We start from the raw sequence: 223,334 nt of genomic DNA, 5'->3' as shown, positions 1-223,334 counted from the left end.
CATATTGGTCAGGAGCACCACGCTAAAAAGCATATCGCGGGCCCTTTCACAAGTAATCCATTGCCAGGCCGCCCTCGGCTCTTAAGATATCCGTTCCCCCATGAGCGATTCCTACATCCAATCCCTCTTCGCCCAGCGCATCGGCGGAGACCGCTTCGGCAAAGACACCGCCATCTACAAGTTCGAGAAGATCAAGCGCGCCAAACGCGCCGCCCTGGAGGCCAATCCCGGCGGCGAACTCTTTGACCTGGGCGTGGGCGAGCCGGACGAGATGCCCCCGGCCGACGTCGTCGCCCGCCTCAACGAGGAAGCGGCCAAGCCCGGCAACCGCGGCTACGCCGACAACGGCGGCCCGCTGCTGAAGGAAGCCGCCGCCCGCTACCTGAAGAACGTCTGCGGCGTCACCCTCGACCCGGAGACGCAGGTCTGCCACTCCATCGGCTCGAAGGCCGCCCTCTCCATCCTCCCCGCCTGCCTTATCAACCCCGGGGACGTCGTCCTCATGACCGTGCCGGGCTACCCGGTCTTCGGCACCCACGCCCGCTACTACGGCGGCGAGGTGCACAACCTGAAGCTGACGAAGGAAAACGGCTACCTGCCCGACCTGGACAATATCCCCGCCGACGTCCTCTCCCGGGCCAAGGTGCTGGTCATCAACTACCCGAACAACCCCACGGGCGCCAGCGCCACGCCGGAGTTCTTCGCCAAGGTCGTCGCCTTCGCCAAGAAGAACAGCCTCGTCGTCATCCACGACTTCGCCTACGCGGCCCTGGTCTTCGAGGGGAAGCCCCTCTCCTTCCTCTCCACCCCGGGCGCCATGGACGTGGGCGTGGAGCTGCACTCCGCCAGCAAGAACTTCAACATGACCGGCTGGCGCTGCGGCTTCGTGGCGGGCAACCCCCTGCTGGTGAAGGCCTACGCCACCGTGAAGGACAACACCGATTCCGGCCAGTTCCTCGGCATCCAGAACGCCGTGGCCTACTGCTTCGACCACCCGGAGATCACGGAAAAGATCGCCGCCAAATACAGCCGCCGCATGGACCTGCTGGTCGGCGCGCTCCAGCGCCTCGGCTTCCAGGCGCAGAAGCCGAAGGGCTCCTTCTTCCTCTACGTCCCCGCGCCGAAGCAGGCCGCGGGCGAAGGGAAGACCGTCTCCTTCCCCGACGCGGAGACTTTCTCCCAGTGGATGATCACGGAAAACCTCGTCTCCACCGTTCCGTGGGACGACGCGGGCGCCTGCGTCCGTTTCAGCGTCACCTTCTCCGCCCCTGGCGGGGAAGCGGAGGAAAAGCGCGTCGTGGCGGAGCTGGAAAAGCGCCTCAGCCGCTTCACCTTCACCTGGTAAGGCCCTTGTGATTGCGCCCCGCGATTCCATTTCCACGCTCGCGGGGCGCGTGGAGGAGTTCTTCTCCGAGCGGGGCCCCCTGGCCAAGGCGAAGAACTTCGAGGCCCGGCCCCAGCAGCAGCAGATGGCGGCGGCCGTCGCCCGGGCGCTCGACGAGCGCACGCACCTCGTCGTCGAGGCGGGGACCGGCACGGGGAAGAGCCTGGCCTACCTGATCCCCTCCATCCTGCACGGGATCGAGCAGGGGCGGCAGGCCATCCTCTCCACCCACACCATCAACCTCCAGGAGCAGCTCTTCCACAAGGACATCCCCCTGGTGCAAAAGCTGGTGCCGGAGGCCTTCACCGCCGTCCTGCTGAAGGGGCGGCAGAACTACCTCTGCCCCCGCCGCCTGCAGAAGGCGATGAGCCACGCGGGCGACCTCTTCGCCTCCTCCGAGGCGGCCGAGCTGAAGCGCCTCTGGGAATGGCATCAGCAGACGGAGGACGGCACCCTGGCCGACCTCGACCCCATGCCCGACCCGAAGGTCTGGGCCCAGGTCTGCTCCGAGCCCCACGTCTGCACCCCGCGCACCTGCGGGGCCGACCCGCGCTGCTTCTACCAGCGCCTCCGCTCCCGGGCGAAGGAGGCGCAGGTCGTCGTGGTCAACCACTCCCTCTTCTTCTCCCTCCTGGGCTCCGACGCGAACCAGGAGCCGCTGGAAAACGAGAAGGGCTTCCTCTTCCACGACGACTTCGTCGTCTTCGACGAGGCGCACACCCTGGAAAACGTCGCCTCCCGCCATCTGGGCCTGGGCCTTTCCCAGACGCGCATCCGCCACCTCTTCACCCGCCTCTACAACAGCCGCACGCAAAAGGGCCTCCTGCAGGTCCTCCGGCAGGGGGACGCCATCCGGCTCCTGGGAGAAACCCAGCAGACCGCCGACGCCTTCTTCGGCGCCATCGAGCGGCAGGTCGACTTCACCCGCGGGGGCGAGGTCCGCGTCAGCCGCCCCGACCTGGTGGAGGACACCCTGAGCCTCCCCCTGGCGCAGATCCACCGCGCCCTCTGCGACAGCCAGGAGGACGTCTCCGACGAGGACCTGCTGGCCGAGGTGCGGGAAAGCGCCAGCCGCCTGGCCGCCCTGCGCACCGGCATCTCCGAGTTCCTCACCCAATCCCGGGAGGGGCACGTCTACTGGGTGGAGCGGACGCCGAAGGCGCAGGAAATCCAGCTCCTGGCCGCCCCCGTCGACGTGGCCCCGCTCATGCGGCAGCTCATCTTCCGCCCGGACCAGACCGCCGTCCTCACCAGCGCCACCCTGGCCGTGGCGCGGGACCTCCAGTTCTTCCAGAAACGCCTGGGCGCGGAGGACGCCGCCGCGCTGAAGCTGGACTCCCCCTTCGACTTCGAGCGGCAGATGAAGGTCTACGTCCCCCGCCACATGCCGGAACCGGCCCGGGCCGACGAATACGTCCGCGCCCTCCAGCAGTGGATCGAGCACTTCACCTCCATGACGGAGGGGCGCGCCTTCGTCCTCTTCACCAGCTACCGGACGATGCAGGCGGTGGCGGAGCGGACCGACCTCTTCTTCCGCAGCCACGGCTACACCTTTCTCATCCAGGACGGGAGCATGACGCGGCACAAGCTGCTGCAGAAGTTCAAGACCTCCCCCCGCGCCGTCCTCTACGGCACGGACAGCTTCTGGCAGGGGGTCGACGTGCCGGGGGACGCGCTGGGGAACGTGATCCTGACCCGCCTCCCCTTCGCCGTGCCGGACCACCCGCTGACGCAGGCGCGGCTGGAGCGGATCGAGGCGGCGGGGGGCGACGCCTTCCGGGACTATTCCCTGCCGGAGGCGATCCTCAAATTCCGCCAGGGGGTGGGCCGCCTCATCCGGTCGAAGCAGGACCAGGGGATCGTGGTCATCCTCGACCAGCGGGTCCTGAGCAAGAATTACGGCAAATCGTTCATGGCGATGCTGCCGAAGTGCCCCGTCGAGATCGTCGAGGGGCGCGCGGAAACGCGCTAAACTACTGTTCCACGTCCCAGCCGGGATTGCGGACTTCGCCGGGGGCGGTGTCGGTCTTGAAACCGGCGCGGCGCGCCGCGTCGGAAACGTCCCCGAAGGCCTGGGCGGCGGGGTTCTTGATCTCGGCCAGGGTCTTGATGAGCTCGCTCTCGCTGCAGCCCATCTTCTCCATCTCGGTGCGGAACTGTTCGTCGGGGGTCATAAAAATTAGCGGGTGTGGCCGCCGCGCACCGGCTGGTCGACGGCAAGGCCCTGCGTCTCGATCCGCATCCCGCGCAGGAGATTGAGGTCATCCTTCGTCCAGCGGACGGCGCTAAAAGGGGTGTAGGGGAGCGGGTTGGGGTGCGGAACCTTCGCATAGGCCCACTGGGGCAGCGGCTCGCGGCCCATCTTCTTCAGTCCCTCCTTCTCGCCGAAGCCTTCCAGCAGCATGCCGTAGGCCTCGGGAATCGCCTCCTGGAACTCGGCCAGGCGCTTTTCCTGGCTGGAACCGGAAAGGTAGCGGGTGACGATGCCGGGCAGCGGACCGGCGTAGGCGAAGTCGCGGCGGGCGGCCTCCCCTTCCTGGCTTTTCAGGAAGCGGGAAACCTCATTGTCCCCTTCCGGGGCGGCGCCCAGGGCGTTGGCCGCGGCGGCCCACGCTTCCTGGCGGTTTTCGGGCAGGTGGGACCAGTCCTTCGCCTGCTTCAGCGCCTCCCAGAGGACGTGGCGCAGGAGGGGGTGCTTCGGCTTCTGATCGTACACGTCGTCGTCGACTTCGGGGGTGAAGCCGTCGGGATAGAAGTTCTTGGGCAGGGAGACTTCGGGCATGGAGCGCTCCGGCAATGGCTCGCTTAGCGGAAAAGCCACTTTTCCTGCGGGGTGATGGGGCCGGTCTCGGTAAAACCGTCAGCCTGGCTGCTCGCCTCGGGACGGCTGTAAGGGGCCTCGGGCACCTTGGGAGCGGGCTTCTGCAAGGAGACGCGCAGCTTTTGCGCCTGCTTTTCGCCAAAGCCCATGCCCTTCATTTCAGCCCGGAACGCCTCGTCGGAGAGTGGAAATGCCATACTCTCCTTAATTCGGCTATTTTACGCGGGAGCGGCCGGATTTTCCGGGGCCAGGGCCGTCTTCATGGCATCCTTCCCCAAACGGCGGGAAAAGTCGGCGAAGGTCTCCGTCCCCTGGCGATTCGCCTGGTAGTAGCGGAGGGTCTGGCCGACGACCTTGTGGATGTCGGCGGCGGGGATTTTACCGCGGACCAGCTCGTTGAAGCGGGCCTCGCTCCCCAGCTTGCCGCCCAGGAACATGTCGAAACACTCGGTGGAGACGCCGTTGACCTTCGTCATGCCGCCGCGGAAGCCGATGTCGGCGATCTGGTGCTGGCCGCAGGAGCTGGGGCAGCCGCTGAAATGGATGCGGATCTTGTCCCGGTAGCCCGCGCACTCCTCCTCCAGCTGGCCGACGAGGGAGATCATCCGGTTCTTTGTCTCCGCGATGGCCAGGTTGCAGAACTCGATGCCGGTGCAGGAGACGCAGCCGGAGCGGAAGACCGTCGGGTTCCAGACCAGCTCCCGCGCGTCGAGCTCCGCCTTGAGCGCGGCGACGTTCGCCTCCGGGATGTTGAAGAGGATGATGTTCTGTTTGTTCGTCGCCCCCAGGCGGGCCTGGCCGGGCGAGGCGAAGCGGCGGGAAAGCTCCGCCAATTCCCGCAGCTGATGGGCGCGGACGCGCCCCCCGGCGAAGCAGACGCCGACGTAGTGGAGCCCCGCCTGCTTCTGCGGGCGGACGCCCAGGTGGTCGGTCTCCGGATCGGTCGGGAATTGGAACCCCTCGTACCGCTCGAAGCGGCGGCCCGCCAGCTCCTCGATCTTGGCCAGGACCTTTTCCGCGCCCCAGTCGGCGACGAGGAACTTGAGCCGGGCGCGGTTGCGCTTTTCCCGGTAGCCGAAGTCCCGGTAGAGGACCGATGCGTAGTGGGCCATGGGCAGGACCTCCTCCGGCCGGAGGAAGACGGGCAGGACCTGCGCCAGGTGGGGGGCGGAGGAAAGGCCGCCGCCGATCTTCAGGCCGAAGCCCGCCTCCCCTCCCCGCTCCAGGCCGAAGAAGCCCAGGTCGTTGATGTCCGGCTGGGCGCAGTGGATGCGGCAGCCGGAGACGCTGATCTTGTACTTCCGGGGCAGGTTGGAGAATTCCTTGTTGTTGAAGAGGTGGGCGTTGACCGCCTCCAGCTGCGGGGTGGCGTCGAGGATCTCCTCCCCGTCGCACCCGGCCACGGGGCAGCCGACGACGTTGCGGGCGATGTCGCCGCAGGCGCCGCTGGTGTAGACCCCGGCGGACTCCAGCCGGGCGAAGACTTCCGGCGCCTGCTCGATGGTGAGCCAGTGGAACTGGAAGGTCTGCCGGGTGGTGACGTCGCAAAAGCCGTGGGCGAAGTCCTGGGCGACGGAGGCGACGGCCTCCGCCTGCTCCGGGGTCAGCCGCCCGCCGGGCAGCCGCAGCCGGAGCATGAAGTAGCCGCTTTCCTTCGGCTTCTGGCGGTAGAAGCCGTACCACTTGAAGCGGGAGAAATCGTCCTCCGTGATGGAGGCGAAGCCCGTGTGGGCGTAGCGGTGGAGGTCGTGGATGACGTCCAGGCCGTCCTTTTCCATCTTCAGTTTCTCCTCCGGCGTGGGGCCGGGGACGAAGGCGGGGGGCGTGGAAAGCGTATCGCTCATTGGTCGCTGTTCTGGATGACCAGGTAGCGGGGATTGCCGCGCGTCCAGACGCGCAGGAGGAGGCCGCCCTTGGCCTTATGGGCGGCGAGGACCGCTTCCTTCGCGGAGTGGACCTCCTTGTGCTCCACCTCCAGGATGACGTCGCCCGGCTGGAGGCCGGCGGCCCCGGGCTTGGCGGCGGGGGAGTCCTGCTGCACGTCGACGACCAGGGCGCCCTTCAGGTCGGCGGGATATTGGATGGCGTCGAACTGGTGGCGGCCCGCGTCGTTCAGGTCGGCGATCTGCACGCCGGGCAGGAGCTTTTCCGTGGCGGGCTCCGCCGGCTCGTCCTGGGCGGCGTCGTCCGCCTCCGGCTTGGACGCGGCGGCGGGCATCTCCTTGAGGGTGACGTCCAGGGTCTTCGGATGCCCGTTGCGGATCAGGGCCAGGCGGACTTTCTTGCCGGGGGCGGTCTCCGTGACGGCGGTGCGCAGGTCGTGGTAGTCGGAGATCTTCTTGCCGTTGAACTCGGTGATGACGTCGCCGACCTGGACGCCCGCGGCTTCCGCGGCCGACTTCGACTCCACCTGGGCGACGAGGACGCCGTTGTCGTCCGGCAGGCTGAATTTCTTCACCAGGTCCGGGGTCAGGGCGTTGGCGCTGACGCCCAGGAAGCCGCGGATGACGCGGCCCTGCTTGAGCAGGCTCTCCATGACGTGGCGGGCCATGTTGCTGGGAATGGCGAAGCCGATGCCCATGTTGCCGCCGCTGCGGGTGTAGATGGCGCTGTTGATTCCGATCATGCGGCCCGCGGTGTCGACGAGGGGGCCGCCGGAGTTGCCGGGGTTGATCGCCGCGTCGGTCTGGATGAACTGGTCGAGGGTGCCCGCGCCCAGCTCGTCCGGCGTGCGGTCCAGCGCGCTGACGATGCCCATGGTGACGGTCTGGCCGAGGGCGAAGGGGTTGCCCAGGGCCAGGACGACGTCTCCCACTTCCACCTTGCTGGAATCGGCCAGGGGGATGGCAGTCAGGCCGGTGGCAGTGATTTTGATGAGGGCGATGTCGGAGAGCGGGTCCTTGCCGATGACCTTGGCGGCGTAGTCCTTCTTCTCGTTGCCGATGCGGACCTTGATCTCGTCCGCCACGTCGACGACGTGGACGTTGGTCAGGATGTAGCCGTCGGCGGAGACGATGACGCCGGAGCCCAGCCCCTGCTGCTCCTGGAAGCGGGGTTTCGCCGGAGCGCCGCCGCCGTTGCCGTTGCCCGGCATCCCCGGCATGTTGCCGAAGAAGCGCTGGAAGAAGGGATCGCCCATGAAGGGGTTGCGGACGTCCTGCTCCTTCACCTTCTTGGTGGTGAAGACGGTGACGACGCTGGGCGCCACCTTCTTCACAATGGGGGCGAAGCTGGTCACCATGGCCGGCCCGCCGCCGGGGGCGGGAGCGGTTTCCGGCTTGGCCTCGCCCAGGGAGGCGGGGGCGGACTTTTCCGCCTCAGCGGCCGGGGCGTTTGTCGGGGAGGCGCCCCATTTCCACCAGGGTGTGGCGGCGGAGCCGAGGACCGGCAGGCTAAGGGAAAGGAGGAGGACGCAGGCGGAAAGGCGGGTGCGCTTCATAGGGGGAAAGGGCTTCCAGGATGGTTCAGAATGAGGGGGACTGCAAGGTTAGAGGGGTTCCAGCCGCGCGGAGAAAGGCTTCCCCGGCTCCTTTTCCAGGAAGCCGACGTGCAAGGGAGCTCCCTTGTTCGCCAAACCCGCGCTGCCGGGATTAAAGACACGCAACGCGCCGATTCGTTCATCGCGGGGGACATGGGTGTGTCCGTGGAGGAACCACCCCTCCCGCGCGGGAAAGGAGCGCGGCGGGATGTGGACCAGGTGGAAGCGCTCCCCTTCCCGCTCCAAATCGAGCGTCAGCGGGGCGGAGAAGGAAAAGTCGTTATTCCCCAGCACCACGGTCAGGCGGGGGCAAAGGCCGCGGAGAAAATCGAGGACCGCCTCCTCGCAGACGTCGCCCAGGTGCCAGATTTCGTCGACGTCCCGGAAAAGAGCCTCCAGGCGCGGATGGATCCGTCCGTGGGTGTCGGCGATGACGCCGATGCGCAGGGCTTTCAGCGCCCGGCCTCCGGGAAAAACGCGTTCATCGTCTTTCCCATGCTGCGCCATCCGGCCGGGCGGTCAAGCACCCCTTCCCTGCCCTCCGTTCCCCCCGTCCAAGACGCGCCGCCCCGCTCCCGGGTAGGATGCCGCGCCAGACCCCCATGAACCTCTACATCGACCTAGACCGGGCCCAGCTGGTGGCCGGCTCCAGCAACAGCGGCGCCCGTCACCACCCTTTCCTTCAAACGGGGGGACGTCGCCCCCCTGCAGGTGACCTTTCAGCAACTGGGGAGCAACGGCTACACGCCGGTGACGCTCCCTTCCGGCACCACGTTCAAATTCGGCCTCAAGCAGCAGGGGCAATACGACGGGGACTTCGTCGTCTTTTGCGACGTCTGGGCCACGCCCGCCGCGCCCGCCACCGCCTACGCCCTCCAGCCCAGCTTCAACACCTCCCCCCTCAACGCCCTGCTTAATCCCGCGGGCGGCGACCTGGCCCAGGTCACCCTCATGGGGGAAATCGCCTGGATCACCCCGGGCGGCTACGAGACGAGCACCCGGACTTTCTCCGTCGTCATCTACAACGACGTGATCAAGGACGACGAAGGCCTGCCCACGGAGGGCAACCCCGCCTACCCGACCGCCGCCTCCCTCCTCACCACCGGCCTGACCGGCATCCTTCCCCTCGTCGTGGGGCAGAGCGACTACGCGATCGACCTCGCCTCCCTGCACCTGCCCGGCGCGCCGCGCGGGGCGCTCTTCACCCTCCTTACGCCGACGGCGGCGGAGAGCGCCTTCGGCGCGCGCGTCGTCGCGGCGGGGACCACCGCCGCCTCCCTGGCCCTGCGGACCGACGCCGTCCCCGTCGCCGCCGGCTGTTCCCTGGCTTACTTGATATTGCCCTGATCCCGGCAAGCCATCATACTGCCGGGCAGTGGAGCCCAAGCCCGCCCCGGCCAAGAACGCCAAGCCCGACCTGGAGAATATCTTTCCCGGCTACAAGGAGCTGGCGGGCCTCCACCAATGGGCCACGGAGGTGCGGGACCGCATCGCCGGGCTGACGGCCGAGCTGGCCTCCCTGCGCGTCCAGGGCGCCAGCATCGCCCAAAAGACCAAGATCCACCAAATCAACAACGCCCTGCACCGCTCCGGCTACGAGCAGGACAAGGTGCTGGAAAAATACCGGCAGAGCCTGGCCGACCTGGTGGAGGACGCCTCCATCGAATGGCTCCGCATCAAGAGCGCCTGGGGCACCAACCTGGAAGAGCAGACCTTCCACCTTCAGGTCCTCCAGGCCAAGGTGGCCTACCTCCTCCGCGCCGAGGGCCTCATGGAGGCGGAGAAGACCCCCGTCCTGGGCGCCCTGGCTGAGCTGGGGAAGGAGCTGGACCACTTCGCCAACGCCAACCTGCCCGCCAGCGCGCTGGTCGACGATCCGCTCGACCACTTCGGCCAGACGGTGGAGAGGATCGGCACTGTCGCCGCCGCCGTCCACACGGAGACTTCCGAGGCGCCCGCCTGGCGCGCCGCCCTGGAAAACCCGGAGCCGGGCGCCCTCTCCCAAGCCGGGCTGGAAGCCCTCCACGAGCAGATCCGCTCGGAAATCGCGGAGATCTCCCACCACGTCCGCGAGCTGCGGCTGGGCCTTCCCGCCGGCTCGTGGCGCAGCGGAAAGGACCTCCAGCCGGAACTCTACGGCTTCGCCACCCTGCTTCATCCCGACCACCTCCTCCACCGCCTCGACCTGCCGGAGATTTTCCGCTACCTGGACGACGACGCCTCCAGCTCCCTGCGCCGCGCCCGGCTGGCCGCCCTCAAGCAGGACGAGGCCCGCTGCAAGCGCTGGCTGGAAACCTATTCCAAGCACCTCCGCACCCTGGACAAGGCCATCACCCTGGCCCGGGAAGGCAATTACCGGAAGGCGCAGGAAACCGCCGCCCCGCTCAAGCCGGTCTTCGCCGACCTCGACTACGAGGCTCCCGCGCGCGAGGCGGCCCGCTGGCGGAACGAGCTCACCGACATCGACCAGCGCCTGGGACACCCCATGGACCAGGCGGAGGCGCTCCTGGAAAAGGCTTTCCGGCGGTTCTGGTTCGGCTTCGCGCCCGCCCGCGCGGCACGGGCCCTTTTGACGAAGGTTCCCACCGCCCTGGCGGAAAAGGCCCGCCTGCTGGCCTCCGTCCGCGGCACCGACTTCCACCAGGACATGGAGGCCGAGCTGGGCCGCCTGCGCGAGCGGCTGGAGCGGCTGATCCGCCTGCACCGGAAGGCGGAGCGCTTCCTCCAGCTCCTTAGCCTGGCCTCCGTGGCCGGCTTCCTGGGCATGACGGCGGTGGCGGGCTATCTGGCCTTCGACGCGCTGCGCGTGCAGAACGGCTCCGTCGCCGTGGAAGTAAAGCCCCTGCTGGCCGGGGAGGCCTCCCCCACCATCGTGCTGGGGATGGACTCGGAAACCGGGCTGAAAGCCACCTTCCGCCACCTCCGCGAAGGCCCCTACCGGCTCACCGTCGTCGCGCCCGAATACCTGGCCCACCACCAGGTCGTCCGCCTCCACCCCGCCGAGCACCTCGTCCTGCCGCCCATCGAACTCAAGCCGGAGGGCGGTTTCCTGCGCCTCCAGTCGGCGGAGGAGGGCTACCGGTACGAGGCGCACCGCGTCGATCGGACCGATCTGGCCGCCTCCGGCACCCTCAAGGCGGAGGACGCCGTGAACCTCCGCCTCCGTCCGGGCCGCTACCTGGTCCGCCTCAGCCAGCGGAACCGCTCCTACAGCGTGCCCCTGGAAGTCCTGGTGCACGAGGTGACGGCCTTCACCCCCGACTTCCGCTTCTCCCGCGTACGGATCGACAGCCACCCCCAGGGGGCCGTCGTCTCGCTCAACGGGGAAGACTTCGGCTTCACGCCGCTGGAGGTTTCCCTGCCGCCCGTCGCGCAGAGCGTGGCCATAAAGATGCAGGGCTTTGAGACTTACTATCTGCCGGTGACTCCGCAGGGCGGCGCGCCCCTCTCCATGCAGGTGACGCTCAACCGCGTCCAGACCAAGCCTAAGCCGCCCCGGCCGGACAACAGCTCGATCCCGCCCGTCGTCCCCTTCCCGGAAGAAAAAATCGAAAATCCCTAGCCGGGGATCACATCAGCCGCCCGCCGGTCATCCGCAGCCGGTGGCCGCCGCGCGCGGCGATCTCGTCATCGTGGGTGACCAAGATCAGCGTCTTCCCGGAATCCCGGTGCAGCCGCTCCAAAAGCTCGATGATCTGGCGGCCCGTCTCCCGGTCGAGATTGCCGGTCGGCTCGTCGGCCAGGATCAGGTCCGGATCGTTCCGCAGGGCGCGGGCGATGGCGACGCGCTGCTGCTCCCCGCCGGAAAGTTCCCCCGGGCGGTGCTCCGCCCGCTCCGCCAGGCCCACGCGGGCCAGCAGCTCCCGGCTCCGTTCCAGGTCTCCCCGCCCCGCGATGCGGGCGGCCAGGTCGACGTTCTCCAAGGCGGAGAATTCCGGCAGGAGCTGGTAGGACTGGAAGATGAAGCCGACGTGCCTGTTCCGCCAGGCGGCCAGCCTGCCGCGCCCCTGCCCTTCCAACGAGGCGCCGCGCCAATAGACGCCGCCCGCGTCGGGCCGCTGGAGCGTGCCGAGGACCTGGAGGAAGGTGGTCTTCCCGGAACCGGACGCCCCCTGGATGGTGGTGAAGGACCCTTCGGGAAAGGCCGCGTCGATCCCCTGCAGGACGTGGACCGGCTGGGAGCCCATGCGGTAGCTCTTTCCCAGGCCGCGGGATTCCAACAGGGGCATCTCATTCATAGCGGAGGGCCTTGGCGGGTTCCAGGCGGGCGGCCGCCTGCGCGGGGATGAGGGCGGCCAGGACGCAGACGACGACGGCGGAAAGGGCGATGAGGCCGACCTGCGTGAGGGAGACTTCCGCCGGAATGCTGGCGAAGTTGTAGATGTCCGGCGCGAAGACGTCGATGCCCAGGCGGCGGTCCAGGAACTCGCGGAAGGGATTGCGGTAGTAAAGGACGACGGCGGCCAGGCCGACGCCGCTCACCGCGCCCAGGACGCCGACCAAAAGCCCGTGCGCGACGAAGATGCCCAGCACCTGCCGGTCGGCCGCGCCCAGGGCCTTGAGCAGGCCGATCTCCCGCGCCTTCTGCACCGTGATGGTGATGAGGGTGCTGCAGAGGCCGAAGGCGGCCACGATCATGATGAAGAAAAGGATGAAGGCCATGGCCACCCGCTCCGTGGCGATGGCGGTGAAGAGGGACTTGTTCTGGTCCATCCAGGTGAAGACGGAGAGCGGCTTCGGCAGGGTCTTGTTGAGCCGGTCGCGCAGGGGGTCGAGCTTCATCGGATCGGCCGCGCGGAGGGCGAAGCCGTGCACGGAGCCGTCCGGCAGGGTGTAGAGATATTGCGCCGTCTCGAGGGAAACGATGAGGAAGTTCAGGTCGTACTCGTAGAGGCCGGTCTCGAAGATGCCGGTGATGAGCAGCTCCGTGGGGAGGATGACGGCCTGGTGCGGATCCCGCGCCGCCTCCAGGCTCTGCAATTGGCGCGGGCCGTAGATGAGGACCTTGTCCCCCACCCAGGCGTGATTCTGCCGCGCCCACTGGGAGCCGACGAGGACGGTATCCCCGCGCAGCTCGAAGTCGCCGGAGGCCAGGTAGCGCCGCAGGGGGAGGACGGTCTCCTCCGCCTCCGGATCGATTCCGCGCAGGATGGGCGCGGAAACGCGCCCGCCGCACTTGGCGAAAACGGGCCCGGAGACGAAGGGGGCCGCCCCCAGGACGCCCGGCTCCTTCCGCAGGAGGGAGAGGACGTCCCGCTCCTTGTCGATGATGCCGCCGTTGCGGACGATCAGGTGGGCGTTGAAGCCGATGATCTTCTGCTGCAGCTCCTTCTCGAACCCCGCCATGACGGAGAGGACGACGATGAGGACCATCACCGCCAGCGTCACCCCCAGGACGGAGAGGACGGTGATGACGGAGACAAAGGTCCGCCGCGGGCGCAGGTAGCGCAGCGCGACGGCCAGTTCCAGGGGCCAGGCCATGAGCGCCGCCTACTCTTCCTCGCGCTCTTCGCGGCCGCGGCGCTCGCGCCGGTCGCGGCGCTGGCCGCGCTCCGCCTGGGTGGGGGCGGGCTCCGGCTTCTGGCCGATTTCCTCCTCCGTGGCGGCGTTGACCAGCTTGAACTGGTCCTGCGGCAGCTTCGGGTCCGGGCGGAAGGTCAGGCGGCCCTGGAAGCGGCGCTCCAGCTCGATGAGGAGCTGCTCGTCCTCGTTCTTCAGCCGCTCCATGACGGAGAGCGGAACGTGGATGCGCAGTTCGTGCACGTCCGGCTGGAGGCGCAGGGTGCGGATGATGGCGCGCTGGATCTCCACGCTCATGGTTTCCGGGCTTTTGATGAGGCCCCGGCCGCTGCAGTGCGGGCACTCGATGTAGAGGGAGCGGCTGATGCTCTCCTGCACGCGCTGGCGGGTCATCTCCAAAAGGCCCAGGCTGGAGATGGGCAGGATGTTGGTCTTGGCCTTGTCCCGGCGGACGTGCTCCTTGAGCTTGGCGGTGACGGCCTGCTGGTCGCGCCGGTCCTTCATGTCGATGAAGTCGATGATGACCAGGCCGCCGATGTTCCGCAGGCGGAGCTGGCGGGCGACTTCCTCCGCCGCCTCCAGGTTGGTCTGGAGGATGGTCTTGGCCTGGTCCCCCTTCCCGCCGGTGCCCTTGTTGCGGCCGGTGTTGACGTCGATGGCCACCAGGGCCTCCGTCTCGTCGATGACCAGGTAGCCGCCGCACGGCAGCCAGACCTGGCGGCGGAAGGCGCCGTCGATCTGCTTGTCGACGTTGAAGCGCTCGAAGATGGGCGTCGGCTCGTTGTAGTAGCGGACCTTCCGCTGGGAGCGCTTGGAGATGGGCCCGATCAGCTCCCCGATCCGGGTGGCGGCGTCCTGGTTGTCGACGACGATGCGGTCGATCTCGTCGGTCAGGAAGTCGCGCACGGTGCGCTCGATCAGGTCGGGCTCCGCCAGGAGGAGGGCGGGCGCCTGGGCGCTCTGCAGCTTCTGGTCGACGCGCTTCCACTGGTCCAGGAGGACGGCCAGGTCCCGCACGAAGAAGCGGGAGCGCTGCCCCTCCCCCACGGTGCGGATGATGACGCCCATGCCCTCCGGCACGTCGAGCTCCTCCAGGATCTTGCGCAGGCGCTGGCGCTCCTTCTGGCTCTCGATCTTGCGGGAGATGCCGAACTGGTCGGTGAAGGGCATGAGGACCAGGTAGCGCCCGGCCAGGCTGATGTTGGTGGTGATGCGGGGGCCCTTGGTGCCGATGGGGCCCTTGGTCACCTGGACAATGACGTCGGAGCCGGGCGGGTAGAGCTTCGGGATGTCGTCGGCGGTGATGCGGCGCTTTTTCTGCTTCTGCTGCTGCTTGGCCTTCTTGCCGCCGCGCTCGATGGTCTCGACGCTGGAGTCGAGGGCCGCCGGAATGGCGTCCCAGTAGTGGAGGAAGGCGTTCTTGTCGATGCCGATGTCGACGAACATGGCCTTGAGGCCGGACTCCAGGTTGCGGACGCGGCCCTTGTAGATGTTGCCGGAGATCTGGCGGTCGCCGTCGCGCTCGATGGCGAATTCCTCCAGGCGGCCCCCCTCCAGGAGGGCGACGCGGCGCTCCAGGCGCTCGCAGCTGATGATGATCTCCTTCTCGTCACCCTGTTTCTTGATGCCGAGCATGTCGCGAAGTTTTCCGAGGATCATGGGGTTTTCCTTTGTGTGTGCGGGTTAATCGGAACGCATCCGCCGGTGGATCCAGACGCTCTGCACCATGCCGACCGAAGCCAGGCAAATGACCATGAAGGTGCCTCCATAGCTGATGAAGGGCAGTGGGATACCGGTGATGGGCACGACCTTGATGGTCATGCCCACGTTCACGAAAAAGTGGGTGAAGAGCATGGCGGCGACGCCGGTGGCCAGGAGGGCCCCGGCGTTGTCCTCCGCCTCGTGGGCGACGTGGACGGAAAGGAGGATGAGCGCGGAAAGGGCCGCGATGACCAGCCCGGCGCCGCGGAAGCCCCAGTCCTCCCCGACGACGGCGAAGATGAAATCGGTGTAGGAGATGTTCCGGGGCAGGAAGCCGAGCATGTTCTGGGTCCCCTTCAGGTAGCCCTTCCCCTCGAACCCGCCGGAGCCGATGGCGATGAGGGACTGGTTGATCGTCCAGCCGCGGTTAAGGGGATCAAGGCTGGGATCGTAGAAGGTGCGGATGCGCGCCATCTGGTAGGGCTTTAGGCCCGGGATGGTCCAGCCCAGCTTGTGCACGCCGATGTAGGTGTAGAGCACCACCGCCACGACGGCCAGGAGCGGCAGGAGGAGGTAGCGCTTCTTGAGCCCCGCCACGTAGAGCATGGCCAGGGCGACGGGGAAGAGGACGGAGGCCGAGCCGAGGTCCGGCTGGAGGAGGATGAGCCCCGCCGGGAGCATGATGAGGCCGCCGACGAGCAGGCAGAGCTTGAAGCCCCGTTCCCGCACGCGGCAGAGGAGCCAGGCGAGCATGAGGATGAAGGAGAGCTTCTCCAGCTCCGAGGGCTGGAGGCCGATGGGACCGAGGCTGATCCACCGCTTGGCCCCGTAGACGCGGATGCCGATGGCCAGCACGGCCAGGAGAAGGGCGAAGACCCCGGCGAAGAAGAGCGGCCCCTGCTCGATCCAGAAATGGTAGTCGACCAGGGCGATGACGAAGAAGACCCCCAGCCCGACGCCGAGCCAAAAGATCTGGGAGAGCCAGGCGTTGTGGAATTCGTTCCCCTCGGAAAAATAGGTGGCGCTGTAGACGAAGAAGACGCTGGCGACGCAAAGGGCCAGGGTGAGGAAGAGGAGGGGCCAGTGGAGGCGGCCCAGCTTGAGGAGGAGGGTTCTCATCGGTATTGGGAGACGCCGCTGAAGTTGCCGATGGCCGGGGTCAGGTAGGTGAGCGTGGGGGCCTTGCCCGTCTTATCCATGGTGAAGAGGGCCTGGAGAATGTCGTGCACGATCGGGCCGGCGGTGACGCCGCCGGCGACGCCGCCTTCCACCATGACGCAGACGACGTAGCGCGGCTGCTCGAAGGGGGCGTAGCAGTAGAACCAGGTGCGGAGGTCCTTCACCAGGGAGCCGTTGAGCCGCTGGTTGAACTGGGCGGTGCCGGTCTTTCCCGCCACGGTGACGTCCGGCAGCTGGACGGTGGTGGCGGTGCCCGCCTTGACGACTTCCACGAGGCCCTGGCGGATGGCGGCCAGGTCGGAGGGGCGGACGTCGAGCATGTGGTGGACGCGGGTGGGAACGGAGATGACTTCCGCCCCGTCGCCGTCGGTCACGCCCTTGATGAGGCGCGGATAATAAAGGGTGCCGCCGTTGGCCACCGCGCACATGAAGGAGGCCATCTGCAGGGGGGAGGCCAGCACCGCGCCCTGGCCGATGGAGACGTTGGCCGTATAGGCCTGGGTCCAGCGTTCCTTGGGATACGTCGCCTTCAGCCAGGCCGGATCGGGGATGAGGCCCTTGTCCTCCGGCAGGGGGAAGCCGGTCGGCTCGCCCAGGCCGGCCTGGCCTATGGCCACGTCGTGGATCTGGTCGATGCCGGTGCGGATGCCGACCTGGTAAAAGTAGGTGTCGCAGGAGACGCGCAGCGCGTCGTGCAGGGTGATGTTGCCGCGGTCGTAATCGACGTCGTCGTGGAACGGGTGGCCGTCGACGACGTAGACCGCCGGGCAGAAAAGGACGGTGTTCGGCGTGATGGTCCCCTTCTCCAGCGCGGCCATGCTGACCAGGACCTTGAAGGTGGAGCCCGGGGCGTAGGCGGAGACGGCGCGATTGAGGAGCGGCGTGGTGGGATCGTTGCGGAGGGTCTTCCACTTCTCCGTGGTGATGCGGGGGATGAAGTCGTTGGGATCGAAGCTGGGCACGGAGGCCATGGCCAGGATGTCCCCGGTCCACGGGTCCATGACGACGGCGGCGGCGCGCCCCTGGCGGCGCAGCGCCTGCTCGACGATGTATTGGACGCGGGCGTCGAGGGTCAGGTTGAGCGACTTGCCCATGACCGGCGGGGTGAAGCCTTCCTCCTTCTCGATGTAGCCGCGGTAGTTGATCTGCAGGATGCGCCCGCCGGGCTGGCCCTGGAGCTGGGCGTCGTAGACTTTCTCCACGCCGTGCTTGCCGACGCTCTCCGGCTGGCCGTCCTGCGGCGTCCCGTCGACCTCCTCCACGTCCCCCACGTAGCCGAGGATGTGGGAGGCGAAGGCGCCGTAGTCGTAATGGCGCACGGGGCGCACGGCGATCTGGATACCGGGCACGCCCAGGTTGCGCTCGGAAAACTGGGAGAGGGTGGTGAAGTTGAGGTCCGTCTTGTAGGGGAACGGGACGGTGGGGGACTGGGCGTAGTGGCGGCGGAGGGCCGCCTCGTCCAGCTGGATGGGGAAGCCGAGGCTGCGGGAGATCGGCTCCAGGTAGTTGCGGACGATCTTGCAGATGTCGACCTCCCGGCGGACCGTGGTCTTCTTCCCCGTCTTGCGCGTGATCTCGATGCGCGGCAGGCGGCCCCGGTGCTCCTGGGAGTAGTTGCGGACCAGCTCGTCCAGGTAGAAATCGATGTCGAAGCTGGCGCGGTTCTCCGCCAGGGGAACGCCGTTGCGGTCCAGGATGGCGCCGCGCGCCGGGGAGAGGCGGACGGCCACCGTGGTCTGGTCCCGCAGGCGGTCCGTATAGGATTGGCCGTGGGAGACCTGCACGTTCCAGAGGCGGACGAGGAGCGTCATCGTCCCCGCCACGCAAAGGATGGCCAGGACGTAGAAGCGGCTCCGGGGAACGGAGAACGGCTCAAAGAGCATAGTCCTCCTCGTCGCCTCTCCGGCGCAGGCTCAGGAAAAGGTCGCACAGGACGAAGAAGGGCACGGCCAAGACGGCGTTGAGCACCGCCACCCAGGCCAGGCGGACCCAGAGGATGAAGCGCCAGTCCCGCGTGCCCGACTCCCAGCAGAAGAGGGCGTAGTCGGCGATGAGCGCGCCGAAGGTGGCCACCAGCGCCAGGAAGGCGACCGAGCCCCAGTGGTCGAAGGGCAGGTTCTCCCGCTGGCTCCAGGCGATGCCGACGACCAGGCAGAGGACGAAGCCGCCCGTTCCCAGCTTCTGCGGGGAGAGAAGGTCGATGACGAGGCCGAGGCCCAGCGCCAGCGCCAGGGGGCCGCCTCCCTTCAGCCGCATGGCGGCGTAGAGGACCGGCAGGGCGACGAGGAAGGGGTGGATCTCCACCAAGGGGAGCTTCGGCACGATCATCTGAAGAAGGATGGCCCCCGCCCCGCAGAGGAAGAGTAAGAGCAACATGGGGAGCCTTTCCGTGCCCGGCCTAGTTCGGCAGGATGATGAAGAGCTCGTCCAGGGAGGTGAGGTCGAGCGCGGGGTCGATGACCGCCTCCCGGTAGAGTCCGAAGTTGCGCCCCGCGTTGAGCGGCGGGGCCTCGATGATGGTGCCTAGGAACAGGCCCGGCGGGAACACCCCGCCCAGGCCGCTGGTAAAGACGCGCTCCCCGATGGCCAGCTGCGCGCTGCGCGGCAGGAAGTCCATGCGCACGCGCGGGCTGCCTTCCGCCGGGGCGCCCATGCCCACGACGACGCCCTGGTTGTGGGAATTTTCCACCGTGGCGGAGATCTTGCAGTTCTGGTTGATCATCAGGATCACCTCCGTCACGTTGCGGGAAACCAGGCCGGTCTTACCCCACCACGCCGCGCGGGGTGACCACGGGCAGGTCGGAGGTGAGGCGCTCGTTGTCCGTCCAGCCGCGGTTGACGATGACGGTGTTCCACCAGTTGGAGGGATCGCGGCTCACCACGCGGCAGGCCAGGAGGGAGTATTGCGAGCCCTTCTTGAAGCCGAGCATCTCCCGCAGGCGGCCGTTCTCCGCGCGCAGGTCGCGCAGGACGTTGTTCTCCGTCAGGAGGGCGGCGTTCTCCTGCCGCAGGCGCGCCGCTTCCTTCTGCGCGTGGTCCAGGGAGGTGAAGCCGCCGCGCACCTGCTCGTAGAAGTGGCGTTCCCGGTCGTAAAGCCGGATGGCCGGGGAGAAGACGTCCAGCAGCAGGCCGCGCAGCTCCGTCTTCCAGTTCTGCGGCAGAACCAGGACGACGGCGATGAGCAGCGCCACCGCCGCAGGCAGGAGGACGTTCAGGCGCTGGTGCATGACCGCGCGGAGTGGAGGGAATTCCGAAACGGGAGGAAGGGAGGCTTGGGAAAGCCGCTTACCGCACGTTTAGGAATGGTCTCCCTCGGAGATCTTGCGCAGGTACCGGAATTCCTCCAGCACCTTGCCGGTTCCTTCCGCGACGGCGCTCAGGGGATCCTCCGCCACGTGGACGGGCAGGCCGGTCTCTTCCGCCAGGAGGCGGTCCAGGCCGCGCAGGAGGGCCCCGCCGCCGGCCAGCACGATGCCGCGCTCGACCAAGTCGGCGGACAGCTCGGGAGGGCAGCGCTCCAGGGTGATGCGGACGGACTCGATGATGACGGAGACGGGCTCCATGAGGGCCTCGCGCACTTCCTGGGAAGTGATGGTCAGGGTCTTGGGCAGGCCGGCCACCAGGTCGCGGCCGCGGACTTCCATGGTGGTTTCCTTCTCCGGCGGGTAGGCGGAGCCGACCTTGATCTTGATCTCTTCGGCCGTGCGCTCGCCGATCATCAGGTTATAGGCGCGGCGCATGTAGTTGATGATGCTCTCGTCCAGCTCGTCGCCCGCCACGCGGACGCTGCGGCTGTAGACGATGCCGGCCAGGGAGATGATGGCCACCTCCGTGGTGCCGCCGCCGATGTCGACGATCATGTTGCCCGCCGCTTCCTGCACCGGCAGGCCGACGCCGATCGCCGCCGCCATGGGCTCCTCGATCAGGTGGACTTCCCGGGCCCCGGCGTGGCGCGCGGAGTCCTGCACGGCGCGCTTCTCCACCTCCGTGATGCCGCTGGGCACCGCGATGACGACGCGCGGGCGGCGCAGCTTCAGGCGGTTCTGCACCTTGTTGATGAAGGCGTTGAGCATCGCCTCCGTGATCTCGAAGTCGGCGATGACTCCGTCCTTCAGGGGGCGGACGGCGATGATGTTGCCCGGGGTGCGGCCCAGCATCCGCTTGGCCTCGTCGCCCACGGCCAGGACTTTCTTGGTCCCCTGCTGTACGGCGACGACGGAAGGCTCCCGCAGGACGATGCCCCGGTCCTTCACATAGACGAGGGTGTTGGCCGTCCCCAGGTCGATGCCGATGTCGTTGTTAAAAAAACTCGAGATGGATTTGAACATAGAAAATGGTTAAAGAGCTTGAGTATAAATCATCTGCACAAAGGCAGTCCGCGGGTTGTACAGATTGCCGGGGGGCACCGTCAAGGTCAATCGTAGCGTCCTTAATATTAAGATATATGAAGATTATTCTTTTCGGAGCGACCGGAATGGTCGGCCAGGGGGTCTTGCGGGAATGCCTCCGCGATCCCGGCGTCACGGAGGTGCTCGCCGTCGGCCGGAGCGTTCCCGCCCAGCGGGACCCCAAACTCCGCTCGCTGGTGCCTCCCGATTTCTACGATTTCTCCGGCGTGGCCGACGCCCTGAACGGTTTTGACGCCTGCCTCTTCTGCCTGGGCGTCTCCTCCGCCGGGATGAAGGAGGCCGACTACCGCCGCGTCACCCGCGATCTGACCCTGGCCGCCGCCCGCGTGCTGGCGGAGCGCAATCCCGGCCTGGCCTTCCTCTACGTCTCCGGCGCCCACACCGACGGCACGGAGAAAGGCCGCTCCATGTGGGCCCGCGTGAAGGGGGAGACGGAGAATGCCCTGCTGCGCCTCTTCCCCCGCGCCTTTATGGTCCGGCCCGGCTACATCCACCCGGCCCACGGGGAGCGGTCGTAGACGCCCCTCTACAACGCCCTTCTCCCCTTCTTCAAGCCCCTCTACCCCCTGGCCAGGCGCCTCTATCCCAACGCCGTCATCACCACCGAGGAGCTGGGCCGGGCCATGATCCGCGCCGCCCGGGAGGGCGCGCCGAAGCGGGTGCTGGAAGTCCCAGACCTCCTCGCCTTAGGCTCTTGCACCCGCCCGCCGGAGGCGTAACCTAGACGAAGATGAAGCTCCCCTCTCAGGTGGGGGTCATGACCCTGCCGAACGCCATCCTGTTCCCCCAGGCGCTGCTTCCCCTCTACATTTTCGAGCCCCGCTACCGGGAACTGCTGACGCAATCCCTGGAGGACCAGCGGATGTTCGCGGTGGCCCTCACGGACGCGAAGGAGCGGCCCCGGGAGATCGGCGGCGTGGGCCTGATCCGCGCCTGCGTCCACAACAAGGACGGCACCTCCAACCTGGTGTTGCAGGGCCTTTCCCGCGTCCGCTTCACCCGCTTTTCCCAGGCCGCGCCCTACTTCGTGGGCGACATCGAGCCGCTCACCTCCAACACCGTGGAGGAGGACGACGTGGAGGCCGACGCCCTCGTCGCCAAGATCATCGAGATGGTCGGCCTCAGCCAGGGCAAGGACGAGAACGTCCCCCCCTGGATGGTCCAGTTCATGAACGAGCTGAAGGACTTCGACATCCTCTCCGACCTGGTGACCTACACCTTCATCGACGACATCCCGACGAAGCAGGCCCTCCTGGAAGAGCTGGACGTGAAGAAGCGGCTGCAAAAAGTCCTCCGCAGCCTGCGCCGCCAGAACCCCGGGGACGGCTTTCCCTTCAGCGCATGAAGCCGCTCGACTTCTCCGCGCCGCGCGTCGTCGGCACCGTCGTCACCGGCGCGGGCCTGGCCAAGCTGGCCCGGCCGCCGCAGGGCATCGGGCTGGTAGAGGTGCGCGCCGACGCGCTCCTGCAGGACGGCCTCCTCCTGGCGGAAATCCTCCACGCCCTGCGCCGCCGTAAAGTCCCCGTCCTCCTCACCTGCCGCATCCCGGAGGAAGGCGGCCTTTACGCGTGGGAAAGAGGGGAGCGGAAGGAGACCCTGCGCCACCTCCTGCCGCACGCCGAGGCCTTCGACCTGGAGCTGGCCTCCCTTCCCTCCCTCAAAGCGGAGGCCGCCGCAGCCCGCCAGGCGGGCAAGAAACTGGTCCTCTCCGTCCATTCCCTTGCCGAAGCCCCCTCCCCCGCCGCGCTCCGCCGCTGGGCCGCCGCTCTGCGGAAGGCCCGGCCCGACGTGGCGAAGATCGCGGCGAAGGCGGAGACCGCCGCCCACCTGCGCGCGCTGGCGCGGCTCTTTTTAGAGGAAAGCGAGCGTCCCGGCCCGGCCTGGGCGGTGATGGGGACGGGGCCGCAGGCGGCGGCCTCCCGCATCGCCCTGGGCGCGCTGGGCACGGCCCTGCGCTACGGCTACCTGGACAAGCCCGCCGCGCCGAACCAGCCGAGCGCGGCTTCGCTCGTCGATTAAGGCAAAATCAGGAACTGCGGGCCCGCATCTTCCCGCTTCCGCTCCTCCACCGGCTGGGAGCGGCGGGCCTGCGATTTAAGGGGAGACAGGTCGCGCGCGGGCGTGCCGGAAGCCCCCGCCGCGGCGCGGCGCTGCTTATCGGCCTCCACGAAGGGATTGGGAGCGCCCGGCACGGTGCGCAAGCGCACGACGCCGCCGGAACCGCCACGGCGTCCCGCCCAGGGTATGATGAGCATCCGTCCTGCTTAGTTGGCGGAAGCACCCGCCGTTTCCGGCGCGTCGACCCACTTGCCGTGCTCGCGGATCAGGTCGACCAGGCGGTTGACGGCCTCGCCCTCGGGGATGTTGAACTTCACCGCGGTCTTGCCCACGTAGAGGTTGATCTTCCCCGGCGCGCCGCCGACGTAGCCGAAGTCGGCGTCGGCCATCTCGCCCGGGCCGTTGACGATGCAGCCCATGATGGCGATCTTCACGCCCTTGAGGTGGTTCGTCGCCGCGCGGATGTTCGCCGTCGTCGACTGGAGGTCGAAGAGGGTGCGGCCGCAGGACGGGCAGGCGACGTAGTCGGTCTTGAAGATGCGGTTCCCGGAGGCCTGCAGGATGTTGTAGGAGAGGCGCAGCGCGCCGCCCGCGCCGGGCTCGCCCCGGACCAGGATGGCGTCGCCGATGCCGTCGCACAGCAGCGCCCCGATCTGGGCCGCCGCGTTGAGCATGGCGTCCAGGGGCTCCGGCTGGCTCCCTTCCGCCGGGGGCGTGAAGGTGTCCTTGAGGAGGATGGGGTGGTGGGCCGGGATCTTCGCCGCCAGGAAGCGGAAGGCGGCGATGGGGGAGCAGGCGGTGCCGTCCTTGACGGTGACCAGGCGGGGCTGGGTCTCCTTGGCCAGGTAGGCGAAGGCCTGCTCGTCGGCCAGGTCGACCTCGATCGCGCCGCTCTTCTCGTAGGTGAACTCCGGCGCGACGTCGCCGAAGGTGGGGTTGGCGGAAACCAGGAGCTGGTAGTTTTTCTCCGTCACCGCGACGCGGACCGGCTCCGTGCCGCCGACGTTGCAGCCGCTGACGGAGGCCGTCTGGCTGGCGCGGCGCCCGTAGACGAAGGGATCGAAGGAGAGCGCGGGAGCGGCCGGCGGCGCGGGATACTGCGCCATGCGGCCGGCAAAGCGGACCAGGGCCTGCCCGACGGGGATCTCATGAATGCTGTCTTCCGTCAGGGAGACGCGCAGGGTGTCGCCGATGCCGTCGGCCAGGAGCGCGCCGATGCCGATGGCGCTCTTGATGCGGCCGTCCTCGCCGTCGCCCGCCTCGGTCACGCCCAGGTGGATGGGGTAGTTCCAGTCGGGGCCCAGCTTGGCCAGCGTGGCGACGAGGAGGCGGTAGGCCTCGATCATCACCTTGGGGTTGGAGGACTTCATCGAGAAGACGAAGTCATGGAAGCCGTGCTTGCGCGCGATGCGGGCGTATTCCAGGGCGCTCTCCACCATGCCGTGCGGGGAGTCGCCGTAGCGGTTCATGAGGCGGTCGGAAAGGGAGCCGTGGTTGGTGCCGATGCGCAGGGCGATTTTCCGCTGCTTGCAGAGGTCCAGGAGGGGGACGAAGGCCTCCTCGATGCGGACGATTTCCTCCGCGTATTCCGCGTCGGTGTACTCGCGGACGTTGAATTTCTTCTTGTCGGCGAAGTTGCCGGGATTGATGCGGACCTTGTCGACCCACTTGGCCGCTTCCATGGCCGCTTCCGGCTTGAAGTGGATGTCGGCCACGATGGGGACGGTGACGCCCGCCGCGCGGAGCTTCTGGATGATGGGGCCCAGGTTGGCGGCGTCCTTGACGGTGGGGGCGGTGATGCGGACCAGGGTGCAGCCCGCCTTGGCCAGCTGCGCGGTCTGCGCGACCGACTTTTCCGTGTCCATGGTGTCGCAGGTGATCATCGACTGGACGCGGATCGGGTTCTTTCCGCCGAAGCCGACGCCTCCGACGAGGACTTCGCGGCTGCTACGGCGGTGGGTCTGGTAGGGATTCTCGCAATGTTTCATGGGACGATTAAGACGGGGGATGAGGAGCGAACTTCATCTGCGGCAACGCCTTCTGGCGGTCGGGCAGGGAGAGATCTTGGATATCGAAGAAGCTGACGTAAAGGATATATCCGATGACCAGCATGGCGCAGCCGGTCTGGATCACCTCCAGGACGCGGACGCTCATGGGACGGCCCCGGACCCACTCAATGAGGGCCAGGAGGATGTGGCCGCCGTCCAGGACCGGGATGGGCAGGAGGTTGAGCAGGGCCAGGTTGACGTTGATGAGCACCCCGAACCAGAGGACCAGCTTCCAGCCGTTGTCGCTCTCAAAGAGGATGTAGTTGAAGCGCATGATGCCGATGGGGCCGGAAAGGTGCTGGGCCTTGATGTCCGATTTGGGGGAGAAGACCGCCGCCAGGGTGTTCCCCATGGTGGCGACGCTGGCGCGGATCTGCTCCCACGGCTTCGGGTGGGTCAGCTGCATGATGCCCGAGGCGTCCCAGACGATGCCGATGCGCGGATCGGTTTCCCCGACGGGCACTTCCGGCGTGAGGGAAACGGGAAAAACCTCCCCCTTGCGGCGGACGTCGAGCGTCACCTGGCCGTGGTGGGCCACGATGTATTCCCCGAGGGCCTGGAGGGAGTGGAGGCGCTGCCCGTCGACGGACAGGATCTGGTCCCCCGGCTGGAGCCCCGCGCCGGCCGCCGGGCTGCCCGGGAAGACGCTGCCGACGATGGGCGTCTGGGCGGGCAGGATCTCGATCTGGCGCAGGCTCTGGCGGCGGAAGAAGGACTGCTTGGCCTTCTTCGGCGCCACCTCGAAGTGGAGAGGCTGCCCGTCCCGGTCGACGTCGATGGGAATCGTGGCCCCCTCGCTGCGGACGATGCGCCAGGTGATGGCGTCATTGGCCATGCCGGCAAAGCGGGTGACGGCGTGGTTGTCGACGCGCAGGATGCGGTCGCCGGCGTGGATTCCCGCCTTCTCCGCGGGGGAATCCTTCAGCACGTAGCCGACGGTGGTGGTCCCCTCGCTCTCGCTCACGGGGCGGCCGATCCACCAGACGAGGAAGGCGAAGACGATGGCCAGCCCGAAGCTGAAGATCGGCCCGGCCAGGGCGACGATGATCTTGTCCAGCGGCTTGACCGGCGGGAGGTTGGCGGAAAGCTTGGCCGTCTCCGTGTCGGTCTTCCCCTCGATGACCTCCATGGGGGCCATCTGCGGCAGGGCGACGAAGCCGCCGAAGGGCAGCGTGCCGAAGCGGTATTCGACCCCGCCGATCCGTTTCTTCCAAATCGGCTTGCCGAACCAGATGCCGAATTTGTCGACCACCAGCCCCCGCCAGCGGGCGGCCAGGAAGTGGCCGATCTCGTGGACGAGGATCAGGAGGTTATAGAAGAAAAGGACCTCTCCCAGGATGAAGAGGAAGCGGAGGACGTAGGAAAGAGTCATACCGTGACCTCGGCCCAGTCGGCGGCGGCGCGGCGGGCCCAGGCGTCGGCGGACAGGATGGCGTCCAGATCGGGCTGATGAATGACGGCATGGTCGTCCATGACCGCCCCGACGCAGGTGGCGATCTCGTCGAAGCGGATGGCCCCGTCGATGAACGCTTGCACAGCTACCTCATTAGCAGCGTTGAAGACCGAAGGCAACGTCCCGCAAGTCTCCCCGGCCCGGCGGGCCAGGTTGATGGAGGGGAAGCGGTCGGCGTCCGGAGCCTCGAAGAGGAGCTGGCCGACCTTCGCCAAGTCTAACGGCTTCAAGTTGTTGGGAAGGCGGTCCGGGTAGGTGACGGCGTATTGGATGGGGAAACACATGTCCGAATGGCTCAGCTGGGCCAGCTGGGAGCCGTCGACGAACTCGACGAGGGAGTGGACGATGCTCTGCGGGTGGACGACGACGTCGACCTGGCTCATGGGAACGTCGAAGAGCCAGCGGGCCTCGATCATCTCCAGCCCCTTGTTGAAGAGGGTGGCGGAGTCGAGGGTGATCTTCCGCCCCATCTGCCAGGTGGGGTGCTTCAGGGCCTGCTCCAGGGTCACCTTGGCCAGATCCTCCTTCGAGGTTTTGCGGAAGGGGCCGCCGGAGGCGGTCAGGATGAGGCGGCGGACGTGCTTCGGCGACTCGCCGTGGAGGCACTGGAAGATGGCGTTGTGCTCGCTGTCGACCGGCAGGAGGGGGACGTTCTTCCGCTTGGCGGCGGCGGTGACGATCTCCCCGGCCATGACCAGGATCTCCTTGCTGGCCACGGCCAGCGCGCGGCCCTTCTCGATGGCGGCCAGCGCGGGATGAAGCCCTTCCGTGCCGACGATGGAGACGAGGACCATGTCCGCCTCCGTCTTCTCCACCAGCTCGACGAGGCCCTCGGCCCCGCCGTAGCAGGCGGTCCCGGCGGGCAGCCCCGCCTTCAGGTCGGCCAGGCCCTTCGTGTCGAAGAGGGCGACGCCGCGCGGCTTGAACTCCCGGGCCTGCTCCAAAAGGGCCTTGCCCTGGGTTCCGGCGGCCAGGCCGACGATCTCCATGCGCTCCGGCAAGTCCCGCGCCACCTTGAGGGCGGAGAGGCCGATGGAACCGGTCGAGCCGAGGAGGATGACTTTCTTGCGCATAAAAGGGTTACCGAAGCTACCGCCACCGGACGACGAGGGCGACATAGAAATAAAAGACCGGAGCGGTGAAAAGGAGGCTGTCGATCAGGTCCAGGACCCCCCCGATGCCCGGGAAGGCGTGGCCGGAGTCCTTCACGTGGGCGTCCCGCTTTACGACCGACTCGGCCAAATCGCCGACGACGCTGGCCAGGGCCAAAAGGAAGCCGCAAACCAGGGCGTCCCCCCATCCGAAGGGGGGAAGCCCCTGGGGATGAAGCCGCCAGAGGAAGATGCTGACCGCCATGGAGGTGAGGATGCCGCCCGCGAAGCCCTCCCAGGTCTTCCCCGGGCTGATGCGGGGGATCATCTTGTGCCGTCCCCAGAGGGAACCGACGACGTAGGCCCCCGCGTCGCAGAACTTCGTCACGGCCAGAAGGTAGAGGATAGTGAACGTCGCCTCGTACGGCGCGCCGGGCAGGAAGGCGACCTGCGCGACGAAGGAAAAGAGATACGGCACGTAGAAGAAGCCGAAGAGGGTCAGGGCGACGCTGACGATCGGCGTTTCCAAGGGATCCGGGAAGACGACCAGCCGCAGGAGGACGCCGATGGTGAGGGCGACGAAGACCAGGTGCTCCCACAGGGCGAAACGCCCCGCGTAGGCGGAGGCGTGCAGGAGCAGGAACCAGCAGCCGACGTAAAGGATCGCCCCGCAGGTGACGCCCCACTTCTTGAAGACGCGGAACTTCTTCTCCTCCTGGATGCGGTAGAATTCCCACTGGGCCAGCAGGGCGGCGACGCCCAGCAGCACCACGCAGCCGGTCTTCCAACCGGAGAAGATCATGCCTAAGACCGTCACCCAGAGGACGACGGTGGAGAAGCTACGCTTGAGCAATACGGCGCGGTCCATAAATCGTTTGGTCTACTCCACTTTCCCGAAGCGGCGGGAGCGGCCCGCGTAGTCGTCCAGGGCGGCCAGGAATTCCTTGCGGCGGAACTCGGGCCAGAGAGTCTGGGTGACGTAGATCTCCGTGTAGGAGAGCTGCCAGAGCAGGAAGTTGGAAAGGCGCATCTCCCCGCTGGTGCGGATGAGGAGGTCGGGGTCCGGGTAGTAGCGGGTGTAGAGGTGGTGCTGGAAGACGTTGGCGTCGATCTGCGCCGTGTCCAGGTGGCCCAGCTGCACCTCCCGGAGGACTGACTGGAGGGCCTCGATGATCTCCACCCGCCCGCTGTAGCTCAGGGCCAGGATGAGGGTCAGGCCGGTGTTTTCCTTCGTCGCCTCGATGGTCTTGTGCAGCTGCTTCTGCACGCGGGGCGGCAGGTCCCCCAGGCGGCCGATGGCCTGGAGGCGGACGTTGTTCTTGTTCAGCTCCTCCACCTGGCCGCGCAGGAACTCCTCCAGGAGGAGCATGAGGGTCTTCACCTCCGCGGCGGGGCGGTCCCAGTTCTCCACGGAGAAGGCGTAGAGAGTGAGGAACTGGACGCCCATCTCCCCCGCCGCGCGGACGACCTCCCGGACCGACTCCGCGCCCGCCCGGTGCCCGCGCACGCGGGGCAGCTTGCGGGAGCGGGCCCAGCGCCCATTGCCGTCCATGATGATGGCGACGTGGCGCGGGATCTTGGAGGAGGCGGCGCTCACGGGGCGGCGGAAATCAGACGCGCAGCGTCGCGTCGCGCTGCGGGCCGACGGAGGCGATCTTCAGGGGCGCGCCGGTCAGCTCGCAGATGGCCTTGAGGTATTGGCGGGCCTTGAGGGGGAGCTTCTTGAAGTCGCGCACCTTGGAGGTGTCCTGCTGCCAGCCGGGGAAGGTCTTGTAAACCGGCTTGCAGGCGTCCCAGTCGCGGAAGTCGACGGGGGGATAGCGCAGGGTCTTGCCGCGCACCTTGTAGGCGACGCAGACCTTGATTTCCTTGAGGGAGTCGAGGCCGTCCAGGTTGGTCACGGCCAGCTCGTCGAAACCGTTGACCATGCAGGCGTAGCGGGTGGCCACGGCGTCGAACCAGCCGCAGCGGCGCGGGCGGCGCGTGTTGGCGCCGAATTCCCGGCCCATGCCGTGGAAGAGGTCGCCCAGCTCCTCGCTCTCCGTGGGGAGGGCCCCCTCCCCGACGCGGGTGGTGTAGGCCTTCATGCAGCCGACGACGCGGTCCATCCGGTGCGGCGGGATGCCGGAGCCGGTCACCGCGCCGCCCGCCGTCGTGTTGGAGGAGGTGACGTAGGGATAGGTGCCGAAGTCGATGTCCAGGAAGGTGCCCTGCGCGCCCTCGAAGAGGATGCGCTTCTTGCGGGAAAGGGCCTCGTGCAGCCAGACGACGGTGTTGCCCAGGTAGGGGCGGAGGCGGCGGGCGGCGGCCTCATACTCGGCGTGGACCTTCTTGAAGGAGAGCGGCTCGGCGCCGAAGGCCTTCAGGGCCAGATTGTTCGTGTCGATCCGCTCCTTAAGCTTTTCCTTGAACACGTCGGGCTTGAGGATGTCCGCCAGGCGCAAGCCGACGCGGGCGACCTTGTCGCTGTAGGCCGGGCCGATGCCGCGCTTGGTGGTGCCGATCTTGCCCTTGCGCAGTTCCCGCTGCTCGTCCAGGCGGCGGTGGTAGGGGAAGACGAGGTGGGCGGTGGCGCTCAGGAGGAGGCGGCCCTTGGTCTTGACGCCGCGCTTTTCCAGGGCGTCCAGCTCGCCGACGAGGGCGGGCATGTCGATGACGACGCCGTTGCCGATCACGCACTGCTTGCCCGGCCAGAGGATGCCGGAGGGAATCAGCTGGAGGACGAACTTCTCCTTGCCCACCTCCACGGTGTGCCCGGCGTTGTTCCCGCCCTGGCAGCGGACGACGATGTCGACCTCCCCCGTGAGGTAGTCGATGATCTTGCCTTTCCCTTCATCGCCCCACTGGGCGCCGACCAAAATGATGTTCATAGTTGTGCGTGTCTTTGCCCGGGCCGAAACCCGCGCAAAGGGGCAACTAAGTAGCAGGCGGACAACGGCCTGCCAATGAGATTCAGCGGCCGATGCTGGCGTAGTCGAAGCCCAGGGCCTTGAGGGCCGCCGGATCGAGCAGGTTGCGCCCGTCGAAAAGAAGGGGGCTGACCATCTTCTTCTTCATGGCGGCCCAGTCCAGGTCGCGGAATTCCTTCCACTCCGTGGCCACGATGACGGCGTCGGCCTTCTCGGCCACTTCCTCGCCGCTCTGGCAAAGCTCGACGCCCGGCAGGAGGGCCTTGGCCTTTTCCATGCCCTGGGGATCGTAAGCGCGGACGTGGGCGCCTTCCTTAAGGAGGATCTCCGCGATGTCCATCGCCACGCTGCTGCGGACGTCGTCCGTGTTCCCCTTGAAGGCGAGGCCCAGGAGGCCGATCCGCTTGTCCTTGAGCACCCAGAGGGCGTCGCGGACCTTCTTCACGAAGCGGTCCCGCTGCTGGACGTTGATGCGGGAGACTTCCTTGAGCAGGGCGAAGTCGTAGCCCAGGTCCTCGGAGATCTTGATGAAGGCGGAGAGGTCCTTCGGGAAGCAGGAGCCGCCGTAACCCAGGCCCGCATTGAGGAAGGCGCGGCCGATGCGGTGGTCGGCGCCCATGCCGTCAGCCACCATTTCCACGTTGGCCCCGGAGGCCTCGCAGATCTGGGAGAGGGCGTTGATGTAGGAGATCTTGAGGGCCAGGAAGCTGTTGGCGGCGTGCTTGATCAGCTCGGCGGAGTTGAGGTCGGTGATCAGGATGGGGGCGTTGAAGGGGGCATAGACCTTCTTCATGATCTCCGCGGCGCGCTCGGAGTCGGCGCCCACGACGATGCGGTCCGGCTTCATGAGGTCGGCCACGGCGGAGCCCTCCCGCAGGAACTCGGGGTTGCTCACCACGTCGAACTCGGTGCCGCCCGCGTGGTAGCGGCCGATGGTCTGGCGCACCTTTTCCCCCGTCTTCACGGGCACGGTGCTCTTGTCGACGATGACGCGGTAGCCGGGCAGGACGGCGGAGATTTCCCGCGCCACCTTCTCCATGAAGGTCAGGTCGACGCTGCCGTCCGGCTGGGGCGGGGTGGGGACGGCGATGAAGACCACCTCGCTCTCCGCCACGCCTTCCGCGATGGAGTCGGTGAAGCGAAGGCGGCCGCTCGCCACGTTCTTCTTGATGAGGTCTTCCAGGCCGGGCTCGTAGATGGGGATCTTTCCCTGCTTGAGGGTTTCGACCTTTTTCTTGTCGTTGTCGACGCAGATGACTTCGTGGCCGACCTCCGCAAAGCAGGTGCCCGTGGTGAGGCCGACGTAACCGGAACCGATGATGGCGAGTTTCATGCTGAAAAAAACGGGAAACTAAAAAGGGCTACTGCACCGCGCGCGCCGTGGCGGAGGGGAAGGCCTTGAGGGTGAGCGTGACGTAGAAGACCGACTGGCTGGTGCTCTCGTGGTTGTTGATCTCGGAGTAGGTCACGCCCATCTGCCACGCGGACATGTCGCGGAAGACGGTGTAGGACTGCTCCTGCAGGTTGCTGTCGTCGGTGTTGAAGCTGTGCCGGGTCTCGAACTGCCAGTGCTCGTTGAGGCGGTAGAAAAAGCGGAAGTAGACCTGGTTGCTGTTGGGGATGGGCAGGCCGTAGGTGTCGACCATGTTCAGGCCCTCCAGGAGGCGGTCGCCCAGGGTGAACTTGTACGCGCGGTTCGGCTGCCAGGAGAGGCTGTTGTCGTACATGTTGTAGCTGGCGCTGCCGGTGTCGATGGCGTCGCGGGATTGGAAGGTCAGCCAGTTGGTCGGCTGGAGGACGAAGTCCGAGTAGACGTGGCTGAAGGTGTCGTCCGTCAGGACGTTCTGCTCGTCATAGTGGCTGGTGGCGTTCAGGTCGGAGAAGACCGACCAGTCCACCAGGGTGACGTTCTGGCCGTCCCGCTTCGTCTGGATCTGATTGCGGACGCCGGTGCGGGCGACCATCTGGCGGTTGATGGAGTCGATCGAGTTGTAGAACGGGAAGCCGATGGGATTGGCCCAGGTGTTGGCCACGCGGTCGTCGAAGCCGCGCACGGCGTCGCTGCCCACGCTGGGGAGCACGGCCTGGGCGTGGACGAAGGGCTCGACCACGTGGCGGATGCCGTCGATGCCCAGGGTGGGGCTCTTCAGGTCGGTCCAGGTGCGGGAGACCTTGAAGGAGAGGTCGACGCCTCCGTCGATCACGCCGCGTTCCACCGACTTGCCCGTCTCGTCCGCCGTGGTGCTGGCGATGTCCAGGTTGTCGTGGCTCCAGGCGGTGCCGCGCAGGCCGACGTGCGGCGTCACGTTGAGCCAGCCGAAGTATTGCTTCGGATAGAGCAGCTCGTGGTAGGTGTCCCAGCGGTCGGCGCTGTAGGCCTTCGGGATGGTGCCGAAGTTGTAGAGCTGGTTGGAATAGCTCTGCTGGAAGTGGACCATGCTCGTCTCGCTCTCGTATTCCAGGCCGGTGTTGAAGACCTTGATCGGCTTCGTCTCGATGCGGAACTCCGGCGCGCGCTCCGTGGTGTCGAAGAAGCGGTTGATCTGCGCGCGGCCCAGGACGGAAATCTCGTAGTCGCCGCCGCGGTTGATGACTTCCAGCGTGTTGTCCGGCATGCGCTGGCGGGAATATTCCCGCTGGAAGAAGTCCTCCGTGATGTAGGGGTCGCTCCAGACGTTGGCGTTGATCTTCGCCTCCAGCCCCTCTCCCAGCGGGGTGAACTGCTGGAGGGTGAAGCGGTAACGGTCCGGCCCCATGGGGGAGCGGGGGAGCGCGGTGGGATTCTCGTAATATTCCTTGTCGTGCAGGTAGTAGCCGGAGAAGAGGCCGTAGCCGTCCTTGACCGGCTTGTAGCGCATGTCCAGGCCGCCGCCGTCGCCGCGCTTGGAGCGGTAGTCCTCGTGAAAGATCATGGTCAGGTTGTCGCTCACCCGCCAGTTGAAGGTGGCCATGACCTCGTCGCCGAAGCGGGAGCTGGAGCCGCCCTGGACGCGGAAGGTCGATTCCTGGGACTTGAGGGACTGGGAATAGATCGGCACCCAGAAGACGGGGACGTTTTCCACGTAGAGGACAACGTCCTTCAGCACCACGCGGTCGTCCGGGTAGATCTCCATGGTGTGCGCGCGCAGGCGGAAGCTGGGGTGGGCGCGGTTGTCCGTGGTCAGGTAGCCGTTGGTCAGGTGGTAGTGGTCCGGCTCCGGCGTGGTGACCGATTCCCCCTTGGCGAAGACGGGGAACTCCGCGGCGGAGAAATTCGTGGAGGTGATCTCCTTCGTCAGGAAGTTGAAGACGATGTGGTCGCCCCGGTAGACCTTGCTCCCGGAGTAGATGCGGACGTTCCCGTCGGCCGAGGCGATATGCTGGGAAACGTCGTAGCTGACGTGGTCGGCGTAGAGGAGATCGGTTCCGTGGCGGACGACGACGTTCTCGTTGGCCGTGGCAATGCCGGCGACGAAGCGGGTGTCCCCGTCCGCCGTGATTTCGATGGGGACGGAGGCGGCGCCGTGCTTCTCCCCGCCCTTTGGCTTGGCCGGGGCGGGCGCGGGCCCGACCTGCGCAAGGGCGCAGCTCGAAAACGCTAAAAGGCAGAGGATGGCCCGGAACGCAAACACTAGGGCCGATTTAAGTAGCAGCCCCCCGCGGGCATGCCAACCCTTAATACGCGTTAACCAGGAAAACGCGTCCGCGCTAACCCCTTGGGCCCGAAGCTAGTTCCGGCTCCAGTCGAGCATCCGCTCCAGCGGGGCGCGCGCCTTTTCCTGCACCTCGGAATTCAGCACGATCTCTCCCTCCCCCGTCTCCAGGGTGTGCGCCAGCTTTTCCAGGGTGATCATCTTCATGTAGCGGCAGTCGGCGCAGGCGCAGTGGTCAGTCGGCGCGGGGATGAAATGCTTCTCCGGCAACTCCCGGCGGAGCCGCTCCAGCATCCCGGACTCCGTGGCGATGATGAAGTCCCGGGACGGGTTCGCCCGGCAGAAGTCGATCATCTTCTCGGTCGAGCAGACCTCGTCCGCCAGCAAGCGGACCGGGCGGGTGCATTCCGGGTGGGCGACGACGGGGGCGTCCGGGTGCTCCCGGCGGATGCGCTGGATGCTGGCGTGGGTGTACTCCACATGGACGTAACAGTTCCCCTGCCACAGGCGCATGGGCCGGCCGGTCTTTTCCTGCACCCACTCCCCCAGGTTCTGGTCCGGGACAAAAAGGATCTCCCGGTCCGGCGGCACCTGGTTGACGATGCGGACGGCGTTGCCGGAAGTGCAGATGACGTCGCTCAGGGCCTTCACGCCGGCGGAGCAGTTGATGTAGGAGACGACGTAGAGGCCCGGGTTCTTCTCCTTGTAGGCGGCCAGGTCGGCGGGGTCGCAGGCGTCGGCCAGGGAACAGCCCGCGCCGAGGTCCGGGATGGAGACCTTCTTTTGCGGGTTCACGATCTTGGCCGTCTCCGCCATGAAATGGACGCCGCAGAAGACGATCCAGTCGGCCTTCGCCTCGCGCGCGTGGTAGGAAAGGCCCAGGGAATCGCCCACGTAGTCGGCGACCTCCTGGATTTCCTTCACCTGGTAGTTGTGCGCCAGGAGAACGGCGTTCTTCTCCTTCTTGAGGCGGAGGACCTTTTCCTGAAGCGGCGTCATTCCAAAATCTACCGCGCCGCCGCGCGGGAGGCAATCAGGCTCCGCCCCAGCAGGAGGAAAACGCCGACGGTGATGCAGCTGTCGGCCACGTTGAACGTCGGGTAATGGTGCCCCCGCCAGTAGAAGTCGAGGAAGTCGACGACGCAGCCGAGCCGCACCCGGTCGATCCAGTTGCCGACCGCCCCGGCGGCGATGAACGCCGCGGCGACGTTGACGAGGTGGGGCGTCCAATCGACCAGCCGCCGCCGCAGGCCGACGTAGGCGACGGCCCCGATGAGCGCCCCCGTGGCCACCGCCAGCCAGCGGTTGCCGCCCAGGAAGAAACTGAAGGCGATGCCCGTGTTCCCCCGCAGCACCAGGTCGAAGAAGCCGGGGACGACCGTGCGGGAATTTTCGGCCAGGGCCGCTTCCGCCCAGAACTTCGTCCCCTGGTCCAGGAGGAGGCAGAGCGCGGCCAGCAGCCAGGCGTAGGCGCGTGGGAACCGGCGGAAAGACATGCCCTGCACGCTAGCTTTTCGTCGGCTCTTGGGAAGCCCGGCGGTCGGGACCCTGGGAGGGGCCGGAAGCAGGCGTGCGGGAGGGGAAGGGCGCGTTCTGCAGGGCGGCCTTCCGCTGGAGGGCGGCGTCCTCCGCCTGCCTCTCCCGCTCGATGATCCGGCGCAGCTCGGCCATGGGGGCGGCCTTTTCCTCCGGCGCCAGGTGGGCGGCCTGGAAGCCGTTGAGCGCCAGCTCGGCCAGCTCGGACTTGGAAAGGCCGGTCTGCGTGGCCAGGGCGACGTAGACGTCGTTGATCCCGCCGAAGTAGAACGGATCGTCCGAATTGACCGTGCAGCGGACGCCTTCCTTCATGAGGTCCTTGATCGGATGGTCGTGCAGGGTTTTCACCGCGTGCAGCTTGTAATTGCTCTGCGGGCAGGTGCCCAGGGTGATGTCCTTCTGCTTGATGAGGTCGATCAGTTCCGGGTGGTGGACGGCGGCGATGCCGTGCTCCACCTGGCAGACGCCCAGCTCTTCGATGGCGTGGCGGACGGCCTTGGCCGATTCCGGCCGCTTGTGGAACTCGCCCGCGTGGGCCTTGAGCTTCTTGCCGTAGACGTCCCGCGCGCGGGACCAGACGTCGGACGTCCAGGGCTCGATGGGGCGCGCCTCGCTGCCGGAAAGGTCGATGCCGAAGAGCTTCGGATGGCGGATCGTCTCCTCGATGATCTCGGAGTAGCCCTCGTAGTCCTTCCGGCGCATGGTGGCGTAGATGCGGGTGGTGATGTCCGGCTCCATCGCCTTGGCGGCGGCGTGGACGGCGTCGATGATGGCGGGCAGGCGGCCCGGGACGCAGCGGCCCTTCTCCGCGTCATAGCTGGCGTCCTTCATCCCGATGCTCAACTCCACGTAGCGGACATTGTGCCGCCGCAGGTCGGCCAGGACCATGGCGGCGGCCTCCGCGTAGCGCTCCGGGGAGGTGAACCAGGCGCGGCTGTGCTCCTTGTAGTCGCGGGCGAACTGGGTGAAGTTGCGGAAGCGGAAGTTCCGGTCGGCGTAGGGCGGGGTGCCGCCGAAGAAGCCGTCGAAGATCGGCAGGTCGAGCTGCTGGAGGAGCGGCAGCGGGAGCGCCCCTTCCAGGTGGAAGTGGCTTTCCGTCTTGGGCAGCGACTGGACGAAGCGGGACAGCTCCGGGTGGAGCTGGGAGAGCGGCTGCGGGTAAAGCGACAGGAATGGGGCCTTGTCCGGGTCGATGCGCGCTTCCATGAGAGGGGCTTACTTTATAATTCGGCTATTTCCAGGAGTAGAAACTCCTAGATTCGAATTAAGAAACCCCCGTTGCGGAAGTGTGACGATTTGGAAACGGCTCGCGTCTAGCGAGTACGTAAAAAGTCAGGCCCGTCCGGGAGGTTCCGGCCGGTTTCCCCCGCCGGACGGAGCGGGGCGGCCTGAAGCTCCTCCACCCGTTCCCGGCCCGCCGGGACGCGGGGCCCCGCCTCCTTCGCCGCCAGCCGGGCGAGTTCCGCCAGGGGCTCCGCCTTGGCGGCGTCCGGGATGCGGGCCACCTCAAAGCCGTTGCGGGCCAATTGGAGGACCTCCGCGCGGGAAAGGCCGACGTCCCTCACCGCCCGGGCGTATTCCTCGCTCAACGTGTTGCCGAAGAAATAGGGATCGTCCGTGCTGAGGGTGCAGAGGAGTCCCGCCCGGTGCAGGACCGGCAGGGGATGGGCGGCCAGGGACTCGACGGCGCGGAGCCGCCAGTTGCTGATCGGGCAGACGTCGAGGCCGATCTTCTTTTCCTTGAGGAGGGCCATCAGCTCCGGGTCCTTCACGGCGGCGATGCCGTGCTCGATCCGGTCGACGCCCAGGACCGTCGCCGCGTGGCGGACCGACTCGACGGAGCCGAACTCGCCCGCGTGGACCTCGGTGAATTTGCCCGCGTCGCGGAAGCGCCGCCACATCGCCGCCGTCCAGGGCTCGAAGGGGATCTCCTCCGTCCCGTGGATGCCGACGCCGTCCAGCTCCTTCCATTTCAGGGCTTCCTGGATCGGCCCGGCGTGGGTGGCCCAGTTGTCGCGGGTCATCCCCGCCTTGATCTTGAGGGAGAGGCCCGGGGCGTGGTCGGCCGCGGCCTGGCGGATCGCGTCGAGGACGGCCAGGGGGCCGCCGTCGGCCTCCACGATGGTGGGCAGGTGGACGATGCTCTCCACGTAGCGGACGTTCTGCGCCGCCAACCCGCCGAAGATGAGCCCCGCCGCGCGGCCGTAGTGGGCGGCGGAGGTGTAGTAGTTGGCCTCCGGGTCGAGGATCTTCCCCAGGAAGTGGCCGAAGTCCCGGTAGCGGAAGTCGGCCGCCCAGAATTCCGGCAGCGGCTTCTTGGGGTCCTTCTCCTGGAGGAGGAGGAAGGGAAGCGCCCCTTCCAGGTGAAGGTGCGTCTCCGTCTTCGGGATCTGCGCGACGAACGACGCCAGCTCGGGATCGGCGGCGAAGGTCGGCTGCGGGTAGAGCGGGGACGCCATAGCCTATAATTCGGCTATCGAGGCTAGCCCACGGCCTTTGCGCAGCGGGGGCAGAGTTCCGGGTGGGCGGCGACGGTGCCGATCCCCTCCTCATACTTCCAGCAGCGGAGGCACTTCTTCCCCTCCGCGCGGGAGACGGCCACGGAGACTTCCTCCCCTTCCCGCACGTCGAGGCGGGAGACCAGGAAGAGTTCCCGCAGCAGCGCGCGGTCTTCCGCCACGCCCGGCGCAGTCAGGACGACGGCGGCCTCCAGGCTCTTGCCGATCGTCTTGGCCTGGCGGGCCTTTTCCAGGGCCTCGTTCACTTGCGCGCGCAGGGAGAGGAATTTCTCCCAGCGGCCCAGGAAGTCGGCGCCCGCGCTCGGGAGATCGGCGGCGGGCATCGATTGGAGGTGAACGGAGTCCTTATGGCCCAAGGCCAGCCACCCCTCTTCCGCCGTGAACGGCGCCAGGGGGGCCAGGAGCTTCAGGATCGTCTCCGCCGCTTCCCGCATGACGGTCTGGGAGGAGCGGCGCGTCGGCCAGGCGGCCCCGTCGCAATACATCCGGTCCTTGAGAACGTCGACGTAGAAGGCGGAGAGGTCGACCGCGCAGAAGCGGTTGAGCAGGTGGTAGACCTGGTGGAACTCATACGCCTCGTAGGCGGCGGCGCAGCCCTTGGCCAGCTCCCGCAGCTTGGCCAGAAGATAGCGGTCGATCTCCGTCAGGTCCTTTTCCGCCACGGCGTCCCGCGCCGGGTCGAAGTCGAAGAGGTTCCCCAGGAGGATGCGCAGGGTGTTGCGCAGCGTCCGGTAGGTGTCGGCGACGCGGGTGAAGATCTCCTGGGAGAACGGCACGTCGTCCCGGTAGTCGGTGCTGGCCACCCAGAGGCGGAGCACGTCGGCGCCGTATTGGTCGATGTAGTCGACCATCCCCTTCGCGCCGCTCGACTTGGAGAGCTTCTTGCCGTCGACGTCGACGACGAAGCCGTTCGTCAGCACCCGCTTGTAGGGGGGCTTCCCGCGCGTGGCGACGGAGAGGAGGAGGGAGGACTGGAACCAGCCGCGGTGCTGGTCGCTGCCTTCCAGGTAAAGGTCGGCGGGGAATTCCCCGCGCTTCGCCAGGACGGCGGCGTGGCTGCTGCCGGAGTCGATCCAGACGTCGAGGGTGTCGATCCCCTTCCGCAGCCCGGCGGGCAGGCCCAGTTCCTTGGCCAGCGCGTCGGCGTCGGCTTCAAACCAGGCGTTGGTCCCGCGCGTCTCGGCGATGGCGGCGAAGGCGCGGATCACCTCCGGCTTGAGGACCGCCTTCTCCCCGTCGTAGAAGACGGGGATCGGCACGCCCCAGGTGCGCTGGCGGGAGATGCACCAGTCGGCGCGGGCCTGGACGGCGCCCTTGATCCGGTTGATGCCCCACTTGGGGATCCACTCCACCTCGTCGATCGCCTCCAGCGCCTGCTGGCGGAAGGCGTCGACCTTGATGAACCACTGCTTCACCGCGCGGAAGACGATGGGGGTCTTCGAGCGCCAGCAGTGGGGATAGTCGTGCGGGTAGTCGTGGCTGTGGTGGAGGAGGCCCTTGTCCCGCAGGATCTGCAGGACCAGCGGGTTGGCCTTGAAGACGTAGACGCCGGTCAGTTCCGGCACGCCCGCTTCCGCCGTGAGGCAGCCGCGGTCGTCGACGGGGGCGAGGACGGGCAGCCCCTTCTCCTGGCCCAGGAGATAGTCGTCCATGCCGTGCCCCGGCGCGATGTGGACCAGGCCGGTGCCGGAATCGGCGGTGACGAAGGCGGCCTCATAAACCTTCCCCGTGCGGTCCAGGAAGGGATGGTGGTACGCGGCCCCCGCCAGCTCCGTGCCGCGCGCCCAGGCCTTGGCGGAGGCGGTCCAACCCGCGAAGTCGGGGATCTGCGCCTGCAGCGCGGTGGCGATGACGACGCCCTCGCCGTCTTTCTCGAACAGTCCGTAGGAAAGCTCCGGGGAAACGGCCACGGCCAGGTTGGCGGGCAGGGTCCAGGGCGTCGTCGTCCAGATGAGGAGGGAGGCCTGCTTGAAAGATTCCAGGCCCAGCGCCTTCTTGCTCTCCGCCGTCAGCGGGAACTTCACGTAGGCGGCGGGGTCGACCTGGCTGGCGTACTCGATCTCCGCCTCCGCCAGCGCGGTCTGGCAGCCGGTGCTCCAGTGGACGGGGCGGAGCCCCTCGTAGACCAGGCCCTTCTCCACCAGCGTGGCGAAGAGGCGGAGCTGCTCCGCCTCGTAGCCGGGGTTGAGGGTCAGGTAGGGGTGTTCCCAATCGGCGAAGACGCCGAGCCGCTCGAACTGGCCGCGCTGGAGGGCGACGTATTTCCGCGCGTAGGCCTCGCTCGCCTCGCGGATCTGCACGGGGGTGCGGTTGGCCTCCGGCAGCTCCTTCATCACCTTGTGCTCGATGGGGAGGCCGTGGCAGTCCCAGCCCGGGATGTAGGGGACCTGGAAGCCGGACATCGTCTTGTACTTCACGACGATGTCCTTCAGCGTCTTGTTCAGCGCGTGGCCCATGTGGGCGTTGCCGTTGGCGAAGGGGGGACCGTCGTGGAAGACGAACTTCGGCGCCCCGGCGCGGTTTTGCAGCACCTTCTCGTAGAGCTTTTCCTGCTGCCAGCGGGCCAGGGTTTCCGGCTCCCGCTTGGGCAGCTCCGCCCGCATCGGGAAGTCGGTGCGGGGAAGGAGGACGGTGGACTTGTAATCGGCGGTTTCGCTCATGGGCTTAGACGGCAGGGGAAAGTTGGCGCAGGAAGCGGGCGTCGCCCTCCGTGAAGAGGCGCAGGTCGTTCACGTGGTGGAGCATCATGGCGATCCGCTCGATGCCGAAGCCGAAGGCGAAGCCGGTGTATTTCTCCGGGTCGATGCCCGCGTTCTGCAGCACCTTGGGATGGACCATGCCGCAGCCGCAGATCTCCAGCCATTCCTTGCCCTTGACCAGGTTGCCCGGGCGGGAGGCGTCGACCTCGAAGCTCGGCTCGGTGAAGGGGAAGAAGTGGGGGCGGAAGCGGAACTTGAGGTCGTGGCCCAAGAGCTCGCGGAAGAAGAGCTCCATGGTCCCCTTCATCTCCGCCAGGGAGACCCCCTCCGCGACGACGAGGCCCTCCATCTGGTGGAAGGCGATGCCGTGGGTGGCGTCGATCTCGTCCCGGCGGTAGCAGCGGCCCGGGGCGATGATGCGGACGGGCGGCGTCGCCTTTTCCAGGACGCGGATCTGGACGGGGGAGGTCTGCGTGCGCAGGAGCAGGCGGCCCCGGCGGTCCCGGTCGCCGTCGGCGGCCAGGCGGAGGGACTGGTCGGCCAGGTAGAAGGTGTCCCCCTCGTTCCGCGCCGGGTGGTCGGCGGGGGTGTTCAGCGCGTCGAAATTGTAGTGCTCCGTCTCCACGTCCGGCCCCTCCGCCAGGGAGAAGCCCAGGCGGCGGAAGATGGCGATGGCGCGGTCCCGCGCGGCGTAGATCGGGTGGAGGGAACCGGCGGGCACGGGGCGGCCCGGCAGCGTCTCGTCGACGCCCGCGGCCTCCGCCTTGCTCTCCAGGGCGCTCTTCTTCTCCTCGAAAGCGGCGTTGACCCGGCCCTTGAACTCGTTGACCTGCTTGCCCAGGACGGGGCGCTGCTCCTTCGGCGCCTGGCCCACCTTCTCCATCAGGGAGGTGATCAGGCCGCTCTTGGCGAAATACTTGATGCGCACCGCCTCCAGCGCGGGGGTGTCGGCCACGGCGGCCAGGGCGGAGCCGATCTCGGCTTCCAGGTTCTGCAGGTCGTTTTCCATAGGGGGGAAGGGGAAGAAAATCGCCCCTCCCAGCCCCGGGGAAAAGCATATTTTTGGCCCCTTCCCCTCTATTTAGCCGAATTATACCCCATGCAATTGGTCAAGGCCGCCGCCGTCGCCCTGAATCAGACCCCCCTGGATTGGGAGGGGAACGAGGCGCGCATCCGCCAGGCCCTGCGGGAAAGCCGCGCCCAGGAAGCCTCCGTCGCCTGCCTGCCGGAACTCTGCATTACCGGCTACGGGTGCGAGGACGCCTTCCAATACCTCGGCGTCCAGCAGCAGGCCTGGGAGATGCTCCAGCGCCTCCTGCCGGAAACCAAGGGCATGGTCGCCACCCTGGGCCTTCCCCTGCCCTACCATAACGGCCTTTTCAACGCGCAGGCCGTCTGCGTCGACGGGGAGATCAAGGGCTTCGTGCCGAAGCAGCACCTGGCCAACGACGGCAACCACTACGAGTCCCGCTGGTTCAAGGAATGGCCGGAAGGGGTCCAATCGACCGTCACCCTGGGCGGGAAGGCCTACCCCATCGGCGACCTCCTTTTCGACATCGGCGGCGTCCGCATCGGCCTGGAAACGTGCGAGGACGCCTGGGTGGCCAACCGCCCCGGCACTCCCCTGGCCCAGCGCGGCGCCGACCTCATCCTCAATTCCAGCGCCAGCCACTTCTCCTTCGGCAAGCACGAGGTGCGCAAGCGCATCGTCCTGGAAGGCTCCCGCGCCTTCAACGCCCACTACCTCTACAGCAACCTGCTGGGCAACGAGGCGGGCCGCATGATCTACGACGGCGGCGCGCTGATCGCCAGCCGGGGCGAGCTGATGGCCGAGGGGCCGCGCCTCTCCTTCCGCGACGTGCTGGTGACCCCCGCCGTCCTGGACATCGACGCCACCCGCACCGCCCAGCGCGCCTCCGCCAGCTTCCAGCCGCGCTTCGAGGCGGTGGAGCCGGGCCTCGTCGCCATCCCCTTCCCCTGGCCCGCCGTGGAGAATGAAAAGGCCACGCCGCCCGCCGCTCCGGCCTGGGAATTGAGCCCCCATCACAAGGAGGAGGAGTTCACCCGTGCCGAAGCCCTGGCCCTCTTCGACTACTTCCGCAAAAACCCGCAGCTCCACAGCCTCGCCACCTCCCTAAGCGGCGGCGTCGACTCCGCCGCCGTCCTCTCCCTGCAGGGCATCGCGGCGAAATTCGCCATGGACGAGCTGGGCGTCGCAGGATTCCAGAAAAAGCTCTCCCACATCCCCGGCATCGAACAATCCCGGACGCCCGGCGACTTCATGAGCCGCCACACCCTCTGCGCCTACCAGGGCGGGGAAAACAGCTCCGCCGAAACCCGCGCGGCGGCCCGCGCCGTTTCCAAGGAACTGGGGGCCGAATACCACGAGTTCGACATCCAGCCCCTCGTCGACGCCTACGAAAAACTTGGCGAGCAGATCACCGGCCGCCCCCTGGACTGGGAGCGGGACGACCACGCCCGGCAGAACATCCAGGCCCGCGTCCGCGCCCCCGGCATCTGGCTGGCCGCCAACCTCCGCAACGCCCTCCTCCTGGTCACCACCAACCGCTCGGAAGCGACCGTCGGCTACTCCACCCAGGACGGCGACACCGCCGGCGGCCTGGCCCCGCTGGCCGGCGTCGACAAGGAATTCCTCCGGGAAAGCTGGCTGCCGTGGCTGCAAAAGGAAGGCCCCATCGGCTTCGGCCCCATCACCGCCCTGGAAAAGGTCTTCGCCAAGCCGCCCTCCGGCGAGCTGCGCCCCCTCGTCGAAAACCAGACCGACGAAAAGGACCTCATGCCCCACCGGGTCCTCAACATGATCGAGCGGGCCCTGGTCCGGGACAAGCAGGTCCCGGCGGAGATCTTCCAGCGGCTCCGGCCCGAACTGCCGGAGCTGACCCCGCACGAGTTGGGGAACGATATCAGGAAAGTCGTCGACCTCTACTTCGGCACCCAGTGGAAGCGGGACCGGGAAGCCCCCTCCTTCCACCTGGACGACCACAACCTGGACCCGAAGACGGGCAACCGCATGCCCCTGCTTTCCGGCGGCTTCAAGAAGGAGCTGGAAACCATGTGGGGCGTCGTGGAAGCCTGCGCGCAGCGGGAACAGGAAAAGCGGCAAGCCCGCTCCCTTTTGGCGGAAGCGACCCGTCCGCCGGTCGCCCCCCTCCCTTCCCCGGAGAAAAAGGCGCCCCAGCGCGAGAAATAGGCCTGGAACCTGCTTTTTCCGGGAAAGTTGCCCGGGAAATAGCCGAATTACCTAAAAAGAAACCTCCATGCCCACCCTCCTCCCTCCCCTCCCCGACCACACCGAAGCCCGGCTGAAGGGCGTCCTGGAAAAAGCATGCGTGAAGACCGACTCGCCCGAAGCCAAGTTGGTCCGGCACGAGGTCACCGTCGCCGCCCTGCCCGATCCCGTCGAGCGCGCCCAGTTTACCAGCCTGCATAAGGAAGAACTCGTCCGCCAGAGCAAGGGGGAAGAGATCAACGTCGCCCGCTACGTCCGGGCGCACAACCACGCCTTGCAGGCCGGCCTGCTGGATCCCCGCAGCCACACCCACTAAAACCCCTTTCCGCCCCTAAAGAAAAAGGCGCCTCCCTTACGGGAGGCGCCTTTTTCTTTGGCTCTTATCTAAAACCGGAGGTCCGCTAGGCCTTGAGCGCGCCGACGAGGGCGGCAAAGGCGGTCGGCTCGGCAACGGCCAGGTCGGCCAGGACCTTGCGGTCCAGCTCGATCTGGGCCTTCTTCAGCGCCTCGGCGAAGCGGCTGTAGGTGATGCCGTGGGCCTTGCAGGCGGCGGAAATGCGGGTGAGCCAGAGGGCGCGGAAGTTGCGCTTCCGGGTCTTGCGGTCGCGGTAGGACCAGTATTGAGCCTTCATCCGCGCATCCTTGGCGTAGCGGAAAAGCTTGCTGCGGCGGCCGCGGTAGCCTTTCGCGGCGGAAACGACGCGCTTGCGGCGCTCGCGGGAGGCGGGGGCGTTAGTGGTACGTGCCATATCAGTTCTCTCTTTTAGTTAAAATGGAGGGGTTAGCATGCCCGGTTCGGGCAGGCTGTAAAGGCAAATCTGGCCTTCGGGCTGCGATTACAGCGCCTTAACGGCGGCTGAAAGGCAGGTTCGATTTGATCCGGTATTCGTCGGTCTCGCTGACGCGTTTGACCTTCCCCAGGCTGCGCATGCGCTTGCGGTTCTTGGAACCGGCAAGGTGGCGGCGTCCGGCGCGGGAGGTCAGGACCTTCCCGGTGGCGGTGATCTTGAAACGCTTGGCGACAGACTTCTTAGTCTTACGGCGGGCAACGGCTTTCGGCATATATTTTCTCTCTTATTCTACCCGCATTAGGCGGCCGATTCGGGCTGTCCGTCGGCGGAAGATTCGGTCGTTTCCTCTTCCTCCCCCTCGGGTTCCTCGGCCTCATCGGCCTCTGTGAACTTCCGGGTCCGTTTTTGCAGGGGGAAGGGTGTTAGCATCATCGAAATGCTTTTGCCAACAAATTTTGGCTCCTGATCGGCGGCGCCGATGTGGGAGAGGTCGGCCCGGACGCGGCGCATGAGCGCCTCCCCCAGGTCCTTATGCAGGTTTTCCCGGCCGCGGAGGAAGAGGGAGAGCTTCACCTTCATGCCCTTCCACATGAACTGCTCGGCGTGGCGCAGCTTGGTGGCGTAGTCGTGGGGATCGATGTTCAGGTGGAACTGCATCTCCTTCACCTTGGAGGCGCCGCCGTGCTTTTTGGAGTCTTTGTCCTTCTTGGCGATCTCGTAGCGGTATTTGCCGTAGTCGAGGATCTTGCAGACCGGCGGGTTGGCGTTCGGGGAGATCTCGACCAGGTCGAGGCCGGAACGCTTGGCCAGGTCGAGGGCGGCGGGGGTCGGCATGTTGCCGACCGGCTTGCCGTCCCCGTCGATGACGAAGACCTCGCGGGCGCGGATGAAGTGATTGGCGCGGACGGTATGGTTGCTGAACCGGCCGCTATTGAAGTTTCTAGGAGGGCGAGCCACGTGGGTAGGGTTAGGGGAGGAAAGAAGGCCTCGTGATGAGCTATGGAATCAGAGGGAACGGGAACGGACTTCGGCTTCCAGCCGGGAAATGAAGGCGGAACGGTCCATCAGGCCAAGGTCGCCGTCTTTGCGACTGCGCACTGAGAGCTGCCCAGAGGAGACTTCATTCTTTCCAAGTACCACCATGTTAGAAACCTTTTCGACCTGGGCAAGGCGAATTTTAGCGCCCAGCTTCTCGCGGCTTCCGTCGACCGTGGCGCGCAGGCCCAGGGCGCGCAGCTCCCCGGCCAGCACCTCGGCGGCGGGATTTTGGTCGTCCGTGACGGGGAGGATGCGGACCTGCTCCGGGGAGAGCCAGGTGGGGAAGGCCCCGGCGAAGTGCTCGATGAGGAAGCCGATGAACCGCTCGTGCGTGCCCAGGGGGGCGCGGTGGATGCAGAGCGGGGTTTCCTTGGTGTTCTGCGCGGTGGTGTAGGAGAGGCCGAAGCGGCGCGGCACGGCGAAGTCGACCTGGTTCGTCGCCAGGGTGAATTCCCGGCCGATGGCGCTCCAGACCTGGACGTCGATCTTCGGCCCGTAGAAGGCAGCCTCGTTCGGCACCTCGATGAAGTCGATGCCGCTCTCCACCAGCACGCGGCGGACCATGTCCTCCGTCTGCTTCCAGAGTTCCGGCTCGTCCACATATTTCTGGCCCAGCTTCTCCGGGTCGTGCGTGGAGAAGCGCATCCGGTAGCGGTCGAGGCCGAAGATCTTGAAATACTTCAGGTACATCTCGTTCACCGCGTGGAATTCCGCCGCGAACTGCTCCGCCGTGCAGTAGATGTGCGCGTCGTTCATCTGCATGGAGCGGACGCGCATGAGGCCCAGCAGCTCGCCGGACTGCTCGTAGCGGTAGCAGGTGCCGTACTCGGCCAGGCGCAGCGGCAGGTCGCGGTAGGAACGGGGCACCGCGTCGAAGAGCTTGTGGTGGTGCGGGCAGTTCATCGCCTTGAGGTAGTAGGTGACCGGCTCCTTCCCCTCCTCTTCCTTCAGCTGCATGGGCGGGAACATGCTCTCCGCGTAGTAGGGCAGGTGCCCGCTGGTCTTGTAGAGGTTGTCCCGGGCGATGTGCGGGGTGCGGACCCGCTCGTAGCCGGCGGCGAACTCGGTTTCCTTGGCCAGCTTCTCCAGTTCCTCGATGAGGACGGTCCCCTTCGGCAGCCAGAGGGGCAGGCCGGGGCCGACGTCCTCGTCGAACGTGAAGAGCTGGAGCTCCTTGCCCAGCTTGCGGTGGTCGCGCTTCTTGGCCTCCTCCAGCATGGCGAAGTGGGCGTCCATCTCCGCCTGGGTGGCAAACGCGATGCCGTAGATGCGCTGGAGCTGGGGGTTGCGCTCATCCCCCTTGTAATAGGCGCTGGCGACGTGGGTGAGCTTCACCGCGCCGACGGAGCCGGTGTCGGCCACGTGGGGCCCGGCGCAGAGGTCGGTGAAGGCGCCGTTCTCGTAGAGGGAGATGGTCTCCCCTTCCGGGATGCCCTGGAGGATGTCGAGCTTGAAGCGGCTGGGTTCCGGCCGGTCGGAAAGGGCGGCCAGGCGGCCGGCGCGGGCCAGCTTCTCCGCCTCGGCGCGGCTCACTTCCTTGCGGACGAAGGGCTGCTTGGCGGCCAGGACGCGGGCGATGGCTTCCTCGATCTTCGGGAAATCCTCCGGGCTGAGCCGGTGGGGGAGGTCGACGTCGTAGTAGAATCCCTGCTCGACGGGAGGCCCGGCGGCGAACTGCGCCTCCGGCCAAAGTTCCAGGAGGGCGGTGGCCAGGACGTGGGCCGCCGAGTGACGCCGCGTTTCGAGTTCGTTCATCAAAAGCTACTTGCCGGACTTGCCCGCGCGCTCTTCAAAGGCGCCGTATTGGCGGAACTTCTCGTAGCGGCCTTCCTGCAGGGCGGAGACGCCCAGCTTCTGCAGCTGGCGCAGGTGGCGGAGGATGGCGTCCTTGAGGGAGGCCGCGGCGGCGTCCCAGTTGCGGTGCGCGCCGCCGAGGGGCTCGGGGATGACTTCCTCCACCAGCTTCATTTTGAAAAGCTCGGCGGAACTGATCTTCATCGCCTCGGCCGCCTTCGGGGCCTGGGCGGCGGAGTGCCAGAGGATGGAGGCGCAGCCCTCCGGGGAAATGACGGAGTAGTAGGCGTTCTCCATGAGGAGGACGCGGTCGGCCACGCCGATGCCCAGGGCGCCGCCGCTCCCCCCCTCGCCCAGCACGGTGGCGACGATGGGGACGCGCAGGGAGAACATTTCCCGCAGGTTCTTGGCGATCGCCTCGCCGACGTGGCGTTCCTCGGAGGCCAGGCCGGGGTAGGCCCCCGGGGTGTCGATGAAGCACAGGATGGGCAGGCCGAACTTGTCCGCCATCTGCATGAGGCGAAGGGCCTTGCGGTAGCCTTCCGGGTGGGACATGCCGAAGTTGCGCAGGAGGTTCTCCTTCACGTCCCGGCCCTTTTGCTGGCCGATGACGACGACCCGCTCCCCGTCCAGGGTGGCCAGGCCGCCGACGGTCGCGCGGTCGTTGCCGTAGACGCGGTCCCCCGCCAGCTCGGTGAAGTCGGTGAAGAGGCGCTGGGCGTAGTCCAGGAAATAGGGGCGCTGCGGGTGGCGGGCGATCTGGACGCGCTGCCAGGGAGTCAGCTTCGTGTAGAGTTCCGCCCGCTCCTCGGCGATTTTCTTCTCCAGCCGGGTGATCTCCCCGCCCAGGTCGACGTCATGGGCCTCCGAGCGGGTCTTCAGCTCGGCGAGCATTTTTTCCAGCTCGGCGACCGGCTTCTCGAACTCGAGGGGGGTGATGGGCCGCGCGGCGGGCGCGGCGGCGGTGGCGGAACGAGAACTCATCTTGAATGGAATCGACTCTTTTGCCATCCTCCGCCCCTTCTTACAACGCGATTTTTTCGCCCCGATTAACCCATCTTAACAATTATCCCCATGAAGAAGCTCCCTCCCTACAAGCCGCTGACTTACCCCCTGCTGGAAGGAGCCGACTTCCTCGACCTCCCCACGCTGGAAAAGATCTACGCCGATCTCGACGCGCGCCTGGGCGAGGTAAAGACCGAGGCCGACATGCGGGCCTGGATCGAGCTGAGCGACGAATTCGAAGACGCCTCCGGCGAAGCATGGCAGGCCGTGACCCTCGACCGCGATTCCGACACGAACAATCCGGAATATAAGGCCGCCTACGACCGGCTGGTCAACGAGGTGAGCCCGCCGATCCAGGACATCGACGCCGCGCTGCAAAAGAAGCTCCAGGCCCATCCCGCCTTCCAGGCCCTGCCCCCCTATTTCGACGAGCTGCGGAAGGGGATCAACACCGCCGTCACCCTTTATCGGGAGGAAAACACCGAGCTGGGCACCCAGGACACCAACCTGGCCAGCGCCTATGAGGAAGCCACGTCCAACCTGACCGTCGAGCTGGACGGAAAGACCCTCACCTCCCAGCAGATCAAACCGGTCCTGGAAGGCACCGACCGCGCCAAGCGCCAGGAAGCCTGGGTAAAGGAAAAGGAAGCCCGCCTGGCCCACCGGCAGGAGTTCAACGAGATTTTCGCCCAGCAGGTGGACCTCCGCTGCCAGATGGCAAAGAACGCCGGCTACGCCCTGCCCGGCCGGCCGGAGACGGGGGACTACCTCCACTACGGCTACGCCGCGCGGGGCCGCAACTCGACGCCGGAGGAGACGCTCCAGCTCCATCAGGCGATCGAGGACCACATCGTCCCCTTCTTCCGCGCGTTCCAGCGGGATGTGCAGGAAAAGATGGCCGCCTCCGGCCAGCTGCAAAAGGGGGAAAAGCTCCGCCCGTGGGACCTCACCGTCGATCCGGACGGCCTGCCGCCTCTCAAGCCCTTCGCCAGCCAGGAAGAATTCGTCCCCGGGATGATCCAGCTGGCCAACGCCGTCGACCCCCGGCTGGCCCCCTCCCTGGAGGAGGCGGCGCGGGACGGCCTGCTCGACGCGGAGGACCGCCCCGGCAAGACGCCGTGCTACGGCTTCTGCGCCACCCTGCCCCTCTCCCGCCGCCAGTTCCTCTGCGTGAACAACGCGCTGACGCAGGAGGGCATCGCCACCGCCGCCCACGAGGGCCTGGGCCACGGCAGCCACGCCTATTTCTGCAAGGACCAGGACCTCTCCTCCTACCGCGGCGAGCCCGGCATGGAACTGTGCGAGCTGGCCTCCATGACGCAGGAGCTGGTCGTCCCGAACAAGCTGGGCGTCGTCTACCAGGACCCTTCGGAAAAGCTGCGCGCCCAGCGCTTCATGATCGCCGACTTCTTCAACTACGTGCTGAAGGTGGCCTCCACCGACGCCTTCCAGCACTGGGTCTACGCCCACCCGGAAAGCACGCAGGAGGAAAAGGACGCCCAGTGGCTGAAGGAGGCGGAGCGCTTCGGCGGGATCGAGGATTGGAGCGGCTACGAGGAGTTCCGCCGCGGCCAGTGGCAGGAGCGCGCCCACCTCATCAACGCCCCGCTCTATTCCGAATACCTCCAGTCCGGCATCGGCGCGCTGCAGATTTCCGCCCGCTACGACAAGGATCCGGAAGGGGCCATCGCCGACTACATCACCTTCCTGAAGGCGGGCGGCTCCGTCGACGCCCACAAGGGCTACGCCCTGGCGGGCATCCGCTTTGACGGGACGGGCGAGACGCTGCCGGAGACGATGGCCGCCATCGAGAAGCGGATGGACGCCCTCCGCGCGGAGGAGGCCGCCCTCCAGCCCCGCCGGGAAATCGGCGGCATCGAGCAAAGCCGCCGCACGGTGCCCGTGGCGGGGATCTCCCCCGCGCCGGAAAAGACCCAGGCCTGATGCCCGCCTCCAGCCGCGCCCTTTGGGGCTGCATCGCCTTCGTCTTCCTCGGCGCGGCGCTCCTCTCCCCGCCTCTCTATTGGCTGGGGCACGGGTGGATCGCCCACCCCTTCCACCGCTACGTCGACCGGGCGCTGATGCTCGCCGCGCTGGCGGGGCTCTTCCTTTTCCGCAAGCCGCTGGGGCTGGCCTCCGCCCCGGCCCTGGGCCTGGGGCCCTCGCCCCGGCGCGGGAAGGACTGGCTGGGCGGGCTGGAAATCGGCCTTCTCTCCGCCCTCCTCTTCGCCGCGCTGGCGGTGGCGGCGGGCGGCCGGGGCTGGACGCCGCAGCCCCCGCTCCCCTTCCTCTGCGGCCTGGCGGGCGTCGCCCTCGGCGCGGCCGTCCTGGCCTTCGTGGAGGAGGTCCTCTTCCGGGGCGTCATCCAGGGGACCCTCGTCCGCGCGTGGGGCGGCGTCCCGGGCCTCTTGGCCGGCGCGGCGCTCTTCGCCCTCTTCCATTTCATCAAGGTCCCCGCCACGTTCGCCCCGCAGCCGGTGACCTGGGCCTCCGGCTTCGCCGCCGTGGGCCACGCCTTCGAGCCGCTCGGCGCGCTGGCCCAGCCGAACATGGCCTTTCGCTTCGCCACGCTCCTGGCCGTCGGCCTCGTCCTGGGTGCGGCCTACCTCCGCACGGGGCGGCTTTGGCTCTCCATGGGCCTTCACGCGGGCTGGATCGTCGGCGCAAAGGCCAGCCAGGCCCTCACCGCCGGGTGGCCCGGCCATTGGGCCGGGGGCTCCTTCCTGGAAAATCCCGTCAGCCTGGTCCTCCTTTTCCTCATCCTGCCGATCGTGCGGAGGTGGCCCCGTGGGGATTGAGCTCTATGTGGGTTGAGCTCTATTCGGCAGCGAAGGAGTGGGGCCGGACCGGCGCCGACCTCCTCTTCCCGCCCGCCGCGATCGACCCGGAGCTGCCCGGCACGCGGCGGGTCGCCGCCCCCTTTTGCCGCCAGTGCGGGGAGCCCTTTCCCGGCGTCTTCCCCGGCCCCTTCCTCTGCGCCAACTGCCAGGAACGGGAATGGTCCCTGGCCTGGGCCCGGGCGGCGTATCGCGCCGAGGGGACCGTCCGCGACGCGATCCTCCACTTTAAATACGGCGGCCAGTCCCATTACCTCTCTCCCCTGACCGACTGGCTGGAGGACGGCTTCCGCCGCTTTGCCGCCGGGGAGAATTGGGACGGGCTGGTCCCGGTCCCCCTCCACCCTCTGCGGCGGCGGGAGCGCGGCTTCAACCAGGCGGCGGAACTGGCCCGGGCTCTGGGCAGGCGCCAAGGGATCCCCGTCCTCCCCTGTTTAAAGAGAGCGCGCCCCACCGTCCAACAGGCCCGGCTGAGCCGCGGCCCCCGGTTGCGGAACCTGCTGGGGGCCTTCCAGGTAAACGCCCGGTTTGACGTGGAAGGCCGCCATTTGCTACTAATCGACGATGTATTGACCACCGGCGCGACCGCCGAGGCGTGCGCCCGCATCCTCTTGGCGGCCGGAGCGGCCCGGGTCGCCGCCCTCACCATCGCCCGCGCCTGACTTCCTAATCCCTTTATATATAGAGCCATGCAAAACGAATCCCCCGAAGCGATCAGCATCCCCTCCGGCGAGACCCGCCTGGAGATCCCCAATGGCCTGTGGACCAGCTGCCCGCACTGCCGGGAGATGCTCTACGCCAAGCAGTTGGCGGACAACACCCAGGTCTGCCCGAAGTGCCAGCACCACTTCGCCCTGGGGGCCCGGGATTGGGCGGAGCTGCTGGCCGACCCCGGCACCTTCAAGGAAGAGGACGCGGGCCTGGGCCCCGTCGACGCGCTCAACTTCGTGGCCGTGAAGGCCTACGCGGAGCAGATCCAGAAATATCAGAAAAGCACCGGCCTGCGGGAAGCGGTCGTCAGCGGCTTCCTCTCCATCGAGGGGGAGAAGGCCTCCCTGGCCGCCATGGACTTCAAGTTCCTGGGCGGCAGCATGGGCGCGGCGGTAGGGGAGAAGATCACCCGCGCCATCGAACGCGCCACCAAGGCGAAGGTCCCCGTCCTCATCATCTCCACCTCCGGCGGCGCCCGCATGCACGAGGGCGCCATGAGCCTCATGCAGATGGCCAAGACCAGCGGCGCCCTGGCCCGCCACCACGAGGCCGGGCTGCCCTTCATCTCCATCCTGACCAACCCCACCATGGGCGGCGTCACCGCCAGCTACGCCTCCCTGGGCGACGTCATCCTGGCCGAGCCCCACGCCATGGTCGGCTTCGCCGGCAAGCGCGTCATCAAGGAGACGACCAAGCAGGACCTCCCCAAGGGCTTCCAGACCGCCGAGTTCCTCCTGGACCGCGGCCTGATCGACATGATCGTGCCGCGCCTCTCCATGCGGCCGACCCTGGCCAAGATCCTCCGTTACCTGAAGAAGAAGTAGCCCGCCCATGGACTACGCCGCGGCCCTCGCCTGGCTCGGCCAGACCCGGCGGCTGGGGATGAAGCTGGGCCTGGGCAAGATGGAGGCCCTGGCCGCCGCCCTCGGCTCCCCGGAAAAAAAGCTCCGCTTCGTCCACATCGCGGGGACCAACGGAAAGGGCTCCACCGCCGCCTTCTGCGCCGCCGCGCTCCGCGCCCGGGGCCTGCGGACCGGCCTCTACACCTCCCCCCACCTCCGCAGCGTGCGGGAGCGGATCCAGGTCGACGGCGTCCCGATCTCCCGCGAGGCCTTCGCCGCCGGGATCGCCGCCGTTGCCGCCGTCTCCCTGCCGGAAGAATGGGGCCCGCCGACCTTCTTCGAGGCGGTCACCGCCGTCGCCCTCCGCCACTTCGCGCAGGCGGGCGTCGAATGGGCCGTCTGGGAAACCGGCCTCGGCGGGCGGCTCGACGCGACCAACATCGTCACCCCCGCCGTCACCATCGTCACCAACATCGGGACCGACCACCGCGAGTTCCTGGGCGACACGCCGGAGGCGGTCGCCGCCGAGAAGGCCGGCATCTTCAAGCCCGGCGTCCCCGCCGTCACCGGGCAGGAGGCGGGCCCCGCCCTGGACGTCCTGCGCCGCCGCGCGGAGGAAAAGGGCGCGCCGCTCACCGTCCTTCATACCGGCTTCCCCGGCCCGCTTGGCCTGCGCGGCCCGCACCAGGCGCGCAACGCCGCCTGCGCCGCCGCAGCCCTCCGCCTCGTCCTCCCCTTCGCGGACGAGGAACTTTCCCGCGCCTTCGCCACCGCCGCGTGGCCCGGCCGCTTCCAGGTATTGCGCAAAGAGCCGCCCCTGGTCGTCGACGGCGCGCACAACCCGGAAGGGATCGCCGCCGCCGTCGCCGCGTGGAAGGAAAGCTACCGCGTTCCCTACCGCCTCGTCTTCGGCGCCTTCACCGACAAGGACTCCGCCGCCGCCGCGCGGCTCCTCCTGCCCGGCGCGGCGCGGGTCGATCTGGTCGGCCTCCCCGGCGAGCGGGCCGCCGCCCCGGAAAGCCTCCTGCCCCACTTCCCCGGCGCGGCGGTCCATCCCTCCCTCGCCGCGCTCTGGCCCGACCTCGGGGGGGAGCCCGCCCTCCTCCTCGGCTCCCTCACCCTGGCCGCCGAGGCCCTCCGCCTCCACGAAGGGGCCGACGCGGAGGAAACCCAGCTCAACGAGCTCCTCTCCCCCGCCCGATGACGAAGCCCTCCGTCTACTTCTTCGACGCGGCGGGGACGCTCCTCCATCCCGCCCGCCCGGTCGGCGAGACCTACGCCGCGATCGCCCGCGCGCACGGCGCGGAGCTGGATCCCGCGCGGCTCCAGGAAGGCTTCCGCGCCGCGTTCCGCAAGCTCGGCCCGCGCGCGGCGGGAACGGTGCCGGAAAACGGCGACGACCGCGCGTGGTGGCGGCAGGTCGTCCGCCTCAGCGTGGAAGGGCAGCCCGCGCCCGCCGCCTTCGAGCCGTGGTTCGAGGAGCTGTACACCCACTTCTCCCAGCCGGAGGTGTGGCGGCTTTTCCCAGACGTGGCGCCCACGCTGGAGGCGCTGCAGGGCTCCGGCGCGCGTCTGGCCGTCCTCTCCAACTGGGACGCGCGGCTCCGCCCGGTGCTGGAAGGGCTCGGCCTGGGCCGCTTCTTCGAGCGCCTCTTCATCAGCGCGGAAATGGGCTGCGCCAAGCCCGATCCCCTCATCTTCCGCAAGGCCCTGGCCGCCATGGACTGCGCGCCGGAAGAGGCCGCCATGGTCGGCGACGAGGCCGCGCACGACGACGTCCCCGCCCGCGCCCAGGGGCTGCGCGCCTACCTTTTGGACCGCCCCCGGCGCGGCCTGGAAGGGCTATTAGAATCGCTGGATTAGTCCGCAAAAACTCTGTTGCAAGTGACCGATTGACTTGGCGGTACGAGATATCGTACTCTGCGCCCACATGGCCGCCGCCTCCAAGAAGCACTCCTTCTTCCGCTCCAGCATCGGGCTCAAAGCGATCATGGCCGTCACCGGCCTCATCCTCTTCGGGTTCGTCATCGTCCACATGTTGGGCAACCTGCAAATCTTCCTCCCGCCGGAGAAGATCAACCACTACGCCTACCTCCTCCAGGGCAATCCCTGGCTGCTCTGGACCTTCCGGGCCGTCCTCATCCTCTCCGTCCTCCTGCACGTCGACGCCGCCGTCCGCCTCACCCGCCGGAACCGCGCCGCCCGCCCGCAGGACTACGCGCAGCTCAAGCCCCAGACGGCCTCCCTGGCCAGCCGCCTCATGTTCGTCGGCGGCCTCGTGGTCCTGGCCTTCATCATCTTCCACCTCTACCAGTTCACCCTCATGGGCGGGCCCTATCACGGCTACCGCGCGTTCGAGGCGCCGCTGCCCGGCGTCCCCGCCCCCGTCCACGACGTCCACCGCATGATGGTGGCGGCCTTCAGCAACGTCTGGGTCGTCCTCTTCTACATCGTCTCCCTCGGCTTCCTGGCCCTCCACCTTCACCACGGCGGCGCGGCCCTGCTCCGCAGCCTGGGCGTGGGGAACCGGACCACCTTCGCCCTCCAGAACGCCGTCGCCCGCTTCTTCGCCTGGAGCGTCTTCCTGGGCATGGCGGCCATCCCGGCCCTCGTCTTCCTGGGCTACGTCAAATAATGAGCGCGATCCTCAATCCCCGCGTCCCGGAAGGGCCGCTCGCCGAAAAGTGGACCCGGCGCAAGAACGAGATGAAACTCGTCGCGCCGAACAACAAGCGGAAATACAAGGTGCTCATCGTCGGCACCGGCCTGGGCGGCGCCTCCGCCGCCGCCTCCCTGGCGGAAATGGGCTACGAGGTGGAATCCTTCTGCTTCCAGGACAGCCCGCGCCGCGCCCACAGCATCGCAGCCCAGGGCGGCATCAACGCGGCCAAGAACTACCAGAACGACGGCGACAGCGTTTACCGCCTCTTCTACGACACGGTGAAGGGCGGCGACTTCCGCTCCCGCGAGGCCAACGTCTACCGCCTGGCCCAGGTCAGCACCCAGATCATCGACCAGTGCGTCGCCCAGGGCGTCCCCTTCGCCCGCGAATACGGCGGCATGCTGGCCAACCGCTCCTTCGGCGGCGCGCAGGTCTCCCGCACCTTTTACGCGCGCGGCGCCACCGGCCAGCAGCTCCTTTTGGGCGCCTACCAGGCCCTCTCCCGGCAGATCGCCGCCGGCCGCATCAAGCTGCACGAGCGGACGGAAATGGTCGACCTGGTGCTGGAAGACGGCAAGGCCAAGGGCATCATCGTCCGCGACCTGGTGACCGGCGAGCTGACCGCCCACGCGGGCGACGCCGTCGTCCTGGCCACCGGCGGCTACGGCAACGTCTTCTACCTCTCCACCTACGCGCGCGGCTCCAACGCCACCGCCATCTGGCGCGCCTACAAGCGGGGCGCCGCCCTGGCCAACCCCTGCTTCACCCAGATCCACCCCACCTGCATCCCGGTGACCGGCGACTACCAGTCAAAGCTCACCCTGATGTCCGAGTCCCTCCGCAACGACGGCCGCATGTGGGTGCCGAAGAAGCAGCACGACTCCCGCCCCCCGGCCCAAATCCCGGAGGACGAGCGCGACTACTTCATGGAGCGGATGTATCCCAGCTACGGGAACCTGGCCCCGCGCGACATCGCCTCCCGCGCCGCCAAGCGCGTGTGCGACGAGGGCCGCGGCGTCGGCCCGAACGGCCTGGGCGTCTACCTCGACTTCGCCGACGTGGTGAAGCGCATCGGCGAAGAGGGCGTGCGGGAGAAATACGCCAACCTCTTCCAGATGTACAACGAGATCACCCATGAGGACGCCTACAAGGCCCCCATGCGGATCTACCCCGCCATCCACTACACGATGGGCGGCCTCTGGGTCGACTACCAGCTGATGAGCAACGTCCCCGGCCTCTTCGTCGTGGGCGAGGCCAACTTCTCCGACCACGGCGCCAACCGCCTGGGCGCCAGCGCCCTCATGCAGGGCCTGGCGGACGGCTACTTCGTCCTTCCCTACACCCTGGGGGACTACCTGGCGGGAGAGAAGCCCGGCAGCCGCCCGAAGGCCGACGCCGCCTCCTTCCAAACCGCCCACAAGGAAAGCGCCGCCCGCATCGAGCGGCTCCTCTCCATCGGCGGGAAGAAGCCCGTCTCCGAGTTCCACCGGGAGCTGGGCAAGATCCTCTGGCACTACTGCGGCATGGCCCGCAACGACGCCGGGCTGCGCAAGGCCCTGGAGCTGATCCCGCAGCTGCGGGCCGAGTTCTGGCGGGACGCCCTGGTCCCCGGCACCGGCGCGGAACTCAACCAGTCCCTGGAAAAGGCCAACCGCATCGCCGACTTCCTGGAGCTGGGCGAGCTGCTCTGCCGCGACGCGCTGACCCGCGCCGAGTCCTGCGGCTGCCACTTCCGCGAGGAATTCCAGGAAGAGGGCGAGTGCAAGCGCAACGACGCCGACTACGCCCACGTCGCCGCCTGGACCTACAACGGCGAGGGCCAGGAGCCGACCCGCAACGTCGAGCCCCTGACCTACGAAAACATCAAGCTGGCCACCCGGAGCTACAAATAAACCTCCACCTATGAACTTCACCCTCAAGGTTTGGCGGCAGAAGAACGCCGACGCGTCCGGCGCGTTCGAGACATACGAGGCCAAGGACATCAACCCCAACATGTCCTTCCTGGAGATGCTCGACGTCGTCAACGACGACCTCACCAAGCGCGGCATCCCCCCCATCGCCTTCGACCACGACTGCCGCGAGGGCATCTGCGGCACCTGCTCCTTGGTCCTTAATGGCGACCCCCACGGCCCCACGCAGGGCACCACCACCTGCCAGGTCTACATGCGCTCCTTCCAGGACGGGGACGTCATCGTCGTCGAGCCCTGGCGCGTCGGGGCCTTCCCCGTCCTGCGCGACCTGGTGACCGACCGCAGCGCCTTTGACCGCATCATCCAGGCCGGCGGCTACGTCTCCGTCCGCACCGGACAGGCCCCGGAGGCCAACGGCGCCCCCATCCCCCACCGGATGGCGGAAGCCGCCTTCGACGCCGCCCACTGCATCGGCTGCGGCGCCTGCGCGGCCGCCTGCAAGAACGGCTCCCCCATGCTCTTCGTGGCGGCGAAGGTCGCCCACCTCAATTCCCTGCCCCAGGGCCAGCCGGAGCGCGGCGAGCGCGTCCTGGGCATGGTCCGCGCGCTGGACGCGGAGGGCTTCGGCTCCTGCACCCACACCACCGCGTGCGAGGCCGTCTGCCCGAAGGAAATCCCCTACGACCTGATCGTCCGCCTCAACCGGGAATTTTTGGCCGCCTCCGCCCAGGAAGCGGTGACCCCCCACGGCCACGCCGGCGGCGCCGCCGGTTGATCCCCGCCGATTCTCGGCTAGGTTAACCGGAGATGACTTTTCTCCGGGCCCTCCTCCTCTTCCTCGTCCTTTTGGCGATCGGCCTGGCTGTCGCCTGGAAACAGGAACGGCCCCGGCTGGACGCCTACCTGGACAGCGACACGTTCCGAAAGAAAATCGCCGAGTCGACCTCCAAAGGCCTCAAGGTCGAGGGGGACTTCGCCCCCCTTCATCACCAGGGCTGCGACGTCTGGACCGACTTCTTCCACAGCAAGGGCCGTCCGGGCGAGGCCATCGCCTCCCTCGACGCGGAAACGGTCACCGCCCGCTTCAACCCCTGGGGCGTCCTTCTGCGGCGCTGGCAGGTGGACCGCATCACCATCGCCCACGCCACGCTGACCCTGCGCCCGCCCGACCCGAAGAAAAAGGTCCCCCTCAACGCCGGGCACCGCCCCTGGTACGTCTGGCTCATGCCGCAGAAATTCTACCTGAAGGAGGTCCTCACCCCGGACGCCCAGGTCCTTTGGGACGTGGACGGGAAAATGTCCGGCCTGCGGCATGTCCCCATGCGGGTGACTCCCTACGGGGAAAAGGACTGGCGCTTCACCGGCAACGGCGGGACCTTCGAGCTGCCGCAGCTGCCCCTTCAGCGGGTGGCCGACCTCTCCTTCATCGTCACCAAGCCCTACCTCATCGTGGAGCGGGCCACCCTCACCCCCATGAAGGAGGACGATCCCGGCTGGCTCAAGGTGCGGGGCTTCGCCGGGATGCAGCCGGAGGATGAGCACGTGGAGGCCCAGGCCACCTTCGCCGACCTGCCGCTGAAGAGCTGGGTCTACCCCCCCTGGCGGGACCGGCTGCGCGGCGGCCGCATCAGCGGCAACCTGATGTGGAACGGCCCGCGCGCCCTCCAGGGCGGATGGGGCAAGGGGGACTTCGCCGTCAGCGACGTCATCTTCGGCAACACCCTGGCGCTGCGGTTCCTGGCCCTGCTCTCCCACAACAAAGAGTGGGCCAACCTCCGCCTTCGGGAAGCCCAGGCCTCCTGGGAATGGCGGGACCCTGTCTTCAACGTCGACGGCATCGTGACGGAGGCCCCCGGCCTCTGCCGCCTGGAGGGAGAATTCCGCGTCGAGAAAGGCCGCCTGACCGGCATCATCCGCCTGGGCGTGGAGCCAAAGAGCCTGGCCTGGCTGCCGAAGGACGGCCAAAGCCTCTTCACCCGGGACCCGGAACGCTCCGCCGATTACCGCTGGGCGGTGGCCCACCTCTCCGGCACGGCGGAAAAGCCCATCGACGACCTGACGCCGAAATTGCGGCACGCCATCGTCACCTCCCCCGGCACGCTCTTAAAGCTGGGGGTGGATGGAGCGGCCGCCACATTCGGCGCGGGAGGATGAGATGAGATTGACAAAAATCGCCCCCCCCAGGATTTTGTCTCTTTAATGCAAGACACTCCCCGGCCCTCGACCTTCAAACGCATCCTCCTAAAACTCAGCGGGGAGGTGCTGGCCGGAGAGGAGGCGATCGATCCGCAGGTCACCCTTCAGATCGCCAAGCAGATCGCGGAAATCCACCGGCTGGGCGTCGAGGTGGCCATCGTCATCGGCGGCGGCAACATCTGGCGCGGCCTGACCCCCTCCCACGCCGGGATGGACCGCAGCACCGCCGACTACATGGGCATGCTGGCCACCGTCATGAACGGCCTGGGCCTGCGCGACGCGCTGGAAAAGGTCGACGTGCCCACCCGCGTGCTCACCGCCATCGAGATGAAGAACATCGCCGAGACCTTCATCCGCGGCCGGGCCATCCGCCACCTGGAAAAGGGGCGCGTCATCATCTTCGTCGCCGGCACGGGCAACCCCTTCTTCTCCACCGACACCACCGCCGCCCTGCGCGCCAACGAAATCGGCGCCCAGATCATCCTCAAGGCGACGAAGGTCGACGGCATCTACGATTCCGACCCGAAGAAGAACCCCGAGGCCAAGCGCTTCGACCGGATCAGCTACCTGGAGGCGCTCAAGGGCCGCCTGGCCGTCATGGACTCGACCGCCTTTTCCCTCTGCATGGACAACCGGATGCCGATCATCGTCTTCGACATGTTCAAGCCGGGAAACCTCAAGGCCGTCGTCCAGGGAGAGAAGGTCGGCACCCTGGTCAGCGACAAAGTTTAGATGATCCCGCCGCCGTCCCCGGAGATCCTCCGCGAGGCCGCCCGCCGCGCGCTGGAGGAGGATCGCGGCCCCGGCGACATCACGACGCAAATCTTCGTCCCCGCGCAAAGCCACGCCAAGGCACGCATCTTCGCCAAGGAACGGTGCGTCCTGGCGGGGCTGCCCGTGGCGGAGGCGGTCTTCCGGGAAGAGGACCCGTCCCTGCGCCTCACGGCGGAAGCCCGGGACGGCGACGCGCTGGAGCCCGGCGCCACCGTCCTGCGGATCGAGGGGGCGCTCCATCCCCTCCTCGTCGGCGAGCGGCCCGCGCTCAACTACCTCCAGCGCCTTTCCGGCATCGCCACGCTGACCCGCCGCTTCGTCGACGCCCTGGCCGGGACGAAGACCCGCCTCCTGGACACCCGCAAGACGACGCCCGGCCTGCGCCATTTGGAGAAATACGCCGTCCTCTGCGGTGGCGGGACCAACCACCGCACCGGCCTCCACGACCATTTCCTGGTGAAGGACAACCACTGGACCGCCTTCGACCCCGCCACGCTGCGGGAGCGGATCGCCGCCGCCCGCGCGCTCAAGCCGAACGCGCTCCTCGAGTTCGAGGCCGACACCCTCGACCAGGTCCGCCTCCTCCTGAAGTTGGACGTCGACCGCATCCTTTTGGACAACATGGGCCTGGAGGAGATGGAAACCGCCGTCCGGGAAGCGGCGGGCCGCGTCGAGCTGGAAGCCTCCGGAAACATGACGCTGGCGCGGGTCCCCGCCGTCGGGCGGACGGGGGTCGACTTCATCTCCGTCGGCGCGCTGACCCACAGCGCCACCGCGGTCGACTTCTCCCTGGAGGTCCTCTCGTGAGGCGGCGCGCCCCCCTCACCTTCGCCCTCATCGCGGGCTGCTGCGCCGTCTTCCTCCTCCAGCTCCTTTTCTTCTACGGGAAGGAATCGGGCTGGATTGACGACACCTTCGCCCTTTCCCCGGCGGGCATCGCGGCGGGGCGGTGGTGGCAGCTCTTCACCTACGGCTGGCTCCACTCGGAGACCTTGGTCATCCACATCCTCTTCAACATGCTCATGCTCCAGTTCCTGGGGCGGGAGCTGGAGGAGCCGCTGGGGCCGCGCCGCTTCCTGGCCCTCTACCTGGGCTCCCTCCTCTGCGCCGGCCTCCTCTGGCTGGCCACCAAGCCGGAGCCGAACGCCGCCATCGAGGGGGCCAGCGGCGCGGTCTTCGGCCTCCTGGCCGCCTATGCCTGCTACGCGCCCCGGCGCGCCCTGCAGGTCTGGGTCCTCTTCGTCCTGCCGCTGCGGATGACGGCGCGGACGCTGGCCCTGGCCCTCGTCGGCGTGGAGATCCTCTGCCAGGCGGCGGGCTGGCTCCCCTCCATCGCCCACACCGCCCACCTGGGCGGGGCGCTCTTCGGCTTCGTCGCCATGCGCCGGTGGCGCGTCACCGCCCCCGCGCCGCCCGCCTTCGCCGATCACACGTCCGAACCCCTCGACCCTCCCCATGAAAACTAAGGCCGTCTCCGTCCGCGTCCCCGCGACCAGCTCCAACCTCGGCCCCGGCTTCGACTGCCTGGGCGTGGCGCTGAAGCTCCACAACACGGTACGCGTCGCCCATGCGAAGGAGGACGCCGCCGAGGGGATGATCGCGGAGACCGCCCGGGCCTTCTTCCAGGCGGCGAAAATCCGTTCCTTCCCCTTCGCGGCCTCGGTAAAGGGCAGCGTCCCGCCCGCGCGCGGCCTGGGGAGCAGCGTCACCGTCCGCCTGGGCGTCGCCGCCGGGCTCAACCGCCTGGCGGGCGAGCCCCTGCCGGACTCGCGCCTCCTGGCCCTCGTCGTCGAATTGGAAGGGCATCCGGACAACGCCGTCCCGGCCTTCCACGGCGGTTTCGCCGCCTGCGCGGGGAAGCGCTACCTCCTGGCCCCCGTCGCGCCCCGGCTCCGCTTCGTCGGCCTGGTCCCCGACTTCGAGCTGCCGACCAAGAAGGCCCGCGCCGTCCTGCCGAAGAAGGTCCCCCTTTCCGACGCCGTGGCCAACGTCGGCCGCACCGCCCTCCTCACCGCCGCCTTCGCCGCCCAGGAATACGAGGCCCTGCCCGGCCTCTTCGACGACCGCCTCCACCAGCCCTACCGGGCCAAGCTCCTCCCCGGCTGGGACGCCGTCCGGGAAGCGGCCCTGAAAGCCGGAGCCCTCGGCTTCTACCTGAGCGGCGCCGGTTCCACCCTCATGGCCCTGACCCTTAAGGACTCGGAGAAAATCGCGGCCGCCATGCTCCGGGCGGCCAGGAAGGCGGGCATCGGCGCGCGGACCTTCGTGACCCAGGCGGACAATCGCGGCCTTGTTTAAGTCGGCAAGACTCCCTAGAAAGGTGGGCTTCATGAAAACGGCCCGCCAAGAAAGCCTCCGCTTCCTGCTTCCGCTGCTCCTCCTTTTGGTGGGCAGCTTCTCCCTCTCCAGCCTGCTGCCGGCGGCACTGGCCTGGATCGTCACCGGCCTGCTGGCGCTGGCCTGCGCCTTCGTCCTCTACTTCTTCCGCGATCCCTACCGCGCCTCCGACGCGGACGAGGCCGTCCTGACCTCCGCCGCCGACGGCCTGGTCACCCACGTCGAGCGGCTCGACCAGTCCCCCTTCGACCTGGGGCCCTGCCTGCGCGTTTCCGTCTTCCTCTCCGTCTTCGACGTCCACGTCAACCGCGTCCCCTGGCCCGGCATCATCAAGAAGACCGTCCACACCCCGGGCAAGTTCCTCGACGTCCGGGACGAGGCCTCCCACCTGGCCAACGAGCACCAGGACTGGCTCCTGGAAACGGGGCGCGGCCCCGTCGTCATCCGGCAGATCGCCGGGCTCATCGCCCGCCGCATCGTCCCCTGGAAGAAGGCCGGGGACGAGGTCTACCGCGGCGAGCACCTGGGCATGATCCGCTTCGGCTCCCGCACCGACCTCTTCCTGCCCGTCGACTGCTCCGTGCTGGTCCAGGTTGGCGACCGCGTGAAGGGCGCCGAGACGCCCATCGCCCGCTGGCCCTAACGCTCCGGACCCCATGAAGCCGAACCATCCCCCCCACAAGATCTACCTCCTGCCGAACCTGATGACGGCGGGCAACCTGATCTGCGGCTTCCTGGCCGTGCTCCGCATCTTCCAGGGCACCATCGACCGCTCCGGCGGCGGCGAGAACTGGATCCAGATCTACGAGTCGAGCCTCACCTTCATCCTCTACGCCTGCATCTTCGACATGCTCGACGGGCAGGTCGCCCGGCGCGGCGGCACGGAGAGCCCCTTCGGCCGCGAGTTCGATTCCCTGGCGGACATCGTCTCCTTCGGCGTCGCCCCGGCGCTCCTCGTCTTCGAAATCGTGCTGAAGGAAATCCCCTTCCGCCTGGGCTGGATCCTGGCCGCCTTCTACCTGATGTGCGGCGCGCTCCGCCTGGCCCGCTTCAACGTCCACGCCTCCCTCCCCAGCGTGCCCGGAGCCAGCAAGGAATTCACCGGCTTCCCCATCCCGGCGGCGGCGGGCCTCGTCTCCTCCATCACCCTCCTCATGCTCTACTACTATGAGACGGACCGGGAGCTGGAGCGCGGCTGGGGCAAATACCTCCTGGCGGCCCTCCTCTTCTTCCTCTCGATCATGATGTTCAGCCGGTTCAAGTACCCGAGCTTCAAGGGATTCAGCCTCCGCACGGAGCACTCCCTGGGGAAATTCATCGCCACCGTGGCGCTCCTCTTCCTGACCATCGTCTACTACCACTGGATGCTGGCGGTGGTCTTCGTCTCCTACCTGCTCTACGGCTTCTTCCGCCCCTTCGTCTCCCGCGCCCTGCGCCGCCAGATCGAGGAAGAGGACGACGACGACGAGGACGACGCCCCCCTCTTCAAAGACCTACCGCCGTCCCGGTAGATAAGCGGCGATCCCCGCCCGGAAGGGCCGCCAGGCCAGGCCCAGGTCCCGCTCCGCCGGGGTGGCGTCCCCCACGTTGTCCCGCCGCAGCATGAGCACCTGGTCCCGCGTCAGCGGCGGCTTCGGCAGGATTTTTTCAAAAACCGCGCCGGCCGCCTCGGCCGCCTTCCAGGGCAGCCGGAAAAAGATCAGCTGCCGCCAGGCCAGCGCGATGCCGTAGGCAAAGACCCAAAGCGCCGCGCCCCGGGGGGAAAAGGACTGGCCGACGAGGACCGCCATGAGGACCGCCGCCACGCCCGCCCACAGGAGGAGCCGCAGCGTCAGGAGGAAGGGGGCCTCCTCCACCACCCGGCGCTGGCCGGTGAGCCGCGCCACCTCCTCCAGAATCTCCCGCAGGGAAACGCGCTCCGCCCCGGCCAGGACGTAGGTCTTCCCCGCCGTCTCCGGCCGCTCCAGCGCGCGCGCGAAGGCCTCCGCGACGTCCTCCACCGCCACCGGCTGAAAGAGCGTCCCGCCCCCGCCGATGAGCGGGAAGGAATAGGCCTGGAGCAGGTTGAAGGGAAACCGAAGCAGCCGGGCGAACTGGTTGACGAACTGGTCCCCGGGACCGAAGACGATCGAGGGCTGGAAGATCGTCCACGACAGGGCGCTGGCGCGGACGAGGGCCTCCGCCTCCCCCTTCGTCCGCTGGTAGCGGGCATTGGAGGCGGGATCGGCGCCCAGGGCGCTCATGTGCAGGTAGCGGGAAGACGCCCGCCCGCTCCGCCGCGGCCAGGACGGCGCGCGTCCCCTCCCGGTGGACGGCCTCAAACGTCCGGCCCCGCCCCTCCGCGATGATACCGACCAGGTGGACGACCGCGTCCGCCCCCTGGCAGGCCCGGTCCAGCGCGGCCGGATCGGAAAGGGAGCCTTCCGCCTGCTCCGCCCGGGGAAGGAACTTCTTCCGCCGTTTGCGGACCAGAACGCGGACCCGGTGGCCCGCCGCCAGAAGCCGCGCCACCACCGCCCGGCCCACGAAACCAGTCCCGCCAGTCACCAGCACTTCCATGCCGGAAATATGCCCCGCCGGACGGCCCTTGCCAAATCTTAGACAGGCATTAAGCTCCACCCCGCATGAGACACCTTTTTTGCCTCCTGGTCTTGGCCGCCTTCGCAGCCCCCCTGCACGCCGCTCCCTTGAGCGCCTTCCAGGCGGAGGCCGTCGCCTCCAAGCAAGTGCCCGTCGGCGCCCAGCAGCGGCTGGTCCTCGTCCGGGGCGACCGCAGCACCTCCAACCTGACGCCGGACGTCTGGCACTTCGTTTTTTATGATGAGATGGCCAGCCAGAACGGCCGCCTCGTCACCCTCACCGGCAACTCCGTCACCGGCATCCAGGAAGGCTACTTCGACCTGGGGAACCTCCGCCTGGCCGCCTACAAGCTGGAAGAGGTCATCGATCCCTCCACGCTGAAAGTCGACTCGGACAAGGCCCTCAACATCCTGGCCCAGACCAACCTCCTGAAGCCCTACACCCTCAGCAGCGTCCTTTACGACCTCTCCCGCGACCAAAGCCTGCGCGAGCCGGTGTGGCGCCTCCGCATCTACGTCGATAACAACGGCAAGGAAGAATACATCGGCTACGCCCGGGTTTCCGCCACCGACGGACGCATCTTGGAGATGCAGTTCAAGCCCTTTGTTAACAATACCAACAAGAGCAAGAACTAGCCTCGCCCTGCTGGCGGCGCTTCTCTGCGGAGCCGCCGCCGCGCAGGCCGCGCCGAACGGCGGCGCCAAGCTCACCCCCCTGGCTCGGCCGCCCGTCTGGGCCCAGCTCGATCCCTATCAGAAAACCGTCACCCGGGAGGAGTTCGACTCCCGGCTGAAGGCCCTCTACGCCACCACCCCGGCCAGCCTGGCCGCCTTCCGCCGCTACGCGGAGGAGGACGCGGGAGAGATCGTCTTCTACGCCGACGACGGAAAACTGACTCCCCGTTACCGCCTCGCCTTCGCCACGGAGGGGGACCGCCGCCCCTCCCCCCGCCGGGAACCCGGTCATCCCCCGGTCATCTGCCTGGACCCCGGCCACATCGGCGGCCCCTGGGCCCACATGGAAGAGCGCTTCTTCCAGATCGACCACGACCTCCCCGTCCTGGAAGCCAAGCTGAACCTCCTGGCCTGCCGCCGGATCGAGGCCGCCCTCCTGCAGGCGGGCTTCCGCGTCGTCTGGACGAAGAAGGACGAGGAGCCCGTCACCTCCCTCCGCCCGGAGGACCTGCGCGGGCCCGCCCTTCAGGCCCTGTTTGAAAACGGGCATCCCCTTTCCCTCCTGCCGCAGCCGCTTTTGGAACGGCAGATCGACGTGGAGGCGGAGAAGCTCTTCTACCGCACGGCGGAGATCGACGCCCGGGCCAAGCGGGTCGCCGCCCTCCGGCCCGACCTGACCCTCTGCATCCACTTCAACGCCGCCCCCTGGGGCAGCCCCTACCGTCCCGACTTCGTCCCCCAGAGCCGCCTGGTCGTCTTCGTCCACGGCCAATACGGCCCGGACGAGATCGCCTACGAGGACGAGCGCTTCGGCCTCGTCCGCAAGCTGCTGGAAGGGACCGCCCCGGAAGAGGCCGCCCTGGCCGCCCTGGTGGCGAAGAACCTCCAGAAAGTCTGGCCGGACTACCCGCCGGAAACCTACCAGGACTGGCCCGCCGTCCGCCGCGTCGGCCCCAATCCCTGCGTCTACGCCCGCAACCTTTTGGCCAACCGGGCCTTCCCCGGCCCCGTCGTCTTCGTCGAGGGGCCCTACATGAACGCCAGGGATGCCTACGCCCGGATCGAGGCGGGAGACTACGACGGCCTCAAGCTCGTCGCGGGGAAACGCCAACCCAGCCTCTTTTCCGAATACGGCCAGGCCGTCGCCGACGCCGTCATCGCCTATTTAGGAAAACCGGCCCCCCAATAGCCGAATTCTACAGAAGAAACCATGAGCCAATCCGCCCTTCTCAAAGACGGCGTCCTCTTCCTGGGCGGCCTGCCCCGCCCCACGGAAAGCCAGATCCTCGACGCCGCCGCCGGACGGCCCGTCGCCGTCGACCTGCCCGTCCTGGGCGAAGGCCCGATCCGCGGCACCCGGCGCGATTTCGTCTACTTCCTGGGCAAGACCGTCCGCGACGCCGTGGCCGCGCCCGCCCGCAACGAAACCTCCCTGGCCGCCGGAGCCGCCCTGATCCAGACCCTGGAAAGCCTCCAAGGTCCGGAGGGGAAGGAAATCCTGGCCGAGGTGGCCCACAGCTTCCGCCACGCCCCCGAATACGCCGCGCGCCTCGACGAGATGGCCGTCCGCGCGCATGCCGCACCGGAACAGGCCTAGGCCTTCGGCTCTTCCAGCCGGGGGAAGAGGGGCTGGGGCTGGCCCAGGGTGCGGCCGTGGAGGCTCGTCCCGCAGGCCGCCTTTTCCAGCAGCGTCTCGGCGGGAAGGCCGAGCTGGGCGAAGATCTTTGCCGACGTCTCCGGCAGCACCGCGCCGATGAGGATGGCCAAACGGCGGACGGTTTCCGCCAGGCTGGCCAGCACGGTGTCGAGCTGGGCGGCGTTCGCCTCCTCCTTCGCCAGCTTCCACGGGGCGGTCTGCTCCACGTATTGGTTGGCCTTCTGCACCAGCTGCCAGACGGCCTGGAGGGCCAGGTGGGTCTGGCCGGTGGCCATCGCTTCCTTGTAGGCGGCCACGGGGGCCTCGTCCGCCAGGCCGGCGTCGCACGCCACGGCGGGGACGACGCCCTGCCGGTAGCGGTGGATCATGGAGAGGGAGCGCTGCACCAGGTTCCCCAGGTCGTTGCCCAGGTCGCTCTGGTAACGCTGGAGGAGCCGCTCGTCGGTAAAGTCGGCGTCCTGGCCCAAGACCATCTCCCGCATGACGAAGTAGCGGAGGGCGTCGGCGCCGAATTTCTCGATGTAGGGCTCCGGGTCGATGACGTTGCCCACCGACTTGCTCATCTTCGCCCCGCGGTTCATCCACCAGCCGTGGACGAGGAGCTGCTTCGGCAGTTCCTGCCCCAGCGCCTTGAGCATGATCGGCCAGTAGACGGCATGGGCGGGGACCAGGATGTCCTTGCCGATGACGTGGACGTCGGCCGGCCACTTCGAATCGGGCTTATCGTAGTCGGCGTAGGAGATGTAGTTGATGAGGGCGTCGAACCAGACGTAGGTGACGTAGTCCTCGTCGAAGGGAAGCGGGATTCCCCATTCCAGGCGGCTCTTCGGCCGGGAAATGCAGAGGTCTCCCAGGGGCTTTTCCAGGGCGGCCAGCACCTCGTTCCGGCGGAAGGAGGGGAAGACGAACTCGGGATGGCTCTGCACGTAATCGCGCAGCCAGTCCTGGTATTGGGAAAGCTTGAAGAAGTAATTCGGCTCCTTCGTGCGGACGACCTCGCCGAAGATCTCCGGCCACTGGCCGTCGACCATGTCCTTTTCCGTGACGAACTGCTCCTGCCGCGTGCTGTAGAAGCCCTCGTGCTCCTTGAAATAGATCTCCCCCTTGTCGTGGAGCTGCTGGAGGAAGCGGCGGACCACCTCCTTGTGGGCGGCGTCGGTCGTCCGGACGAAGCGGTCGAAGGAGAGGCCCAGCTTCTCCCAGAGGGAGCGGAAATGGGCGCTCATCCCGTCGCAGAAGGCCTGGGGGGCCATCCCCTTTGCCTGGGCCGATTGCTGGACCTTTTGCCCGTGCTCGTCGACGCCGGTCAGGAAAAAGACCTCCTCCCCCAGGCTCCGATGGTAGCGGACCAGGACGTCGGCCAGGATCTTCTCATAGGCGTGGCCCAGATGGGGCCGGCCGTTGACGTAATCGATGGCCGTCGTCAGGAAATAGCGGGGGGGCATGGGCAGGGAGATAATACGCTTTTTTTATAGCTTGCAATCCCCCGGCGGATCGGACTTCATAAGCGTTTGACTATGAGCAACCTGACCAAAAGAGATTTAGTGGTGCGCATCAGTGACGAGACCGGCCTCGTCCAACAAGAGGTGATGAAAGTCGTCCAGAAGCTCCTCGACTCCTTTGCGGAAAGCATGGCCAAGGGCCAGACCATCGAGCTGCGCAACTTCGGCGTCTTCGAGGTGAAGATGCGCAAGGCGCGCGTCGGCCGCAACCCGAACAAGCCGGAAAAGGACATCCTCATCCCGCCCCGCGCCGTCATCAAGTTCAAGCCCGGCAAGGAACTCAAGGCCATGCTCTCCAAGCTCACGGAGACGATGGCCGCCGAGCAGTCTCCCAAGGCCTAAGGTCCGGTAGTGCAGTCCCTTCCCGGCTTCCGGGACTTTTATCCGGAAGACTTCGCCTTCCGCCACGCGCTGGTCAGTCGCTGGCGGAAGACGGCCCGCCGATACGGCTTCGTCGAATACGACGGCCCGCCCCTCGAACCGCTGGAGCTCTACCAGAAGAAGTCGGGAGACGAGCTGGTCGGCCAGCTCTACCACTTCGTCGACAAGGGGGAGCGCGCCGTGGCCCTCCGCGCGGAGATGACGCCCACCCTGGCCCGCATGGTCGCCGCCCGGCACCAGCAGCTGCGCAAGCCGCTGAAGTGGTTCTCCATCCCCCAGGTCTTCCGCTATGAGCGGACCCAAAAGGGCCGCCTGCGGGAGCACTTCCAGCTCAACTGCGACATCCTGGGCGAGGGCGGCACGGAGGCCGACGTCGAGCTGATCGCCCTCCTCATCGACACGCTGCGCGGCCTGGGCCTGACGGAGGAAGACTTCGTCATCCGCCTGAGCGACCGCCGCTTCTGGACCGATTTCCTCACCGCCCGCGCCGTGCCGGAAAAGGACTGGTACGAGGTCTTCCAGGCCATCGACAAGTCCGAGCGGGAGCCGAAGGAAAAGATCGCCGAGCGCCTCGCCTCCGTCGGCCTCAAGCCGGAGGAAGTCTTCGACGTCCTGGAAAACGGCGCGGCCTGGCAGCCCCTTTCCGACATCAGCGCCGGGCTGGCCGCGCGCGGCCTGGGCGGCTACGCCAAGGTCGACTTCCGCATCGTCCGCGGCCTGGCCTACTACACCGGCGTCGTCTTCGAGGCCTTCGACCGCAAGGGCGCCTTCCGCGCCATCGCGGGCGGCGGCCGCTATGACGACCTCCTCTCCAAGCTGGGCGACGCGCCCCTGCCCGCCATCGGCTTCGGCATGGGGGACGTCGTCCTGACCGACCTGCTCAAGGAACGCGGCCTCCTTTCCGAGGCGCCCGCCTCGTGCGACGTCTACGTCGTCGTCCCGGACGAGGCCTACCGCCCCGCCGCCCTGGGCCTCGTCCAGGAACTGCGGGAAGCGGGCTGGTCCGTCGACTACTCCCTTTCCCCCGACGCCAAGGTGCGCAAACAGTTCGAGGCGGCCGAGCAGCGCGGCGCCCGCTGCGCCGTCATCGTCGACGCCAAGACGGAGCAGGGCCTCGTCGAAGTGAAGGACCTGGCCGCCCGGACGCAAAAAGAGGTGCCCCGCGCCTCCCTGCGGGAAGCCTTGCCGCCCCCGGCGCTCCTCCCCTAATGTCGGCCCCCTCCATGTACCGCACCCATCATTGCAACGCCCTGCGCGCCGGAAACGCCGGGGAGACCGTCCGCCTGGCGGGCTGGATCCATAACAAGCGCGACTTGGGCGGCGTCCTCTTCATCGACCTGCGCGACCACCACGGCGTCACCCAGGTCGTCATCCCGCCCAGCGCCCCCTTCCAGGACGCCCTCTCCCACCTGCAGAAGGAGACCGTCATCCAGGTGGACGGCCAGGTCCGCCACCGCCCGGAAGGGACCCTCAACCCCGCCCTGGCCACCGGCGAGGTGGAGGTGGAGGTGAGCGGCTACGAAGTCCTCGGCGCGTGCGAGCCGCTGCCGATGAACGTTTTCCCGGAAGACATCACCCCGGAGGAAACCCGCCTCAAATACCGTTTCCTGGACCTCCGCCGCTCCAAGCTGCACGAGACGATCGTGCTGCGCTCCAAGGTCATCTCCAGCATCCGCCGCCGGATGATCGACCTGGGCTTCCTGGAATTCCAGACCCCCATCCTCACCTCCTCCTCCCCGGAAGGCGCGCGGGACTTCCTGGTCCCCTCCCGCATCTACCCGGGGGAGTTCTACGCCCTGCCCCAGGCGCCGCAGCAGTTCAAGCAGCTCCTCATGGTCGCGGGCTTCGACCGCTACTTCCAGATCGCCCCCTGCTTCCGGGACGAGGACGGCCGCGCCGACCGCACCCCGGGCGAATTCTACCAGCTCGACGTGGAGATGAGCTTCGTCACCCAGGACGACGTCTTCGCCGCCATGGAGGCGCTCTTCGTCCCCCTCTTCCAGGAATTCAAGCCGGAGTGGAAGATCAACGACGTCGGCGGCAAGTTCCTCCGCATTCCCTACAAGGAATCGCTCCTGAAGTACGGCACCGACAAGCCCGACCTCCGCATCCCGGTCGAGATCACCGACCTGACCGCCCACTTCGCCCAGAGCGACTTTAAGGCCTTCGCGGGCAAGACCGTCCGCGCCATGGCCTTTCCGCAGGCCTTCGACCAGCCCCGCTCCTGGTTCGACGCCCTCCAGGAAGAGGCCAAGAAGCTCGGCGCACCCGGCCTGGCCTACGTGAAAGTGGAGAACGGCGAGCTGACCGGCCCCGTGGCCAAGTTCATGACCGGCGCCGCCGCGGAAGCCATCAAGGCCCTGGCGGGCGGCAAATCGGTCCTCTTCTTCTCCGCCGACGCGAATGAGGCGAAGGCCGCCAAGGTCCTCGGCGCCATGCGCGTGAAAATCGCCGAGCAGCTCGGCGTCGGGGAAAAGGACATCTACAAATTCGCCTGGATCGTCGACTTCCCGATGTACGAGTTCAACGAGGAGACGCGCGCCGTCGAGTTCTCCCACAACCCCTTCTCCATGCCCCAGGGCGGCATGGAAGCCCTGGAGAAGCAGGACCCCCTGACCCTCCTGGCCTACCAATACGACCTGGTCTGCAACGGCTACGAGGTCTCCTCCGGCGCCATCCGCAACCACGTGCCGGAAATCATGTACAAGGCCTTCGCCATCGCGGGCTACGATCCCTCCGTGGTCGACGCCCGCTTCGGCGGCATGATCAACGCCTTCAAGCACGGCGCCCCGCCCCACGGCGGCAACGCGCCCGGCATCGACCGCATCCTCATGCTCCTCTCCGGGGAATCGAGCATCCGGGAGGTCATCGCCTTCCCCATGGCCCAGAACGGCCGCGACCTGCTCATGAACGCCCCCTCTCCCGCCACCCCCCGGCAGCTCAAGGAGCTGCACATCCAAACGAAAGTATAATCTCCATGCGCCGCACCAAAATCATCGCCACCCTCGGCCCCGTCTCCGAGTCCCCCGAACGCCTCCGCCAGCTCATGCAGGCGGGTGTGAACATCTTCCGCATCAACATGTCCCACGCGAAGTACGACACCGTGCGCCGCGTCACCAAGGACATCCGCGCCATCAGCGCGGAGCTGGGCCTCCACGTCGGCCTCCTCCTGGACACCCAGGGGCCGGAAATCCGCACCGGCGAACTGGCGGAAAAGATCACCCTGAAGGCGGGCGACAAATTCGCCTTCACCGTGCGCGGCGCCAAGGCGGAAGGCCTCCACGTCAGCATCAACTATGACGACTTCATCGACGACATCTCCATCGGCGACGTCGTCCTGGTCGACAGCGGCGTCATCCGCATGAAGGCCCTTTCCAAGGAAAAGGACGTTCTCCACTGCGAAGTCCTCACCCCCGGCGTGATGAGCAGCCGCCGCCACGTGAACCTCCCCGGCGTGAAGGTGAACCTCCCCGCCCTCACCACCAAGGACCTGAACGACATCGACCTGGGCCTGGAGTGCGGCATCGACTACATCGCCCTCTCCTTCGTCCGCGAGGCCAACGACGTCCAGACCCTGCGCCAGCTCCTCACCACCAAGGGGGCAGAACGCGTCCGCATCATCTCCAAGGTGGAGGACCACCAGGCGGTCAAGAACCTCAACGAGATCATCGAGGCCTCCGACGGCGTCATGGTCGCCCGCGGCGACCTGGGCATCGAAGTTCCCTACGAGGAGCTGCCCATCATCCAGCGCCGCATCGTCAAAGCCTGCATCCAGCAGTTCAAGACCGTCATCGTGGCCACCCACATGCTGGAAAGCATGATCCAGAACCCGATGCCGACCCGCGCCGAGATCACCGACGTGGCCAACGCCGTCTTCGAGCAGGCCGACTCCGTCATGCTCTCCGGCGAGTCGACCGTCGGCGCCTACCCCCTCGAATGCGTCGAGGTGCTCAACCGCATCGCCGAGCGCACCGAGCGCAGCGGCGGCGCGGGCTACCCGGACGGCATCGTGCCGACGACCGACTCCCAGCGCGTCGTCTCCGCCGCCGTCCGCCTGGCGGACGCGGCGGGCGCCACCGCCATCTGCGTCTTCACCCGCACCGGCATGCTCGCCGCCAACACGGCCAGCATGCGGCCGAAGTGCTCCCTCATCTACGCCTTCACGCCGGAAGAGGGCGTCTGCCGCAGCCTGACCCTCAACTACGCCGTCCGCCCCTTCCAGCTCCCCTTCCCGGAAGCGCCGCAGGACACCGTCATCGCCGCCGAGAAGCTGCTGCGCACCCGCAACCTGGTGAAGCCGGGGGACAAGCTCGTCTTCGTCACCGACATGCAGATCCAGGGCCAGCGCGTCGACTCCGTCCAGCTCCACATCATCAAGTAAATGAGCCGCTTCGCCGGTTGGACCGCGCTCCTGACCGGCGCCTCCGCCGGGTTGGGCGCGGAATTCGCCCGGCAGCTGGCTCCCCGCCTGGAGGGCGGCATCCTCATCCTCACCGCGCGCCGGGCCGACCGCCTGGCCGCGCTGGCCGGGGAACTGAAAGCCGCCCACCCGGCCCTGACCCTCCACACCTTCACCGCCGACCTGGCCGACCCGCCCTCCGTCGCCGCCCTGGGCGGCATGCTGGAGGAGGCGGGCCTCCGCCCCGACCTGCTGGTGAATAACGCGGGCCTGGGGGACATCGGCCTCTTTGAAACCGCCGCCCCGGAACGGCTGGACGCCATGCTGCGCGTCAACGTGGAAGCCCTCACCGTACTGACCCGCGCCCTCCTGCCGGGCATGGTGCGGCGCGGGCGCGGCACCGTCGTCAACGTCGGCTCGGTCGCCGGATTCCTGGCCCTGCCCACCTTCGCCGTCTACGCGGCGACCAAGGCCTACGTGAACAGCTTTTCGGAGGCCCTGGCCTGGGAATTGAAAGGGACGGGCGTCACCGTCACCGCCGTCTGCCCCGGACCGGTGCCCACGGAGTTTTCAGAGGTCGCCTACCGCACGCCCGGCGCGGGCCGCGCCATGGGCTCGCCGCGCATCACGCGCGTCCCGGCGGGGCAGGCGGTGGCCGAATCGCTCCGCGCGGCGGAAAAAGGAAATTTGCGAATCACCCCCGGCTTCGTCATGGGGCTGGCGGCCTTCTTCACGAACGCCGCGCCGCTCTGGCTGCGCCGCCTGGCCTACCGGACCACCGTGGCCCAGTGCCGCGCGCAGCGGAAGGCGTCCTAAGCGCCTTTTTCGCCTTTTTTCTTCGCCGCTTCCAGGGCTTCCAGGAAGACGGCGGCTTTTTCCTCCCCCAGGATCTCCTTCAGAAAAGGCTCCCCTTCCTGCGTGGCGTCGGCGAGCAGGATACTCGTGTAAAGCTCCTCCACCGGCGGCGGCAAATCTTCCTGCGTCTGGCAGTAATGCTCCAGGACGGCGGCCAGGTGCGAGTAGGCTTCAGAACGCTTGCCGCTGCGGAACGCTTCCAGCGTGGCCGCATATTCCAGCCGGACGATTTCCGGCACGGACTCGTCCGCCACCCAATCAGCGCCCGCGGCGCCTTCCTTAGGCAGGGAAGCCATCAGCGCTCCTGGGCCGATTCCGGCGGCCGCTGAAGGAGGGGAAGACCCAGGGAGTGCCGGTGCTCCATCCTCCCGATCGCGCGCCGCATGTGGGGATAGGCTTCCGCCGCTTTGGAGCCCACCGCCACCAATCCAGCTCCCGCCGTCACGCCCCAGCCGATCGGCGTGGCGTAGATTCCAGCCACCGCTCCGGCCAAGCCGACGCCGTAGGCAAGCTTTCGAACCTCATCTCCGTCACGCATGTTGTCCAAAAAGTTCTCCTTGAGCTTCTGGAAAACGCCGCGCTCACGGCCCCCGTTGGCGTCTACCTGCTGCGTCGCATCCTGGACCTGCGCTGGAGTGATCTTCATGAGAGGAAACCAGCATTACGCATGCCATGGTATGGCAAAAAAGGAGACAAAAACCAACCTCTCCGCCTTCCCGCCCCGCATGGTAAAACGCGGGCACGGGGCGGTGGTCAACGTCGGCTCGGTCGCCGGATTTCTGATCCTGCCCACCTGAAAGGGACGGGCATCCCCGGCTTCATCATGGGGCTGGCGGCTTTCTTCACGAACGCCGCGCGCAGCGGGCTTCCTCTTTTTGGGGAGACACCCCCTGAACCGAGCGCGCCGCTCCTTGGATCGGTCCCAATTCAGCCTGCTTGTTCGCCTGCGCGACTCTTTCCCCTTCCACCTCCGCCATTTTTTTATCGTAGATATCAGACAGAATATTTAAGCCATGGTTGAGAACACCATTGAGCTTCTTCCCGAGGGGGGGGATTTCTTTGCCCGACTCGCTTTTCTCTCTGAAGCGAAAAGAATCAAAAACGGTGAACGCCGTCCCCAACAATGCCTCGGCGCCTTCCAAATATATTTTAGATTTTCCGGAGTGAAGAGCAGCCGGCAGGTCAGAAAAGGCTCCAACCGTCTAGACCTCCCGCGCCAGGAGCGCGAAGTAGAGCTGTCCGCAGGGCGCGGGCACCGTCTCCTCCACGTCCTCGTAATGGCGGAGGATGGCGGCGATGTGGGAATAAGACTCCTCCAAATGGCCCGCGAAATAGGCCGTCAAACCAGCCTCGTGCTCCTGCCGGATCTTCGCCGGGACGTTCAACTCTTTGGGAAGACGGAGGCTTTCCCGGGACAGTGCGGATGCGGCCATAAGTTCCTATTCTCCTTTTTGGAGTTTAAGCGTACCAAGAAATCCCCAACCCGCTAGGGGAGAAACGCCCAAAAAGAAGATATAACAGCCTAGCGAGAAGCCAACTCGGCCGTCGGCGCGGTGTCCTTTTGCAGAAGAGGACGCCCGTAGAAGCGGAACCGGCCCTTCACGTGGGTGAAGCCCAGGTTCGTGGAATAGCCCCCGGCGGCCCGGTTCGGCTTAAAGACGTAGATGTCCGGCCCGCTGCCGGAGGTGTTGTAAAAACCGCTCCCCTGCTGGGAGCCGGCCATCAGCCACTCTCCTTTCTTGTTCTTCCCCAGGTAGATCATGACGTGGGTCACGGGCGGATTCCGGTGGGAGTTGTAGGTGTTCTCCCAGAAGAGCATGTCGCCGACTTCCAGCTTCTGTTCCAGCGCGTCGAGCTCCTTCGGCGCGGTCCAGGCCAGGCCCTTTTCCTTGAGCGCGGCGTATTGGTCGGAAGCGGTCCGGGGCAGGTCGATGCCGGCCACCTTCTTGTAGAGGTAGCGAGCGGTGTTGGAGCAGTCCATCACCCACCCCTTGGCGGTTTCCAGGCCCAGGCCGGAGGGCATCCACCGCTCGTTGTAAGAGACGCCCTGCTTGGCCACGGCGCGGGTTTCGTCGATGAATTTCCGCTGGTAGGCGAGCTGCGTGGGCGCCGCCAGCTCGGCCGCGGCGCTTTTGGCCGGAACGGCGGCGGGAGCGGGAGCCGCCACGGCCACCGCGCGGGCGGAGGGAAGCTTCACGACCTGGCCGACGCGGAGGGTCGGCGTGCCTTGGTAGCCGTTGGCCTCGCGCAAATCGGCCACGGGCAGCTGGTACCGCTTGGCGATGCTGAAGAGGGTTTCCCCCTTGGCCACGCGATGCGTGGCGGGGAGCGCCTCCTCCGACACGGCCTTGGCCTCGACCGGGGCGGGATCGGGAACCGGGAGCGCCGGAACGGCCGCAGCCGGCAAGGCGACGGCGACGGCGCGGGGGGCGCGCGGCGCGTCGTCGAGCTGGGGACGGTAGATGACGACGTCTTCCGCGTGGAGCACGCCCTGCCAGAGGCCCGCGGCGCAGAGAACGGTGAGCAAGCGTTTCATGGAAAGCCTAGGCATCCGCCATACGTTAACGGACACCTGTCTCCAATTTTACGCGGGTTTGCGTAAAAATCAACCCCTTACCGTCGAGAAGGCGCTCTCTCCCCCTGGTGGAGGATGATTTCCGTCTCCGGATCATTCGTCGTGGCGGGGGTGACGGGAATGGCGCGGGGGGGAGTTTTCTCCGGCACGGCGATGCCGACGGCCGGGGCGACGGGGATGTTCGCCTGCGGCGTGGCCGTGTCCGGCACCGCGATGCCGACGGCGGGCGCGGTCGGGATGTTGGCCTGCGGCGGCGGAGGCAGGGCGGGCTTGGTCCCCGCGGGCGGGGGAGGAGCGGAGGGGGAGGCCAGGCCGGGACGGGAGGGCTTGAGCGGCGCGCCGGTGGCGGGCGGCGGCGCGGACACCAGCGGCTGGCCCTTGTACGTCACCGTGCAGGCCTGGAGATCGTAGAGGCCGAAGAGGCCCGCCTTCACGATGACGACCGGCTCGACGGAGTCGCCCAACGGCGTGACGCGGTAGGCGACGGCCTCCAGCGACTGTTCCTTGAAGGGCAGCGTCACCTCCTGCAACCCGGCGGGGATGGTGACGGAGGAAAGGATCGTCCCGCCGACGAGCCCCGCGGTGAATCCGGCCATGCCCCCGGGGGCAAACGCCCGCTCCGCCCCGTCATGCAGGCCGCCCAGGACCGCGCCCCACGCGGCGCCGTTCCACTCGTCGGAGACGGAAACGACGTCGAAACGGATGGGGGAAAGGGTGCCCACGCCGAAGTTGGCCCGCTGCCCCGCGCGCAGGCTCACCGTCTCCCCGGTGGGCAGGGAGCGGGCGGGCACGCCGTCGATGCCGCAGGCGAGGACCTCGACGTCGCTCTCTCCGGTCAGCTGCACGGTGGCGACGGTGACGGAGGGCCCGCGGGTGGGGAGCACCGCTTGGGCGGAGGGCGTCACCAGCCGCAGCGGTCCCGCGCCGGGCTGGTAGACCTGCCACAGGGCGCTGCCGCGCAGGAGGCTCAAGGTCAGTCCGTTCTCTTCCTTGCGGCAGGAGAGGCTCGTGTTCGGCCCCAGGCGGACGAGGGACTGGCCGTCGACTTCGAGTTCCGCCATCGAGTTCCATCCCGTCTGCACCACCTGGCCGGGCTGGAGGCGGAAGCCCAGTTCGGCCGACTTCTCGCTGGAGCCATCCAGGCTGACGGTGGAGACATTGCCGTGGAAGCGGGAGAGCTTCACCTCCCCTTGCGGCGGATCGGGGGGCCCGGTCGGGGAAATGCGGATCAGGTCGACGCGGCTGGCCGGGGCGGAGAGGTAGAGGACGCCTTTCTCCACGCGGCGCGGGGCGTGGAGGTCGACGTCGAGTTCCGCGGAGCGGTCGGTGGCCTGGAAGGCGTAGGGCGTGCCCAGCGCCTCGCTCAGCGCGTTGAGCGGATCAGCCCCCGCCGCGCCGGAGCTGACGCGCGCCGGGCGCGCCCCCGCGCCCAGGGAGGCGACGTTGAGGAGCTTCTGCGGCACGGACGGGGCCGCCTCCTTCTCCGGCGTCTGCAGGCCGTAATCGAGTTCGGAGGCGCGGCCGTAGACGGTCAGGCGCGCGATCGCCCCCGGCTTCGCCAGCCGCAGCTCCACCTGGACGAAGGTGACCGCCTGCGGGGTAAAGACCGCCGCGTTGACCTCGTGCGGGCCGCGCAGGGCTTCCTCCATCCGCGGCGCCTGCGGCGGGCCCAGGAGATTGGGATCAGAGTTGCTGACGGAGACGGTGAAGGTTCCCTCCGTGCCTTGGTTGAGAAGGGCCACCTTCTCCACCACCTGCGGAAACGGCAGGGTGATGGTGAGCCGGTGGGTCCCGGCGGAAAAGACCAGCCCCTCAAACCCCTCCTGCAATAGCGCCGTGGCGTCCTGCCCGCCGGAAAGGGTCAGAGGCGTGGGAAAATTGCCGGGCAGGCGAAGGCCGCTCGTCGCGTCGACGCGGATGCGCGCGCCCAGGACCGGCTGGGCCAAGTCTTTCGGGAAACGCGGCAGGTCTGCGTCGGCGTAGCGGGGGACGGCCAGGAACGCGAGGCAAAGCATCGCACAAACCCGCCGGAAGCTCGTAGGAATCGCCATTCTGCTAATGCTATTAATTATTTAAAAAGTTAACGGAACACAAGCGGCTATCTGGTGGACAGGCCCGCGACCCTGCGGCAATCTCCCCCGATGCGCGTTTTTTCCGGTGTCCAACCCTCGGGCGACATCCATGTGGGCAACTACTTCGGCATGATCCAGCGGGGGGTCGCCTACCAGAAACCGGGGGTGGAGGCGGTCTACTTCGTCGCAGACTACCACGCGCTGACCTCCGTCCACGATCCCGCCGCGCTGCGCCGCAGCATCCGGGAGGTGACCCTGGCCTTCCTGGCCTGCGGCCTCGACCCCAAAAAGTCCCTCTTCTTCCGCCAGAGCGCCGTGCCGGAAGTGACCGAGCTGGCCTGGCTCCTCTCCTGCGTGACGCCGATGGGCCTTTTGGAACGCTGCCACAGCTACAAGGACAAGACCGCCCGCGGCCTGCCCACCAGCCACGGCCTCTTCGCCTACCCCGTCCTCATGGCGGCGGACATCCTCCTCTACCAGGCGGACCGCGTCCCCGTGGGCAAGGACCAGAAACAGCACCTGGAAGTCGCCCGGGACATCGCCATCAAGTTCAACGAGCAATTCGGCCCCGTCTTCAAGGTGCCGGAGCCCGACATCTCCGAAACGGCGGGCGTCATCCCCGGCACCGACGGGCAGAAAATGTCGAAGTCCTACGGCAATACCCTCGACCTCTTCGGCGACCCGAAGCGCTTCGCCAAGGCCGTCATGGGCATCAAGACCGACTCCACCCCCGTCGAGGCGCCGAAGCCGACGGAGGATTCCACCCTCGTCTCCCTCTACTCCCTGGTCGCCACGCCGGAGGAAGCCGCCGCCTACGCCGCCGACATGGCCAAGGGCGGCCGCGGCTACGGCGACTACAAGAAAGAGCTGCTGGCCAAGCTCGACGCCTACTTCGCCCCCATCCGGGAGAAATACGCCGCCCTCTCCGCCGACCCGAACCACGTCGACGACGTGCTGGCGGACGGCGCCGCCCGCGCCCGCGCCCTGGCCCAGCCCACCCTGGAGGCGGCTCGCCGCGCCGTCGGCCTCTAACCGAATTCCCATGAGCGACTCCTCCGACGCCGCTTCCGGCCTCCACACCGACCTGAAGGTCAGCCTCCCCGTCTTCGAGGGGCCGCTCGACCTGCTCCTCTACCTCATCCGCAAGGAGGAGGTGGACATCTACCAGATCCCCATCGAAAAAATCGCCCACGAGTACCTGGAAACCCTCAAGGTCATGCAGATGCTCAACCTGGAGCTGGCCGGGGAATTCCTGGTCATGGCCTCCACCCTCCTCTACATCAAGAGCCGCCGCCTCCTGCCCCAGGACCAGCTGCCGCCGGAGGAAGAGGACGAGGACGCCTCCGACCCGCGCTGGGACCTCATCCGCCGCCTGGTGGAGTATAAGAAATTCAAGGACGCCGCCGTCGAATTCCAGGGCCGCTGGGACAAGCAGGACGCCACCTACCGCGCCGGCTTCGATCCCAAGACCGTGCTGACCTCCAACGGCCTGCCCCCGCTCCGCCGCGCCGAGCTCTTCGACCTCCTGGGCGCGTTCCAGAAAGTCCTCTCCCGCCTCCAGACCGGCATCGACCTGGCGCCCAAGCAGGAGAACTTCACCGTCAGCGGCCAGATCGTCCACATCCAGCGCCTCGTCGATGCGGGCGAGGCCGTCCGCTTCCACGCCCTCTTCTCCGAGGGGGCGGGCCGCCAGGAAATCGTCGTCACCTTCCTGGCCCTGCTGGAGCTGATCCGCCTGGGCCAAGTCGCCGCCGTCCAGGAGGAGGTCTTCGGCGAGATTCAACTCGTCAAAGCCCCCGCCGCGTAGGAGACTCCACCGCCTCATTTTTCCATGAACGACGCTCCTTCCCCCACCCTGGCCCAAGTGCTGGAGGCCCTCCTCTTCGCCGCGCCGAAGCCCCTCACCGCCCGGCAGCTGGCCGCCTACTGCGCCCGCGGCGCGGAGGCCGCCGGCCCCAGCCCCGCCGAAGCCCAGGCCGCCGAAGGGGAAGAAAACCCCGCCCCCGCTCCGGAAGGGGAGGAAATCCTCGTCCTGGAAGGGGCCGCGACCGAGGCCAACCCCTTGGCCGGCACCACCGAGGCCCAGGTCCGCGAGGCCCTGGCCCTCCTGGCCGACTCCTACGCCGCCGAAAGCCGCGGCCTGTGGATCCAGGAAGTCGGCGGCGGCTTCCGCCTGGGCACCCGCCCGGAAGTCGCCCCGTGGGTCCGCCGCCTCTTCGACGAGTCGAAACCCGCCAAGCTGAGCCAGCCCGCCATGGAAACCCTGGCCATCATCGCCTACCGCCAGCCCATCTCCCGCGCCGACGTCGAGGCCGTGCGCGGCGTCGCCGTCGACGGCGTCGTCGCCACCCTGCAGGACCGCCGCCTCATCCGCCTGGCGGGCCGCTCCGACACGCCGGGCCGCCCCCTCCTCTACGAGACGACCCAGGAATTCCTGGAACTCTTCGGCCTGCGCACCCTGGACGAGCTGCCCAACGCCGCCGAGCTGCGCCACGTCCCCACGCCCGCGGCCTCCCCCGCCGAAATGGAAACCCAGCCGCAGGAAGGCGGGGACGCCGCCGCGGAGGAGGCTCCCGTCCACGACGAGGAGCCCCAGGCCGCCGCCGATCCGGAAACGGAGAGCGACGGCCTCGAAACCGATGCCGAGGCTGAAGCCGAGGCAGAACCCGCCCGCGAGGAAGAACCCACGCCGGAAACCCCATGACGCTGGCCGCGTTGCGCGCGCAGATCGAAAAAGTCGACGCCGAGATCATCCGGCTTCTCAACACGCGCACGCGCCTCTCCATCCGCGTCGGCCAGTTCAAGCGGAAGGCCGGCCGCCCCTCCTTCACCCCGGAGCGGGAGGAGTTCCTCCTCCGCCACCTGGAAACCAAGCGCGGCCGCGGCCCCCTGCCCGCCGCCGACCTCCGCGCCATCTACCGGGAAATCTTCTCCAGCTCCCGCGCGCGGCAAAAGCGCGTCATGGTCGGCTATCTGGAAGACGGCGGCGCCGCCCTCCTCACCGCGTGGTACCGTTTCGGCGCGGGGGAAAGCTACCTGCCCGCCGCCTCCTGGACCGCCCTCTGCGCCGCCCTGCGGCGGAAAAAGGCCGACGTGGCCGTCTGCTCCGCCCCCGACCTGGCCGAGGCCCTGGCCAAGCACGGCCCCGCCTCCATGAAAGGCCTGCGCGCCTGCGGCGAGGTCCGCGTGCCCGGCCGCGACCATGAGCTCTTCTACCTCCTGGAACCGGGCGACGCCGCCGAGGAGCCCGCGCCCGCCGGGGACAGCGCCAAGCCGCGCCGCCTCTTCCTGGCCCCCCTTTCCCCCGCCGCCGCGCGCCGCCTGCGCGCCGCCGGCTCCCTCCTCCAACCCGCGGGGTGGGGGCGCTACCTGGTCGACGCCGGGCCGCGCGTCGGCAAGGCCGGGCTGCGCCTACTCCCCGGCGCCATCCCCCTGGGCACCTTCTTCACCAGCGAAACCGCGTGAGCGCTCCCTCCCCCGATTCCGGCACGCCGAAGAAGCCGCAGCCGCTCCTGGCCCGCCAGCGGCGGCAGGCCCGCACCCCCGCGCCCTCCCCGCGCCCCTCCGCCACGCCCCCCGCCGCGGCCCATTCATCCCCCATCCCCTCCAACCGGGGATTCCGCGCCTTCCTGCGCGTCGCCGCCATCGCCTCCCTGGCATTCCTGGGCTGGGCGGCGGGCTGGACCTGGCGGCAGACGCAGGTCCAGGGCCTCGTCATCGCCCCGGAAGGCTACACCCTGCCCCGGGAGGCCTGCGTCGTCCGCGACTTCTCCGGCGACCTCCGCGCCCTGCGGGAGGAAGCCGCCCGCGCCCTCGCCCCCTACGAGGAAGACCTCCGCGACAAGGAAGAAAACCTCCGCCGCGTCCATGGGGACCTCAGCGGCCTGGACGAGCGCAAGCGGCTCTACTCCCAGGAAATCGACCGCATCCAAAGCGACATCCAGGCCGCCGTCTCCCACACCCGCCAGGAAGCCGACGCCCTTTGGGCCCATGACGGCAAGGCTCTGGACGCCGAATACGCCGCGAAGATGGAGGAATTCCGCCAACAGCTCGCCGCGCGCGCCGCGCAGCTCAAGCTCTCCCCCGACCTCGACCCAAAGCAGCCCTTCCCCGACATCTGGGTAAACAGCTTCCGCCTCTCCCTCTACAACCCGCCCCCCACGGTGAAAGCCCCCGCCGAGCGCACCTGGCTGGAACAGCAGCTGGCCGACTGGCACGCCTACGAGAAAGAGTACGACGCCCGGCGTAACGCCCTCAAGAAGAAGGCGGACGACATCCGCCAAGGCCTCGGCGGCCACCTCGACGGCCTGCGCACCCGCATCGACCGGCGCAACGCCTCCATCGCCGACACGGACGAGCAGCAAGCCCCCCTCCAGTCCGAGGCCCAGACCCTGGAGAGCGAAACCGCCGCCGTCCGCACCAACATCTCCGAGCAGCGCAAGGTCTACACCGCGCAGGTCGTCCAGATCCCGCAGCGCAACGTCCTGGAAAAACTCCCCCTCACGCCGGAAGGGCGCTTCACCTGGGACCACCTGGAGGAGAACGGAAAATATCCGCCGGGCAATTACCTGCTATGGGTGCCCGTCCGCAAGGGGGAGGAAGAGGCCTGGGCCGTGGTCCCCTTCGCCATCGAGGCGAACAAGAGCACCGACCTCATCATCAAGCCGGGCGGGTTCCTCCCGACCGACAAGGTGCTGCAATAGCGCGGAGGATCAGGCCTGCGGGTCCCGCTTCCCCTCGGGAAGCGGCGCGGGCGGCGGAGAAAGGGTGACCGGCTTTTCCGCCGGATCGACGACGACGCTCGTCGCGACCGTCGTGCCCGCCGTCCCGGCAGGAGGCGGCGTCTGCATGCTCTGCTTCAGTTCCTGGTCGAAGTCGGCCTTCGCCTTCTTGAACTCGCCCAGGCTCTTGCCCAGGCCGCGCGCCAGCTCCGGCAGCTTCTTCGGTCCGAAGAGGAGGAGAACGATGAGAACGATCCAAACCCAGTCGAGCCCATGGGGAAGAAGGGCCAGGAACAAGCCGTCGGCGTGCATAAGGGAACTGTAATGGCGGCTTTCCGCCTTGTAAAGGAAGGGCTCGGTCACGTAACCTGCGTTTCACCAACCAGGAGGCAGCCATGGGGAAATATTGGGCTTTGAGGTTTTGCATACTCATCATGACGGCCGCCTCGGCCTTCGCCGAAACGGAGGCCGATCCTTTCGACGCACTGTTCAAAGCCGTAGAGGCCACCGCCCGAACCGATGGGGCCGTTTTCCCCAGTCCATTGAACCACCTTCGCCAGGCCCTCCGGGAAAGCAATTACGCCCAAGCCCGCACGGCGATCAACAATATCACCCGGCTCGACCCCTCCCCCGCCATGTTGGAGGCCACCGCGGCCCTCTCCGCCGAGATCTCCAAGACCGTGACCGCCCGGCGCGACGTATGGGTGCGGGAGGCGCAGACCGCCCTGAAAAGCGCCTCCGATGCGGTCGCCGCGTCCCGCGACGCCAAGGAAAAAAACCCCGCCTCGTTCGACCTCATTCTCTCCACGCTGGGGGCCGTCCAGAATCGGGACTCATCCATTTCGGACGTCGCCCCCCTCCGCAACGAACTTAACGCCGCGATCCAATACGTGCAGCGGTGGCAGGGCTACCTGGTCGCCCTGCAAACCGGCAACAACGCGGAGGCCCGTGATATCCTGCACAGCCTGGCCGGCGGCTCTCCCAACTTCATGCCCATCCCGCGTTCCTGGCTCCTCGAACAAACCAGCTCTCCCTCTCAGCCCTCCCAACCCACCAGAGGCGCCGTATCGCCCGTATTGCCGCTCTCTTTGCCGGAGCCGAAGACCCTGGACGATCTCCCGTCCGCCATCGCGCAGCTGCGGGCGGCGAATCGATCGAGCTTCTCCCCCGCCACCGAGGAAAAACTCCAAACCCTCACCCAGCTGCTGCGTGCCTACCAATGTTATCAGCAGGGGGACTATGAGCAGGCCCTTTTGCAGCTCCGGGGTAACACCCTTTTTTCCGATCGTTCCGGCGATCCAGGCACCACGCCCGCGCTGCAACGGGAGCTCCGGCTCAAGCTGGCCGCCGCCCTGCTCGACCGGAGCGACGCCCCCGCCCCCAAGGCGGAAGAAGATGCCATGGGCTATCTCCTGCGGCTGGCGGCCGACGACCAAAAGAAGAAGGAGTGGAGCCTCCTGCGGAAAGACCTTCAGGCTTATTCCGAACTCTACCCACCCACCGGCTCCTCCTGGGTGCAGGAGGATCTGCGCGCCCTCCATTCCTTCCTGGTGGGGGAAAAGCAGGAGCAGGCCGGGGAAACCCTCGACGCGATCCGCTCCTACCGCCAGGCGCTGACTGCCTTAGGCCGGTATTTCCCCGCCGCGCCGGTCGCCGAAAAATTGACCGCCTTGGAAAAGAAGTTTCCGGACCTCTACCGGCAGGCCGTCTCCCAGCCGATTGCCGCGCTGCCCTGATCAGGAAAGCCGCAGGTCGGTCGTGTAGCGGCCGCAGCGGGCGGGCTTTCCGGCCGCCGGATGGACGCGGCCCAGGGCCTTCGGGGCCGGGACGAAGCGCTCCGCCACCCGGGCCAGGGCGGCCCGGTCGGTCTGGGGCAAGCCGTCATAGGGCTGCTCGCCGGGGCGCCAGTTCAGCAGGGAGCAGGCCGCCACCGTCCGTCCCGTCGCCGCCTCCACCCACTCGAAAAGGAGGGGCGACTGCGCCGGAAGATGGGGCTGAAGGCTGGGCAGGGAATGGAACATCCGGTAGCGGACCGCCCCCAGGAGGGCCTCCCCCTCCGGATCGGCCTGGAGGGAGACGGGGCGTCCCGCCGCCAGCAGGCGGAAGCGGCGCGCCCAGGCGGCGTCCGGCACCCGCACCTGGAGCCGGTCGGTGGAGGCGTCGACGATCCGGGAGGTCCCTCCCCCCGCGGGCTGCTCCCCCAGGACGGGCCAGGGCTCGATGGCCTGGCGGAACTCGATCGCCCGGCCCGCGTGGGCCAGCCGTCCGATGACCGGGAAGCGGAACTCGAACCACGGCGCGAAGTGCTCCCATTCCAGCGCGAAGCCCGCGCGCTGAAGGAAAGCCAGGACCTCCTGGAAATCCCGCTTGAGGAAAACGGGCAGGGCGTAGCGGTCGTGCAGGGCCTCCCCCCAGCGCTTCAGCGGCAGGCCGTAGGGCCGGGCCAGAAAGGCCGCCGCCAGCGCGCGCAGGAGGGTCACCGCGGCCCGGAGCATGGCGGGCTCCGGCGGCATCTCGAAGGCGCGGAACTCGACCAGCCCCAGGCACCCGTTCGGCGCAAAGGGGTTCCACAGCTTGTCGACGCTGATCTCCGCGCGGTGGGTGTTGCCCACCGTGTCCATGAGGAGGTTGCGCAGCATCAGGTCCAGGAGCGGCTTGTCGACCGGCGGGCGCATCGCCTCGACGCCACGCAGGGCGATCTCCAATTCATACGGCACCTCGTAGGCCGACTCATCGACGCGCGGTGCCTGGGAGGACGGCCCGGTAAAGAGGCCCGTGAAGAGGTAGGAGAGCGAAGGGTGGCGCTGGAGGAAGCGGACGAAGCTGGGCAGGAGCCGGGGGCGTTGGAAGAAGGGGCTCTCCTCCGCCTTCGGCCCGCCCAGGAGGATGTGCGCGCCGCCGCCGGTGCCGATTTTCCGGCCCGTGAACTGGTATTTCCAGGGCCGCAGGCCGCAGGCGGGCGCGGCGGCGTAGAGCGCGTCGATGAAGCGGTCGGCCTCCGCCTGGAGGGCGGCGGGCGGCAGGTTCACCTCCAGGACGCCCGGATCGGCGATGACGTTGAGCCGCACCAGCTCCTCCCCGGAAGGGGGCGCGTAGCCCTCGAGGAGCAGCTTCTCCCCGCCCGCCGCCGCGCGTACGGCGCGCAGCAGGTCGAGGTAATCCTCCAGCTTCTCCACCGGGGGCAGGAAGACGGAAAGCTCCCCATCCCGCGTCTCCACCGTCAGCGCGCGGCGCGGCGTCTCCGGCGGCAGCTCTCCCAGCGGGAGGCGCAGGCCCAGGGGGCTCTGCCCCGGCCAAAGGAGGCAGGGCCCGGGAAGCTTCCACGCGGGCGAGGTCCACGCGCCCGCGCCGCCGTCCAGCGGCAGCACCCACCCGGCGGGCTTTTTCCCCGGCGGATTCTCGAAGGCGGGCAAGGGCTTCGCCTTGAGCTTGAGGAGCGCGGGCAGCGCGCGGGCCAGCCGCGCGGCGGCCTCCGGCTTTTGCAGGCCCGCGCGGTCGAGGCGGTAGGCGATTCCCTTCCCCGGCAGCAGCGGCTTGCCGTCCTTGCGCCAATGAAGGCCAATGGCCCAGCGCGGCAGCGGCTCGCCCGGATACTGCTTGCCCATCGTGTGGGTCACCAGGCAGCCGGGGGCCAGCTTGCGCCGCAGCGCGGCGGCAAAGCGGCGGCCGTAGGCCAGCTTCTCCGGCCCCAGGGCGTCGAAGTTCCATTCCGCGTGCCGGTGGTCGGCGGCGATGAAAGTCGGCTCCCCGCCGACGGTGACGGCGACGCCGGAGCGGGCCAAGGCGGCGTCGACCGCGCGGCCCACCTGGGCGAGCGTCGTCACGCCACCTCCTTTACCTGCACCGTCACGTCCATCCCCAGGCAGCGGCCCGGCCCGTAGAAGACCCCGGCGACGGGCGCGGCGGCCGCCGGATGGCGGGCGACGGCGACGGGGACGTGGATCTCGCAGGCCAGGAGGCCTGCCGTCGGGTCATAGCCCTTCCAGCCCGCGCCGGGGAGGTAGACCTCCGCCCAGGCGTGGGTGGAGCCGTGGTCGTGGTTGGGATTGTAGACGTAGCCGCTGACGAAGCGGGCGGCCAAGCCCGCCTGGCGGCAAGCCTCCAGGAAGAGGGTGGCGTAGTCCCGGCAGGAGCCGCTGCGCTTGGCGATCGTCTCCGCCGGGGTCTGCACGCCCGGCTCTTCCCGGCGCTGATATTGGAAGTCGCGCCGCATGGCCTGGTTGAGCGCGTCGAGGAACGCGAGCGTCTCCACGGGCGGCGCGGGCGCGGCGGCGTCGAGCCAGTCGCGGACGATCTCCGCCTCGTCCGGGTAAAGGGGTTCCAGGCAGGGCTCCAGATCGGCCCGCTCGCCGGCGTCATAGGAAAAGGGAAAGGAGACGGCGTGGGGGTCGAGGAGGAAGTCGAAGGGGTTGGAGACGAGCTGGCGGACCACCACCTCGCTCTCCACCTGCAGCACCTCGGACGGGGTGGAGAAGTCGGCGATGGCCACGGAGTTTCCGTAGGCGTCGCTGCGCCAGCGCAGGGTGTGCGCGGGGCTGACCAGGAGGCGGGAGCTTTCGATCACCCGCTCATGCCCTTCCCGGGGGCGGAGCATCAGGTGATGCGGCCCGAAGGAGACGGCCTCCGCGTAGCGGTAGACGGTGTGGTGGCGGATGCGGAGGCGCATGGGATTCGTCCTAGATGAGCGCCGCCGGATCGGCGTCCTCCCCGGGGGTGCGGGCCACGGTGACCTTCACGGAGAGGACTTGCTTCCGCGCCCCCTTGAAGACGCCGCGCAGGGGCGGCACGTCGGCGTAGTCCCGGCCGATGCCGATCTGCACGTGCCGCTCGCTCTCCAGCATGTTGTTCGTCGGGTCGATGCCGACCCAGATCCCGTTCGGCGCGCAGAACTCGAGCCACGCGTGGCTGGCCGTGGCGCCGACGAGGGGGTCGTTCAACGGATCGCGGGCCTTGCTCCCCCCGTGGCGGGCCAGCAGGTCGTGCCCGGCCTGGGAGGCCTCCGCCTGGGACTCGGTCTCGATGTAGCCGCTGACGTAGCGGGCCGGGATCCCGGCCGCGCGCAGGACGGCGATGAAGAGGTGGGCGAAGTCCTGGCAGACCCCGCGCCGCTTGGCGATCACCTCCGCCACCGGCGTGCTGACGGTGGTGGCGCCGGGCTGGTATTTGAAATTGCGGTAGATGTATTCGTTGAGGGCCAGGATGGACGGGGTGAAGGAGGCCTGCGGCGGCAGGTGGACGCGGGCCATTTCCTCCACCTCCGGGGGGATCTGGACCAGCTCCGAGGGCATCAGGAAATCGTACAGCTCCCGGCGCTTGGGCAGGCAGAGGTGGGCCGCCTCGCTGACGGAGAGGTCGAGGCCGCCGATGGGATCGTGAAAGGGCCTTGTCTCCACCGTGCAGCGGGAGGTGACGGAGAGACGCTGGTGGCGGAAGGGGACGGAGAGGGACTCTCCCCAGTTGCCCCAGTAATCGACGAAGACCTCCAGCGGCACGCGGGGGACGACCTCCGTCACATGGTCGGTGATGACCTGGCGCAGGGTGTTGCGGGGCCGCACGCGCAGCTCGCTGTAGCACTCGATGGCGGGGGCCGAGTATTCGTACTGCGTCGTGTGGACGATGCGGAACTTCATTTCTGCAACCGGACCGGCGTGGCCGCCTGGTGGTTGAGGTAGTGGTCGGAGACCTGGGTCCCCAGTTCCAGCAGCCGCTCGACGACGCCGTCCATCCATTCCGGCAGGCCCTTTCCGCGCCCGCGTCCGCGCTCCTCCGCCGTCGCCGGGAAGAACCCGGCGATGTCGGCGAAGTTCAGTTCGGAAAGAAGATGGCTGCAATAGTGGAGCGGGGTGCCGGGATCGACCTTCCGCGCGCCGAAGGTGGCGCGCAGCGCCTCCTGGATCGCCTCCAGGGCGAAGACGAGGGAGCGGGGGAACTCGGCGTCCTGGACAAGGAGGCGCGCCACCTGGCGGCCGACGGGCCGCGTGTGGTAGGAGCTGCGGTAGGCGTATTGGCCGGCCAGCATGCGCAGGAGGGCGTCGAGGTTGTCGTCCTCCGCCAGCGCGGCGCGGCCCGCCGCGGCCCGCTCGTTGCTCCTTTTCAGGAAGACCTGCCGCATGGTCAGGGCGGTGAAGAGGGCGCGCTCCAGGAAGCGGCCGATCTGCCAGAAGTGCCACGCGTCGTTGTGGAGCATGTGCTTCTCCACGCTGCCGGAAAGCTCGTCCAGGCCGGTGAGGACCTCGTCCTGCAGGCTCATCGACTGGAGCCGCTCGACCAGTTCCGGGGCTTTCCCCTTTTCCGCCGCGGCGGCCAGCTTCAGGTAGAGGCCGTTGAGGACCGCCCAGACCTCCGGCGGCAGGGCTTCCCGCACCTGCTGCGCGTTCCGCCGCACGCGGCGCAGGCAGGAAAGCGCGGAGGAGGGATTGTCGCCGTCCAGAAGGATGTATTGCGCCAGCTTGACCGGCTCCTGCAGGGCCGGCTTCTTGAAGAAGCGGGAGGAGTGGCCGGTGGCGCTGGCCAAAGCGTCCCACAGCGGCTGCCAGGCGCGGGAGTCCTGGAAGGCGGCCCCTTCCAGCCGCAGCTGCTGGACGACGCGCAGGAGGCGGACGGTCCCCTCCGCGCGTTCCGCGTAGCGGCCGATCCAATAAAGGCTTTCCGCCGTGCGGCTGCCCAGAGGCAGGCGTCCGTTGTCGTGCGAGCTGGCCTCCTCCGTTTCGGCGGTGCCCTCCTCCCGGCGCGGGCCGCGCAGGATCCAGGTGTCCTTGCTCCCGCCGCCGGAGCCGGGAGAAAGGAGGAGCGATCCCTCCCGCGAGGCGTGGCGGGTGAGAACGCAGGAGGTGACGACGGGCCGGTCCTGCTGAAGGACGAAGGCCCGCAGGCCGACGTGGCGCGGCTCCAGGGAAAGGGTGGCCGGATTCCAGGTGGGGGAGGTGGAGAAGGAGACCGCCGGCTGGGCGACGTAGGCGGCGGGCTGCTCCTCGATCCGCGCCTGCAGCGCAGCACGGGCCTCCGCGTCCATTTCCCGGCCGACCCACAGCCCGCCGGGGCCGCCGGGCTCCGGCGCGTAGGCGGTCTTGACGAGGTAGTTGTCCCAGTTCTCGAAGACCTGCGCGCGGACGTCGACGTCGTGGCAGCTGTGGCTTTTGACGGAGGGCAGGAGCGGCTTGGCCCCGAGGTAGAACTCGATGGCGGCGGGCAGGTAGGACTGGAGGGCGCGGTTGTCGCCGATGTCGGCGCCCAGGGAGTTGGCGATCGTCACCGTCCCCTTCCGCACGGCGGAGACCAGGCCCGGCACGCCCAGGAAGCTGTCCGGCTCGAAGGTGATGGGGTCCATGAAGGCGCTGGACAGGCGGCGGCAGATCACCTCCACGCGCTCCAGGCCCGCGATGGTCTTTAGGTAAACGTGGTTGTCCAGGACGATGAGGTCGCCCCCCTGCACGAGGGGGATGCCCATCTGCCGCGCCAGGGAGGCATGGTCATAGTAGGCGCCGCTCTCGATGCCTGGGGAAAGGAGGACGACGCGCGCGGTGGAACGGCCCGTGGGCGTCACCGCCTGGAGGGTTTCCAAGAGCCGCGTGGGATAGTGGTGGACGGGGCGGACGGGCTGCCCCTCGATCAGGGCCGGGCAGAGCTGGACCAGCGTGCGGCGGTTCTGCAGCGCGTAGCTGGCGCCGGTGGGATTGGAGAGCTGGTCTTCCGAGGCCACCCAGCGGCCCGCCTCGTCCCGCAGGAGGTCGACGGCGGCGACGTGAAGGAAGATGTCCCGCGTCGGCTTGAGGCCCACGCACTCCCGGCAGTAGCGCGGATCGCCGTAGACCAAGTCGTAGGGGATGATGCCCGCCTTGAGGATCTCCTGCGGGCCGTAGAGGTCGCGCAGGAGGGCGTTCCACGCCTCCATCCGCTGGGAAAGGCCCGCCTCCACCTCCGTCCATTCGGCGGCGGAGAGGACGGTGGGGAAGAAGTCGAAGGGAAAGACGCGCTCTACCTGGCCATGGCCGCCTTCGGCCGCGTCGCGCGGGGCGATGGTGATCCCCTGCCCTTCCATGAACTCCCCCGCGCGGCGGACCAGCCGCTCCATTTCGGCGGCGGAGTAGCGGGAGAGAACCCCTTCGATATGGTCGTAGATGCCGCGGGTCTCCGGGCTGCCGGTGCGCCATTCGTCGCGGGAGGCCTCCCTCGGCTTGTAGTTCGAGAGCAGATCGGAAGGGGACATCCGGGAAGAGTTAGCGGAAGCGTCCGCCATTGTACAGCAGGACTAGGGCTGAAGCGGCCCCTGGTCCGGGGCCAGAGTCACCTTGTCCTCCGGCACGAAGCCGGTGGAACCGTCGACCAATTGGACGAGGACTGAGTCCCCGCCGTGGCCGATGACGCGCAGGCGCGTCCCGGCGGGCAGGTAGCGGTCCGGCACCATCTGCTCCGGGCCGGTGGTGCTGAAGGAGGCCTTGTCCTTCGTCATGCCGGTGAAGGCGGCGTCGTTTCCGGAAATGCTGGCGCATCCGGAAAGGAGCGCCGCCCCCAGGCAGAAGGAGAGCCAGGCCCCTCTCATTTAGGCGGCGGCCAGGAACTCCCGCGGATCGGTGATCCGGCCCGTCAGGGCGGAGGCCGCCACCGTGTAGGGGGAGGCCAGGAAGACCTGGGAATCCTTGTGCCCCATGCGGCCGGGGAAATTCCGGTTGGTGGCGGAGATGCACTTGATCGGCTTGTTCAGGCGGCCGAAGGTGTCGACCGGCCCGCCCAGGCAGGCGGCGCAGGAGGCGTTCTCCGTCATCTGCACGCCGGCGCCTTCCAGAATGTCCCAGACGCTGCGGCCGTCCCACTGGGTGGTCTGCAGCTCCTCGACGACCTGCGGGGTGGCGGGCACGCCGAAGGTGTCGATCTTCACGCGGCGGCCCTTGATCACCTCGGCAAAGGCGAGGAAGTCGGAGGTCTTGCCGCCGGTGCAGGAGCCGACGTAGGCGCGGTCCAGCTCCACCTTGCCCAGCTCCTTGGCCAGGGCGCGGTTGCCCGGGTTGGGATGCATGGCCACGGTGGGCTCCAGCTGGGAAAGGTCGATCCGCGTGTCGTAGACGAACGTCTGGTCGGCGTCGGGCTCGACGGGGTCGTATTCCGAGCGGGTGCCGTTCTTTTGGATGCGCGCCTCGACGTAGTCGAAGGTTTTTTGGTCGGCCGGGAAGATGCCGTTCTTGGCACCGGCCTCGATGGCCATGTTGGCGATGGTCATCCGGTCGTCCATGGAAAGGGAGTCGACGCCCGGCCCCTCATACTGCATGGCGCGGTAGGTGGCGCCGTCAAAGCCGATCTGGCCGATGATGTGGAGGATGACGTCCTTCGCCATCACGCCGGGGCGCATCGCCCCTTCCAGGAAGAAGCGCATCGTCTCCGGGACCTTCACCAGCAGCTTGCCGGTGCCCAGGACGAAGCCCGCGTCCGTGTTGCCGATGCCGGTGGCGAACATGTTGAACGCCCCGCCCATGCAGGTGTGGCTATCCGTGCCGAAGAGGATCTCCCCGGGACGGACGTGCCCCTTTTCCGGCATGGCGGTGTGGCAGACGCCCGCGAAGCCCTTGCCGTATTGGCGCTTGAGCTGGCCCTGCGCGGCGTCGAAGTGCCAGTGGCCCTCCGGGTCGTCGATCACGTCGTAGAAGTAGGGCAGGCCCTGCTCGCGGACGAAATCGCGCAGGATGTCGACGTTGCGGTTCGACATCGAGTCGGCGGTGAAAATGTAGTGGTCGGGGATGATGACCACGCGCTTCGGGTCCCAGACCTTGGCCTGGGCGCCGAACTCGCGCTTGAAGACGCCGATGGTCCCCGGACCGCAAACGTCGTGGGTCAGGAGGGTGTCCACCTTCACCCAGAGGTTGTCCCCGGGCGCGGCGGAAGCCTTTCCGGCCGCCCGAGCCAGGATTTTCTCGGTAAGCGTCATAAGGAAAAACAACCTTATCCCCCTTCCCCATAAGAGACAATGGAAAAGCCCCCCTTTCCCTCCCCGCTTGACTTGTTTCCTATTTGTATTACTTTTGTACAACAAATAGGAGGCTCCTCTCCTCAACCCCACAAACACCATGAAAAAGGCCTTCACTCTCGCCCTTTGCGCCGCCCTGCTTGGGGTCGCCTCCGCCCCGCGAGCCGAAGCGACCTTCACCGCCGTCACCAACGCCTTCTCCGGAACGAACCCCGGCGGCACCTCCCTGACGGCCTCCAGCCTCCTCCTCTTCGGCGACACGACAAACGGGGTGATCGGGCCGAACTGGAACGCCACCGTCACCCTTTCCGCCGGGGCGGTCTACAGCGAGACGCTCACCATCAACTCCTCCTCCAATCCCGGCTCCTTCATCCTGGCGGGGGGAGGCGTCCTGGCCATCGGCAACTCCTTCAGCGCCACCAAAACCTTCACCGGCAACAGCTTTGACGCCAGCTCCACCTATGCCCTGACGATCACGGCCGCCAGCGCCGCCGCCGTCAGCCTGTTCAGCAACCTGAGCTTCACCCTGACCCAGGGCGGCGTCACGCTGGCCGATACCAGCACGGGTGTGGGCATCCTGGGCGGGGCGCTCAATCTGCTGAACCTTTTCGGCGGGACCGCCACGGGCACCTTCCAATTCACCACGCCCACCACCCTTAACACCACCTCCCCGTTCGTCCTCACGCTCACCGGCAGCACCGCGGCGGGCCTGCTGGGCAACTCCACCTCGTTCACCAGCCTGAGCATCAACAGCGTCTCCGCCGTGCCGGAGCCGCGCACCAGCGCGATGCTGGGGGCGGGATTGCTATGGGCGCTCCTGCGTGGGCGCTCCCTGGTCAGGAAATACCGGGGCCTGGACTCCGCGTCCTAGCGGTCCTGGATAAGGCCCGCGTTCTCCCCGGGCGCGGACTCCGCCGCCGCGCGGCGGAAGGCGATCCCCTCGAAAAGGCGCGGCGGCTGGGCCTGGCCGGAAGAGGCCTCCCGAAGGATGGCCCCCCAGGTTTCCTCCCGGCTGCGGAAATGGCGGCTCTCCCGCTGCGCCTGACTCTCCTCGCTATGCAGCAGGGTCACCCCCTCCAGCGCGAGCGAGTAATGGAGCCGGTCGCGGGCGGGCATCCCGGCCCGCCGCAACTCCCCTTCAAAGCGGGTGTTGGTCCAGCCCAGCGGCCCGAGGATGTCGGCCGTCTTGCGGGCGAAAAGGGATTCCCGCCGCCGCATCTCGGCGGGGATGGCCGGTTGCCCCTCATGCAGGCGCCCGTGCAGAGCGATCCACTCCTTCAGAAAAGCGGCGTCGATCGTCCGGGCGCGCCCCGCCAGGCTTTCCAGGCCTTGCAGAGACGCCTCTTCCCCGGCGGACCGGGGCGCGATGAAATCGGCCTCGAAACGGCGCATCACCGCCTTGTCCGCGCCCGCCCGCTGAAGGGCCACGCCCATATCCAGGTAGGAGACGCCCAGCACCTTTTTGAGATCGTGCGTCCGCTGGACGCCCAGGGCCGCCTTGGTTTCCGCGCGCAGGACCTCATGCTCCACCGCGCCCTGAGGGGCCGGGGTCTCCCCGCAAAGGGAGATATAGGCGGCGGCCCATTTCTGGAGAGGCGGCGGGTTCATTTCGGGGCGCAGAACAGCAGGTACCCTGCCAGTTAGGCTTTCCGGGGCGCGTAATGGGCCACCTCGACCTTTTCCAGGGTGATGAGGCCGCCCCCATGGGTCATTTCCTTAAGCTGCGGCAGGAACGCCTCGACCTTCTCCCGGCTGTCGACGATCTCGATGACCAAGGGCAGGTCGAGGGAGAGGCGCAGGATTTTGGCCGTGTGGATACGGCTGCTGGCGCCGTAGCCCATCTGCCCCCGCAGCACCGTGGCGCCGCCCAGCTCGGCCGCGCGGGCCTTTTGAACGATCGCCTCGTAAAGGGGAAGGTTTTCCCAACGGTCGGACTCGCCGATGAAGACCCGCAGGAGGGTGGCGCTGGAGGGGATTTGCATAAGGGTTATTTTTGCAGAAAGAGGCCGGCGACATGGCCGCCCCAGACCGCCAGAAGGCACAGGAAGACAGAGAGCAGGACGTTAAGCCCCGCATACAGCCACTCGCCGTCCTGGGCCAGGTTCAGGGTTTGCAGGCTGAAGGAGGAAAAGGTGGTGTAGCCGCCGCAAATTCCGACCATCACGAAAGCCCGGACGGCCGGCGGGACCAGAAGGGGCCCCGTTCCGCTGGTCAGGGAGGCGAAAAGGCCGATGACGAACGATCCCGTCACGTTAATGATCAGGGTGCCCATCGGGAAAACCGGAAAACGCTGCGCGACGAAACCCCCCAGCCAAAAACGGCAGACGGTGCCCAAAGCGCCTCCACAGGCGATCCAGAGATAGGTGGCAAATGGTGCGGTCATTTCAAAAAAAAGGCGCGCCTGGATTAAAGCCCAGGCGCGCCATTCTACGCTTCTAAAGGCTTAGAAGTAGAACTTGATACCGGCCGTGACGATGTGCTGGCCGTACCAGTTCGGGAAGGCGGTGTTGACGGGGACGCCGCCGGCATACTGGGAGCCGAAGGTCGGGTTGAGCAGGCTCAGATACTTGTAGCCGATGTCGATCGACCAGTTCTTGTTGATGAAGGTTTCCAGACCGGCCAGGCCCTGAAGGGCGAAGGCGAAGTCGTTGGAGGAACCGGCCAGGGCGGTGGAAGCGCCACCGGCTGCCACGTGGCCGCCATCGGCGGTCAGGTAGGCGGCGCCGACGCCCACGCCCACGTAGGGGCGGAAGCGGCCGAGCTGGAACTTGACCGTCGGGTCGACGGAGACGACGTAAATGTCCTGATTGGTCATGAACTCGGCGGGGCCGCCGGCAACGCCGCCGCTGGCCTTGAACTGGGAACCGGCCTGGTAGCCGGTCCAGAAGCCTTCGAGGTCGAGGGAGGGCAGGACGGGAACGTCGGCCAGGTGCCAGCCGGGATTCCACACGTAGCCGACCTTGGCGCCCGCGACGCCGTTGATGCGGTCATCGGTGTGCAGGTTGGCGGTACCGGCCGGAGTGCCGGCGCGGAAGGTGCCCGTCTGGAAGGGCGTGGCGCCGCCGAAAACTTCAACGTTCCAGCCGGTGGCGTACTCTTCGAACTTCTCACCGGCGGTGAGGTTCTTCGTGTCCTTGGAATCGTACACTTTGCTATCCCCGGCCGTGGCGACCTGGGCGACTACGACGGCGATTAAGGCAGCCATCAGGGCCTGGATGTATTGCTTCATTAATTCCCTTATTTTGTTAATTAAGATTGGTGAAATTAAGTTCACCAACTGGGGAAATAAAGCGGTACATTTCCCTTCTTGCAAGCAAAAGTACCCATTTTTTCCCTGCCTAACTCCTTGGCCCAGTTTAAGCAGGGACTGTTTTTCCTAAGCCGCCCGTTCTTCTGATATAAACGGGAAAACCAGCTGCGGGACCGGCGGACACAAGTTACTGACGCCGACGCCCAAAAGCCGCAGCGGGCGATTGACCAGGCAGTGCTTGGCCAGGATAAGGCAGGAAAGGCGGTAGATTTCCGGGGCGGCGCGCACGGGCAGCGGCACGCTCCACTGCCGGGTCAGCGTGGTGAAATCCCCGTAGCGCACCTTCACCTGCACCGTCTGCGCGGCCAGCCCCTCCTTCTCCAGCTTGGCGGCAATGTCGGCGGCATGCTCCCGGAGGGCGGCGCGGAGCAGGGGGCGGTCGGCGCTGTCCCGCTCGAAGGTCGTCTCGCTGCTGATGCTCTTGGTGAAGCTGTCACGGTCCAGCGGGCGGCCGTCCTCCCCCCGGGCAAAGGCGGCCAACGTCCCGGCGAAAGAGCCGACCAGCGCCCGCAGGTCTCCCGCATAGTCCTGGAGATGGCCGACGGTCGGCAAACCCTGCTCCACCAACAGCCGCGCCGTCACCGGCCCCACCCCGTGCAGGGCGGAGACGGGGAAGGAGCGCAAAAAAAGGGCCTTGTCCCGCTCCGGGATAAGGAGGAGGCCGTCCGGCTTGCCGGAATCGCTGGCCAGCTTGGCCACCAGCTTATTTCCGCCGATGCCGATGCTGGCGGCCAGGCCGCGCTCCCGACGGATCGTCTCCTTCAGCGCGCGGGCCAGCGGCACCGCCGCCTGGAGCGCGGCATCGGCCTGCAGGCCGGGAAAGCGGGAGGAGAAGTCCAGGTAGGCCTCGTCGACGGAGACCTGCTCGATCTCCGCCCCTTCCGCCGCGATGAGGGCCATGATCCGGCGGGACTCCTCCCGATACGCCTCCATTCGCGGACGGACGAAGACCCCCTCCGGGCAAAGCCGCCCCGCGGTGCGGGAGGGCATCGCCGAGCGGACGCCGAAGCGGCGCGCCTCGTAGCTGGCGGCGCAGACCACGCCGCGCCGGTCCGGCGGCGCGCCGACAATGACGGGCCGCCCTTTCAGCTCCGGCCGGTCCCGCTGCTCCACCGACGCGTAGAACGCGTCCATGTCCAGGTGGAAAATGACGCGGGCCATGCCCCTTTATACCCCCTCGGCCCGCGCCGGGCAAAACCCCGCTCATCCTCCGCCCTGACCGCGGGCAGCAATTATCGGCGCGCCGGGGACAATCCCGCGTTAGCGCCCGGGCGGTTCCTTCCCTTTACTCCTCTCCCTTGAGCTTAAAGAGCCTTCTTTCCGCCGCCGGCCTCCTCCTGGTCGCCGGCGTCCTGCTTTGGCAGGCCTGCACCCAGGGCGGCGCGCCCGACCCCGCCCGGCCCGGCCTGGGCTCCGCCGCCGTCCTCTTCAACATCGCCGTTCTCGTCTTCCGGGAAGGGCTGGAATGCGTGCTGGTCCTGGCCGCCCTCACCTCCGGCATGACCGGCCCCCGGGCCGCCGACAAACAGCCGGTGTTCTGGGGCGTCGGCGCGGGGCTGCTGGCCACCCTGCTGACCTGGATCGTGGCGGCGCGGATCGTCACCAGCCTGGGTGACAGCGTCCCCGCCCTCGACCTCCAGGCCGCCACGGGCCTGGTGGCCATCGCCGTCCTGATGGTCATCATGAACTGGTTCTTCCACAAGATCTACTGGGGCGGCTGGATCGCCCTCCACCACAAGGAACGGCGCCGCCTGGCCGCGGAGGAAAGCGGCGCGCGGCTCCTCCTGGGCCTGGGGCTGCTCGGCTTCACCTCCCTCTACCGGGAGGGGTTTGAGATCGTCCTCTTCCTCCAGGGCTACTACCTGCAGCTTGGCGGCCGGGTGGTGGCGGCCGGCGCGGCCATCGGGCTGCTGCTGACCGGCATCGTCGCCGTCCTCACCTTCCTGGCCCATCGCCGCCTGCCCTACCGGCGGATGCTCGTCGTCACCGGCCTCCTCCTGGGGCTGGTCTTCCTGGTCATGGTCGGCGAGCAGGCGCAGGAAATGCAGCTGGCGGGCTGGATCCCCACGACGAAGATCCCGTGGCTGGAAGGATGGCTCCCCGATTGGGCCGGGCTTTGGTTTTCCCTCTTCCCCACGGCGGAAAGCCTGGCGGCGCAGGCCGTGGCGGCCGGCGTGGTGATCGGCTCCTACTTCCTCTCCCGCTGGATGGCGCGGAGAGAAGCCGCCCAGGGCGCATCTCCATTCAGAAATGGGGAGCGCCGGGGGGCCTGAAGCGAATGCCTGCGCGTTAGCGCACCCCTTTCAAGGGGCGACTCAGACTCACTAGCGGGGCCCGGGGGCAATTAGAAATAGGTGAAGGGACGCGCAACGACGGGGGCGGGGCAGCGCTCTGAATGGAGATGCGCCCTAGTCCCGCTTTTCCGGCTCGTTGTTGAGATTGCGCAGGATCACGAGGGCGATGAGGACGGTCGGAAACCAGCCGACCCAGGTGGCGTAGTAAAGGGTCAGCAGGCCGCTGCCCAGGGCGCCCAGGCAGAAGCAGCACACGGCGCCGAACTGGAAAGCGATCTGCTGCCCGTGCGGCGCGCCGGGGACCTTCATGAAAAATTCCATCAGGCCGTTGGACATGGTGGTGATGGTTCCGGTGACGGCGGTGGTGACCACGCCCGGCATCTTGGCCCGGTTGATCGCGGACGCCTGCAGGCCCATGGCCACCGCCAGGAGGGAGGCCAGGTGTTCCACTTCCCAGTGCTCCCACATGCAGGCGACGCTGAAAAGCGTCATGAGCACGATTTGCGGCAGGAGCACCCGCCGGACCAGCCGGGGCCAGTCGTGCCGGTCGATCTTCTTGGCCAGCCACGCCCCGATGAAGGCGCCCAGCATGAAGAAGGCGATCACCTCGAACGCCTCGAAGGCTTCCGTCCACTTCGTCTGCCCCAGGGCCAGGCCGAAGAGGACGACGTTCCCCGTCATGTTAGACGTGAAGACGTGGTCGAGGCCGAAGAAGCCCGCGGCGTCGGCAGCGCCCCCGGCGGCGCTCAGAATGAGAAAGTCGGTCGAAAGGCGGCGCGGCAGCGGTTGCATCGGGGGAAAATGTACACGCCTTTCCCGTTATTTCCATGGGGAATTCCCCCTATGGGCCAGAATTCCCCTGCTTGCGATGCCCGCCTCCGTCAGGGAGACGTCAGCAGATTGAGGACATTCTTGGCGCTGCGGTTGGCCTGCGCGCGCACGGCCATGTCCAGCTGGTTGCGGATGCCCGCGCTGGCCAGGGCGGTGCTTTGCTTGGCCACGTCGGCGTCGGAAATCGAGCTGTTGGCGGAGAGGACGCTATTCTGCTCCGTGCCGATATTGGCGGCGTAGAAGTTGAATTTGGAGATGTCGGCGGAGACGGAGGCGCTCCGGCCGGTGACGGAGCTTAAGGCCGCGTTCACCTTGCTCAGCGCGTCCTGCGCGTCGGCGGGCGTGTCGAGGGAAACGCCGGAGAGGCCCAGCGTCCCCGTGTCCAGGGAACCCAGGGAAAGGCCGTCCTGCGTCCCGTCCGCGTTCACCGTCGTGCTCACCGCGCCGCCGGAAAAGAGCGGCTGGCCGTTGAAGCTGGCGTTCTGCGTCACCTGGTCGATCTGGTTTTTGAGGCTGTCGAACTCGGCCGAGTAGGCGGCCTGCGCGTCCGCGCCGAAGACGTTGCTGGAAGCCTGCTGGGCCAAGACGCTCATCCGGGTCAGGCTATCCTGGACCCCCTGCAGGAATCCCTGCTGCGTCTGGGCCAGGGAGACCATGTCGTCGACATTGTTCGCCGCCGCTCCCAGCCGCGCGCTGCGGGCGTCGAGCTGGCCGCTGACCGCGATGCCCGCGGCATCCCCGCCGGAGGCCAGGGCCGACCCCGACGCGATGGCCAGGATCGTGCGGACGTATTGGTTTTGGGCGGCGGACCCCGCCGCCTGGGACGTGGGAATCGTCATAGGCCTTTTCCTCCCCTGGGAGGAAGCAGGAAACAGGCCCTTTTTCCTCCCGCCGCCTAAAACTTCACTCGGTGGAGGCGGTGCTGGTCGTCTTCTCGTCGGCGGCCAGCACGGGGGCCACGGCCTCCGCCCACGCCTCATAGCCTCTCTTCGTCGGGTGAAGGAAATCGGGCATCGTATCCTTGGTGATCGATCCGTCGGATTCCAACAGCTTCGGGCCGATGTCGAGGTAGGCCAGCCCCTTTTCCTCCGCCATCTTTTTGACCAGCTCGTTGGTCTGCTGGACCAGGGCGCGCATCGGATCGGTCGCGGACTGGCCGCGGGGCAGAATGCCCATCACGATGATCTTGGTGCCGGGGGAACGCTTATGGATATCGTCAACGATCGCCCGGACGCCTTCCGCCGTCTGTTCCGGCGTGTGCTTCTTGGAAAGATTGTTCGTGCCGATCATGAGAACCAGGGCCTTCGGCTGGAACTCGTCGAACATCCCGTTGTCGATGCGCCACAGGACATTTTCCGTCCGGTCGCCGCCGATGCCCAGGTTGAACGGCTTATACGCGCTGAAAGTCTTGTCCCAGACGTCTTGCGCACGGCCCCGCCAGCCTTCCGTGATCGAGTCGCCCAGAAAAGCGGTGTCGAACTTGCCCTTGTTTTTCTTCAGGACCAGGTTGAACAATTCGTGCTTCTCCATCCAGCTGTTCCGGCTTTCCGGCGTGGCGGCCGGATTGGCCTGGGCGTGGACGGCCGGGTTAAAGGAAAAAAGCCCGCACACCAGCGCGAGCCCGAGGATCAAGGTGTTTTTCATAAGGGGTAAGCAGAAGGTTATTTGCCAATATTGCAATTGGCGCATTACCGGTTTCCCACAAAGCCGCCTCCTAAGCCAGGCTGTAATAACAGTATTTATACCTAAGCGGGGAGGGCGGCCCGCGCAAATCGCCCTGCCGGCGCTACCGTGACGGGCGCGCGCCGATCTGCGCTTTGAAGAGGCGCAGCGGCCGCTCCACCCGGTCGGTCCCGGCCTGGAAAGGCGCCAGCCGGTTGATCTGCGCCGCGGGCATCCAGAGGAAGCCCCGGTTGTCGATCCACATGGCATCGACCCACAGGAGGCGCGGGTCTTCCAGGAGGGTCGTCACGCGGCCTTGGGGATCGATTTTTAGAACCCTCTGCCGATCGACGTCGCTCACGTAAAGGTTCCCCGCCGCGTCGATCGCGGTGCCCCCGGTCGCGGGCGTATCGACCCACTTTTCCACGTGCGCTTCCAACGCCCGGGCGTCCAGGAAAACATCGTCCAGGTAGCGGGTGGCCAGGCGGTAAAGCGGCCCGCAGGCGGCCTGGAAATAGAGCCACTCCCCGTCGGGCGAGACTTCCAGCTGGTCGGCGTGAATGCGGACTTCCTTCCCGTCGGCGGTTTGAAGCGGTTTCCCCTCCCCGGTCATGGCGCGCCGCGCCGTGGTCGAGGGGGCGCGGTCCAGGACGCGGCGGGTCTTGCCCGTCTTCAAATCCAGCACCACCAGGCCCGGCACGCCCGCGTCCGTCAGATAGGCCACGGAGCCGTGAAAGCGGATATCGTCGGCGTAGCCGTGAGGGCCGACCGCCTCTTTTCCCAGCGGGTAGACGCGGATCACCCGGTTCTTCGCCACGTCGATAACGACGACCTTCGCGCCGCCCGGCACCACCGCCGCGCCGAAGCCCGGCGTGCCCGTGTCGACCACCCAAAGCTCCCCATGGGGCCCGATCCGGGCCGCGTTTACGTGGACGAAGGCCTTCGCCGGATCGTCCCCCGGCTTCCAGGCGTTCCAAGCCGCGTCAGGATAGGCGCGGGGCGCCCCGCCCGGCCCCAGTTCCGCCAGGCGCACCCCCTCCCCGCCTTCCATGCGAGGAAAGATGACGAAGACGCGGCCGGAGTCGTCCACCGTCACCCCGTTCCAAACCGTGGCGGAGGAATAGGCCTCCTCCACCGCCGCCGCCCGCAGGGAGGGCAGGAGCGCGGAGAGGAAAAGCAGGACCGGGAAAAGGAGCCGCATCGAGCGGGGCAAAATCCTTAGGCGAAGATCTCGCCGTCCTGGAAGAAGCGGGCCAGCTCCACCTGCGCGGCCTCGGCCGAGTCGGAGGCGTGGACCACGTTCACCATGACGTCGACGCCGAAGTCGCCGCGGATCGTGCCGGGCTCGGCCTTCTTTGAATCGGTCGGCCCCAGGAGGGTGCGGGCCTTGTCGATGGCGCCTTCCGCCTCCAGGGCGACGGCGACGACGGGGCTGGACTGCATGAAGGCCTCGACCTCCGGGAAGAAGGGCTTGGAGGCGATGTGGGCGTAGTGCTCGCGCAGGACCGCGGAGCCCAGCTTCATCATCTTGCAACCGCGGATGCGGAAGCCGGCCTTTTCAAAGCGCTGCAGGACGTCGCCGCAATGGCGCTTGGTGACGCAATCGGGCTTCAGGAGAATGAGGGTGGTTTCCATAATAAAGCCCTGGATGTAAGGGACGGGAAGGGCGGGAGCCAAACTTAAAATGAAAAAGGCGGCGGCCCGGGCACACCGGACCGCCGCCGCGCGGCGTCAAAGGCCTAGTTCTCGAAGTCGATCACGATGCGCCCCTGGATGTCCCCCTTGTGCATGCGGGCGAACACGTCGTTGATGTTCTCCAGGGATTCCGTGGCGACCGTGGCCTTTACCTTCCCCTCCCCGGCGAACCGCAGCGCGTCCTGGAGGTCCAGGCGGGTGCCCACGATGGACCCCCGCACGGTGACGCCGTTGAGCACCGTGTCGAAGATCGGCAGCGGGAAATCACCCGGAGGAAGGCCGTTGAGGGCCACCGTCCCGCCCCGGCCGACCATGCCGAGGGCCTGCTCGAAAGCCTTGGGGGAAACGGCCGTCACCAGCACGCCGTGGGCTCCGCCGGTGTGCTCCCGCACGAAGGAGACGGGATCGGCCTTGCGCGCGTTGACCGCCAGGGAGGCGCCCAGCTTCTTGGCCAGGTCGAGCTTGGCGTCGTCGACGTCGACGGCGATGACGTTCCGCCCCATGGCCTTGGCGTATTGGACGGCCAGGTGCCCCAGTCCGCCAATGCCGGAGACGACGACCCAGTCTCCCGGGTTGGTGTTGGTCACCTTCAGCCCCTTGTAGACGGTGACGCCCGCGCACAGGATCGGCGCGATGTCCACGAAGCTCACGTTGTCCGGCAGGCGGCCCACGTAGGCCGCGTCCGCCACGACGTATTCGGCGAAGCTGCCGTTGACGGAGTAGCCCGTGTTCTTCTGGCTCTCGCACAGGGTTTCCCAGCCGCCGTAACAGTGGCGGCAATGCCCACAGGCGGTGTAAAGCCAGGGCACGCCCACGCGGTCGCCCTCCTTGAGGTGGTTCACGCCCGCGCCGACGGCCGCCACGTGGCCCACGCCCTCATGGCCGGGGATGAAAGGAGGGTTGGGCTTCACCGGCCAGTCGCCGTCCACCGCGTGCAGGTCGGTGTGGCAGACGCCGGTGGCGGCGATCTTGACCAGGATCTCGCCGGGACCGGGCTGCGGAACGGGCACTTCCTCGATGGTCAACGGCTTTCCGAATTCACGGACGACGGCTGCTTTCATGGTCTTTTTGCTCATAAATTTTAGGAGAAAAGGGGGGAGTGAACCGCCTGAAGCGGGAAAGACTGCGGACAGGGAGGGATTCGAACCCTCGGTACGGTTACCCGTACGCCTGATTTCGAGTCAGGTACATTCAACCGCTCTGCCACCTGTCCTGGGGAAAAGAAGCAGGCGACTTTATCCCCTCTTCCGCGCCCCGGACAAGCCTTTCCCTCCGCGCTTTCCACGGCTTCCGGACGGGAAGAGAGGGCCGCGTGGAAAAGTTCAGGCATGGCGCGCCTCACCGTAAGGGATGCCCGCTTCATGCTGAAATACTTTGAAAGTATTATTCCAATACGGATTCGGCATGAATCCACAGGCGGGCGCGGTGCCGGGCCTAGAACCTCTTCTCCGCCGCCTCGAGGACTTCAATGAAGGCCTGCGCGTCGTGCGCGGCCAGGAGCCTGTCCCGCACCTGGGCGTCTTTGAGCATCCGCGCCAGGCCGCCGACGACGCTTAAATACTCCGTGGCCATCCGCTGCGGGGTGCCGATGACGAAGATGAGGTGGACCGGCTCCGGCGCCCCGGTGAAGCGGACGCCTTCCTTGCTCCGGCCGATGGCCAGGGTCATCTCCCTGATGTGGGCCGCCCGCGCGTGGGGCAGGGCCACGCCCGCGCCCAGGTAGGTGGACTCCAGCTGCTCGCGGGCCAGGAGCAGCTCGTAGAACTTGTCGAAGGAGACGATGGCCGGATCGTCCTGGACGAGGGAGGCAACCTCCCGGATCGCCTCCGGGCCGGTGGCGCTTTGCAGGTCGAGCGCGAGGCGCTCGGGCCGGAGGAGGTCGGCGATCAGCATGGGAGAAAAAAGGGGGGTTGTTTTCCGGCGGACGGAAAGAGGGCGGCCCGCCTGTCAGTCCGGGCTACGCGGCGGACTCCTGGGGGATTTCGTCCCGGACGGCGCCGCGCCATTTGAGCTTCTCCCGCAGGATTTGGAAGAAGTCCCGGTGCTTGAGGAAGGCCAGTGTGACAGGTTTTTCGGCAACGTCGATCTCCGCCCAATCCCCGGCGCGCAGGGAGCCGCCGTCGACGCCGTCATACTGCAGGTCGATCCGCCGGGGCTGGGGCGGGGCCTCGACGCGCAGCCGCGCGCCCGCGGGCAGGAGGAGGCTGCGGTTGCTCAGGGAATGCGGGCAGATGGGGGTGACCAGGATGCCGCACGATTCCGGGGAAAGGATGGGGCCGCCCGCCGCCAGGGAGTAGGCGGTGGAGCCGGTGGAGGTGGAGACGACGAGGCCGTCGGCCACGTATTCGTTGACGAAGGTGCCGTCCACCTCCACGCGGATGACGGCCATGCTCGACGAGCTGCGGTTGGCGACGATGTCGTTGAGCGCGCAGGGGATGACGCGGGGGGCGCGGCCGCGGGAATGGACCTTCAGCCGGAAGGGGCGGCGCGGGCTGTAGCGGAGGTGCCCGGCGAAGACCTCGCCGAAGACGGCGGCGACTTCCTCCTTCTTGATGGCGGTGAGGAAGCCGAGGTGGCCCACGTTGACGCCCAGGATGGGGACGGGGCTGGGGTAGATGTCATGGACGACGCGCAGGAGGGAGCCGTCCCCGCCGACGACGACCAGGAGGTCGATCTTCCGGCAGAGGGCCGGAAGGGCCAGGCCCTTCTTCTGCCCGGCCAGGCGGGCGGTGGCGGCCTCGAAATGGAGCGTGGCGCCGTAGTCGGCCGCCATGGCGGCGAGCTGCCGCAGTACGGCGGAAACCTGCGGCTTGCTGCGGTTGGCGACGACCCCGATCTTCATGCGGACGGCGGGGAGCTTACCCCGGATTGCCGCAGGACCCAAAGATATTCTTGGTTCCCGTCGGTCCCCTTGAGGACGGAGGGGGCGACGCCCAGGTCCTCCGCGCGGGGCAGGATTTCCTCCCGCCAGCGGCGCAGGCCGTCGATGACCTGCTGCCGCACGGCCTCGTCCCGGACGATGCCGCCCTTGCCCACCTGCTTCCGCCCGGCCTCGAACTGGGGCTTGATGAGGGCGCAGGCAAGGCCCCCCTCCCGCAGGAGGGCGAAGGCGGCGGGCAGGACCAGCCGCAGGGAGATGAAGGAGAGGTCGAGGACGGCCAGGTCGTAGCCGGAGCCGAAGACGGCGGGGTCCAGCACGCGGGCGTTGACCCCCTCCCGCGCGTCGACGCGCGGGTCCTGCCGCAGTTTCCAGTGGAGCTGGCCGCGCCCGACGTCCAGCGCGGTGACGGCCGCCGCGCCGTGCTGTAGGAGGCAGTCGGTGAAGCCGCCGGTCGACGCGCCGACGTCCAGGCAGCGCCAGCCTGTGGGGGCGATGGCGAAGTGGGCCAGCGCCCCGGCCAGCTTTTCCCCGCCGCGGCTGACGTAGCGCTCCCCGGCGCGCAGCTCCACGGGGGTTTCCGGCAGGACCGGCTGGGAGGCCTTCGCCGCGCGGTGGCCGCCGATCCAGACCTGCCCGGCCAGGATGGCGCGCTGGGCCTTCTCGCGGGATTCGCAGAGGCCGCGCTCCACCAGGGCCTGGTCCAGGCGGATCTTCTTCACGCGGATCGGATCAGATCAGACGTGGCGGGAATCGTCGTGGTCCTTGACGGCGTAGCCGGTCTCCTGCCGCTTCACGTTGACGGCGTGCTTCTTTTGGTAGGCGGCGTAGATGTCCTCCGCGCTCATGCCCAGGACCTGGGCCATGGAGACGAGGAAGTGGAAGAGGTCGACGACCTCGACGCGGGCGTTCTGCTCGTCGAATTTCTGGTACTTCGCCCACCACTTCCAGGGGACGCTGTCGATCAGCTCCGCCATTTCCTGGCTCATGGCGCGGGTGTAGTTGAGGAGCCACTTGGCCTTCCCCTCCTCGTCCAGGGAGGAGGTGTCCACGCCGATGCGCAGGTTGAGCTCGGCCTGCAGGCGGAAAATTTCTTCGAGTTTGTCCATCGCCCTTGTCTAGAGCCAATCGACGATTAGACAAGGGCCGAGGTCAGCGGCCCTGGCGGCGGTCTTCGACGAGGGCCAGGACGGCCCCGGCGGCGGTGGCGCGGACGGGCGCGTCGCTGCGGGAAAAAGCTTCCTCCAGGAAGTCGATCAGGGCCGCGCGCTGCGGCTCCGGCGCGCGCTCCACCAGGGTGGCGGCGCGGCGCAAGCTGCCGATGTTGGCCTGGACGAAAAGGGCGGGGTGGTGGCTCTCCCGCAGGACGCCTTCCCGGGCGCGGACGACGTTGCCCAGATGGCCCTCGAGGCCGCGACGCAGGTCCGTCTCCTTCGCCTCCTGGCGGCGGGCGGGGCCTTCCCGCATCTCGGCGCGGGCGGCGGCGATGACCTCGTCGAGGCGGGCGGCGCCCCAGTCGATCAGGCGGCCGCTCAGGCCGCGCGGGGACTTGTCCTTCAGAGAGGCATTGGGGCTCATGCCTCTTAATTCGGCTATCGGCGCCCGCTTAGTCCCAGAAAAGCGCCTTTTCCTCCGGCGACGGAAGGCGGCAGGTCTCCCGCTTGCCGAAGAGCTTGTAGCGGTTCCGCGCGATTACCTTGTAAACTCCGTCCCGGAGAAAGCGCGGGACGATGCCGAAGAGCCGCAGCAGGCCCCATCCGCCAGGCAGCTCCGCCAGGGCGGCGCGGACGGCGTCGGAGGCGTGGTAGATCCGCTCCCCCCCATTTTCAGTAACGACGGTGACCACGTTTTCCGTAGAGCGGCCTCCGCTCTCCGGCAGGGGCAGCTCCGGGTGGCGGACGCGGAGGGCGGCGTAGGTCGGCCCTTGCTGCGGCGCGTAGCGGAGGCGGCGGGCGCGGTCCCGCCGGACAAGGAAATCGACGAAACCGTTGCAGAGGTTGCAGACCCCGTCGAAATAGACGACGACGGAACGGTCGGAAGGCGCGGCCATGGCCTTACTTTTCCACCGAACGGCCTCCCCGGCCAGCGGGAACCGCCGCCCTGCCCGGACGGGCGAAGGGGATCTTTTGCGGCAGCTTGGGCTCCAGGGCGGAGAGGATCTCGTCGGCGCTGGCCGCCTCATGGTCGAAGGCGGGGCGCTTCCAGCCCAGGCCGGGCGCCAGCTCGTCCGCCCGCCAGCCGCCGATGGTGAGGGCGAAAGTCTCGCAGTCGCGGCCCCCGGCGCGGAGGTCTTCCTTGATCGAGCGGGCCCCGTCGCCATGGTCGGCCACGTGGTTGGCGCCGTTGACGGCCAGGACGCCCTGCCGGTCGAAGGCGGCGATCCGCTCGGCGATCGCCTCGTTACGCTCCTTCATCAGCATGGCCGGGCCCAGCCACTGCCGGGACGGAACGTCGGCGAATTCGATCTGATAACCCGCGTCGTAAGCCTTCACCGTCAGGCCGATGCCGTGGGCCATCGTTTCCGAGGCGGCCAGGCGGCCGATCTTCTCCTCCCGCGCCGTGTCGGGCAGCGCCGGATCGGCCAGGTCGACAAGGGCGGCCAGAAACTGCTCGTAATCCCCCCGGCTGCGCGGGGAACGGAAGTAGCGCTCCCCCGCCGCGCGGCCGTCCCGGGGCAATTCGGCCAGAAAAATGTGGTAGCCCCAGGGCTTGAGGCGGGACAGCGCGTCCGTCTCGATCCGCAGATGCGTGGCGCTGGCGTGAGACTCTCCCAGGCAGACGTTGGGCAGCGGCGGCGGGGGCGGCGGCAGGACCGGCATAAGAGATAATTCACCTATTCGGAGCCCCCTTGACACGCCGAAAAGTTATTATACAATCGTATTATATGGCCGACCGCCCCCTGACCGCCTCCCAGCAGATGGTGCTCGATTTCATCGAGAATTACAGCGAGCGCCACGCCCGCCCGCCGACCATCCGGGAGATCCAGACCCACTGCGGCTTCGCCAGCCCGCGCGCCGTCTCCTACATCCTGGAAAAGCTGGAGGCGGCCAAGATGATCCTGCGGGAAGCCCGCTCCCGGGGGCTCTTTTCCCTGCGGCAAAAGCCCCAGCCCGCCCCCCTTTCCGGCTTCCAACTCCCCCTCTTCGAGTCGATCCCGGCGGGCATCCCGGACCGCTTCGACGGGGGCGCCGCGCGCGAGACCCTCTCCTTCGTCCCCAGCACCGTCGGCATCTCCCACCCGGACCGGGCCTTCGCCGTCCGCGTGAAGGGGGAAAGCATGGTCGGCGCGGGAATCGAGGACGGCGACCTGGTCATCCTCGAAAAAAAGCAGGCCACCCCGGGCGACATCGTCGCCGCGCTGATCGACGGGGAATGCACCCTCAAGCGGCTCCTCCAGCGCCGCGGCGCCTATTTCCTGAAGGCGGAAAACCCCGCCTACCCCGACCTCCTGCCTTGCGAGGAACTGAGCGTGCAGGGAGTCGTCGTCGGCGTCGTCCGCAGCTATGTGTGATGCAAAGGGAAGACCCTGGGTCTTCCCTTTGGATTCCCTCCCCGACGCGGCGGCCGGCGCTCAACGCCGTCACTTGCCTAAGTAAATAAATGGAGGGGTTTCCCCATTGCATTGCTCCCCAAAAGCCCTACTGTTTTTAAGGTGAAGATCGCCAATTTGCTCAAGTCGAGCAGCGAGTGGCTCCGCGGTGATAACGGGAGCAACCGCGTGGTCATCTGCACCCGCGTCCGGCTGGCCCGGAATCTCAACAGCCACCCCTTCCCCGGCTGGGCCAAAAAGGCCGAGCGGGAAAAAATCCTCGGCTCCATCCTGCCCGCCGTCCTCTCCCTGCCGGAGATGGGCCACGCCGTCCTGAGCGACTCGATGGACCACTTCACCCCGCTGGAAAAGCAGGTCCTCGTCGAACAGCACCTCATCAGCCGGGAGCACGCCGCGAAGAACGCCGGCAGCGGCCTGGCCGTGAACAAGCCCCGCACCCTCTCCGTCATGATCAACGAGGAGGACCACCTCCGCATCCAGACCTTCCGCGCCGGCCTCCAGCTCAAGAACCTCTGGAAGGCCGCCGACAAGATCGACAGCGAGCTGGACGCCAAGCTCGACTTCGCCTTCTCCCCGCAGATCGGCTACCTGACGGCCTGCCCGACCAACGTCGGCACCGGCATGCGCGCCTCCGTCATGCTCCACCTGCCCGCCCTGGTCCTTTCCGAGCAGATCGGCCAGATCATCAAGGCGGTCAACCGCATCGGCCTGGCCGTGCGCGGCCTCTACGGCGAGGGCACCGAGGCCCTGGGCAACCTCTTCCAGGTCTCCAACCAGATGACCCTGGGCGAGGGCGAGTCCGCCATCATCGAGCGCCTGCAAAAGGTGATCCACCAGATCATCGAGCACGAGGACAACGCCCGCACCAAGCTGGTGCAGGAAAAGGGCCGCGCCGTGGCCGACCAGGTCGGCCGCGCCTACGGCGTCCTGCGCTACGGCTACGCCATCTCCTCCAAGGAAGCCCTCAACCTCCTTTCCCTCATGCGCCTGGGCGTCGACCTGGGAATCTTCCCCGATTCCTGCCGCTTCGAGATCGACGAGTGCCTCATCCGCACCCAGCCCGCCCACCTGCAGATGGACTACGACCGCAAGCTCACCACCGAGGAACGGGACGGCCTGCGCGCCGACTTCATCCGCGAACATCTGCGTGACTTTCCCTCGCCCGACACCCATACCTTAAACGGAGCCGGCGGCATCACCCCCCCCGAGTCCACCTCTTAATTTATGTCCATGAACAACTTCACCCCCCGCGCCCAGCAGGTCCTCTCCTTGGCCCGCAAGGAGGCTGACCGCTTCAACCACAACTACGTCGGCACGGAGCACCTGCTCCTGGGCCTCATCAAGCTGGGCCAGGGCGTCGCCGTCAACGTCCTGCAGAAGATGGGCGTCGACCTGGAGACCGTCCGCTCGGAAGTCGAAAAGCAGGTCGGCACCGGCCCGGAATCCAAAGTCTCCGGCAACATCCCCTACACGCCCCGCGTGAAGAAGGTGCTGGCCCTGGCCGGTAAGGAAGCCAAGGCGCTCAACCACAGCTACGTCGGCACGGAGCACGTCCTCCTGGGCCTCCTGCGCGAGGGCGAGGGCGTCGCCGCCCGCGTGCTCAAGAGCCTGGAGATCGACCTCGAGCGCGCCCGCAACGAAATCTTAAAGGAACTCGACCCCAACTTCTCCGCCGGGGAATCGGGCGGGGAGGAAGAGTCGGGCGAGACCGCCGGCGGCGGCGAGCCCACCGGCCCCAGCTCCCGCAAGGAGGTCAAGACCCCCGCGCTCAAGTCCTTCGGCCGCGACCTGACCGAAGTCGCCCGCAAGGGCGAGCTCGACCCCGTCATCGGCCGCTCCAACGAGATCGAGCGCGTCATCCAGGTCCTGTGCCGCCGCACGAAGAACAACCCCGTCCTCATCGGCGAGGCCGGCGTCGGCAAGACCGCCATCGTCGAAGGCCTGGCCCAGGAAATCGCCGCCGGCAACGTGCCGGAACTCCTGCGGGACAAGAAAGTCATCACCCTCGACCTCGCCCTCATGGTCGCCGGCACCAAGTATCGCGGCCAGTTCGAGGAGCGCATCAAGGCCGTGATGGAAGAGATCCGCAAGGCCAAGAACATCATCCTCTTCATCGACGAGCTGCACACCATCGTGGGCGCGGGCTCGGCGGAAGGGGCGATGGACGCCTCCAACATCATCAAGCCCGCCCTCTCCCGCGGCGAGCTGCAGTGCATCGGCGCCACCACCCTGGCCGAGTACCGCAAATACATCGAAAAGGACTCCGCCCTGGAGCGCCGCTTCCAGACCGTCACCGTGGAGGCCCCCAGCGTGGAGGACACCATCCAGATCCTCCAGGGCCTGAAGGTGAAGTACGAGGCGCACCACAAGGCCAAGTTCACCGACGAGGCCATCGTCGCCGCGGCCAAGCTCTCCGACCGCTACCTGACCGGCCGCTTCCTGCCGGACAAGGCGATCGACATCATGGACGAGGCGGGCGCCCGCGCGCGCATCGCCGCCACCATGCGCCCGCCCGACGTGAAGGACATCGAGGGCGAGCTGGCGGAGATCAAGAACCGCAAGGACGCCTGCATCAAGGCCCAGGACTTCGAGAAAGCCGCCTCCCTCCGCGACGAGGAGAAGAACGCCAAGGACAAGCTGGAGGCCATCCTCCACAACTGGCGCACGAAGCGTGACGAGGCCGAGGTCAGCGTGACCGAGGACGACATCATGCACATCGTCTCCAAGTGGACCGGCGTGCCCATCTCCCGCGTCACCGCCAAGGACCGCGAGAAGCTCCTCCAGGTCGCCGACGTGCTCAAGGGCAAGGTCATCGGCCAGGACGAGGCGATCGTGGCCCTGGGCCGCGCCCTGCAGCGCTCCCGCGCCGACCTCAAGGACCCGAAGCGGCCGATCGGCTCCTTCATCTTCCTGGGCCCCACCGGCGTCGGCAAGACGATGCTGGCCAAGACCCTGGCGGAGCACGTCTTCGGCAGCTCCGAATCGCTCATCCAGATCGACATGTCCGAGTACATGGAGAAGTTCAACGTCTCCCGCCTCATCGGCTCGCCTCCGGGCTACGTCGGCTACGAGGAGGGCGGCCAGCTCACGGAGAAAGTCCGCCGCCGCCCCTACAGCGTCGTCCTCTTCGACGAGATCGAGAAGGGCCACCCGGACGTCTGGAACGTGCTCCTGCAGATCCTGGAAGACGGCATCGTCACCGACAGCCTGGGCCGCAAGATCGACTTCCGGAACACCATCATCCTCATGACCTCCAACGTCGGGGCCGACACCGGCTTCAACAAGGGGTCGCTCGGCTTCACCTCCAACAAGGACGAGGCCACCTACGAGCAGATGAAGGAGCGGATGCTCGAGCAGGTGAAGAAGACCTTCAAGCCGGAGTTCCTCAACCGCCTGGACGACATCATCGTCTTCCGCTCGCTCAACAAGTCGGACATGACGCAGATCGTCGACCTGGAGGTGGCCAAGGTGGGCCGCCGCCTGGAAAGCCGCCAGCTCACGCTCAAGCTCAGCCAGGCCGCCACCGACTTCCTCATCGAGAAGGGCTACGACCCGCAATACGGCGCCCGGCCGCTGCGCCGCGCCGTGGAGCGCTACCTGGAAAACCCCCTGGCGGAAGAACTCCTCAAGGGGACCCTCAAGGAGTCCCAGACCATCGAGGTCGACGTCACCGACGACGCCCTCACCTTCACGCCCACCGGCGGCGCCCCCGACGCGCCCGCCGCCACGGCGGCGGAGAATCCTTCCTAAAAGATAAAAGAAGGTTCGGCTTGGAAAGGGCGGCGGAGGAAACTCCGCCGCCCTTTTTCTTTTCAGGGACGGGCGGCCCCCATTTCCGGGCCATACGGGGCCTTGTCTAATAGGCCCACCGCCATTAAGGTTTCGTTTCCCTCCGTGACGCACCTGATCTCCAAATTCGGCGCGGCAACCATCGCCTTCATCGAGGCGACGGGCCACGCTTGCTTTCTCCTCCAGGAAATCGTCCAGACCCTCTTCACCTACCCCCTGCGCTGCAGGCAGCTGCTGCGGCAGGTCCTCTTCTGCGGCATTCGCTCCCAGGGCGTCGTCCTCATCACCGGCGGATTCACCGGGGCGGTCTTCACCGCGCAGACTCTCTTCCAGTTCCGGGAACTGGGGATGGCTTCCGCCACCGGCCCCGTCGTGGCGGTGGCGATGTGCCGGGAACTGGGTCCCGTCCTCTGCGCGCTGATGGTGGCCGGGCGCGTCGGCTCGGCCATCGCGGCGGAACTCTCCACCATGAAGCTGACGGAGCAGCTCGACGCCCTGCGGGCCCTGGCCGTCTATCCCACCCAATACCTCATCGTCCCCCGCTTTCTGGCTCTGGTCCTCTCCATGCCGCTCCTGGTGGGCCTGGCCATGGCCATCGGCATCCTGGCCAGCTGGATCGTGGCCGTGCCGGTCATGGAGGTCGACCCGACCTACTACATGCACAACATGATCAAGTTCACCCTGGTAAAGAACATCTGGATCGGCCTGACGAAGGCGCTCTTCTTCGGCATGATCATCGCCCTGGTGAGCATCCACAAGGGGCTGACCGCCGGGCACGGCGCGGAGGGCGTCGGCCAAGCCACCACGCAGGCGGCGGTCCACTCCTCCATCCTGGTGCTCGTCTCCAACTTCTTCTTCAGCTTCCTTCTCAACGCCCTGTTCCATTCCAAGACATGATCCGGGTCAAAAACCTGCACAAGACCATCAAGCGGCAGCAGATCCTCAAGGGCGTCGACCTGGAGATCGCCGAGGGGGAGAAACTGGTCATCATCGGCCGCAGCGGCGGGGGCAAGAGCGTGCTGCTCAAACACCTCATCGCCCTCCTCAAGCCGAACTCCGGCGAGGTCTGGTACCGGGACACCGAGTTGACCCACCTTTCGGAGACGGATCTGATCCCCCTGCGGCAGGAGATGGGCATGGTCTTCCAGAACGGCGCCCTCTTCGACTCCATGACGGTGGGGGAGAACGTCGGCTTCTCCCTGACGGAGCGCGTCGGCGCCTTCAAGGCCCCGCACGCCTCCGAGGTGAAGCGGCGGGTGGCGGAGGCCCTGGCCCTCGTCGGCCTGGAAGGGCAGGAAAAAAAGATGCCCTCCGACCTGAGCGGCGGCATGCGCAAGCGCGTGGCCCTGGCCCGCGCCGTCATGAGCCGCCCCCGGCTGATCCTTTACGACGAGCCCACCGCCGGCCTCGACCCCCAGACTTCCGACAGCATCGACAAGCTCATCCTCCGCACCGCCAACGAACAGGGCACCACCGTGGTGATCGTCACCCACGACATGAAAAGCGCCTACACCATCGGCGACCGCATCGCCATGCTCCACCAGGGAAAGATCTACTGCCGCCTGACGCCGCAGGAGATGCAGGAATCGCAGGACCCCGTCATCCGGGACTTCATCCACGGCGTCTCCCATGAGAACGACGTGGCGGAAGAGAATTAACCGACCCATCCATTATGCAACACGACAAAGGCCTTGAATTCAAAGTGGGCGTCTTCGTCCTCCTCGCCCTGGCGGTCATCGCCGTCCTGGTGATCGTCTTCGGCCGCTTCGGCCAGGGGATCTCGAAGACCTACACCATCCACGTCCACTTCCCCAACGCCGACGGCCTGCTCAAGGGGTCCGACGTCCAGTTGGCGGGCGCGCCCATCGGCATCGTCAACAGCGCCCCCTCCCCGGCGCAGGACGGCCAGGGCGTTTCCGTGGACTTGAAAATCTTCAAAAACCTTCATATCCGCAGCGACGCGCGCATCAGCATCGCGGAAGTCGGCATCCTGGGGGACCGCAACGTGCAGATCGACCCCATCCCCGATTCCGACGCGCCCTACCTGAAAAACGGGGACCGCGTGGAAGGCCAGCGCGCGCCGGGCCTTTCCTCCCTGACGGACGCGGCCCAGCCCGTCCTCAACGAGCTGCGCTCCATCTCCGCCAAGCTCAACAACGAGGTGCTGACTCCGGAGACGACGACCGACCTGCGGGAGGCCATCAAGAGCATGCGCTCCGCCATGGGCCGCATCGACTCCCTCCTGGCGGAAGCCCAAAGCGGCAAGGGCACCGTGGGCCGCCTCCTGCGCGATCCCAAGACGGCCAACGACCTCTCCGCCTTCATCTCCAACCTGCGGGAACGGGGCATCCTCTTCTACTCGGACGTCGCCTCGGAGCGCGCCAAGGAGCGCCGCTAGCGATGGCCCCCGCGCAAGGTCACGGCCTGGGCGTGGTGCTGGCCGCCGCCGGTTCCAGCCGCCGCCTCGGATTCGACAAGCTCTTCACTCCCGTTCTCGGGAAGACGGTCTTCCAGATCACCCTGGAGCGGATCCTGGCTTCCCCGCAGGTGCGGCAGGTCGTCGTGGTCACCTCGGCCGGGAAGGAGGAGGCGGTCGCCGCCCTGCTGCCCGCCGATCCCGCCGTCCCCATCCGCGTCATTCCCGGAGGGGCGGAGCGGCAGGACTCGGTCGCCGCGGGGCTGGCCGCCGTCGACCCCGGCCTGGACTACGTCATGATCCAGGACGGCGCGCGCCCCTTCCTGGACGCGCCCTTGATCGACAAGGTCTTCGCCGCCGCCCGGGAGCACGGGGCCGCCGTCTGCGGCCACCCCTCCATCGACACTCTCAAGGAGGCAAACCCGGACGGCACCGTCTCGCGCACGCTGGACCGCGCCAAGGTCTGGGCGGTGCAGACGCCGCAGATTTTCTCCCGCTCCCTCCTCTCCGAAGCCTACGCGGCGGTGAAGGCGGCCGGGCAATCCGTGACGGACGACACCGCCGCCGTCGAGTTCCTGGGGAGGCCAGTGGCCCTGGTGCAGAATGACGGGGTCAACATGAAGATCACCCGCCGGGCGGACTGGGAAATCGGCCTGCCGCAGTTCTTTCCCCTGGCGGACGACGTGGCGGCCGCCACCGAGCTGCGAAAGATGGCGCACGATTTCTCCAACCAGGTCACCTCGATCCTCGGCTTCGCCTATCTCCTGGAGGCTGACTGCCCGGCCGAGTCGCCGCTGCGGGCGCACGTGGCGGGCTTGGCCGATTCCGTGCAGAAGTGCCATGAGATCACCCTGCGGCTGCAAAACTTCAGCCGGGACCTCTACGCCCGCAAGGCGGAGCTGCAGCAAAGCATCGAGGCGCCCAACCAGGCGCCGGCGGCGCAATCCTAGGCGCGCCGCCTATTTGACCTGGTCGCGCAGGATCTCCCGCAGGGAATCCTTCGCCATGCGGATCCACTCGGCGTTGGCCAGGGAGGCGTAGAGGCCGGCCTTGTCGGCGGCGGCTTCCACGTGGGGCATGGCGTCGCGCAGGACGTTGCGGGTGGCGCGGTATTCCTCGACGGAACCGAAATGGGGGTCCTTGACGTCCATGGCCTCCGCCTTCAGGCCGGGAACCGCCTCCCCGAGCAGGCGGAGCTTGTGCGCTTCGTCCGGGAAATAGTGGCTGAGGGAATCGCGGTGCCCCTCGGTCATGCAGAAGACCAGGTCGCTCTCCTTCAGGATCTTCGCCGTGACCTGGCGGGGACGGTGGCCGGAGAGGTCGACGCCGCGCTCCTGCATCACGGTGACGGCGTGCGGGAAGGCCTTCTCGTCGGTCACCGCGGTCCCGGCGGAGGAGACCTCCATATCCAGGCGGTTCCCCAGCTGCTGGCGAAAAAGGGCTTCCGCCATGGGGGACCGGCCGCTGTTGCCCGTGTCGACGAAGAGGATCTTTTGCATGGCTTCTTATTATTCGGGTATTTCCGGCGGAAATGCCCCGGAAAAAGCTAGGGCCAACGCGCCCCCTTCCGGTTCGTTAACACGACCTAATCCGGAATGACCGCCGGAGGCTGCCGCCACTGATAAAAAGCGCCCGCCAGGATCGGCACAATCACCAGGGCGCCGCCCCAAAAAGTGCGCGGTCCCAGCCGTTCTCCCAGGAGGGCGGCGGCCAGGAGGATCCCTGTCACCTGCTCCAGGCCCAGAAAGAGGCCTGCCACGCCGCCCGGGAGAGCCCGCACCCCGCGGTTCCAAAGCCAGTAGGCCAGAGCCCCCGGCCCGGCCGCCAGGTAGGCGATGACCAGGCCGTCCCGTAAGGGATGGGCGAAGTGCCAGGCCCGCACCGTCCCCAGCGTGAAGGGGAGGAACAACAGCGCGCCGAAAGCCATCAGCCACGCGGTGTAGGCCGCGCTGGAAACCTCGCGCATGATCCGTTTCGACCAGTGGACGCTGCAGACGAAGCTGACCTGCGCCAAGAGCACCAGCAGGCAGCCCCAGAAATGGAAGTCGCGCGGCCAGCCGACGACCAGCATCACTCCGGCCAGGATCGAGGCGCAAAAAAGGAAGTCCCGCGGCTTGGCCCGCTCTCCCCAGCAGAAATGGCCCAGGAGGACCGCCGCCAGCGGCCCGACGCCGAAGAGGATCGAGGCGGTAGAGGCCGGGATGTAACGCAGGCCGATGCAGGTGAGCCAAAGCGGCCCGGCGACGGAGAGGAAGGCGCTGCCCAACAAGGCCGGCGCCGCCCCCCGGGGCAGACCGCGCCCGGAGCGCAGGAGGAGGGGCAGCCAGATCAGCGCCGCCCCAGCCAGCCGCAGCTGCATCAGGAGGGTGCCGTCCACCCCCTCCATGCCCATCTTGATGGCGGTGGGGGAACTGCCCCAAAGGATGACGGCGACGACGAGGGAGAGGAAGGCCACGCCGACCCAGGCTTAATAAGGGAGCGGGAAGCGGGCGGTGAGGTCCCGCACCTGCACGCGGATCGCCTCGAGCTTTTCCGGCTGGCCGCGGTGCTTGAGCGCCTCGTCGATCAGGTCGGCGATGTCGAACATCTCGTCCGCCTTCATGCCGCGCGTGGTGACGGCGGGGGTGCCCAGGCGGATGCCGCCGGCCTTGAAGGGGGAAACGGTGTCGAAGGGGATGGCGTTCTTGTTGATGGTGATGCCCGCGCGGTCCAGGGCTTCCTGCGCGTCCTTGCCGGTCAGGTCGTGCGGGCGGAGGTCGACGAGCATCAGGTGGTTCTCCGTGGTGCCGGAGACGATGCGGTAGCCGTTCTTCTTCATCCCCTCGCACAGGGCCTTGGCGTTCTGGACGACCTGTTTCTGGTATTCCTTGAACTCGGGCCGCAGGGCCTCGCCCAGGCAGACGGCCTTGGCGGCGATGACGTGGACCAGCGGGCCGCCCTGGATGCCGGGGAAGACCTGGGAGTCGAGTTCCTTGCCGTACTTTTCCTTGGCCAGGATGATGCCGCCGCGCGGGCCGCGCAGGGTCTTGTGGGTGGTGGTGGTGACGAAGTCGGCGTGCGGGACGGGGGAGGGATGGACGCCCGCCGCGACGAGGCCGGCGATGTGGGCCATGTCGACCAGGAGCAGCGCGCCGACGGACTGGGCGATCTTCCCCAGCCGCGCGAAGTCGATGACGCGGGAGTAGGCGGAGGCCCCGGCGGTGATCATCCGGGGGCGGTGTTCCTGGGCCAGCTTTTCCAGGTGGTCGTAGTCGACCGTCTCCGTCTTCTCCGTCACGCCGTAATGGACCACGTTGTAGAAGCGGCCGGAGAAGTTCATCTTGTGGCCGTGGGTCAGGTGCCCGCCGTGGGAGAGGTCCATGGTCAGGATGGTGTCCCCGGGTTTCAGGAAGGCGAAGTAGACGGCCATGTTCGTCTGGGAGCCGGAGTGGGGCTGGACGTTGACGTATTCCGCGCCGAAGAGCTGCTTGGCACGGTCGATGGCCAGCTGCTCGATCTCGTCGACGTATTCGCAGCCGCCGTACCAGCGGCGGCCGGGGTAGCCCTCCGCGTACTTGTTGGTCAGGCAGGAGCCCTGCGCCTCCATGACGGCGCGGCTGGTGAAGTTTTCCGAGGCGATCAGCTCGATGTTCTCCCCTTGGCGGACGGCCTCCTTGGCGATGAGGGAGGCGATCTGGGGATCGGCCTGCTGGAGGGAGGGCGGCTGCGGGTGGTTCTTTGCGGGGGAGAGGGAGTCCATTTTCTGAATCGTCTTCGGGGGTTGGGGTGGGAGGTTGGCGGCAAACCCGGCTTCAAACCAGGCTTCCAGGATTTCGATGGCCCGCTGCGGCTTGGTGCCGCGCGCGGCCAGGCAAAGGATGTTGGCGTCGTGGTCCCGGCGGCTGGCGCGGGCGGCGGCGGGATCGCCGATGAGGGCGGCGCGGGCCCCGGGGACGGGCACCTTGTGCGCGGCGATGCTCAGCCCCAGGCCGGAATCACAGATGAGGACGCCGCAGAGGGCGTCCCCCTCCGCCACGGCGCGGGCGACGCGGCCCGCGTAGTCGCGGTAGTCGCCCACCTCGCCGGAAAAGGCGCCGCAGTCCTCCACGGAAATTTCCCGGCGGCGGAACCAGTCCCGCAGGGATTCCTTGAGGGCCACGCCGTCATGATCGGCGGCCAGGAAGACCTTGCGGCCGGGGACGGCCTCCTCCGGCCCGGCGGAGGCGTGGAGGACGAAGTCGAGGAGGGAGGGAAGCGCCCCGGCGATCTGGTCCCGCGCGTGGCGGTAGACGTCGCGCGGGCAGCCGATGGGGTCGGGCACTTCGCGGGCGATGACGGGCAGGCCGGGCTCGAACTCCCGCACCAGGTAGATCTTGTCCGCCGCCTGCGGGAAGAGCATGAGCATCGAGTCGAGGTGCCCGTAGGTCATGCAAAAGATGAAGTCGGACTTGCGGACCATGTCCGCGTTGATCGGGCGGCTGCGGATGCGGCTGATGTCGATGCCCAGCTCCTCCATCACCTCGACGGAGTGGAGGCTGGGCGGCTGGCCGGAGATGGCGCCGATCCCGGCCGAGCCCACCTGGATGTCCTTGCGCCCCTTCACCAGGTCCCGGAAGAGCCCCTCGGCCATCGGGCTCCGGCAGATGTTGCCGGTACAAATAAAAAGGACCTGTTTCATCCGGGAATCCTTAAGCTAGCCGCAACCCGCCACGCCGCAACCGTTTAGGGCATCTCCTTTTGCCCACGATGCGCCCCGTCGACCATGCGGGAGAAGGCCCGTTCCTGGGCCCGGACGGCCTCTTCCGGGCCGGTCACGCAAAGATAAAGCGGGCCGCCCGGGTAATCGAGGACCGCGCCCAAAAGGCCCTGGCCGGGCCGGGGCAGCGCGGGCAGGCCGGGGGCGGGGCCGCCCAAGGGATCGCGGTAAGTGCCGTAGAGGTCGATCTCGGTGGCGGTGACCGTGTCTTTCCCCTGTCCCAGTTTGCGGGTGCTGATGCGGCCGGGGACGGCGTTGCCCTCCGGCGTGGTCATGGTGCTGGCCCAGCGGCCCAGCGTCTTTTCGGGCAGCTCGGCATGGGCGCTGCCGAAATAATAGGCGGAGACGGTGACGTCGCCGTCGGCCTCCCACTCGGCCAGGCAGTTGGGCGTCGTGGAGGCGTAGCCCGCCCATCCGGCGGGGACGGCCAGGGTAAGCCCGGCCAGGGTCGCGGGCGCAGCCCAGGCGGAAAACCCCAGGAACGCCCAGGAAAAGAGGGAAAAGGCCGCACGCTTCATCGACGGGAAGGAAGCTCCAGTTTGCCGCCCCGCAGAGGCATTTCAAGAGGCAAAGCGCCCCGCCAGCCGTTCCAGCGCCTTCGCGCCGGGGGCGTCCCGCCGCAGTTCCAAAAGGCCCTGCTGAAAGAGGGCCCGCCGCAGGGGCCGGGCCGGGGCATCACCAAAGAGAAGCTCCCGCACCTGGCGGGCCGGGCGGCTTTCCGCCGCCGGGAGGGCTTCCAAGGCCGCCGCGGCGGCATCCGGATCCTCCTGGGCGACGAGGGGCCAAAAGAGGTTGTGGACCAGGTCGTCGAGCCGCTCCGCGCCGACCAAGAGGAGCGGCTTCGGCGCGGGCTTTCCCTTCCAGGCGGCGTGGCGGCTCCAGAACGGGTCGTGGGCCTCCGCGCAGACGCGGGCGAAGGCGGCGGCGTCCCGCCGGGCGACCGCCCGCTCCAACCGGTCCAAATGGGGCAGCAGGACGGCCAGCGCGGCAAGCCGCCGCTCCGGGCGGTTGGCGGGGCGGATCTGCGTCCGGCTCCAGCTGGAGGCGGGAAGCACGGCGTAGTCGAAGGCCGCGCGGGCTTTCCACCAGCGGTCCCATAAAATGCGCGCCGCGTCCTGCGCGGGCGCGGGCAAAGCGCGCAGGTCCCCCTCCGGCAGGAGCCCGGCGACGCCGAAGAGAAGGCCCGCCCGGTCCCCCGCCTCCAGCGGTTCCAGGAGGGAGGCGGGCAGCCGCCGGGCCAGGTGGCGGAAAGGGGCCTGGTTCCGGTGGTAGCCCAGGGCCCCGGCCAGCTCCTCCCACAACAGCTGGCGCAGGCCCACGGCCCGGCGGCGCAGTTTCAGCCGCCGCGCCTTCCGCCGCAGGCGGAAGAGGCCCGCCGCGCGGACCAGCGGCAGGGGCTCGGCGACGGAGAGAGCGGACCCCCCGGAAAAATCGGGAGCGGGCGTTTCCAACAGCGGGGCCAGCTCCGGCCACGGCGCGGCCAATTGGTCCCGCAGGGCCACGTGCGGGCCGGAAACTTCCCCCGGCTCCCACACCACGGCCAGAAGGTCGATCGCGGGGGCGGCGCCGCCGACGGTCACCGGGCCGGAGCGGAGCTCCCCGTCCTCCGCACGCAGGACGGCCTCCGCCAGCCGCAGCCCGCCCGTGCTCTCCGGCACGCCGGGCTGGACGACGGTCCACGCGCGCCCGGCCTCGTCCCGCAGGGGGCGGGCGGTGAACTGGTCGAGCCAGAGGGCCAGGAGCCCCGCCGCGTCGGGCCGGGCGGGGGCGGCGGCGCGGACGGTCTGGTATCGGGCGGCCAAATCTGCTTCCATGGAACTTCCCCATGAAACTACGAATCGCCGCCGTCCTGGCGACCCTCTTTTTCCTCCCCCAGGCCCACGCCCTCACCCCCGCCGACGAGCCCCTGGTCAAGGTCGTGGAAAAAACCCGCCCCGCCGTGGTGAACATCTACAGCGAGCGCGTCGTGCAGCGGCAGGTCGCCGACCCGTTCGACCAGTTCTTCGGCCGCTACTACAACGTGCGGCAGAAGCTCTCCACCCTCGGCTCCGGCGTCCTCATTTCCCCGGACGGCTACATCGTCACCTGCGCCCACATCGTCGGCCGCGCCGACGACAAGGGGAAGATCAAGGTGGTCCTGACCGACGGCACCAGCCTGCCCGCGCAGCTCCTGGACGCCGACGAGGACGCCGACCTGGCCCTCCTCAAGGTCGACGCCAAGAAGCCCCTCCCCTACCTGAGCCTGGCCCCCGCCGACCTCTCCCCGAACCTGCTGGGGGAAACCGTCGTCGCCATCGGCGACCCCATCGGCTACCAGAGCAGCGTCTCCTCCGGCATCCTCAGCGCCAAGGAGCGCCGGGTCGAAACGTCCGACGGGCCCATCGAGGGCCTCCTCCAGACCGACGCCGCCATCAACCCCGGCAACAGCGGCGGCGCGCTCGTCGACATCGAGGGAAAATTCGTCGGCCTCTCCAATGCCAAGACGACCGGCGCGGGGATCGAGTCGATCGGCTTCGCCATTCCCGGCGCCAAGGTCGGCGCCTGGGCGGCCGACGCCATCGCCATCGCCAAGGGGGAAAAGCCCGCTCCGAAACCCGTCCCCCTGACCGACATCGTGCGGGACCGCTTCGGCCTGGGGCTCCAGGCCGTCACGCCGGAGCTGGCGGAGGCCTTCGGCCTGCCCAGCACCAGCGGCCTTTTGGTTTCCGACGTCGTGAAGGGCAGCCCCGCCGCCGCCGTGGGCATCCCCACGGGCGTCCTGCTGGTGCAGGTCGGCACCGTGCCGATCGTGGACACCGATTCCCTGCCCCGCCAGCTGCGCGGCGTGAAGCCGGGCGATTCCGTCTCCTTCACCATCGCCACCGTGAAGCGGCAGGGCGCCTTCGTCCTGCGCAACAGCCAAGCGGTGACCCTGAAAGCGCGCTAAGATGCACTTCCGCATCCGCCCCGGCAGCAAGGTCCTCTTCATCGGCGCGTCGACGACCGACGCGCAGCGCGCCCGCCCCTACGCGGAGGGGCCCGGCGACGAGCTGGGCCGCGGCTACGTGGCGCTGATCGACGCCACCCTCGGCGCCTACCGCCCCGCCGACAAGATCCGCGTCCTCAACATGGGCGTCAGCGGGAACACCGTCCGCGACCTGAAGGCCCGCTGGGAGGCCGACGTCCTGGCCCACCGGCCCGACTGGCTCTCCATTTTGATCGGGATCAACGACGTCTGGCGGCAGTTCGACAGCCCAAAGCGGACGGAGACCCACGTCCTCCTGGCCGAATACGAAAAGACCCTCGACGCCCTCATCCGCAAGACCAAGCCCCGGCTGAAGGGCGGCCTCATCCTGGCCGCCCCCTTCTTCATCGAGCCCAATCCCAAAGAGCCGATGCGCGCCCTCATGGACCGCTACGGCGCCGTGGTGAAGAAGCTCGCCGCCCGCCACCGCGCCGTCTTCGTCGACACCCAAGCCGCCTTCGCCCCGGCTCTCAAACACCTCCACCCCGCCACCTTGGCATGGGACCGCATCCATCCCAACCAGACCGGCCACCTGCTCATCGCCCGCGCCTTCCTGGAGGCGCTCGGGTTCGAGTGGGCCTAGTTTTCATGTTGTTTAGGCCCCCAAAAGGGCCCTAGATTGCCCCCTCCCATGATCAAATGGATCGTTAAGAAAGTCCTCGGCTCCAAGAACCAGCGCGAGGTGAAGAAGCTCTGGCCCGTCGTCCAGAAGATCAACCAGATCGAGGAAGGCTACCGCTCCCTCTCCGACGAGCAGCTCCAGGCCAAGACCCTGGAATTCAAGGAGCGCCTGAAGCGCGGCGAATCCCTGGACGACCTCCTGCCGGAGGCCTTCGCCGCCGTGAAGAGCGCCTGCCGCCGCTTCACCGAGGCCAAGCGCCGCGTGAAGGTCCGCGGGCACGAGCTGGCGTGGGAAATGATCCCCTTTGACGTGCAGCTGATCGGCGGCATGGTCCTCCACTCCGGCCGCATCGCGGAAATGGCCACCGGCGAGGGCAAGACCCTCGTCGCCACCCTGCCCGCCTACCTCAACGCCCTCACCGGCCACGGCGTCCACGTGGTGACGGTCAACGACTACCTGGCCGCCCGCGACAGCGAGTGGGTGGGCGAGATCTACCGCTTCCTGGGCCTGACCGTCGGCTGCATCCAGCACGACCAGCCCCCCCAGGAGCGCCGCGCCCAATACGCCGCCGACATCACCTACGGCGTGAACAGCGAGATGGGCTTCGACTACCTGCGGGACAACGGCATGGCCACCCGCAAGGAAGACCAGGTCCAGCGCGGCCACGCCTACGCCATCGTCGACGAGGTGGACAGCATCCTCATCGACGAGGCCCGCACCCCCCTCATCATCTCCGGCCCGGCCACCGTCTCCCACGCCGCCAGCTACGAGAAGTACAAGGGCCCCGTCGCCCGCCTGGTCCAGACGCAGGCCGTCGAGCTGGCCCGCCTGGCCGACGAGGCGCAGAAGGCCATCGCCGCCGGCAACGCCGGGCCGGAAGTCGGCCGCATCCTCTTCAAGATCAAGGTGGGCATGCCCTCCAACAAGCAGCTGATGAAGCTGATCGAGGAACCGGAAGTCCGCCGCCTGATGGACAACGCGGAGCTCTCCCTCTACCAGGATGCCCGCCGCACGGAGCTCTACGCCCTCAAGGAAGAGCTGCTCTTCTCCATGGACGAGCGCAACCACGAGGCCGACCTCTCCGAGCGGGGCCGCCTCTTCCTCTCCCCGAACGACCCGCACTACTTCAATCCGCCCGACCTCATCACCCGCTTCCACGAGATCGACAGCGACGGCGCCCTCTCCCCCGAGGAGCGCGAACGGAAGCGCCAGGAGGAACAGCACCGCTACGAGGAGACCAGCGAGCGCATCCACCACATCTCCCAGCTCCTGCGCGCCTACTGCCTGTACGAGAAGGACGTCCACTACGTCGTCCAGGAGAACAAGGTCGTCATCGTCGACGAGCACACCGGCCGCATGATGCCGGGCCGCCGTTGGAGCGACGGCCTCCACCAGGCCGTCGAGGCGAAGGAGGGCGTCCAGATCGACCGGGAGAGCCAGACCCTGGCCACCATCACCATCCAGAACTACTTCCGCCTCTACGGAAAGCTGGCGGGCATGACCGGCACGGCGGAGACGGAGGTCAACGAGTTCCACGACATCTACAAGCTCGACGTCGTCGTCATCCCCACCCACCGGCCCAACGCCCGCGTGGACAAGCACGACACCATCTACAAGACCCGCCGCGCCAAATACGCCGCCATCGTCAAGGAGATCGGCGCCCTGCACCAGAAGGGACAGCCCGTCCTGGTCGGCACCATCTCCGTGGAATCGTCCGAGCTGCTCTCCCGCATGCTCAAGCGGGAAGGCGTCCCCCACACCGTCCTGAACGCCAAATACCACCAGCAGGAGGCGGAGATCGTCTCCCGCGCGGGCCAGCGCGGCGCCGTCACCATCTCCACGAACATGGCCGGCCGCGGCACCGACATCAAGCTGGGCCCCGGCGTGGCCGAGCTGGGCGGCCTCTGCGTCCTCTCCACGGAGCGGAACGAGGCGCGCCGCATCGACCGCCAGCTGCGCGGCCGCTGCGCCCGCCAGGGCGACCCGGGCGGCTCCGCCTTCTACATCTCCTTCGAGGACGACCTGATGCGCAACTTCGGCGACTCCCGCCGCATCTCCGACCTCATGACCAAGCTGGGCATGAAGGACGACGAGGAGCTCCAACACCCCTGGCTCAACCGCGCGGTGGAGACGGCCCAGAAGCGCGTCGAGGAGCGCAACTACCTCATCCGCAAGCACACCCTCCAATACGACGACGTCATGAACATGCAGCGGGACGTCGTCTACGGCTTCCGCAACCAGATCCTCTCCAGCGAGAACCCGCGGGAAGAGGTCTTCGAGGTCGTCACGGAAGTCGTCGAGGACCAGGCCCGCTCCCGCCTGAACAGCCCGGAGCCCGATCCGGAAGGCTACCTCTCCTGGCTCAACAGCACCTTCCCCCTGGGCCTGCGCCGGGAAGACATCGACACCGCCGACGCGATCAAGGCCGGGGAAGACGCCCTGGCCCGCATCCGCGCCGCCTACGAGCTGAAGGTGAAGTTCGAGGACCCCTCCGCCATCGACTCCATCGAGCGCTACATCGCCCTCTCCGCCATCGACCGCCTGTGGCAGGAGCACCTCTACGCCATGGACGGCCTGCGCACCAGCGTCGGCCTGCGCGCCTACAGCCAGAAGGACCCGCTCATCGAGTACAAGAAGGAAGCCTTCGGCATGTTCGAGGAGCTGATGGAGCGCATCAAGCAGGAGATCGCCCACAACCTCTTCCGCTCCGCCGCCAGCCTCACCGCCTTCGAGCGGTTCCTCTCCGCCCTGCCCCACCGGCTGACGAAGGACCAGAACCCCATCGCCGCCCCCGACCGGCTCCCCGCCTCCGAGGCCACCCCCGTGGCCGACGCGACGCCCGCCGAAAGGGAGAGCGAGATGGTCCTCCCCATCCGCCGCAGCGGCCCCAAGCTGGGCCGCAACGACCCCTGCCCCATCGACCCGACCAAGAAGTTCAAGAACTGCTGCGGGAAGCTGGGCGAGAACGGCTGCATCAAGCTGTAGGCTGAAGCGACGCGCAGAAAAACCGGCGGGGGAGGATCAACGAACCCCGGCCCGGAGGATTGCCCCCTTCCGGTTCGTTAGCACACGGCCTAGCCCTTCGGCTGAATCGTGTAGCCCGCCGCCTTGTAGCTGCCGTCCGGCTGCTTCTCGAAGACGACGTTCTCCACAGCGTGCTTGCCGGGGAAGAAGGAATCGAACTGGGCGATGACGAAATAGCCCCCCTGGCTGCCGGAGCCCGGTCCGGGCGGCACCGGCTGGCCGAAGGCGGAAAGCAGCTCCCGGCGCTGGCACGGGCCGAAGGGGGTGCGCGTCGCCCGCATGGTCCGCACCCAATCCTCGGCGGGGGCTTTTTGCTGGAGCGTCCTGCCCGCGTCCTTCCAGGCCTGGGCGTAGGAGGCGGCGTCCAGCTCCGCCAGCCACGGCCCCATGGCGGAGAGGGCCGCTCCCTTTTCCTGGCCGCCGCCCTGGCCCATGCCGGGCATCGCCCCCTGGGCGTGAAGGGTGGCGCAGGAGGGAACGAAAAAGGCGGAAAGCGCGAAGGACGCGAGGGCCCCGAGGGAGAAGAGTCTCATGCGCCTGGCGGGATTCATCGTCGTTCCGGGGACGATGCGCGCTCCCCCTGCGGATGGAAAGCGCAAATCCGGGATTAAGACTGCGGCTTGAAGAGATAATCGGCGGCCAGCCAAGTGCCGTCGTCCTGCTTTTCAAAGGTGACCGTCTCGGAAGCCCGGCGCCCCCCCTCGAAATCGATGGTGAACTGGAAGGTGACGAGGTTCCCTTTGGGAAGGGTCCAGTCATGGTTGCGCTTCTTGACGGGGCCCAGCGGGGTCCGGTCCTGCTTCAGCTTGGCCATCCAATCGGCCAGGGAAATCTTGTCCTGAAGGGATTCGCCGGCGTCGCGCCAGCTTTGGTCGTAGCCGCCGCCGTCAATCTCCGCCAGCCAGGGAGTCATGGCCCGCCACGCGGCGGACATGTCCTGCATGACGGGGGATTCCTCCGCCCGGAGGACGCAGAGGAGGGCCAAAAAGAGCGCGCCGAGGACAAATGCCGGTTTGATCATGGAATTGCCTCCCCGCCTCCTTTCGGCGACCATGCGCCCTCCCCCCTCCGAATGAAAGCGGAAATCCTCAACACCGGCACGGAGCTGCTCCTGGGCCACGTCGTGAACACCCACCTGGCCTGGCTGGCCAAGGAACTCTTCACCCTGGGCATCCGGGTGGAGCGCCAGGTGACCGTCCCGGACGGGCCCCACATCCAGACCGCGCTGGCCGAGGCCCTCTCCCGCGCCGACCTGGTGCTGGTCACCGGCGGCCTGGGACCGACCTCCGACGACGTGACGCGGGAGGCCGCCGCCGCCCTCTTCGGCCTTCCCCTGGACTCCGATCCGGCCATCCTCCGCCAGATCGAGGCCCACTTCGCCGCCCGGGGCCGCGTGCCGGACCCGATCGTCGCCCGGCAGGCCCAGGTGCCCCGCGGCGCCCACGTCCTTTCCAACGACGCCGGGACCGCCCCCGGCCTGGTGCTGGAGCGGGAGGGGAAAATCGTCGTCCTCCTGCCCGGGCCGCCCCGGGAGCTGCGCCCCATGTGGAAAGAGGCCTTCCTCCCGTGGTTCGCCGCGCGCGGCCTTCAGCCGCCGCTGCACGAAAGAAGCTTCCTCATCCTCGGCATCGGGGAATCGCGCGTGCAGACCCAGGTCGAGGCGCCGCTGCGCGCGCTGGGCGATTTCGAGATCGGCTACTGCGCCCGTCCGGGGGAGGTCGACCTGCGCCTCATCGGCGGGGACCTTCCCCTGCTGGAACGCGCCGCCCGGCTCGTGCGGGAGACCTTCGGCGCGGCGATCGCCACGGAGGACGGGGAGAGCCTGGAAGCCTGCGTCCTGCGGCTGGCCCGCGCGCGCGGGCTCAAGCTGGCCACGGCGGAATCGTGCACCGGCGGCCTCGTCGCCCACCTGCTGACGAACGTGCCGGGCAGCTCCGAGACCTTCACCCACGGCTGGGTCACCTACGCCAACGAGGCCAAGGCGGGCCAGCTCGGCGTGCCGGAAGCCCTCCTGGCCGCACACGGCGCGGTGAGCGAGCCCGTCGCCCGCGCCATGGCGGAGGGGGCGCGCCGCGCCTCCGGGGCCGACCTCGCCGTCTCCCTCACCGGCATCGCGGGCCCGGGCGGCGGCACGCCGGAAAAGCCGGTCGGCACCGTCTCGATCGCCTGCGCCGGACCCCGCGGCACGGAGGCCCTCACCCACCACCTCCCGGGAGACCGGGAAACCTTCAAGCAGCGCGCGGCCCACGCCGCCCTCGACCTCCTGCGCCGGGCGCTCCTTTGAAATAGCCGAATTATGAGGGACAAGGGTCCCCCATGCCTCGGCCGTTCCACATCGCCCTCGCCTTTCCCGAACTGGGACGGGAGGCGCTCGCCTCCTTCGAGGCGGGGCTGGCCCGCGCCGCCGCCAAGCCCGACCTGATCCTTTTCCCCGAGGCCTTCGAGACGATTCCCCGGGCCGGCATCCTCCTGGCCGGGCCGCAGAAGCCGGTGCCGCCCGCCCTGGAAGAGCTGGCCGCCCGCTACCAGGCCTTCGCCGACCGGCACGACGCGGCGGTCCACCTCGGCTTCCAGGCCTCCTGAGGGCGGAATCTCCATTTAGAAAGGGTCGCGTTGCCACTTTAAAACCCCTCTATCAAGGCGCGAGGCGGCGCAGTGTGTCCACCGTGACACATAAGCCGCCGAGCAACGCGGAGAGAGGGGTTTTAAAGCGGCAACCCTCCGGGCCGGGTCCGTTGGCCCGCCGGCGCGCCCCTTTCTAAATGGAGATTCACCCTCACCCCACGGCCAAGCTCCAGCCCGCCAAATGGACCGGGTTCGACCAATTCGGCCTCCTCTTCCTGCCCGACGGGCGGCCACCGATCCTCTACCACAAGCACACCACCTCCGCCCGCGTCGGCTGGAACGACCCCGATTGGAGCCCGGAGCGGAACCTCCCCGTCGTCCCCTTTCGCGGGGAGCGGATCGGCTTCACCAGCTGCCACGACCTAGCCCTTTCCCCACTGGCCCGGGCGCTCAAGGCCCAGGAGGCGACGATCTGGGTCAACCCCTCCGGCGACAACACGCGGGACTACCTCTGGAGCGATCTCCTCCAAGCCCGCGTGGCGGAAAACGGCTTCAAGGCCGGGGTCTGCGCCCTTCACCGCGACTCCTGCGGCTCCAAACCGCCCACCTTGCCGCCCACCGCTCCTCCAACTACAAGGACACCCGCGTCCTGGCCGCGCCCGGCCCGGCCTTCGCCGTGGACGACCGCTATCTCTTCGGCCCCCCGGGCCACGGTCGAAACGGTCCGGGGCGACCATCGCGCCGACGCCGCGCAGACCGCTTTCCATCGGCGCCTGGCGGAACTCGTCGCCTTCGCCAAGCGGATGGAGCGGCCCGCCGGCCGGCCGGAAAAAATTTCGGCGATTTCCGGGAAAGCCCGCGGCGAATAGCCGAATTACCCATTGTCGTCCAACAACCCGAACCAGGAGCCGAACATGAATTTCTTGCCCTCGCAGACCAACGCCCAAGGCCAGCGCCCCCTGTCCATCAATGCCCAGGAAGTCGCCGCGTTGCCCACGCCGGAGCAGAAGCTCAAGACGTTCCTGCGCTCCCGCGGCAACGGCCAGGACACCTATTACGACTACGTCACCCCGGAAGAGAAGCGGAAGAACTTCCTCAACTTCCATCGGGAGTTCGTCGCCCGCGCCTCCGCGCTGGCCGTTCCCCAGGCCGCCAAAGCCTCCCCGGAACAGGCCAAGTAAAGATTTCCACAGCAGCAAGGTGGTCCTGACGCGTCCTTCCGGGGGGAAGGGCGCGTCTTTTTTTTGCCCGGATCTCACGATTTCCCTTGGCAATTACTTAAACGTTTGTATAACAAACCACACAAACTATGGCCGCTAAAGCTGAACTCAAAGAACCAAAGTCCGACGCGAAGGCCTCCGCCGCCAAGGACAAGAATCTCGAACTCGCCCTCCAGGCCATCGCCAAGCAATACGGCGACGGGTCCATCATCCGCCTGGGGGATGCGAACGCCAAGCTGGCCATCGAGACCATCCCCACCGGCTCCATCGTCATCGACCACGCCCTGGGCGCGGGCGGCTTCCCCCGCGGCCGCATCGTCGAGATGTACGGCCCAGAGTCCTCCGGCAAGACCACCCTGGCCCTCACCGTCGTGGCCCAGGCCCAGCGCCAGGGCGGCGTCGCCGCCTTCATCGACGTGGAGCACGCCCTCGACCCCCAATACGCCAAGCGCCTGGGCGTGAACATGGACGAGCTGCTCGTCTCCCAGCCCGATTCCGGTGAGGAAGCCCTCAACATCGTCGAAACCCTGGTCAAATCCAACGCGGTCGACGTCGTCGTCGTCGACTCCGTCGCCGCCCTCATCACCAAGGCGGAACTGGAAGGCCAGATCGGCGACTCCACCGTCGGCGCCCAGGCCCGCCTCATGAGCAGCGCCCTGCGCAAGCTCACCTCCCTCATCAGCAAGGCGAAGACCGTCTGCATCTTCACCAACCAGCTGCGCGAAAAGATCGGCGTCATGTTCGGCAGCCCGGAGACGACCCCCGGCGGCAAGGCCCTCAAGTTCTACGCCTCCGTCCGCATCGACATCCGCCGCATCGGCGCCCTCAAGCACCCGGACGGCACCGTCTACGGCAACCGCACCCGCGTGAAGATCGTGAAAAACAAGGTCGCCCCGCCCTTCACCGAGTGCGAGTTCGACATCCTCTACAACGAGGGCATCTCCCGCGCAGGCTCCCTGCTCGACCTGGCCATCGAGCAGAACGTCGTCGACAAGAAGGGGGCCTGGCTCTACTTCGAAGGCACGCAGGTCGCCCAGGGCCGCGACGCCGCCCTGGCCGAGCTGAAGGCCAACGCCGACCTCTACGGCCGGATCGAGACCGCCACCAAGGCCAAGATCGCCAAGGACCGCGGTGAGACCCCCGCGCAGGAAGAAGAGGAAGAGGAGAAAGAGTAAGGCCGCTCCTTGCCCTCCTACCTTCTCCCTCCTCTCCTAGCCGGAGTCCTCTTTCCCGTCGGCGCCCTCCTCCTAAAGGGGGCGCTGGTGCGCGGCATCGGCCCGTGGCGAATGGCCTTCGTCACGAACGTAGCCCTGGCCCTTGTCGCGCCGCTCTTCCTCATCGGCGCCGCCCCGGCAACCGCGGCGGCCCGATGGGAAGAGCCGGTATTGGCCGGACTCTGCTTCTATATCGGACAGATCTTCACCTTCCAGGCACTGGACCGGGGGGACCTCTCCGTCGCCACCCCCATCCTGGGGACCAAGGCCGTCTTCGTCGCCTTCTTCAGCGTCTTCCTCCTTCACCTGCCGATCCCCTGGCAGCTCTGGACGGCGGCCGTCCTCACCGCGCTGGCCGTCGCCCTGCTGGGCGGCGGCGGCACGGGCCGGGAACACCACACCCGCTTCCTCTTCACCGCCGGCACGGCGGCCCTGGGCGCCATGAGCTTCGCCTGCGGCGACGTGCTGACGCAAAAGTGGGGTCCCGGCTGGGGCGCGGCCCGCTTCACCTTCTGGGAAATGGCCTTTTGCGCGGCCTTCTCCCCCCTCCTCATCCCCTTCTTCCGGCAGCCCCTCTCCGCCATCGACCGGCCCACGTGGAAGTGGCTCGGCGGCGGCTCCTTCGTCAACGCGCTCCAGGCCTGCATCCTCTACATCTCCATCGGCCACTTCGGCCACGCCACGGAGATGAACGTGACCTATAACTTCCGCAGCCTCGTCATGCTGGGACTCATCTGGGCCGTGGGCCACTGGTTCCATAACCATGAGCGGCATGCCGGGACCCGCGTCATGCTCCGGCGGCTGGCGGGGGCCCTCCTGCTCCTCTCCGCCATCTTCCTCGTCACCAAACATTAGTTCAGGTAAGACTCCTTCCCATGCGCGTCCTCGGCATCGATCCCGCCCTGCGCAACACCGGCTACGGCATCATTGAGCCCGGCGCCAGCTCCGGCTCCTTTTCCGTCGTCGACTTCGGCGTCATCCGCAACGGGCAGGACCTGCTCCACTCCCACTGCCTGCGGGAAATCTACCGCTCCCTGCGGGAAAAGATCGAGGCCGCCCAGCCGGAAGCCGCCGCCGTGGAAGGCATCATCTACGTGCAAAGCCACCGCACCGCCATCACCATGGGCGCGGCCCGCGCCGCCGCCCTCCTGGCCGTCGCCGACGCCGGGATCCCCGTCTTCGAATACGCGCCCACGCGGGTCAAGTCGGCCGCCACCGGCCGGGGCGGCGCGCAGAAGGCGCAGGTCGGCTTCATGATGCGCGCCATTCTGGGCCTGACCGCCAACCCGCCCGCCGACGCCGCCGACGCCCTGGCCGTCGCCCTCACCCACGCGCAGAGCCGCGCGGGCCTCACCCAGGGCATCCGTCTATGATCGCCTACCTCAAAGGAACCCTCGTCGAAGCCTGGCCCACCCACGCCGTGGTGGAAGTCGGCGGCCTCGGCTACGAGGTGCAGGTTTCCTTGGCCACGTACGAAAAGCTTCCCGCCGCTCCCGCGCCCGTCCACCTCCTCACCCACCTCCAGGTGAAGGAAGACGCCCACACCCTCTTCGGCTTCGTCACGACGGAAGAGCGCGACCTCTTCAACCTATTGGTGAACCACGTCAGCGGCATCGGCCCCAAGTCGGCCCTGGCCATCCTCAGCGCCACCAGCCCCGCGCAGTTCCGCGCCGCGGTCGTCAGCCAGGACCTGGCCCTCCTTTCCAAGATCAAGGGCGTCGGCAAGAAAACCGCCGAGCGGATCGTCCTGGAACTGCGCGACCGGCTGGGCGTCTCTGCCGCCTGGGAAGCCGCCTCCGCGCGGAACAGCCAGTCCCCCGCCGAGCAGCAGGTCACCGACGCCGTTCTGGCCCTCGTCTCCCTGGGCTACAAGCAGGCGGACGCCGCCAAGGCCGCCGCCGCCGTCCGCGCCCGCACCCCTCAGGCCGAAACGGAGGAACTCATCCGCGAGGCCCTGAAACATCTTTAAGCACCTCTCACCCATGTCCGCCCCCCTTCCCCCCACCGTCCCCGACCCGAGCTTCGAGATTTCCCTGCGCCCTCCCTCGCTGGACGACTTCGTCGGCCAGGAGCGGATCAAGGAGCGCCTCTCCGTCCTCATCGCCGCCGCCCAGGGGCGCGGCGAGCCGCTGGAGCACCTCCTTTTTTCCGGCCCGCCGGGCCTGGGCAAGACCACCCTGGCCAACATCCTGGCCCGGGAAATGAACGCCAGCCTCAAGTGCACCTCCGGCCCCGTCATCGACAAGGCGGGCGACCTGGCCGGCCTCCTCACCTCCCTGGAAAAGGGGGACATCCTCTTCATCGACGAGATCCACCGCCTGAATAAGACGATCGAGGAATACCTCTACCCGGCGATGGAGGACTTCCGCATCGACATCATCATCGACCAGGGCCCCAACGCGCGGAACGTGCGCCTGAACCTGCCCAAATTCACCCTCCTGGGGGCGACGACCCGCTCCGGCATGATCAGCGCGCCCCTGCGCAGCCGCTTCGGCCTGGTCAACCGCCTCGACTACTACGGGAACGACACCCTGACCGACGTCGTCATCCGCTCCGCCCGGCTGCTCAACGTCGACCTGGACGCGGCGGGCGCGCACGAGATCGCCCGCCGCGCGCGCGGCACCCCGCGCATCGCCAACAACCTGCTGCGCTGGGTGCGGGACTTCGCCGCCGTCCGCGCCAACGGAAAGATCGACCGGGAAACGGCCGACGCCGCGCTGCGGATGCTCGACATCGACCAGGACGGCTTCGACGAGATGGACAAACGGATCCTGGAAGCCCTCATCCACAAATTCGGCGGCGGGCCGGTCGGTCTTTCCTCCCTGGCCGTCGCCATCGGGGAAGAGCCGGGCACCCTGGAAGAGGTCCATGAGCCCTACCTGATCCTGGAAGGCTATCTCAAGCGGACCCCCCAGGGCCGCGTGGCCACCCGCCGCAGCTACGACAAACTGGGGGTGACCCCCTCCGGCCGCCAGTCGGAACTCCTTTAAATCAAGAGGTTACGCCTCAGGAGGAAGGTACATCCTCCTGATTGTACAGGGCCTTAACCATCCTGGCATACCCTATGCTTAAAAGGTTTTACCAACCGAAAGGACCAAAATGGCAACCGCTCCCTCCACCCGCGACCAGATGACCGGCGAAAGCAACGAAATCTGGGCATTCATCGACGCGATCAACAAGACGATGACCTCCTACAACACCCGCAGCGGCCAGAGCATCTGGAGCGCCGATCAGCGGGAAGAAGGCAAGCGCCTGGTTGCCAGCCTGGAGCAGACCGCCGGTCTTTACCGGGGCTTCACTCACAATCGGACGGCGACCGATAAGCAAAACGTCCAATTTGTTTCGGAAAATATCAACGGCTCCTTCAATAAGGACGGCTCTCCTACCAAGGACCATTCTTTCTGGCAGACGGTGAAGGAGAATTACATCTCCCACACCGGCAACCAGGATCCCGGCGCCCGGCTGGCCTCCCTCAATCATGACGAGCAGATCAATCAGCCCGGCATGACCACGAGCGGCACGCACCAGAATCACACGAACGCGGACCACAAACACGTGGCCCATCCGGCCCAGGTGGAAACGCACGCTGCCGTTCAAGCCCCCGCCCCCAGCCTGTCCGCCCAAGCCCGCGCGGCGGCCACCGCCGCGGCAAACGTCGGCCCCGCGCCCGAGCTGCCCGCAGTGGGCTCCATCCAGATGGGGGGAAACCAAATGCCCAACCTGGCCCCCACTCCCCTGCCCACGGTCACCCTGGCTCCCCAAGGTCAAACCCAAGCGGCCCAGCAACAGCAGCAGAGCCCCGAAGCGGCCGCGGCCCAGGGCGGCGTGGCCGCCGCGCCCGAACACGTCCTCACCGCCAAGGAGCGCCGCCAACAGCTGAAGGACCAGATCGCCGAGCAGAAGCTGGAGAACAAGCTCGAGGCCCAGCAGGACAAAGGCGCGGTCAAGCACGCGAAAGCCCAGGCGACCATCAATAATTACGAGCAAGGCGGCGACGGCCACCTGCAGTCCCAGAACGGCCAGGAGCAAGGCGGCCATGCCAAGCTCAAGGGCGTCATGGGCTTCCTCATCGGCGGAGCGGTCACCTACGCCGCCATCCGCAACGGCGGAGCGATGATCGGCGGCCCTTCTGTCTATCATGGCCGGGGCTACGGCTACGGAGGCGATCCGGTCTACGCCGCCCAGCGCGACGAGCGCCTGCGCGAGCAGATCATCTACGCCGAGCGGCAGCGCGGCGCGGCGATGGCCTACAATCCCGGCCGTGGCCACGAGGCGCACCGCTAAAAAGACTTCTTCCCCCGCGAAGAAAACCCCCTCCGGGATTGGTCCCTCGGAGGGGGTTTTGGCGTTTTAGGGGAACGCCTTATTCGAGCGTGAAGATCGCCTGCAGGCGCAGCAGCTCGATGACGGAACGGACGCCCCGCCGCACGTGGCAGAGACGCACCAGGCGGGGGCTTTCCGCCGGCATCCTGCGGTAGAGGGAAAGGAGGGCGCCGATGCCCGTGCTGTCGACAAACTCGACCTCCCGCAGGTCGATGGAAAGTTCCCTCACCTCCGGCCTCCAGGCCGCCGCGCAGGCGGCCTTGAAACGGTCGGCGACGGAGGCGTCCAGCCGCGGATGGCGCACGCGCACCTCCATTTTCCCCTCCTCCTCGTGAATATCGACGATAGCCGTGGAAAACATATTGTGATATTTTTGTTATACATTCATACTCCCTCCAACCAAACCACGCAAATGATTTCCTGGGGAAATGTGAACGGCCGCCACGTCTCGCCTACCGCGGAGGGCACGTATCGGGAGGGGGCGGAGGTGATTCTGCATCCCTCCTTTTCCGCCGTCCGGCCCGCTTTGGAAAAGATGGCCTCTTTCTGCCGCGCCCGCGGCCTGCCCGAATGCGCGCCGGAATGGAAGCCGATCGAGCTGGCCACCGCGGAGGCGCTCAACAACGCCGTGGAGCACGGATGCATCGGAGCGCGGACGGAGGCGTGCGTCACCCTCCGCTGGCACTGGGAGGGAGAGTGGATGGAAATCGAGGTCCTCGACCCTGGTTCCTTCCATGTGCCGGCGGGCGCCCCGCCTCCCGCCCTCCCCTCTCCCCTGGCGGAACGGGGGCGCGGCCTCTACATGATACACACCCTGCTGGACGGGCAGGTCTCCCACCAAAGGCGGCCGGACGGCCACGCGGTGGTCCTACGGCGGCGGGTGGGCCCGGCCCGGCGCGGTTTCCCGGAGGAAGCGCTGCGGGAGCTGGAGTCGACGCTGGAGAACATGGCGGAGGAGCTGAGCAACAGTTACGAAAGCATTTCCGCCCTCTCCTATTTCGGCGAGTGCCTGGCCACCTCCGCCGATTTTCCCGCCTTCGTCGACAAGGCGGTGGAGCGTCTGCGCAAGCTCACCGGCGCGCAGAACACCATCGTCCGCCTGCGCAACGAGGCGGGAGCGCTGGAGCGCCTGGGCTCCCCGCAGGAGGCGGTCCTGGTGCCGCCGCCGCCGGAGTCGCTGGAACAAAACGAGGCGCACGTGGCCTGGGAATCGTTCCTGCAAAACCGGGAGACCACCGTGGAGGATTGCGGCCTTCTATCGCAGGACGACCCGCTGCACCGCCCCGGCTATATGGCGTTCTGCGTGCCGATCTCCTTTCAGGAAGATCCGCAGGGCGTCCTGATTCTCCTGCGGCGCAGGGAGCAGGAAGGGCCTTACTTCACCACGGGAGAGCTGGACCTCATGCGCGCGGTGGCGGAGTGCCTGGGCATCGCGCGGCGCCTGGAGAATCTCCGGCGGCAGAGGGAAAGCGAGCAGCGCGCCCTGCGGGAGCTGGAGATCGCCGCCACGCTCCAGCGCTCGCTCCTTCCCTCCTCCTTTCCCACCCACGCCCGCTTCGAGATCTACGGGACATCCCAGAGCGCCCACCAGGTGGGCGGCGACTACTTCGACGCCATCGCCCTGCCGGACGGAGGCGTCCTCCTCCTTATCGCCGACGTGATGGGCAAGGGGCTGCCCGCCGCGCTCCTGGCCACGGTCTTCCGCACCGCGGTCAACGCCCGCCTGCCCATGGCGGCCACGCCGGACCGGCTGCTGGCGGAGGTCAACGGCCAGCTGGAAAGGGACCTGGCCTCCCTGGACGCCTTCATCACGGCGCAGGCCGCCTACCTCGACCCCGCCGGCGAGCGCCTGACGCTGGCCAGCGCGGGGCATTGCCCGGCGCTGCGGGTGAACCACCGCCGCCGGATAATCGAGCAGCTCGATACGGAAGGCCTTCCCCTGGGCGTGCAGCGGGACGCCCGCATCTCCGCCCGCACCATCCGGCTGGAGGAGGGGGACACCCTCATCTTCCTGACCGACGGAATCTACGAGGTGATGAACCGCCGGGAGGAGCCGCTGGAGCTGGGCGGCTTCATGCGCTCGATGACGCCCGGCCAAACGGAGCGGGCGCAGCCGATCTGCGCGGAGCTCCTTGGCTTCGTCTCCCGTTACGAGGAAGGCCGCCTGCCCGCCGACGACCGCACCCTGCTGGTCGCCAGCTTTCGGAGGGACGCCCCATGAAAACGGTCCTGGCGGTCGACGATGCCCCACACATGCTCCACCTGATCTCCTACGCGCTGCGGCCGGTGGGCTGCGCGGTGCTGATGGCGGGCCGGGGAGAGGAGGCTATCGACATGGCCTCCCGAACCCACATGGACCTCCTCATCATCGACGTAGGCCTCCCCGGCCTCTCCGGAATCGAAACGGCCCTGGCCATCCGCAGCCTGCCCGAATACGGCCTGCTGCCCGTCATCATGATGAGCGCCCGGGGACTGGCCCGCACCCGCTACGACGCGGAGGCTTCCGGGGCCAATCTCTTCCTGACCAAGCCCTTCAGCCCCATGGAATTGCGCGCCAGCGTCCACGCCCTTTTGCGCGGCGTGCACCACCCCGTGAGCGAGCCTTATTGACCGTCTCCGGCCGGGCCGGTACGGTGGGGGGCTTCCATGAATTACGATCTAGTGGTGGTGGGCGGCGGCCCCGCCGGTTACGTCGGCGCGATCCGCGCCGCCCAGCTTGGTAAAAAAGTCGCCTGCGTCGAAACGGAACGCGCCGGGGGAACCTGCCTGAACTGGGGCTGCATCCCGACCAAGGCCCTCCTCAAGAGCGCCGAGCTTTTCCAGCAGATGAAGCACGCCGAGGCCTACGGACTGAAGGCGGGCAAGGTGGAGGCCGACTTCGCCAAGATCATGCAGCGCAGCCGCGGCGTCTCCGACCAGATGGCCAAAGGCGTCGAATACCTTTTCCGCGCCAAGAAAGTCGACTACTTCGTCGGCAAGGGGCAGGTCTCCCGCGACAAGAAGGTGACCGTTACCGGCGCCGACGGGAAGAACCAGGTCCTGGAGGCCAAGAACGTCCTCCTCTGCACCGGCGCGACGGCCAAGGTCCTCCCCGGCCTGAAGCCGGACGGCAAGAAGGTCCTCACCAGCCGCGAGGCGCTGGCCCTGACCGAGCAGCCGAAGTCGATCGTCATCCTCGGCGCGGGCGCCATCGGCGTCGAATTCGCCTACTTCTTCAACGCCCTGGGCACCCAGGTGACCCTCGTCGAAATGATGCCGCAGATCCTCCCCGTGGAGGACACGGAGATCGCCACCCTCGTCGCCCGCACCTTTGCCAAGGAAGGGATCACCGTCCTGACCGACACGAAGATGGAGAAGACCGAGGTCACGCCGAAGGGCGTGAAGGTCACCCTGGGCGGCGCCGAGCCGAAGACCGTGGAGGCGGAGGCCATCCTCGTCGCCGTCGGTATCCAGGCGAACACGGAAGGCCTGCTGGCCCCCGGCCTTTCCCTGGACCTGGACCGCGGCTTCGTCAAGACCGACGCCCGTTACCAGACCTCCGCTCCCGGCATCTACGCCGCGGGCGACCTCATCGGGCCGCCGTGGCTGGCCCACGTCGCCTCCCACGAGGCGATCGAGGCCGTCGAGGGGCTCTTCCTCCCCGGCAAGAAGCCGCACAAGATCACCGTCTTCCCCGGCTGCACCTACTGCCAGCCGCAGGTCGCCAGCATCGGCGTCACGGAAAAGAAGGCGAAGGAGCAGAACCTCAAATTCAAGGTCGCCAAGTTCCCCTACAAGGCCAGCGGCAAGGCCGTGGCCGCGGGCGAGCCCGAAGGCTTCGTGAAACTCGTCATCGGCGAGCCCCACGGGGAGATCCTGGGCGCGCACATCGTGGGCCTGGACGCCACCGAGCTCATCGCCGAGCTGGGCCTGGCCATCACCCTGGAAGCGACCCTGGACGAGATCAAGGCCACCATCCACGCCCACCCCACCTTAAGCGAGATGGTCGGCGAGGCCGCCCTGGCCGGCCTGGGCCACCCCATCCACATCTAAGGAACCGCGCGCCATGTCGATCCAGGCCGAGTGGAATATCGAGTCCCCCGCCGCCGCCTGCGCGGTGACGGGTCAGCCCTTCGCGGAGAACGACGCGATCGCCTCCGCCCTGTTCTGGAGCGCGGAGGCCCGCGCCTACCACCGCCTGGACACCCGCGCCGACGCGTGGCCCCCGGCGGAGATGCCGGACGGCTTCCTCTCCTCCTGGAAATCGACCTACAAGACGCCCCCCGCCGCTCCGCCCGAGACCCTGAGCAAGGACGACGCCGAGGGGCTGCTGCGCCACCTCCTGGCCCAGCGCGATCCGCGCCAGGCCAACGCCTCCTACATCCTGGCCCTCATGCTGGAGCGCAAGCGGCTGCTGAAGGAAGTGGCCCGCCAGCAGGTCGACGGCGCCTCCGTCCTCGTCTACGAGCACGTGCCGAGCGGCGAGACCTGGATCATCCCCAATCCCTCCCTGCGCCTCGACCAGATGGCCTCCGTGCAGGCCGAGGTGGCGGAGCTGCTCGCCGGCCTGACCGGCCCCGCCACGGCCGCCGAAGCGCCCTCCGCACCCGCGGCCTAAATCAAAAGCTATTCCCGTTCTACCCGATCGAGCCCCGATCCACCAACCGCTCCTCGGTCGCGTCATTGGCCTTGGAAATCCCGTTGCTGCGCTTGGCATAGGCGCGGATTGTTTCCTTGAGCTCAGAAGTCAGGGAAACCGGGCCTTTTAGGGGGATATGCAGAGTCGGAACTCCCGCGGCTTCATAGTCCAGGCTTCCATAGGAAGTTATATCCCGGGGTGAATCTACCCTCCGGTTTTTTTCGAAGCCAATTAACACCGCATCCACATTTGTCACATCCCTCGATTGGTCCTCGGAAAACACGATATGATTACCATCGCCCGGCATCGGGAATAGATGGTCAGAACCTGCCACGGGGGGAGTTCCACTTAAAATAATGACGCCGGGACCGTTGAAAGTGAGCTTTTCCTGTTGAATCTGCTCCAAAGTCGCCTCGATATTAGAACTCATATTCATTAATTCGGCTATTTCTGCGGAAGCTACCTTTTTTCTGTACATCCCTGTACGCGGCGTGTACTTCGTTCGCCCACATGTTTGCTCCGCTTCCTGAAATGCCGTCCTTCGATCCCCAGAAATCCTCCGCCGCCGAGTTCGTCACCCTGCGTTTGGAAACGGCGCAGGAAGAGAGCGCCCGCTCCGCCTGCATGTTCCTGCACACCGGCGACGACGGGCTTTTCCCGGCAGCCGCCGGGGCGCGCTAAAAAATAAAGCCGCAGGCGGTTTTCCCCTGTACATCGCCGGGGGACGCGTGTACTTCTCTTCGTCCATGGGCGCCAAACTCAAAGGTCTTCACTCCGCTTTCCAGAACCTCGACCGCCGCGAGATCGTGCAGGCGGGCCTCGTCGCCGCTCTGGCGCTGGCCGAGCTGCCGGTGATCGCCATGAAGGCCGCCTCCGCCCATCCCGAACCCGGCCACCTCGTCGTGGCCGGGGCGCTCACCCTCGGCTTCGCCACGCTGGGGACCCTCCACCTCGGCCACGAGCTGAAGGAAGCCCGCCGCGCCGCCTGCGCCTTCCTCCACACGGCGGACGACGGCACGCCCCGGCAGGAACGTTAGATCAATCCCCGCAGCGCCGCCGCCACCCGCGCGGCCGGGGCGCTCCAATCCCCGTCCCGCTCCTGCCGGAAGAGGGTGACGCCCGGATACCACGGGCTGTCCGTCCTCCCCTGGAGCCACCGCCAATCCCCCCACCGCGGCAGGAGGACCCAGGCCGGCTTGCCCAGCCCGCCCGCCAGGTGGACGAGGGAGGTGTCGACGGAGACGACCAAATCGAGCCCCTGGACGCAGGCGGCCGTTTCCTGGAAGTCGCGAAAATGGAGCGCTGGCGATCCGAAGCGGGCGGCGGCCGCCTCCATCTCTTCCGCCGGGGCATCGCGCTGGAGGAGGACCCACTCCACCGGAATATCGGCCCAATTCATGAAATCGGCGGGTGCCAGACTGCGATAGGCCCCGTTGGGGCTCGCGGCGGAGGCTTTCCAAATGAGGCCGACGCGCGGCGTGGCTCCCGCGCGGGGCGGCACGTCCGGCACGGGCAGGTAAGGGAAGCGGGAGGGGATCGTCTCCAGCGTGGTTTGGAAAAGGCGCGGCAGGGAGAGGAGCGGGAAGTGGTGAGTCGTTTCCGGGAGGGGTTCCCCGTCGGTCACCACGCCCGCCAGGCCGGGCAGGTTCCGGAAAAGAGAGGCCAGGGCCGGATGGCAGGCCAGATAGACTTTTTGCGCCCGCTCCAGGACCAGGGGAAGGTAGCGGATGAATTGGAGGGCGTCGCCCAGGCCCTGCTCGCAGTGGAGGAGGAGCGTCCCCTCCCGCAGCGGGCCGCCGTCCCATAGGGCGCCCTGGACGTAGCGCCAGGCGATGCAGGATTGGCGGCGCAGCCGCCACTCGTATTCCAGGAAGCCCTGCCGGTAGTTTCCGTATTGGAGGTAGAGGAGGGCGCGGGAAAAATGGGCCTCCGCGTCGTCCGGGGCGATTTCCAAGGCGCGGCCCAGAAGGCGCAGGGATTCCTTAAGACTGCCGCCCCGGGAGACGGCCAGCGCCAGGGCGCGAAGGAGGGCGGGATCGTCCGGCGCGGACGCGAGCCGCTCCTCCAGCAGGCGGCGGCACGCCGCGTAGTCCCCCCGGTCGAAAAGGCCCTGGGCCTGGAGGAGAACGGCGTCGTCCCGCATAGGGCGGCCGCCCGCGCTAGCCCGGCAGCTCGGTGCTCTCGCCCGTCTCGCCCTTTTCCGAGATGACGGGGGCGATGGCCAGCAGCTTGTCGCCCGGCTCCAGGTTGATCAGCTTGACCCCCTGGGTGTTGCGGCCCACCTCGCGGATGTCCTGCACGGGCGTGCGGACCATGAGGCCCTTTTCCGTGATGAGCATCAGCTCGTCGGCGTCGGTCACGGTGAGGGCCCCGGCGACCAGGCCGGTCTTCTCCGTGGTCTTCATGGTGATGATGCCTTTGCCGCCGCGGGTCTGGCTGCGGTATTCGTCGAACGGGGTGCGCTTGCCGACGCCGTTTTCCCCGGCGACCAGGAGGGTGGCCTGCGGGTTGACGGCGGCCGCGGCGACGACGGCGTCCCCTTTCTCCAGGGTGATGCCCTTGACGCCGCCGGCCTGGCGGCCCATGGCGCGGACCTGCGTCTCGTCGAAGCGGATGCTCATGCCTTCCCGGGTGATGAGGACCATTTCCTTCTTCCCGTCGGTCAGCTCGACGGAGATGAGGCGGTCGCCCTGTTCGATCCCGATGGCGATGATGCCGCCCTTGCGGATGTTGGCGAAGTCGGAAAGGCGGGTTTTCTTGACGGTGCCCTGCTCGGTGGAGAAGAAGATGTGCTCGTCCTCGGACTCCCAGGTGACGTCCTCCCCCTTGCCGTCCCGCTTGGAGATGATGCGGATCATGGCGGCGATCTTCTCCTCCGACTTGAGCTCCAGGAGGTTGGCGATGCTCTTGCCCTTGGCGGCGCGGCCCATTTCCGGCACCTCGTAGACGCGCTCGATGTAGACGCGGCCCGTGTTGGTGAAGAAGAGCAGGTAGTCGTGCGTGGAGGCGGTGAAGAGGTGCTCGATGAAGTCGGTGTCGTCCCCCTTCTCCTTTTCGTCGGAGGAGGTGACGCCGGAGATGCCGATGACCCCGCGGCCGCCGCGGCGCTGGGCGCGGTAGCTGTTGATGTTGGTCCGCTTGAGCAGGCCCTTGTGGGTCAGGGTGATGATGACGCCCTCGTTGGCGATGAGGTCCTCGATCTTCATCTCGCCCTCGTCCGGCACGATTTCCGTGCGGCGCTCGGTGCCGTGCTTGTCGCGCAGGGTGCGCAGCTCGTGCTTGATGATGGTGAGGACGCGGATTTCCTTCGCCAGGATGTCGACGAGGTCTTTGATGCGGTCGATGAGGCCGTTGTATTCCTTCTCGATCTTGTCGCGCTCCAGGCCGGTGAGCTGGTAGAGGCGCAGTTCCAGGATGGCGTCGATCTGGCGCTCGGAGAGGAGGTAGAGGCCGTTGGAGAGGCGCTGCTCGTCGCGAATGACGACGCCCCATTTCTCCACCTGCTTGCGCGGGAATTCGTAGCCCTGGAGCTGGATCTTGGCCTCTTCCCGGTTCTTCGACTCGCGGATGATGCGGATGAACTCGTCCAGGTTGGACTGGGCGATGAGGTAGCCTTCCAGCAGCTCGGCGCGCTCCTCGGCCTTGCGCAGCTCGAAGCGGGTGCGGCGGAGGATGACTTCCCGCCGGTGCTCGATGTAGCAGTGGATCAGCTCCTTGAGGTTGAGCGTCTTCGGCTTGCCGTGGTCGATGGCCAGCATGTTGACCGCGAAGCTCGTCTCCAGGGCGGTCAGCTTGTAGAGGTTGTTGAGGACGACTTTCGGCACGGCGTCCCGCTTGATCTCGATGACGACGCGGGTGTTCTCGTCCGACTCGTCGCGGACGTCGGTGATGTCGGTGATGATCTTGTCCCGCACCAGCTCGCCGATGCGCTCGACGAGGGTGGCCCGGTTCACGTTGAAGGGGATCTCGTCGACGATGAGGACGGTGCGGCCGCCCTTCTGCTCTTCCGTGTGGACCTTGGCGCGGGTCTTCACGCTGCCACGGCCGGTGGTGAAGTAGTTGCGGATCCCCTCGATGCCCAGGATGGTGGCGCCCAGGGGGAAGTCCGGCCCCTTCACGATCTTCATCAGCGCGTCGATGGTGATCTCCGGCTTGTCGATGACGGCGCAGACGCCGTCGACGATTTCGATGAGGTTGTGGGGCGGGATGTTCGTGGCCATGCCCACGGCGATGCCGGTGGAGCCGTTGACCAGGAGGTTGGGGAAGGCGGCGGGGAGGACGACGGGCTCGGTGGTGCTCTCGTCGTAGTTGGGGGCGAAGTCGACCGTCTCCTTCTCCATGTCCTCCATGAGGGCCATGCCGAGGTGGGTGAGGCGCGCCTCCGTGTAACGCATGGCGGCCGGCGGGTCGCCTTCGATGGAGCCGAAGTTGCCCTGGCCGTCGATGAGGGGCTCGCGGATGGCCCACGGCTGGGCCAGGTGGACCAGGGTGGGGTAGATGGCGGAGTCGCCGTGGGGGTGGTAGTTACCCATCGTTTCGCCGACGATCTTGGCGCACTTCAGGTGCTTGCGGGTGGGGGCCAGGCCCAGCTCGCTCATGGCGTAGAGGATGCGGCGCTGGGAGGGCTTGAGGCCGTCGCGCACGTCGGGGAGCGCGCGGGAGATGATCACCGACATCGAGTAGTCGAGGAAACAGTTCCGCATTTCCTCCGAGACGTTGATGCTCTGGAGTTTCTCGCCCTGGGTGAAAAGGGATCCGCCGGAAGGTTTTTCGTCCGCCATAGAAAAGAGGGGAGAGTTAAGCGTGAATCGTCAGCGAAGTCCAGGCGGAAGGAGGGCCTGCAACTCCTTGATTTCCTGAACCTTGTCCTTGGGGCAAACCAGGATGGCGTCCGGGGTCTCCACGACGACCAGCCCGCTCACTCCGTGGAGGGCGATGACCCGCCCCCCGGCCGCCACGGCGATGTTGTTCGAGGCGCCGCCGCCCAGGACGACGGGGCCGCGCAGGGTGTTCCCGGCCTCGTCCTGGCCTAGGTGGTCCGGCAGGGCCGTCCAGGAGCCGACGTCGTCCCAGTCGAAGGCCGCCCAGGCGGTCAGGAGCCGGTCGGCCTTTTCCATGATGGCGTAGTCGACGGAGATCTTCGGCAGCTGCTCGAAGCGGTCGAGAGGGCCGCCCGCCCGGATGAAGGCGGCCAGCTCCGGCGCGCTTTTCTCCGCCTGGGCCAGGAACCAGGCGGCGCTCCAGACGAAGATGCCCGCGTTCCAGCCGAAGCGGCCCGTCTCCAGGTAGGAGGAGGCACGGGCGGCGTCCGGCTTCTCCACGAAGCGGGCGATCTGGTGGAAGGCCCCGGCGGCGGGCGCGCCCACCTCGATGTAGCCGAAGGCCGTGGCCGGGTAGCGGGGCCGGATGGCGAAGGTGGCGCAGGCCTCCCGTTCCGCCGCCACGGTGAAGGCGTCCCGCAGCTGCGCGGCGAAGGTGTCCCCGTCCCGGATGAGGGCGTCGGCGGGCAGGAGCGCCACGACGGCGTCCTCCCTCCGGTTGCGGGCCAGGGCGGTGGCCAGCGCGGCGGCGGGGGCGGTATCCCGCCGGGAAGGCTCCGCCACGATCTGGTCCGCCGGCAGGAAGGGCAGGAGGCGGCGCGTGGCCTCCGCCTGGGCCTGGCTGGTGAGAACGAAGGTCCGCTCCACGCCCGCCACCCGGAGCGCCCGGCGGACGGATTGCTCCAAAAGCGTCGCCTCGCCGAAGAGGGTCAGATGATGCTTCGGTACGGCCTGGCGGCTCATCGGCCAGAACCGCTCCCCGCTGCCGCCCGCCAATACGCAGGCAAAAAAACGCGCGTCGTCCATAAAATCGTGAGGCTTCCGATCATCGGATCAAAGGATTGCCAGCGCAAGGCCAGACGATACTCTTCCTCCCGATGCCCGAAACGGCCCTGATCGACTGGCACCAGCTCGACACCGTCCGCGAAGAGTGTGGCGAAGCCATCGCCGACATCTTCCGGGAATTCGTGGCGGAATATCCCGACCACCACGCCCGCTTCGCCCAGGCCCTGGCCGCGCAGGACCCGCGCCTGGCCTCCAAGGCCGCCCACCAGCTCAAGGGAAGCAGCGCCAACTTCGGCATGATCGCCCTGGTCGCCGCCATGCAGGAGATCGAGTCGGAAGCCGACCGGGGGCAGCTCCCCTCCCCCGCCCGGCTGGAGGAGGTCAAAGACCTCTTCAACGATTCCGTGCGGCTGATCCAGCAGGACCGGCCTGACCTGGCCTAGTCGCCGACGACGGACACCCAGACCGTCCGCCGATGCGGCGCGCGCCGGTGCTCGAAGAGAAAGATCCCCTGCCACGTCCCCAGGCAAAGGCGCCCCCCGCTCACCGGCACCGCTTCCGACGTGCGCGTCAGCGCCATGCGGAGGTGGCTCGTCGTGTCGTCCGGGCCCTCGTCCACATGGACGTAGTCCGGGTCCCCTTCCGGCACGATCTTGGAAAAGAACCGGTGGAGATCCTCCCGGGCGGAGGGATCGGCATTCTCGTAGATGACCAGGCTGGCGCTGGTGTGGGCCAGGAAGACGGTGGCCGTGCCGGTGCGAATCCCGCTCCTGGCCAGCAACGCCGCCACCTCGCCCGTGATCTCATAGGTCCCGATCCCGCGCGTGGGGACGGCGAAGGCCTCGCAGAACGCCGCCATCACTTCCTCCGCAAAGCCCACCAGGCCAGCCCCGCCCATCCGGCCAGGAAACCCAGGCCGCCCAGCGGCGTCACCGCGCCGGTCCAGCGCGGCGCGCCCAGGCAAATCAGGTAGAGAGACCCGCTGAAAAGGACGGCGCCCGCGATCCACGCCCCCGCGATCCAGCGCGGGGTGCCTCCCTCCCGGGAGAGGAAGAGCAGCGCCAGCGCGTGGACGAATTGGTAGAAGACCGCCGTCCGCCACACCTCCGCCAAGCCGCGCCGCTCCAGGAGCGGGGCCAGCGCGTGGGCGCCAAAGGCCCCCAGGGCGACGCCCGTGAAACCAAGGAAAGCGGCGGCCAGCAGGGCACGGGAGGGGCTGGGAATCATGATTCGGCCTTGCAAAATAGAGGGCTGGCTGCTAAACACAACCCCCTTATGACTGATTCTCGCGTCGCGCGGCAAACGGCAGAACGTCTCATCGGGTCGCGTGCCCAACTCCTTAAGTACCAGTGCTTACTCGGCTTTGACGGGTTCGTGGATCAGATCTACCACGTGGTCGAGCAGCGTCAATCGCCGACCAAGTTCAACTCCTTCGCCAATATCAAGGCCTTCGGCGGCGCCGTGGCCGCCGCGGCGGGGAAGAGCGCCAACTTCGAGATCGTCGAGCAGGCCGTCCGCATGGGCGGCAACGGGCCGATCATGGCCTTCGCCCTCAGCACCCTGGGCGCGCCCGTCCACTACGTCGGCATGTGCGGCTGGCCCAATCCCCACCCCGTCTTCTCCGAGTTCGCCAAGCGGGCCAAGGTCTACTCCGTCGCGGAGCCGGCCCTGACCCAGGCCTTCGAGTTCTCCGACGGCAAGCTCATGTTCGGCCAGCACGAGGCCGTGCAGGACGTCAGCTGGGACAACATCAAGAAGCGCCTCTCCGAGGCCAAGTTCAAGAAGATCTGGAACGACGCCCACTTCATCGGGATGGTCAACTGGACGATGCTGCCGCACCTCTCCGCCATCTGGAAGCGGCTGCAGAGCGACTACGCCCCCGTGAAGGGCGCCGCCCGCAAGCTCATCTTCTTCGACCTCTGCGACCCCGCCAAGCGGATCGACGCCGACCTCCTGGCCGCCCTCAAGATCATCTCCGAGTTCCACGAGCAGCACGACGTGATCCTGGGCCTCAACCAGAGCGAGAGCGAGCAGGTCGCCCGCGTCCTGCGCCTGAAAAAGCCCGCCGCCACGCCGAAGGGCATGGCCGCCACCGCCGCCGCCATCCGGGAGAAGCTGAACATCCACACCGTGGTCATCCACCCGACGAAATACGCCGTCGCCGCCGACGCGCAGGGGGAGGCCATGCTCGACGGCCCCTTCACCGCCAAGCCGAAGACCACCACCGGCGCCGGGGACCACTTCAACGCCGGCTTCGTCATCGGCCGCCTCCTGGGCCTGGGCCTGCCCCACTCCCTCCAGCTGGCCGTGGCCAGCTCCGGGTTCTACGTGCGGCACGCCACCAGCCCGAACCGCGAGCAGCTGGTCCGCTTCCTCCAGACGCTCTAGTTGAGCGATCCCGCCCTCGTCTACGGCGTCCTGGGGCTCGGCGCGTTCGCGGCCGGGTTCGTCGACGCCGTGGTCGGCGGCGGGGGGCTGATCCAGCTTCCCGCCTTCCTCAACGCGCTGCCCGCGGCGCCTCCGGCCACCGTCTTCGGGACCAACAAGCTGGCCGCCGTCTTCGGCACCGCCTCCGCCGCCGTCCGCTACGCGCGGCGGATCGCCCCGCCCTGGCGCATCGTCCTCCCGGCCATGATCGCGGCCGGTCTGGCCGCCTACGGCGGCGCCCACCTGGCCACCCTGGTTCCCCGGGAATACATGCGCCCGCTTATCCTGGCGCTCCTCGTCGCCGTCACGCTCCACACCTACTTCCGCAAGGACTTCGGCGCAGTCGACCGGGACCACCCCCTAAGCCGCCGCTCCGTGGCCCTGGCGCTGGCCATCGGCGGGGCCCTGGGCTTTTACGACGGGTTCTTCGGCCCCGGCACGGGGAGCTTCCTCATCTTCCTCTTCATCCGCTGCTTCGGCTTCGACTTCCTGCGCGCCTCCCTCTGCGCGAAGTGGGTGAACACGGCGACGAACGTGACGGCGATCCTCTCCTTCGCCCTCTCCGGGCACATCCTCTACCGGCTGGGCCTCCTGGCGGCGGCGTGCAACGTGGCCGGCTCCCTCGCCGGATCCCACCTGGCGCTGCGGCACGGCAGCGGCTTCGTCCGGCGGGCGTTCCTCCTCGTCTCCCTGGCGCTGATCGCCAAGTTCGGCTGGGACACCTTCCGCTAGCCGCGCCGGCCCTTCCACGCGCGGAAAAGGAAGCCGAAGGCCCGCTCCTTCCAACTCCACCGCTTCTCCGCCCGGCCTGCGCCGTGGCGGCGGAGGACCTCCGCCACCTCCGCGCGGCCGAAGAGAAGGGCGTAGTCGAGCGCCGTCGCCCCGCCGCCCTGGTCGGCCCGGGCATCCGCCCCGGCTCGCAGGAGCCCCACGGCGATTTCCGCGTAGCCCTTGAAGGCGACGCCGCCCAACGGCGTCTGGCCGCGCGCGTTGCGGCGGTCCGGATCGGCTCCCAGCTCCAGGAGCAGGGCCGCCGTCTCCGCGTGGCCATGGTAGGCGGCCAGCATGAGGAGGGTGTTCCCTTTTTCGTCCTGCAGGTTCACGGGGAGGCCCGCCCGCACCATCGGCGCGAGCGTGGCCGTCTCCCCCGCCCGCGCGGCGTCCAGGGCCAGGAGCTGGAGTTCCGCGTAGCGGCGCTCCTCCGCCTCCGTCAGGTCCGGCGCGGCTGCGCTCATGCGGAGAGCTTCTTCCGGGCGGCGCGGACCCCCTCCGCGTAGGCCGGATCGGCCTTGGCGAAGTGGCCCAGCTGGCGCTCCACGATGAATTCCGGCACGCCCTGCATCGCCTCCGCGATGTTCTGGAAGAGCTGCTCCTTCTGCCCCGGGCTCATCAGGCGGAAAAGGTCGCCCGGCTGGGTGTAATCGTCGTTCCCCTGGCGGTGGTCGTAGCGGTCCGCGTCGCCGGAGATGCGCAGCGGCGGCTCGGCGAAGGCGGGGTCCTGCTTGGGGCCGCTAAAGCTGTTCGGCTCGTAATAGGCGTCGCCGCCGCCCGGCGCGTCGAAGCGCATCGGGCCGTCCATGTGATAGGTGGCCGCGGGGGACTTCGGCGCGTTGACCGGGAGCTTCTCATACCACGTTCCCACGCGGTAGCGGTGGGCGTCCGCGTAGGAGAAGATGCGCGCCTGGAGCATCTTGTCCGGGGAGAAACCGATGCCGGGAACGATGTTCGACGGGCTGAAGGCGGACTGCTCCACCTCCGCGAAGTAATTCTCCGGATTGCGGTTGAGCTCCAGCACGCCGACGTCGATGAGCGGGTAGTCCTTGTGCGGCCACACCTTCGTGATGTCAAAAGGGTTCCAGCGGTAGGTCTCCGCCTCCAGCTCCGGCATGACCTGGATCTTCACGTCCCACTTCGGGAAGTCGCCCCGCTCGATCGCCTCGAAGAGGTCGCGCTGGGCGCTCTCCCGGTCCTTGGCGACGACGGCCTCCGCCTCCCGGTTGGTGAGGTTCTCGATGCCCTGGCGGCTCTTGAAGTGGAACTTCACCCAGAAACGCTCCCCGGCGGCGTTGAGCAGGCTGTAGGTGTGGGAGCCGAAGCCGTGGACGTGGCGGTAGCTCTTCGGCAGGCCGCGGTCGGACATGAGGATGGTGACCTGGTGCAGGCTCTCCGGGGAGAGAGACCAGAAGTCCCACATGGCGGTGGTGCTGCGGAGGTGGGTCTTCGGGTGGCGCTTCTGCGTGTGGATGAAGTCGGGAAACTTCAGCGGATCGCGGACGAAAAAGACCGGCGTGTTGTTGCCGACGAGGTCCCAATTCCCCTCATCCGTGTAGAACTTCAGGGCGAAGCCGCGCACGTCGCGCTCCGCGTCGGCCGCGCCGCGCTCCCCCGCCACCGTGGAAAAGCGCAGGAGCGCCTCCGTCTGCTTGCCGACCTTGGAAAAGATCGCCGCCTTCGTGTAGCGGGTGACGTCGTGGGTCACGGTGAAGACGCCGTAGGCGGCGGAGCCCTTCGCGTGGACGGTGCGCTCCGGGACCCGCTCCCGGTTCTGGTGGGCCAGCTTTTCCAGCAGCTGGTAGTCCTGGAGGAGGAGCGGGCCGCGCGGCCCGGCGGAAAGGGAGTTTTGGTTGTCGGCAACGGGGTTGCCACCGGTGGTGGTCAGGGTTCGGCTCATAAGTCGGCCTCCAGCGTGGCCTGCCGATTCTTATAGTTGAAATACGTTGTTTTCATCCTAACCATAGATGTTGCCTATGGAACTTCAGCAGCTCCGCTATTTCGTGGCCGTGGCCGACCAGCGCGGCTTCACCCGCGCGGCCCGGCTCTGCCACATCACCCAGCCGACCTTAAGCCACCAGATCAAGAAGCTGGAGGAGGAGATGGGCGAGCCCCTCTTCCAGCGGCGGCGGAAGGGCGCCTCCCTCACCCCGCTGGGGGAGAGCGTCTACCGGCACGCGCAGGAGATCCTGCGCGGCGTCGACTCCGTCCGCCACGCGGCCTCCTCCTTTTCCCAAGGCGTGCAGGGGCGGCTGAAGATCGGCGTCATCCCGACCATCGCCCCCTACCTGATGCCGGACCTCCTCCGCCGGGCGCAAAAGCGGCACCCCGGCCTTCAGCTGGAAATGACGGAGGAGCCGAGCGGCAACCTTCTGGCCGCCCTCCGCAGCGGCGCCCTGGACCTGGCGATCTTAAGCCCGCCCGCGCCCGGGGATCAGGTGGAGCTGCTCGACCTCTTCGAGGACGAGTTCCTCCTGGCCCTCCCCGTGGGACACCGCCTGGCCAGGACGCGCGCCCTTTCCCTGGACGCCCTGCGGGAGGCGCCGATGATCCTGATGAACGACGTGCACTGCCTGCGCGGGCAGGCCATCTCCTTCTGCCAGCGGTCGGGCTTCGTCCCCAACGTCTCGATCCAAAGCTCCCAGCTCGACACCGTGGTGGCGTTGGTGGAAGGCGGCCAGGGCGTCTCCCTGGTCCCGGCCCTGGCCCGCAAGGCGTTCCGCCACCGGAAGGTGCTCCTGCGCTCCCTCCAGCCGGACCGGATCTCCCGGCGGATCAGCCTGGCCTGGTCCCGCCAGATGGCGCCCAGCCGCGCCTTCTCCGCCTTCGTCGAACTCTGCCGCGCAGGGAAACCGAAGCCTTAGCCTAACCGGCCGAAGTAAACCTCCGTCCGCTGTTCCAGCGTCACCCGGCCGTCCCGGGCGTGCGCGTCGAAGAGGGCGCGGAGCTTTTGCAGCAACGGCTCGTGGCGCGGATCCCCCTCCCGCGGCGCGTAGGACATGGAGAGGAAACGCCCCCGCAGGCCGGGCCAATCGAGGACGTGCGGATTGGGAAAAAACCGGCGCTCCGCCGCGCCGGAGGCGAAGAAGCCGTCCATCGCGGCGTCCGTCTTTTCCGCCAGCGCGTGCGCCTCCCGCTTCACCTCCCGAAGCGCACCCATGAAATCAAGGAACGCGCCGTTGAAAGGCCCTTCCGCGTTCTCCCAGTCGTTCCAGACCAGGAAGAGCCAGCCGCCCGGCTTGGCGATCCGGCAGAATTCCCGGCGGGCCGCCTCCGGCTCGAACCAATGGAAGGCCTGGGCGGAGGTGACGGCGTCGAAGGCCGCATCGGGCAGGCCGGTCGCCTCCGCCGATCCGGCGACGATCTCCACCCCGGGCAATTCCTCCCGGGCGGCCTCCCGCATCGCCGCATTCGGCTCGACGGCCACAGCCCCATAGCCCGCCTCCAAAAGGAGCCGGGTGAAGAGGCCGGTCCCCGCGCCGATATCGGCCACGCGCGCGCCGGGCGGCAGGCCGCATTCCCGCAGGAGATCGGCGATCCCGGCGGGATAGCCGGGCCGGTGCCGCCGGTAATCGGCGGCGCGTCCGGTGAAGCGCTCCGCCGGCTTCACCGCCGCACGTAGCGGTAGACGGTGAATTCCGGATGCTCCCGGAGGATCTCCGCGCGGCGGAACTGGTCCTCGAAGGGGGGGAAGAGGACGTCGCCCTCCGCATCGCGCTTGAGAATGGTCAGCCAGATTTCCCCGCAGCGGGGGAACGCGGCGCGGTAGATTTCCGCCCCGCCCGCGATGAAGACTTCCCCCGGATAGGCCTCCGGGTCGACGGCGTCGAGGCTGGGGACAACGTCCACGCCCGGCAGTTCCCGGACCGTCCGGCTGACGACGACCGTCTTCCGTCCCGGCAGCGCGCCGGGCAGGGTTTCAAACGTTTTCCGCCCCATGACGAGGGTCTGGCCCAGCGTCGCCTCCTTGAACCATTTGAACTCGTCCGGGATGTGCCACGGCAGGCCGCCGCCGGAGAGGCCGATGACCCGGTTGGCCGCCATCGCGGCGATGGCTTTGAAGAGCTTCACAGCCGCTTTACGAACGCCGCGATCCGCTCCACGGCGATTTCCAATTGGTCGAAGGCGGTGGCGTAGCTGCACCGCAGGAACCCCTCCCCGGAGGGGCCGAAGGCGGTGCCGGGCACGGCGGCGACTTTCTCCTCCTTCAGGAGGCGGACGGCGAATTCCTGGGAGGTGAGCCCCGTCCCCGCGACGCTGGGGAAGAGGTAGAACGCGCCGTGGGGCTCGCCCGGGGGGAGGCCCATCCCGGCGAAGCTCTTCACCATGAAGTTGCGGCGGAGGCGGTATTGCTCCTTCATCTTGAGCATCTCCTCCTCGCTCTGGAGGGCCTCGGCGGCGGCCTCCTGGCTGGTGATGGAGGCGCAGAGGATGCCGTATTGGTGGATCTTCATCATCGCCTCCGTCAGGGCCTGCGGGGCGCAGGCGTAGCCGATGCGGAAGCCGGTCATGGCGAAGGCCTTCGAGAATCCGTGCAGGAGGACGGTGCGCTCCCGCATGCCGGGGAGGGCCGCGATGCTGGCGTGGCGGCCCTCGTAGGTCAGCTCGGAGTAGATCTCGTCGGTCAGGACCAGGAGGTCCCGCTCCTTGCAAAGCGCGGCGATCTCTTCCAGGTCCTGGCGGCCCAGGGTGGCGCCCGTGGGATTGCACGGGAAATTGAGCATGAGGACCTTGCTGCGCGGGGTGAGCTTGGCCGCGATGTCCGCCGCCTTCAGGCGGAAGCCGTCTTCCGCGCGGGTCTCGATGGGCACGGCCTTCCCGTGGGCCAGGGCGATGCTGGGGGAGTAGGAGACGTAGCAGGGCTCGTGGTAAAGGACCTCGTCCCCGGGATTGAGGACGGCGCGCAGGGCCAGGTCGATCGCCTCGGAGACGCCGACGGTGACCAGGACCTCGGAAAGGGCGTCGTATTCGACGCCGAAGTGCCGCAGGACGTAGCCGGCGATGGCCTTCCGCAGCTTCGGCGTGCCCAGGTTGGAGGTGTAGCCGGTGCGGCCCCGCTCCAGGGAGTAGATGGCGGCCTCCCGGATGCGCCAGGGAGTGACGAAGTCGGGCTCGCCGATGCCCAGGGAGACGACGTCGTCCATGGTCTGGACGATCTCGAAGAAGTCGCGGATGCCGGACCGCGGGATGGCCCGCACGTGGTCGGCAATGAAATCGGTCATGGCGAGACGGCCAGCCGCTCCGGCGCGCTCTCCGCGCCCAGGAGCACGCCGTGCTCCTTGTAGGGCTTGAGCATGAAGTGGGTGCCGGTGGAGAGGACGCCCTGGACGGTGGCCAGCTTCTCCGAGACGAAGAGGGCGACCTCCCGCATCGTCTTCCCCTCGATGAAGACGAGCAGGTCGTAGCCGCCGCTCATGAGGAAGCAGGAGGTGACCTCCGGAAACTTGGCGATGCGGTGGGCGATGCGGTCGAAGCCGCCCTCCCGCTCCGGGGTGATCTTCACCTCGATGACGGCCTTCACGGCGTCCCGCCCGGAGCGGTCCTCGTCGATCACGGCGCGGTAGGCCAGGATGACGCGGCGCGCCTCCAGGTCGGCGATCTGCGCGCGGACTTCATCCGGGGTGGTGCCCAGGCGCTTGGCCAGGGTTTCCGGGGTGGCGCGGGCGTCGGCCTGAAGGAGGGAGAGGAGGGAGGTGTCGGAAGCGGTCATTTGCCGTTGAGTTCGAAGAGGGAGGAAACCGACTCGCCCTCGGAGACGCGGCGGATGGCCTCCCCGAGCAGCTCGGAGACGTCCAGGACGGTCACTTTGAAGCCGTCGGTGTCGCAAGGGGGGACGCTGTTGGTGGTGATGAGCTCCTCGATGCAGGAGGCTTTCAGCCGTTCGACGCCCAGGTCGTTCAGCACGGCGTGGGAGACGCCGGCGAAGATGCGGCGGGCCCCGGCTTCCTTCAGGATCTGCGCGGCGGCGACGAGGGTGCCCGCCGTCTCCGTGATGTCGTCGACCAAAAGGACGTCCTTCCCCGCCACCTCGCCGACGATGAACTGGGCCTCGATCTCCGTGGCGTTGATGCGGCGCTTGACCACGATGGCCAGGCCCGCGTCGAGCATCTGGGAGTAGGCGGTGGCCATCTTCATCCCGCCGACGTCGGGGGAGACGACGACGAGGTTGTCCAGGTTCTTCGCCTTCAGGTAGCGGTAGAGGATCGGCGCGGCGTAGAGATGGTCGACGGGGATGTCGAAGAAGCCCTGGATCTGCTGCGCGTGCAGGTCCATGGCCAGGACGCGGTTGGCCCCGGCGGCGACCAGCAGGTTGGCCACCAGCTTGGCCGTGATGGGGACGCGGGGCTGATCCTTCCGGTCCTGGCGGGCGTAGCCGTAGAAGGGGATGACCGCCGTGATGCGCGCCGCGCTGGCCCGGCGCATGGCGTCGATCATGATGAGCAGCTCCATCAGGTGATGGTTGGTCGGCGGGCAGGTGGGCTGGACGATGAAGACGTCGCACCCGCGGATGTTCTCGTTGACCTTCACGAAGGTCTCGCCGTCCGGGAAGGCGGTCACCATGGCCTGCCCCAGGGGGACCTTTAGGTAGGCGGCGATCTTTTGGGCCAGATCGATGTTGGCCGAGCCGGAGAAAATTTTCGGGGCGGAACCTGCCATGGGCCTGGAAGAATGGCGGGGGCCATCCCCCCCGTTCAAGCCGATTCGTTAACCGGGCCCAGATAAGAGAGAAGGCCCCGCGCCGCCCGGGCGGCGGTGGCAAAGCAGCCCTGCAGGAGATAGCCCCCCGTGGGCGCTTCCCAATCGATCATCTCCCCCGCCGCGAAGAGGCCGGGAGCGGCCCGCAGCATCAGGTTTTCGTCCAGGGCCTCCCAGGCGACGCCTCCGGCGGAGGAAATCGCCTCGGCGATCGGCTGGGGCCCTTCCAGGCGGACCCGGACGGCCTTCACCCCCGACGCGGCCGAGGCGATGTCGGGATAGGGACCGCCCCGCTCGAAAAGCGCGGCGGCGGCGGGCCCCAGACGCCACTTTTCCGCCAGCAGGCGGGCCAGCCCCTCCGCCGCGCGGGGCGGCGTCCCGGCCTTGCGGACCAGGGCGTCCGCCGACAGGCCCGGCTTCAGGTCGATCTCCAGTTCCGGCGCGGCGCGCAGCGCGGGCCCCAGGGGATAGAGGGCGCCCCCTTCCAACCCATAGCGGGTGACGACGCATTCCCCCTCCACCCGGCGCCCCCCGGCGGAAAGGGCGACGTTTTTCAGCGGCTTCCCCTCCGCGCGGACCAGGACCTCCGGCGGCCAGGCGACGCGCCAGCCGCAGTTGGCCGCCTGCCAGGGAGAGACGGGGACGCCCGCCCGTTCCAGGAGGGGCGGCCAGTCCCCTTCCGAGCCGGTCTCCGGCCAGGACGCCCCGCCAAGGGCCAGGACGGCGGCGTCCACCTCCCGCTCCGCCGGACCGGTGCGGGTTTGAAAACGGAGGCGGAGCCGCCCATCGGGGAGCCGCTCCCAGCCGGTCCACGCGTGGTGCGGCGCAAAGGCGACGCCCAGCCGCCGCAGCCGTTCCACCCAGCGGCGGAGAAGCGGGGCGGCCTTCTTCTCCACCGGGAAAACCCGGCCGCTGGTGCCGACGAAGGTTTCGACCCCCAAGCCCGCGGCCCAGGCACGCAGGGCCTCCGGCGGAAAATCGGCCAGGAGGGAGGCCCACCGGGGATCCCCGTAGCGGGCGGCAAAGGCGGGCAGAGGCTCCGAGTGGGTCAGGTTGAGCCCCCCGCCTCCGGCGACGAGAAATTTGCGCCCCACGGAAGCCTTCCGGTCAAAGAGCGTCACCGCGCGGCCCGCCTCGGCGGCCAGCTCGGCGGCGCGCAGCCCGGCCGGGCCTCCGCCCACGATGGCGACTTCCTTTCCCATGCCCGGAACGCTGCCGCAGGGGGCGGGCTTCCCCAATGAAAATCGGCGCGCTTGTACTCCGCGCGGGCGCTTGCTTAAGTGTCGATGTCGTCAATGGCCGCCCTTCCCGAAACCGCCGCGTTCTGCATCGCCGTGGGCGACGCCTCCGTCGAACAGGCGCGCCGCTGCCGGGCGACCTTCAAGCTCTTCCACCCGGAAATCCCCTTCTACATCCTGGACGAGAATCTCTACCTCTGGTTCACCCGCCAGCGGGAGATCATCCACGCGGGGGAGATCGTCTCCCTGCGCTCCATCGTCGGCGCGACGCTGGCGAAACTCCACCCCCACCTCCTTTACCTGGACGCTGACGTGCTGGTGCTGGGCCCCCTCACCGCCCTTCTGGAGTCCCCCGCGCCCCTCACCGTCACCGCCGACACGACCTCCTACGGCCTCGGCGAGCCGGTCCTCAACGCGGGCGTCCTCGCCGCCCGGGGAGAGGCCTTCTGGCACGCCTGGATGCAGCGCATCTATTCCCAAATCGTGCCGATCCTGGGCAACTTCCTGGACCAACTCTCCCTGCGGGAGCTCTGCATGGAGCCCACCTTTCCCCACCACCGGATCCCGGAAGGGAAGGGAGAGGCCTTCTACAACCTTTCCTACTGGGAACATCCGGGCGAGTGGCGCGTGGAGAACGGCGTCCTCCACCGCGGGGACGCCGAGGTCCGCCTCTGGCACTTCGGCGGCGGCAAGCCGGAGAACAAGCACTGGGACAAGATGCCGCCCGAACCCCGCGCGCTGGCGCAGGCCCTCCTGGGCCGCGCGGAACCCTTCCTGGACTATGCGGCGGAGGCCGAGGCGCTGGAAGCCCTCCTGGCCCCGATGGAGGCCGAATATCTGCGGGGCATGGAGGCCTTTTTCCGCCAGGTGCCCACGCGCACCCGGGACGACCTCCCCGCGCCGGTGGAAACCACCGGCCTCCTCTGCAGCGACGCCCCGGCATCCTGGGACCAGTTCCGCAACCTGGAGGGCACCGGCTTCCACCGCCGCCTCCTGGCGCCGCCCCCGCGCTTCATCTACGCGCAGGACCCGGCCCGGCTCGAGCGGCTCGACCTGGCCCAGGCCACCCTGCGTCGGGAATGGGCGGGCCTTTTGGAAGAGGAAGGCAAGAACGCCGGTCAGGCGTAACGGACCTCGACCGTCCCGTCCAGGCGGCGGGAAAGGTCGATCGGGTCGCCGATGGAAACCTCCCCGGAGCGGACCTGGTAGGCCCACACCTCGAAGTAAGTCAGCTTAGCCTGGCCGTAGATGGTGGAGAAAGCGCCGTCGACCGCGTCGAGGCCGTGCGCCACCTTCACCCGGCCGATGCGCGGCACGTTGTAACGGGGATCGAAAGTGTACCACCGCTGCCCCAGGTAGACCTCCATGTACGCGTGAAAGTCCATCGGCACGCCGGGGTCGATGTAGCCGATGTCCGGCAAGTGGCCGGTGACGTAGCGCGCGGGCATGTTGAAAGCCCGGCAGAGCGCGATGCCGCAATGGGCGAAGTCCCGGCAGACGCCGTAGCCGCGGTGAATGACCTCGGAGGCGGAGATGTCCGCCCGGCCGGAGCCGAAGCGGTATTCGATATTCTCGTGCACCCAGTCGCAGATCGCCTGCACGCGCCGGAGGCCGTGCGGCACGCCGCCAAACTGGCTCCAGGCAAAGTCGAGCAGCTTGTCCGAATCGCAGTAGCGGCTGGGCAGCGTGTAGCGCAGCAGCTCCGGCGGCAGCTGCTCCACCGGCACCGGGTGGTCGTCCACCTCCAGGTTCTCCGGCTGGGAGGAGACGGCCACGATCGCGTCGTGCCGGATCTCGTTGCGCCCCGGCGCCAGCACGCAGCGGTAGGTGATATTGCCGCAGATGTCCTCAAACTCGTGCGGCGGCAGGCCGGGGCCGAAGGAGAGTTTTTCCTCCTGAATGACCTGGTTCTCCGCGATGCGCGGCTTGAGGACCAGGAGAATGGGGGTGGGCTGCGTCGTCTCATAGACGAAGTCGCAGCCAACGCGGACCGTCAGGTCCAGCGGAGCGGGCTTGGCTTCCATAAAAAGAGAAGGGCCACTATAGCAAAGAACCGCCCTCCCCTCCCCGCCAAACACGCAACCCATTAACCATCAATTATATATTCATGTAAGACGGCTCACCCGTAGAGAACATGGCTTCTCCTGATCTAGCGCATGCGGCGAGCCTGGATGGTTCCGTAGGCTGTCGAGGTGCCCGAGGAAAAACTGTCCGCCACATTCAGATAAACAACGGTGTTCGTAGTTACCAGGAACCGGGTCAAGCCCGTGGGAAACGACCAAAAGGAATTGGCGATTGAAATGGCTTGGTGGCTAACGAAACCCGGGGAGGAATAGGCCGGAAAGCCAGAGGATGTCGTATAAATCCCGGCCGTAAGGGAGGTGACCGTGCCGGTAAATGTGAATTCCACGTTTCCCATCACCTCCCAGTCGCCCGGAGTCAGCGTCACGCTCGTCACATTCGCCGTGACCGCGGAGGTTAGGGATACCGTCCCGGAACTGCTCACATATTCCCCAATACATCCCGCAGCCGCACTCGACCCGCCGGTCGCTCCCAGCACAGCTGCGGAAGGGATGCTCGTGAGGCCCGCGCCACTGCCGCTGAAAGACGTCGCCGTCACCGTGCCGGTCACCGTTTGATTCGTGGTGAAGGTATTGGCCGTGCCCAGGCCGGGATAGTCGCTCCCCGCCGTGGCGGCCACGGCGCCCCCGCTGCCGTTGCCCTTCAGCAGCGCCCCCGTCGAGGCGATCGCCGCGCCCGCCCCGGGAGCCCAGGAGCTGCCGTTGAATGCCAGGACCTGCCCATTGGTCGCGCTTCCCGCGGCCAGGGAGGAAAGCGGAACCGTGTGGGAGGAAAGCCCCGCGCCGCTGCCGCTGAAGGAGGCGGCGCTCACCGCCCCGGAGAAGGCCGCCGCCCCCGTCGCCCGGGAAACCGTCAACACGTTGGTCGTGGTCAAGCCGGTGTCGTCATAGCTCCGCAGGAAGAAGTTGCCTCCCGCGCTGGAGCCCGTCTCCGCATCGCTCGACTTGCCCATGGACCAGCGGTTATAGGGGCCTTTGTTCAGGTAATAGGCCGACTCGTAACCGCTATCCCCGCCCAGGCCGATTCCCGCCCCATAGCCCGCGGAATGCACGTTGAAGTAGCAGGAATACGGATTGCCCACGTAGTCGAGGCTCTCCTCCTGCACCACCAGGTCATTATTGTCATACCCACCCTGCAAATGGAGCGCGCCCCCCACGGCGCTTCCATCCACAGAAATACGCAGGTCATCCCCCGAACGCCGGATCGACCAATCGGTCGAATCGCTCGAGCCGATCACGATCCCGTTGGTGCTGCCCGCGTCGGGGGAAATGGTAAGCAGATTGGCCAGGCGCGCCTTGCCGCGCACCTGCAGGGCCGTGCCCCCGTCGTCATCCGTCAGCGCGCCCCCCACCACCACGCGGGAATTCACCGCCAACGCCACCGGGGACAGCCCATCCCGCAGGAAGCCCAGGAACGCGGCGCTTCCGCTCAGGGCATCGTTCATGAGGGAGAAGAAGAAAGATTTGCTCCCGTCGTTCGGCGAGGTCAGCCGCCAGACGCGGCTGTTCGCCGGCGCGGCCGCGTTCTTAAAGTCGAGCGCCAGGTCGAGGCCCCCCGCCGCGTTCGTGAGGGAGGAGGAGGTCAGGGTCAGCGCCCCAGGAGAAAGGTCCGCCGCCCCCGGCGCGGACAGCGTGGAGCGCAGGAGAAGGACCGGAGCCAGGTTCGTCTGGGAAACGGAAATCGTCTGCGGCAGAGTGAAGGTGTTCGCCGCCGCCAGGAGCGGCACGCGTGGATCGGCCGCCGCGTTGGTCACCGCGTGGCCGCCCATGTCCAGGTCGTTCTGGGCCGCGCCCTGGAAGGTGGGGTTATTGATCAGCTGCTGCGCGGAAACCGGCAGGACCGCCAGCAGGAAGAGGGGGAGAAGGAGCGTCTTTTTCATCCGTTGCCGCCGACGCTAGCCCGCCCCGCGCCAGGCCGTCCTTGACGGGAGGAGCGGCGGGAATGGCACCCCGCGTTTTCGGCTGGCCGGGCGGCCCGCCTGCGCCTGCAATGGCGGCATGAGCCCAGACGTCTTCGGCGGCCCGCCCCGCCACCACCACGCCGCCCTCTCCGTCTCCAACCTGGACGCCGCCGCCGGCTGGTACGGGGAGATGCTCGGCTTCCAGGCCCAAGCCGCGCGGCGGCTGGAGCTTCCCCACCTGCGCGCGGCGCTGCTTCAAAGGGACGGCTTCCGACTGGAACTCATCGAGCTCTACGGATCGGAGGCCTCTCCCCTGGCCTGGCAGGAGCCCGACGCGCAGATGAAGACGCGCGGCTACGCCCACTACGCCTTCCAAGTCGCCGACCTGGACGCGACGATCGCCGCCCTCCAAGCCAAGGGCGCCCGCTTCGCCTGCGAGCCGGGCCATCTGCCCGCCCTGGGCATCCGCTACGTCCACATCTTCGACCTAGACGGCAACCTGGTCGAATTCGCGCAGGAGCTGGGCGCCTAGCGGCTCCGCTTGAGGTCCCTGGCCAGCTTGCGGATCCGTTCCGCGTCCCGCGGCGTGGCCGGATTGAAAACAACCAGGCTCAGATCGGGCCGCCCGTCGACGGCGAAGGTGGACGGCTCCAGCGTCAGCATCCCCGCCACCGGATGCTTGAGCCGCTTGACCCCCTCGCACGGGGTGGAGAGGTCGTGCTCGCGCCATAGCGCGTCGAACTCGGCGCTGGCGCGGCGCAGTTCCTGGACCAGCGCCTGCACCTCTTCCGCCGCCCCGGCCCGCTCCACCTCCACGCGGAATGTCGCCACCGTGAAGCGGGCGACTTCCTTCCAATCCCGCTGCGCGGCGCGCGTCGGCGTGTGGCAAAAGATCCGGCGCAGGATGTTTCTTCCGCCGGGAGGCAGCTTCTCGTAATCGGTCAGGGCCGCCCGGGCCGCCCGGTTCCACGCGACCACCTCCCAGGTGGCCGTCCGCACGATGGCGGGAACTCCCTCCATGGCGTCGAGCACCCGCTGGAGGCGGGCGGAGACGCCGACCTCCCGGTAACGCACCTCCGGCGCCCGGCCCAGGGCCAGGAGGAAAAGATGCTCCCGCTCCACCTCCGTCAGCATCAGCGCACGGGAAAGCCGGTCGAGGACATCGGCCGAAGGGGCGCCCCCGCGCCCCTGCTCCAGCCACGTATACCAGGTGGCGCTGATGTGGGCGCGGTGGGCCACCTCCTCCCGCCTCAACCCGGGCGTCCTGCGCCGCCCCAGGGGAAAGCTCATGGCGGCGGCGTCGAGCTTCGTGCGGCGGGCTTTGAGATAATCGCCGAGGCGGTTTTCTGAGGGCATGGGCGGAAAACTGTTAAGAATTATACCAGTATATTGTCACTACTTTTACGGGGATAATTTTGCCTTAAAGATATTCCTCTCTCAACCCCCAAACAGGAGATATCCATGCGTGTTTTCGTTACCGGAGCCACCGGCTTCATCGGCTCCGCCGTCATCAAAGAACTGCTAGCTGCCGGCCACCGCGTGCTGGGCATGGCCCGCTCCGAGGCAGGCATCCGGGCCCTGGCCGACGCGGGAGCGCAGGCGCATCCCGGCTCGCTGGAAGACCTGGATAGCCTGAAAAGGGGCGCCGCGGAGGCCGACGCCGTCATCCATCTGGGCTTCATCCACGACTTTTCCAAGTTCCAGGAAAACTGCCGGATCGACCAGCGCGCCATCGAGGCCCTGGGCGCGGCGCTGGCCGGCTCCGCGCGGCCCCTCATCGTCGCCTCCGGCCTGGCGGGCCTGGCCGCGCCGGGAGAGGTGGCGACGGAAGACCATGCGGTTCCTCCCCATTTCCCCTTCCCGCGCGTCTCGGAGCAGACCGCCTTGGCCCTGCGGGGCGTGGCCGCCTCCGTCATGCGGTTGCCGCAGGTCCACGATCCCGTCAAACAAGGGCTGGTCAGCTATCTCATCGCCCTGGCCCGGGAGAAAGGCGTCTCCGCCTACGTGGGAGAGGGAACCAACCGCTGGGCGGCCGCGCACGTCGCCGATGTCGCGCGCCTGTACCGGCTGGTCCTGGAAAAAGGAGAGCCCGGCGCGGCATGGCACGCGGTGGGCGAGGTCGGCGTTCCCCTGCGGGCAATCGCCGAGGCAATCGGGCGCGGCCTCAAGATCCCCGCCGTTTCCCTCTCCCAGGAGGAAGCCAAGGCCCACTTCGGATGGCTGGGCGGATTTGCCGGCGGCGACCTGCAAGGCTCCAGCGAGAAGACGCGGCAAAAGCTGGGCTGGAATCCGACGGGCCCTGGCCTCCTGGCCGATTTGGAGGCCATGGACTACTCCGCGGCCTAGCGGTTCATTCCAGGCGAAAGCGTAACGTTCGAGAAGTTAAGGGGCAAGGCCTTGGCCAAGCGTGTTCAAAGCCTCTTTCCGCACGATCCAATCATCATCCCTGGCCAGCAGCTGAAGGTAATAAACGGGCAGGCGTGGATTGCGCGCCAACGCCCGCATGATGCGGATTTTTCTTGGATCACTGTCCGGGGCCTTTGCCGCGTACATATAAATGTTCGTCGTCCCCTCGGCCGGCATGGCGGGGTTGGAGGCCAATGCCAGGAGAATGTCCAAATCCCGCGTGTCCCGGGCTAGCCCCAGGAGGGAGGGAACGTCCGATGCCTTCAAGGCAGGAGAAGCGGCAACCGCCAGGGCGGCCTGGGATGCCGCTTTTCCCTCTCGCGCAAGATGGCCGAAATAAAGGAAGGCTCCCCATCCAAGAACTCCCAACGTCAGGAGTGCCCCGACCGCTCCTGTGCGCACTGGGTTTCCCCCGCCTTTGCCCGTCAGATGAATCGCGCCATTAACAAGGAGGGTGAGAAGCCAGCCCAAGAGCCCTACCCCGATCATCCAGAACGGAATGAAAAAGAAGCCGACGACCGCGGTCGAAGAATGGGAGGAAAGAATCCCCATCACTCCGTAAACGCCCAAAGCGACCCCCGCAAAGCCCCCCACCAAAACGGGATAACGGCCGAGAAGCCACCTATTCGCACTGCCCGGACGGGCCTTGCGCCAGCCCACGAAAAGCATTCCTCCCCAAAGCAGGTACGGGATGGCGAGAATCCCGAGAGAGAAAAGATGGAGCATCGGCTTTAGGGCGTGGGAAACCCGGCTAGCAAAGGAAGCGTGCGGTCGAGAGGACTTGAACCTCCATGGATTGCTCCACTAGAACCTGAATCTAGCGCGTCTGCCATTTCGCCACGACCGCGTGGGAAGAGGATGGAATTTACGGAAGGGCCCCCGCCGGGGCAAGCCTTAAACTAAACCGCCAGCGCCTGCGCGGCGTGGAAGACGGCGTAGCTGGGCATGGCCCCCTTCTGGCTGGCCACCCATTCCCCCGTCCGGCAGGCCGCCGCCAGGGTGTCCCGGGGATGCTCCGTGCCGGAAAGGAGGCCGCGCGTGAGCCGCGCCAGGAAGGAATCGCCCGCGCCGACGGTGTCGGCGACCTGGACCTTTCGGCCTCGCTCGAAGTACCACTCCCCCTTGATGAGGAGGCCCGCGCCGCGCTCGGCGGCGGTGATGCAGATGGTGTGGCAGCCGGTTTCCTTTTCCAGGGCGCGGGCCAGCCGGATGGCGACGGTGTCGAGGGTCCCGTCCGCCAGGGAGATGCCGGTGAGGCGGGCGGCTTCCTCGTGGTTGAGTTTGATGACGTTGGCTTCCTTGGCCAGCTTCCAGACGGTTTCCACGGTGTCGAAGGGAGGGCGGAGATTGACGTCGAAGATGCGGAGCTTGGACGAATCCTTTTGGAAGACGTGGAGCAGTTCCAGGATCTCCGCCAGGTTCTGCGGGGAGCGCTGGGCCAGGGATCCGAAGACGATGCCGTCCAGGCTGGGGGCCAGGGCCTTGAGCTCCGCCGGGGGGACGATGTGGTCCCAGGCGACGCCGGTTTTGATGTCGTAGCTGGCGTTGCCCTGCTCGTTGATGGTGGCCTGGACGGTGCCGGTGGGCCAATCGGTGTGGCGGACGATGAAGCGGGTGCTGATTCCCTGCCCTTCGAGGTAGGCCAGGATCTCGCGGCCCAGCTCGTCCTCGCCGACGGCGGTGGCGACGAAGGGCTCGATGCCGTTCTGGGCCAGATGGTAGGCGACGTTGACGGGGGCGCCGCCGGGATGGCGGCCGGTGGGGAGGCAGTCCCAGAGGAGCTCGCCGAAGCAAAGGATCTTTTTCACTGCGTGCGGGCGGCGGCGCGATGGAGGTCCGCGGCGGTCAAAGATTGGGCGACGGGGGCGCGCTGGTAGGCGGCTTCCGGCACGGCGCTTTTGGAGGGGGCGCTTTTTTCCCGGCTGTTTTCCAGGTTATAGAGCTGGACGGCGTCCTGGTAGCTGGCGGAACGGGCCAGGGCGGACTCGACGGCGGGCAGCTCGTCCCAGTGGTGCATGACGATGATGTCGGGAACGCCTTGGAACCCCTCTCCCGGCTGGGCGGCGGCGGCGCGGAGCTGGCCGGCGCGGGCTTCCTTGTCGGTGATGTGGTCGGCGCCGACGATGGCGACGACGGGGATGCCGGCGCGGACGGCGGAACGGACGCCGGAGAGGCTGTCCTCAAAGGCGAGGCTTTGGCCGGGCTCGACGCCCAGGGTCTTGGCGGCGTGGAGGTAGATGCTGGGATCGGGCTTGTTGCGCGGGCCCTCGGGGAAGATCTTGGGGTCTTCCGCGCTGAAGACCTGGGGGAAATAGGGGCGCAGGGTCTTGCCGTCGTCCTGGACGCGGTCGATGCAGGGCTCGACGCGCTCCAGGGGGCTGCTGGTGACGATGGCGCAGGGTTTCCCCTCCGTCTGGAGGCGCTGGAGCTGGGGGACGATGCCGGGGACGGGGGTGACGTCCGCCGCCAGGACGGCGATGGTGTCGTGCAGCTGCTTCTTGTCCAGGGCGGGGTAGGCGGCGGCGGGGATCTTTTCCCCGACGTTTTCCTCCACCGCGTCGCAGATCTGGCGGAAGGATTTGCCGGAGAGGAAGGAGATGAGGGTGGGGTCGTAGTCCTTGCCGAAGTGCCCGTAGGCGGTGTCCAGCGCCACTTTCATGGCGAGGGATTCGCTCTGGACGGTCGTGCCGTCACAATCGAAGAGGAAGGCCTGGGGCTTCATGGGGGATTAGCTCAAATAGTGGGAAAGGGTCGCTTGGGTGCCGCGTTGGTTGAGGCTGTCGAGGGCGGCGGCGAGTTCCCGCACGAAGGGCTGGGCCTGGGGCAGGTCGTCGCCGAACACCTGTTTTATTCCAAGCACGGCACGTGCCGGATCGGCGCTCTGGGCGGCGGAAACCAGCTGGGAGGCGATGGGGTCGGTGATTTCGATGGGGGCGCCCTGCTCGTCGGTGCCGCGCAGGTAGCGGATCCAGCCCGCCAGGGCCAGGGCCAGGAGGCGGACGGGGCGGCCGGCCTTCACCTGGTCCCGGACGCAGGCGATGAGGTTGTTCGGCAGCTTTTGGGAGCCGTCCATGGCCAGGCGCTGGACTTGGTCCTGGATGCTGGGGTTGCCGAAGCGGGCGATGAGGGTGGCCTTGTACTCCGCCAGGTCGACGCGCGGCAGGGGCAGGAGGGTGGGGGTGACTTCCTCATCCATGAGGCGCTGGAGGAAGCGGGTGATGAGGGGGTCGTTGGTCGCCCGGTCGACGAGGCGGTGGCCGAGCAGGTAGCCCAGGTAGGCCAGGGCGGAGTGGCCGCCGTTGAGGAGGCGGACCTTCATGTGCTCGTAGGGCTTCACGTCGTCCAACAGCTCGGCGCCCGCCTTTTCCCACGCGGGGCGGCCGGCGGCGAAGTGGTCTTCCACGATCCACTGGCGGAAGGACTCGGAGACGATGGGCCACTGGTCCTGGATGCCGTATTTCTCGGCGACCATGGCCTTTTCCTTCGGCGTGGTGACGGGGGTGATCCGGTCGACCATGGTGTTGGGGAAGGCGATCGATTCCTCGATCCAGGCGGCGAGCTTCGGATACTTGAGGGTGGCGAAGGAGAGGATGACGTCCTTGGCCACGTCGCCGTTGCCCAGGAGGTTGTCGCAGGAAAGGATGGTGACGGGGGTCTTGTCCCCGGCGAAGCGGCGCTGGAGGGACTCGACGATGAAGCCGATGGCGGTCTGCAGCTTGGCCCCGGCGGCCAGGTCGTTGACGATGGCGGGGTGCTTGTCGTTGAGGCGGCCGGTGGCGGGATCGTGGAAGTAGCCTTTTTCCGTGACGGTGAGGCTGATGATGGCCGTCTCCGGGCCGGCGAGGCGGGCCAGGGTTTTTTCCTGGTCCTGGAAGCCGAGCATCATGTCCCGGATGGAGCCGATGACGCGGGCCTGGTCGGCCTGCGGGCTGCGCTCGACCAAGGTGTAGAGGAAGTCCTGGGAGGCCAGGGCCTGGCGCATGGCCTGGTCCTGTTCCAGGACGCCGAGGCCGCAGATGCCCCAATCGGTCGCGCCCTGGTTGAGGAGGTCGTCCAGGTAGACGGCCTGGTGGGCGCGGTGGAAGCCGCCGAGGCCGATGTGGACGATGCGCGGGACGACGCGGGAGCGGTCGTAGCGCGGGACGGCGACGGTGGCGGGCAGCTGGGAAAGCAGCGCGGCGTTGAGGGGGGAGGCCGTGGTGGACGGCTTTTCTTCGGACAGGGTGGCCATGGTCATGTGGATGGGACGCCGCGGGAAAGAGCGCTATCTATCGGAGATAACGGTCCTTCGCGGGCGTCTCGGACTGAACCACCAAATCGGGCAGAGGACAACGCTGAACTGGGTCCTTGGAGAAGGTCCGCTCGATGGCGTGGAGGGCGTCCCGCCGGGGCTGGACCTCCTGGGCGACGGCCTGGAGGGTTTCCAGGGTGCCGCGGCCGGGGCGCTGCTCGTTGATCTTCCAAACGGAGGTCATCTGGCGGCTAATGTCGCCCAGGAATTGCTCGTCCTGCGCCAGGGGTCCCAGGAGGACCTGCATGTCCTTCAGCTTGAGGAGGGGGGTGAGGTCGGCCTGGGCGGCGGGATCGGCCTTCTTGGCCTCGTGCCAGGCGGCGTGGACTTCCTTCGCCGCCTGGACGAAGCCGAGCTTGGCGGCGTTGTCGTCCTTGAAGGCGGTGGGGTGGCCGTGGTCGTTCTCGCCGCGCAGGAGGTTGAACCAGGCGGCCATGACGAAGGTGAGGTGCGGCGCGTTCTGGCCATTTTCCCGCAGGTGCTGGATGGGGCGGACGATCCGGTCCAGCAGCTTGCCGGAGGAGTTGTCGACCAGGCGGCCTAGGTCGTCCTGGATGGAGGAGTTGGAGAAGCGGCTGATGACGGTGGCCGGGCTGAAGGTCTTGTGCATGTCGGCATGCTCCGGGAGGGTCTGCTGGGTCTCCCGGCTCATGCCGTGGATGAAGTCGCGGATGGCGGACTTGGCGATCGTCTCATGGACGATCTTTTCCCCGGCGGAAAGGCCCAGGATGCCGATGGCGCGATGGCCGCCGTTGAGCATGCGCAGCTTGCCGACTTCGTAGGCGTGCATCTCCTCCTTCGAGGCGACGGCGACGTTGCTCTCCGGCAGCTTCTGGAAGGGGAGGATGTCGAAGATGCGCGGGTCGGTGTCGGCGATGACCAGCTTGCCGAAGGGCTCGCCGGTGACGGGCAGCGCGTCGTGGACGCCGTGGGCGGCCAGGTTGGCGCGCTCGGCCTCCAGGGTCTGGTCCTTGAGGGCGGGACAGATCTTGTCGACCATGGTCTGCGGGACGTGGACCTGGTCCTGGACGTACTCGGCCAGGTGGGTGCCGTGGAGCTTGTCGCGCTCCTGGGCCATGGTGAGGAGGGCCTGCTTGATGACCTTGCCGCTGTCGGAGACGTTTTCCAGGGGCAGGATGATGGGCGGCTCCTGCCCGGCCTGCTGGCGCAGGGCCAGGCCCTGCAGCACGTAGCCGAGGGCGGTGACGGGGGTCGTCGGGTTCTCGATGTCCTGGCGGACGGAGGGATTGTCGAGGTCCAGCTCGCTGCCCACGCCCTTGAAGTTGTAGCCGCGGGAGGTGATGGTCATGGTGACCACCTGGGTGCGCGGGTCGGCGATCTGGTTGTAGACCTTCGCCGGCTCGTCCGTGGCGAAGATGGAATCGGTGATGGAGCCGATCAGGCGGAAGCGGTCGACGGTGCCGTCATGCTCGTGAAGGGTGTAGAGGCCGCCCTGCTCGCGGAAGCTGTCCGCCTTGGCGCGGCTGCTGGCCTCGGTGCCGCAGGAGACGGAGACGATGGCCAGGTTGGTGATGCCCTTGTTGTTGAGGGCCTCCACTTCCGGGACGAAGAGTCCGCGGAAAAGGACGCTGGACCCGCCGAGGGCGACAACGCGCTTCTCCAAGGTGTCGCGGTTGAACTGGGGGAAGTGCTCCGCGTCGAAGTGGGGACGGAGCGCCTCTAAGGTGGTGGGGGTCACCTTCTTACCCTGGACTTCTGCCATAATACCTTTCTAGGCAAAGACTTAGATAGTCAGCGCCGGAACGGAAACGTTAAGGTTCTCTTCTGCCGCACGCGCCTTGCGGGAATGGCCCTGTTCGCAGTAGCTCGAAGACATCTTAACTCCGTTCATTTTCACCCCCTTAGAAGCGGCCCGCCCGAGCCATCCTCCAAAACGATGAAGTCTGCCAATATTAATTATTCGGCTATTTGGGTCAAGTACGCCTAAGATATTTTGTCATAAATAGAGATATTTTTCTCTTGGCATGGGACGTGTTTATCTGGCTGGCGTCGTGACCCCCCCTTCTTTGAACGATTTTTCATGTGACGATTTCGTGGCGATTTTCGGTCCCGTCTTTGAAGAGTCGCCCTGGATCGCCGCCGCCGCGTGGGAGCGGCGGCCCTTTTCCTCCCCCGCCGACCTGCGCGAAAAACTCGTCGCCGTGCTGCGGGAAAGCGGCCGGGAAAAGAAGCTGACCCTCATCCGCGCCCACCCCGACCTGGCCGGGCGGCTGGCGCGGGAGAACAAGCTGACCGCCGCCTCCCGCGCGGAGCAGGCCGGTGCGGGCCTGGACCGGCTATCCGAGGAGGAGCTGGCCCGCTTCGAGGCGGGCAACGCGCGCTACCGGGAGAAGTTCGGCTTTCCCTTCGTCATCTGCGCGCGGCTCAACGACAAGGCCGCCATCCTCTCCGCCTTCGCGCGGCGGCTGGAGAATGATCCCCAAACGGAGTTCGACACGGCGCTGGCCGAAATCGAAAAAATCGCCACCCTGCGCCTGGAACAGATCTTTTCCGCATGAGCAAACTCTCCACCCACGTCCTGGACACCTGCCACGGCCGCCCCGCGGCGGGCCTCACGATCGAGCTTTTCCGCCTGGAATCCGGCGGCGCGCGGACGCTCCTCCAAACGGCGGCGACGAACGCGGACGGCCGGACCGACGCCCCGCTCCTCTCCGGCGAGGCCGTCCAGGCCGGGAGCTACGAGCTGCTCTTCCACCTCGGCGCCTATTTCCAAAGCCTCGGCGTCCCCTCCCCCTTCCTGGACGAGGTGCCGGTCCGCTTCGCCATGGAGGCGGGCGGCTCCTACCACGTGCCGCTCCTGGCCTCCCCCTGGGCCTACACGACCTACCGGGGAAGCTGACCCTTTTACTATATTATATGGAAGCAAAGCTCGCCGCGCGGATCGCGAAGCTGGCCACCGTCACCGACGAGCCGGGCCGGATCACCCGCACCCTCCTTTCCCCCGCCATGGCGGAGGCCGCCCGCCTGGTCTACGGCTGGATGACCGATGCCGGGCTGGAAGCGCGGATCGACGCCTTGGGCAGCGTCATCGGCCACCTGCCGGGCGCCACGCCGGAGGCGGGAACCCTGCTGCTGGGCTCCCACCTGGACACCGTCCGCAACGGCGGCGGCTATGACGGCCCGGCGGGGATCGTCACCGCGCTGGCCGCGCTGGAGGACCTGCGGGAACGGGGCGTCATCCTTCCCTTCGACGTCGACGTGCTGGCCTTCGCCGACGAGGAGGGCGTCCGCTTCGGCACGCCCTACCTGGGGAGCAAGGCGGTGACCGGCCAGCTGGAGCCGGAAGACCTCCTCCTGCGCGACCGCGACGGGATCACCCTGGCCCAGGCCTCCGACCTGGCCGAACCGCCGGTCTCCCTCTACGTGGCCAAGCGCCTATTGGGCTACGTGGAGGCCCACATCGAGCAGGGCCCCGTCCTGGAACGGCGGGAAGCGCCTCTGGGCGTCGTCACCCACATCGCCGCGCAGGTCCGGCTGGAAGCGGTCTTCACCGGCGTGGCCGGGCACGCCGGGACGACGCCGATGGCCGGACGCCAGGACGCCCTGTGCGCCGCCGCCGCCTTCATCCTGGCCGTGGAGGACCTGGGGCGGCACACGGAGGGCCTCGTGGCCACCGTCGGCCGCGTCCACGTCTCCCCCAACGCGGGCAACGTCATCCCGGGGGAGGTGGTCCTCTCCGTCGACCTCCGCCACGCGGAAACCTGGGCCGTCACCCACGCCCGGGAACTGCTGGAAGAGCGCGCCGCCCACAGCGCGCAGGAGCGGGGCGTCACCGCGCGCGTGCGGACGCTCCTCGTCCAGGAGGAGGTGGACTGCGACGCCGCGCTCCTTTCCAAGCTGGCGAAGGCCGCCCACGAGCCGCCCCGGCTGGTGAGCGGGGCCGGGCACGACGGCGTCATCCTCTCCCGCATCGCTCCCGTGGGCATGCTCTTCATCCGCTGCCGGGACGGCCTTTCCCACCATCCGGACGAATACGCCGCGCCGGACGACCTGGCCGCCGCCGCGCGCGCCCTGGCCCGCTTCCTGGAGGATTTCGCGAAGTGAACGGGCCGTGCGACGTCCTCCTGCGCGGCGGCACGCTGGCCGACGGCTCCGTGGCCGACGTCGCCTGGCGCGCGGGGCGGATCGTGGCCGTGGCCCCTTCCCTGGACCTCCCCGCCGCGCGGATCGTCGACGCCGGTGGAGCATACGTCCTCCCCGGATTCATCGACGCCCACGTCCATTTCAACGAGCCGGGCCGGGCCGAGTGGGAGGGCCTGGCCACCGGCAGCGCCGCCCTGGCCGCCGGGGGCGGGAGCGCCTTCTTCGACATGCCGCTCAACAGCACGCCGCCCGTCCTGGACGGCGCCGCGTTCGACGCGAAGGCCGCCGCCCTGGCCCGCTCCTCCCGGCTCGACGCGGCGCTCTGGGGCGGCCTGACCCCGCTGAACCTGAAGGCGCTGCCGGAACTGGCCGCGCGCGGCGCGATCGGCTTCAAGGCCTTCCTTTCCGACAGCGGCCTGCCGGAGTTCCCCGCCGCCGACGCGGCGACGCTGCGGGAAGGGATGGCCCGCGCGGCGGAGCTGGGGCTGCCCGTGGCCGTCCACGCGGAGGACGAGGCAACGACCCGCCGCCTGGCGGAGGCCGCCCGCGCCGCCGGAAAGACCGGCGTGCGGGACTACCTGGCCTCCCGCCCCCCGGAGGCGGAGGTGGCCGCCATCGAGATGGCCTGCTCCCTGGCGCGGGAAACGGGCTGCTCCCTCCACATCGTCCACGTCAGCACGGCGGCGGGCCTCGACGCCGCCCTGCGCGGCGGGGCCACGGCGGAAACCTGCCCGCACTACCTCCTCCTCACGGAGGAGGACATGGCGGAAAAGGGCCCCGTCGCCAAATGTGCCCCGCCCCTGCGCGCGGCGGCGGAGCGGGACCGGCTCTGGCAGGGCCTGGCGGAGGGGAAGATCCTGACTGTCGGCTCCGACCATTCCCCCGCCCCGCCGGAGATGAAGCGGGACGCCGACTTCTTCGCCGTCTGGGGCGGCATCTCCGGCTGCCAGCACGCCGCGCCCCTCTTCCTCCAGGCCGCGCTCGACCGGGGGCTCTCCCTGGCGGAGACCGTGCCGCTCCTTACGGAGAATGTCGCCCGCCGCTTCCGCCTGGCGGAGATGGGCCGCCTGGAGCCGGGCTTCCGCGCCGACGTGACGGTGCTCCGCCCGGAGGAGCGCCGGATCGAGGCGTCCGAATTGCTTTACCGCCACCGGCAATCGCCTTACGTTGGCGTCGTGTCGGGACTTCAAGTCGTCGAAACCTTCTGCCGGGGCGTCTCCGTCCACCCCGCGCCGACGCCCGCCTCCTTCACCGCGCAGCTCCTGCGCCCCACCCCCTTATCATGAGCACCCCCCTCTTCGGTTCCACCCGCACCCGCGTCGCCGGGCGGCACGCCCTCATCACCCCGGACGGCCACGTCGCCAGCGTCCTGCCGGGCATGGAAAAGGTCCGCGCCGTCGCCCACATCACGCCCGCGCTGGGGGCCGGCTTCGCCCAATACACGCTCCACATCGAGGCAGGCGGCACGGCCAACTTTTCCTCCCGCGGCAGCCAGCACTTCTTCTACGTGCTTCAGGGCAAGGTCGTCGCCAGGGCCCGGGCGGAGGACCGCGCGCTGAGCCCCGGCGAATACCTCTACCTTTCACCGGCCGACGCGGGCTCCCTCCGCGCGGGGGAGGACCCGGCCGTCGTCGCCGTCTTCGCCAAGGAATTCGTGCCGCAGAAGGACGAGGCGCCGCCCGCCTCCCTCTTCGGCCGCGGCGCCGACGTGGAGGGCCAGCCCTTCCTGGGCAATCCCAAAGCCCTCCTCCAAGTCCTCCTCCCGGACGCCCCCGCGTGGGACATGGCGGTGAACGTCTTCACCTACCAGCCGGGAGCCACCCTCCCCTTCGTCGAAACGCACGTGATGGAGCACGGACTCCTCATGTTGCGCGGCCAGGGGATCTACCGGCTGGAAGAGGAATGGTACCCGGTGACCGCCGGGGACGTGATCTGGATGGCCCCCCACTGCCCGCAATGGTTCGTGGCGATGGGGGACGAGCCCGCCGCCTACCTCTACTACAAGGACGTCAACCGCCCCCTGCTGTGAGCCCGGCCCCGGCCCTCTCCCTCGACGCCGCCCGCCTCCAGGCGGAAATCGACGAGCTGGCCGCCATTTCCGAGGCGCCCGCCCCCGTGGTGACGCGCGTCCTCTATTCCGAAAAGGACCTGGCCGCCCGCGCCTGGCTGGCGGGCCGCTGCCGCGCGCTGGGGCTGGAGCTGCGGACCGACGCGGTGGGCAACACCTTCGCCCACTGGGAGGGGACGGAGCCCGGCCTGCCCGCCGTGGCCACCGGCTCCCACATCGACGCGATCCCGAACGCGGGCCGCTACGACGGCGTCGTGGGCGTCCTGGGCGCGCTGGAGGCCTTCCGCGCGCTGCGCGCCTCCGGCTTCGCGCCGCGCCGCGCGATCGAGCTGGTTGTCTTCGCCGCCGAGGAGCCGACCCGCTTCGGCCTGGGCTGCCTGGGCAGCCGGATGCTTTCCGGCGCGCTCTCCCCGGAAAAGGCCGCCGCCCTGCGCGACTCCGGCGGAGTCACCCTGGCCCAATGGCGGGAGGGGCTGGCCGCCGCCGGCTATTCCTGGGCCGCCGCGCCGCTGGCCTCCGCCGCCCTGCCGCGCGGGTGCTACCACGCCTTCGTGGAACTCCACATCGAGCAGGGCCCGATCCTGGAAAAAGAGGGCCTCGACCTGGCGGTGGTGGAGAAGATCGCCGCGCCCGCCGCCTTCCGCTACCGGCTGACGGGGGAAGGCGGCCACGCCGGGGCCGTCCTCATGCCCGGGCGGCACGACGCGCTCCTGGCCGGGGCGGAAATCGCCCTGGCGGCGGAAAAGGCGGCGAAGGAATCGGGCAGCCCCGACACGGTGGCGACGACCGGCGTCTTCCAGATCGGCCCCAACGCGATCAACAGCATCCCCGCCTCCGCCCTCCTGGAAATCGACCTGCGGGACACCGACGTGGCCGTGCGGGAGCGGACGCTCCGCGCCATCGAGGCCGCCGCGGAGGAGGCCTGCAAACGGCGCGGCGTCACCTTCCTGGAGGAGCCGATCAACCTCGACCCGCCCGCCCTGTGCGACGCGGGCCTGCGCGACGACCTGCTGCGCCTGGCGCGGGAGGCCGGGCTGAAGGCCGTCCCCCTGGTCAGCCACGCCTACCACGACACCCTGTTCATGGCCCTCCTCTGCCCGGTGACGATGCTCTTCGTCCCCAGCCGGGGCGGCGTCAGCCACCGGCCGGACGAATACACCTCCCCGGAAGAGACCGCGCGCGGCGCGGCGGTCCTGGCCGCCGCCCTGCGGGAATGGGCCTCCTGAAAAAACCTTTATGAAACTAGTCATCCTCGACGGACACACCCTCAACCCCGGCGACCTTTCCTGGAAGGAAGTCGAGGCGCTGGCGGAAACGACTTTTTATCCCCGCACCTCTCCCGCCGAGCTGGCCGCCCGCCTGGCCGAGGCGGAGGCCGTCCTGACGAACAAGGCCGCCCTGCCCGCCGCCGCGTTCGAGGCGGCGCCGAAGCTCCGCTACGTCGGCGTGACCGCCACGGGCTACAACATGGTCGACCTGGAGGCGGCCAAGCACCGCGGCGTGACGGTGACGAACGTGCCGGGCTACAGCACCGACTCGGTCGCCCAGCTCGTCTTCGCCCTCCTCCTGGAAGTGACCCACCACGTCGGCCACCACGCGCGGCGCGTGGCGGAGGGGGCGTGGAGCGCCAGCCCCGATTTCTGCTTCTGGGATTTCCCCCTCATCGAGCTTGCGGGGAAGTCGATCGGCCTCGTCGGCTTCGGCCAGACGGCGCAGGCCGTGGGGCGGATCGCCCACGCCTTCGGCATGAAGGTGCTGGTCCACACCCGCACCGCCAAGCCGTGGAGCGAATACCCCGTCACCTTCCTGGGGCTGCCCGCCCTGCTGGAATCGAGCGACGTGGTGAGCCTCCACTGCCCGCTCACCCCGCAGACCCAGGGCCTCATCTCCTGGGACAACCTGAAGCGGATGAAGCGCAGCGCCATCCTCGTCAACACCGCCCGGGGCGGCCTCCTCAACGACGCCGACGTGGCCCGCGCCCTGCAGGAGGGGATCATCGCCCATGCCGCCGTCGACGTCCTCTCCGCGGAGCCGCCCCCGGCCGACCACCCGCTTCTCTCCGCGCCGCGCTGCCTCGTCGTCCCCCACATCGCCTGGGCCAGCTTCGCCGCGCGGGAGCGCCTTATGCATCAGACGGCGGAAAACCTCCGCGCCTTCCTGGCCGGGAAACCGCGCAACGTCGTCTCAAATTAATCCCTTAACCGGCATGAAGGATGCTTCCATGTTCCTTTGAGCATGCCGCCTTCCCGATGTACCTTTTCGCCGACCGACTGGGAGATCCTCTCCAAGTTCTGGTATCCCGTCGCCTTCTCCCATGACGTCAAGGCGGCCCCCTACGCCGCCCAGCTCCTGGACCAAAAACTCGTCCTCTACCGGAACGAGAAAGGCGTCACCGCCGCCGTCGACCTCTGCCTCCACCGGGGCGTCCCGCTGACGAAGGGCTGGGTGGAGGGGAACGACCTGGTCTGCAAATACCACGGCTTCCGCTACGCCCCGGACGGCAAGTGCATCGATATCCCCGCCCACCCCGGCGCGGCGATTCCGCCCAAACTCTGCCTCCAGACCTTCCCCACCGTGGAAAAATACGGCCTGGTCTGGACCTGCCTCGATCCCTCCGCCCCGCAGGTCCTCCCCGACTTCCACGAATGGGACGATCCGAACTACGTCCGCGTCCTGCCCGACTCCGTCGACATGAACGCCGCCGCCGGGCGCCAGCTGGAAGGGTTCCTCGACGTCGCCCACTTCGCCTGGATCCACACGGAAACCTTCGGCGATCGGAGCAACCCCATCGTCCCCCGCTACGAGGTGACGCCCCGGCCCCACGGGCTCCTCATGGACTACACCAGCTCCGTCTCCAACTACACCCCGGACCAGCGGCACCGCGCTCCGGAAGGCTTCGTCTGGCGGCGCGTCTTCGAGGTGACCGTCCCCTTCAGCGCGCGGCTCACCGTCCACTTCCCGGACAACGGCCACCTCTGCATCCTCAACGCCTGCTGCCCCATCTCCGCCCGGAAAACGCGGCTCTTCGTCCCCATCTGCCGGGACTTCGACAAGGACTTCCCGGAACAGCTGGTGAAGGAATTCAACGCCAAGGTCTTCGCCGAAGACCAAGACATCGTCGAAACGCAGTGCCCGGAAGACCTCCCCATCGACCTGACGGAGGAAGTCCACATCCGGGCCGACCGCACCTCCATCGAATACCGCAAAGCGCTTGGCGTCCTGGGCCTGGGCCGTAATTATACGACCTAGAAAGCACCAGATGGCACAACTCCTCACGAACACCTACGGCAAGGGCCGCGTCCGCGTCCTGCGCGTCGTCCGCGGCGCCGAAGGCCGGCACGACGTCTACGAGGCCGAAGTCAAAGCGATGCTGGAGGGCGACTTCGCCGCCACCTACCTGACCGGCGACAACGGCAAGGTCACCCCCACCGACACGGTCAAGAACACCGTCCAGATCCTGGCGCAAAAGCACCTGGGCCCCTGCCCGCAGGCCTTCGCCCTGGCGCTGGGGGACTACTTCCTCTCCGCCTACCCGGCGGTGGCCAAGGCCCGCGTCGAGGTCACCCTGCGCCGGTGGGAGCGCTACGCCGGGCGGCCCCACACCTTCCAGGGCGGCTCCAGCGGACTACCCTACGGCCGGGTGGAGATCGACCGGGAAAACTGCCGCGTCGAGGGCGGCGTGCGGGGCCTGTTGGTCCTCAACTCCACCAACTCCGCCTTCAAGGGATATCCCAAGGACGCCTACACCACCCTGCCGGAAACCGACGACCGGATCCTGGCCACCCAGGTCGACGCCACCTGGCTCTACGCCGCGCGCGGGGCCGACTTCGCCGCCGACGCGGCGATCCTGGAAACGCTCCTCACCACCTTCGCCGACACCTTCAGCCCCTCCCTTCAGAATACCCTCTACCTAATGGGCCAGGCCGCGCTGGAAAAGGTCCCCGCCATCGAGGAAATCCACCTGGCCATGCCGAACAAGCACTACCTGCCCGTCAACTTCGCCCCCTTCAAACTGGAAAACCCGGGCGAAATCTTCCTGCCCACCGACGAGCCCCACGGCCAAATCGAGGCCCGCCTCGGCCGATGAAGACGCCTCAGGACTTCATGCGGGAAGCCGCGCGCCTTTCCCGGGAAGGGATGGACGCCGGCCGGGGCGGCCCCTTCGGCTGCGTCATCGTGCGCGGCGGGGAAATCGTCGGCCGCGGGAACAACGGCGTCACCTCCACGAACGACCCGACGGCCCACGCGGAAGTCGTCGCCATCCGGGAGGCCTGCAAGGCCCTGAACACCTTCACCCTGGCCGGGTGCGAGCTCTATACCAGCTGCGAGCCCTGCCCCATGTGCCTGGCCGCCGTCTACTGGGCCCGGATCGACCGCCTCTACTACGCCAACACGCGGGAAGACGCCGCCCGCATCGGCTTCGACGACGCCTTCCTCTATAAGGAGGTCGCCCTCCCCGTCGACGAGCGGTCGCTCCCCACCCATCTTCTTCCCGACGCCGAAGCCCAGGCCGCCTTCGAGGCCTGGGTGACGAAGCCGGACAAGAAGCCCTACTAACTCCCAAACACAGCGGGGCTACCCATGGATCCGAATACCGATAAAGACCAGCCCACCCCCTCCGATCTCCAGGCCTCCCGCTGGCTACTGGAACAACTCCCCGAGCTGACCGCCAAAGGGGTCATTTCCCCTGCCGACGCGGAAAACCTGCGAACGCGCTACGCCACCCAGGCCGCGAAATCCGCCCATCCCTCCCTTGTCGCCTTCGTTTGCTCCCTTCTAGGCGGGCTGCTCGTCGGCTGCGGCATCATCCTGATCATCGCCCACAATTGGAATGAGCTGGGCCACCCGGTTCGCGTCGCCCTCTCCTTCCTCCCGCTTATCGTCGGCATCGGCCTTTCGGGATATGCCCTGCGATCCTCCTCCAAAGCCTGGCAGGAAGGGGCGGCCACCTTCCAGGTCTTGGCCGTCGGCGCCTCCATTTCCCTTGTCAGCCAGACCTATCACATCGCGGGCAGCACCGCCTCGTTCCTGCTGACATGGTTTTTCCTCGCGCTGCCGGTGGTCTACCTCCTCGACTCCGTGGGAGCGGCGATCCTCTGCCTCAATATCGCGGGCATGTACGCCAGCTTCGCCCCCAAGGAAACCCTGCTTAACTGGACCTTATTTCTGGCGGCAGCGGCCCAGCTTTACCCCCTTTGGAAACAAGGCCGCTCCACCTCCTTCCGCTGGCTCTTTTGGTTCAGCCTCTACGGCCTGCTCTTCCTCCTCTTCGCCGAGGCCACCCAGGCGGGCCATCGAATCGGCTACCTGGCGGTCGGCGGTTTTCTGGGGTCCTGCTATCTCCTTTCCCGCCACCCTTTTTTCGGGCAGCCCCCGTTTGGAAGCAAGCGGCTGGAGAGGCTCTCCACCTCGACCATCGAGGCGTGCGCGCTCCTTGGCACCTTTCAAACCACCTGGGAATTTCATTGGGCCAATGGAAACACCTCTTCCGTGCCGAGCCTTCTCATCTGCCTGGCCTTTCCGGCGCTTTTCCTGGCGCTCGCCGCATTCCTGTTGCGCTCCGGGCACCGCTTTAAAATCCTCTTCGCCGTCTTTCCCGTCTGCGTCGGGCTGGCCTGGCTCATCGCCGAGGGGGATTTCCCGGCCATATCGATGCTCTTCATGAACATCTATACCGTGGCCCTCTCCATTTCCATCATGATCGGCGGCTTCCGGGAAAATAGCCTGCGCACCGTCAACGAAGGCATGGGGCTGCTGGGCTTCCTGGCCGTCCTGCGCTTTGCAGACAGCTCCCTGGACTTCGTAATCCGGGGGGGCGCGTACATCCTGCTCGGCATGGGCTTTTTGAGCGTGAACATCTTCTTCTCCAGGATCCAACGGAAGAAAGCTTCATGAAGCCGCGCGTTTTGCTCTTTATCCTGCTCGCTTGCGCCCAGGCGGCCGTCCCCCTCTATTTAATACAGCGAGAGGAGTTGACCCTGCGGAATGGGCAAGCCTTCAGATTCAAAACCCGGGCCGTCGACCCGATGGACATGTTCCGCGGCGGATACGTCACCCTGCAATTTGAGGCGCAGCGCGTTCCGGACTCCGCCGCCCAGAACCTGAGCGACGATCTCAAAGAGCGCGCCCACGGGAAAGCCGTTCCCGTGTATGCCGTTTTCCATGAAAATGCCGACGGCTGGGCGGAAATCGACTCCTTGAGCGAAAAGCGGCCCATCTTAGCCCCGGACGAAAGCCTGCCCGTTACCTTGACCCAGGGCACCGATTGGGATCCCGCCACGCGGCACGCCCAACCCGCCTGGCGCATCCAACTTCCCTTCGACCGCTTTTACATGAAACAAAAGGAGGCCGCCGAAACTCAGGCCGCCCTGGAGCAAAGAGGTGGAAGCGCTTCGATCTTACGGGGGAAAGAAGCCTACGCCTGCGTAGCCATTCGAAACTATCACGCCACCATTAAGGACCTCTACATAGAGAACGTGCCCGTGCTGGAATACTTAAAATCCTCCACCGTTTCAGCACCCCCGCCCACCCCGAATCTGGCTCCCCCGCCCTCACCCCCTTCCATTCAAGCCATCCCGCAACCCGATTCTTCCGCTCCAACTTTTCCAGCGCTCGCGCCCTCCGTTTCCGTAAAAGCTCCCCCCCAGCCCCCCGCCCCTCCCGCGAACACGGAAGAAAACCGAAAAGCCGAACGGATCTTCCAGGATTTCGACACGTTCTACGCGGGGCTAAAAAGCTTTCAGGCCAAGGTGGCATGGCAGGAATCCACCCACTTTGCATCCTCTCCCGGACGGGAGGGCCAAGGGGTCTATACCCTCTCCGTTGCCCGTCCGAACTCCTTCGCCTTGATCGCCGATCCCGAACAGGGGGGCGCCACGATCTCCGACGGGCAAACCCTGGCGGTTTTGCTGCCCTACACCCGCTCCTATCGCACCGATGCTGCTCCCGCCGACCTGCCCTCCTTGGTCACCAAAGCACATCTGGCTCATATCAGCCGGGGAACGCATGTGTGCGTTTCCGCCTTGGTTTCGCCCCACCCCTCCCTCTTCCTTCAACTCCGGGGAGTCCCTGTTACCCTTTTGGGAGAAGAAACTCTGGATGGGCAGGCGGCCTTTCACCTCCAAGCGGCCAATCTCAACAGCACGACCGATTTTTGGATCGCCCAAGGCGCCTCCCCCTTTCTTCTCAAATGGAGCCGATCCCTTAACGCATCCAACTCCACTTCGATAAACTCCGCCCTCACCTTCTCCAACTGGAAGACGGATGACATTCCCCCGGAGACGTTCACGCCGCCTTCTTCGCCCCCCCCTATCGAAGCGCCTCCGCACCCCACCTCCGTCCCTCCCCTCGCCGGGGACCCTTCCTCCCAAAACTAAGAAAGAATCGGCTTTTTTTTCGCCGCGGGAATCCCGCGGCGGGAGTGGCCAAACGGCCGGAAGTCGCTTAAGCTTCCTGCATGCCCTCCGGCGAGCGCCCGTTTCCCGTCCCTCCCCTGGCGGACGTGACGCGGCGGCTGGCGGCGGTCGCCTCCGGCGCGGAACGCCCGCAGCTGATTATCCGCCGGGCGCGCGTCCTCTCCGCCTATTCGGAGCGGATCCTGGAAGACCGCGAAATCTGGATCGAGCAGGGCCGCATCGCCGCCGTCCATCCCTGCGGCACCCTGCCCCCCGGCGACGCCGCGCGGGAATACGACGCGCGGGGCGGCCTCCTGGCCCCCGGGCTGGTCGACGCCCACCTCCATATCGAGAGCAGCATGGTCACCGCCTGCGCCTACGCGGAAGCGGCCCTGCGCAACGGTACCACCACCATCTTTTGCGACAGCCACGAGATCGCCAACGTCCTGGGCGCGCGCGGCGTGGAGATGATGCTGGAGGACGCCCGGCAGGCTCCCCTCTCCATTTTTCTGACCGTGCCCAGCACCGTCCCCGCCACCCATCCCGGCCTGGAGACGGCGGGCGGCTCCCTCGACGCCTCGCGCATCGGCAAGCTTTTCGACCGCTGGCCGGAAGCCGTGGCCCTGGGGGAGAAGATGGACTTCGTCTCCGTGGCGCGCGGGGAGGAAGGGAGCCACGCCATCCTGCGGGAGGCCCTCCGGCGCGGACGCCCCGTCTCCGGCCACGTCTTCGGGCACGAGTTCGTCGCCGCCTACGCCGCCAGCGGCGTGACCGACACGCATGAGGCGGTCGACCCCGCCATCGCCGAGGCGCTGCTGGAGGCCGGCCTCTGGATCTTCCTGCGCAGCGGCCCGCCCGGCTCCCCCTGGAACAACCTGCCGGACGTGATCCGCGCAGTCACCCAGGGCGGCCTTAGCCCGAAGCGCTTCTGCCTCTGCACGGACGACCGCGACGCGGCCGACCTCCTCCAATTCGGCATGGATTGGGCTGTCCGCCAGGCGGCGCAGGCCGGGTTGAAACCCGCCGCCGCGTGGAGCCTGGGCTCCCTACACGCCGCCACGCGCTTCGGCATGGACGGGGAAATCGGCGCGCTGGGCCACGGCCGCCGGGCCGACATGGTCCTGCTCAACGACTCGCTGGAGGTGGAAAACACCTGGTACGGCGGACGGCTGGTGGTGGAGGGAAAGCGGATCACCCCGCTCCTGGACGAGGCCCTTTCCGAGCGCCGCCGCTACCGCTACCCGGCGCGCGCCTACCGCACGCTCCGCCTCAAAAAGAAGCTCCCGCCCCTGGTGCCGGAGCTGCCGCCCGCCGTGACCAAGGCCCGCGTCATCCGGCTCCTGCCCGGCCAGATCGTGACGGAGGAGGCGGTGCTGCCCCTGGAATCCCGCCCGCTCAAGGAATTCTGCGCCGCCCACCGGCTGGTCCACCTGGCGGTGCTGGAACGGCACGGCCAGGGCGGCCACGCCGCCCACGGCCTGCTGCAGGGCTTCGGCTTTTCCGTGCCGGAGGCGGCGGTGGCCAGCTCCGTGGGGCACGACGCGCACAACGTGGTGGTGGCGGGGACCGACGCCTTTGAAATGCGCGCCGCCCTCCAGGCGCTGCGGAAGACGCACGGCGGCGTCTGCGTGGTGCAGGCGGGCAAGGTCCTGGCCCATCTGCCCCTGCCCGTGGCCGGGCTCCTTTCCGACCAGCGGGTGGGAGAGGTGGCCGCCCAGGTGGCCACGCTGCGGGAGGCCTGGGAGGCCGTGGGCTGCCGGATGCCCTACATGGGATTCAATCTTTTGCCCCTTTCCGTCATTCCCGCCCTGCGCCTGACGGACAAGGGATTGGTCCGCGTCGCCACCATGGAATTGGCGCCGCTCTTCGAATGATCCGCGACATCCCCTACTTCCACCTCTTCTCCACCGTCTGGCGCTACGCGGGGGAGCGGCGGCGGACGGTCGTCCTCTTCGTCTCCCTCACCGCGGGGGCCAACGTGGCCTTCCTCCTCCAGCCCGTCGTCATCGGCGCGCTGGTCAACGTCCTTCAGCGCGGCGGGCCGGACCTGCTCCGGCAATCGGCCCTGTGGCTGGGCGCGAACATCGGGCTGCTCCTCCTCTTCTGGGCCTTCCACGGCCCGGCCCGCGTCCTGGAGCGGAACGTGGCCTTCCACGTGAAGCGGCGCTTCCTCCAGCGCCACTACGACCTGCTGACCCAGCTCCCCGTCCGCTGGCACCAGGAGCACCACTCCGGCAACACGATCCACCGGATCACGAAGGCTTCCCAGGGGCTCTACGAATTCGCCGACGCGCAGTTCCTCTACGTGGAGAACTTCATCCGCTTCTTCGGCGCGCTGGCGCTCCTGGCCTGGATCTCCCCGCTGGCGGCGGGGGCGGAGGCCCTTTTCGCCGCCCTCATCTTCGCGCTCTTGATCCGGCAGGAAAAAAAGCAGCAGCTCCTCCTAAAGGAGCAGAATGAGAAGGAGCACCTCTACTCGGCCTCCTTCTTCGACTATGTGGGAAACATGCCGGGGGTGCTGGCCTTCAACCTGGTGCGGCACACCGGCGCGGTGCTGGACAAGGCGCTCGACGCCGTGCAGCTCCTCCTGCGGCGCTACATCCTGACCGTGGAGGTGAAGTGGTTCAACTGGATGATGCTGGCGGCGCTGGCGGAGTTCGGCATTCTCCTGGGCTACATCGCCCTGCACCTGCGGCCCGGGCACGCGCTGCTCTTGGGCAGCCTGGTGGCCCTCTACCAATACCTCCACAGCGTCAACGGCGTCTTCGGCGCCCTGGCCATCGCCTACCAGGGGCTCACCCGCCAGGACGCCGACCTGCGCGCGGCGGAGCCGCTCCACGCCGAGTTCGAGCGTCTGGCCGACCGGCCGGAAGGCCGCTTCGCCCTGGAGGTGCGGGAGGGGGCGATCGAGTTCGACCGGGTCGGCTTTTCCTACCACGCGGCCAAACCCATCTTCCAGGATTTCACCTTCCGCGTGCCGGGGCGGCAGAAGGTCGGCCTCGTCGGCCATTCCGGCGCGGGGAAGACAACGCTGGTCCAGCTCCTCCTCCGCTTCCAGGACCCGGAAACGGGCGCAATCCGCGTCGACGGGCAGGAGATCGGCCGCGCGACCCAGGAGAGCCTCCGCCGCCGCATCGCCGTCATCCCGCAGGACGTCTCCCTCTTCGAGGCGAGCCTGCTGGAAAACATCCGCTACGGCCGGGTCGAGGCGACGGACGAGGAGGTCGCCGAGGCCGCGCGCCGCGCCCACGCCGACGAGTTCATCCGCCAGCTCCCGCAGGGCTACGCCACCCACGTGGGCGAACGGGGCGTCCGCCTCTCCGGCGGGCAGCGCCAGCGCATCGCCATCGCCCGGGCGATCCTCAAGGACGCCCCCATCCTCATCCTCGACGAGGCGACCAGCGCCCTCGACTCCGAGTCGGAACGCTACATCCAGGAGAGCCTGGCCCAATTGATGGAGGGCAAGACGGTGCTGGCCATCGCCCACCGGCTCTCGACGATCTCCCACCTGGACCGGCTCGTCGTCCTGGAAAAAGGGCGCATCGTGGAAGAAGGAGGCCACGCCGCCCTCCTTGCCCGCCAGGGGGCCTACGCCCGGCTCTGGGCGCTCCAATCAGGCGGCTTCCTGCCCGAATAACGATGCAGAAGCTCCAACGCCTCCTCGTCGTCGCCGAGCCCGGCCGGGACGGCGTCTTCGATTACACCGCCGCCTTCGTCGATCACCTGGCCCGGCGCCATCCGGAAGTGGCCGTCGACCTGGCCTATTCCAGCCGCCGGAGCAGCCCGGGCCTCCCCGGCCTGGTGGAGCGGGTCCGCGCCCGGGGCGGCCAGGCCGTCGATCTCCAAGTGGGAAACGCGCCGGAACCCCGCGACTTTCCGGCCGCCCTGCGGCTCCTGCGGCTGGCCCGGCACGCTCAAGCCGTCGCGGCGCAAAGCTCCAAGGCAGGCGCGCTCTGCCGCCTCCTGCGCCTCCTTTGCCCCGGCTTCCCCCCCGTCCTCTACCTTCCGCACGCCTATTACGGCCTGGGAGGGGACCTTTCCAGAAAGACCCGCTTCTACAACGCGGTCGAGGCCGCGCTGGGCCGCGTCGGCCGGACGGTGACGATTTCCCCGGACGAGCGCCGCTTTGCCCTGCAGACGCTGCGCCTGCCGCCGGAGCGGGTGGAGATGGTGCTGATGAACGTCGACACGGCCCGCTACCGGCCCGCGCCGCCGGGCGCGCGGGAGCGGGGACGGGAGCGGTTCGGCCTGCCCGCCGGGGCCCGCGTCCTGGTCACGGTGGGCCGCCATTCCGCGCAGAAGAACTACCCGCCGCTCTACCGCGCGCTGGGGCCGCTGCTGGCCGATCCGGCCCGCGACCTCTTCTTCGTCCACGCCGGGGCCGGCGGGGAGGAGCTGGGCCGCCTGCTGCCGGAGGCGGCGCGGCCGCGCTTCGTCGCCGCCGGACACGTCGACCAGGTGGAGGAGCTGCTCTGGGCGGCCGACGCCTTCATCCTGACGAGCCGGTACGAGGGGCTGGCGCTGAGCGTCCTTTCCGCGCTCTGCTGCGGCCTCAAGCTCTTCCTGACCCGCGCCCCGGGCAACCGCTGCCTGGCCGAGCTGGGCTTCGACGGCATCGGCTGGATCGAGCCCTCCTCCGACGAGACGGAGCTGGCCGCCCGGATCGGCGCCGTGCTCCGTCCGTGGCTGGAAAATCCCCAACCGGAAGGCGCCCCCGCCGGGCAGGTGGAGCGGGCGCGGATCCTCTTCGACGCGGAGGCGCGGCATGAGGAGGTCTTCCATCTCCTGGAGGGCCTGGCGCGATGAGCGAGAAGGCGCATCGCCGGGAGCTGTTCCAGAACCAGCTTTGGCAGGGCCTCAACTTCGCCGCCAAGGCGGGTTTCCTGGCCGTCCTGACGCCCTGGATGCTCCGCGTCTGGGGGGAGGAAGGCTTCGGCATGTTCGCCCTGGCCAGCTCTCTCTTGGTTTCCATGGCGGTCATCGACGGCGGCGTGCGGAGCCTGACCCGGATCAAGCTGGCGGAGGCGCTCGTCTCCGGGGTGGAGCGGGACTTCCACCGCCACCTGGGGCGGGGAATCGCCGCCTTCGGCCTGGTGGCGGGAACCGTGACGGCGGGAGCGGCGGCCCTGGCCGCCGGCGGCGTGTGGGAGCGTTTTCTCCATCTGCCGGCGGGGGGCAACCTGCTCATCGCGGTGACGGTCGTCCTCGTCAGCCTGCTCATGACCAGCTTCCTGGCGCTGGAACCCCTGGCCGCGCGGGGACGGCTCTCCCTGCTCAAGGCGGCCAATACCGCCGGGGCCGTCGCCGCCTTCCCCGCCGTGGCGCTCTGCCTTTGGCTCCGCGCGCCCGTGCTGGCGGCGGTCTGCGTCTACTTGGCCTGCCTCCTGACGCCGAATCTGTGGCTCATCGTCCGCCACCGCCTGCTGGGGCCCGGCGTCCGGCGGGAATGGCGGGAGCTTTCCTGGAAGGACGTCGCCGAGACGTTCCGCGCGGGCGGCTGGTTCTACAGCACCACGGTGGCCTGGATCGTGAAGTCCCACGCCCTCACCTTCGTCGTCTCCGCCGCCAGCGGCCCGGCGGCCGCGGGCGCCTTTTACGTCCTGCTCCGCATCACGGAGATCATCGGCACCTTCGGCTCGACCTCCAGCGACACCGCGCTGGCCTCCCTTTCCCACGCCCGGACGAAGGCGGAGCGGGCGGAACGTTTCCGCAGCACCTACCGCTACGCCGCCCTTTTCTGCCTTTACGGGGCGGCGGGCGTCGGCTTTTTGGGGCCGCTGGCGCTGCGGCTCTGGCTGCCGCAGCAGCCTTTCCCCCCCGGCATCGGCTGGGCGATGGCCGCCTACGGCCTGGCCACCGCCCTGGGACGCGTGGCGGTGAACGCGTGCATGGGGACGGGCCGCATCCGCGCGGCGGGCCTGGGCACGATCGCCGAGGCGCTGCTGGTGACGGCGGCGGGCTTCGCGGTGGTGCCCCGCTGGGGGCTGGAGGGGCTGCTCTGGGCCGCCGCGCTGGCGGGAGGATGCCTGTTGCCCGCCGCGCGCGGCCTAAGCCGGGATCTGGGCCAATCGTTCGCCGCCGCGTGGATCGCGCCCCTTAAACGGCTGCTGCCGCTCCTGGCCGCCGGGAGCGCGGCGCTGGCGCTGGCCGCCGCGCAGGGGGGCCTCCTGCCCGCCGGGGCGGCCTGCGCCGCCGTGGGGGCGTGCGCCGCCGTGGAACTGCGGCGGCTGCACCGGCAGGCTTAGGCCTGGGTTTTCGCGAGGGGGGAGAGGAAGCCCTTTTTCCCGAAAGGCAGGGGGCCGGTTTCCTCCGGCACGTGGTCGAGGACGATGCCGTAGAAGGAGAGCTTGGCCGAGGCGGCGCGGTCGGCCACCTCTACGATGTCCTTCGTCGTGGCCGCCTGATAGGCGGCGACGGCAACGAGCTGGGCCTGCTCCGGCACGGCCATGAAGAGGTGCCAATGGGCCAGGAGCGCGGGACCGTGGATGAGGATAAAGTCCCACTTGGAGGCCAGGCGGGAGATCTCCGGCGCCACGGGCCGGCGGGAGAAGAGGCTGTCGACGTCGCCGGAGAGCTTGCCGGAGTCGATGATGGCCAGCTCCTGGATGGCGGAATAGCTGATGTGGCGCTCCAGCTCGTCGTCGGCGAAGAGCCAGTCGGCCAGGCCGCTCTTGGCCGCGATGCCCAGGCGCTTGGCCAGGCCATGGCGGGCGACGTCGACGTCGATGACCAGGGTGCGCTTTTCCGACTTGGCCAGGAGGATGGCCAGCTGGGCGACGACTTCCAGGCTGTCCGCCTTTTCCCCGACGGCGGTGAAGGCGAAGACCTTCGACCCCTCCCCGGTGAAGGCCGCGCGCAGGATCTGGCCGCGCAGGAAGTTAAGCGGGGAGGGCGCGTCGGAAAAGACGGTGGGGCGCTCCTTCTCCACCGGCATGACGGCGATGCAGGGGTAGCCGGTGGCCCGCTCGATCTGGAAGGGGGTGCGGAGCCGGGAGTCGAGGACGTGGAAGAGGAAGGCCAGGACGCCGCCCCCGGAGAGGCCCAGAAGGGCGCCCAGGAAGAGGTCGAGGAAGAAGCTGGGGCGGACGGGCCGCCGCTCCGACGAGCCGCGCTCGACGACGGCGATGACGCTGGCTTCCCCGGACAGATCGCTGCCGGTGTCGGCCAGGAGGCGCTTGCGCAGGCCGAAATCGCTGAAGGCGCGGGTGAAGTCGCCGCGCTGGGCCTGGAGGAGATTGACGCCCTTTTCGCTCTCGGCGATGTCGTGGCGGACGGCCGATTCCTGGGTCTTGCTGATCTCGTAGGAGGAATTCATGGCCTCCGCCAGCTTTTGCGCGTGGCCGTGCAGGAGCATCTTGAGCCCTTCCACCTCGGCGCGCTTGCCCTCCAGCTTGGCGCCGCGGGTGCTGGTGGCGGCCAGGGACTTGTACTCGGACTCGACGAGGATGAGCTGCGTCTTGAGATTGTTGAGGGTCGGATCGGTGTTGAAGGCCTCGAAGTCGGAAAGGGGGAAGCCGTGCTTGGTGTATTCCCGCAATTCCTGCACCTGTTTCTCCAGCTTGATCCGCTGGCCGATGGCGGTGACCAGTTCCTGGACCAGCTGGTGGGAGGTGCCGTTGGCCACGACGAGCCGGGACTGCACCTCGCCGAGGCGCCCGGCCAGCTTGTTCATCTGCATCAGCTCCTCAAGGACGGCGTTGACCACCCGCACGGCGAATTCCGGGTCCCGGGACTGGACGGTGATGACGCCCAGGCGGCTGTTCCGCGTGGCGGTGACGCGGATGTTGCCCCGCTTCACGTCGAAGCCGGTGAGCCAGATGGGCGGCTCCTTGTCGACGAAGGAAAGGGCGGAGTCCTTCACGCCGACGCCCTTGGCCACGGCGCGCTTCAGGTCCCGGCCCGGGATGCTGAGGATGAGGCTTTGCACCATCTCATGGATGGTGTCCGGATCGGTCGCGTTCTCCGAGGCGGTCTGGAAGGGAAGCTGGTCAACGAGGAAGGTCCCCTTCGCCTCGTAGGTCCGGGGCGTCACCAGGTAAATGGCGAAGCCGCAGAGCAGCCCGAAGAGGAGGGCGGTGACCCAGATATGCATCTGTTCCCGCGCGACCTGCAGGCCGTGCTGAAAGGTGAAGAGCACGCGCTCCTCGGCGCTCTCGTTGAACAGCGGTTCTTCGGGCATAAGAAGGAGGGGGGGGATTAGAGGAAGTTCTTCGGCACGGTGATGACGTCCCCCGGCTGGAGGAGGAGGTTTTGCTCGAACCGGCGGCCCTTGAGCGCCTCGCGCAGGTCCAGCTCGTAGACGTCGACGACGCCGGCGTTCTCCCGCACCAGCTTCACCCGGCGGGTGTTGGCCAAGGGGGTAAATCCGTTGGCGGCAGCGATGGCGTCCAGAACGCGCATCGGTCCCTCGGTCATGTCGGTATGGATCTGGTGGTAGACCTCGCCCAGGACGGTGACGCGGGCGGGGCGGAATTCCTCCACCCACACGAGGCGGCCACCCTTGAATTCCTGGGCGACGAGGGCCCGCAGGGCCTCCACGGAGAGGCCCCGCACGGAGGGCCCGGCGCCGTCGGCGCGCAGGGGCAGGATGCCTTCCTGGTTGACCTGGCAGGTTTCCAGCACGCCGTTTGCCTTTCGCACGGTGACCTTGTCCAGGCTGGAAAGGACGTAGGGCTGCGTGGCGTGGCTCAGGTGCTCGATGCCGGCCGGAACGGCGTAGGCCGGATTGGGCGGCTGAAGGGAAGCCTCCGGCACCGGGGCCGACGCGCAGGCGGAGAGGAAAAAAGCCAGGCCGAAGGCCCGGGCGGAGGGGGGAATCAGGCGTTTCATCGATTTCTTAAAAGCGGTAGGCCATGCCTAGGGAGACGCGGGCGTCGTCGACGCGGCCTTGGTCCGCGTCCCCGCTCTGCTGGGAGAGGCGCAGGCAGGCCACTTTGACGTAGACGCGGGAATCGGCGTCCCGCCGACCGCCGAAACGGTAGGCCAGCTCCGTTTCCAAACGGCACTCGAGCTGCTCAAGGTGCTGCTGCTCATAGGAGTAGTCGATGAGCGAAATGTAAGGGGTCAGGTAGAAGTTGCCACCCAAAAACACCTGGGGGACGAACTGGGCGCCGGTGCTGGTGTAGTTATTGTTCGGGAGGACCTCGTTGAAGACGTAGGCGCGGGAGTATTTGAGACCCAGGCTGAGGCGGGGACTCCATTCGAAGGTGGTATGGCCGTCCATGCGCCAGGCGGGGAGGTTTTGGCGGCCGGGATTGCCGTCGCTCCACTCCATCGCATCCCAGCCGATCCGAAACTCCGTAAAGATGCGGGGGTCCGGCATGCCCCGCCAGCCGATGCCGGAGGTGCACTCGCCCACTTCCGAGCCAAGGGAGGGCTGGGTCTGCCGCAGCTCGTTCCAGACGATGAAGTCGACGTTCTCCAGCACCCGCACGCCGAAGTCCTGCTGCAGGACGTAGGTGTCCGTGTTCACGTAGCTGCCCTGCGGGTGAAGGAGGCGGCTCCAGAAGAAGTTCTGATTGTAGGTCAGGTTGGAATCGATCTTGTAGTTGGACTGCAGCCCGGGGGAAAGGATCTGGCGCTGGAGGCGGCCGATGCCCTGCACGTTGCGGTCCTGGAAGTCGGTGCTGGTGAACTGCTCGACGGTGACGTAGGGGCGCCAGATCGCCGCGTCCCGGCCGATGCGCCCGTCCAGGTGCAGGCGGTTGTTCACGGCGTTGAGCTCCTCGTGCTCGGCGAAGAGGTCGGTGGAGAAATAGTAGCGGCCGTGCAGGGCCAGGATGGAGTCGTACCCGTTGGTGTTATAGATCGAGTCGGGCGAGCCGATTTGGAAGTCGGTCCCCGCCGCCAAAGTGGTGTAGGTGTCGCTGACGTGGTTGGCGGAGGTCAAAAGGAGGTTGGAGTCCCAGCTCTGGGCGATGCCCGCGAAGGGGCTCCACGTCACGACGCCGGTCTTCGGATAGACCGGCTGGAGGGCCAGCGGCGCCTCATAGGCGGACACCTCCCGGTAGGAGGAAGGGTCGGGCCGCTCGTAAGGCTGCGGCATCGGCGCGGCGAAGAGGTTGTCGTAAAAGGGCCGCGTCAGCCGGTAAAGGGGGACGAAGCTGCCCTGCAGCGCCTCCTCGTCGGGCGTGGCCGGATCGGGCACGGCATGGGAGCTCAGGCCCCCCTGGGAGATCGAGGGGCTCTGCGGCCCGGGCGAGATCTGCTCCTGGCCCAGCGCGGGAAAAACGCCCAACGCCAGCAGCCCCAGGAGCAGGGCGGCACAGGTGCGCGGGCCGGGCGCGGACATGCAGGCGGAGGAAATCAGGCGGAAAGGCCGTCCTGGGGCGGAATGCTCTTTTTGGCCTGATTGATCGTGGTGCGCAGCTGGGGGATGCTCAGCGGCTTGCTAAGAATGCTCAGGACGTTGAGGCGGGCGGCGCGGTTTGCGTCAATGGCGGCCGTGTCCCCGGAAAAGAGGATGATGGGCAGGCCGAAGCCGTCCTGCCGGAGGGACTCGATGATGTCGAGGCCGGTGCGGCCTTCCATGAAATAGTCGATGAGGAGGACGTCGACCTTCTCCTGGCGGATCAAATCGGAGATGCCTGCGGCGTCCGACCGGTAAATGGATTCCCAACCACCCTGGGCGACTACCTGGGCGATGATCGTGCCCACGGCTTCCTGGTCGTCGACGATGAGGAGCTTCATGATCCCCGAACAATAGGGAGACCGCGTCCGTCTTCAATAGGCGTTTTCGGCGGTTGCCCTTCCGCCGCTTTGAAAGCAGGATGGGCGGCGACCTATGGGCCCCCTGCCGACGCTCCCCCGCACCCGCGGCGCCGCCCGGCGCGGGCCCGTGCTGCGGCTCTCCGCCGCCGTCCCCCTGGTCATCGCGCTGGCGGGCATCCTGGGCCCGCTGGCTTATTGGAGCGGCGCCTACCTTCCCGCCTTTTTCCAGCGGCATGAAACGGCCTGGCCCGATCCGGCCGCCCAGCTCACGGCGGTCACCCTGGCGGCCTCCCTCTTCCTCCTGCCCGCCGTCTGGATGTGGCGCGCCCGCGCCATCGACATCCTGGCCCTGACCCTGGCGCAGAACGCGCTCATCTTCTGCGGCTACTTCTACCTGGACACCACCGCCGCCCACATCAAGGAAGCCTCCTCCGGCATCCTGGCCATGTCTTCCCTGGCCATCACGGTCAACGCCGTCGGCTTCGCCACGCTCTTCCTTGGCCTCTTCCTCTCCTACCACACCTGCGCGGCTTTGGGCGGGCGGCTGCCTCCCCTGCCACGCCCGGCGGAGGTCCTGGACCGGCGGCTCGTTCTGCTCCTGCGAGCCATGAGCCTGGTCTGCCTCGTCTTCCTGGCCATGCCCATGGCGCTGACCCATACGGTTCCCCTGTTCCAGGGCTCGGAAGCGCGCCTGCTCATGGACACCTCCCCCACCGGGCGCGCCTTTTACAATCTGGGCACCACCTACCTGCCGTTCCTCTTCGGCGGCCTGGCCATCGTGGCCCTGCGGGGACGGCACAAGCTCCTCCGCTGGGAGCCGGTGCTCATGGCGCTGCTGGGCGCCGTCCAGCTGCTGACGACCAACCGCTATCCCCTTTCCCTGGCCTTGCTCGTCACCTGCAGCCTGATCTCCATGGAGTGGAAGTGGCCCCGCCTCCTTCTGGTGGGCACCGTCGCGGCTTATCTGACGGCCTACACGTTCCTAAGCGGCTTCACGGAACTGCTCCGCGCAAAACCGGAGGCCCTCACCAGCGGCAATCCGGTGGCGGCCAGCTTCCAGCAGGCCTTTCTGGGGGACAACGTCATCGACCTGCGCGATTTCTCCTGGGTTTTAAGCCGGTGGGATTTCAGCCCCCTGATGGGGAAGACCTACCTGGGCGGCGCGTTCTCCCTGGTCCCCTCCGGCCTTTTTCCGGAAAAGAAACAGTGGCATCTGGGCATGAACGCGCTGCGCATCGTGCACTGGTCGGAGGAGACCCACTTCGGCCTCCGCATCACCTTTTTCGGAGAATCCTTCCTCAACTTCGGCATGGCCGGGGTGATCGGCCTGGGACTGGGGCTGGGGGCCCTCTTCGGCCTGGCCCTGCGGCGGGTCCACCTGGCCGCCGCCGCGCCACAGTCCTGCCTGTACCGGAATTTGACCCTCCTTGTGGCCCTGCAGATCCTGGTGCCGCTCTCCAACACCAGCGACGCCTTCTATTTCTGGGGGCTGGCCTCCCTCCTCCTCGTCATCTGGGCCGCGGTGGTTTTGCCCGCCGCGGGGAAAGCCCGCGCCTCATGAGCTTCACCCTCGCCCTCAACGGCCGCTTCTCCGGCACGCCAAAGCCAACCGGCACGCAGGTCGTCGCCTACCACCTCTTCGACGCCATCCTGCGCGCGCCGCGCGGGGAGGAAGCGGTCGTCTTCGCCGATCCGCGCTTTCCCGGCGTCGCCGCCTGGGCAGAGCTGCCGCGCACCAGGCTGGTGCCCGTCCCCTTCCAGGACTGGTCCCGGGGCCGCGCGCAGCTCTGGGAGCAATTCGCCTTCCCTCTGGCCGCCCGGCGGCGCGGCGCGCGCGTTGCCCACCACCCCATCACCACCTGCCCCGCCTGGCACAACGGGCTGCGGACGGTGGTCACCCTCCACGACCTCAACTTCTACCTCCACCCGGAATGGTTCTCCCGCCGTTTTTCCCTGGTCCTGCGGCTCTGCGCGGTGCCGGGACTCCAGCGCGCCGACCGCGTGGTGGCCATTTCCGACTACGTGGCCGGACAGGCCCGGGAACACTTCCACCTCCGCCCGGAGCGGCTGACGCGCGTCTACAACGGGAACCGCCCCCTCCCCGGCGACGCCCCCTCCCTGCCCGGCACGCCGCCCTACATCCTCTGCGTCGGCTCCCTTCAGCCGCACAAAAACCTGCCGCGCCTGATCGAGGCCTACCGGCGGCTCCGGCCCGACTTCCCCGGACTGGAGCTGCACGTCGTGGGCCGTCCGCAGGCGCGCTTCGCCGCGCAGCCGGAGCTGGCCGCCCTCCTGGAAACACCGGGCCTCAAGGTCCTGGGCTACCTCTCCGAGGCCGAGCTGCAGCGCGCCTACCGGGACGCGCGGGTCTTTTGCTACCCCTCGCTGGAGGAGGGCTTCGGCCTGCCGCTTTTGGAGGCGGCCCTGGCCGGCACCCTCGTCGTCTCTTCCAACGCATCCTGCCTGCCGGAAATCGCCGGGCCCGCGGCGGAGCTGGTCGATCCTCTCGACCCCGGCGCGATCGCCGCCGGGCTGGCCAAGATGCTGCGGCTGCCGGAAGAGGAGCGCGCCAGGCGCCTGGAGACGGGCGCGGCCTGGGCCGGACGCTTCACCTGGGAGGCGGCCGCGGAGGCCTATTGGAAGATCTTCCGCGCCGCCGCTTATTAGCTCATTGCCGCCCCGCGCCGCCCGATTCTATTCTAAGCCGTGCTCACACGCCGCCAGTTCATCGCAGCCGGAACCGCCTCGGCGGCCGCGGCGGGCGGCGCCTTCCTCCTGGAGGAAACCTGCTACTCTCCCTTTCCCAGGCAGCTACGGATCACGCATCATGCCGTCCCGGGCCCGGGCGCGCTGGCGGGAAAACGGATCGCCGTGGCCGCCGACCTCCACATCGGCCACTTCTTCGGCCCGGAGGAGTTCCGCATCCTCCTCTCCCATTTGGAGGAGCTGAAGCCGGACATGGTCGCCTTCCCCGGCGACTTCACGGACGTGGCCGGGGCCGACCTGGGCGAATACCTCGACCTCCACGGGCGGCGCCCCTGGACGACCTACTTTTCCCCCGGCAACCACGACAAGACCGGCCCGCAGGATACCCGCACCCAGCGGGACCTGGCCGCGGCGGGCTGGCGCGTCCTCTGCAACGAGCGGGAAGACCACGCGGACTACGCCGTCATCGGCATGGAGTCGGGGCTGCGCGGACCGATCGATTACGGCACCCTTAAGACGCGGAAGTTCAAGATCGTCCTGGGGCACGAGCCCGATTTCTGGCGCGGCTACCTGGAGCCCAACCTCCTTCACCTGGCCGGGCACAGCCACGGAGGGCAGGTGCAGCTCTTCGGCGGGCCCCTCATCCTGCCGGAGGCGGGCCGGATCTACTACCAGGGGCGCTACGAGCGGGGGAACAACAACCGCCTCATCGTCAGCCGGGGCATCGGCACGAAGATGGTGAACGTGCGGATCAACTGCCCGCCGGAGATCGTCGTCGTCACCTTCACTTAGTAGGCGTTCTTCACCCGGAAGAACGTCATGAAGAGCAGGTAGACATCGAGCAGGAGGGTCCAGTTCTCGATGTAGTAGAGGTCGTAGCGGAGACGCTCCCGCAGGTCGTTGTCCCCCCGCAGGCCGTGCACCTGCGCCCAGCCGGTCATGCCGGGCTTGATATAGTGGCGGGCGTTGTAGAACTGGATTTCGCCCTTGAACTTCTCGATCCACTCCGGCCGCTCCGGACGGGGGCCGACGAGGCTCATCTCCCCCTTGAGGACGTTCCAGAATTGCGGCACCTCGTCCAAGTTGTATTTACGCAGGAAAGCGCCGATGCGGAGGCGGCGGGGATCGTCCTTCGTCGTCCATCCGGCGCCCGCAACTTCCGCGTTGAGCTTCATGCTGCGGATTTTGTAGATGGAGAAAAGCCGCCCGCCGCGTCCCGCGCGGACTTGGGCGTAGAGGACGGGCCCGGGAGACTCCCAATAGACCAGGAGGCCGCAGAACGCCACGATGGGCGCGGCCAAAAGCAGGCCGACGAGGGCCCCCGCGATGTCCAGCGTCCGCTTGAGCACGCGGTTGAGCATCGAATTGATGGTGAGACGGGTGACGCCCAGGACGGGAACCATGCCGATCCGCTCCAGCTTTAGGCCGGAGAGAAGGATCTGGAAGAAGGAGGGGATGACCTTGAACTGGATCATTTGCCGCGCGCACAGCTCTGAAAGGGCGATCATCTCCCGGGTGTTCGGATCGAGATCGGCGACCAGGACGATGTCGATGCTCCGGACGCCGACGATTTCCTCCACCTCGTTGTAATCCCCCAGCCGCGCCACGGACGCGGGCGGCTCGACCTTATACCGGCTGTGGGCGGAAGGCAGGCAGCCGGCAATCTGGTAGCGGGCGCTCGAATCGGCCTGGAGCACCCTTTGAAGGTGCTCCGCCTCCTGGTTCCAGCCGATCACCAGGATGCGCTGCCGCAGCTGCTCCCGGATCGGCGCCATGGCGAAGAGCTTTTCCAGGAGCAGATGCCAGCCCGTCAAAAAGCCTCCGCACACCAGCACCGAAAGAGCGATGTAGGCTCGGGAAATGCTGGGCTCCACGTGGAAGAGGAAGGTGAGCAGAACGAAGGTGACGGCCCAGAAGAACATCGGCCGGACGATGTGCCAGTAGACCCACGGCAGGTCGATCCGCCGGTCCTGGCGGTAGGTGCCGCCCAGCATCGCCAAGATGGAAAAGAGCGCGGGGCCGAAGAGGATGAAACGGCCGTACGCGCCCTGCTCCAGGCTGAACGGGGGAAGCCACTCCGCAACCGGCGAATGAAAGCGAAGGCAAAAAGCCAGGCGCATCCCCAGCAGGAAAACGATGAAATCCCCCGCCATGCTGATGAGCACGGTCATGTCCTGGATATGGAGCCGGAGCTGGCGGGCCTCGCCGCCGAAGAAACCATCTAACCTGCCTGCGTCTTTCACTGAGGGGGTCACCTGTGGCAGGGACCGTATCCGATTTTCCAAGCACGCAGTATCGGGAGTGCTACTCACCGCCGCATCCGCAATTTTCCCCGACCGGGGAAGGGATCAGAACGCCAGCTGCAGCTGCGTGATGAAGGCGTTCTCGTCTTCCGTCGCCTTGGTGACGGGCATGTTGCCGCCGGAGTAGGAAATGTAATCGTAATCGAACTGGGCCTTGATGTTCTCGTTCAGATACCAGTTGAGGCCCAGTCCGATGTCGCGCACGTCATGCGGCCCGGAGCCGACGAAGGCCCCGCCCACGCCCGTCGCCGCGCCGCTGGAGGCGAAGTAGGCGTCGTCGAAGTAAAGCTCCCCGTAGCGCGCCATGACTTGAAAGGCGCCCCAGGAATGCTCCTTCGGGCTGAACGGATGGAAGGGGACGACGCCGCGGTAGCCCGCGTCCTCCCCGGTGAGGACGTAGGAAAGGACGGCCTGCCAGGCGCGGTTCTCAAAGTTGGCGTGACGGACGCCCGTGCCCGTCCCGGTGCCGGAGACGGCGCGGCGCGCCTCCACGCTGGAGACGCCGTATTCGCCGTAGAAGCCCAGCGGCCCGTAGTAATAGTAGATGTAAGGGGCCAGGCGCCACGCCTCGCCGTCCTCGGATTCGACGACCGTCTGGCCGGAGGAGGCGGCGGTGTTGTAATTGAGGAGGACCGTCTGCCCGGGGGTGACGTAGGTGGCCAGGGGCGCATTGGCCGCCGTGGCGGCGTCCCCGCGCTCCCCCACCGTGCCCCCCACGCCGAAGCCAAGGCCCTTGAGCGCCTTGTTCTCGCTTTGGGCAAAGGGGGCGCAGCCCAGGGCGGCGATGAAATCGTAGTTGTTGTCGATCAGCGTCTGCACGTCGGCGTTGGCGTTGTCCCGCACGCCTTCCCCCACGCCGACGGAATAGGAGAAGACCCCCTTCTTGATGTCCCCGTGCACGGCGATGGCCTGGTAGTAGTTCGGCGTCAGGTTCTGCGGCAGGCCGTTCTCGATCCAGATGGTGTCGCGGGAGGGCTCCGCCCGCTCGAAGCCGACGGGGCCCTTCCACCGGCCGGCCATCAGCTGCACGGTGTCGTTGTAGTGGATGTTGATGTAGGCGTTGGCCAGGACGGCGGTGCTGCCGCTGGTGCCCCCCGCCCCGCCGGAGCGGGAGCCGAAGTCGGGCTCCAAAACAAACTCATAGGCGCCCCACAGCGTGCCCTGAAAAATGGGCCGCAGGCGGCGGACGTAGATGCCGTCCCCCGGCGCGCCCCCGCTATTGCCCGGGGAAAGGAACTCGCGCGCGTCGACCTGCATGAGGCCGCGCAGGCGAAGGTCGAACTGCTTGTCGGCCGACTGCAGCTCGAAGCCCTGGGAGCTGACGCGGACCGTCGGCAGGTTGGTGAGGCCCGCGTTGTGGAGCTGTTCCTGCTGCACCTCCTGGCGGCTTTGCAGGTCAATGACCTTGTTCTGCAAATCCTGGAGCTGCCGCCGGAGATCATCCACGGAAGAGGAAGAAGAGGTCGCCGCCGTCGGATCGGCGGCGGCATCGTCCTCCGCCCGGCCCAGAGAAGCAGTCAGGCAAAAGAGGCCTATTAGAATATAAAATCTAGTGATTTTATATTCTTTCATCCTTCTTTCCTTCTTAAAAGAGAGGATATAGGTGTCAATTCCTATTCTCCTTTGCTTGGCAGGCGATCACAATCTCCTACCTTTCCCTCGACACCGTGGCCACCCCCCCCTCTTCCTTCCCCCTGCGTCCCCGGGGTGTGCCATGGATCATCGGCGGCATCCTGCTGATCTCGGTCATCTTTTTTTGGCAGGCACTTCTGGAAGCCAACGAGCGCCAGATCCGCAATGACACCCTTCTGACCGCCGGGCATCTTCAGACCGCCCTGACGCAGGCCATCGACTCCCGCATGCGCGCCTTGGAACGAATGGCCCGCCGCTCCCAAATGCGGCGGCAGATCACCCAGGCGGAATGGCAGTCGGACGCCGACCTCTACATCACGCAGGAGCGCGCCTACCAGGAGATCGAATGGGTCAACGCCGACCTGAAGACCCGCTGGCTGGCCTCCGCCAGCGGCGACGACGAAACGCCCGACGCCTCCGCCGCACCCATGCGCCAGGCCGCGCTTCTCCTGGCCAAGCAGCAGTGGCGCCTCGTCATCACGCCCGCCTTCCACCTCTCCAACGGCGAGCTCGGCTTCCTGGCCTGCATCCCGTTCTACCCGGACGGGCAGTTCGGCGGCGCCATCGTCTGCACCTTCCAGATCAACCGCCTCCTGGACGTCGCCCTGTCAGAGGCAAACCTGGACAATTACTCCCTGGAAGTGCGGGACCGGAAGGAAACGATCTACCGCCACGCGGCGCCCGATCCGGCGCTGGAACGCTTCCGCATCTCCCTTCCTTTCCGCTACCAGAACATGGAGTGGCAGCTCGCCCTCACGCCCCTGAGAGACGCCCTCTCCCCCAAGAACACGCAGCTGCCCCACCTGATCCTGATCCTGGGCCTCGGCCTGAGCGCGGCGGTGGTCTACGCCATCCGGCTGGCCCTCAAATCCCACGCCCGGGACCGGGAGATCAACGAGATCCTCCAGCAAAAGGTCGTCGAGCGGACGGAGGAACTGCGCAAGAGCGAGGAGAACCTCCGCTTCCTTTCCGACGCCATGCCGCAGATCATCTGGACCTCGCGGCCGGACGGCACCGTCGAATACATCAACCAATACTGGCACCTCTACACCGGCCTGAGCACGGAGGAGGGCCTGACCGGGGCCTGGCAGAAGGTGCTCCACCCGGACGAGCTGCCCGCCGCCCGCGCGAAGTGGGACGAGGCGCGCAAGACAGGCACGGAATTCACCGAGCAGGCCCGCTTCCGCCGCGCCGGGGGCGCCTACCGCTGGCACCAGGTGCGCTCCGTCCCCCAACGGGACACCACCGGCCGCATCCTGCGGTGGATCGGCACCAGCATCGACATCCACGACCAGAAGGAGGCCAACGCCCTGCTGGAAAGCCGCGTCGCCGCACGCACCGCGGAGCTGACGGAGAGCGAGGAGCGCTTCCGCACCCTGGCCGCCGGCTCCCCCATCGGCATCTTCCGCACCGACGAGCAGGGCCGCGCCGTCTACCTCAACCCCCGCTGGCGGGAGATCGCCGGGCTGGGGGACGAAGGCCTGGGCGACGGCTGGAAGCGCGCCGTCCACGCCGACGACCTGCCCCGCATTTCCGCCAGCTGGATGGATTCCGTGCAAAAGGGCACCTTCTTCCAGGAGGAATTCCGCTTCGCCTCCGGCGAGGGCGGCGTCCGCTGGGTGGAGGCCCGCGCCGTGCCCATCCGGGACGCCGCCGGGCACTTCGCCGGGCACGTGGGGACGACGACCGATATCACCGAGCTGAAGAGCCTTCACCAGCGCCTCGTCGACCAGAACGCCGCGCTGGAGGCGGAATCGGCCCGCGCCCAGGAGGCCAACCGCCTCAAGAGCGAGTTCCTGGCCAACATGTCCCACGAGCTGCGCACGCCGCTCAACGGCATCATCGGCTTTTCCGAGTTCCTCCACGACGAAAAGCCCGGCCCGCTCAACGCCAAGCAGAAGGAGTTCCTCGACGACGTGCTCAAGAGCGCCCGCCATCTTCTCCAGCTCATCAACGACCTGCTGGACCTGGCGAAGGTGGAGGCGGGCCGGATGGAGCTTTCCCTGGAGCCCTTCTCCCTCTGCGCCGCCGCGGAGGAGGTCACCACCGTCCTCCAGCCCCTCATCCGGGAAAAGAAAATCATCTTCTTTCCCTGGTTCGAGCTGGCGGACGACGCCGTCACCCTCGACCTCCAGAAGATCAAGCAGATCCTCTACAACCTCCTCTCCAACGCCATCAAGTTTACCCCGGAGGGAGGCCGGGTCACCCTGCACCTGGCGCCGCAGAGAGACGGGCGGATCCGCATCGCCGTCTCCGACTCCGGCATCGGCATCAAGGAAGAAGACCTGCCGCGCCTCTTCAGCGAGTTCGAGCAGCTCGACACCGGCCCGGGCCGCCGCTACCAGGGCACCGGCTTGGGACTGGCCCTCACGAAAAAGCTGGTTACCCTCCATGAGGGAACGATCCAGGTGGAAAGCGCCTTCGGAAAAGGCAGCACCTTCACCGTGATCCTGCCCGCCCATCTTTCCTCACCGGCCCCCGTCTCCGCATGAACCCCTACATCCTGGTCGTCGACGACAGCGTCGTGAACCTCAAGCTGGCCACCCACATCCTGGAGGCGGAAGGCTACCGCGTGGGCCAGGCGGAGGACGCCGAGAGCGCGCTGGAAATGATCCGGCAGGCGCCGCCCGACCTGCTGCTCCTGGACCTCCAGCTGCCGGAGATGGACGGCCTGACGCTGGCCCGCCTCCTCAAGGCGGACGAAGGCATCCGCCCCTTTCCCATCGTCGCCCTCACCGCCCACGCCATGAAAGGGGACGCGGAAAAGGCCTTCGCCGCCGGGTGCGACGGCTATATCACCAAGCCCATCGACACCCGCAAATTCCCCCAGCAGATCGCCGAGCATCTGGCGAAAAAAGCATGAAAATCCTTTTGATCGAAGACGAGGCCGCCGACTTCAAGCTGGCCCATTCCATCCTCAGCGGCGAGGGCCACGAGATCCTGGGCGCCCACAGCGCGGAGGAGGCCATGACGATCCTGGAAACGGAGCGGCCCCAAGTGATTCTCACCGACCTTCAGCTGCCCCACATGGACGGCGTCACCTTCACCCTGCGCATCCGGCAGGCGCCGGAGACGGCCTCCATCCCGGTGGTGGGCGTCACCGCCCATCCCGACCAGCTCGGCGGGCGCCACTGGCGCCAGGCGGGCTTCACCGCCTTCGTCGTCAAGCCGGTCAGCCACCGCTCCCTCCCCCGGCAGGTGGAGGAAGCGGCGCGCATGGCGGCCTAGCCCTCGATCTCCGCGATTTCCTCCGCGGCCAGCTTGAGGCCCGCGGCGCCGACGACGCCCTCCACCTGCTCCGGGCTCCGCGCGCCGACGATGGCGCCCGTCACCACCGGATCGCGCAGCACCCAGGCGATGGCGACCTCCCCGGCGGAACGGCCGTGGCGCGCGCCGACCTTCTTCAGCCGCTCCACGCGGGCGAGGTTTTCCGAAAGCTTCGGCTCCTGGAACTCCGGGTTGCGGCTGCGCCAGTCGTTGGCCGGGAAGGCCGCCGCGCGTTCCCGCGTCACCGCGCCGGTGAGAAGGCCGGACGCCATGGGGGAATAGGCGATGACGCCGATGTTCTCCTTCCGGCAGACGGGGAGAACCTCGGCCTCGATATCGCGGCGGATCAGGGAGTAGGGCGGCTGGAGGGAAGCCACGGGCGCGATGGCCTGGGCGGCGCGCAGCTCCTCCGCGCTGAAGTTGCTGGCCCCGGCCCAGCGGATCTTCCCCTCCTGCTTCAGCTTGGCCAGCTCGGCCCAGCCCTCCTTCGTCTCCTCCAGGTCGTCGGCGGGCCAGTGGATCTGGTAGAGGTCGATCGTCTCCACGCCCAGGCGGCGCAGGCTGGCCTCCACTTCCTTGCGGATGGAGGGGGCGCGCAGGGAATAGTCGACCTCCCGCTTCTCGTTCCAAATCATGCCGCACTTGGTGAAGACGTGGGGGCGCTCCCCCTTCCACTCCGCCAGGGCGCGGCGGACGACTTCCTCCGAGCGGCCCAGGCCGTAGACGGCGGCGGTGTCGATCCAGTTGACGCCCAGTTCCAGGGCCCGGTGGATGGCGCGGATGGAGGCGGCGTCATCCTGGTCCCCCCAGCCGAACTGCCAGTCCCCCCCGCCGATGGCCCACGCGCCGAAGCCGATGGGGGTGATGGAAAGGTCGGAGCCGCCAAGGATGCGTTTGTTCATAAAGCATGAACATTCTACCCCGCCCGCCCCGCCTGTCAAAAAATCTACTCCTGCGTGGGGGGCACGCCGCGCGGCTCCGGGTGGGCGTAGCCCATGGCCGGGGAGCGCAGGAAGAAGCCGTCCGGCACGAAGTCGACCCCCACATGGACGGCGGGCATCAGCGGGTAGTCCTCCGGACGGGTGATGTGGGTAAAGCCAAGGCTGTACCAGACCACGTCGTCCGCCTTGTAGATGGAGCCGCCCGCCTTGGCGTAGGCGGCCAGGTTGTCGTGCAGATCGGCCGGGGCCTCGTTCGGATAGCGGCCGGCGGCGTAGAGCTGGCCCTCCTTATAGGGCGTCACCCAGAAATGGCGCTGGGAGAAGGAAGTCTCCCCGCCCCAGCGGTACGGCGGGATGCAGGAGGTGGTGTTCCCCTGCGGCACGATGGCGTAGCCCGGATGGTGGCCGAGCGGGGACTGGAGCGCCGGATTGTAGACGACCCAGCAGCGGTTGGCCCCGGGATCGACGAGCCGCTCCGCTTCCGCCGCCGTGCCGAAGACGGTCTGCCGCAGGCGGAAGGCCCGGCCGCGCGGGTTCTTCGCCGCGTCGAAGGGAACGCCCACCGTGTCGACCTCCTTCACCGCGTTGGCCGTGCCGTCGATGTCGAAGTCCATCCGCAGGCTCACCCAGTGCTGGTGGAAGACGCCCAGGATCTGCGGGGAAACCAGGGTGCCGTAGGGCTCCTCGTCGGTCACGTAGGTGCCGGGCCCTTCCTCCTTCCGGCAGAGGGAGCAGTCGGTCGGCGGGGGCACGGTCTTGTTGAGAATGAGGCCCTCCAGCTCCGTCTCGAAGCCGAAGCTGCCGTCCTGGCGGAAGACCCATTTGTAGAGGTAGTCATAGTTGCCGACGGTGGCGATGAAGCCGACGACCAGCTCCTTCCCCCGGGCGTAGACGCGGGAGCCGTCATCCGGCTGGGTGTGGGCGAAGAGCGCGCCGCCGTCCCGCTCGTAGAAACAGACGCGGCTGCCGTAGTCCTTGGAAAGGGAGAGGTCCTGCTCCGGGAAGACGGCGTCGGCCGTCACGGCGTTGGTGGGCAGTTCCTTGCCCGCGTTGATCTGGTTGGAGCAGAAGCCGAGGCCGTATTCCCCCACGTCGAAGAACTCCCGCCAGACCCATTCCGGCGCCGGTTCCGAGTAGGGGACGAGCATCTCGGAAACGGCGGCGCGGTAGCAGACGGAGCGGAGGCGGTCGCCGTCCCGGTGGGCGATCTGGTAGAGGACGAGCCCCTCCCGCTGGTTGAAGCCGTAGCGGAAGTCCCACGGGCCCCAGGCGACGTGGTTGCCGTCGACCTTCAGGTCCCCCTTGCCGAAGGGGGCGGAAACCAGATGCAGCGGGCTGGACGGCGCCTTCGGCCCCAGGACGGCGCGGCTGTAGATGTCGTGCGGCACGTTTTCCGGCGACTTCGGGCCGGGATAGTCGTAGAGGGCCAGGATCTTCTTGTCGTACACGTCGACCAGTGCCATGAGCCCCTCGACGTAGGGGCCGTAGTCGTTCGTCCCGCCCTGGCGGTCGGCAAAGAGGATGCGCTGGGCGCGGACCGTCTTCCCGTCCCGGCGGAGGCGCGGATCGTCGCCCGGGGCGTAGTAGTCGACCAGGAAACGCTCGGAAATCTTCTTCCCGTCCAGCTTGTAGCCCCGCTTCTCCAGCGCGGCGCGGACCTCCGGGGAGGCGTCGATCACCTCCACGGCGACGTCGTGGTCGTAATTGGTGACGAAGGGCTGGAGGTTCCCCAGATCCTTGCAGGAGACGAGCTTCCTCCCCCGCAGGTCGACGACGACCTCATAGGCGGTCTTCCGCGCGGGAACCAGGAAGGCGGCCAGCGCCTCCCGGCGGAAAGGCTGCCCGGGCCGGAAGGCCAGGACCTCCTCCTTCGGCGGCTCGTTGAGCTGGGCCCAGCCGCAGACCGTCTTGTCCGCGCCGAATTCCTTGGCCGCCACCTCCCGCAGCACGCCGAACTCGGCCGCCGTGAGGGGATCCAGGGGGTGGGAGGCTTTTTCCGGCGCGGTCCGCAGGGGCGCCGCAACCAGGGGAGGAAGAAACACGGCAAGTAGGAGAAGGGTGAGCCGCATCCCTCCATCCTGCCCGTTCCTCCTGGCAAAGCCAAGCGGCCACGCGTAGGGTTCCGGCCATGCTGATGATGGACACCTCCCTGGCGCAGAACCCCTTTTCCGCCCTCACCTTCATCGCCGCCCCGGCGCTGCTGACGAACGCTTCCAGCCTCCTGGCCACCGGCACGATCAACCGCCTCCTGCGCACGCGCGACCGGATGCACGAGCTCTACAAACGCTCCGAGCAGGGCCGCCTGGAAGGGGAGGACGGAGCCCGCTTTCTGGCTCAGGTCGGCCGGGTGGAAGCCCAGGGGGTCCTTCTTCTCCGCTCCCTCCACGCCATCTACATCGCCATCGCCTCCTTCGCCGGCGCGACGCTCGTCACCCTGCTGGGAGCCACCCTGGTCGACTTCCACGGCGCGGTCTGGTTCCAGATCCTCACCTACCTGGGGCTGGCGCTGGGCTTCGTGGGGGCGGGCAGCCTGATCGTGGGCAGCGCCTGCCTCTTCCGGGCCACCCAGCTCTCTCTTATGAACATGCAGGATGAGGCCGTCGTCATCCGCAAGCGGCTGGCTTCATAGGCTTTCTTTTCCCCTGGAAGGGAGTAGATTGTATCTCACATGAAACGCTGGCTTTTCCGCGCGGCGGGCGCGCTCGCCTTGGGAATAGCCGCCACCCCAACCATGAACGCTGACGACCTCAAAACGAAGCTGACCCCGGAGCAGTATTACGTCACCCAGCAGTGCGGCACCGAGCCGCCCTTCCACAACGCCTACTGGAACAACCATCAGGAAGGCATCTACGTCGACGTCGTAACGGGGAAGCCCCTCTTCTCCTCCACCGACAAGTTCGACTCCGGCACCGGCTGGCCCAGCTTCACCCAGCCGATCGACCCGAAGGCCGTGACGGAAAAGGGCGACAGCTCCCACGGCATGGTCCGCACGGAGGTCCGCTCCAAGGAGGGCGACTCCCACCTGGGCCACCTTTTTGAGGACGGCCCCGCCCCCACAGGCCAGCGCTTCTGCATCAATTCCGCCGCCCTCCGCTTCATCCCGAAGGAGAAGATGAAGGAGGAAGGCTACGGCGACTACCTGAAGCTCTTCGAGAAGAAGAGCGGCGCGAAGTGAGCGCGCGCCTCCTCCTGCTTGCGCTTCTCCTCCTCCCCATGACCTCCCCCGCCGCGCCCAAGGCCGAGACCGCCGTCTTCGGCATGGGCTGCTTCTGGTGCTCGGAGGCGCTCTACAAGAAGTTCAAGGGCGTGGAGAAGATCGTCTGCGGCTATGCGGGCGGCCAGCGCCCAAATCCGACCTATGAGCAGGTCTGCACCGGCGCGACCGGCCACGCCGAGGTCGTCGAGATCACCTACGATCCCGCCGTCATCACCTACCGGCAGCTCCTGGAAATCTTCTGGGACGTCCACGATCCCACCACCCTCAACCGCCAGGGCAACGACGTGGGGACCCAATACCGCTCCGTCATCTTCTATCAGGGCGACGCGCAGAAGCAGGAGGCCGAGGCGTCGAAGAAGGAAGCCGCCGCCCGCTTCCACCAGGAGATCGTGACGGAGATCTCCCCCCTGCCCGCCTTCTACCCGGCGGAGGACTACCACCAGGACTACTTCCGCAAGCATCCCGACGTGCCCTACTGCGCCTACGTCATCAGCCCCAAGCTGCAGAAGCTGGAGCAGCACCCCCCGCCCGTTCCCTTCAAATGATCCGCTCCCTCCTCCTGGCCGCCCTCCTGGGGCTGGGACTTTCCGCCGCCTCCGCGGAGCCTCCCGTCACCTTCGGCACGCCTCCCGCGGCCGCCGGGCCGACGCCCGCCGACTTCGGCACCCCGCCGAACGCCGCCGCCCCCCTGGACGACTCCGTCGACGCCGCCGACGCGGCCCGGGCATCCGCCCCGCCTCCAACGCAGGCGCGGGCCCGGGACGCCGTCGCCGCGCCGCTCTGGAGCCTGCCGGACGCGGGAGGCCGGGGCACCGTCTCCCTGGAAAACTTCCGGGGGAAGGTCGTGATCCTCGACTTCTTCACCACCTGGTGCCCGCCCTGCCAGCAGGAGATGCCCGGCTTCGTCTACCTTCAGCAAAAATACGGGGACCAGGGGCTTGCCGTCATCGGCGTCTCCCTGGACGCGGAAGGGCCTGCGGCGGTGAGGCCGTTCCTGCAGGCCTACCACGTCAACTTCCCCGTCGTCATGGGCAACCCTCAGGTCGCCGCCGCCTACGGGGGCATCGCGGCGATCCCCACCAGCTTCCTCATCGACCGCCTGGGGAACATCGTCGCGCGGGAAGGCGGCTATACCGACCGCAGCCAGTTCGAAGGGCAGATCCTCCCCCTCCTGGCGCAGAAGGTGAAGAAGAAGTAGAGCCTAGATCCCTTCCATCGCCGGCGCCGTCTTCACCTCGTGCAGCGGGCCCAGCCGCCGCAGGGGCGGCGAGAGCCTCATCACCAGCAGGGCGACGAGGACCGTCCCGATCCCTCCCAGGACAATAGCCGGAGCCGTGCCGAGCCACTGCGCCGTCAGGCCGGACTCGAACTCGCCCAGCTCGTTGGAGAGGCCGATGAAGAGGAAGTTGACCGAGGTGACGCGGCCCCGCATCGAGTCCGGCGTGATGAACTGGATGAGCGTCTGCCGGATGACGACGTTCAAATTGTCGAAAAGGCCGGTGAGGACCAGCATCGAGAACGAGAGCCAAAAGCTGTGCGAAAGGCCGAAGACGATCATGGCCGCGCCGAAGCCGATGAAGGCCCCGAAGAGGACGCGTCCCGCCTTCCGCCACGGCGGCAGGTGGGCGGTGCAGAAGGCCATCGCCATCGCGCCGATGGAGGGGGCCGCCCGCAGCCAGCCGAAACCGTGCGGGCCGACGTGGAGGATGTCCTTGGCCACCACGGGCAGGAGCGCCACCGCGCCGCCCAGGAACATGGCGAAGAGGTCCAGGCTGGCCGCCGCCAACAAAATCCGCGTGCGGAACATGAAGCGGAGGCCCTCCCCCAGGCTCCGCCACGTCGCCGCCTTCGGCGGCCCTTCCGGACGGACGGAAGGGAGGAACTGAAAGAGGGAAAAACAGGCCACCCCGGAACAGGCCGCAAAGGCATAGACCACCGTGGCATGGCCGGAGGCCGCGATGAGGAAGCCGCCCAACGCCGGGCCGACCAGCCCCGTCAGCTCGAAAACCGTGCTGTTCCACGTTGCCGCGTTGCCCCACACCTTGCGGGGCAGAAGATTGGGCAAAAGGGAGCCCATCGCCGGCATGGCGAAGGCCCGCGCCACCGCCAGGAAGAAAAGCAGCGTGTAAATGAGGAAGGGCGAGGCCGCCTTCCAGGAAACCCAGGCCAGGCCGACGGAGCAGGAGAGATAGAGCGCGATGGCGGAAAGGAGGATCTTCTTCCGATCGGCGCGGTCGGCCAGGTGCCCGGCGGGCAAAGTCAGGAAAAAGACGGGGAGGATCTGCACCAGGCCGACGTAGGCCAGCGCCAGCTTCGTCCCCAGCCGCTCGTAGACCTCCCAGCCCACGGCCGCGTTCTGCATCTGGGTGCCGATGAGGAAGATGGCCCGTCCGGAGATGAAGAGGCGGAAGGGCCCCTGCCGCCAGGCGGCGTAGGGATCGGCTTTGTCAGGCAGGTTTTCCACCTTTCCACTTAAGGGCCCGTTCGCCGCGCGCGCAAGTTTGCGCCACCCCGGCGGGAAGGCTACCTTGCCGCATGCCATTGGCCTCCACCAATCCGGCGACCGGCGAGACGGTCCACACGGTCGCCCCCCTCTCTCCCGCCGCGCTGGAGGAAAAGCTGGCCCGGGCGCGGGAAGCCTTCGCCCGCCAGCGCGCCCTTTCCTTCGCGGAACGCGCCGCGCCGCTCCAACGCCTGGCCGCGCTCCTGGAAGGCGAGGCGGACCGCCTGGCCCGCCTCATGGCGCTGGAGATGGGCAAGCCGCTCCAGGCCGGGCGCGATGAAGCGGCCAAATGCGCCACCGCCTTCCGTTACTACGCCGCGCATGCCGCGCGCCTTCTGGCGGAAGAGCCCGTCGAAGTTCCCGGCGGCGGCCGCGCCGCCGTCCGCTACGAGCCGCTGGGGCCGCTCCTGGCCCTCATGCCGTGGAACTTTCCCTTCTGGCAGGTGGCCCGCGCCGCCGCGCCCGCGCTGATGGCGGGAAACGTCGTCCTGCTCAAGCACGCGGACAACGTCCCTCAATGCGCCGCCGCCCTGGAGGAGCTCTTCCTCCGCTCCGGCTGCGCGCCGGGCGTTTTCCAAAACCTCGACATTGAGATCCAAACCCTTCCGCAGCTCATCGAAGATCCCCGCGTGGCCGCCGTGACACTGACCGGCAGCGTGGCCGCGGGCCGTTCCGTGGCCGCGAAGGCCGGCGCGGCGCTGAAGCCGACGGTGCTGGAGCTGGGCGGCAGCGATCCCTTCCTGGTCCTGCCCAGCGCGCCTTTGGAGGAAACCGCCGCCCAGGCGGTGAAGGCCCGCATGCTCAACGGCGGCCAGTCCTGCATCGCGGCCAAACGCTTCCTGGTCCATGAGGCGGTCTACGCCGACTTCGAGCGGCTCTTCGTCGAGAAATGCCGCACGCTGAAGGTGGGCGACCCGCTCGATCCCGCCACGGAAATCGGCCCCCTGGCCCACGCCAAGGCGCTGGCCAGCCTGGAACGGCAGGTCGCCGAGGCGATGAAGGCCGGGGCGCGGATCCTCTGCGGCGGCCGTCGCCTGCCCGGCCCGGGCTTCTATTTCGAGCCCACCGCCCTGGCCGGGCTGCCTCCGGACGCGCCGGTGGCGAAGGAGGAGTGGTTCGGCCCCGCCGCGCTCCTCTTCCCGGCGCGGGACCTCGACGAAATGCTCCTGGCTGGCCAACGGGACGCCCTTCGGCCTCGGCGCGAGCGTTTGGACAAACGATCCCGCGGAACAGGAACGGGCCATCGCGGACCTGGAAGCCGGGCAGGTCTTCGTCAACGGGCTGGTCGCCTCCCAGCCCGCGCTCCCCTTCGGCGGGGTGAAGGACTCCGGCTACGGCCGGGAGCTGGGCGCGTGGGGGCTGCGCTCCTTCGTCAACGTGAAGACGGTCCGCGTGGCCTAGGGACTAGCGGAGCTGGCGGTAGATCTGGTCGAAGACGCCGCCGTCGTCGAAGAACTCCGGCTGGGCCTTGCTCCATCCGCCGAAAGTGTCGTCGATGGTGAAAAGAGTGAGGTCGTGGAACTGCCGTCCCGCCTTCTCCGCCGCCTGCGCCAGGCGCGGGCGGTAGCCGTCCCGGGCGATGATCTCCTGCCCCTCCGGCGTGTAGAGAAAGCGCAGGTAGGCCTCCGCCAAGGCGCGGGTGCCGTGGCGTTCCGCCACCTTGTCGACCACGGCCACGGGCGGCTCCGTCAGGATGCTGGAAGAGGGGTAGACGATCTCGAACTTGTCGCCGCCCGGCTGCTTTTGGGAAAGGAGAGCCTCGTTCTCCCACGCCAGGAGGACGTCCCCCAGGCCACGCTGGACGAAGGTGTTCGTCGCCCCGCGCGCGCCGGAGTCGAGGACGGGGACGTTCTTATAAAGCGCGGCGACGAAGGCGCGGGCCTTCTCCTCGCTCCCGTATTTCTTCCGCGCGTAGCCCCAGGCGGCCAGAAAGTTCCAGCGCGCGCCGCCGCTGGTCTTGGGATTGGGGGTGATGACGGAGACGCCCGGCTTCGCCAGGTCGTCCCAGTCGCGGATCTGCTTCGGGTTTCCCGCGCGGACCAGGAAGACGATGGTGGAGGTGTAGGGGGTGCTGCGGTCGGGAAGGCGGCCCTGCCAGTCGGCGGGCAGCAGGCCGCTTTTCCGCGCGATGACGTCGATGTCGTAGGCCAGGCCCAGGGTCACCACGTCGGCCTCCAGGCCGTCGATGACGGCGCGGGCCTGCTTGCCGGAGCCGCCGTTGGAAAGGTGGACGGCGACTTTGTCGCCCGTCTGCGCCTGCCAGGCACGGGCGAAGGCGGCGTCGATATGGGAATAGAGTTCGCGGGTCGGATCGTAGGAGACGTTGAGGAGCGTCGCGTCCTTGGCCCGCATGGTACAGGGGGCCATGATCCAAAGGGAAAGGGACAGAAGCCAGAGGAGAGAGAGATGGCTTTTCATTCGCGGTAACGCGTGGGGAGCGGAGCCTTGGGGAACTTCGGATCGGGGCCGACCCGGTCCAGCGGGCCGAGCACGGCCCTCCGGAACGGAAGCGGTCCCGAGCCGTCGGGCTCCAGGGCTGCCTTCCTCCACTTTTGTGGGTAGGGTTTAGACATAGCCTCCACAATCGCGCAGTAATCTATTTAGTCAATAGGATATGCGCACTATTCCTATCCCCTTGTACTAATTAAGGAATAGCCTTAGGTTGCCGCCTTATGCCTGACCATCAATTCGATGTGGCCATCCTAGGCAGTGGCTTTGCCGGGGTCTACGCCGCCCGCAGCCTGCGCCGCCAGCTGGGACCGGAGGGGGCCAAGCGCGTCGCCCTCATCTCCGACTCCAATTATATGACCTTCCAGCCGATGCTGGCGGAGGTCTGCGGCTCCTCCCTTTCCCCCCTCCACGTCGTCAATCCCAACCGGATGTTCTGCCGGGGGGTCAACGTCCTTTGCAGCACGGTAACGGCCGTCGACCTCGACGCCCGGAAGCTGACCCTCCACGCGGGGGACTGCATCGGCACCTCCGAGGTCCAGTTCAAGGAACTGGTGCTGGCGCTGGGCAGCGTCGTCGACCTACGGCGCGTCCCTGGCATGGCGGAGCACGGCCTGCCCATGAAGACCGTGGGCGACGCCATCGCCCTGCGCTCCTCCATCCTGGACCGCTTGGAGGAGGCCAACCTGGCCCGCGGCGAGGACGAAATGCGCCGCCTCCTCACCTTCGTCGTCGTCGGCGGCGGCTATTCCGGCGTGGAGACGGCCGGGCAGTTAATGGACCTCTTCCAGGGCGTCCGCCGCTTCTATCCCGGCCTGGAAAAGGCCGCGCCGCGCGTCATCCTCATCCACTCCGGCCCCCATCTGATGCCCACGATCGGCGAAAAACTCGGCGCCTACAGCGAGCGGAAACTGCGCGAGCGCGGCATCACCGTCCTGCTCAACTCCCGCGTCCAGGCCGTGACGGCCACCCGCGTCTTTCTGACCGACGGCACCTCCTTCGAAAGCCGCACCGTGGTCACCACCGTGGGCAACGCGCCCCACCCCCTCATCCTCGACCTCTGCAAGAAGCACAACCTGCCGAACGACAAAGGCCGCCTGACCGTCGACGCCACCCTGCGCGTCCCGGGGCGGGACGGCCTCTGGGCCCTGGGCGACTGCGCCGCCGTCCCCTACGTGGGCGGCGGGCTCTGCCCGGCCACCGCCCAGTTCGCCCTGCGGCAGGGAACGCTGGCGGGGAAGAACATCGCCGCCGTGCAAAAGGGGAAGGCGCCGAAGCCCTTCACCTTCAAAAGCCAGGGGGAACTGGCCGCCATCGGCCACCAGACGGCCGTGGCGGAAATCATGGGGCTGCGCTTCTCCGGCTTCCTGGCCTGGCTCATGTGGCGCGCCATCTACCTGAACAAGCTCCCCGGCCTGGACCGGAAAATCCGCGTCCTCATCGACTGGGTCTTCGACCTCTTCTTCCCGCGGGAAATCAGCCTGCTGCGCACCGTGCCCACCAAGGTGCTGCGGGAGATGTACCTGGAAAAGGGCGATCCCCTGGGCCGCGCCGGAGAGCCCCTCTCCTCCCTCTACATCGTCAAGTCCGGCCGCATCGACCTGAACGACGAACACGGCCTGGTCCGCTCCGTCGGCCCGGGCGACTACTTCGGGGAAAAAGCCCTCCTCACCGACCGCCGCTGGCTCTTCAACGCCACCGCCGCCCAGCCCACCCAGCTCATCGCCCTGGACGGGCAGAGCTTCGTCGACCTGGCCGGGGCCAGCCAGGGCATCCACCGCTTCTTCGAAAAAACCTCCCGCCGCTTCGCCCGGCGCGAGGAAGTCACCCGCCGCATCGAAGAGCTGCCCGCCGCCTTCCACACCATGACGGCGCGGGAATTCATGAGCTCCCCCGTCGTCTCCCTGCGGGAGGGAATGACCATGGGAGAAGTCGCCGGCCTCGCCCGCCAGCACCCCTTCTCCTCCTACCCCCTCCTCGACCCGCAGAACCGCCTCCTGGGCGTCGTGGAACACGGCGACCTCACCGAGGTCTTCCGCAATCCGGGCATCACCCATGCGACAAAAATCGAGGACAGCAAAATTCCCTGCGTCCCCGCCTCCGCCGTCCACGAGGAGACCCTGCTGCCCGAGGCGCTGGAGCAATTCAGCCGCAGCGGCGCTTCCAAGCTGCTTGTACTGAACGAGGCAGGCACCGTCACCGGCATCCTCACCCTCCTGGACGTCGCCGTCCGCAGCCAGGCAGAACACGAAAATTCCAATCGCGATTAACACACTAGTAGCTAACGCCTAAGTAAAAAAAGTTTGCAACGTTTCCGAACCTCCTTATTTTCCTGCCCGATGAACTATCGCTCTCTTCTGACTACCTGCGCCGCGGCTGTCGCGGTGCTCGGCCTCGTGGCCGCCCCCCTGCACGCCGGGGATTCCAAAACCGCCGTCGACCCGAAGGAACTCGGCGTCAAAGCCGCCGCCGAGGACTATGACTGGTCCATCGAGCTGGGCAGCGGCGCCGCCTTCTCCAACGTGCGCGAAAGCCACCTGGACGGCTACACCTACATCCCCGTCAACGCCACCGCGGCGCTGAAGATCGACGACGTCTCCCTCGACAACCAGCTGGGCGGCATCCTCCGCGGCTACACCGAGTTCCTCTTCCAGGGCTACTACGACCAGATCGTCAACGGCCCCTCCGGCGAAAACTACATCGCCGGCGCGAACTTCGGTCCCCGCTACAACTTCGTGCAGCCGGGCTGGAAAGTTGTTCCCTACGTCCAGGGCCTCGTCGGCTTCGGCTTCGCCGACTCCAACCCGACCGTCGTTGGCGGTTCCGCTCACGGCCTGGGCCAGGACTTCAACTTCACCTTCGGCGTGGGCGTCGGTGTCCGCTACGACATCAACGACCGCTGGTTCACCCGCGTGGGCGCCGCCTACACCCACTTCTCCAACGCCGGGCTCTCCGAGCCCGCCCACCCCAACCGCGCCATCGACGCCGTCGGGCCGCAGGTTGGCGTCGGCTACCGCTTCTAATCGCAGCAGCCGTCACAAAAAAAACCGCCGGAGATTTTCTCCGGCGGTTTTTTTGTGCCCGCGTCCGGTTGCACAACCCCTCCCGCACCCTATATTGACCCCATGGCCTCCACCCCCCACCTTCGCGTTTTCCCCGATCCCGGCGCCGTCGCCCGAGCCGCCGCCGACCTCCTCCTAAAGGAAAGCGTGGCCGCCGCCGCGGCCAACCGCACCTACCGCGTCGCCCTCTCCGGCGGCTCCACCCCCAAACGCCTCTACGACATCCTCGCCACCGACCCCTACCGGGACAAAGTCCCCTGGGACCGCATCCACTTCTTCTTCAGCGACGAGCGCAACGTCCCGCCCGACCACGCCGACAGCAACTTCGGCACCGCCCGCCAGGGCCTCTTCTCCAAAGTCCCCGTCCCCGCCGCCAACCTCCACCGCGTCCTGACAGAACGGCCCGATCCCGCGGAAGCCGCCGCCCTCTACCAAAACGCCATCGTCGCCTCCTTCGCCGCAAACGTGGAAAAAAACACCCCCCCCACCTTCGACCTCATCTTCCTGGGCATGGGCGCCGACGGCCACACCGCCTCCCTCTTCCCCGGCACCCCCGCCCTCGCCGAACGGAAACACTGGGTCGCCGCCAACTGGGTCGAAAAACTCCAGACCCACCGCATCACCTTCACCTACCCCCTCCTCAACCGCGCCGCCCGCGTCCTCTTCCTCGTCACCGGCGCCGACAAAGCCGAGCGGATCGAAACAATCTTCGGCCCCCAAGCCCTCCCCCACGCCTACCCCGCCCAAGACGTCGCCCCGGAACCCGGCCTGCTGGAGTGGTACCTAGACGCCCCCGCCGCCGCCCGCCTCAGCCTCCCCGTCGAAGGGGAAGCCACCGCCGCCACCCCATGAAACTAGCAGGCCGCACCGCCCTCGTCACCGGCAGCAGCCAAGGAATCGGCCGGGAAATCGCCCTGCGCCTCGCCCAGGAAGGAGCCAACGTCGCCGTCAACTACCACAGCCACCCCGCCGAAGGAGACAGCGTCGTCGCCGAAATCGAAACCCTGGGCCGCCGCGCCGTCTCCCTCGGCGCCAACCTCGGCTCCGTTCCCGAACTGACCGCCCTCCTCCAAAACGCCGTCAAAAAACTCGGCCCCATCGACATCCTCGTCAACAACGCCGGCGTCGAAAAAGCCGCCCCCTTCTGGGACGTCACCGAAGCCGACTACGACCTCGTCCTCAACGTCAACCTCAAGGGCACCTTCTTCCTCACCCAGGCCTTCGTCCGCCACCTACGCGCCCGCCAAGCCCCCGGCCGCATCGTCAACATCAGCTCCGTCCACGAAGAACTCCCCTTCCCCCACTTCACCTCCTACTGCGCCAGCAAAGGCGGCATCAAAATGATGACCCGCAACCTCGCCATCGAACTGGCCCCCCTGGGAATCACCATCAACTCAATCGCCCCCGGCGCCATCGAAACCCCCATCAACAGCAAACTCCTGCACGACCCGCAGAAACTTGCCTCTCTCCTGGGAAACATCCCCCTCGGCCGCCTCGGCCAGCCCCGCGACATCGCCGGCGCCGCCGCCTTCCTAGCCTCCGACGACGCCGCCTACATCACCGGGACGACCCTCTTCGTCGACGGCGGCCTTCTTTGGAACTACCAGGAACAATAGCCCCCAGCCCCGCCAGCGCCCCGTCCCGCGCCCGCGGCACCAGCGCCATCACCGCCCCCCCGGCCCGCACCAGCGGCCCCAACAGCCGCCGCATCCAGCCCACCCCCTCATAGGCCACCGCCAGCGCCACAATCGCCGCCAGCGCCCCCCCCTTCGCCACCGCGCCGACCTCCACATGACAGGTCGTCTCATAAATCAGCAAAAGGCCAACAAAACCCACCAAGAGAAACGCCGTCGGCCCCAAAATCGGAAACCGGTCCAAAAGCCGGATAAAAAAGCCCGCCAAAAACCGGAGCGCCACCATCCCCAGCAGCACCCCCGTACAAACCACCCACAACTTCGGACTCAAAGCCACCGCCGCCACCACATTATCCAGACTCAACGTCAAATCGATCCACTGAATCGCAAAAAACGTCGGCCAAAACCGGGCCGCCACATGAGCCCCCTCCGCCCCATCCTTCCCAGCCCTCCCCAGCTCCACACACATCAAATAAACCAAATAGGCCGCCCCCAACAGCTTCACCCACTCATTGCGAATCACCCACGACGCCAGCAGCAACGCCACAAATCGGAACAAATACGCCCCGCCCATCCCCAGCGTCAGCGCATGCTTACGCTGCGCCACAGGCAGCCGCTTCGCCAGCGCCGCCACCGCCAGCGCATTATCCACCGAAAGCAGCCCCTCAATCACCACCAGCGAGCCGATCGCCGGGAGCGCCTCCACCACCTCCGCCCCGGAAGGCATCAGAAACCCCGTCACGCCGCCGCCCCCTGCCCGCACCGCTCCGCCAAAAACTCCCGCATATCCGCCGGCAACGGCGCGCGGAACTCCAGCCGCTTCCCCTGCCACCAAAAGCGCAACGCCGCCGCATGGAGCGCATGGCGCGGCAAAAGCAGCTCCCGCTCCATCTCCGGCGTCCAGCCGCCCTCGATAAACCGCAAAAAGTGTCCCGCATCCGGGCCATAAATCTTATCCCCCACCACCGGCATCCCGATCGTCGCCAAATGAACCCGGATCTGATGCAGCCGCCCCGTCCGCGGCGCCGCCCCCACATGCGTAAAGCCTCCCCCCGCAGCAATCCGCCACACCCGCGTCTGCGCCGCCACCCCCTCCCCACGCGGCACCACCCCCTGCCGAATACGAACCGGATTCTCCGCCGTGATCCCCAGTTCCTTTAGCGAAGCCTCAATCTCCAACGCATCCAGCGCCGAAGCCATCTCCCCCCAGCAAATCGCCTCGTACTCCTTGTCTAGCGACCGGCGCTCGATCAGCTTCCCCAGCTTCCCCGTCGTCTCCAGATTCTTCGAGACCAGCACCAGCCCGCTCGTCTCCCGGTCTAGCCGATGCACCAGCGTCAGATAGGCGCCCGGCCGCTGCGCCCGCAGCCACGTGATAAGAGAGGGCTGCCCATCCAGCCGCGTCGGGTGAGAAAGGAGATGAGCCGGCTTATCGACGACCAAAAAATCGTCCAATTCCGCAAGGATCACCGGCTCCATGGGAGAGAGGATGCCGAGGCATTTTGCCCTTGCCAAGGAGGGAGGAATCGCCTTGAATTCCCGTCCCTTCGGGCAATGCGGGTGTAACTCAGTTGGTAGAGTGCAACCTTGCCAAGGTTGATGTCGCGAGTTCGAGTCTCGTCACCCGCTCCACTCTTATAATCAATAGTTTAAAAATAAAATCCATCGAAAGTGAGAATGCGAGTGAGAATAAACTCACCCGTGTTCTGGGACGTTCATAGACGTTCGAAAATGCTTAAACTGTCCCGCTCAGAAACCCCACGCATTTAGAATGCGCCCATGGCTAGGGTTTGATTCCATTAGGGCTCTAAAGAGGCTTATTAAGCCCGGTGAAGTCCTGTTGCCGCGGCGATTATCGCGGAAGATCACCAGAAGCTGTTCGTCTCCCTATTCCATTGGACGCTTACGTATTGTTTGTGATCCACACTCACAAGCTAGCAAGGAGGTCGAGATAAAGCCGCTTCGTGTATATCTGCAAGATGTCGTAAATTATCGACATGCACGAAAGGGGTCAACCAATTGAGCATGCTTACCCTTCTTCTCGCGATAGGTCTCTTTTAAGTGGTGTTCGCAGAAAAGCTCGGTTCCAGTGAGCATAATGACCGCCGCTCTGGTCTTTTTGCCGATCCTTATCAAATTCGAGTCCCCATTCAGCAAATCGACGTAATTTCTTGAGTTCTCCTTTGCTGAGTTCGGAGGCCTCCTTCATCGTCGCAAAAACTATGATTGAGCATGGAAATGTTTCCGCGATTTCCATCATTCGGTCAAAATCATCGTCAAGAAAACACTCCTTTCCGAAACTTTTTGCCTCACCGAAAACAATGTCCGTTTCGTTATCACATCCATTACGGGATTTTCTTTGGTACCAAAGCAGGATATCCGCCTCAGGCTTTTCCCCGTCTGGGAATGTCATATTCTGACCGCCCGACCAAGTTATCTGCGCGTCGTGGGATCGACCGATCACATTTACAAAGAAGCGCAGTGCGAGAGCCGAGGTGTATGCGCCTTTTGCATAGCCTGGTAGCGCAAATGGCCCAACCACTCTGTAAGCCCAACGCGCAAGATCGATTTTGGTTGGATCTTTAAGAGGAAATGGAAAGCCTCGGAGACATAGGTCACATTCTACCAATGCATTAAGTTGAGATAGAGCAAACCAAGTCCAGCTATGGCATCTCGGACATTTGAGTTCGTAGCCAAGTTCGACAGCCTTTTTATCTACCAACGTCTCAAAAGTCTTTCGATAGGGGTGCTTCTCTCCAAGGGCTCTGTTGATTCGATTTTCGAATTCGTGTCGCTTAAGTGACTTGGAGACGCTTCTGGTCATGCCTTCAAGAAGCTCGACCACGCCTTTATTTGCGATCTGCCCGACACCCCAAAATCCGCCCAACGCTTGGACCATTTGCTGCGTCGCCCTGCCAGCATCAGAAAGCACCGACTCGATATTTTTGGCCTCGAACCATTGGTTGAAGGTATCTGATCCGCTAAACAGCTCCCAATATGCAGAGTCCTCTTTGAATCGGGAAAAACAGACAAGCCCTTCAGTGGTAGCGATTGGGCGTTCGTCTCCAAAACCATATCTTGGAACCACCGAGGCACGGACGTCACAGGGAAACACGGTTGCGACGCTTTCCCTGTGCCAACTGCGCATGCGAACAATGTTTGCCCACCCATTCTTGTTGGCATAACGGGCGGCAAAGTCGGGAGCTAGGAGATCGAACTGAACTTTTGGATCTTCTGGATCGAAGGGGATGTCGACTCTCTTGCTCTTTGCTTCAAGTCTGGGACGTATTGTGCGAGCCATCATACTCGGAGGTGGACGCCAAAAGGGAGGATACCAAGTTTGAACTAGATTCGCGTGAGGCTGCGTGGTCTGAAGGTGCTTTGGATATAGCTGATCACATTGTGCGATTGAAAATGAGCGCGCAAACATGACCTTTACCCTGAGCATGACACCGTTGGAATTGCCAGGCAGAGGTCGATATCCTTCAAGGATGATTTTTTTTAAAATTTCCGACATCTGTGGCAGCCATTGAAAAGGAACCGCAAGAACCGAACGGTGAATAGCTCGGTAGTTCCAGAAATCGATTAAATCGCTGGGCTTACTTGGATTTACGATGAATAGAACGGTTTCTTCATAAGAAGAATAGTCGGCTTCTAGCTTCATCTCACCAACGTGCAGGGGGGAAAGATATCGCTTCTTGAGAAGCTCAACAAAAGCGGCGGCATCGAATGCTATTTCGGCCGGCGCAAATGCATCTTTGAAAGCCCGTTTTAAATAGGTCAACCCGGTTTCAGTTGGAAAGGCACCAAACAGTGCCGCAGCGAATAGCCTAAATTTGGAATCTTTTGGCTTAGGAATGACAAAATTCCGAGGATGACGGCGCACGAACTGGAACTCTTCTTCGTATAAGTTCCTGTAAAGTTCGAACACGCTCTGCCCAACGCCTTGCTCCAATTTCAGTTTATTCCGTTCCAAAACATCATCGATTTGCAATACCCGCTTGGGACTATAACCAAGCCCTTCGGACAAACCTTTCTCAGCTTCAATCAGGAAGTCTGGCTCAAAAAAATCGATGTACCCATCTGATACCTGCCTTGCATTATCAACTCCGTATCCTTCGCGATCCCACCAAGCGGGTAGACGCTTAAAGAATGGGATGATTGGGTTAAAACGGCCTCCCCATAGGCAGGTATTTATTTGAAAAATACTCTGCAAACGGACGGCATCTTGGGGGCGCACGAGAAATGCAAGCCGGACAGGACGAAGACGAAGATCAATGCTTACTTTGTCCATGACTGATGGTTTTAATTAGGCGGACAAAGCAATGGAAATGGCCGCATGCCGCAGAGATTGAAATAAGCTCCGTGATGGCGTCCCAGAGGAGGCACAAAGAATAGTCGATACGGATATTTATTTTTAGCGGGATTGCAGATTTAATTATTCTTTTCCGTAATTAGATTATTCTTTGGGTACGACCTTATCATTATAAAGGCCATATATCCACAAAGGGAAAACGCACAAGCTGTTAATGGCAATCCCCAAGCGGACGGAAGATATTTTATTAATAAAATGCATGCCATCATCACAAAGCCTATTCGCAAATGATGCTTTGTTGTGTGGCGATGTCTTTCCATCATTCCCCGCCCTTTTTCAAGGATACCGTCTATGTACTCTAATCGGGCCAATTTTTGATCAACAGTTTCAACTTGGCTTAAGCCTTGATGCAATACTTGTGGTGCGTGATGCAATATTTGTGGTGCGTGATGCAATATTTGTGGTGCATTTTGTTTTTTACCCAAAACCACAGGTTTACTCTTTTTCTTGCGAGTGGGGAGCAGCTTTAGTGTGATCGATAAACCCAAGCCAGCGAGAAGAGCTTGTGCCGGAGAACTGGGTTGAGCTATCGCATCTGCAATCATTCCGCCTAAGACAGAGGAAAGAAAAAGATCGAAAGTTACCTTCCAAGGTTTGGCATCCTGATTCACTTCGACATTCAACGCCTGTAAAATGGAAAAGGGTTGTTCGTCCTTCAAGCGAGCTACGATGTACAAAGCTGCAGCTCCAAGACAGGAATAAAAGATTGGAGATAAAACCAACGATTTTGCGATCATATGCAGCTGAGATCCCGAAACGGCATAAAATGAGGAATCAAATTTTGAAACCAAGCCGAGAGGATTCCTCCAGAATGCGCGTGGCATGCTGGAGTTGCTTCTCGCTTGGCTGTTTCCTGTCAAAGTTAAAAACCCTTCCCACGCTGTAGGCCAAAGAACGCTGCCAGGATTGCAGATTCCCGGTTCCTTTGCCCAAGCCGCAAGGCTTTTCCACCCGGCCCCACCGAGAAGGGAGCACGGGATGACCGGGATCAATCAGAATTCCCACGGGCGTCTTCACCTCGCCATTGGTTCCGGATTTGCGCATGGGAATTTTCACTGAAATCTCAGTCTTTCGAAATCCAAACTCCAGCACTCCTCCCGTTTGGCCCATTCTGTGACATTTCTTCCACCAGCGTTGTGAACAAGGTGGTAATGTGCCTGTTCGGCCACCTTGGCGATGACTTCCTTCAGTTCTTCAGATAACCCCTGTTCCTGCCATATCGGATCAAGCTCAAGCGTTGACCGGTTTGATGGGAGATCCATGCCAGCGTATAGGTCACAATCTGAGCACGATAACCCCCAAAAGCTTGAGCTTGGACAACCCGCTCGGTGGTTCGGAACAGGATGAGTTTGGCAACAAGACTCCGGAAAGCCAATTCATCCGGCATCGTCGGCTGTTCCCTCAGTCTTTCGGTAAATCTTTGACAAAGCTTTTCTCTGCCCCAAGACACATACGATTTGATGCTGTCCTCAAGTATTTTCAGCCTTTGCGAGATCTGTCTTTGTGAATTTCTGATGTGGAGGATGCTGAATCTTGAATTCCTTTTTCTTTGCCTCAGTCGGAGCCCGTCCAATCGCGTCCATGTAAGCGCCTGGCTCTTTCGTAGAACCATTTGGTGAGAATGTTGGA

Annotated in this window: 217 protein-coding genes, 3 tRNA genes and 2 pseudogenes (1 of these 222 running past the window's edge); 106 read left to right on the top strand and 116 right to left on the bottom strand. The window is 67.3% G+C overall.

Translation table 11 applies throughout. The features are described 5' to 3' along the window. A protein-coding gene (locus tag PW734_09410; protein MDE1171408.1) for an MBL fold metallo-hydrolase crosses the window boundary here: on the bottom strand, positions 1-33 show its 5' end (the start). 1,350 nt of this gene lie to the left of the window's left edge; 33 of the gene's 1,383 nt are visible here — the first part of the coding sequence; it begins with the start codon at positions 31-33; its stop codon lies beyond the left edge, outside the window. A gap of 67 nt (positions 34-100) precedes the next feature. Here PW734_09410 and PW734_09405 point away from each other — a divergent pair, with 67 nt between their 5' ends. Together PW734_09405 and PW734_09400 are read left to right on the top strand one after the other, a co-directional pair. Continuing rightward, a complete protein-coding gene (locus PW734_09405; protein MDE1171407.1) occupies positions 101-1,345 on the top strand; it encodes an LL-diaminopimelate aminotransferase in 1,245 nt (414 codons plus the stop codon). Between the two features lie 7 nt (positions 1,346-1,352). After that, on the top strand, positions 1,353-3,356 hold the full coding sequence (locus PW734_09400) for a helicase C-terminal domain-containing protein (GenBank protein MDE1171406.1): 2,004 nt from the start codon (positions 1,353-1,355) through the stop codon (positions 3,354-3,356). Between the two features lies 1 nt (position 3,357). Here the strand turns inward: PW734_09400 and PW734_09395 are convergent, their stop codons facing one another. The 6 genes from PW734_09395 to PW734_09370 are packed head-to-tail and all read right to left on the bottom strand — an operon-like array spanning position 3,358 to position 8,190. Further along, on the bottom strand, positions 3,358-3,558 hold the full coding sequence (locus tag PW734_09395) for a hypothetical protein (GenBank protein ID MDE1171405.1): 201 nt from the start codon (positions 3,556-3,558) through the stop codon (positions 3,358-3,360). Positions 3,559-3,563: 5 nt separating this feature from the next. Further along, the gene (locus PW734_09390) at positions 3,564-4,166 is read right to left on the bottom strand and encodes a hypothetical protein (GenBank protein ID MDE1171404.1); all 603 of its coding nucleotides are present in this window, start codon (positions 4,164-4,166) and stop codon (positions 3,564-3,566) included. Between the two features lie 23 nt (positions 4,167-4,189). Beyond that, complete coding sequence (locus PW734_09385; protein ID MDE1171403.1) at positions 4,190-4,402, bottom strand: hypothetical protein; 213 nt, start codon at positions 4,400-4,402, stop codon at positions 4,190-4,192. Positions 4,403-4,423: 21 nt separating this feature from the next. After that, positions 4,424-6,049 (bottom strand): hypothetical protein, encoded by a 1,626-nt coding sequence (locus PW734_09380; GenBank protein ID MDE1171402.1) that lies wholly within the window; start codon positions 6,047-6,049, stop codon positions 4,424-4,426. Beyond that, the gene (locus tag PW734_09375) at positions 6,046-7,644 is read right to left on the bottom strand and encodes a Do family serine endopeptidase (protein MDE1171401.1); all 1,599 of its coding nucleotides are present in this window, start codon (positions 7,642-7,644) and stop codon (positions 6,046-6,048) included. Before PW734_09375 ends, PW734_09380 begins: the two co-directional genes overlap by 4 nt. A gap of 48 nt (positions 7,645-7,692) precedes the next feature. Then, positions 7,693-8,190 (bottom strand): metallophosphoesterase family protein, encoded by a 498-nt coding sequence (locus PW734_09370; GenBank protein ID MDE1171400.1) that lies wholly within the window; start codon positions 8,188-8,190, stop codon positions 7,693-7,695. 204 nt (positions 8,191-8,394) lie between these two features. Between PW734_09370 and PW734_09365 the strand changes: the two genes are divergently transcribed. Both PW734_09365 and PW734_09360 read left to right on the top strand, forming a co-directional pair. Then, positions 8,395-9,030, top strand: coding sequence for a hypothetical protein (locus PW734_09365; GenBank protein ID MDE1171399.1), 636 nt, complete (start codon positions 8,395-8,397; stop codon positions 9,028-9,030). A 28-nt stretch (positions 9,031-9,058) separates the two neighbouring features. Further along, positions 9,059-11,245, top strand: a complete 2,187-nt coding sequence (locus PW734_09360; GenBank protein ID MDE1171398.1) for a PEGA domain-containing protein — start codon at positions 9,059-9,061, stop codon at positions 11,243-11,245. Positions 11,246-11,252: 7 nt separating this feature from the next. On the opposite strand, the gene PW734_09355 is transcribed toward PW734_09360, so the two are convergent. The 9 genes from PW734_09355 to PW734_09315 all read right to left on the bottom strand — a co-directional run bounded on the left by PW734_09355 (position 11,253) and on the right by PW734_09315 (position 20,411). Continuing rightward, positions 11,253-11,921 carry an ABC transporter ATP-binding protein gene (locus tag PW734_09355; protein ID MDE1171397.1) on the bottom strand — a complete coding sequence of 223 codons (669 nt, stop codon included), beginning with the start codon at positions 11,919-11,921 and terminating at the stop codon, positions 11,253-11,255. Further along, positions 11,914-13,164, bottom strand: coding sequence for an ABC transporter permease (locus PW734_09350; protein MDE1171396.1), 1,251 nt, complete (start codon positions 13,162-13,164; stop codon positions 11,914-11,916). Before PW734_09350 ends, PW734_09355 begins: the two co-directional genes overlap by 8 nt. 9 nt (positions 13,165-13,173) lie before the next feature. After that, on the bottom strand, positions 13,174-14,862 hold the full coding sequence (locus tag PW734_09345) for an Rne/Rng family ribonuclease (GenBank protein ID MDE1171395.1): 1,689 nt from the start codon (positions 14,860-14,862) through the stop codon (positions 13,174-13,176). Between the two features lie 24 nt (positions 14,863-14,886). Continuing rightward, entirely contained in the window at positions 14,887-16,023 is a 1,137-nt protein-coding gene (gene rodA, locus PW734_09340) for a rod shape-determining protein RodA (protein MDE1171394.1), read from the bottom strand. Continuing rightward, positions 16,020-17,966 (bottom strand): penicillin-binding protein 2, encoded by a 1,947-nt coding sequence (gene mrdA, locus PW734_09335; protein ID MDE1171393.1) that lies wholly within the window; start codon positions 17,964-17,966, stop codon positions 16,020-16,022. Before mrdA ends, rodA begins: the two co-directional genes overlap by 4 nt. Then, positions 17,956-18,459, bottom strand: coding sequence for a rod shape-determining protein MreD (mreD, locus tag PW734_09330; GenBank protein MDE1171392.1), 504 nt, complete (start codon positions 18,457-18,459; stop codon positions 17,956-17,958). Before mreD ends, mrdA begins: the two co-directional genes overlap by 11 nt. 22 nt (positions 18,460-18,481) lie before the next feature. Beyond that, entirely contained in the window at positions 18,482-18,823 is a 342-nt protein-coding gene (locus PW734_09325) for a rod shape-determining protein MreC (protein MDE1171391.1), read from the bottom strand. Between the two features lie 22 nt (positions 18,824-18,845). Continuing rightward, positions 18,846-19,310: a rod shape-determining protein MreC gene (locus PW734_09320; protein ID MDE1171390.1), complete on the bottom strand. Its 465-nt coding sequence runs from the start codon at positions 19,308-19,310 to the stop codon at positions 18,846-18,848. A 69-nt stretch (positions 19,311-19,379) separates the two neighbouring features. Further along, on the bottom strand, positions 19,380-20,411 hold the full coding sequence (locus PW734_09315; GenBank protein MDE1171389.1) for a rod shape-determining protein: 1,032 nt from the start codon (positions 20,409-20,411) through the stop codon (positions 19,380-19,382). 116 nt (positions 20,412-20,527) lie between these two features. Between PW734_09315 and PW734_09310 the strand changes: the two genes are divergently transcribed. The 3 genes from PW734_09310 to PW734_09300 all read left to right on the top strand — a co-directional run bounded on the left by PW734_09310 (position 20,528) and on the right by PW734_09300 (position 22,511). Beyond that, positions 20,528-21,010 (top strand): hypothetical protein, encoded by a 483-nt coding sequence (locus PW734_09310; protein ID MDE1171388.1) that lies wholly within the window; start codon positions 20,528-20,530, stop codon positions 21,008-21,010. Positions 21,011-21,222: 212 nt separating this feature from the next. Continuing rightward, positions 21,223-21,837, top strand: a complete 615-nt coding sequence (locus PW734_09305; GenBank protein ID MDE1171387.1) for an LON peptidase substrate-binding domain-containing protein — start codon at positions 21,223-21,225, stop codon at positions 21,835-21,837. Next, complete coding sequence (locus tag PW734_09300) at positions 21,834-22,511, top strand: type I 3-dehydroquinate dehydratase (protein ID MDE1171386.1); 678 nt, start codon at positions 21,834-21,836, stop codon at positions 22,509-22,511. The genes PW734_09305 and PW734_09300 overlap by 4 nt, the downstream gene beginning before the upstream one ends. Here the strand turns inward: PW734_09300 and PW734_09295 are convergent. The 15 genes from PW734_09295 to pheS all read right to left on the bottom strand — a co-directional run bounded on the left by PW734_09295 (position 22,508) and on the right by pheS (position 41,446). Next, positions 22,508-22,747, bottom strand: coding sequence for a hypothetical protein (locus tag PW734_09295; GenBank protein MDE1171385.1), 240 nt, complete (start codon positions 22,745-22,747; stop codon positions 22,508-22,510). The two genes, PW734_09300 and PW734_09295, sit on opposite strands and share 4 nt — an antisense overlap. A 9-nt stretch (positions 22,748-22,756) precedes the next feature. Further along, a complete protein-coding gene (gene ispG / locus PW734_09290) occupies positions 22,757-24,538 on the bottom strand; it encodes a (E)-4-hydroxy-3-methylbut-2-enyl-diphosphate synthase (GenBank protein ID MDE1171384.1) in 1,782 nt (593 codons plus the stop codon). Positions 24,539-24,545: 7 nt separating this feature from the next. Further along, positions 24,546-25,970 (bottom strand): RIP metalloprotease RseP, encoded by a 1,425-nt coding sequence (gene rseP / locus PW734_09285; protein MDE1171383.1) that lies wholly within the window; start codon positions 25,968-25,970, stop codon positions 24,546-24,548. After that, a complete protein-coding gene (locus tag PW734_09280; GenBank protein MDE1171382.1) occupies positions 25,967-27,124 on the bottom strand; it encodes a 1-deoxy-D-xylulose-5-phosphate reductoisomerase in 1,158 nt (385 codons plus the stop codon). Before PW734_09280 ends, rseP begins: the two co-directional genes overlap by 4 nt. A gap of 16 nt (positions 27,125-27,140) precedes the next feature. Then, on the bottom strand, positions 27,141-28,010 hold the full coding sequence (locus PW734_09275; GenBank protein MDE1171381.1) for a phosphatidate cytidylyltransferase: 870 nt from the start codon (positions 28,008-28,010) through the stop codon (positions 27,141-27,143). A gap of 12 nt (positions 28,011-28,022) precedes the next feature. Beyond that, on the bottom strand, positions 28,023-28,739 hold the full coding sequence (locus PW734_09270) for an isoprenyl transferase (protein ID MDE1171380.1): 717 nt from the start codon (positions 28,737-28,739) through the stop codon (positions 28,023-28,025). A 13-nt stretch (positions 28,740-28,752) separates the two neighbouring features. Further along, positions 28,753-30,012: an adenylosuccinate synthase gene (locus PW734_09265; protein MDE1171379.1), complete on the bottom strand. Its 1,260-nt coding sequence runs from the start codon at positions 30,010-30,012 to the stop codon at positions 28,753-28,755. A gap of 82 nt (positions 30,013-30,094) precedes the next feature. Beyond that, complete coding sequence (locus PW734_09260; protein MDE1171378.1) at positions 30,095-31,384, bottom strand: UDP-glucose/GDP-mannose dehydrogenase family protein; 1,290 nt, start codon at positions 31,382-31,384, stop codon at positions 30,095-30,097. A 28-nt stretch (positions 31,385-31,412) separates the two neighbouring features. Next, positions 31,413-33,662, bottom strand: coding sequence for a hypothetical protein (locus PW734_09255; protein MDE1171377.1), 2,250 nt, complete (start codon positions 33,660-33,662; stop codon positions 31,413-31,415). A 96-nt stretch (positions 33,663-33,758) separates the two neighbouring features. Further along, positions 33,759-34,682, bottom strand: a complete 924-nt coding sequence (gene nadA / locus PW734_09250) for a quinolinate synthase NadA (protein MDE1171376.1) — start codon at positions 34,680-34,682, stop codon at positions 33,759-33,761. A gap of 8 nt (positions 34,683-34,690) precedes the next feature. Further along, positions 34,691-35,179, bottom strand: a complete 489-nt coding sequence (gene lspA, locus PW734_09245; protein ID MDE1171375.1) for a signal peptidase II — start codon at positions 35,177-35,179, stop codon at positions 34,691-34,693. A 10-nt stretch (positions 35,180-35,189) separates the two neighbouring features. After that, a complete protein-coding gene (locus tag PW734_09240) occupies positions 35,190-36,425 on the bottom strand; it encodes a hypothetical protein (GenBank protein MDE1171374.1) in 1,236 nt (411 codons plus the stop codon). A gap of 107 nt (positions 36,426-36,532) precedes the next feature. Further along, positions 36,533-37,678, bottom strand: coding sequence for a hypothetical protein (locus tag PW734_09235; protein MDE1171373.1), 1,146 nt, complete (start codon positions 37,676-37,678; stop codon positions 36,533-36,535). A gap of 23 nt (positions 37,679-37,701) precedes the next feature. Continuing rightward, positions 37,702-40,398 (bottom strand): isoleucine--tRNA ligase, encoded by a 2,697-nt coding sequence (ileS, locus tag PW734_09230; GenBank protein MDE1171372.1) that lies wholly within the window; start codon positions 40,396-40,398, stop codon positions 37,702-37,704. Between the two features lie 4 nt (positions 40,399-40,402). Then, positions 40,403-41,446, bottom strand: coding sequence for a phenylalanine--tRNA ligase subunit alpha (gene pheS, locus PW734_09225; GenBank protein MDE1171371.1), 1,044 nt, complete (start codon positions 41,444-41,446; stop codon positions 40,403-40,405). A 90-nt stretch (positions 41,447-41,536) separates the two neighbouring features. Here pheS and nadE point away from each other — a divergent pair, with 90 nt between their 5' ends. Beyond that, on the top strand, positions 41,537-43,648 hold the full coding sequence (gene nadE, locus PW734_09220) for an NAD(+) synthase (GenBank protein MDE1171370.1): 2,112 nt from the start codon (positions 41,537-41,539) through the stop codon (positions 43,646-43,648). 67 nt (positions 43,649-43,715) lie between these two features. After that, the gene (locus PW734_09215; GenBank protein ID MDE1171369.1) at positions 43,716-44,003 is read left to right on the top strand and encodes a hypothetical protein; all 288 of its coding nucleotides are present in this window, start codon (positions 43,716-43,718) and stop codon (positions 44,001-44,003) included. Positions 44,004-44,088: 85 nt separating this feature from the next. Here the strand turns inward: PW734_09215 and rplT are convergent, their stop codons facing one another. The 5 genes from rplT to PW734_09190 form a co-directional block, all read right to left on the bottom strand. Beyond that, positions 44,089-44,436: a 50S ribosomal protein L20 gene (gene rplT / locus PW734_09210; GenBank protein ID MDE1171368.1), complete on the bottom strand. Its 348-nt coding sequence runs from the start codon at positions 44,434-44,436 to the stop codon at positions 44,089-44,091. A 97-nt stretch (positions 44,437-44,533) separates the two neighbouring features. Further along, complete coding sequence (gene rpmI, locus PW734_09205; protein ID MDE1171367.1) at positions 44,534-44,749, bottom strand: 50S ribosomal protein L35; 216 nt, start codon at positions 44,747-44,749, stop codon at positions 44,534-44,536. A gap of 26 nt (positions 44,750-44,775) precedes the next feature. Then, the gene (gene infC, locus PW734_09200) at positions 44,776-45,435 is read right to left on the bottom strand and encodes a translation initiation factor IF-3 (GenBank protein MDE1171366.1); all 660 of its coding nucleotides are present in this window, start codon (positions 45,433-45,435) and stop codon (positions 44,776-44,778) included. Positions 45,436-45,483: 48 nt separating this feature from the next. After that, entirely contained in the window at positions 45,484-47,271 is a 1,788-nt protein-coding gene (thrS, locus tag PW734_09195) for a threonine--tRNA ligase (GenBank protein MDE1171365.1), read from the bottom strand. Positions 47,272-47,277: 6 nt separating this feature from the next. Then, positions 47,278-48,294: an acetyl-CoA carboxylase carboxyltransferase subunit alpha gene (locus tag PW734_09190; protein MDE1171364.1), complete on the bottom strand. Its 1,017-nt coding sequence runs from the start codon at positions 48,292-48,294 to the stop codon at positions 47,278-47,280. Between the two features lie 90 nt (positions 48,295-48,384). Here PW734_09190 and PW734_09185 point away from each other — a divergent pair, with 90 nt between their 5' ends. The 16 genes from PW734_09185 to pssA all read left to right on the top strand — a co-directional run bounded on the left by PW734_09185 (position 48,385) and on the right by pssA (position 64,095). After that, on the top strand, positions 48,385-50,259 hold the full coding sequence (locus tag PW734_09185; GenBank protein MDE1171363.1) for a M3 family metallopeptidase: 1,875 nt from the start codon (positions 48,385-48,387) through the stop codon (positions 50,257-50,259). Next, positions 50,259-51,113 carry a CPBP family intramembrane metalloprotease gene (locus tag PW734_09180; protein ID MDE1171362.1) on the top strand — a complete coding sequence of 285 codons (855 nt, stop codon included), beginning with the start codon at positions 50,259-50,261 and terminating at the stop codon, positions 51,111-51,113. The genes PW734_09185 and PW734_09180 overlap by 1 nt, the downstream gene beginning before the upstream one ends. Positions 51,114-51,118: 5 nt before the next feature. Continuing rightward, on the top strand, positions 51,119-51,814 hold the full coding sequence (locus tag PW734_09175) for a ComF family protein (protein MDE1171361.1): 696 nt from the start codon (positions 51,119-51,121) through the stop codon (positions 51,812-51,814). Positions 51,815-51,841: 27 nt separating this feature from the next. Then, positions 51,842-52,687, top strand: coding sequence for an acetyl-CoA carboxylase, carboxyltransferase subunit beta (gene accD, locus PW734_09170; GenBank protein MDE1171360.1), 846 nt, complete (start codon positions 51,842-51,844; stop codon positions 52,685-52,687). A 7-nt stretch (positions 52,688-52,694) separates the two neighbouring features. Further along, complete coding sequence (locus tag PW734_09165) at positions 52,695-53,909, top strand: Mur ligase family protein (GenBank protein MDE1171359.1); 1,215 nt, start codon at positions 52,695-52,697, stop codon at positions 53,907-53,909. Next, a complete protein-coding gene (locus tag PW734_09160) occupies positions 53,906-54,568 on the top strand; it encodes an HAD-IA family hydrolase (GenBank protein MDE1171358.1) in 663 nt (220 codons plus the stop codon). Before PW734_09165 ends, PW734_09160 begins: the two co-directional genes overlap by 4 nt. Positions 54,569-54,635: 67 nt before the next feature. Further along, complete coding sequence (locus tag PW734_09155) at positions 54,636-55,340, top strand: succinate dehydrogenase cytochrome b subunit (GenBank protein MDE1171357.1); 705 nt, start codon at positions 54,636-54,638, stop codon at positions 55,338-55,340. Beyond that, on the top strand, positions 55,340-57,259 hold the full coding sequence (locus PW734_09150) for a fumarate reductase/succinate dehydrogenase flavoprotein subunit (GenBank protein ID MDE1171356.1): 1,920 nt from the start codon (positions 55,340-55,342) through the stop codon (positions 57,257-57,259). Before PW734_09155 ends, PW734_09150 begins: the two co-directional genes overlap by 1 nt. A 10-nt stretch (positions 57,260-57,269) precedes the next feature. Continuing rightward, positions 57,270-58,052 carry a succinate dehydrogenase/fumarate reductase iron-sulfur subunit gene (locus tag PW734_09145; GenBank protein MDE1171355.1) on the top strand — a complete coding sequence of 261 codons (783 nt, stop codon included), beginning with the start codon at positions 57,270-57,272 and terminating at the stop codon, positions 58,050-58,052. A gap of 32 nt (positions 58,053-58,084) precedes the next feature. Beyond that, positions 58,085-59,431: a hypothetical protein gene (locus tag PW734_09140; GenBank protein ID MDE1171354.1), complete on the top strand. Its 1,347-nt coding sequence runs from the start codon at positions 58,085-58,087 to the stop codon at positions 59,429-59,431. A gap of 45 nt (positions 59,432-59,476) precedes the next feature. Further along, the gene (gene pyrH, locus PW734_09135) at positions 59,477-60,205 is read left to right on the top strand and encodes a UMP kinase (GenBank protein ID MDE1171353.1); all 729 of its coding nucleotides are present in this window, start codon (positions 59,477-59,479) and stop codon (positions 60,203-60,205) included. Beyond that, positions 60,206-61,054: a carboxylating nicotinate-nucleotide diphosphorylase gene (gene nadC, locus PW734_09130; protein ID MDE1171352.1), complete on the top strand. Its 849-nt coding sequence runs from the start codon at positions 60,206-60,208 to the stop codon at positions 61,052-61,054. After that, positions 61,051-61,713, top strand: coding sequence for a rhomboid family intramembrane serine protease (locus PW734_09125; GenBank protein ID MDE1171351.1), 663 nt, complete (start codon positions 61,051-61,053; stop codon positions 61,711-61,713). The genes nadC and PW734_09125 overlap by 4 nt, the downstream gene beginning before the upstream one ends. Beyond that, positions 61,703-62,545 carry a homoserine kinase gene (gene thrB / locus PW734_09120; protein MDE1171350.1) on the top strand — a complete coding sequence of 281 codons (843 nt, stop codon included), beginning with the start codon at positions 61,703-61,705 and terminating at the stop codon, positions 62,543-62,545. The genes PW734_09125 and thrB overlap by 11 nt, the downstream gene beginning before the upstream one ends. Before the next feature lie 31 nt (positions 62,546-62,576). Beyond that, on the top strand, positions 62,577-63,227 hold the full coding sequence (locus PW734_09115) for a phosphatidylserine decarboxylase (protein MDE1171349.1): 651 nt from the start codon (positions 62,577-62,579) through the stop codon (positions 63,225-63,227). A 13-nt stretch (positions 63,228-63,240) separates the two neighbouring features. Further along, the gene (gene pssA / locus PW734_09110; protein ID MDE1171348.1) at positions 63,241-64,095 is read left to right on the top strand and encodes a CDP-diacylglycerol--serine O-phosphatidyltransferase; all 855 of its coding nucleotides are present in this window, start codon (positions 63,241-63,243) and stop codon (positions 64,093-64,095) included. On the opposite strand, the gene PW734_09105 is transcribed toward pssA, so the two are convergent. Then, positions 64,078-64,827, bottom strand: a complete 750-nt coding sequence (locus tag PW734_09105) for an NAD-dependent epimerase/dehydratase family protein (protein ID MDE1171347.1) — start codon at positions 64,825-64,827, stop codon at positions 64,078-64,080. The genes pssA and PW734_09105 overlap by 18 nt on opposite strands. Positions 64,828-65,208: 381 nt before the next feature. On the opposite strand from PW734_09105, the gene PW734_09100 reads away from it, so the two are divergent. From PW734_09100 to PW734_09090, 3 genes are read left to right on the top strand one after another with little or no spacing between them, the layout of a single operon-like run. Beyond that, positions 65,209-65,799, top strand: coding sequence for a hypothetical protein (locus tag PW734_09100; protein MDE1171346.1), 591 nt, complete (start codon positions 65,209-65,211; stop codon positions 65,797-65,799). After that, positions 65,768-67,027, top strand: coding sequence for an N-acetylmuramoyl-L-alanine amidase (locus PW734_09095; protein MDE1171345.1), 1,260 nt, complete (start codon positions 65,768-65,770; stop codon positions 67,025-67,027). The genes PW734_09100 and PW734_09095 overlap by 32 nt, the downstream gene beginning before the upstream one ends. A gap of 21 nt (positions 67,028-67,048) precedes the next feature. Further along, entirely contained in the window at positions 67,049-67,435 is a 387-nt protein-coding gene (locus PW734_09090) for a hypothetical protein (protein ID MDE1171344.1), read from the top strand. Here the strand turns inward: PW734_09090 and metG are convergent. After that, a complete protein-coding gene (gene metG, locus PW734_09085) occupies positions 67,432-68,940 on the bottom strand; it encodes a methionine--tRNA ligase (protein MDE1171343.1) in 1,509 nt (502 codons plus the stop codon). The two genes, PW734_09090 and metG, sit on opposite strands and share 4 nt — an antisense overlap. Positions 68,941-69,012: 72 nt before the next feature. Between metG and PW734_09080 the strand changes: the two genes are divergently transcribed. Genes PW734_09080 through PW734_09060 form a run of 5 tightly spaced genes read left to right on the top strand, consistent with a single transcriptional unit; the run spans position 69,013 to position 74,593 of the window. Beyond that, complete coding sequence (locus PW734_09080; protein ID MDE1171342.1) at positions 69,013-69,339, top strand: integration host factor subunit beta; 327 nt, start codon at positions 69,013-69,015, stop codon at positions 69,337-69,339. Between the two features lie 9 nt (positions 69,340-69,348). Continuing rightward, complete coding sequence (gene hisS / locus PW734_09075) at positions 69,349-70,587, top strand: histidine--tRNA ligase (protein ID MDE1171341.1); 1,239 nt, start codon at positions 69,349-69,351, stop codon at positions 70,585-70,587. After that, a complete protein-coding gene (gene aspS / locus PW734_09070) occupies positions 70,587-72,350 on the top strand; it encodes an aspartate--tRNA ligase (GenBank protein ID MDE1171340.1) in 1,764 nt (587 codons plus the stop codon). Before hisS ends, aspS begins: the two co-directional genes overlap by 1 nt. A gap of 5 nt (positions 72,351-72,355) precedes the next feature. After that, positions 72,356-73,759 carry a pyruvate kinase gene (pyk, locus tag PW734_09065; protein ID MDE1171339.1) on the top strand — a complete coding sequence of 468 codons (1,404 nt, stop codon included), beginning with the start codon at positions 72,356-72,358 and terminating at the stop codon, positions 73,757-73,759. Next, positions 73,760-74,593: an SDR family oxidoreductase gene (locus tag PW734_09060; GenBank protein MDE1171338.1), complete on the top strand. Its 834-nt coding sequence runs from the start codon at positions 73,760-73,762 to the stop codon at positions 74,591-74,593. Here PW734_09060 and PW734_09055 read toward each other — a convergent pair. From PW734_09055 to PW734_09030, 6 genes are all read right to left on the bottom strand, one after another. After that, positions 74,590-74,928 (bottom strand): hypothetical protein, encoded by a 339-nt coding sequence (locus PW734_09055; protein ID MDE1171337.1) that lies wholly within the window; start codon positions 74,926-74,928, stop codon positions 74,590-74,592. The genes PW734_09060 and PW734_09055 overlap by 4 nt on opposite strands. Next, positions 74,928-75,278 (bottom strand): hypothetical protein, encoded by a 351-nt coding sequence (locus PW734_09050; GenBank protein MDE1171336.1) that lies wholly within the window; start codon positions 75,276-75,278, stop codon positions 74,928-74,930. Before PW734_09050 ends, PW734_09055 begins: the two co-directional genes overlap by 1 nt. Positions 75,279-75,474: 196 nt before the next feature. After that, positions 75,475-75,774 (bottom strand): hypothetical protein, encoded by a 300-nt coding sequence (locus PW734_09045; protein ID MDE1171335.1) that lies wholly within the window; start codon positions 75,772-75,774, stop codon positions 75,475-75,477. A 60-nt stretch (positions 75,775-75,834) separates the two neighbouring features. Then, positions 75,835-76,065 carry a hypothetical protein gene (locus PW734_09040; protein MDE1171334.1) on the bottom strand — a complete coding sequence of 77 codons (231 nt, stop codon included), beginning with the start codon at positions 76,063-76,065 and terminating at the stop codon, positions 75,835-75,837. Between the two features lie 89 nt (positions 76,066-76,154). Continuing rightward, entirely contained in the window at positions 76,155-77,168 is a 1,014-nt protein-coding gene (locus tag PW734_09035) for a LysM peptidoglycan-binding domain-containing protein (GenBank protein MDE1171333.1), read from the bottom strand. A 77-nt stretch (positions 77,169-77,245) separates the two neighbouring features. After that, positions 77,246-79,222: a FecR domain-containing protein gene (locus tag PW734_09030; protein MDE1171332.1), complete on the bottom strand. Its 1,977-nt coding sequence runs from the start codon at positions 79,220-79,222 to the stop codon at positions 77,246-77,248. A gap of 126 nt (positions 79,223-79,348) precedes the next feature. Between PW734_09030 and trpS the strand changes: the two genes are divergently transcribed. Genes trpS through PW734_09005 form a run of 5 tightly spaced genes read left to right on the top strand, consistent with a single transcriptional unit; the run spans position 79,349 to position 83,982 of the window. Continuing rightward, the gene (trpS, locus tag PW734_09025; GenBank protein ID MDE1171331.1) at positions 79,349-80,311 is read left to right on the top strand and encodes a tryptophan--tRNA ligase; all 963 of its coding nucleotides are present in this window, start codon (positions 79,349-79,351) and stop codon (positions 80,309-80,311) included. 10 nt (positions 80,312-80,321) lie between these two features. After that, positions 80,322-81,086 (top strand): segregation/condensation protein A, encoded by a 765-nt coding sequence (locus PW734_09020; protein MDE1171330.1) that lies wholly within the window; start codon positions 80,322-80,324, stop codon positions 81,084-81,086. Positions 81,087-81,110: 24 nt separating this feature from the next. Further along, complete coding sequence (gene scpB, locus PW734_09015; protein ID MDE1171329.1) at positions 81,111-81,983, top strand: SMC-Scp complex subunit ScpB; 873 nt, start codon at positions 81,111-81,113, stop codon at positions 81,981-81,983. Further along, on the top strand, positions 81,980-82,744 hold the full coding sequence (locus PW734_09010) for a chorismate mutase (GenBank protein MDE1171328.1): 765 nt from the start codon (positions 81,980-81,982) through the stop codon (positions 82,742-82,744). Before scpB ends, PW734_09010 begins: the two co-directional genes overlap by 4 nt. Next, a complete protein-coding gene (locus tag PW734_09005; GenBank protein ID MDE1171327.1) occupies positions 82,741-83,982 on the top strand; it encodes a hypothetical protein in 1,242 nt (413 codons plus the stop codon). Before PW734_09010 ends, PW734_09005 begins: the two co-directional genes overlap by 4 nt. A gap of 9 nt (positions 83,983-83,991) precedes the next feature. On the opposite strand, the gene PW734_09000 is transcribed toward PW734_09005, so the two are convergent. After that, on the bottom strand, positions 83,992-84,312 hold the full coding sequence (locus PW734_09000; GenBank protein ID MDE1171326.1) for a twin-arginine translocase TatA/TatE family subunit: 321 nt from the start codon (positions 84,310-84,312) through the stop codon (positions 83,992-83,994). A 122-nt stretch (positions 84,313-84,434) separates the two neighbouring features. On the opposite strand from PW734_09000, the gene PW734_08995 reads away from it, so the two are divergent. After that, positions 84,435-85,736 carry a hypothetical protein gene (locus PW734_08995; protein ID MDE1171325.1) on the top strand — a complete coding sequence of 434 codons (1,302 nt, stop codon included), beginning with the start codon at positions 84,435-84,437 and terminating at the stop codon, positions 85,734-85,736. Here the strand turns inward: PW734_08995 and PW734_08990 are convergent, their stop codons facing one another. The 6 genes from PW734_08990 to PW734_08965 are packed head-to-tail and all read right to left on the bottom strand — an operon-like array spanning position 85,737 to position 93,916. After that, positions 85,737-87,824 carry a transglutaminase family protein gene (locus PW734_08990; GenBank protein MDE1171324.1) on the bottom strand — a complete coding sequence of 696 codons (2,088 nt, stop codon included), beginning with the start codon at positions 87,822-87,824 and terminating at the stop codon, positions 85,737-85,739. Beyond that, positions 87,821-88,666 (bottom strand): transglutaminase family protein, encoded by an 846-nt coding sequence (locus tag PW734_08985; protein ID MDE1171323.1) that lies wholly within the window; start codon positions 88,664-88,666, stop codon positions 87,821-87,823. The genes PW734_08990 and PW734_08985 overlap by 4 nt, the downstream gene beginning before the upstream one ends. Before the next feature lie 10 nt (positions 88,667-88,676). After that, positions 88,677-89,630, bottom strand: a complete 954-nt coding sequence (locus PW734_08980; protein MDE1171322.1) for a transglutaminase family protein — start codon at positions 89,628-89,630, stop codon at positions 88,677-88,679. Then, positions 89,627-92,206, bottom strand: a complete 2,580-nt coding sequence (locus PW734_08975; GenBank protein ID MDE1171321.1) for a circularly permuted type 2 ATP-grasp protein — start codon at positions 92,204-92,206, stop codon at positions 89,627-89,629. The genes PW734_08980 and PW734_08975 overlap by 4 nt, the downstream gene beginning before the upstream one ends. A gap of 42 nt (positions 92,207-92,248) precedes the next feature. Next, entirely contained in the window at positions 92,249-92,539 is a 291-nt protein-coding gene (locus PW734_08970) for a hypothetical protein (protein MDE1171320.1), read from the bottom strand. Then, positions 92,540-93,916, bottom strand: coding sequence for an aconitase family protein (locus PW734_08965; GenBank protein MDE1171319.1), 1,377 nt, complete (start codon positions 93,914-93,916; stop codon positions 92,540-92,542). It abuts the gene before it with no gap. 139 nt (positions 93,917-94,055) lie between these two features. On the opposite strand from PW734_08965, the gene PW734_08960 reads away from it, so the two are divergent. Then, positions 94,056-94,826, top strand: a complete 771-nt coding sequence (locus tag PW734_08960) for a PEP-CTERM sorting domain-containing protein (protein MDE1171318.1) — start codon at positions 94,056-94,058, stop codon at positions 94,824-94,826. On the opposite strand, the gene PW734_08955 is transcribed toward PW734_08960, so the two are convergent. The 5 genes from PW734_08955 to dinB all read right to left on the bottom strand — a co-directional run bounded on the left by PW734_08955 (position 94,823) and on the right by dinB (position 98,426). Further along, positions 94,823-95,563: a hypothetical protein gene (locus PW734_08955; GenBank protein ID MDE1171317.1), complete on the bottom strand. Its 741-nt coding sequence runs from the start codon at positions 95,561-95,563 to the stop codon at positions 94,823-94,825. The two genes, PW734_08960 and PW734_08955, sit on opposite strands and share 4 nt — an antisense overlap. A gap of 32 nt (positions 95,564-95,595) precedes the next feature. Next, positions 95,596-95,937 (bottom strand): DUF190 domain-containing protein, encoded by a 342-nt coding sequence (locus PW734_08950; GenBank protein ID MDE1171316.1) that lies wholly within the window; start codon positions 95,935-95,937, stop codon positions 95,596-95,598. A 5-nt stretch (positions 95,938-95,942) separates the two neighbouring features. Beyond that, positions 95,943-96,338: a fluoride efflux transporter CrcB gene (gene crcB / locus PW734_08945; GenBank protein MDE1171315.1), complete on the bottom strand. Its 396-nt coding sequence runs from the start codon at positions 96,336-96,338 to the stop codon at positions 95,943-95,945. 60 nt (positions 96,339-96,398) lie between these two features. After that, complete coding sequence (locus PW734_08940; GenBank protein ID MDE1171314.1) at positions 96,399-97,160, bottom strand: outer membrane beta-barrel protein; 762 nt, start codon at positions 97,158-97,160, stop codon at positions 96,399-96,401. Between the two features lie 171 nt (positions 97,161-97,331). Then, on the bottom strand, positions 97,332-98,426 hold the full coding sequence (gene dinB / locus PW734_08935) for a DNA polymerase IV (GenBank protein MDE1171313.1): 1,095 nt from the start codon (positions 98,424-98,426) through the stop codon (positions 97,332-97,334). A 137-nt stretch (positions 98,427-98,563) separates the two neighbouring features. Here dinB and PW734_08930 point away from each other — a divergent pair, with 137 nt between their 5' ends. After that, positions 98,564-99,538, top strand: coding sequence for a hypothetical protein (locus PW734_08930; GenBank protein MDE1171312.1), 975 nt, complete (start codon positions 98,564-98,566; stop codon positions 99,536-99,538). 135 nt (positions 99,539-99,673) lie between these two features. On the opposite strand, the gene PW734_08925 is transcribed toward PW734_08930, so the two are convergent. The 14 genes from PW734_08925 to PW734_08860 all read right to left on the bottom strand — a co-directional run bounded on the left by PW734_08925 (position 99,674) and on the right by PW734_08860 (position 109,444). Then, complete coding sequence (locus PW734_08925; protein ID MDE1171311.1) at positions 99,674-100,351, bottom strand: YoaK family protein; 678 nt, start codon at positions 100,349-100,351, stop codon at positions 99,674-99,676. Positions 100,352-100,440: 89 nt separating this feature from the next. After that, positions 100,441-101,229 (bottom strand): flagellin, encoded by a 789-nt coding sequence (locus PW734_08920; GenBank protein ID MDE1171310.1) that lies wholly within the window; start codon positions 101,227-101,229, stop codon positions 100,441-100,443. A gap of 64 nt (positions 101,230-101,293) precedes the next feature. Then, positions 101,294-102,034 carry a GDSL-type esterase/lipase family protein gene (locus PW734_08915; protein ID MDE1171309.1) on the bottom strand — a complete coding sequence of 247 codons (741 nt, stop codon included), beginning with the start codon at positions 102,032-102,034 and terminating at the stop codon, positions 101,294-101,296. A 142-nt stretch (positions 102,035-102,176) separates the two neighbouring features. Beyond that, positions 102,177-103,253: an L-dopachrome tautomerase-related protein gene (locus PW734_08910; GenBank protein ID MDE1171308.1), complete on the bottom strand. Its 1,077-nt coding sequence runs from the start codon at positions 103,251-103,253 to the stop codon at positions 102,177-102,179. 17 nt (positions 103,254-103,270) lie between these two features. Then, positions 103,271-103,687, bottom strand: a complete 417-nt coding sequence (gene ndk / locus PW734_08905) for a nucleoside-diphosphate kinase (GenBank protein MDE1171307.1) — start codon at positions 103,685-103,687, stop codon at positions 103,271-103,273. A 104-nt stretch (positions 103,688-103,791) separates the two neighbouring features. Next, positions 103,792-104,808, bottom strand: a complete 1,017-nt coding sequence (adhP, locus tag PW734_08900; GenBank protein MDE1171306.1) for an alcohol dehydrogenase AdhP — start codon at positions 104,806-104,808, stop codon at positions 103,792-103,794. Positions 104,809-104,873: 65 nt separating this feature from the next. After that, positions 104,874-104,960 (bottom strand) — tRNA-Ser (locus PW734_08895). A gap of 221 nt (positions 104,961-105,181) precedes the next feature. Beyond that, positions 105,182-105,640 carry a PTS sugar transporter subunit IIA gene (locus tag PW734_08890; GenBank protein ID MDE1171305.1) on the bottom strand — a complete coding sequence of 153 codons (459 nt, stop codon included), beginning with the start codon at positions 105,638-105,640 and terminating at the stop codon, positions 105,182-105,184. A gap of 64 nt (positions 105,641-105,704) precedes the next feature. Next, on the bottom strand, positions 105,705-106,589 hold the full coding sequence (locus tag PW734_08885) for an NAD(+)/NADH kinase (protein ID MDE1171304.1): 885 nt from the start codon (positions 106,587-106,589) through the stop codon (positions 105,705-105,707). Next, the gene (locus PW734_08880) at positions 106,586-107,347 is read right to left on the bottom strand and encodes a TlyA family RNA methyltransferase (protein MDE1171303.1); all 762 of its coding nucleotides are present in this window, start codon (positions 107,345-107,347) and stop codon (positions 106,586-106,588) included. The genes PW734_08885 and PW734_08880 overlap by 4 nt, the downstream gene beginning before the upstream one ends. Positions 107,348-107,362: 15 nt before the next feature. After that, entirely contained in the window at positions 107,363-107,734 is a 372-nt protein-coding gene (locus tag PW734_08875; GenBank protein ID MDE1171302.1) for a dUTPase, read from the bottom strand. Positions 107,735-107,777: 43 nt separating this feature from the next. After that, the gene (locus PW734_08870; protein ID MDE1171301.1) at positions 107,778-108,203 is read right to left on the bottom strand and encodes a hypothetical protein; all 426 of its coding nucleotides are present in this window, start codon (positions 108,201-108,203) and stop codon (positions 107,778-107,780) included. Positions 108,204-108,231: 28 nt separating this feature from the next. Then, positions 108,232-108,675 carry a DCC1-like thiol-disulfide oxidoreductase family protein gene (locus PW734_08865; protein MDE1171300.1) on the bottom strand — a complete coding sequence of 148 codons (444 nt, stop codon included), beginning with the start codon at positions 108,673-108,675 and terminating at the stop codon, positions 108,232-108,234. A 4-nt stretch (positions 108,676-108,679) separates the two neighbouring features. Next, on the bottom strand, positions 108,680-109,444 hold the full coding sequence (locus tag PW734_08860) for a hypothetical protein (GenBank protein ID MDE1171299.1): 765 nt from the start codon (positions 109,442-109,444) through the stop codon (positions 108,680-108,682). A gap of 65 nt (positions 109,445-109,509) precedes the next feature. Here PW734_08860 and lexA point away from each other — a divergent pair, with 65 nt between their 5' ends. From lexA to ispD, 7 genes are all read left to right on the top strand, one after another. Beyond that, a complete protein-coding gene (lexA, locus tag PW734_08855) occupies positions 109,510-110,136 on the top strand; it encodes a transcriptional repressor LexA (GenBank protein MDE1171298.1) in 627 nt (208 codons plus the stop codon). Between the two features lie 141 nt (positions 110,137-110,277). Beyond that, the gene (locus tag PW734_08850) at positions 110,278-111,396 is read left to right on the top strand and encodes a protein arginine kinase (GenBank protein ID MDE1171297.1); all 1,119 of its coding nucleotides are present in this window, start codon (positions 110,278-110,280) and stop codon (positions 111,394-111,396) included. Positions 111,397-111,405: 9 nt separating this feature from the next. Beyond that, complete coding sequence (locus PW734_08845) at positions 111,406-113,925, top strand: ATP-dependent Clp protease ATP-binding subunit (GenBank protein ID MDE1171296.1); 2,520 nt, start codon at positions 111,406-111,408, stop codon at positions 113,923-113,925. Positions 113,926-114,069: 144 nt separating this feature from the next. Further along, on the top strand, positions 114,070-114,861 hold the full coding sequence (locus tag PW734_08840) for an ABC transporter permease (GenBank protein ID MDE1171295.1): 792 nt from the start codon (positions 114,070-114,072) through the stop codon (positions 114,859-114,861). Further along, the gene (locus PW734_08835) at positions 114,858-115,622 is read left to right on the top strand and encodes an ATP-binding cassette domain-containing protein (GenBank protein MDE1171294.1); all 765 of its coding nucleotides are present in this window, start codon (positions 114,858-114,860) and stop codon (positions 115,620-115,622) included. The genes PW734_08840 and PW734_08835 overlap by 4 nt, the downstream gene beginning before the upstream one ends. 14 nt (positions 115,623-115,636) lie before the next feature. After that, the gene (locus tag PW734_08830; protein ID MDE1171293.1) at positions 115,637-116,362 is read left to right on the top strand and encodes an MlaD family protein; all 726 of its coding nucleotides are present in this window, start codon (positions 115,637-115,639) and stop codon (positions 116,360-116,362) included. 2 nt (positions 116,363-116,364) lie between these two features. After that, a complete protein-coding gene (gene ispD, locus PW734_08825) occupies positions 116,365-117,330 on the top strand; it encodes a 2-C-methyl-D-erythritol 4-phosphate cytidylyltransferase (protein ID MDE1171292.1) in 966 nt (321 codons plus the stop codon). Between the two features lie 9 nt (positions 117,331-117,339). Here the strand turns inward: ispD and PW734_08820 are convergent, their stop codons facing one another. From PW734_08820 to PW734_08795, 6 genes and pseudogenes are all read right to left on the bottom strand, one after another. After that, a complete protein-coding gene (locus PW734_08820) occupies positions 117,340-117,879 on the bottom strand; it encodes a hypothetical protein (protein ID MDE1171291.1) in 540 nt (179 codons plus the stop codon). An 86-nt stretch (positions 117,880-117,965) separates the two neighbouring features. Continuing rightward, a complete protein-coding gene (locus tag PW734_08815; protein MDE1171290.1) occupies positions 117,966-118,835 on the bottom strand; it encodes a DMT family transporter in 870 nt (289 codons plus the stop codon). Positions 118,836-118,847: 12 nt separating this feature from the next. Beyond that, positions 118,848-120,119, bottom strand: coding sequence for a serine hydroxymethyltransferase (locus PW734_08810; GenBank protein MDE1171289.1), 1,272 nt, complete (start codon positions 120,117-120,119; stop codon positions 118,848-118,850). Between the two features lie 48 nt (positions 120,120-120,167). Beyond that, positions 120,168-121,037, bottom strand: a pseudogene (locus PW734_08805) (RpiB/LacA/LacB family sugar-phosphate isomerase). A 44-nt stretch (positions 121,038-121,081) separates the two neighbouring features. Next, complete coding sequence (locus PW734_08800; protein ID MDE1171288.1) at positions 121,082-121,633, bottom strand: hypothetical protein; 552 nt, start codon at positions 121,631-121,633, stop codon at positions 121,082-121,084. A gap of 42 nt (positions 121,634-121,675) precedes the next feature. Next, positions 121,676-122,929, bottom strand: coding sequence for a DUF2851 family protein (locus tag PW734_08795; GenBank protein MDE1171287.1), 1,254 nt, complete (start codon positions 122,927-122,929; stop codon positions 121,676-121,678). Between the two features lie 11 nt (positions 122,930-122,940). Between PW734_08795 and PW734_08790 the strand changes: the two genes are divergently transcribed. Genes PW734_08790 through secA form a run of 3 tightly spaced genes read left to right on the top strand, consistent with a single transcriptional unit; the run spans position 122,941 to position 127,726 of the window. Next, positions 122,941-124,041 (top strand): trypsin-like peptidase domain-containing protein, encoded by a 1,101-nt coding sequence (locus PW734_08790; protein ID MDE1171286.1) that lies wholly within the window; start codon positions 122,941-122,943, stop codon positions 124,039-124,041. A gap of 1 nt (position 124,042) precedes the next feature. Continuing rightward, on the top strand, positions 124,043-124,702 hold the full coding sequence (locus PW734_08785; protein MDE1171285.1) for an SGNH/GDSL hydrolase family protein: 660 nt from the start codon (positions 124,043-124,045) through the stop codon (positions 124,700-124,702). 48 nt (positions 124,703-124,750) lie between these two features. Then, positions 124,751-127,726 carry a preprotein translocase subunit SecA gene (secA, locus tag PW734_08780; protein MDE1171284.1) on the top strand — a complete coding sequence of 992 codons (2,976 nt, stop codon included), beginning with the start codon at positions 124,751-124,753 and terminating at the stop codon, positions 127,724-127,726. An 89-nt stretch (positions 127,727-127,815) separates the two neighbouring features. Here the strand turns inward: secA and PW734_08775 are convergent, their stop codons facing one another. Together PW734_08775 and PW734_08770 are read right to left on the bottom strand one after the other, a co-directional pair. Beyond that, positions 127,816-128,298, bottom strand: a complete 483-nt coding sequence (locus PW734_08775; GenBank protein MDE1171283.1) for a DUF4019 domain-containing protein — start codon at positions 128,296-128,298, stop codon at positions 127,816-127,818. Between the two features lie 74 nt (positions 128,299-128,372). Further along, positions 128,373-128,786, bottom strand: coding sequence for a DUF4019 domain-containing protein (locus PW734_08770; protein MDE1171282.1), 414 nt, complete (start codon positions 128,784-128,786; stop codon positions 128,373-128,375). A 51-nt stretch (positions 128,787-128,837) separates the two neighbouring features. Here PW734_08770 and PW734_08765 point away from each other — a divergent pair, with 51 nt between their 5' ends. The 10 genes from PW734_08765 to PW734_08720 all read left to right on the top strand — a co-directional run bounded on the left by PW734_08765 (position 128,838) and on the right by PW734_08720 (position 137,048). Beyond that, positions 128,838-130,049 carry a competence/damage-inducible protein A gene (locus PW734_08765; protein MDE1171281.1) on the top strand — a complete coding sequence of 404 codons (1,212 nt, stop codon included), beginning with the start codon at positions 128,838-128,840 and terminating at the stop codon, positions 130,047-130,049. Between the two features lie 32 nt (positions 130,050-130,081). After that, the gene (locus PW734_08760; GenBank protein ID MDE1171280.1) at positions 130,082-130,348 is read left to right on the top strand and encodes a hypothetical protein; all 267 of its coding nucleotides are present in this window, start codon (positions 130,082-130,084) and stop codon (positions 130,346-130,348) included. 179 nt (positions 130,349-130,527) lie between these two features. After that, positions 130,528-131,199 (top strand): hypothetical protein, encoded by a 672-nt coding sequence (locus tag PW734_08755; protein ID MDE1171279.1) that lies wholly within the window; start codon positions 130,528-130,530, stop codon positions 131,197-131,199. Positions 131,200-131,244: 45 nt separating this feature from the next. Beyond that, a complete protein-coding gene (locus PW734_08750; GenBank protein ID MDE1171278.1) occupies positions 131,245-131,511 on the top strand; it encodes a hypothetical protein in 267 nt (88 codons plus the stop codon). 128 nt (positions 131,512-131,639) lie between these two features. After that, a complete protein-coding gene (recA, locus tag PW734_08745) occupies positions 131,640-132,725 on the top strand; it encodes a recombinase RecA (GenBank protein ID MDE1171277.1) in 1,086 nt (361 codons plus the stop codon). A gap of 9 nt (positions 132,726-132,734) precedes the next feature. Beyond that, on the top strand, positions 132,735-133,619 hold the full coding sequence (locus PW734_08740; GenBank protein ID MDE1171276.1) for an EamA family transporter: 885 nt from the start codon (positions 132,735-132,737) through the stop codon (positions 133,617-133,619). A 20-nt stretch (positions 133,620-133,639) separates the two neighbouring features. Beyond that, a complete protein-coding gene (gene ruvC / locus PW734_08735; GenBank protein ID MDE1171275.1) occupies positions 133,640-134,137 on the top strand; it encodes a crossover junction endodeoxyribonuclease RuvC in 498 nt (165 codons plus the stop codon). Further along, positions 134,134-134,733 (top strand): Holliday junction branch migration protein RuvA, encoded by a 600-nt coding sequence (ruvA, locus tag PW734_08730; protein ID MDE1171274.1) that lies wholly within the window; start codon positions 134,134-134,136, stop codon positions 134,731-134,733. Before ruvC ends, ruvA begins: the two co-directional genes overlap by 4 nt. 13 nt (positions 134,734-134,746) lie before the next feature. Continuing rightward, the gene (gene ruvB / locus PW734_08725; protein ID MDE1171273.1) at positions 134,747-135,754 is read left to right on the top strand and encodes a Holliday junction branch migration DNA helicase RuvB; all 1,008 of its coding nucleotides are present in this window, start codon (positions 134,747-134,749) and stop codon (positions 135,752-135,754) included. A 109-nt stretch (positions 135,755-135,863) separates the two neighbouring features. Next, positions 135,864-137,048, top strand: a complete 1,185-nt coding sequence (locus PW734_08720; GenBank protein ID MDE1171272.1) for a hypothetical protein — start codon at positions 135,864-135,866, stop codon at positions 137,046-137,048. A gap of 79 nt (positions 137,049-137,127) precedes the next feature. On the opposite strand, the gene PW734_08715 is transcribed toward PW734_08720, so the two are convergent. Then, positions 137,128-137,448: an STAS domain-containing protein gene (locus PW734_08715; GenBank protein MDE1171271.1), complete on the bottom strand. Its 321-nt coding sequence runs from the start codon at positions 137,446-137,448 to the stop codon at positions 137,128-137,130. A gap of 51 nt (positions 137,449-137,499) precedes the next feature. On the opposite strand from PW734_08715, the gene PW734_08710 reads away from it, so the two are divergent. The 4 genes from PW734_08710 to PW734_08695 are packed head-to-tail and all read left to right on the top strand — an operon-like array spanning position 137,500 to position 141,684. Beyond that, positions 137,500-139,308, top strand: coding sequence for a SpoIIE family protein phosphatase (locus tag PW734_08710; protein MDE1171270.1), 1,809 nt, complete (start codon positions 137,500-137,502; stop codon positions 139,306-139,308). Next, entirely contained in the window at positions 139,305-139,697 is a 393-nt protein-coding gene (locus PW734_08705; GenBank protein ID MDE1171269.1) for a response regulator, read from the top strand. Before PW734_08710 ends, PW734_08705 begins: the two co-directional genes overlap by 4 nt. Positions 139,698-139,733: 36 nt before the next feature. Then, positions 139,734-141,119 (top strand): dihydrolipoyl dehydrogenase, encoded by a 1,386-nt coding sequence (gene lpdA / locus PW734_08700; protein ID MDE1171268.1) that lies wholly within the window; start codon positions 139,734-139,736, stop codon positions 141,117-141,119. Between the two features lie 13 nt (positions 141,120-141,132). Continuing rightward, on the top strand, positions 141,133-141,684 hold the full coding sequence (locus PW734_08695) for a hypothetical protein (protein MDE1171267.1): 552 nt from the start codon (positions 141,133-141,135) through the stop codon (positions 141,682-141,684). A 19-nt stretch (positions 141,685-141,703) separates the two neighbouring features. Here PW734_08695 and PW734_08690 read toward each other — a convergent pair whose 3' ends face one another. Next, on the bottom strand, positions 141,704-142,135 hold the full coding sequence (locus tag PW734_08690) for a hypothetical protein (GenBank protein ID MDE1171266.1): 432 nt from the start codon (positions 142,133-142,135) through the stop codon (positions 141,704-141,706). Between the two features lie 101 nt (positions 142,136-142,236). Between PW734_08690 and PW734_08685 the strand changes: the two genes are divergently transcribed. Together PW734_08685 and PW734_08680 are read left to right on the top strand one after the other, a co-directional pair. After that, positions 142,237-142,386, top strand: a complete 150-nt coding sequence (locus PW734_08685) for a hypothetical protein (GenBank protein ID MDE1171265.1) — start codon at positions 142,237-142,239, stop codon at positions 142,384-142,386. A gap of 65 nt (positions 142,387-142,451) precedes the next feature. Continuing rightward, positions 142,452-142,742: a hypothetical protein gene (locus PW734_08680; GenBank protein MDE1171264.1), complete on the top strand. Its 291-nt coding sequence runs from the start codon at positions 142,452-142,454 to the stop codon at positions 142,740-142,742. Here PW734_08680 and PW734_08675 read toward each other — a convergent pair. The 3 genes from PW734_08675 to PW734_08665 are packed head-to-tail and all read right to left on the bottom strand — an operon-like array spanning position 142,739 to position 147,551. Then, the gene (locus tag PW734_08675) at positions 142,739-143,848 is read right to left on the bottom strand and encodes a tetratricopeptide repeat-containing glycosyltransferase family protein (protein ID MDE1171263.1); all 1,110 of its coding nucleotides are present in this window, start codon (positions 143,846-143,848) and stop codon (positions 142,739-142,741) included. The genes PW734_08680 and PW734_08675 overlap by 4 nt on opposite strands. Before the next feature lie 16 nt (positions 143,849-143,864). Continuing rightward, positions 143,865-146,486 carry a DNA gyrase subunit A gene (gyrA, locus tag PW734_08670; GenBank protein ID MDE1171262.1) on the bottom strand — a complete coding sequence of 874 codons (2,622 nt, stop codon included), beginning with the start codon at positions 146,484-146,486 and terminating at the stop codon, positions 143,865-143,867. Between the two features lie 30 nt (positions 146,487-146,516). Next, positions 146,517-147,551 (bottom strand): mannose-1-phosphate guanylyltransferase, encoded by a 1,035-nt coding sequence (locus tag PW734_08665; protein ID MDE1171261.1) that lies wholly within the window; start codon positions 147,549-147,551, stop codon positions 146,517-146,519. A gap of 71 nt (positions 147,552-147,622) precedes the next feature. Here PW734_08665 and PW734_08660 point away from each other — a divergent pair, with 71 nt between their 5' ends. Next, positions 147,623-147,973 carry an Hpt domain-containing protein gene (locus PW734_08660; protein MDE1171260.1) on the top strand — a complete coding sequence of 117 codons (351 nt, stop codon included), beginning with the start codon at positions 147,623-147,625 and terminating at the stop codon, positions 147,971-147,973. Here PW734_08660 and PW734_08655 read toward each other — a convergent pair. Continuing rightward, a complete protein-coding gene (locus PW734_08655) occupies positions 147,970-148,428 on the bottom strand; it encodes a secondary thiamine-phosphate synthase enzyme YjbQ (GenBank protein ID MDE1171259.1) in 459 nt (152 codons plus the stop codon). The genes PW734_08660 and PW734_08655 overlap by 4 nt on opposite strands. Continuing rightward, positions 148,389-148,757, bottom strand: a complete 369-nt coding sequence (locus PW734_08650) for a DUF423 domain-containing protein (GenBank protein MDE1171258.1) — start codon at positions 148,755-148,757, stop codon at positions 148,389-148,391. The genes PW734_08655 and PW734_08650 overlap by 40 nt, the downstream gene beginning before the upstream one ends. Before the next feature lie 147 nt (positions 148,758-148,904). Between PW734_08650 and PW734_08645 the strand changes: the two genes are divergently transcribed. Further along, positions 148,905-149,918 (top strand): carbohydrate kinase family protein, encoded by a 1,014-nt coding sequence (locus PW734_08645; protein ID MDE1171257.1) that lies wholly within the window; start codon positions 148,905-148,907, stop codon positions 149,916-149,918. Continuing rightward, the gene (locus PW734_08640; protein ID MDE1171256.1) at positions 149,919-150,689 is read left to right on the top strand and encodes a TSUP family transporter; all 771 of its coding nucleotides are present in this window, start codon (positions 149,919-149,921) and stop codon (positions 150,687-150,689) included. On the opposite strand, the gene PW734_08635 is transcribed toward PW734_08640, so the two are convergent. Both PW734_08635 and PW734_08630 read right to left on the bottom strand, forming a co-directional pair. Beyond that, complete coding sequence (locus tag PW734_08635; GenBank protein MDE1171255.1) at positions 150,686-151,192, bottom strand: ankyrin repeat domain-containing protein; 507 nt, start codon at positions 151,190-151,192, stop codon at positions 150,686-150,688. The two genes, PW734_08640 and PW734_08635, sit on opposite strands and share 4 nt — an antisense overlap. Then, positions 151,189-152,628 (bottom strand): catalase, encoded by a 1,440-nt coding sequence (locus tag PW734_08630; protein ID MDE1171254.1) that lies wholly within the window; start codon positions 152,626-152,628, stop codon positions 151,189-151,191. Before PW734_08630 ends, PW734_08635 begins: the two co-directional genes overlap by 4 nt. Before the next feature lie 76 nt (positions 152,629-152,704). On the opposite strand from PW734_08630, the gene PW734_08625 reads away from it, so the two are divergent. After that, entirely contained in the window at positions 152,705-153,592 is an 888-nt protein-coding gene (locus tag PW734_08625) for a hydrogen peroxide-inducible genes activator (protein MDE1171253.1), read from the top strand. Here PW734_08625 and PW734_08620 read toward each other — a convergent pair. From PW734_08620 to PW734_08595, 6 genes are read right to left on the bottom strand one after another with little or no spacing between them, the layout of a single operon-like run. Beyond that, positions 153,589-154,338: a class I SAM-dependent methyltransferase gene (locus PW734_08620; protein ID MDE1171252.1), complete on the bottom strand. Its 750-nt coding sequence runs from the start codon at positions 154,336-154,338 to the stop codon at positions 153,589-153,591. The two genes, PW734_08625 and PW734_08620, sit on opposite strands and share 4 nt — an antisense overlap. Next, positions 154,335-154,799, bottom strand: a complete 465-nt coding sequence (locus PW734_08615; protein MDE1171251.1) for a dihydrofolate reductase — start codon at positions 154,797-154,799, stop codon at positions 154,335-154,337. The genes PW734_08620 and PW734_08615 overlap by 4 nt, the downstream gene beginning before the upstream one ends. Then, positions 154,796-155,950 (bottom strand): aminotransferase class I/II-fold pyridoxal phosphate-dependent enzyme, encoded by a 1,155-nt coding sequence (locus PW734_08610; protein MDE1171250.1) that lies wholly within the window; start codon positions 155,948-155,950, stop codon positions 154,796-154,798. Before PW734_08610 ends, PW734_08615 begins: the two co-directional genes overlap by 4 nt. Next, positions 155,947-156,438 (bottom strand): Lrp/AsnC family transcriptional regulator, encoded by a 492-nt coding sequence (locus tag PW734_08605; GenBank protein ID MDE1171249.1) that lies wholly within the window; start codon positions 156,436-156,438, stop codon positions 155,947-155,949. The genes PW734_08610 and PW734_08605 overlap by 4 nt, the downstream gene beginning before the upstream one ends. Continuing rightward, positions 156,435-157,385 (bottom strand): ribose-phosphate pyrophosphokinase, encoded by a 951-nt coding sequence (locus PW734_08600; GenBank protein ID MDE1171248.1) that lies wholly within the window; start codon positions 157,383-157,385, stop codon positions 156,435-156,437. The genes PW734_08605 and PW734_08600 overlap by 4 nt, the downstream gene beginning before the upstream one ends. Before the next feature lie 35 nt (positions 157,386-157,420). Further along, positions 157,421-158,626 (bottom strand): TIGR03862 family flavoprotein, encoded by a 1,206-nt coding sequence (locus PW734_08595; protein ID MDE1171247.1) that lies wholly within the window; start codon positions 158,624-158,626, stop codon positions 157,421-157,423. Positions 158,627-158,719: 93 nt separating this feature from the next. Here PW734_08595 and PW734_08590 point away from each other — a divergent pair, with 93 nt between their 5' ends. Beyond that, complete coding sequence (locus PW734_08590; GenBank protein ID MDE1171246.1) at positions 158,720-159,790, top strand: hypothetical protein; 1,071 nt, start codon at positions 158,720-158,722, stop codon at positions 159,788-159,790. On the opposite strand, the gene PW734_08585 is transcribed toward PW734_08590, so the two are convergent. Together PW734_08585 and PW734_08580 are read right to left on the bottom strand one after the other, a co-directional pair. After that, a complete protein-coding gene (locus tag PW734_08585) occupies positions 159,781-160,686 on the bottom strand; it encodes a transglutaminase family protein (protein ID MDE1171245.1) in 906 nt (301 codons plus the stop codon). The genes PW734_08590 and PW734_08585 overlap by 10 nt on opposite strands. A 125-nt stretch (positions 160,687-160,811) precedes the next feature. Beyond that, the gene (locus tag PW734_08580; protein MDE1171244.1) at positions 160,812-162,623 is read right to left on the bottom strand and encodes a hypothetical protein; all 1,812 of its coding nucleotides are present in this window, start codon (positions 162,621-162,623) and stop codon (positions 160,812-160,814) included. Between the two features lie 118 nt (positions 162,624-162,741). Here PW734_08580 and PW734_08575 point away from each other — a divergent pair, with 118 nt between their 5' ends. Further along, positions 162,742-163,176 (top strand): VOC family protein, encoded by a 435-nt coding sequence (locus tag PW734_08575; protein MDE1171243.1) that lies wholly within the window; start codon positions 162,742-162,744, stop codon positions 163,174-163,176. Here the strand turns inward: PW734_08575 and PW734_08570 are convergent. Next, positions 163,173-164,000, bottom strand: a complete 828-nt coding sequence (locus tag PW734_08570; protein ID MDE1171242.1) for a helix-turn-helix transcriptional regulator — start codon at positions 163,998-164,000, stop codon at positions 163,173-163,175. The genes PW734_08575 and PW734_08570 overlap by 4 nt on opposite strands. A gap of 105 nt (positions 164,001-164,105) precedes the next feature. Here PW734_08570 and PW734_08565 point away from each other — a divergent pair, with 105 nt between their 5' ends. After that, positions 164,106-164,990, top strand: coding sequence for an SDR family oxidoreductase (locus PW734_08565; protein MDE1171241.1), 885 nt, complete (start codon positions 164,106-164,108; stop codon positions 164,988-164,990). Positions 164,991-165,026: 36 nt separating this feature from the next. On the opposite strand, the gene PW734_08560 is transcribed toward PW734_08565, so the two are convergent. The 6 genes from PW734_08560 to PW734_08535 form a co-directional block, all read right to left on the bottom strand. Next, positions 165,027-165,776, bottom strand: coding sequence for a hypothetical protein (locus PW734_08560; protein ID MDE1171240.1), 750 nt, complete (start codon positions 165,774-165,776; stop codon positions 165,027-165,029). A gap of 40 nt (positions 165,777-165,816) precedes the next feature. Further along, positions 165,817-165,897, bottom strand: a tRNA-Leu gene (locus PW734_08555). Between the two features lie 52 nt (positions 165,898-165,949). Then, positions 165,950-166,858, bottom strand: a complete 909-nt coding sequence (locus tag PW734_08550; GenBank protein ID MDE1171239.1) for a carbohydrate kinase — start codon at positions 166,856-166,858, stop codon at positions 165,950-165,952. Continuing rightward, entirely contained in the window at positions 166,855-167,772 is a 918-nt protein-coding gene (locus PW734_08545; protein ID MDE1171238.1) for an HAD family phosphatase, read from the bottom strand. The genes PW734_08550 and PW734_08545 overlap by 4 nt, the downstream gene beginning before the upstream one ends. A gap of 6 nt (positions 167,773-167,778) precedes the next feature. Next, on the bottom strand, positions 167,779-169,281 hold the full coding sequence (locus PW734_08540; GenBank protein MDE1171237.1) for a mannitol dehydrogenase family protein: 1,503 nt from the start codon (positions 169,279-169,281) through the stop codon (positions 167,779-167,781). A gap of 37 nt (positions 169,282-169,318) precedes the next feature. Continuing rightward, a complete protein-coding gene (locus PW734_08535) occupies positions 169,319-171,064 on the bottom strand; it encodes a mannitol dehydrogenase family protein (GenBank protein MDE1171236.1) in 1,746 nt (581 codons plus the stop codon). Between the two features lie 262 nt (positions 171,065-171,326). Here PW734_08535 and uraD point away from each other — a divergent pair, with 262 nt between their 5' ends. From uraD to PW734_08455, 16 genes are all read left to right on the top strand, one after another. Continuing rightward, positions 171,327-171,860 (top strand): 2-oxo-4-hydroxy-4-carboxy-5-ureidoimidazoline decarboxylase, encoded by a 534-nt coding sequence (uraD, locus tag PW734_08530; protein MDE1171235.1) that lies wholly within the window; start codon positions 171,327-171,329, stop codon positions 171,858-171,860. Continuing rightward, entirely contained in the window at positions 171,857-172,201 is a 345-nt protein-coding gene (gene uraH / locus PW734_08525; GenBank protein ID MDE1171234.1) for a hydroxyisourate hydrolase, read from the top strand. Before uraD ends, uraH begins: the two co-directional genes overlap by 4 nt. 17 nt (positions 172,202-172,218) lie before the next feature. Further along, positions 172,219-173,406 carry a M20 family metallo-hydrolase gene (locus PW734_08520; GenBank protein MDE1171233.1) on the top strand — a complete coding sequence of 396 codons (1,188 nt, stop codon included), beginning with the start codon at positions 172,219-172,221 and terminating at the stop codon, positions 173,404-173,406. Further along, positions 173,403-174,731, top strand: coding sequence for an allantoinase AllB (allB, locus tag PW734_08515; protein MDE1171232.1), 1,329 nt, complete (start codon positions 173,403-173,405; stop codon positions 174,729-174,731). The genes PW734_08520 and allB overlap by 4 nt, the downstream gene beginning before the upstream one ends. Next, on the top strand, positions 174,728-175,474 hold the full coding sequence (allE, locus tag PW734_08510) for a (S)-ureidoglycine aminohydrolase (protein ID MDE1171231.1): 747 nt from the start codon (positions 174,728-174,730) through the stop codon (positions 175,472-175,474). Before allB ends, allE begins: the two co-directional genes overlap by 4 nt. Continuing rightward, the gene (locus PW734_08505) at positions 175,471-176,739 is read left to right on the top strand and encodes a M20 family metallo-hydrolase (GenBank protein MDE1171230.1); all 1,269 of its coding nucleotides are present in this window, start codon (positions 175,471-175,473) and stop codon (positions 176,737-176,739) included. Before allE ends, PW734_08505 begins: the two co-directional genes overlap by 4 nt. A gap of 10 nt (positions 176,740-176,749) precedes the next feature. Beyond that, positions 176,750-177,706 carry a D-2-hydroxyacid dehydrogenase gene (locus PW734_08500; protein MDE1171229.1) on the top strand — a complete coding sequence of 319 codons (957 nt, stop codon included), beginning with the start codon at positions 176,750-176,752 and terminating at the stop codon, positions 177,704-177,706. Between the two features lie 42 nt (positions 177,707-177,748). Continuing rightward, complete coding sequence (locus tag PW734_08495; protein MDE1171228.1) at positions 177,749-178,762, top strand: aromatic ring-hydroxylating dioxygenase subunit alpha; 1,014 nt, start codon at positions 177,749-177,751, stop codon at positions 178,760-178,762. A 10-nt stretch (positions 178,763-178,772) separates the two neighbouring features. Beyond that, positions 178,773-179,600, top strand: coding sequence for a urate oxidase (pucL, locus tag PW734_08490; GenBank protein MDE1171227.1), 828 nt, complete (start codon positions 178,773-178,775; stop codon positions 179,598-179,600). Beyond that, the gene (locus PW734_08485; GenBank protein MDE1171226.1) at positions 179,597-180,070 is read left to right on the top strand and encodes a deaminase; all 474 of its coding nucleotides are present in this window, start codon (positions 179,597-179,599) and stop codon (positions 180,068-180,070) included. The genes pucL and PW734_08485 overlap by 4 nt, the downstream gene beginning before the upstream one ends. Before the next feature lie 24 nt (positions 180,071-180,094). Continuing rightward, a complete protein-coding gene (locus PW734_08480; GenBank protein ID MDE1171225.1) occupies positions 180,095-181,408 on the top strand; it encodes a DUF2157 domain-containing protein in 1,314 nt (437 codons plus the stop codon). Continuing rightward, on the top strand, positions 181,405-182,889 hold the full coding sequence (locus PW734_08475; GenBank protein ID MDE1171224.1) for a GDYXXLXY domain-containing protein: 1,485 nt from the start codon (positions 181,405-181,407) through the stop codon (positions 182,887-182,889). The genes PW734_08480 and PW734_08475 overlap by 4 nt, the downstream gene beginning before the upstream one ends. Positions 182,890-182,969: 80 nt before the next feature. Further along, positions 182,970-184,781: an adenine deaminase C-terminal domain-containing protein gene (locus PW734_08470; GenBank protein ID MDE1171223.1), complete on the top strand. Its 1,812-nt coding sequence runs from the start codon at positions 182,970-182,972 to the stop codon at positions 184,779-184,781. Next, a complete protein-coding gene (locus PW734_08465; protein MDE1171222.1) occupies positions 184,778-186,544 on the top strand; it encodes an ABC transporter ATP-binding protein in 1,767 nt (588 codons plus the stop codon). The genes PW734_08470 and PW734_08465 overlap by 4 nt, the downstream gene beginning before the upstream one ends. 2 nt (positions 186,545-186,546) lie before the next feature. Then, complete coding sequence (locus PW734_08460; GenBank protein ID MDE1171221.1) at positions 186,547-187,713, top strand: glycosyltransferase; 1,167 nt, start codon at positions 186,547-186,549, stop codon at positions 187,711-187,713. Next, positions 187,710-189,152 (top strand): hypothetical protein, encoded by a 1,443-nt coding sequence (locus PW734_08455; GenBank protein ID MDE1171220.1) that lies wholly within the window; start codon positions 187,710-187,712, stop codon positions 189,150-189,152. Before PW734_08460 ends, PW734_08455 begins: the two co-directional genes overlap by 4 nt. Here PW734_08455 and PW734_08450 read toward each other — a convergent pair. From PW734_08450 to PW734_08435, 4 genes are read right to left on the bottom strand one after another with little or no spacing between them, the layout of a single operon-like run. After that, a complete protein-coding gene (locus PW734_08450) occupies positions 189,149-191,086 on the bottom strand; it encodes a hypothetical protein (protein ID MDE1171219.1) in 1,938 nt (645 codons plus the stop codon). The genes PW734_08455 and PW734_08450 overlap by 4 nt on opposite strands. A gap of 17 nt (positions 191,087-191,103) precedes the next feature. Continuing rightward, complete coding sequence (locus tag PW734_08445) at positions 191,104-191,736, bottom strand: hypothetical protein (protein ID MDE1171218.1); 633 nt, start codon at positions 191,734-191,736, stop codon at positions 191,104-191,106. A gap of 7 nt (positions 191,737-191,743) precedes the next feature. Continuing rightward, positions 191,744-193,198: a hypothetical protein gene (locus PW734_08440; protein MDE1171217.1), complete on the bottom strand. Its 1,455-nt coding sequence runs from the start codon at positions 193,196-193,198 to the stop codon at positions 191,744-191,746. Positions 193,199-193,212: 14 nt separating this feature from the next. Then, positions 193,213-193,596 (bottom strand): response regulator, encoded by a 384-nt coding sequence (locus tag PW734_08435; protein MDE1171216.1) that lies wholly within the window; start codon positions 193,594-193,596, stop codon positions 193,213-193,215. 94 nt (positions 193,597-193,690) lie between these two features. Between PW734_08435 and PW734_08430 the strand changes: the two genes are divergently transcribed. The 3 genes from PW734_08430 to PW734_08420 are packed head-to-tail and all read left to right on the top strand — an operon-like array spanning position 193,691 to position 197,115. Then, positions 193,691-195,178, top strand: coding sequence for a hypothetical protein (locus PW734_08430; protein MDE1171215.1), 1,488 nt, complete (start codon positions 193,691-193,693; stop codon positions 195,176-195,178). Next, complete coding sequence (locus PW734_08425) at positions 195,175-196,284, top strand: glycosyltransferase family 1 protein (GenBank protein ID MDE1171214.1); 1,110 nt, start codon at positions 195,175-195,177, stop codon at positions 196,282-196,284. The genes PW734_08430 and PW734_08425 overlap by 4 nt, the downstream gene beginning before the upstream one ends. A 39-nt stretch (positions 196,285-196,323) precedes the next feature. Further along, positions 196,324-197,115 (top strand): metallophosphoesterase, encoded by a 792-nt coding sequence (locus tag PW734_08420; GenBank protein ID MDE1171213.1) that lies wholly within the window; start codon positions 196,324-196,326, stop codon positions 197,113-197,115. Here PW734_08420 and PW734_08415 read toward each other — a convergent pair. Next, positions 197,112-198,566 carry an exopolysaccharide biosynthesis polyprenyl glycosylphosphotransferase gene (locus tag PW734_08415; protein ID MDE1171212.1) on the bottom strand — a complete coding sequence of 485 codons (1,455 nt, stop codon included), beginning with the start codon at positions 198,564-198,566 and terminating at the stop codon, positions 197,112-197,114. The genes PW734_08420 and PW734_08415 overlap by 4 nt on opposite strands. A gap of 105 nt (positions 198,567-198,671) precedes the next feature. After that, entirely contained in the window at positions 198,672-200,198 is a 1,527-nt protein-coding gene (locus PW734_08410; protein ID MDE1171211.1) for a porin, read from the bottom strand. A gap of 95 nt (positions 200,199-200,293) precedes the next feature. On the opposite strand from PW734_08410, the gene PW734_08405 reads away from it, so the two are divergent. Genes PW734_08405 through PW734_08395 form a run of 3 tightly spaced genes read left to right on the top strand, consistent with a single transcriptional unit; the run spans position 200,294 to position 203,486 of the window. Further along, positions 200,294-202,750: a PAS domain-containing protein gene (locus PW734_08405; GenBank protein ID MDE1171210.1), complete on the top strand. Its 2,457-nt coding sequence runs from the start codon at positions 200,294-200,296 to the stop codon at positions 202,748-202,750. Further along, positions 202,747-203,121, top strand: a complete 375-nt coding sequence (locus tag PW734_08400; protein MDE1171209.1) for a response regulator — start codon at positions 202,747-202,749, stop codon at positions 203,119-203,121. The genes PW734_08405 and PW734_08400 overlap by 4 nt, the downstream gene beginning before the upstream one ends. After that, the gene (locus tag PW734_08395) at positions 203,118-203,486 is read left to right on the top strand and encodes a response regulator (protein ID MDE1171208.1); all 369 of its coding nucleotides are present in this window, start codon (positions 203,118-203,120) and stop codon (positions 203,484-203,486) included. The genes PW734_08400 and PW734_08395 overlap by 4 nt, the downstream gene beginning before the upstream one ends. Here PW734_08395 and PW734_08390 read toward each other — a convergent pair. Together PW734_08390 and PW734_08385 are read right to left on the bottom strand one after the other, a co-directional pair. Then, on the bottom strand, positions 203,483-204,427 hold the full coding sequence (locus PW734_08390; GenBank protein MDE1171207.1) for an aldo/keto reductase: 945 nt from the start codon (positions 204,425-204,427) through the stop codon (positions 203,483-203,485). The genes PW734_08395 and PW734_08390 overlap by 4 nt on opposite strands. Positions 204,428-204,471: 44 nt before the next feature. Next, positions 204,472-206,535, bottom strand: coding sequence for a hypothetical protein (locus PW734_08385; protein MDE1171206.1), 2,064 nt, complete (start codon positions 206,533-206,535; stop codon positions 204,472-204,474). A gap of 59 nt (positions 206,536-206,594) precedes the next feature. Here PW734_08385 and PW734_08380 point away from each other — a divergent pair, with 59 nt between their 5' ends. The 4 genes and pseudogenes from PW734_08380 (at position 206,595) to PW734_08365 (ending at position 208,881) form a co-directional block, all read left to right on the top strand. Beyond that, positions 206,595-207,095 carry a DUF2721 domain-containing protein gene (locus tag PW734_08380; protein ID MDE1171205.1) on the top strand — a complete coding sequence of 167 codons (501 nt, stop codon included), beginning with the start codon at positions 206,595-206,597 and terminating at the stop codon, positions 207,093-207,095. A gap of 105 nt (positions 207,096-207,200) precedes the next feature. After that, a pseudogene (gene msrB / locus PW734_08375) lies at positions 207,201-207,641 on the top strand (peptide-methionine (R)-S-oxide reductase MsrB). Then, positions 207,638-208,228 (top strand): peptide-methionine (S)-S-oxide reductase MsrA, encoded by a 591-nt coding sequence (gene msrA / locus PW734_08370; protein MDE1171204.1) that lies wholly within the window; start codon positions 207,638-207,640, stop codon positions 208,226-208,228. Before msrB ends, msrA begins: the two are co-directional and overlap by 4 nt. After that, positions 208,225-208,881 (top strand): TlpA disulfide reductase family protein, encoded by a 657-nt coding sequence (locus PW734_08365; protein ID MDE1171203.1) that lies wholly within the window; start codon positions 208,225-208,227, stop codon positions 208,879-208,881. The genes msrA and PW734_08365 overlap by 4 nt, the downstream gene beginning before the upstream one ends. A 3-nt stretch (positions 208,882-208,884) precedes the next feature. On the opposite strand, the gene PW734_08360 is transcribed toward PW734_08365, so the two are convergent. Beyond that, a complete protein-coding gene (locus PW734_08360; GenBank protein ID MDE1171202.1) occupies positions 208,885-210,147 on the bottom strand; it encodes an MFS transporter in 1,263 nt (420 codons plus the stop codon). 71 nt (positions 210,148-210,218) lie between these two features. Between PW734_08360 and PW734_08355 the strand changes: the two genes are divergently transcribed. Continuing rightward, complete coding sequence (locus PW734_08355; protein ID MDE1171201.1) at positions 210,219-211,688, top strand: aldehyde dehydrogenase family protein; 1,470 nt, start codon at positions 210,219-210,221, stop codon at positions 211,686-211,688. Here the strand turns inward: PW734_08355 and PW734_08350 are convergent. Then, on the bottom strand, positions 211,591-212,604 hold the full coding sequence (locus PW734_08350; GenBank protein ID MDE1171200.1) for a sulfate ABC transporter substrate-binding protein: 1,014 nt from the start codon (positions 212,602-212,604) through the stop codon (positions 211,591-211,593). The genes PW734_08355 and PW734_08350 overlap by 98 nt on opposite strands. Before the next feature lie 254 nt (positions 212,605-212,858). Between PW734_08350 and PW734_08345 the strand changes: the two genes are divergently transcribed. The 4 genes from PW734_08345 to PW734_08330 all read left to right on the top strand — a co-directional run bounded on the left by PW734_08345 (position 212,859) and on the right by PW734_08330 (position 217,312). Further along, positions 212,859-214,904 (top strand): FAD-dependent oxidoreductase, encoded by a 2,046-nt coding sequence (locus PW734_08345; GenBank protein ID MDE1171199.1) that lies wholly within the window; start codon positions 212,859-212,861, stop codon positions 214,902-214,904. A 69-nt stretch (positions 214,905-214,973) separates the two neighbouring features. Further along, positions 214,974-215,657 carry an acyloxyacyl hydrolase gene (locus PW734_08340; GenBank protein MDE1171198.1) on the top strand — a complete coding sequence of 228 codons (684 nt, stop codon included), beginning with the start codon at positions 214,974-214,976 and terminating at the stop codon, positions 215,655-215,657. A 102-nt stretch (positions 215,658-215,759) separates the two neighbouring features. Then, positions 215,760-216,548, top strand: a complete 789-nt coding sequence (pgl, locus tag PW734_08335) for a 6-phosphogluconolactonase (GenBank protein MDE1171197.1) — start codon at positions 215,760-215,762, stop codon at positions 216,546-216,548. Beyond that, entirely contained in the window at positions 216,545-217,312 is a 768-nt protein-coding gene (locus PW734_08330; protein MDE1171196.1) for a glucose 1-dehydrogenase, read from the top strand. Before pgl ends, PW734_08330 begins: the two co-directional genes overlap by 4 nt. Here PW734_08330 and PW734_08325 read toward each other — a convergent pair. Together PW734_08325 and PW734_08320 are read right to left on the bottom strand one after the other, a co-directional pair. Continuing rightward, positions 217,254-218,057, bottom strand: a complete 804-nt coding sequence (locus PW734_08325) for a hypothetical protein (protein ID MDE1171195.1) — start codon at positions 218,055-218,057, stop codon at positions 217,254-217,256. The genes PW734_08330 and PW734_08325 overlap by 59 nt on opposite strands. A gap of 11 nt (positions 218,058-218,068) precedes the next feature. After that, a complete protein-coding gene (locus PW734_08320; protein ID MDE1171194.1) occupies positions 218,069-218,809 on the bottom strand; it encodes an RluA family pseudouridine synthase in 741 nt (246 codons plus the stop codon). Between the two features lie 77 nt (positions 218,810-218,886). On the opposite strand from PW734_08320, the gene PW734_08315 reads away from it, so the two are divergent. Further along, a tRNA-Gly gene (locus PW734_08315) sits at positions 218,887-218,962 on the top strand. A 397-nt stretch (positions 218,963-219,359) separates the two neighbouring features. Here the strand turns inward: PW734_08315 and PW734_08310 are convergent. Both PW734_08310 and PW734_08305 read right to left on the bottom strand, forming a co-directional pair. Further along, positions 219,360-221,624 carry a hypothetical protein gene (locus tag PW734_08310; GenBank protein ID MDE1171193.1) on the bottom strand — a complete coding sequence of 755 codons (2,265 nt, stop codon included), beginning with the start codon at positions 221,622-221,624 and terminating at the stop codon, positions 219,360-219,362. A 140-nt stretch (positions 221,625-221,764) separates the two neighbouring features. Next, positions 221,765-222,529: a hypothetical protein gene (locus PW734_08305; GenBank protein MDE1171192.1), complete on the bottom strand. Its 765-nt coding sequence runs from the start codon at positions 222,527-222,529 to the stop codon at positions 221,765-221,767. Positions 222,530-223,334: the final 805 nt, after the last annotated feature.

This window comes from Verrucomicrobium sp. (assembly GCA_028283855.1).
Classification (GTDB): Bacteria; Verrucomicrobiota; Verrucomicrobiia; order Methylacidiphilales; family GAS474; genus GAS474.
Note: the sequence above shows the minus strand (reverse complement) of the source record. Positions and strands in the feature narration are given on the sequence as shown.

Coding starts and splice junctions, on each gene's coding strand:
- thrB (MDE1171350.1), top strand. CDS start 61,703: ATGAAAACTAAGGCCGTCTCCGTCCGCGTCCCCGCGACCAGCTCCAAC.
- PW734_09140 (MDE1171354.1), top strand. CDS start 58,085: ATGACTTTTCTCCGGGCCCTCCTCCTCTTCCTCGTCCTTTTGGCGATC.
- PW734_08755 (MDE1171279.1), top strand. CDS start 130,528: ATGGAGATTCACCCTCACCCCACGGCCAAGCTCCAGCCCGCCAAATGG.
- pgl (MDE1171197.1), top strand. CDS start 215,760: ATGGCCTCCACCCCCCACCTTCGCGTTTTCCCCGATCCCGGCGCCGTC.
- PW734_08790 (MDE1171286.1), top strand. CDS start 122,941: ATGAAACTACGAATCGCCGCCGTCCTGGCGACCCTCTTTTTCCTCCCC.
- PW734_08845 (MDE1171296.1), top strand. CDS start 111,406: ATGAACAACTTCACCCCCCGCGCCCAGCAGGTCCTCTCCTTGGCCCGC.
- PW734_08660 (MDE1171260.1), top strand. CDS start 147,623: ATGCCCGAAACGGCCCTGATCGACTGGCACCAGCTCGACACCGTCCGC.
- rplT (MDE1171368.1), bottom strand. CDS start 44,436: ATGGCACGTACCACTAACGCCCCCGCCTCCCGCGAGCGCCGCAAGCGC.
- PW734_08310 (MDE1171193.1), bottom strand. CDS start 221,624: ATGGACAAAGTAAGCATTGATCTTCGTCTTCGTCCTGTCCGGCTTGCA.
- PW734_09035 (MDE1171333.1), bottom strand. CDS start 77,168: ATGAAACGCTTGCTCACCGTTCTCTGCGCCGCGGGCCTCTGGCAGGGC.
- PW734_08455 (MDE1171220.1), top strand. CDS start 187,710: ATGAGCGAGAAGGCGCATCGCCGGGAGCTGTTCCAGAACCAGCTTTGG.
- PW734_08870 (MDE1171301.1), bottom strand. CDS start 108,203: ATGAGCCCCAATGCCTCTCTGAAGGACAAGTCCCCGCGCGGCCTGAGC.
- PW734_08985 (MDE1171323.1), bottom strand. CDS start 88,666: ATGCGCCTCCGCATCCGCCACCACACCGTCTACCGCTACGCGGAGGCC.
- PW734_08820 (MDE1171291.1), bottom strand. CDS start 117,879: ATGCAAAAGATCCTCTTCGTCGACACGGGCAACAGCGGCCGGTCCCCC.
- PW734_09265 (MDE1171379.1), bottom strand. CDS start 30,012: ATGAACATCATTTTGGTCGGCGCCCAGTGGGGCGATGAAGGGAAAGGC.
- PW734_08650 (MDE1171258.1), bottom strand. CDS start 148,757: ATGATTCCCAGCCCCTCCCGTGCCCTGCTGGCCGCCGCTTTCCTTGGT.
- PW734_09235 (MDE1171373.1), bottom strand. CDS start 37,678: ATGGCGTCCCCGCTCTACCCGCAGCCGACCTTCGCCGCCGATCCCGAG.
- pheS (MDE1171371.1), bottom strand. CDS start 41,446: ATGGAAAACGACCTGCAGAACCTGGAAGCCGAGATCGGCTCCGCCCTG.
- PW734_08690 (MDE1171266.1), bottom strand. CDS start 142,135: ATGAGTTCTAATATCGAGGCGACTTTGGAGCAGATTCAACAGGAAAAG.
- scpB (MDE1171329.1), top strand. CDS start 81,111: ATGAACGACGCTCCTTCCCCCACCCTGGCCCAAGTGCTGGAGGCCCTC.
- PW734_08385 (MDE1171206.1), bottom strand. CDS start 206,535: ATGCGGCTCACCCTTCTCCTACTTGCCGTGTTTCTTCCTCCCCTGGTT.
- PW734_09050 (MDE1171336.1), bottom strand. CDS start 75,278: ATGAAGATCACTCCAGCGCAGGTCCAGGATGCGACGCAGCAGGTAGAC.
- PW734_08535 (MDE1171236.1), bottom strand. CDS start 171,064: ATGGCAGAAGTCCAGGGTAAGAAGGTGACCCCCACCACCTTAGAGGCG.
- lexA (MDE1171298.1), top strand. CDS start 109,510: ATGGCCGACCGCCCCCTGACCGCCTCCCAGCAGATGGTGCTCGATTTC.
- PW734_08695 (MDE1171267.1), top strand. CDS start 141,133: ATGTCGATCCAGGCCGAGTGGAATATCGAGTCCCCCGCCGCCGCCTGC.
- PW734_08340 (MDE1171198.1), top strand. CDS start 214,974: ATGAACTATCGCTCTCTTCTGACTACCTGCGCCGCGGCTGTCGCGGTG.
- PW734_09405 (MDE1171407.1), top strand. CDS start 101: ATGAGCGATTCCTACATCCAATCCCTCTTCGCCCAGCGCATCGGCGGA.
- PW734_08320 (MDE1171194.1), bottom strand. CDS start 218,809: ATGGAGCCGGTGATCCTTGCGGAATTGGACGATTTTTTGGTCGTCGAT.
- PW734_08960 (MDE1171318.1), top strand. CDS start 94,056: ATGAAAAAGGCCTTCACTCTCGCCCTTTGCGCCGCCCTGCTTGGGGTC.
- PW734_08610 (MDE1171250.1), bottom strand. CDS start 155,950: ATGACCGATTTCATTGCCGACCACGTGCGGGCCATCCCGCGGTCCGGC.
- PW734_08465 (MDE1171222.1), top strand. CDS start 184,778: ATGATCCGCGACATCCCCTACTTCCACCTCTTCTCCACCGTCTGGCGC.
- PW734_08665 (MDE1171261.1), bottom strand. CDS start 147,551: ATGGACGACGCGCGTTTTTTTGCCTGCGTATTGGCGGGCGGCAGCGGG.
- pyk (MDE1171339.1), top strand. CDS start 72,356: ATGCGCCGCACCAAAATCATCGCCACCCTCGGCCCCGTCTCCGAGTCC.
- PW734_09240 (MDE1171374.1), bottom strand. CDS start 36,425: ATGGAAGCGCGCATCGACCCGGACAAGGCCCCATTCCTGTCGCTTTAC.
- PW734_08925 (MDE1171311.1), bottom strand. CDS start 100,351: ATGCAACCGCTGCCGCGCCGCCTTTCGACCGACTTTCTCATTCTGAGC.
- PW734_08970 (MDE1171320.1), bottom strand. CDS start 92,539: ATGAGAGGGGCCTGGCTCTCCTTCTGCCTGGGGGCGGCGCTCCTTTCC.
- PW734_08920 (MDE1171310.1), bottom strand. CDS start 101,229: ATGACGATTCCCACGTCCCAGGCGGCGGGGTCCGCCGCCCAAAACCAA.
- PW734_09305 (MDE1171387.1), top strand. CDS start 21,223: ATGAAGCTCCCCTCTCAGGTGGGGGTCATGACCCTGCCGAACGCCATC.
- PW734_08425 (MDE1171214.1), top strand. CDS start 195,175: ATGAGCTTCACCCTCGCCCTCAACGGCCGCTTCTCCGGCACGCCAAAG.
- mreD (MDE1171392.1), bottom strand. CDS start 18,459: ATGTTGCTCTTACTCTTCCTCTGCGGGGCGGGGGCCATCCTTCTTCAG.
- PW734_08495 (MDE1171228.1), top strand. CDS start 177,749: ATGCCGCCTTCCCGATGTACCTTTTCGCCGACCGACTGGGAGATCCTC.
- PW734_08365 (MDE1171203.1), top strand. CDS start 208,225: ATGATCCGCTCCCTCCTCCTGGCCGCCCTCCTGGGGCTGGGACTTTCC.
- PW734_08775 (MDE1171283.1), bottom strand. CDS start 128,298: ATGAGACTCTTCTCCCTCGGGGCCCTCGCGTCCTTCGCGCTTTCCGCC.
- PW734_08400 (MDE1171209.1), top strand. CDS start 202,747: ATGAACCCCTACATCCTGGTCGTCGACGACAGCGTCGTGAACCTCAAG.
- PW734_08795 (MDE1171287.1), bottom strand. CDS start 122,929: ATGGAAGCAGATTTGGCCGCCCGATACCAGACCGTCCGCGCCGCCGCC.
- nadC (MDE1171352.1), top strand. CDS start 60,206: ATGATCCCGCCGCCGTCCCCGGAGATCCTCCGCGAGGCCGCCCGCCGC.
- trpS (MDE1171331.1), top strand. CDS start 79,349: ATGCGCGTTTTTTCCGGTGTCCAACCCTCGGGCGACATCCATGTGGGC.
- PW734_09315 (MDE1171389.1), bottom strand. CDS start 20,411: ATGTTCAAATCCATCTCGAGTTTTTTTAACAACGACATCGGCATCGAC.
- PW734_08325 (MDE1171195.1), bottom strand. CDS start 218,057: ATGCCTTCCGGGGCGGAGGTGGTGGAGGCGCTCCCGGCGATCGGCTCG.
- recA (MDE1171277.1), top strand. CDS start 131,640: ATGGCCGCTAAAGCTGAACTCAAAGAACCAAAGTCCGACGCGAAGGCC.
- PW734_08890 (MDE1171305.1), bottom strand. CDS start 105,640: ATGCTGATCGCCGACCTCCTCCGGCCCGAGCGCCTCGCGCTCGACCTG.
- PW734_09375 (MDE1171401.1), bottom strand. CDS start 7,644: ATGAAGCGCACCCGCCTTTCCGCCTGCGTCCTCCTCCTTTCCCTTAGC.
- pyrH (MDE1171353.1), top strand. CDS start 59,477: ATGCAAGACACTCCCCGGCCCTCGACCTTCAAACGCATCCTCCTAAAA.
- PW734_08485 (MDE1171226.1), top strand. CDS start 179,597: ATGAAGACGCCTCAGGACTTCATGCGGGAAGCCGCGCGCCTTTCCCGG.
- PW734_08705 (MDE1171269.1), top strand. CDS start 139,305: ATGAAAACGGTCCTGGCGGTCGACGATGCCCCACACATGCTCCACCTG.
- ileS (MDE1171372.1), bottom strand. CDS start 40,398: ATGAGCGAAACCGCCGATTACAAGTCCACCGTCCTCCTTCCCCGCACC.
- PW734_08835 (MDE1171294.1), top strand. CDS start 114,858: ATGATCCGGGTCAAAAACCTGCACAAGACCATCAAGCGGCAGCAGATC.
- PW734_08470 (MDE1171223.1), top strand. CDS start 182,970: ATGCCCTCCGGCGAGCGCCCGTTTCCCGTCCCTCCCCTGGCGGACGTG.
- PW734_08965 (MDE1171319.1), bottom strand. CDS start 93,916: ATGACGCTTACCGAGAAAATCCTGGCTCGGGCGGCCGGAAAGGCTTCC.
- uraH (MDE1171234.1), top strand. CDS start 171,857: ATGAGCAAACTCTCCACCCACGTCCTGGACACCTGCCACGGCCGCCCC.
- PW734_08450 (MDE1171219.1), bottom strand. CDS start 191,086: ATGCCCGAAGAACCGCTGTTCAACGAGAGCGCCGAGGAGCGCGTGCTC.
- PW734_08910 (MDE1171308.1), bottom strand. CDS start 103,253: ATGCGGCTCCTTTTCCCGGTCCTGCTTTTCCTCTCCGCGCTCCTGCCC.
- mrdA (MDE1171393.1), bottom strand. CDS start 17,966: ATGCTCTTTGAGCCGTTCTCCGTTCCCCGGAGCCGCTTCTACGTCCTG.
- PW734_08680 (MDE1171264.1), top strand. CDS start 142,452: ATGGGCGCCAAACTCAAAGGTCTTCACTCCGCTTTCCAGAACCTCGAC.
- PW734_08655 (MDE1171259.1), bottom strand. CDS start 148,428: ATGGGCGGGGCTGGCCTGGTGGGCTTTGCGGAGGAAGTGATGGCGGCG.
- PW734_08980 (MDE1171322.1), bottom strand. CDS start 89,630: ATGAAGTTCCGCATCGTCCACACGACGCAGTACGAATACTCGGCCCCC.
- PW734_08600 (MDE1171248.1), bottom strand. CDS start 157,385: ATGGCAGGTTCCGCCCCGAAAATTTTCTCCGGCTCGGCCAACATCGAT.
- PW734_08975 (MDE1171321.1), bottom strand. CDS start 92,206: ATGTCCCCTTCCGATCTGCTCTCGAACTACAAGCCGAGGGAGGCCTCC.
- accD (MDE1171360.1), top strand. CDS start 51,842: ATGCAAAACGAATCCCCCGAAGCGATCAGCATCCCCTCCGGCGAGACC.
- PW734_08595 (MDE1171247.1), bottom strand. CDS start 158,626: ATGGGAAAGGAAGTCGCCATCGTGGGCGGAGGCCCGGCCGGGCTGCGC.
- PW734_08770 (MDE1171282.1), bottom strand. CDS start 128,786: ATGATCAAACCGGCATTTGTCCTCGGCGCGCTCTTTTTGGCCCTCCTC.
- nadE (MDE1171370.1), top strand. CDS start 41,537: ATGCAATTGGTCAAGGCCGCCGCCGTCGCCCTGAATCAGACCCCCCTG.
- PW734_08520 (MDE1171233.1), top strand. CDS start 172,219: ATGGAAGCAAAGCTCGCCGCGCGGATCGCGAAGCTGGCCACCGTCACC.
- PW734_08675 (MDE1171263.1), bottom strand. CDS start 143,848: ATGCGGGACGACGCCGTTCTCCTCCAGGCCCAGGGCCTTTTCGACCGG.
- uraD (MDE1171235.1), top strand. CDS start 171,327: ATGGGACGTGTTTATCTGGCTGGCGTCGTGACCCCCCCTTCTTTGAAC.
- PW734_09010 (MDE1171328.1), top strand. CDS start 81,980: ATGACGCTGGCCGCGTTGCGCGCGCAGATCGAAAAAGTCGACGCCGAG.
- PW734_09105 (MDE1171347.1), bottom strand. CDS start 64,827: ATGAGCGCCCTGGGCGCCGATCCCGCCTCCAATGCCCGCTACCAGCGG.
- ruvB (MDE1171273.1), top strand. CDS start 134,747: ATGTCCGCCCCCCTTCCCCCCACCGTCCCCGACCCGAGCTTCGAGATT.
- PW734_09080 (MDE1171342.1), top strand. CDS start 69,013: ATGAGCAACCTGACCAAAAGAGATTTAGTGGTGCGCATCAGTGACGAG.
- PW734_08410 (MDE1171211.1), bottom strand. CDS start 200,198: ATGAAAGAATATAAAATCACTAGATTTTATATTCTAATAGGCCTCTTT.
- PW734_08830 (MDE1171293.1), top strand. CDS start 115,637: ATGCAACACGACAAAGGCCTTGAATTCAAAGTGGGCGTCTTCGTCCTC.
- PW734_09180 (MDE1171362.1), top strand. CDS start 50,259: ATGCCCGCCTCCAGCCGCGCCCTTTGGGGCTGCATCGCCTTCGTCTTC.
- PW734_09280 (MDE1171382.1), bottom strand. CDS start 27,124: ATGCGCAAGAAAGTCATCCTCCTCGGCTCGACCGGTTCCATCGGCCTC.
- PW734_09380 (MDE1171402.1), bottom strand. CDS start 6,049: ATGAGCGATACGCTTTCCACGCCCCCCGCCTTCGTCCCCGGCCCCACG.
- PW734_08390 (MDE1171207.1), bottom strand. CDS start 204,427: ATGAACAAACGCATCCTTGGCGGCTCCGACCTTTCCATCACCCCCATC.
- PW734_08800 (MDE1171288.1), bottom strand. CDS start 121,633: ATGAAGCGTGCGGCCTTTTCCCTCTTTTCCTGGGCGTTCCTGGGGTTT.
- pssA (MDE1171348.1), top strand. CDS start 63,241: ATGAAGCCGAACCATCCCCCCCACAAGATCTACCTCCTGCCGAACCTG.
- ispG (MDE1171384.1), bottom strand. CDS start 24,538: ATGAAACATTGCGAGAATCCCTACCAGACCCACCGCCGTAGCAGCCGC.
- PW734_08430 (MDE1171215.1), top strand. CDS start 193,691: ATGGGCCCCCTGCCGACGCTCCCCCGCACCCGCGGCGCCGCCCGGCGC.
- PW734_08875 (MDE1171302.1), bottom strand. CDS start 107,734: ATGGACAAACTCGAAGAAATTTTCCGCCTGCAGGCCGAGCTCAACCTG.
- PW734_09275 (MDE1171381.1), bottom strand. CDS start 28,010: ATGGACCGCGCCGTATTGCTCAAGCGTAGCTTCTCCACCGTCGTCCTC.
- PW734_09145 (MDE1171355.1), top strand. CDS start 57,270: ATGAACTTCACCCTCAAGGTTTGGCGGCAGAAGAACGCCGACGCGTCC.
- PW734_09185 (MDE1171363.1), top strand. CDS start 48,385: ATGAAGAAGCTCCCTCCCTACAAGCCGCTGACTTACCCCCTGCTGGAA.
- PW734_08590 (MDE1171246.1), top strand. CDS start 158,720: ATGGCCGCCCTTCCCGAAACCGCCGCGTTCTGCATCGCCGTGGGCGAC.
- ndk (MDE1171307.1), bottom strand. CDS start 103,687: ATGGAAACCACCCTCATTCTCCTGAAGCCCGATTGCGTCACCAAGCGC.
- PW734_08635 (MDE1171255.1), bottom strand. CDS start 151,192: ATGAGCGCAGCCGCGCCGGACCTGACGGAGGCGGAGGAGCGCCGCTAC.
- PW734_09350 (MDE1171396.1), bottom strand. CDS start 13,164: ATGGCCTGGCCCCTGGAACTGGCCGTCGCGCTGCGCTACCTGCGCCCG.
- PW734_09390 (MDE1171404.1), bottom strand. CDS start 4,166: ATGCCCGAAGTCTCCCTGCCCAAGAACTTCTATCCCGACGGCTTCACC.
- PW734_09355 (MDE1171397.1), bottom strand. CDS start 11,921: ATGAATGAGATGCCCCTGTTGGAATCCCGCGGCCTGGGAAAGAGCTAC.
- PW734_09260 (MDE1171378.1), bottom strand. CDS start 31,384: ATGAAACTCGCCATCATCGGTTCCGGTTACGTCGGCCTCACCACGGGC.
- PW734_09345 (MDE1171395.1), bottom strand. CDS start 14,862: ATGATCCTCGGAAAACTTCGCGACATGCTCGGCATCAAGAAACAGGGT.
- PW734_08885 (MDE1171304.1), bottom strand. CDS start 106,589: ATGAAGATCGGGGTCGTCGCCAACCGCAGCAAGCCGCAGGTTTCCGCC.
- metG (MDE1171343.1), bottom strand. CDS start 68,940: ATGCCCCCCCGCTATTTCCTGACGACGGCCATCGATTACGTCAACGGC.
- PW734_08570 (MDE1171242.1), bottom strand. CDS start 164,000: ATGCCCTCAGAAAACCGCCTCGGCGATTATCTCAAAGCCCGCCGCACG.
- PW734_08625 (MDE1171253.1), top strand. CDS start 152,705: ATGGAACTTCAGCAGCTCCGCTATTTCGTGGCCGTGGCCGACCAGCGC.
- PW734_08440 (MDE1171217.1), bottom strand. CDS start 193,198: ATGTCCGCGCCCGGCCCGCGCACCTGTGCCGCCCTGCTCCTGGGGCTG.
- ruvA (MDE1171274.1), top strand. CDS start 134,134: ATGATCGCCTACCTCAAAGGAACCCTCGTCGAAGCCTGGCCCACCCAC.
- PW734_08585 (MDE1171245.1), bottom strand. CDS start 160,686: ATGGAAGCCAAGCCCGCTCCGCTGGACCTGACGGTCCGCGTTGGCTGC.
- PW734_08955 (MDE1171317.1), bottom strand. CDS start 95,563: ATGAACCCGCCGCCTCTCCAGAAATGGGCCGCCGCCTATATCTCCCTT.
- PW734_08445 (MDE1171218.1), bottom strand. CDS start 191,736: ATGAAACGCCTGATTCCCCCCTCCGCCCGGGCCTTCGGCCTGGCTTTT.
- PW734_08715 (MDE1171271.1), bottom strand. CDS start 137,448: ATGTTTTCCACGGCTATCGTCGATATTCACGAGGAGGAGGGGAAAATG.
- PW734_08350 (MDE1171200.1), bottom strand. CDS start 212,604: ATGAAAAGCCATCTCTCTCTCCTCTGGCTTCTGTCCCTTTCCCTTTGG.
- crcB (MDE1171315.1), bottom strand. CDS start 96,338: ATGACCGCACCATTTGCCACCTATCTCTGGATCGCCTGTGGAGGCGCT.
- PW734_08785 (MDE1171285.1), top strand. CDS start 124,043: ATGCACTTCCGCATCCGCCCCGGCAGCAAGGTCCTCTTCATCGGCGCG.
- PW734_08575 (MDE1171243.1), top strand. CDS start 162,742: ATGAGCCCAGACGTCTTCGGCGGCCCGCCCCGCCACCACCACGCCGCC.
- ruvC (MDE1171275.1), top strand. CDS start 133,640: ATGCGCGTCCTCGGCATCGATCCCGCCCTGCGCAACACCGGCTACGGC.
- PW734_09055 (MDE1171337.1), bottom strand. CDS start 74,928: ATGGCTTCCCTGCCTAAGGAAGGCGCCGCGGGCGCTGATTGGGTGGCG.
- PW734_08540 (MDE1171237.1), bottom strand. CDS start 169,281: ATGGCCACCCTGTCCGAAGAAAAGCCGTCCACCACGGCCTCCCCCCTC.
- PW734_09215 (MDE1171369.1), top strand. CDS start 43,716: ATGCCCACCCTCCTCCCTCCCCTCCCCGACCACACCGAAGCCCGGCTG.
- PW734_09115 (MDE1171349.1), top strand. CDS start 62,577: ATGAAAACGGCCCGCCAAGAAAGCCTCCGCTTCCTGCTTCCGCTGCTC.
- PW734_08500 (MDE1171229.1), top strand. CDS start 176,750: ATGAAACTAGTCATCCTCGACGGACACACCCTCAACCCCGGCGACCTT.
- PW734_08545 (MDE1171238.1), bottom strand. CDS start 167,772: ATGAAGCCCCAGGCCTTCCTCTTCGATTGTGACGGCACGACCGTCCAG.
- PW734_09300 (MDE1171386.1), top strand. CDS start 21,834: ATGAAGCCGCTCGACTTCTCCGCGCCGCGCGTCGTCGGCACCGTCGTC.
- lpdA (MDE1171268.1), top strand. CDS start 139,734: ATGAATTACGATCTAGTGGTGGTGGGCGGCGGCCCCGCCGGTTACGTC.
- PW734_08345 (MDE1171199.1), top strand. CDS start 212,859: ATGCCTGACCATCAATTCGATGTGGCCATCCTAGGCAGTGGCTTTGCC.
- PW734_08605 (MDE1171249.1), bottom strand. CDS start 156,438: ATGACCGCTTCCGACACCTCCCTCCTCTCCCTCCTTCAGGCCGACGCC.
- pucL (MDE1171227.1), top strand. CDS start 178,773: ATGGCACAACTCCTCACGAACACCTACGGCAAGGGCCGCGTCCGCGTC.
- PW734_08435 (MDE1171216.1), bottom strand. CDS start 193,596: ATGAAGCTCCTCATCGTCGACGACCAGGAAGCCGTGGGCACGATCATC.
- PW734_08305 (MDE1171192.1), bottom strand. CDS start 222,529: ATGCCACGCGCATTCTGGAGGAATCCTCTCGGCTTGGTTTCAAAATTT.
- PW734_08685 (MDE1171265.1), top strand. CDS start 142,237: ATGCCGTCCTTCGATCCCCAGAAATCCTCCGCCGCCGAGTTCGTCACC.
- PW734_09320 (MDE1171390.1), bottom strand. CDS start 19,310: ATGCACCAGCGCCTGAACGTCCTCCTGCCTGCGGCGGTGGCGCTGCTC.
- PW734_09190 (MDE1171364.1), bottom strand. CDS start 48,294: ATGAGTTCTCGTTCCGCCACCGCCGCCGCGCCCGCCGCGCGGCCCATC.
- PW734_08865 (MDE1171300.1), bottom strand. CDS start 108,675: ATGGCCGCGCCTTCCGACCGTTCCGTCGTCGTCTATTTCGACGGGGTC.
- PW734_08915 (MDE1171309.1), bottom strand. CDS start 102,034: ATGAAAAACACCTTGATCCTCGGGCTCGCGCTGGTGTGCGGGCTTTTT.
- ispD (MDE1171292.1), top strand. CDS start 116,365: ATGGCCCCCGCGCAAGGTCACGGCCTGGGCGTGGTGCTGGCCGCCGCC.
- PW734_09155 (MDE1171357.1), top strand. CDS start 54,636: ATGGCCGCCGCCTCCAAGAAGCACTCCTTCTTCCGCTCCAGCATCGGG.
- PW734_08380 (MDE1171205.1), top strand. CDS start 206,595: ATGCTGATGATGGACACCTCCCTGGCGCAGAACCCCTTTTCCGCCCTC.
- PW734_08860 (MDE1171299.1), bottom strand. CDS start 109,444: ATGCCGGTCCTGCCGCCGCCCCCGCCGCCGCTGCCCAACGTCTGCCTG.
- PW734_09100 (MDE1171346.1), top strand. CDS start 65,209: ATGAGACACCTTTTTTGCCTCCTGGTCTTGGCCGCCTTCGCAGCCCCC.
- secA (MDE1171284.1), top strand. CDS start 124,751: ATGATCAAATGGATCGTTAAGAAAGTCCTCGGCTCCAAGAACCAGCGC.
- PW734_09370 (MDE1171400.1), bottom strand. CDS start 8,190: ATGGCGCAGCATGGGAAAGACGATGAACGCGTTTTTCCCGGAGGCCGG.
- PW734_09175 (MDE1171361.1), top strand. CDS start 51,119: ATGTGGGTTGAGCTCTATTCGGCAGCGAAGGAGTGGGGCCGGACCGGC.
- PW734_09395 (MDE1171405.1), bottom strand. CDS start 3,558: ATGACCCCCGACGAACAGTTCCGCACCGAGATGGAGAAGATGGGCTGC.
- PW734_08720 (MDE1171272.1), top strand. CDS start 135,864: ATGGCAACCGCTCCCTCCACCCGCGACCAGATGACCGGCGAAAGCAAC.
- PW734_08940 (MDE1171314.1), bottom strand. CDS start 97,160: ATGGCTGCCTTAATCGCCGTCGTAGTCGCCCAGGTCGCCACGGCCGGG.
- PW734_08580 (MDE1171244.1), bottom strand. CDS start 162,623: ATGAAAAAGACGCTCCTTCTCCCCCTCTTCCTGCTGGCGGTCCTGCCG.
- rpmI (MDE1171367.1), bottom strand. CDS start 44,749: ATGCCGAAAGCCGTTGCCCGCCGTAAGACTAAGAAGTCTGTCGCCAAG.
- adhP (MDE1171306.1), bottom strand. CDS start 104,808: ATGAAAGCAGCCGTCGTCCGTGAATTCGGAAAGCCGTTGACCATCGAG.
- PW734_08475 (MDE1171224.1), top strand. CDS start 181,405: ATGAAGCCGCGCGTTTTGCTCTTTATCCTGCTCGCTTGCGCCCAGGCG.
- PW734_08760 (MDE1171280.1), top strand. CDS start 130,082: ATGCCTCGGCCGTTCCACATCGCCCTCGCCTTTCCCGAACTGGGACGG.
- PW734_08560 (MDE1171240.1), bottom strand. CDS start 165,776: ATGCTCCATCTTTTCTCTCTCGGGATTCTCGCCATCCCGTACCTGCTT.
- PW734_08330 (MDE1171196.1), top strand. CDS start 216,545: ATGAAACTAGCAGGCCGCACCGCCCTCGTCACCGGCAGCAGCCAAGGA.
- PW734_08765 (MDE1171281.1), top strand. CDS start 128,838: ATGAAAGCGGAAATCCTCAACACCGGCACGGAGCTGCTCCTGGGCCAC.
- PW734_08810 (MDE1171289.1), bottom strand. CDS start 120,119: ATGGACTCCCTCTCCCCCGCAAAGAACCACCCGCAGCCGCCCTCCCTC.
- PW734_09295 (MDE1171385.1), bottom strand. CDS start 22,747: ATGCTCATCATACCCTGGGCGGGACGCCGTGGCGGTTCCGGCGGCGTC.
- thrS (MDE1171365.1), bottom strand. CDS start 47,271: ATGAACGAACTCGAAACGCGGCGTCACTCGGCGGCCCACGTCCTGGCC.
- PW734_08995 (MDE1171325.1), top strand. CDS start 84,435: ATGACGGCCGCCTCGGCCTTCGCCGAAACGGAGGCCGATCCTTTCGAC.
- PW734_09165 (MDE1171359.1), top strand. CDS start 52,695: ATGGACTACGCCGCGGCCCTCGCCTGGCTCGGCCAGACCCGGCGGCTG.
- PW734_09000 (MDE1171326.1), bottom strand. CDS start 84,312: ATGCACGCCGACGGCTTGTTCCTGGCCCTTCTTCCCCATGGGCTCGAC.
- PW734_09040 (MDE1171334.1), bottom strand. CDS start 76,065: ATGGCCGCATCCGCACTGTCCCGGGAAAGCCTCCGTCTTCCCAAAGAG.
- PW734_09060 (MDE1171338.1), top strand. CDS start 73,760: ATGAGCCGCTTCGCCGGTTGGACCGCGCTCCTGACCGGCGCCTCCGCC.
- PW734_08710 (MDE1171270.1), top strand. CDS start 137,500: ATGATTTCCTGGGGAAATGTGAACGGCCGCCACGTCTCGCCTACCGCG.
- PW734_09385 (MDE1171403.1), bottom strand. CDS start 4,402: ATGGCATTTCCACTCTCCGACGAGGCGTTCCGGGCTGAAATGAAGGGC.
- gyrA (MDE1171262.1), bottom strand. CDS start 146,486: ATGGCGGACGAAAAACCTTCCGGCGGATCCCTTTTCACCCAGGGCGAG.
- PW734_08950 (MDE1171316.1), bottom strand. CDS start 95,937: ATGCAAATCCCCTCCAGCGCCACCCTCCTGCGGGTCTTCATCGGCGAG.
- PW734_08395 (MDE1171208.1), top strand. CDS start 203,118: ATGAAAATCCTTTTGATCGAAGACGAGGCCGCCGACTTCAAGCTGGCC.
- allE (MDE1171231.1), top strand. CDS start 174,728: ATGAGCACCCCCCTCTTCGGTTCCACCCGCACCCGCGTCGCCGGGCGG.
- PW734_08480 (MDE1171225.1), top strand. CDS start 180,095: ATGGATCCGAATACCGATAAAGACCAGCCCACCCCCTCCGATCTCCAG.
- PW734_08460 (MDE1171221.1), top strand. CDS start 186,547: ATGCAGAAGCTCCAACGCCTCCTCGTCGTCGCCGAGCCCGGCCGGGAC.
- PW734_08565 (MDE1171241.1), top strand. CDS start 164,106: ATGCGTGTTTTCGTTACCGGAGCCACCGGCTTCATCGGCTCCGCCGTC.
- PW734_08355 (MDE1171201.1), top strand. CDS start 210,219: ATGCCATTGGCCTCCACCAATCCGGCGACCGGCGAGACGGTCCACACG.
- PW734_09030 (MDE1171332.1), bottom strand. CDS start 79,222: ATGCTTTGCCTCGCGTTCCTGGCCGTCCCCCGCTACGCCGACGCAGAC.
- rodA (MDE1171394.1), bottom strand. CDS start 16,023: ATGAGAACCCTCCTCCTCAAGCTGGGCCGCCTCCACTGGCCCCTCCTC.
- PW734_09160 (MDE1171358.1), top strand. CDS start 53,906: ATGACGAAGCCCTCCGTCTACTTCTTCGACGCGGCGGGGACGCTCCTC.
- PW734_08630 (MDE1171254.1), bottom strand. CDS start 152,628: ATGAGCCGAACCCTGACCACCACCGGTGGCAACCCCGTTGCCGACAAC.
- dinB (MDE1171313.1), bottom strand. CDS start 98,426: ATGGCCCGCGTCATTTTCCACCTGGACATGGACGCGTTCTACGCGTCG.
- lspA (MDE1171375.1), bottom strand. CDS start 35,179: ATGTCTTTCCGCCGGTTCCCACGCGCCTACGCCTGGCTGCTGGCCGCG.
- nadA (MDE1171376.1), bottom strand. CDS start 34,682: ATGACGCCGCTTCAGGAAAAGGTCCTCCGCCTCAAGAAGGAGAAGAAC.
- PW734_09310 (MDE1171388.1), top strand. CDS start 20,528: ATGAAGATTATTCTTTTCGGAGCGACCGGAATGGTCGGCCAGGGGGTC.
- PW734_08750 (MDE1171278.1), top strand. CDS start 131,245: ATGAATTTCTTGCCCTCGCAGACCAACGCCCAAGGCCAGCGCCCCCTG.
- PW734_09090 (MDE1171344.1), top strand. CDS start 67,049: ATGAGCCAATCCGCCCTTCTCAAAGACGGCGTCCTCTTCCTGGGCGGC.
- aspS (MDE1171340.1), top strand. CDS start 70,587: ATGTCGGCCCCCTCCATGTACCGCACCCATCATTGCAACGCCCTGCGC.
- rseP (MDE1171383.1), bottom strand. CDS start 25,970: ATGACTCTTTCCTACGTCCTCCGCTTCCTCTTCATCCTGGGAGAGGTC.
- PW734_09150 (MDE1171356.1), top strand. CDS start 55,340: ATGAGCGCGATCCTCAATCCCCGCGTCCCGGAAGGGCCGCTCGCCGAA.
- PW734_09020 (MDE1171330.1), top strand. CDS start 80,322: ATGAGCGACTCCTCCGACGCCGCTTCCGGCCTCCACACCGACCTGAAG.